The organism is Pasteurella skyensis (genome assembly GCF_013377295.1).
Lineage (GTDB): Bacteria > Pseudomonadota > Gammaproteobacteria > Enterobacterales > Pasteurellaceae > Phocoenobacter > Phocoenobacter skyensis.
The window spans coordinates 1,499,461-1,730,146 of sequence record NZ_CP016180.1 but is presented as its reverse complement, the minus strand read 5'-3'; the positions used below and the strand labels follow the sequence as shown (position 1 = coordinate 1,730,146).

Annotated in this window: 206 protein-coding genes, 4 tRNA genes and 8 pseudogenes (2 of these 218 running past the window's edge); 141 read left to right on the top strand and 77 right to left on the bottom strand. The window is 34.2% G+C overall.

Features of this window, described 5'->3' with window-relative positions; translation table 11 throughout:
* The 5 genes from A6B44_RS08220 to A6B44_RS08200 all read left to right on the top strand — a co-directional run.
* Positions 1-347 carry the end of an NADP-dependent malic enzyme gene (locus A6B44_RS08220; RefSeq protein WP_090920276.1) on the top strand. It extends 1,915 nt beyond the left edge of the window, so only the last 347 of its 2,262 coding nucleotides appear in the window; its start codon lies beyond the left edge, outside the window; its stop codon occupies positions 345-347.
* An 81-nt stretch (positions 348-428) separates the two neighbouring features.
* Positions 429-794, top strand: coding sequence for a fluoride efflux transporter FluC (locus A6B44_RS08215; protein WP_090920273.1), 366 nt, complete (start codon positions 429-431; stop codon positions 792-794).
* Positions 795-919: 125 nt separating this feature from the next.
* Positions 920-2,083, top strand: a complete 1,164-nt coding sequence (gene pgk, locus A6B44_RS08210; RefSeq protein ID WP_090920269.1) for a phosphoglycerate kinase — start codon at positions 920-922, stop codon at positions 2,081-2,083.
* Between the two features lie 81 nt (positions 2,084-2,164).
* On the top strand, positions 2,165-3,244 hold the full coding sequence (gene fbaA, locus A6B44_RS08205) for a class II fructose-bisphosphate aldolase (protein WP_090920266.1): 1,080 nt from the start codon (positions 2,165-2,167) through the stop codon (positions 3,242-3,244).
* A 77-nt stretch (positions 3,245-3,321) separates the two neighbouring features.
* Positions 3,322-4,119: a peptide ABC transporter ATP-binding protein gene (locus A6B44_RS08200; RefSeq protein WP_090920262.1), complete on the top strand. Its 798-nt coding sequence runs from the start codon at positions 3,322-3,324 to the stop codon at positions 4,117-4,119.
* A 65-nt stretch (positions 4,120-4,184) separates the two neighbouring features.
* Here A6B44_RS08200 and A6B44_RS08195 read toward each other — a convergent pair whose 3' ends face one another.
* Genes A6B44_RS08195 through lsrA form a run of 7 tightly spaced genes read right to left on the bottom strand, consistent with a single transcriptional unit; the run spans position 4,185 to position 10,706 of the window.
* Positions 4,185-4,871, bottom strand: coding sequence for a beta/alpha barrel domain-containing protein (locus A6B44_RS08195; RefSeq protein WP_090920259.1), 687 nt, complete (start codon positions 4,869-4,871; stop codon positions 4,185-4,187).
* Entirely contained in the window at positions 4,864-5,172 is a 309-nt protein-coding gene (gene lsrG, locus A6B44_RS08190; RefSeq protein ID WP_090920254.1) for a (4S)-4-hydroxy-5-phosphonooxypentane-2,3-dione isomerase, read from the bottom strand. The genes A6B44_RS08195 and lsrG overlap by 8 nt, the downstream gene beginning before the upstream one ends.
* A gap of 57 nt (positions 5,173-5,229) precedes the next feature.
* Positions 5,230-6,108, bottom strand: a complete 879-nt coding sequence (gene lsrF / locus A6B44_RS08185) for a 3-hydroxy-5-phosphonooxypentane-2,4-dione thiolase (RefSeq protein WP_090920251.1) — start codon at positions 6,106-6,108, stop codon at positions 5,230-5,232.
* Positions 6,109-6,125: 17 nt separating this feature from the next.
* Positions 6,126-7,142 (bottom strand): autoinducer 2 ABC transporter substrate-binding protein LsrB, encoded by a 1,017-nt coding sequence (gene lsrB, locus A6B44_RS08180; RefSeq protein ID WP_090920248.1) that lies wholly within the window; start codon positions 7,140-7,142, stop codon positions 6,126-6,128.
* A gap of 10 nt (positions 7,143-7,152) precedes the next feature.
* Positions 7,153-8,172: an autoinducer 2 ABC transporter permease LsrD gene (gene lsrD, locus A6B44_RS08175; protein WP_090920245.1), complete on the bottom strand. Its 1,020-nt coding sequence runs from the start codon at positions 8,170-8,172 to the stop codon at positions 7,153-7,155.
* Between the two features lie 22 nt (positions 8,173-8,194).
* Positions 8,195-9,175, bottom strand: a complete 981-nt coding sequence (gene lsrC, locus A6B44_RS08170) for an autoinducer 2 ABC transporter permease LsrC (RefSeq protein ID WP_090920242.1) — start codon at positions 9,173-9,175, stop codon at positions 8,195-8,197.
* Between the two features lie 13 nt (positions 9,176-9,188).
* On the bottom strand, positions 9,189-10,706 hold the full coding sequence (lsrA, locus tag A6B44_RS08165; RefSeq protein WP_090920239.1) for an autoinducer 2 ABC transporter ATP-binding protein LsrA: 1,518 nt from the start codon (positions 10,704-10,706) through the stop codon (positions 9,189-9,191).
* Between the two features lie 230 nt (positions 10,707-10,936).
* Here lsrA and lsrR point away from each other — a divergent pair, with 230 nt between their 5' ends.
* Both lsrR and lsrK read left to right on the top strand, forming a co-directional pair.
* Positions 10,937-11,902, top strand: a complete 966-nt coding sequence (lsrR, locus tag A6B44_RS08160; protein WP_090920236.1) for a transcriptional regulator LsrR — start codon at positions 10,937-10,939, stop codon at positions 11,900-11,902.
* Positions 11,903-11,959: 57 nt separating this feature from the next.
* The gene (gene lsrK, locus A6B44_RS08155) at positions 11,960-13,534 is read left to right on the top strand and encodes an autoinducer-2 kinase (protein ID WP_090920233.1); all 1,575 of its coding nucleotides are present in this window, start codon (positions 11,960-11,962) and stop codon (positions 13,532-13,534) included.
* A 56-nt stretch (positions 13,535-13,590) separates the two neighbouring features.
* Here the strand turns inward: lsrK and A6B44_RS08150 are convergent, their stop codons facing one another.
* Positions 13,591-14,343, bottom strand: coding sequence for a class I SAM-dependent methyltransferase (locus A6B44_RS08150; RefSeq protein ID WP_090920230.1), 753 nt, complete (start codon positions 14,341-14,343; stop codon positions 13,591-13,593).
* A gap of 54 nt (positions 14,344-14,397) precedes the next feature.
* Positions 14,398-16,971, bottom strand: coding sequence for a penicillin-binding protein 1A (locus A6B44_RS08145; protein ID WP_090920227.1), 2,574 nt, complete (start codon positions 16,969-16,971; stop codon positions 14,398-14,400).
* A gap of 107 nt (positions 16,972-17,078) precedes the next feature.
* Between A6B44_RS08145 and A6B44_RS08140 the strand changes: the two genes are divergently transcribed.
* From A6B44_RS08140 to A6B44_RS08110, 7 genes are all read left to right on the top strand, one after another.
* Entirely contained in the window at positions 17,079-17,828 is a 750-nt protein-coding gene (locus A6B44_RS08140; protein WP_090920224.1) for a hypothetical protein, read from the top strand.
* Positions 17,804-18,319 (top strand): hypothetical protein, encoded by a 516-nt coding sequence (locus A6B44_RS08135; protein ID WP_090920221.1) that lies wholly within the window; start codon positions 17,804-17,806, stop codon positions 18,317-18,319. Before A6B44_RS08140 ends, A6B44_RS08135 begins: the two co-directional genes overlap by 25 nt.
* Positions 18,319-18,828 carry a hypothetical protein gene (locus A6B44_RS08130; protein WP_090920218.1) on the top strand — a complete coding sequence of 170 codons (510 nt, stop codon included), beginning with the start codon at positions 18,319-18,321 and terminating at the stop codon, positions 18,826-18,828. The genes A6B44_RS08135 and A6B44_RS08130 overlap by 1 nt, the downstream gene beginning before the upstream one ends.
* A gap of 1 nt (position 18,829) precedes the next feature.
* Entirely contained in the window at positions 18,830-19,894 is a 1,065-nt protein-coding gene (gene pilQ, locus A6B44_RS08125) for a type IV pilus secretin PilQ (RefSeq protein ID WP_090920215.1), read from the top strand.
* Positions 19,895-20,001: 107 nt separating this feature from the next.
* Positions 20,002-20,415: a transcription antitermination factor NusB gene (gene nusB / locus A6B44_RS08120; protein WP_090920212.1), complete on the top strand. Its 414-nt coding sequence runs from the start codon at positions 20,002-20,004 to the stop codon at positions 20,413-20,415.
* 12 nt (positions 20,416-20,427) lie between these two features.
* Positions 20,428-21,381 (top strand): thiamine-phosphate kinase, encoded by a 954-nt coding sequence (thiL, locus tag A6B44_RS08115; RefSeq protein WP_090920208.1) that lies wholly within the window; start codon positions 20,428-20,430, stop codon positions 21,379-21,381.
* Positions 21,382-21,400: 19 nt separating this feature from the next.
* Positions 21,401-21,883 carry a phosphatidylglycerophosphatase A family protein gene (locus A6B44_RS08110; RefSeq protein WP_090920205.1) on the top strand — a complete coding sequence of 161 codons (483 nt, stop codon included), beginning with the start codon at positions 21,401-21,403 and terminating at the stop codon, positions 21,881-21,883.
* A 62-nt stretch (positions 21,884-21,945) separates the two neighbouring features.
* On the opposite strand, the gene A6B44_RS08105 is transcribed toward A6B44_RS08110, so the two are convergent.
* Together A6B44_RS08105 and A6B44_RS08100 are read right to left on the bottom strand one after the other, a co-directional pair.
* Complete coding sequence (locus A6B44_RS08105; protein WP_090920202.1) at positions 21,946-22,860, bottom strand: YiiG family protein; 915 nt, start codon at positions 22,858-22,860, stop codon at positions 21,946-21,948.
* A 23-nt stretch (positions 22,861-22,883) separates the two neighbouring features.
* A complete protein-coding gene (locus tag A6B44_RS08100; RefSeq protein WP_176673498.1) occupies positions 22,884-23,027 on the bottom strand; it encodes a hypothetical protein in 144 nt (47 codons plus the stop codon).
* A 185-nt stretch (positions 23,028-23,212) separates the two neighbouring features.
* On the opposite strand from A6B44_RS08100, the gene A6B44_RS08095 reads away from it, so the two are divergent.
* Positions 23,213-23,833 (top strand): LysE family transporter, encoded by a 621-nt coding sequence (locus A6B44_RS08095; RefSeq protein WP_090920199.1) that lies wholly within the window; start codon positions 23,213-23,215, stop codon positions 23,831-23,833.
* 9 nt (positions 23,834-23,842) lie between these two features.
* On the opposite strand, the gene A6B44_RS08090 is transcribed toward A6B44_RS08095, so the two are convergent.
* The 5 genes from A6B44_RS08090 to rsmI all read right to left on the bottom strand — a co-directional run bounded on the left by A6B44_RS08090 (position 23,843) and on the right by rsmI (position 29,686).
* Positions 23,843-24,961: an ABC transporter permease gene (locus A6B44_RS08090; RefSeq protein WP_090920195.1), complete on the bottom strand. Its 1,119-nt coding sequence runs from the start codon at positions 24,959-24,961 to the stop codon at positions 23,843-23,845.
* Positions 24,961-26,169: an ABC transporter permease gene (locus A6B44_RS08085; protein WP_090920192.1), complete on the bottom strand. Its 1,209-nt coding sequence runs from the start codon at positions 26,167-26,169 to the stop codon at positions 24,961-24,963. The genes A6B44_RS08090 and A6B44_RS08085 overlap by 1 nt, the downstream gene beginning before the upstream one ends.
* Before the next feature lie 3 nt (positions 26,170-26,172).
* On the bottom strand, positions 26,173-27,177 hold the full coding sequence (locus A6B44_RS08080; protein WP_090920189.1) for an HlyD family secretion protein: 1,005 nt from the start codon (positions 27,175-27,177) through the stop codon (positions 26,173-26,175).
* A gap of 17 nt (positions 27,178-27,194) precedes the next feature.
* On the bottom strand, positions 27,195-28,724 hold the full coding sequence (locus A6B44_RS08075) for a TolC family protein (protein WP_090920185.1): 1,530 nt from the start codon (positions 28,722-28,724) through the stop codon (positions 27,195-27,197).
* Between the two features lie 101 nt (positions 28,725-28,825).
* On the bottom strand, positions 28,826-29,686 hold the full coding sequence (gene rsmI, locus A6B44_RS08070; protein WP_090920182.1) for a 16S rRNA (cytidine(1402)-2'-O)-methyltransferase: 861 nt from the start codon (positions 29,684-29,686) through the stop codon (positions 28,826-28,828).
* Positions 29,687-29,746: 60 nt separating this feature from the next.
* Between rsmI and A6B44_RS08065 the strand changes: the two genes are divergently transcribed.
* From A6B44_RS08065 to A6B44_RS10890, 8 genes and pseudogenes are all read left to right on the top strand, one after another.
* Entirely contained in the window at positions 29,747-31,507 is a 1,761-nt protein-coding gene (locus A6B44_RS08065) for a penicillin-binding protein activator (RefSeq protein WP_090920179.1), read from the top strand.
* Between the two features lies 1 nt (position 31,508).
* Positions 31,509-31,853: a YraN family protein gene (locus tag A6B44_RS08060; RefSeq protein WP_090920176.1), complete on the top strand. Its 345-nt coding sequence runs from the start codon at positions 31,509-31,511 to the stop codon at positions 31,851-31,853.
* Between the two features lie 49 nt (positions 31,854-31,902).
* Positions 31,903-32,481: a D-sedoheptulose-7-phosphate isomerase gene (locus A6B44_RS08055; protein WP_090920173.1), complete on the top strand. Its 579-nt coding sequence runs from the start codon at positions 31,903-31,905 to the stop codon at positions 32,479-32,481.
* A gap of 25 nt (positions 32,482-32,506) precedes the next feature.
* Positions 32,507-33,100 carry a division/outer membrane stress-associated lipid-binding lipoprotein gene (dolP, locus tag A6B44_RS08050; RefSeq protein WP_090920170.1) on the top strand — a complete coding sequence of 198 codons (594 nt, stop codon included), beginning with the start codon at positions 32,507-32,509 and terminating at the stop codon, positions 33,098-33,100.
* A gap of 5 nt (positions 33,101-33,105) precedes the next feature.
* Positions 33,106-34,107, top strand: a complete 1,002-nt coding sequence (ruvB, locus tag A6B44_RS08045; RefSeq protein ID WP_090920167.1) for a Holliday junction branch migration DNA helicase RuvB — start codon at positions 33,106-33,108, stop codon at positions 34,105-34,107.
* A gap of 13 nt (positions 34,108-34,120) precedes the next feature.
* Positions 34,121-34,537, top strand: a complete 417-nt coding sequence (locus tag A6B44_RS08040) for an Imm6 family immunity protein (RefSeq protein WP_090920164.1) — start codon at positions 34,121-34,123, stop codon at positions 34,535-34,537.
* A 103-nt stretch (positions 34,538-34,640) separates the two neighbouring features.
* On the top strand, positions 34,641-35,132 hold the full coding sequence (locus tag A6B44_RS08035; protein ID WP_090920161.1) for a hypothetical protein: 492 nt from the start codon (positions 34,641-34,643) through the stop codon (positions 35,130-35,132).
* A 31-nt stretch (positions 35,133-35,163) separates the two neighbouring features.
* Positions 35,164-35,841, top strand: a pseudogene (locus A6B44_RS10890) (SDR family NAD(P)-dependent oxidoreductase).
* 126 nt (positions 35,842-35,967) lie between these two features.
* Here the strand turns inward: A6B44_RS10890 and A6B44_RS08025 are convergent.
* The 4 genes from A6B44_RS08025 to argR form a co-directional block, all read right to left on the bottom strand.
* Positions 35,968-36,597, bottom strand: coding sequence for a TIGR01621 family pseudouridine synthase (locus A6B44_RS08025; RefSeq protein WP_090920158.1), 630 nt, complete (start codon positions 36,595-36,597; stop codon positions 35,968-35,970).
* A 13-nt stretch (positions 36,598-36,610) separates the two neighbouring features.
* The gene (gene parE, locus A6B44_RS08020) at positions 36,611-38,530 is read right to left on the bottom strand and encodes a DNA topoisomerase IV subunit B (protein ID WP_090920155.1); all 1,920 of its coding nucleotides are present in this window, start codon (positions 38,528-38,530) and stop codon (positions 36,611-36,613) included.
* 379 nt (positions 38,531-38,909) lie between these two features.
* Positions 38,910-39,788 (bottom strand): TIGR01777 family oxidoreductase, encoded by an 879-nt coding sequence (locus tag A6B44_RS08015; protein WP_090920152.1) that lies wholly within the window; start codon positions 39,786-39,788, stop codon positions 38,910-38,912.
* Positions 39,788-40,252 carry a transcriptional regulator ArgR gene (gene argR / locus A6B44_RS08010; protein WP_090920149.1) on the bottom strand — a complete coding sequence of 155 codons (465 nt, stop codon included), beginning with the start codon at positions 40,250-40,252 and terminating at the stop codon, positions 39,788-39,790. Before argR ends, A6B44_RS08015 begins: the two co-directional genes overlap by 1 nt.
* Positions 40,253-40,452: 200 nt before the next feature.
* Here argR and mdh point away from each other — a divergent pair, with 200 nt between their 5' ends.
* Together mdh and A6B44_RS08000 are read left to right on the top strand one after the other, a co-directional pair.
* On the top strand, positions 40,453-41,397 hold the full coding sequence (mdh, locus tag A6B44_RS08005) for a malate dehydrogenase (protein ID WP_090920146.1): 945 nt from the start codon (positions 40,453-40,455) through the stop codon (positions 41,395-41,397).
* 177 nt (positions 41,398-41,574) lie between these two features.
* A complete protein-coding gene (locus A6B44_RS08000; protein WP_090920143.1) occupies positions 41,575-42,423 on the top strand; it encodes a co-chaperone YbbN in 849 nt (282 codons plus the stop codon).
* A gap of 84 nt (positions 42,424-42,507) precedes the next feature.
* On the opposite strand, the gene A6B44_RS07995 is transcribed toward A6B44_RS08000, so the two are convergent.
* Both A6B44_RS07995 and A6B44_RS07990 read right to left on the bottom strand, forming a co-directional pair.
* Positions 42,508-43,749 (bottom strand): heme biosynthesis HemY N-terminal domain-containing protein, encoded by a 1,242-nt coding sequence (locus A6B44_RS07995; RefSeq protein WP_090920140.1) that lies wholly within the window; start codon positions 43,747-43,749, stop codon positions 42,508-42,510.
* Positions 43,750-43,758: 9 nt separating this feature from the next.
* Positions 43,759-45,369 (bottom strand): uroporphyrinogen-III C-methyltransferase, encoded by a 1,611-nt coding sequence (locus tag A6B44_RS07990; RefSeq protein WP_090920139.1) that lies wholly within the window; start codon positions 45,367-45,369, stop codon positions 43,759-43,761.
* Positions 45,370-45,858: 489 nt separating this feature from the next.
* Between A6B44_RS07990 and argE the strand changes: the two genes are divergently transcribed.
* The 10 genes from argE (at position 45,859) to A6B44_RS07940 (ending at position 56,288) form a co-directional block, all read left to right on the top strand.
* Complete coding sequence (gene argE, locus A6B44_RS07985) at positions 45,859-47,004, top strand: acetylornithine deacetylase (RefSeq protein ID WP_090920136.1); 1,146 nt, start codon at positions 45,859-45,861, stop codon at positions 47,002-47,004.
* An 88-nt stretch (positions 47,005-47,092) separates the two neighbouring features.
* Complete coding sequence (locus A6B44_RS07980) at positions 47,093-48,205, top strand: RodZ domain-containing protein (RefSeq protein ID WP_090920133.1); 1,113 nt, start codon at positions 47,093-47,095, stop codon at positions 48,203-48,205.
* A gap of 22 nt (positions 48,206-48,227) precedes the next feature.
* Positions 48,228-49,343, top strand: a complete 1,116-nt coding sequence (ispG, locus tag A6B44_RS07975; protein WP_090920130.1) for a flavodoxin-dependent (E)-4-hydroxy-3-methylbut-2-enyl-diphosphate synthase — start codon at positions 48,228-48,230, stop codon at positions 49,341-49,343.
* Between the two features lie 13 nt (positions 49,344-49,356).
* Entirely contained in the window at positions 49,357-50,352 is a 996-nt protein-coding gene (locus tag A6B44_RS07970) for a 2-hydroxyacid dehydrogenase (protein WP_090920128.1), read from the top strand.
* A 93-nt stretch (positions 50,353-50,445) separates the two neighbouring features.
* Positions 50,446-51,720 carry a histidine--tRNA ligase gene (gene hisS / locus A6B44_RS07965; protein WP_090920125.1) on the top strand — a complete coding sequence of 425 codons (1,275 nt, stop codon included), beginning with the start codon at positions 50,446-50,448 and terminating at the stop codon, positions 51,718-51,720.
* A gap of 9 nt (positions 51,721-51,729) precedes the next feature.
* Positions 51,730-52,353, top strand: coding sequence for a YfgM family protein (locus A6B44_RS07960; protein ID WP_090920122.1), 624 nt, complete (start codon positions 51,730-51,732; stop codon positions 52,351-52,353).
* 43 nt (positions 52,354-52,396) lie between these two features.
* A complete protein-coding gene (gene pnuC / locus A6B44_RS07955; RefSeq protein WP_090920119.1) occupies positions 52,397-53,083 on the top strand; it encodes a nicotinamide riboside transporter PnuC in 687 nt (228 codons plus the stop codon).
* A 236-nt stretch (positions 53,084-53,319) separates the two neighbouring features.
* Positions 53,320-54,996 carry a carbon starvation CstA family protein gene (locus A6B44_RS07950; RefSeq protein WP_090920116.1) on the top strand — a complete coding sequence of 559 codons (1,677 nt, stop codon included), beginning with the start codon at positions 53,320-53,322 and terminating at the stop codon, positions 54,994-54,996.
* A 4-nt stretch (positions 54,997-55,000) separates the two neighbouring features.
* Entirely contained in the window at positions 55,001-55,270 is a 270-nt protein-coding gene (locus A6B44_RS07945; RefSeq protein WP_090920113.1) for a cory-CC-star protein, read from the top strand.
* A gap of 37 nt (positions 55,271-55,307) precedes the next feature.
* Complete coding sequence (locus tag A6B44_RS07940; protein ID WP_090920110.1) at positions 55,308-56,288, top strand: ArsA family ATPase; 981 nt, start codon at positions 55,308-55,310, stop codon at positions 56,286-56,288.
* 178 nt (positions 56,289-56,466) lie between these two features.
* Here A6B44_RS07940 and A6B44_RS07935 read toward each other — a convergent pair.
* The 4 genes and pseudogenes from A6B44_RS07935 to A6B44_RS07920 all read right to left on the bottom strand — a co-directional run.
* Positions 56,467-57,372, bottom strand: a pseudogene (locus A6B44_RS07935) (IS256 family transposase, variant Zn-binding type); the annotation flags it as partial.
* Positions 57,373-57,482: 110 nt separating this feature from the next.
* Positions 57,483-58,784: an ATP-grasp domain-containing protein gene (locus A6B44_RS07930; RefSeq protein WP_090923165.1), complete on the bottom strand. Its 1,302-nt coding sequence runs from the start codon at positions 58,782-58,784 to the stop codon at positions 57,483-57,485.
* 173 nt (positions 58,785-58,957) lie between these two features.
* Positions 58,958-60,283 carry an NCS2 family permease gene (locus tag A6B44_RS07925; protein ID WP_090923167.1) on the bottom strand — a complete coding sequence of 442 codons (1,326 nt, stop codon included), beginning with the start codon at positions 60,281-60,283 and terminating at the stop codon, positions 58,958-58,960.
* Positions 60,284-60,558: 275 nt separating this feature from the next.
* On the bottom strand, positions 60,559-63,594 hold the full coding sequence (locus A6B44_RS07920) for a YadA-like family protein (protein ID WP_090923169.1): 3,036 nt from the start codon (positions 63,592-63,594) through the stop codon (positions 60,559-60,561).
* Between the two features lie 167 nt (positions 63,595-63,761).
* Between A6B44_RS07920 and der the strand changes: the two genes are divergently transcribed.
* On the top strand, positions 63,762-65,264 hold the full coding sequence (gene der, locus A6B44_RS07915; protein ID WP_090923171.1) for a ribosome biogenesis GTPase Der: 1,503 nt from the start codon (positions 63,762-63,764) through the stop codon (positions 65,262-65,264).
* 93 nt (positions 65,265-65,357) lie between these two features.
* Positions 65,358-65,606, top strand: a complete 249-nt coding sequence (gene ubiK / locus A6B44_RS07910) for a ubiquinone biosynthesis accessory factor UbiK (protein WP_090923173.1) — start codon at positions 65,358-65,360, stop codon at positions 65,604-65,606.
* Positions 65,607-65,663: 57 nt separating this feature from the next.
* On the opposite strand, the gene A6B44_RS07905 is transcribed toward ubiK, so the two are convergent.
* Positions 65,664-66,545 (bottom strand): ORF6N domain-containing protein, encoded by an 882-nt coding sequence (locus A6B44_RS07905; protein ID WP_090923175.1) that lies wholly within the window; start codon positions 66,543-66,545, stop codon positions 65,664-65,666.
* Between the two features lie 233 nt (positions 66,546-66,778).
* Here A6B44_RS07905 and pgi point away from each other — a divergent pair, with 233 nt between their 5' ends.
* Positions 66,779-68,419 (top strand): glucose-6-phosphate isomerase, encoded by a 1,641-nt coding sequence (gene pgi, locus A6B44_RS07900; RefSeq protein ID WP_090923177.1) that lies wholly within the window; start codon positions 66,779-66,781, stop codon positions 68,417-68,419.
* Positions 68,420-68,475: 56 nt separating this feature from the next.
* Here the strand turns inward: pgi and epmB are convergent, their stop codons facing one another.
* Positions 68,476-69,483 carry an EF-P beta-lysylation protein EpmB gene (gene epmB / locus A6B44_RS07895; protein WP_090923179.1) on the bottom strand — a complete coding sequence of 336 codons (1,008 nt, stop codon included), beginning with the start codon at positions 69,481-69,483 and terminating at the stop codon, positions 68,476-68,478.
* 118 nt (positions 69,484-69,601) lie between these two features.
* On the opposite strand from epmB, the gene efp reads away from it, so the two are divergent.
* The 5 genes from efp to ushA all read left to right on the top strand — a co-directional run bounded on the left by efp (position 69,602) and on the right by ushA (position 75,518).
* Complete coding sequence (gene efp / locus A6B44_RS07890; protein WP_090923181.1) at positions 69,602-70,168, top strand: elongation factor P; 567 nt, start codon at positions 69,602-69,604, stop codon at positions 70,166-70,168.
* A 64-nt stretch (positions 70,169-70,232) separates the two neighbouring features.
* Positions 70,233-70,574, top strand: a complete 342-nt coding sequence (locus tag A6B44_RS07885; RefSeq protein ID WP_090923183.1) for a YegP family protein — start codon at positions 70,233-70,235, stop codon at positions 70,572-70,574.
* Positions 70,575-70,652: 78 nt separating this feature from the next.
* A complete protein-coding gene (locus A6B44_RS07880) occupies positions 70,653-71,474 on the top strand; it encodes a Cof-type HAD-IIB family hydrolase (RefSeq protein ID WP_090923185.1) in 822 nt (273 codons plus the stop codon).
* 42 nt (positions 71,475-71,516) lie between these two features.
* Positions 71,517-73,847, top strand: coding sequence for a Tex family protein (locus A6B44_RS07875; protein ID WP_090923186.1), 2,331 nt, complete (start codon positions 71,517-71,519; stop codon positions 73,845-73,847).
* Positions 73,848-73,877: 30 nt separating this feature from the next.
* Positions 73,878-75,518: a bifunctional UDP-sugar hydrolase/5'-nucleotidase UshA gene (gene ushA, locus A6B44_RS07870; protein ID WP_090923187.1), complete on the top strand. Its 1,641-nt coding sequence runs from the start codon at positions 73,878-73,880 to the stop codon at positions 75,516-75,518.
* A gap of 136 nt (positions 75,519-75,654) precedes the next feature.
* Here ushA and A6B44_RS07865 read toward each other — a convergent pair whose 3' ends face one another.
* Complete coding sequence (locus A6B44_RS07865; protein WP_090923189.1) at positions 75,655-76,254, bottom strand: tetratricopeptide repeat protein; 600 nt, start codon at positions 76,252-76,254, stop codon at positions 75,655-75,657.
* A 114-nt stretch (positions 76,255-76,368) separates the two neighbouring features.
* On the opposite strand from A6B44_RS07865, the gene A6B44_RS07860 reads away from it, so the two are divergent.
* Positions 76,369-76,941: a VOC family protein gene (locus A6B44_RS07860; RefSeq protein WP_090923191.1), complete on the top strand. Its 573-nt coding sequence runs from the start codon at positions 76,369-76,371 to the stop codon at positions 76,939-76,941.
* 117 nt (positions 76,942-77,058) lie between these two features.
* On the opposite strand, the pseudogene A6B44_RS07855 reads toward A6B44_RS07860, so the two are convergent.
* The 5 genes and pseudogenes from A6B44_RS07855 to A6B44_RS07835 all read right to left on the bottom strand — a co-directional run.
* Positions 77,059-77,964: pseudogene (locus A6B44_RS07855) on the bottom strand (IS256 family transposase, variant Zn-binding type); the annotation flags it as partial.
* A 160-nt stretch (positions 77,965-78,124) separates the two neighbouring features.
* On the bottom strand, positions 78,125-78,538 hold the full coding sequence (locus A6B44_RS07850; RefSeq protein WP_090921183.1) for a hypothetical protein: 414 nt from the start codon (positions 78,536-78,538) through the stop codon (positions 78,125-78,127).
* Between the two features lie 45 nt (positions 78,539-78,583).
* A complete protein-coding gene (locus A6B44_RS07845; RefSeq protein WP_090921185.1) occupies positions 78,584-79,006 on the bottom strand; it encodes a hypothetical protein in 423 nt (140 codons plus the stop codon).
* 7 nt (positions 79,007-79,013) lie between these two features.
* Positions 79,014-79,493 carry a deoxycytidylate deaminase gene (locus A6B44_RS07840; RefSeq protein ID WP_090921278.1) on the bottom strand — a complete coding sequence of 160 codons (480 nt, stop codon included), beginning with the start codon at positions 79,491-79,493 and terminating at the stop codon, positions 79,014-79,016.
* A gap of 142 nt (positions 79,494-79,635) precedes the next feature.
* Positions 79,636-81,615 (bottom strand): tetratricopeptide repeat protein, encoded by a 1,980-nt coding sequence (locus A6B44_RS07835; protein ID WP_090921187.1) that lies wholly within the window; start codon positions 81,613-81,615, stop codon positions 79,636-79,638.
* A gap of 206 nt (positions 81,616-81,821) precedes the next feature.
* Here A6B44_RS07835 and srmB point away from each other — a divergent pair, with 206 nt between their 5' ends.
* The 3 genes from srmB to asd all read left to right on the top strand — a co-directional run bounded on the left by srmB (position 81,822) and on the right by asd (position 85,845).
* On the top strand, positions 81,822-83,144 hold the full coding sequence (srmB, locus tag A6B44_RS07830; protein WP_090921189.1) for an ATP-dependent RNA helicase SrmB: 1,323 nt from the start codon (positions 81,822-81,824) through the stop codon (positions 83,142-83,144).
* Positions 83,145-83,456: 312 nt separating this feature from the next.
* Positions 83,457-84,650, top strand: coding sequence for an aminotransferase class V-fold PLP-dependent enzyme (locus tag A6B44_RS07825; protein ID WP_090921191.1), 1,194 nt, complete (start codon positions 83,457-83,459; stop codon positions 84,648-84,650).
* 82 nt (positions 84,651-84,732) lie between these two features.
* Complete coding sequence (gene asd / locus A6B44_RS07820) at positions 84,733-85,845, top strand: aspartate-semialdehyde dehydrogenase (RefSeq protein WP_090921193.1); 1,113 nt, start codon at positions 84,733-84,735, stop codon at positions 85,843-85,845.
* 75 nt (positions 85,846-85,920) lie between these two features.
* Here the strand turns inward: asd and rlmKL are convergent, their stop codons facing one another.
* Positions 85,921-88,071 (bottom strand): bifunctional 23S rRNA (guanine(2069)-N(7))-methyltransferase RlmK/23S rRNA (guanine(2445)-N(2))-methyltransferase RlmL, encoded by a 2,151-nt coding sequence (gene rlmKL, locus A6B44_RS07815; protein WP_090921196.1) that lies wholly within the window; start codon positions 88,069-88,071, stop codon positions 85,921-85,923.
* Between the two features lie 163 nt (positions 88,072-88,234).
* On the opposite strand from rlmKL, the gene lepB reads away from it, so the two are divergent.
* The 8 genes from lepB (at position 88,235) to cas3f (ending at position 99,556) form a co-directional block, all read left to right on the top strand.
* Entirely contained in the window at positions 88,235-89,191 is a 957-nt protein-coding gene (gene lepB / locus A6B44_RS07810) for a signal peptidase I (RefSeq protein ID WP_090921198.1), read from the top strand.
* 2 nt (positions 89,192-89,193) lie between these two features.
* Positions 89,194-89,874 (top strand): ribonuclease III, encoded by a 681-nt coding sequence (gene rnc, locus A6B44_RS07805; RefSeq protein WP_090921200.1) that lies wholly within the window; start codon positions 89,194-89,196, stop codon positions 89,872-89,874.
* A 20-nt stretch (positions 89,875-89,894) separates the two neighbouring features.
* Complete coding sequence (gene era, locus A6B44_RS07800) at positions 89,895-90,806, top strand: GTPase Era (protein ID WP_090921202.1); 912 nt, start codon at positions 89,895-89,897, stop codon at positions 90,804-90,806.
* A gap of 221 nt (positions 90,807-91,027) precedes the next feature.
* Positions 91,028-91,103, top strand: a tRNA-Gly gene (locus tag A6B44_RS07795).
* A 7-nt stretch (positions 91,104-91,110) separates the two neighbouring features.
* Positions 91,111-91,184 (top strand) — tRNA-Cys (locus A6B44_RS07790).
* Positions 91,185-91,285: 101 nt separating this feature from the next.
* Positions 91,286-92,233: a type I-F CRISPR-associated endonuclease Cas1f gene (gene cas1f, locus A6B44_RS07785; RefSeq protein ID WP_090921204.1), complete on the top strand. Its 948-nt coding sequence runs from the start codon at positions 91,286-91,288 to the stop codon at positions 92,231-92,233.
* A gap of 63 nt (positions 92,234-92,296) precedes the next feature.
* Entirely contained in the window at positions 92,297-96,034 is a 3,738-nt protein-coding gene (locus A6B44_RS07780) for a hypothetical protein (protein ID WP_090921206.1), read from the top strand.
* A gap of 72 nt (positions 96,035-96,106) precedes the next feature.
* Complete coding sequence (gene cas3f / locus A6B44_RS07775) at positions 96,107-99,556, top strand: type I-F CRISPR-associated helicase Cas3f (protein WP_090921208.1); 3,450 nt, start codon at positions 96,107-96,109, stop codon at positions 99,554-99,556.
* A 109-nt stretch (positions 99,557-99,665) separates the two neighbouring features.
* On the opposite strand, the gene A6B44_RS07770 is transcribed toward cas3f, so the two are convergent.
* Positions 99,666-103,304, bottom strand: a complete 3,639-nt coding sequence (locus A6B44_RS07770) for a YobI family P-loop NTPase (protein WP_090921210.1) — start codon at positions 103,302-103,304, stop codon at positions 99,666-99,668.
* A gap of 229 nt (positions 103,305-103,533) precedes the next feature.
* On the opposite strand from A6B44_RS07770, the gene csy1 reads away from it, so the two are divergent.
* Genes csy1 through cas6f form a run of 4 tightly spaced genes read left to right on the top strand, consistent with a single transcriptional unit; the run spans position 103,534 to position 107,592 of the window.
* Complete coding sequence (gene csy1 / locus A6B44_RS07765; RefSeq protein ID WP_176673497.1) at positions 103,534-104,922, top strand: type I-F CRISPR-associated protein Csy1; 1,389 nt, start codon at positions 103,534-103,536, stop codon at positions 104,920-104,922.
* Entirely contained in the window at positions 104,919-105,899 is a 981-nt protein-coding gene (gene csy2, locus A6B44_RS07760) for a type I-F CRISPR-associated protein Csy2 (RefSeq protein ID WP_090921213.1), read from the top strand. The genes csy1 and csy2 overlap by 4 nt, the downstream gene beginning before the upstream one ends.
* Positions 105,900-105,927: 28 nt before the next feature.
* Positions 105,928-106,929: a type I-F CRISPR-associated protein Csy3 gene (gene csy3 / locus A6B44_RS07755; protein ID WP_090921214.1), complete on the top strand. Its 1,002-nt coding sequence runs from the start codon at positions 105,928-105,930 to the stop codon at positions 106,927-106,929.
* Between the two features lie 3 nt (positions 106,930-106,932).
* Positions 106,933-107,592 (top strand): type I-F CRISPR-associated endoribonuclease Cas6/Csy4, encoded by a 660-nt coding sequence (gene cas6f, locus A6B44_RS07750; RefSeq protein ID WP_090921215.1) that lies wholly within the window; start codon positions 106,933-106,935, stop codon positions 107,590-107,592.
* Positions 107,593-107,756: 164 nt separating this feature from the next.
* Here the strand turns inward: cas6f and lpxM are convergent, their stop codons facing one another.
* Positions 107,757-108,701: a lauroyl-Kdo(2)-lipid IV(A) myristoyltransferase gene (lpxM, locus tag A6B44_RS07745; protein ID WP_090921216.1), complete on the bottom strand. Its 945-nt coding sequence runs from the start codon at positions 108,699-108,701 to the stop codon at positions 107,757-107,759.
* A 79-nt stretch (positions 108,702-108,780) separates the two neighbouring features.
* Between lpxM and A6B44_RS07740 the strand changes: the two genes are divergently transcribed.
* Positions 108,781-109,092, top strand: coding sequence for a BolA family protein (locus A6B44_RS07740; protein WP_090921217.1), 312 nt, complete (start codon positions 108,781-108,783; stop codon positions 109,090-109,092).
* A 66-nt stretch (positions 109,093-109,158) separates the two neighbouring features.
* A tRNA-Ser gene (locus A6B44_RS07735) sits at positions 109,159-109,248 on the top strand.
* A 16-nt stretch (positions 109,249-109,264) separates the two neighbouring features.
* On the opposite strand, the gene A6B44_RS07730 is transcribed toward A6B44_RS07735, so the two are convergent.
* Positions 109,265-109,645, bottom strand: a complete 381-nt coding sequence (locus A6B44_RS07730) for a copper resistance protein NlpE (protein WP_090921218.1) — start codon at positions 109,643-109,645, stop codon at positions 109,265-109,267.
* Positions 109,646-109,687: 42 nt separating this feature from the next.
* Positions 109,688-109,987, bottom strand: coding sequence for a DciA family protein (locus A6B44_RS07725; protein WP_090921219.1), 300 nt, complete (start codon positions 109,985-109,987; stop codon positions 109,688-109,690).
* A 116-nt stretch (positions 109,988-110,103) separates the two neighbouring features.
* On the opposite strand from A6B44_RS07725, the gene secM reads away from it, so the two are divergent.
* The 12 genes from secM to A6B44_RS07665 all read left to right on the top strand — a co-directional run bounded on the left by secM (position 110,104) and on the right by A6B44_RS07665 (position 120,870).
* Complete coding sequence (gene secM, locus A6B44_RS07720) at positions 110,104-110,427, top strand: secA translation cis-regulator SecM (protein WP_090921220.1); 324 nt, start codon at positions 110,104-110,106, stop codon at positions 110,425-110,427.
* A gap of 66 nt (positions 110,428-110,493) precedes the next feature.
* A complete protein-coding gene (gene secA / locus A6B44_RS07715) occupies positions 110,494-113,184 on the top strand; it encodes a preprotein translocase subunit SecA (RefSeq protein WP_090921221.1) in 2,691 nt (896 codons plus the stop codon).
* A 99-nt stretch (positions 113,185-113,283) separates the two neighbouring features.
* On the top strand, positions 113,284-113,715 hold the full coding sequence (gene mutT, locus A6B44_RS07710; RefSeq protein WP_090921222.1) for an 8-oxo-dGTP diphosphatase MutT: 432 nt from the start codon (positions 113,284-113,286) through the stop codon (positions 113,713-113,715).
* Positions 113,716-113,718: 3 nt separating this feature from the next.
* Positions 113,719-114,264 (top strand): oligoribonuclease, encoded by a 546-nt coding sequence (gene orn / locus A6B44_RS07705; protein WP_090921223.1) that lies wholly within the window; start codon positions 113,719-113,721, stop codon positions 114,262-114,264.
* A gap of 10 nt (positions 114,265-114,274) precedes the next feature.
* Positions 114,275-114,769, top strand: coding sequence for a tRNA (adenosine(37)-N6)-threonylcarbamoyltransferase complex ATPase subunit type 1 TsaE (tsaE, locus tag A6B44_RS07700; RefSeq protein WP_090921224.1), 495 nt, complete (start codon positions 114,275-114,277; stop codon positions 114,767-114,769).
* Between the two features lie 58 nt (positions 114,770-114,827).
* Positions 114,828-115,865, top strand: a complete 1,038-nt coding sequence (locus tag A6B44_RS07695) for an N-acetylmuramoyl-L-alanine amidase (protein WP_246253151.1) — start codon at positions 114,828-114,830, stop codon at positions 115,863-115,865.
* Between the two features lie 94 nt (positions 115,866-115,959).
* Positions 115,960-116,547 carry an LPS export ABC transporter periplasmic protein LptC gene (lptC, locus tag A6B44_RS07690; RefSeq protein WP_090921226.1) on the top strand — a complete coding sequence of 196 codons (588 nt, stop codon included), beginning with the start codon at positions 115,960-115,962 and terminating at the stop codon, positions 116,545-116,547.
* A 9-nt stretch (positions 116,548-116,556) separates the two neighbouring features.
* Positions 116,557-117,054, top strand: a complete 498-nt coding sequence (lptA, locus tag A6B44_RS07685) for a lipopolysaccharide transport periplasmic protein LptA (protein WP_090921227.1) — start codon at positions 116,557-116,559, stop codon at positions 117,052-117,054.
* 11 nt (positions 117,055-117,065) lie between these two features.
* On the top strand, positions 117,066-117,791 hold the full coding sequence (lptB, locus tag A6B44_RS07680) for an LPS export ABC transporter ATP-binding protein (RefSeq protein WP_090921228.1): 726 nt from the start codon (positions 117,066-117,068) through the stop codon (positions 117,789-117,791).
* A 38-nt stretch (positions 117,792-117,829) separates the two neighbouring features.
* The gene (locus A6B44_RS07675) at positions 117,830-118,396 is read left to right on the top strand and encodes a PTS sugar transporter subunit IIA (protein ID WP_090921229.1); all 567 of its coding nucleotides are present in this window, start codon (positions 117,830-117,832) and stop codon (positions 118,394-118,396) included.
* A gap of 21 nt (positions 118,397-118,417) precedes the next feature.
* Complete coding sequence (rapZ, locus tag A6B44_RS07670) at positions 118,418-119,266, top strand: RNase adapter RapZ (RefSeq protein ID WP_090921230.1); 849 nt, start codon at positions 118,418-118,420, stop codon at positions 119,264-119,266.
* A 122-nt stretch (positions 119,267-119,388) separates the two neighbouring features.
* The gene (locus A6B44_RS07665; protein WP_090921231.1) at positions 119,389-120,870 is read left to right on the top strand and encodes a Wzz/FepE/Etk N-terminal domain-containing protein; all 1,482 of its coding nucleotides are present in this window, start codon (positions 119,389-119,391) and stop codon (positions 120,868-120,870) included.
* A gap of 77 nt (positions 120,871-120,947) precedes the next feature.
* Here A6B44_RS07665 and ampD read toward each other — a convergent pair whose 3' ends face one another.
* A complete protein-coding gene (ampD, locus tag A6B44_RS07660; protein WP_090921232.1) occupies positions 120,948-121,505 on the bottom strand; it encodes a 1,6-anhydro-N-acetylmuramyl-L-alanine amidase AmpD in 558 nt (185 codons plus the stop codon).
* Positions 121,506-121,566: 61 nt separating this feature from the next.
* On the opposite strand from ampD, the gene A6B44_RS07655 reads away from it, so the two are divergent.
* Positions 121,567-122,406, top strand: a complete 840-nt coding sequence (locus A6B44_RS07655; protein WP_090921233.1) for a 23S rRNA (adenine(2030)-N(6))-methyltransferase RlmJ — start codon at positions 121,567-121,569, stop codon at positions 122,404-122,406.
* A 130-nt stretch (positions 122,407-122,536) separates the two neighbouring features.
* Here the strand turns inward: A6B44_RS07655 and A6B44_RS07650 are convergent, their stop codons facing one another.
* The gene (locus A6B44_RS07650; RefSeq protein WP_090921234.1) at positions 122,537-125,401 is read right to left on the bottom strand and encodes a valine--tRNA ligase; all 2,865 of its coding nucleotides are present in this window, start codon (positions 125,399-125,401) and stop codon (positions 122,537-122,539) included.
* Positions 125,402-125,508: 107 nt separating this feature from the next.
* On the bottom strand, positions 125,509-125,949 hold the full coding sequence (locus A6B44_RS07645) for a DNA polymerase III subunit chi (protein ID WP_090921235.1): 441 nt from the start codon (positions 125,947-125,949) through the stop codon (positions 125,509-125,511).
* Between the two features lie 152 nt (positions 125,950-126,101).
* On the opposite strand from A6B44_RS07645, the gene rsmH reads away from it, so the two are divergent.
* From rsmH to ribF, 11 genes are all read left to right on the top strand, one after another.
* Complete coding sequence (gene rsmH, locus A6B44_RS07640) at positions 126,102-127,055, top strand: 16S rRNA (cytosine(1402)-N(4))-methyltransferase RsmH (RefSeq protein WP_090921236.1); 954 nt, start codon at positions 126,102-126,104, stop codon at positions 127,053-127,055.
* 8 nt (positions 127,056-127,063) lie between these two features.
* Complete coding sequence (gene ftsL, locus A6B44_RS07635; protein ID WP_090921237.1) at positions 127,064-127,375, top strand: cell division protein FtsL; 312 nt, start codon at positions 127,064-127,066, stop codon at positions 127,373-127,375.
* Entirely contained in the window at positions 127,376-129,370 is a 1,995-nt protein-coding gene (locus tag A6B44_RS07630) for a penicillin-binding transpeptidase domain-containing protein (protein WP_090921238.1), read from the top strand.
* Complete coding sequence (gene murE, locus A6B44_RS07625) at positions 129,370-130,863, top strand: UDP-N-acetylmuramoyl-L-alanyl-D-glutamate--2,6-diaminopimelate ligase (protein WP_090921239.1); 1,494 nt, start codon at positions 129,370-129,372, stop codon at positions 130,861-130,863. Before A6B44_RS07630 ends, murE begins: the two co-directional genes overlap by 1 nt.
* Entirely contained in the window at positions 130,856-132,253 is a 1,398-nt protein-coding gene (gene murF, locus A6B44_RS07620; protein WP_090921240.1) for a UDP-N-acetylmuramoyl-tripeptide--D-alanyl-D-alanine ligase, read from the top strand. The genes murE and murF overlap by 8 nt, the downstream gene beginning before the upstream one ends.
* Complete coding sequence (mraY, locus tag A6B44_RS07615) at positions 132,247-133,329, top strand: phospho-N-acetylmuramoyl-pentapeptide-transferase (RefSeq protein WP_090921241.1); 1,083 nt, start codon at positions 132,247-132,249, stop codon at positions 133,327-133,329. Before murF ends, mraY begins: the two co-directional genes overlap by 7 nt.
* Positions 133,330-133,416: 87 nt before the next feature.
* The gene (locus A6B44_RS07610; protein WP_090921242.1) at positions 133,417-135,291 is read left to right on the top strand and encodes a nuclease-related domain-containing DEAD/DEAH box helicase; all 1,875 of its coding nucleotides are present in this window, start codon (positions 133,417-133,419) and stop codon (positions 135,289-135,291) included.
* Between the two features lie 159 nt (positions 135,292-135,450).
* Positions 135,451-136,188 carry a 16S rRNA (uracil(1498)-N(3))-methyltransferase gene (gene rsmE, locus A6B44_RS07605; RefSeq protein WP_090921243.1) on the top strand — a complete coding sequence of 246 codons (738 nt, stop codon included), beginning with the start codon at positions 135,451-135,453 and terminating at the stop codon, positions 136,186-136,188.
* Complete coding sequence (locus tag A6B44_RS07600; protein ID WP_090921244.1) at positions 136,185-136,742, top strand: YqgE/AlgH family protein; 558 nt, start codon at positions 136,185-136,187, stop codon at positions 136,740-136,742. Before rsmE ends, A6B44_RS07600 begins: the two co-directional genes overlap by 4 nt.
* Complete coding sequence (gene ruvX / locus A6B44_RS07595) at positions 136,742-137,158, top strand: Holliday junction resolvase RuvX (protein ID WP_090921245.1); 417 nt, start codon at positions 136,742-136,744, stop codon at positions 137,156-137,158. Before A6B44_RS07600 ends, ruvX begins: the two co-directional genes overlap by 1 nt.
* A 5-nt stretch (positions 137,159-137,163) precedes the next feature.
* Complete coding sequence (gene ribF / locus A6B44_RS07590; RefSeq protein ID WP_090921246.1) at positions 137,164-138,120, top strand: bifunctional riboflavin kinase/FAD synthetase; 957 nt, start codon at positions 137,164-137,166, stop codon at positions 138,118-138,120.
* On the opposite strand, the gene rnhB is transcribed toward ribF, so the two are convergent.
* Positions 138,115-138,720, bottom strand: coding sequence for a ribonuclease HII (gene rnhB / locus A6B44_RS07585; protein ID WP_090921247.1), 606 nt, complete (start codon positions 138,718-138,720; stop codon positions 138,115-138,117). The genes ribF and rnhB overlap by 6 nt on opposite strands.
* A gap of 155 nt (positions 138,721-138,875) precedes the next feature.
* On the opposite strand from rnhB, the gene A6B44_RS07580 reads away from it, so the two are divergent.
* From A6B44_RS07580 to A6B44_RS07555, 6 genes are all read left to right on the top strand, one after another.
* Complete coding sequence (locus A6B44_RS07580; protein ID WP_090921248.1) at positions 138,876-139,853, top strand: ribonucleotide-diphosphate reductase subunit beta; 978 nt, start codon at positions 138,876-138,878, stop codon at positions 139,851-139,853.
* Positions 139,840-141,507, top strand: coding sequence for a ribonucleoside-diphosphate reductase subunit alpha (locus A6B44_RS07575; RefSeq protein ID WP_090921249.1), 1,668 nt, complete (start codon positions 139,840-139,842; stop codon positions 141,505-141,507). Before A6B44_RS07580 ends, A6B44_RS07575 begins: the two co-directional genes overlap by 14 nt.
* A gap of 199 nt (positions 141,508-141,706) precedes the next feature.
* A complete protein-coding gene (locus A6B44_RS07570; RefSeq protein ID WP_246253105.1) occupies positions 141,707-142,606 on the top strand; it encodes a choline kinase family protein in 900 nt (299 codons plus the stop codon).
* Positions 142,600-143,514 (top strand): DMT family transporter, encoded by a 915-nt coding sequence (locus tag A6B44_RS07565; protein ID WP_090921251.1) that lies wholly within the window; start codon positions 142,600-142,602, stop codon positions 143,512-143,514. Before A6B44_RS07570 ends, A6B44_RS07565 begins: the two co-directional genes overlap by 7 nt.
* Positions 143,511-144,218 (top strand): NTP transferase domain-containing protein, encoded by a 708-nt coding sequence (locus A6B44_RS07560; RefSeq protein WP_090921252.1) that lies wholly within the window; start codon positions 143,511-143,513, stop codon positions 144,216-144,218. The genes A6B44_RS07565 and A6B44_RS07560 overlap by 4 nt, the downstream gene beginning before the upstream one ends.
* On the top strand, positions 144,205-145,008 hold the full coding sequence (locus A6B44_RS07555) for a LicD family protein (RefSeq protein WP_090921253.1): 804 nt from the start codon (positions 144,205-144,207) through the stop codon (positions 145,006-145,008). The genes A6B44_RS07560 and A6B44_RS07555 overlap by 14 nt, the downstream gene beginning before the upstream one ends.
* Positions 145,009-145,069: 61 nt before the next feature.
* Here the strand turns inward: A6B44_RS07555 and A6B44_RS07550 are convergent, their stop codons facing one another.
* The 9 genes and pseudogenes from A6B44_RS07550 to A6B44_RS07510 form a co-directional block, all read right to left on the bottom strand.
* Positions 145,070-146,083: an ABC transporter ATP-binding protein gene (locus A6B44_RS07550; RefSeq protein ID WP_090921254.1), complete on the bottom strand. Its 1,014-nt coding sequence runs from the start codon at positions 146,081-146,083 to the stop codon at positions 145,070-145,072.
* Positions 146,070-147,737 carry an ABC transporter permease gene (locus tag A6B44_RS07545; RefSeq protein ID WP_090921255.1) on the bottom strand — a complete coding sequence of 556 codons (1,668 nt, stop codon included), beginning with the start codon at positions 147,735-147,737 and terminating at the stop codon, positions 146,070-146,072. The genes A6B44_RS07550 and A6B44_RS07545 overlap by 14 nt, the downstream gene beginning before the upstream one ends.
* A gap of 59 nt (positions 147,738-147,796) precedes the next feature.
* Positions 147,797-147,898 (bottom strand): annotated as a pseudogene (locus tag A6B44_RS10985) (IS3 family transposase); the annotation flags it as partial.
* 62 nt (positions 147,899-147,960) lie between these two features.
* Positions 147,961-148,572 (bottom strand): N-acetylmuramoyl-L-alanine amidase family protein, encoded by a 612-nt coding sequence (locus tag A6B44_RS07535; RefSeq protein ID WP_090921258.1) that lies wholly within the window; start codon positions 148,570-148,572, stop codon positions 147,961-147,963.
* A gap of 85 nt (positions 148,573-148,657) precedes the next feature.
* A complete protein-coding gene (locus A6B44_RS07530; protein ID WP_090921259.1) occupies positions 148,658-148,969 on the bottom strand; it encodes a type II toxin-antitoxin system RelE/ParE family toxin in 312 nt (103 codons plus the stop codon).
* Complete coding sequence (locus A6B44_RS07525; RefSeq protein ID WP_176673496.1) at positions 148,969-149,208, bottom strand: CopG family ribbon-helix-helix protein; 240 nt, start codon at positions 149,206-149,208, stop codon at positions 148,969-148,971. Before A6B44_RS07525 ends, A6B44_RS07530 begins: the two co-directional genes overlap by 1 nt.
* A gap of 252 nt (positions 149,209-149,460) precedes the next feature.
* Positions 149,461-149,793: a hypothetical protein gene (locus A6B44_RS07520; protein WP_090921261.1), complete on the bottom strand. Its 333-nt coding sequence runs from the start codon at positions 149,791-149,793 to the stop codon at positions 149,461-149,463.
* Between the two features lie 266 nt (positions 149,794-150,059).
* The gene (locus tag A6B44_RS07515) at positions 150,060-150,467 is read right to left on the bottom strand and encodes a hypothetical protein (RefSeq protein ID WP_090921262.1); all 408 of its coding nucleotides are present in this window, start codon (positions 150,465-150,467) and stop codon (positions 150,060-150,062) included.
* Positions 150,468-150,530: 63 nt separating this feature from the next.
* Positions 150,531-150,683 carry a hypothetical protein gene (locus tag A6B44_RS07510; RefSeq protein ID WP_176673495.1) on the bottom strand — a complete coding sequence of 51 codons (153 nt, stop codon included), beginning with the start codon at positions 150,681-150,683 and terminating at the stop codon, positions 150,531-150,533.
* 211 nt (positions 150,684-150,894) lie between these two features.
* Between A6B44_RS07510 and A6B44_RS07505 the strand changes: the two genes are divergently transcribed.
* Both A6B44_RS07505 and A6B44_RS07500 read left to right on the top strand, forming a co-directional pair.
* Positions 150,895-151,284 (top strand): helix-turn-helix domain-containing protein, encoded by a 390-nt coding sequence (locus A6B44_RS07505; RefSeq protein ID WP_090921263.1) that lies wholly within the window; start codon positions 150,895-150,897, stop codon positions 151,282-151,284.
* A 16-nt stretch (positions 151,285-151,300) separates the two neighbouring features.
* Positions 151,301-151,690 carry a helix-turn-helix domain-containing protein gene (locus tag A6B44_RS07500; RefSeq protein ID WP_090921264.1) on the top strand — a complete coding sequence of 130 codons (390 nt, stop codon included), beginning with the start codon at positions 151,301-151,303 and terminating at the stop codon, positions 151,688-151,690.
* 125 nt (positions 151,691-151,815) lie between these two features.
* Here A6B44_RS07500 and A6B44_RS07495 read toward each other — a convergent pair whose 3' ends face one another.
* The gene (locus tag A6B44_RS07495) at positions 151,816-152,835 is read right to left on the bottom strand and encodes a Fe(3+) ABC transporter substrate-binding protein (protein ID WP_090921265.1); all 1,020 of its coding nucleotides are present in this window, start codon (positions 152,833-152,835) and stop codon (positions 151,816-151,818) included.
* Positions 152,836-153,065: 230 nt separating this feature from the next.
* Between A6B44_RS07495 and menC the strand changes: the two genes are divergently transcribed.
* A complete protein-coding gene (gene menC / locus A6B44_RS07490) occupies positions 153,066-154,037 on the top strand; it encodes an o-succinylbenzoate synthase (RefSeq protein WP_090921266.1) in 972 nt (323 codons plus the stop codon).
* A gap of 80 nt (positions 154,038-154,117) precedes the next feature.
* Here menC and A6B44_RS07485 read toward each other — a convergent pair.
* Positions 154,118-154,194 (bottom strand) — tRNA-Ile (locus tag A6B44_RS07485).
* Positions 154,195-154,286: 92 nt separating this feature from the next.
* The gene (locus A6B44_RS07480) at positions 154,287-154,859 is read right to left on the bottom strand and encodes an elongation factor P hydroxylase (RefSeq protein ID WP_090921267.1); all 573 of its coding nucleotides are present in this window, start codon (positions 154,857-154,859) and stop codon (positions 154,287-154,289) included.
* Positions 154,860-155,013: 154 nt separating this feature from the next.
* On the opposite strand from A6B44_RS07480, the gene A6B44_RS07475 reads away from it, so the two are divergent.
* On the top strand, positions 155,014-155,250 hold the full coding sequence (locus A6B44_RS07475) for a hypothetical protein (protein ID WP_090921268.1): 237 nt from the start codon (positions 155,014-155,016) through the stop codon (positions 155,248-155,250).
* Positions 155,251-155,354: 104 nt separating this feature from the next.
* Here the strand turns inward: A6B44_RS07475 and A6B44_RS07470 are convergent, their stop codons facing one another.
* Entirely contained in the window at positions 155,355-156,341 is a 987-nt protein-coding gene (locus A6B44_RS07470) for a DNA polymerase III subunit delta' (RefSeq protein WP_090921269.1), read from the bottom strand.
* Between the two features lie 142 nt (positions 156,342-156,483).
* On the opposite strand from A6B44_RS07470, the gene murD reads away from it, so the two are divergent.
* The 10 genes and pseudogenes from murD to A6B44_RS07420 all read left to right on the top strand — a co-directional run.
* Entirely contained in the window at positions 156,484-157,791 is a 1,308-nt protein-coding gene (murD, locus tag A6B44_RS07465; RefSeq protein ID WP_090921270.1) for a UDP-N-acetylmuramoyl-L-alanine--D-glutamate ligase, read from the top strand.
* Positions 157,784-158,959 (top strand): putative lipid II flippase FtsW, encoded by a 1,176-nt coding sequence (gene ftsW, locus A6B44_RS07460; protein WP_090921271.1) that lies wholly within the window; start codon positions 157,784-157,786, stop codon positions 158,957-158,959. Before murD ends, ftsW begins: the two co-directional genes overlap by 8 nt.
* Before the next feature lie 134 nt (positions 158,960-159,093).
* Positions 159,094-160,155 (top strand): undecaprenyldiphospho-muramoylpentapeptide beta-N-acetylglucosaminyltransferase, encoded by a 1,062-nt coding sequence (gene murG / locus A6B44_RS07455; RefSeq protein ID WP_090921272.1) that lies wholly within the window; start codon positions 159,094-159,096, stop codon positions 160,153-160,155.
* A gap of 23 nt (positions 160,156-160,178) precedes the next feature.
* Positions 160,179-161,606 carry a UDP-N-acetylmuramate--L-alanine ligase gene (gene murC / locus A6B44_RS07450; RefSeq protein ID WP_090921273.1) on the top strand — a complete coding sequence of 476 codons (1,428 nt, stop codon included), beginning with the start codon at positions 160,179-160,181 and terminating at the stop codon, positions 161,604-161,606.
* Positions 161,606-162,517 carry a D-alanine--D-alanine ligase gene (locus tag A6B44_RS07445; RefSeq protein WP_090921274.1) on the top strand — a complete coding sequence of 304 codons (912 nt, stop codon included), beginning with the start codon at positions 161,606-161,608 and terminating at the stop codon, positions 162,515-162,517. The genes murC and A6B44_RS07445 overlap by 1 nt, the downstream gene beginning before the upstream one ends.
* Positions 162,517-163,332, top strand: a complete 816-nt coding sequence (locus A6B44_RS07440) for a cell division protein FtsQ/DivIB (protein WP_420801010.1) — start codon at positions 162,517-162,519, stop codon at positions 163,330-163,332. Before A6B44_RS07445 ends, A6B44_RS07440 begins: the two co-directional genes overlap by 1 nt.
* Positions 163,333-163,338: 6 nt before the next feature.
* Positions 163,339-164,607, top strand: a complete 1,269-nt coding sequence (ftsA, locus tag A6B44_RS07435; protein ID WP_090921275.1) for a cell division protein FtsA — start codon at positions 163,339-163,341, stop codon at positions 164,605-164,607.
* Positions 164,608-164,878: 271 nt separating this feature from the next.
* Positions 164,879-166,090 carry a cell division protein FtsZ gene (ftsZ, locus tag A6B44_RS07430; protein ID WP_090921276.1) on the top strand — a complete coding sequence of 404 codons (1,212 nt, stop codon included), beginning with the start codon at positions 164,879-164,881 and terminating at the stop codon, positions 166,088-166,090.
* Positions 166,091-166,114: 24 nt separating this feature from the next.
* Positions 166,115-167,032, top strand: a complete 918-nt coding sequence (lpxC, locus tag A6B44_RS07425) for a UDP-3-O-acyl-N-acetylglucosamine deacetylase (protein WP_090921277.1) — start codon at positions 166,115-166,117, stop codon at positions 167,030-167,032.
* A gap of 115 nt (positions 167,033-167,147) precedes the next feature.
* Positions 167,148-168,053 (top strand): annotated as a pseudogene (locus A6B44_RS07420) (IS256 family transposase, variant Zn-binding type); the annotation flags it as partial.
* A gap of 149 nt (positions 168,054-168,202) precedes the next feature.
* Here A6B44_RS07420 and ligA read toward each other — a convergent pair.
* Complete coding sequence (gene ligA / locus A6B44_RS07415; protein ID WP_090922969.1) at positions 168,203-170,233, bottom strand: NAD-dependent DNA ligase LigA; 2,031 nt, start codon at positions 170,231-170,233, stop codon at positions 168,203-168,205.
* Positions 170,234-170,296: 63 nt separating this feature from the next.
* Positions 170,297-171,091 carry a cell division protein ZipA gene (gene zipA, locus A6B44_RS07410; protein WP_090922967.1) on the bottom strand — a complete coding sequence of 265 codons (795 nt, stop codon included), beginning with the start codon at positions 171,089-171,091 and terminating at the stop codon, positions 170,297-170,299.
* Positions 171,092-171,187: 96 nt separating this feature from the next.
* Here zipA and cysZ point away from each other — a divergent pair, with 96 nt between their 5' ends.
* The gene (cysZ, locus tag A6B44_RS07405) at positions 171,188-172,012 is read left to right on the top strand and encodes a sulfate transporter CysZ (protein WP_090922965.1); all 825 of its coding nucleotides are present in this window, start codon (positions 171,188-171,190) and stop codon (positions 172,010-172,012) included.
* A 126-nt stretch (positions 172,013-172,138) separates the two neighbouring features.
* On the top strand, positions 172,139-172,468 hold the full coding sequence (grxD, locus tag A6B44_RS07400; RefSeq protein ID WP_090922963.1) for a Grx4 family monothiol glutaredoxin: 330 nt from the start codon (positions 172,139-172,141) through the stop codon (positions 172,466-172,468).
* Positions 172,469-172,542: 74 nt separating this feature from the next.
* On the opposite strand, the gene artM is transcribed toward grxD, so the two are convergent.
* The 4 genes from artM to artP are packed head-to-tail and all read right to left on the bottom strand — an operon-like array spanning position 172,543 to position 175,383.
* Entirely contained in the window at positions 172,543-173,229 is a 687-nt protein-coding gene (artM, locus tag A6B44_RS07395; RefSeq protein ID WP_090922961.1) for an arginine ABC transporter permease ArtM, read from the bottom strand.
* A complete protein-coding gene (gene artQ, locus A6B44_RS07390; RefSeq protein ID WP_090922959.1) occupies positions 173,229-173,900 on the bottom strand; it encodes an arginine ABC transporter permease ArtQ in 672 nt (223 codons plus the stop codon). Before artQ ends, artM begins: the two co-directional genes overlap by 1 nt.
* A complete protein-coding gene (locus A6B44_RS07385) occupies positions 173,900-174,622 on the bottom strand; it encodes a transporter substrate-binding domain-containing protein (protein WP_090922957.1) in 723 nt (240 codons plus the stop codon). Before A6B44_RS07385 ends, artQ begins: the two co-directional genes overlap by 1 nt.
* 32 nt (positions 174,623-174,654) lie before the next feature.
* On the bottom strand, positions 174,655-175,383 hold the full coding sequence (gene artP / locus A6B44_RS07380) for an arginine ABC transporter ATP-binding protein ArtP (protein WP_090922955.1): 729 nt from the start codon (positions 175,381-175,383) through the stop codon (positions 174,655-174,657).
* A gap of 745 nt (positions 175,384-176,128) precedes the next feature.
* Between artP and A6B44_RS07375 the strand changes: the two genes are divergently transcribed.
* From A6B44_RS07375 to A6B44_RS07355, 5 genes are all read left to right on the top strand, one after another.
* The gene (locus A6B44_RS07375; RefSeq protein WP_090922952.1) at positions 176,129-178,303 is read left to right on the top strand and encodes an ornithine decarboxylase; all 2,175 of its coding nucleotides are present in this window, start codon (positions 176,129-176,131) and stop codon (positions 178,301-178,303) included.
* Between the two features lie 78 nt (positions 178,304-178,381).
* Positions 178,382-179,719, top strand: a complete 1,338-nt coding sequence (potE, locus tag A6B44_RS07370) for a putrescine-ornithine antiporter (protein ID WP_090922950.1) — start codon at positions 178,382-178,384, stop codon at positions 179,717-179,719.
* Between the two features lie 73 nt (positions 179,720-179,792).
* Positions 179,793-182,030: an Orn/Lys/Arg family decarboxylase gene (locus tag A6B44_RS07365; protein WP_090922948.1), complete on the top strand. Its 2,238-nt coding sequence runs from the start codon at positions 179,793-179,795 to the stop codon at positions 182,028-182,030.
* A 311-nt stretch (positions 182,031-182,341) separates the two neighbouring features.
* Positions 182,342-183,856: a lysine--tRNA ligase gene (gene lysS / locus A6B44_RS07360; RefSeq protein WP_090922946.1), complete on the top strand. Its 1,515-nt coding sequence runs from the start codon at positions 182,342-182,344 to the stop codon at positions 183,854-183,856.
* Positions 183,857-184,080: 224 nt separating this feature from the next.
* The gene (locus A6B44_RS07355; protein WP_090922942.1) at positions 184,081-185,379 is read left to right on the top strand and encodes a hemolysin family protein; all 1,299 of its coding nucleotides are present in this window, start codon (positions 184,081-184,083) and stop codon (positions 185,377-185,379) included.
* 71 nt (positions 185,380-185,450) lie between these two features.
* Here the strand turns inward: A6B44_RS07355 and A6B44_RS07350 are convergent, their stop codons facing one another.
* On the bottom strand, positions 185,451-185,735 hold the full coding sequence (locus A6B44_RS07350; RefSeq protein ID WP_090922940.1) for a YfcZ/YiiS family protein: 285 nt from the start codon (positions 185,733-185,735) through the stop codon (positions 185,451-185,453).
* Positions 185,736-185,988: 253 nt separating this feature from the next.
* Between A6B44_RS07350 and A6B44_RS07345 the strand changes: the two genes are divergently transcribed.
* The 6 genes from A6B44_RS07345 to uvrC all read left to right on the top strand — a co-directional run bounded on the left by A6B44_RS07345 (position 185,989) and on the right by uvrC (position 193,722).
* Complete coding sequence (locus A6B44_RS07345; protein WP_090922937.1) at positions 185,989-187,290, top strand: porin; 1,302 nt, start codon at positions 185,989-185,991, stop codon at positions 187,288-187,290.
* Between the two features lie 210 nt (positions 187,291-187,500).
* Positions 187,501-189,156: a putative transporter gene (locus A6B44_RS07340; RefSeq protein WP_090922935.1), complete on the top strand. Its 1,656-nt coding sequence runs from the start codon at positions 187,501-187,503 to the stop codon at positions 189,154-189,156.
* Between the two features lie 163 nt (positions 189,157-189,319).
* Complete coding sequence (tig, locus tag A6B44_RS07335) at positions 189,320-190,618, top strand: trigger factor (RefSeq protein WP_090922932.1); 1,299 nt, start codon at positions 189,320-189,322, stop codon at positions 190,616-190,618.
* Between the two features lie 124 nt (positions 190,619-190,742).
* Complete coding sequence (locus A6B44_RS07330; RefSeq protein ID WP_090922930.1) at positions 190,743-191,192, top strand: rhodanese-like domain-containing protein; 450 nt, start codon at positions 190,743-190,745, stop codon at positions 191,190-191,192.
* A gap of 30 nt (positions 191,193-191,222) precedes the next feature.
* Positions 191,223-191,726: a protein-export chaperone SecB gene (secB, locus tag A6B44_RS07325; RefSeq protein ID WP_090922928.1), complete on the top strand. Its 504-nt coding sequence runs from the start codon at positions 191,223-191,225 to the stop codon at positions 191,724-191,726.
* Between the two features lie 157 nt (positions 191,727-191,883).
* Complete coding sequence (gene uvrC / locus A6B44_RS07320) at positions 191,884-193,722, top strand: excinuclease ABC subunit UvrC (protein ID WP_090922926.1); 1,839 nt, start codon at positions 191,884-191,886, stop codon at positions 193,720-193,722.
* 76 nt (positions 193,723-193,798) lie between these two features.
* Here the strand turns inward: uvrC and A6B44_RS07315 are convergent, their stop codons facing one another.
* Positions 193,799-193,975: a hypothetical protein gene (locus tag A6B44_RS07315; protein WP_176673494.1), complete on the bottom strand. Its 177-nt coding sequence runs from the start codon at positions 193,973-193,975 to the stop codon at positions 193,799-193,801.
* Positions 193,976-194,233: 258 nt separating this feature from the next.
* Between A6B44_RS07315 and A6B44_RS07310 the strand changes: the two genes are divergently transcribed.
* From A6B44_RS07310 to A6B44_RS07230, 17 genes and pseudogenes are all read left to right on the top strand, one after another.
* Positions 194,234-195,679, top strand: coding sequence for a L,D-transpeptidase family protein (locus tag A6B44_RS07310; protein WP_090922924.1), 1,446 nt, complete (start codon positions 194,234-194,236; stop codon positions 195,677-195,679).
* A gap of 111 nt (positions 195,680-195,790) precedes the next feature.
* A complete protein-coding gene (gene mepK / locus A6B44_RS07305; RefSeq protein ID WP_090922922.1) occupies positions 195,791-196,351 on the top strand; it encodes a peptidoglycan L,D-endopeptidase MepK in 561 nt (186 codons plus the stop codon).
* A 13-nt stretch (positions 196,352-196,364) separates the two neighbouring features.
* Positions 196,365-196,997, top strand: a complete 633-nt coding sequence (locus A6B44_RS07300; protein WP_090922920.1) for an MBL fold metallo-hydrolase — start codon at positions 196,365-196,367, stop codon at positions 196,995-196,997.
* Between the two features lie 51 nt (positions 196,998-197,048).
* On the top strand, positions 197,049-197,855 hold the full coding sequence (gene mlaF, locus A6B44_RS07295) for a phospholipid ABC transporter ATP-binding protein MlaF (RefSeq protein WP_090922919.1): 807 nt from the start codon (positions 197,049-197,051) through the stop codon (positions 197,853-197,855).
* Complete coding sequence (gene mlaE / locus A6B44_RS07290; protein ID WP_090922917.1) at positions 197,848-198,624, top strand: lipid asymmetry maintenance ABC transporter permease subunit MlaE; 777 nt, start codon at positions 197,848-197,850, stop codon at positions 198,622-198,624. Before mlaF ends, mlaE begins: the two co-directional genes overlap by 8 nt.
* A gap of 19 nt (positions 198,625-198,643) precedes the next feature.
* The gene (mlaD, locus tag A6B44_RS07285; RefSeq protein WP_090922915.1) at positions 198,644-199,147 is read left to right on the top strand and encodes an outer membrane lipid asymmetry maintenance protein MlaD; all 504 of its coding nucleotides are present in this window, start codon (positions 198,644-198,646) and stop codon (positions 199,145-199,147) included.
* A 40-nt stretch (positions 199,148-199,187) separates the two neighbouring features.
* Positions 199,188-199,826, top strand: coding sequence for a phospholipid-binding protein MlaC (mlaC, locus tag A6B44_RS07280; protein WP_090922913.1), 639 nt, complete (start codon positions 199,188-199,190; stop codon positions 199,824-199,826).
* Positions 199,827-199,834: 8 nt separating this feature from the next.
* The gene (locus A6B44_RS07275) at positions 199,835-200,161 is read left to right on the top strand and encodes an STAS domain-containing protein (RefSeq protein WP_090922911.1); all 327 of its coding nucleotides are present in this window, start codon (positions 199,835-199,837) and stop codon (positions 200,159-200,161) included.
* A 25-nt stretch (positions 200,162-200,186) separates the two neighbouring features.
* A complete protein-coding gene (locus A6B44_RS07270; RefSeq protein ID WP_090922909.1) occupies positions 200,187-200,444 on the top strand; it encodes a BolA family protein in 258 nt (85 codons plus the stop codon).
* A 66-nt stretch (positions 200,445-200,510) separates the two neighbouring features.
* A complete protein-coding gene (gene murA, locus A6B44_RS07265) occupies positions 200,511-201,773 on the top strand; it encodes a UDP-N-acetylglucosamine 1-carboxyvinyltransferase (protein WP_090922907.1) in 1,263 nt (420 codons plus the stop codon).
* A 234-nt stretch (positions 201,774-202,007) separates the two neighbouring features.
* The gene (locus tag A6B44_RS07260) at positions 202,008-203,600 is read left to right on the top strand and encodes an ABC transporter substrate-binding protein (protein WP_090922905.1); all 1,593 of its coding nucleotides are present in this window, start codon (positions 202,008-202,010) and stop codon (positions 203,598-203,600) included.
* 106 nt (positions 203,601-203,706) lie between these two features.
* Positions 203,707-204,711: an ABC transporter permease subunit gene (locus A6B44_RS07255; RefSeq protein ID WP_090922904.1), complete on the top strand. Its 1,005-nt coding sequence runs from the start codon at positions 203,707-203,709 to the stop codon at positions 204,709-204,711.
* A 15-nt stretch (positions 204,712-204,726) separates the two neighbouring features.
* Positions 204,727-205,620, top strand: coding sequence for an ABC transporter permease subunit (locus A6B44_RS07250; protein WP_090922902.1), 894 nt, complete (start codon positions 204,727-204,729; stop codon positions 205,618-205,620).
* Positions 205,621-205,836: 216 nt separating this feature from the next.
* Positions 205,837-206,493, top strand: a complete 657-nt coding sequence (ftsE, locus tag A6B44_RS07245) for a cell division ATP-binding protein FtsE (protein WP_090922971.1) — start codon at positions 205,837-205,839, stop codon at positions 206,491-206,493.
* Positions 206,494-206,507: 14 nt separating this feature from the next.
* Positions 206,508-207,452: a permease-like cell division protein FtsX gene (gene ftsX / locus A6B44_RS07240; protein WP_090922900.1), complete on the top strand. Its 945-nt coding sequence runs from the start codon at positions 206,508-206,510 to the stop codon at positions 207,450-207,452.
* Between the two features lie 194 nt (positions 207,453-207,646).
* Complete coding sequence (locus A6B44_RS07235) at positions 207,647-209,095, top strand: alanine/glycine:cation symporter family protein (protein WP_090922898.1); 1,449 nt, start codon at positions 207,647-207,649, stop codon at positions 209,093-209,095.
* A 206-nt stretch (positions 209,096-209,301) separates the two neighbouring features.
* Positions 209,302-210,207 (top strand): annotated as a pseudogene (locus A6B44_RS07230) (IS256 family transposase, variant Zn-binding type); the annotation flags it as partial.
* Positions 210,208-210,285: 78 nt separating this feature from the next.
* Here the strand turns inward: A6B44_RS07230 and A6B44_RS07225 are convergent.
* Positions 210,286-211,134, bottom strand: coding sequence for a D-hexose-6-phosphate mutarotase (locus A6B44_RS07225; RefSeq protein WP_090923501.1), 849 nt, complete (start codon positions 211,132-211,134; stop codon positions 210,286-210,288).
* A 260-nt stretch (positions 211,135-211,394) separates the two neighbouring features.
* Between A6B44_RS07225 and ybfE the strand changes: the two genes are divergently transcribed.
* The 6 genes from ybfE (at position 211,395) to A6B44_RS07195 (ending at position 217,703) form a co-directional block, all read left to right on the top strand.
* Positions 211,395-211,685 carry a LexA regulated protein gene (gene ybfE / locus A6B44_RS07220; protein WP_090923503.1) on the top strand — a complete coding sequence of 97 codons (291 nt, stop codon included), beginning with the start codon at positions 211,395-211,397 and terminating at the stop codon, positions 211,683-211,685.
* 8 nt (positions 211,686-211,693) lie between these two features.
* Positions 211,694-212,218 carry a flavodoxin FldA gene (gene fldA / locus A6B44_RS07215; RefSeq protein ID WP_090923507.1) on the top strand — a complete coding sequence of 175 codons (525 nt, stop codon included), beginning with the start codon at positions 211,694-211,696 and terminating at the stop codon, positions 212,216-212,218.
* Between the two features lie 49 nt (positions 212,219-212,267).
* Positions 212,268-212,720, top strand: coding sequence for a ferric iron uptake transcriptional regulator (gene fur / locus A6B44_RS07210; RefSeq protein ID WP_090923509.1), 453 nt, complete (start codon positions 212,268-212,270; stop codon positions 212,718-212,720).
* A gap of 105 nt (positions 212,721-212,825) precedes the next feature.
* Positions 212,826-215,462, top strand: a complete 2,637-nt coding sequence (locus A6B44_RS07205) for an MlaD family protein (RefSeq protein ID WP_090923511.1) — start codon at positions 212,826-212,828, stop codon at positions 215,460-215,462.
* 98 nt (positions 215,463-215,560) lie between these two features.
* On the top strand, positions 215,561-217,393 hold the full coding sequence (locus A6B44_RS07200) for an ABC transporter ATP-binding protein (protein ID WP_090923513.1): 1,833 nt from the start codon (positions 215,561-215,563) through the stop codon (positions 217,391-217,393).
* A gap of 61 nt (positions 217,394-217,454) precedes the next feature.
* The gene (locus A6B44_RS07195) at positions 217,455-217,703 is read left to right on the top strand and encodes a Flp family type IVb pilin (RefSeq protein ID WP_090923515.1); all 249 of its coding nucleotides are present in this window, start codon (positions 217,455-217,457) and stop codon (positions 217,701-217,703) included.
* A gap of 175 nt (positions 217,704-217,878) precedes the next feature.
* Here A6B44_RS07195 and A6B44_RS07190 read toward each other — a convergent pair.
* From A6B44_RS07190 to A6B44_RS07135, 12 genes and pseudogenes are all read right to left on the bottom strand, one after another.
* Positions 217,879-218,784, bottom strand: a pseudogene (locus A6B44_RS07190) (IS256 family transposase, variant Zn-binding type); the annotation flags it as partial.
* Positions 218,785-218,912: 128 nt separating this feature from the next.
* Positions 218,913-220,199: a cytochrome-c peroxidase gene (locus A6B44_RS07185; RefSeq protein ID WP_246253102.1), complete on the bottom strand. Its 1,287-nt coding sequence runs from the start codon at positions 220,197-220,199 to the stop codon at positions 218,913-218,915.
* The gene (locus A6B44_RS07180) at positions 220,177-221,121 is read right to left on the bottom strand and encodes a sterol desaturase family protein (protein ID WP_090923437.1); all 945 of its coding nucleotides are present in this window, start codon (positions 221,119-221,121) and stop codon (positions 220,177-220,179) included. The genes A6B44_RS07185 and A6B44_RS07180 overlap by 23 nt, the downstream gene beginning before the upstream one ends.
* Before the next feature lie 34 nt (positions 221,122-221,155).
* A complete protein-coding gene (locus tag A6B44_RS07175) occupies positions 221,156-222,163 on the bottom strand; it encodes an imelysin family protein (protein WP_090923438.1) in 1,008 nt (335 codons plus the stop codon).
* A complete protein-coding gene (locus A6B44_RS07170; RefSeq protein ID WP_090923439.1) occupies positions 222,163-223,581 on the bottom strand; it encodes a di-heme oxidoredictase family protein in 1,419 nt (472 codons plus the stop codon). Before A6B44_RS07170 ends, A6B44_RS07175 begins: the two co-directional genes overlap by 1 nt.
* 177 nt (positions 223,582-223,758) lie before the next feature.
* Positions 223,759-225,123, bottom strand: coding sequence for an imelysin family protein (locus A6B44_RS07165; protein ID WP_090923449.1), 1,365 nt, complete (start codon positions 225,121-225,123; stop codon positions 223,759-223,761).
* A gap of 102 nt (positions 225,124-225,225) precedes the next feature.
* A complete protein-coding gene (locus A6B44_RS07160; protein WP_090923451.1) occupies positions 225,226-225,753 on the bottom strand; it encodes a DUF1523 family protein in 528 nt (175 codons plus the stop codon).
* A 64-nt stretch (positions 225,754-225,817) separates the two neighbouring features.
* On the bottom strand, positions 225,818-226,600 hold the full coding sequence (locus A6B44_RS07155) for a TatD family hydrolase (protein ID WP_090923453.1): 783 nt from the start codon (positions 226,598-226,600) through the stop codon (positions 225,818-225,820).
* Between the two features lie 71 nt (positions 226,601-226,671).
* Positions 226,672-228,381, bottom strand: a complete 1,710-nt coding sequence (locus tag A6B44_RS07150; RefSeq protein ID WP_090923460.1) for a protein-disulfide reductase DsbD — start codon at positions 228,379-228,381, stop codon at positions 226,672-226,674.
* A gap of 528 nt (positions 228,382-228,909) precedes the next feature.
* Positions 228,910-229,893 carry an IS110 family RNA-guided transposase gene (locus A6B44_RS07145; RefSeq protein WP_176673493.1) on the bottom strand — a complete coding sequence of 328 codons (984 nt, stop codon included), beginning with the start codon at positions 229,891-229,893 and terminating at the stop codon, positions 228,910-228,912.
* A gap of 283 nt (positions 229,894-230,176) precedes the next feature.
* On the bottom strand, positions 230,177-230,329 hold the full coding sequence (locus A6B44_RS07140; RefSeq protein ID WP_176673492.1) for a hypothetical protein: 153 nt from the start codon (positions 230,327-230,329) through the stop codon (positions 230,177-230,179).
* 104 nt (positions 230,330-230,433) lie between these two features.
* Positions 230,434-230,686 (bottom strand): annotated as a pseudogene (locus A6B44_RS07135) (IS256 family transposase, variant Zn-binding type) (its annotated part continues 653 nt past the right edge of the window); the annotation flags it as partial.

Genomic DNA, 230,686 nt, shown 5'->3' with positions numbered 1-230,686 from the left:
CTTCTGATCAGCTAGGTGCACCAAAAATGCGTCAAGCCTTAGAGTTAGTCAATCGTGCTGACCCTTCATTAATGATTGATGGTGAAATGCACGGTGATATTGCTTTATCAGAAGATCTGCGTAAAAATCTTATGCCAGATAGTCCACTTACAGGGTCAGCAAATTTACTTGTGATGCCAAATTTGGAAGCGGCTCGTATTAGTTATAACCTTTTAAGAGGAACAACAACAGCGGTAACTGTTGGTCCAATCTTAATGGGAATTAACAAATCTGCTCATATTTTAAATCCTTTATCTTCTGTACGCCGAATTATTAATATGGTGGCGTACGCAGCGGTAAAAGCGTAGATAGTAAAGGATAATCGCAATTTAAACTAAAATATGCTAAATTAAATGCCATTCTTTCATTAAATAGAATGGCATTTTTTTATGATTGCTCAAGCTATATTAGTTTCTGTGGGTGCAATGTTTGGCGCTTTATCTCGCTGGCAAATTGGAGTTTGGCTACAACCGATTTTTAGTCATTTTCATTTTGGTACATTTATCGCTAATATTTTAGGGTGTTTTTTAATCGGAATTGCGCTCGGATTGAATTTACACGATTCCCATAAATTACTTTTTATTACTGGATTTTTAGGTAGTTTTACGACATTTTCAACTTTTTCAGCAGAAATCAGTATTAAAATTTTGGAAGATAAATGGTTACACGCTATTAATACTTTAGGGCTACATTTAGTCTGTGGTATTGTCGCAACAGTGTTTGGATTGTGGTTGAGTAAGACAATAAGCGGTTAGATTTGCATAAAATTTTGCAAAATTAGCTAAAATCGTTTAACAATTTGATCTATATTCGATAAATCTTCTAAGAAAATGCTATAATTCCGACGTTTTTATTTTTAAATTATTAAGAGGAAATTACAATGTCAGTAACTAAAATGACAGATCTAGACCTTGCTGGTAAACGTTTGTTTATCCGTGCAGATTTGAATGTGCCAGTTAAAGATGGCAAAGTAACATCAGATGCACGTATTCGTGCCACACTTCCAACATTAAAATTAGCCTTAGAAAAAGGGGCTAAAGTAATGGTAACTTCTCACTTAGGTCGTCCAACAGAAGGCGAAGTAGAAGAGAAGTTCTCTCTACAACCTGTGGTTGATTACTTAAATGATGTATTAGATGTACCTGTTCGTTTAGAAAAAGATTATTTAAACGGAGTTGATGTTAAAGAAAATGAAATCGTTGTTTTAGAAAATGTACGCTTTAACAAAGGTGAGAAGAAAAATGATCCTGAATTAGGTAAAAAATATGCCGCACTTTGTGATGTATTTGTAATGGACGCATTCGGTACAGCACACCGTGCACAAGGTTCTACTTATGGTGTTGCTGAATATGCACCAGCAGCTTGTGCAGGTCCATTATTAGCAGCTGAATTAGATGCATTAGGTAAAGCATTAAAAGAACCAGCTCGTCCAATGGTTGCAATCGTTGGTGGTTCAAAAGTGTCGACTAAATTAGAAGTGTTAAATTCACTTTCTCAAATTGCGGATCAAATTATTGTTGGTGGTGGTATTGCGAATACCTTTATTGCTGCAGCAGGTCATAATGTGGGTAAATCTCTTTACGAAGAAGATTTAATTCCAGTTGCTAAAAAACTAGCAGAAACAACGGATATCCCTGTTCCAGTTGATGTTCGCGTAGGAACAGAGTTCTCTGAAACAGCACCAGCAACTGAAAAATCAGTTATTGAAGTGACAGATGAAGAATCTATTTTTGATATTGGTGATAAATCAGCGGAGCAATTAGCCGAAATTATCAAAAATGCAAAAACAATTCTATGGAATGGTCCTGTTGGTGTATTTGAATTCCCTAATTTTCGTAAAGGAACAGAGATTGTCTCTCAGGCAATTGCAGATAGTGAAGGCTTCTCTATCGCAGGTGGTGGTGATACCTTAGCTGCTATTGATTTATTTGGGATTAAAGATAAAATTTCATATATCTCAACAGGTGGTGGTGCATTCTTAGAATTTGTTGAAGGTAAAGTGTTACCAGCAGTCGAAATCTTAGAGAAACGAGCAAACGGTTAATCAAACACAACACCTCTCCGAGTAAATATTGGAGAGATAAATAAATTTAAAAAATTTTTAAACACAGAGGAAATATAAAAAATGGCTAAATTATTAGACATCGTAAAACCAGGCGTAGTAACAGGTGATGACGTACAAAAAGTTTTCGCTTATGCAAAAGAACATAATTTTGCAATCCCAGCGGTAAACTGCGTGGGTTCAGATTCTGTTAATACAGTTTTAGAAACAGCTGCTCGTGTAAAATCACCAGTAATTGTTCAATTCTCAAACGGTGGTTCATCTTTCTACGCAGGTAAAGGAATCAAACCAACAAGTGGTCAACGTCCTGATGTTCTAGGTGCAATTGCTGGAGCAAAACATGTTCATACTTTAGCTGAAGAATACGGTGTACCAGTCATTTTACATACAGACCACTGTGCAAAAAAATTACTTCCTTGGATTGATGGTTTGTTGGATGCAGGTGAAAAACATTTTGCTGAAACAGGTAAACCATTATTTTCATCACATATGATTGATCTTTCAGAAGAACCAATGACAGAAAATATGGCGATTTGTCGTGAATACCTTGCTCGTATGGACAAAATGGGAATGACTCTTGAAATTGAAATTGGTATCACTGGTGGAGAAGAAGATGGTGTAGATAATTCAGATGTTGATGAATCAGAGTTATATACAAAACCATCAGAAGTACTTTATGTTTATGATCAACTAAGTGAAATTAGTCCACGTTTCACCATTGCTGCGGCATTTGGTAACGTACACGGTGTTTACAAACCAGGTAACGTAAAATTAAAACCAAGTATCTTAGGTGAATCACAAAAATTCGTTTCAGCTGAGCGTAATCTTCCTGAAAAATCATTAGATTTCGTTTTCCACGGTGGTTCAGGTTCTTCTCGTGAAGAAATCCGTGAAGCAATCGGCTACGGTGCAATTAAAATGAATATCGATACAGATACACAATGGGCAGCTTGGGATGGTATCTTAGGTTTCTATAAAGCAAACGAAGCTTACCTTCAAGCTCAATTAGGTAACCCAGAAGGCCCTGATTCACCAAACAAAAAATACTATGACCCACGTGTTTGGTTACGTAAAATGGAAGAATCTATGTCTAAACGTTTAGAGCAATCTTTTGAAGACTTAAATTGTGTAAACGTATTATAATTTGCAAATTTTAAGTAAAATCAGACCGCTTGTTTAAGCGGTCTTTGTTTAGTTTTCGTTGCTCTTAAGAGGTAAAAATGACATCTTTACTTGAAGTAAGAAGCCTTAATAAATGTTTCATTGAACGTGTAGGTCTGTTTCGTAACCAAAAAATATATGCAGTAAATGATATTTCATTTAGCCTTGAGCGTGGTGAAACGTTAACTATTATTGGTGAAAATGGTTCAGGAAAATCTACACTTGCTAAAATGATTGCAGGAGTTGTTGAACCAACATCTGGAGAAATACGTTTTTTAGGTAAAACACTTTCTTTTGGAGATTATAAATTTCGAGCTAAGCATATTCGAATGATGTTTCAAGATCCGAGTAATGCATTTGATCCGAATTATAACATTGGACAAGTGTTAGATTCACCTTTAAAGATAGCAACAGATCTTGATGAGAGTATTCGTAATCAAAAAATATTTGAAACATTAGAACTAGTTGGAATGTATCCTGAAAATGCCTTAATTCCAATAGGAGAAGCATCAAATAATCAAAAACAACGTGTTGCTTTTGCCAGAGCATTAATTTTAGAACCTGATATTATGGTAATTGATGATACCTTAAGCACCTTAGATTTCTCATTAAGGATTCAATTAATCAATTTAATGTTAAGCCTCCAGCAAAAAACAGGGATGTCTTATGTTTATATTGGGCAACATTTGGGTATTGCTAAGCATATTTCTGATAAATTATTAGTAATGCAACAAGGAAAAATGATTGAGTATGGTAATACGAAAGATATTTTACTGAATCCTCAAACATCTTTTACTTCACGCTTAATAGAAAGCCAGTTTGGTAAAAAGCTGACAGAAGAGTCTTGGTTAGATTAGAGAATAAAATTAAACCAAATAATTTAGAATATTTTATTCTCTAAGAAAATTAATTTAAATTTGGTTTATGTTAAGTGCTTTTTCCATTGAATAAGAGTACTGTTTATATCCTGCTGGGAAAATATTGCACTACCAGAAACAACCCAATCTATATCTAATTTGAATAATTCTTCTGCTAATGCTAAATTCATTGAGCCATCAACAGAAATAAGTTTATTTGTCCTTTTTTTCCCTAGTTTGTCTAATAATAATTGGATTCTATCTATTACAAAACCTGTTTCTGCCTTAGCTTTTGTTCTAGGATCTAAAGTTAAAACTTGGATTACATCAACTTGACTCAAATAGGGCGTAATTAACTCTAAATCTGTATTTGGACAGATACTAATACCACACAAAATATTGGGATGTTCTTTATTCAACCATTGATAAATGTTTGTTAGATTTTCATCCGTTTCTACTTGTAGGGTAATAATATTTGCACCTAATTTTGCACATTCCTTAGTTACAGTAAATTGATCTTTTACCATTAAGTGTACATCTTTTAAAAAACGAGAATTGAAAGGTTTTATTACTGTTGCACCAAAAGTAAACATTGGTGAAAATTGCCCATCTGCAATATCAAAATGCAATAATTTTAAATTATGTTGTAACAATATATTTAGAGTATCACGAAAATTCAGCCAATCAGATGCCATAATTCCTACACTAATTGACTGATTTTTTAGCTCATTAATTAATGTTGATTTATTCATTAGAAAGATTCTCAGGCATTACCCATTCAAAAATTTTTTTACTTCTTGACCCCGTCATTATGCTTTCTAGTTCTTGAACACAGCGGTGATAATGCGGTGTTTTTCTATGTTCTTCTAGTGCATTTTGATCTTTATATACTTCATAAGCATAGAAACGGGTTCTGATTTCAGTATCTCTTAATACATCAAAACGTAGATTACCCTCTTCTTGTCTTGTACCTACTTGGTTACGTTCAAAGACTTCCAAAAACTCTTCTTCTTTGTCTTCTTTTATATTGATTTCAACTAGCATAGCAAACATATAAAGGCTCCTTATTTAAAATAGTACGGTAAAAATTTCTTTTTACCGTACAAATTGTTATGCATTTTTTGCATCTAAGTAAAGTTGATAGGCTTTTTCAGCTGTTTCACCACAATGAACAACTGCATTAACTGCTTTTAACATTGCAATTGGTGCATCTGATTGGAATATATTACGTCCCATATCAACACCTAAAGCCCCCTGATCAATTGCTTTGTAACACATTTCTAATGCTTCTAGCTCAGGTAATTTCTTACCTCCAGCAATGACAATTGGTACAGGACAGCCAGCAACAACACGTTCAAAACCTTTATCTACATAGTAAGTTTTGATTATATTTGCGCCCATCTCTGCGGCAATACGTGTAGCAAGTGAGAAATAGCGTTGATCACGAACCATATCTTTTCCTACACCAGTTACTGCCATTGTTGGCATTCCATAGCGGTTACCTTGATCAATCAATTGAATAATGTTTTTAATTGATTGATGTTCATATTCAGAGCCAATATAAACTTGTGCTGCCATTACTGATGCATTTAAGCGAAGAGCATCTTCAATTGAAACCGCAACAGCTTCATTAGATAATTCAGTTAAAATTGAATTAGCACCTGATGCTCGTAATGCGATAGGTTTTCTAACATCAGATGGCACAACACTACGAAGAATACCTCGAGTACACATTAAAACATCAGTATATTCAAATAATGGTGCTATATTTAAATCTATACGCTCTAAACCTGTTGTTGGACCTTGGAAGTAACCATGATCGAAAGCAAGCATAATAGTTTTACCTGTCTTAGGATTAAATATATTTGCTAAACGAGATTGCATTCCCCAATCTAAAGCTCCTGATCCTTTAAGATAAAAAGCTTTGTTTTGTTGTGGTCTATCTAACCCAAAATCTTTACCGTCTCTGATATCATCTAAATCAGCCATTTAATTACTCCTATATATTAGAAATCGTAGTTATCAATATTATCTTTAGTAAAGACTACACGCTCAGGTAATAAAACAATACCGTTACCTTTTGCTTCATATTTATAGCCTTGAACTTTATTTGGTGAAACTTCAACAGTACCAATTTCTGGAATATCAACTTTTTCACCTACATTAAGTGTTTTTCCTTTTAACAATGCATTGGCAACAGCCACAGAAATTTTTCCTTGTTTTACCACATCCCATAAACCAAATTGTTTTACTGTGCCTCGTTTAATATAAGGACGCATAACATTTGGGGTACTGAAACCAACGATGGTTACATCTTTAACTTTTAGGTTTTCAGCTGCTTGAGCTGCAGCAGGAAGAGCGTTTGCATCAGGTGCAATAATTGCATCTAAATCAGGATAGGCTTTTAAAATACCTTCTGCTGTTTGTAATGACTTAATTGCATCATTGTATCCAAATTGTGTTGTTACAATTTCCCACTCTGGGTGTTCTTTAGCAATTTTGGCTTTTGCTGCTTTAACCCATTGATTTTGGTCTGTTACTGTTGGGCTAGAGTAGAAGAATGCAACTTTTGCTTTAGGTTTACTAATTTGGCTAGAAGCCATATCAACAAGCATTGATCCAAGTTGATCAGGTGTTCCTTGATTTATATAATGGCTACGACATTCTGGTTTTACATCCGAATCCCAAGTTAGAATTTTTACTCCTCTTTTCATTGCACGTTTAAGCGTAGAGCAAAGTCCTTCAGGAGATACTGCTGAAACAACAATGGCATTATAACCTTGGTTTACAAAGTTATTTATTAACTGAACTTGATTAGATACGCTTGGTTCAGTTGGACCATCATAAGTAACATCTACACCTAAGGTTTTTCCCATATCAGTAGCTCCTTGCCCGCCACTCGTAAAGAAACCTACGCCAACAAGTTTTGGAATAAATGCTATTTTATCCGTTGCTTGTGCAGTTGTGATAGCAGATAAACCTAACGCAATTGCGAGTGCTGTTGCTTTAAATTGATTTTTCATAATAATACTCCTATTGAGATAATGAGTTATTTACAGGTGTTGTAAATTCTATTTTTCGTTTAATCCACTGTGAAATAGCATCATAATGTAAGCTAATGGATTTTCCGATTAATACGACAATAAGTAGAGCGCCAGATAGGGCACTTGATATTTCATTTGGTATTCCAACCATTTGTAATCCTTGTTGCAAATATCCAATTAAAAGAGCTGCAATCGCTGTACCTATAATTGAACCAGAACCACCATAAATATTTGCACCTCCTAAAACAACGGCTGTTAATACTGGCATTAATAAGGAGCTACCAATATCAGAACGAGCAGAACCGAAATAAGAAACAAGTAAAATGGCAACAAATGCAGCAATTAAACCAATTAACGAATAAATGATTAAGAGTGTTCTATTAACGGGAACAGCACTATAACGTGCAGCTCTTTCACTTTGACCAATTAAGAAAATACTACGGCCAATAGTTGTTTTATGCATTAACAACCAAAAAATAATGGTCATAATTAAGAAATAGATGATAGAACTTGGAATTCCCATAATATCTTTATTAGCAAAATCGAGTAAACTATCAGGAAAACCACCAATTCCTTCATAGCCTGTTGCTCCAGCAAATCCAGAAAGTAATAAGGCGCCACCACCAAATAAATACATCGTACCCAGTGTAATAACAAGTGGATTGACTTTGGTATAAATAATCAAGCCTGCATTCACCAAACCACAGCATATTCCGATAATAAAAGTAAGGGGAATAGCAAACATAAGTGGAAGACCTGCTTTAAATAAAACACCAAGAGAAATAGCACAAAGACCCACTGTTGAACCAAAAGATATATCCATTCCTCCACTTACAATAACCATTGTTAATGGTAAAGCTATCATTCCGATATAGATAAAATCACTTGTACTATAAAGCAATATATTAATATCTAACATTCTAGGATTAATTAAGCCAAATCCTAATATTTCAATAATAACCAAGCAAAATAATGCTATTTCCCAACTATAATTTTTTATTTTTAACATCGTTGTTCTCCTTTGCTGGTTGTTAGTCATCTTTTAAAAATCTAGCATAGCGTTGTAGTTTTAAATTTTTAGTAATCATTACTCTTATTCGTCCATCAAAGACTAATACAGCAAGTAAAACTAAGCCTGCAACAAAATTATTCCAATAAGCAGGAACTTTAAGTAACACTAAAATACTATCTATTTGAATCAGAAAGTAAGCACCAAGTACTGCTCCAACAATATTACCAGCACCACCTAACAAGCTAATTCCACCTAAAACACAAGCTGCTATCGCTTTCATTTCTAAACCATTACCTGTTGAATTTGGCACAAAACCAATTTGTGATGTAAAAATAATACCGGCAATAGCTGCCATAAATCCATTGATAGCAAAGGCAGTGATTCTCACTTTATTAACTTTTACTCCCAGTTGTAAAGCACCTTGTAAGTTATCTCCTACCGCATAGAAATTTCGACCAAATTGTGTTTTTGTGAGTAAAAAATAGATTAATATAATTAAACCAATTAAAATCCAGCCAATAGGAGAAATATTTAAAAACAAAGGATCAGATAATAATTTGAGATTTTGAGGTAAACCTTCAATCCACTTGCCTCCAGTAATCAATAGCATAATACCTTTGTACAAACCCAGTGTTCCTAAGGTCGCAACAATTGCAGGAATTCTTAAAATAGCTACCAATATTCCATTTAATAATCCAGCAAAAAGACCACAAATTAATGTAATAATAAAAGCACTTGGTAAGTTGTATCCTGAATTAAGCAAACTACCTACGACAACAGCACATAACCCCATTGTAGAACCAACAGATACATCAATATTACGAGTTAATATTACAAAGGTCGCACCAATAGCGAGTAAAATAACAATCTGAGCTGAATTAAAGATCATTGCTAATGTTTGAATTTGAAATCCATTTCCCCAAGCACTTAGTATTAAAAATAATAACCCAATAGCTGCTAAAATGGTTAATTCTCGATTATCTTGAATAAATTTCCACATTATTACTTTTCTCCTATGCTTGAGTATCACCAAAAGCTATTTGCATTATGTTATTAGTATTTATTTCTGCACCAACTAAAGAATGGCTAATATTTCCATCATGCATTACCAAAACTCGATCTGACATTTGTTCAACTTCTTCTAAATCTGATGATATAAACAGAATAGCGACATTCTGTTTTGCTATACTTTTAATTAATTGATAAATATCCGCTCTTGCACTTACATCTACACCTCTTGTTGGTTCATCTACAATCAGTAATGCAGGATTAGCTTCTAAGCATTTAGCAATCAGTATTTTTTGTTGATTACCCCCAGAGAGTGTCCTTACAGGTTGTTGACTACTAGAAAATTTAATTCCTATTGCTCTATGATAACGTTCTAAAATAGCTCTTTCTTTTTTTGAATCTACCCAAAATCCCATATTGCTATAGGTTAATCCACAGGTATTCCAAGTAAGAGGAGCATCTAAATATAAACCTGATGCTTGTCGATCTTCTGGTAAATATACAATTCCTTTTTGTAATCTTTCTTTAATATTTAAAGTACCAATTTCTTGATTATCAAATAAAATTTCTCCTGATTTTTTATTACGTAATCCATATAAGGTTTCCGCAAGCTCTGTTCTTCCTGCACCAACAACACCTGCTAAACCAAGAATTTCACCAGGATAAATTTTAAAAGAAACATTCTTAAACCCTTCTCCAGTAAGATTATTTACTTGTAAAATAGGCTCCTCTCTAGATTTAATACGATTGTGCCCTGGTAATTCCAGCCAAAGTTTTTGATTATCGGTTAGTTGTGTATTTTTAGATTTTGGGGTAATTGCTTTTATAATATCGTCTTTATCAAGTTCATTCGTTTGTCCTGTTAAAGCAATATAACCATCTCTCATTACACTTACTCTATGCGATATTTGCCATACCTCAGGTAATTTATGAGAAATAAAAACAATTCCAACACCTTTTGTTAATAATGATCTTATTTGTTTAAATAAATTGTCTGTTTCTGCGGGTGTTAAGGAGGCGGTTGGCTCATCTAAAATTAATATTGAGGCATCTCGCATTAACCCTCTCATAATTTCAACAAGTTGCTGATCTGCGACATCTAAAGAACCCGCTTGCATTTCAAGATTTAAATGGCAATTTAATTCATTTAGTAATGTTGTTAATTTTTTATCTATTTCATCATTTTTATGTAAAGCAAATAGAATATTTTCTTTTACTGTTAGATTTGGGAAGAGCAAAGGTTCTTGAGGGACTAAATAAATACCAAGAGAATGTGCTTTATTTGGTGATAAATTCGTTTGTATTCTTCCATTTATTTTTAATGTTCCTGTATCTTGAGGCTGAATACCTGCAATAATTTTCATTAAAGTTGATTTACCTGCTCCATTACCACCTAATAGAGCATGTACCTCTCCTGCGTATAATGAAAAGTTAATTTCTTTAAGTACTTCTACCCCAGAAAAAGATTTGCTGATATTATATGCGTCTAGTAAACACTTTTTTTCTAAAACTTGAGATTGCATTTTATGCCTACCTTACAGACTGAACAAAAGTATTTTTAATGTATCATTTTTTCAGGATAATAAAAGGAATAAATTTAATTTTCTGAGATGTAGATCACACTTTTAGCTAAAATCATTTATTTTTATTAGATTTTGTGATCTATGTCACGATTTTTAAACTTTTTAAAATGAACAATTGATAAGTTTTTAAAACAAATGAATAATGTATTTAATCAACTAAAGAATAAAATATGATAGACAAAAAACAAGAATATAATGAAATAATGCAAGTAATGACAGAAGAAGAATTAGTCGCACGTATTGCTTGGTTTTATTATCACGACAATCTTACACAAGGTGATATAGGTAATCGATTAGGATTATCTAGACTTAAAGTTTCTCGATTATTAGAAAAAGGACGTCAGCAAGGCATAATAAAAGTACAGATTAATTCTCGATTTACGGGTTGCTTAGAATTAGAAAAATCATTACAACAATATTTTAATTTAAAGTATATAAGGGTTTTACCTGCATTAGAAATACATGAAACAAACGAGCGTTTAGGTGTTGGAGCTGCTCAAATGCTAATGTCATTGCTGAAACCAAATCAACTTTTATCAATTGGTTTTGGTGAGACAATAATGCAAACAATTAAATATTGTAATGAATTTATTACTGATAATGGTATTAAATTAGTAACATTATCTGGTGGTGTGGGTCCTTATATGAATGGAATTGGACAATTAGATGGTTCTTGCTCTGTAAGTATAATACCCGCTCCTCTTAGAGCATCATCAATTGAAGCAGCAAAACTCTTTAAGAAAGAGTCCTGTGTTAGAGATATTATGTTAGCTGCTTGTGGTGCTAATGTTGCAATCGTTGGAATTGGAGCAACGCAACAAAGAGGGCAAGCAACACTATTACGTACGGGTTACATTACTGAAGAAAAGCAACAAATAATTCGCCAACAAGGCGCTGTTGGAGATATTTTGGGTTATTTTATGCAAGCAGATGGAAGGATACAACCAGATATGCCATTGCATGAAGAGCTTATAAGTGTTTCTTTAGATAACCTAAAAAAAATACCTAACGTAATAGGTATCGCAGGTGGGGAAAATAAAGTTGAAGCTATTTTAAGTGCATTATATGGTGGACATATCAATTCGTTGGTAACGGAAGAAAAAACTGCAAGAATGATACTTGCTCAGCTAGTTTAGCTGTATAAGTTGATTGTTATTTCGCACTATTTCTTCCGATAAACAAAGGAGAAAATAATGAATAAACAATCAACTTATCTTATGGCATTAGATGCTGGAACAGGTAGTGTGAGAGCTGTTGTTTTTGATACAGAAGGAAATCAAATTTCAGTTGCACAAAAAGAATGGACACACTTATCAGATCCGAATATTCCTGGTTCAATGGAATTTGATCTTGAGAAAAATTGGAAATTAACTTGTGATTGTATAAAGCAAGTTTTACAAGAACCCCAAATTAAGCCTGAGCAAATAGTTGCAATATCAACTTGTTCAATGAGAGAAGGTATTGTACTTTATGATAAGCACAATAAACCAATCTGGGCTTGTGGTTGTGTTGATGCAAGAGCAACACAAGAGGTTGTTGATCTTAAAAAATTATGTGACTCCTCTTTCGAAGAAAAGATGTATAGCATCTCAGGACAAACATTAGCATTAAGTGCTATTCCTCGTTTATTGTGGTTATCTCGCCATCGTGATGATATTTATCAAGAAATTAGCTCAGTGACAATGATCAGTGACTGGTTAGGTTTTATGCTAAGTGGTGAATTAGCTGTTGAACCCTCTAATGCAGGTACAACAGGAATACTAGATTTACAAACTCGCCAATGGTCTACTGAATTATTAGATTTAGCTGGATTAAATAGTAATATTCTTCCCCAAGTTAAAGAAACAGGGGAGATTCTAGGTAAAGTAACATCAGAAATCGCAGAGATTACAGGTTTAAAACAAGGAACCCCTGTCGTTGTTGGTGGTGGAGATGTACAACTTGGTTGTGTTGGTCTTGGTATTGTAGAACCATCACAAGCTGCTGTTATTGGAGGTACATTCTGGCAACAAGTTGTAAATCTACCAAATCCTGTTACAGATCCTCAAATGAACGTAAGAGTTAATCCACACGTTATTTCTAATTTAGTCCAAGCTGAATCTATTAGTTTCTTTACTGGATTAACAATGCGGTGGTTTAGAGATGCTTTTTGTGAAGAAGAAAAATTATTGGCTCAAAAATTAGGTACAGATGCTTATTCATTACTAGAGAAAATGGCTGAAAGAGTGCCTGTTGGTGCAAATGATGTTATCCCTATTTTTTCCGATGCAATGCACTTTAAATCTTGGTATCACGCAGCTCCCTCATTTATCAATCTTTCTATTGATCCAGAGAAATGTAACAAACAAGTATTATTTAGAGCTTTAGAAGAAAATGCGGCGATTGTATCTTCTTGTAATCTTGATCAAGTAGAAAAATTTTCAGGAGTAAAATTAACATCAATCGTATTTGCTGGAGGGGGCTCAAAAGGACAACTATGGAGTCAAATTTTAGCTGATGTGACTGGTTTAACAGTTAATATTCCAGTAGTTAAAGAATCAACAGCATTAGGTTGTGCAGTCGCTGCTGGTGTTGGAATCGGTATTTACTCTTCTTTTGCTGAGGCGGGACGAAAATTAGTAAAATTTGAGAGAGTACATCATCCTAATCCAGATAACCATAAATTGTATCAATCACATAAAAGAAAATGGATTGATGTTTATCATAAACAATTACAACTAGTTGATGATGGTTTAACAACATCTTTATGGAAAGCTCCTGGAGTATAAATATTTTATTTGGCGATGCTATATTTGCACCCTAAAAAGAGTTAGGGTGCAATCACTTATTTTAAGCGTGCTTTAATAAAAAGTAATGGTGGTCGATGTAGTAGATCTTTGAATTCATTATGCCATTGAGGTTGCTCTGTTAACATTGGTTCTTCGATTTTTTCAATTTCAAATCCTGTTATAATAAGTTGATTTAAAATTGTTGCCATAGTGCGATGATAAGTTTTAAATGGCTGTTTAAACCAATTGCGTTCTCTTTCTCCTTCATCTCTATAGTGATTTAATCGATAAGCAATTTGTTGTTTTTTATTATTTTTTTCCCAACGTTCACCATTTTTATGTGCTGTTACAATCGGGTGCTCTTGTGAAAAAATGAGAATGCCTTTTGGTGTTAATTTTTCCTTTATATTAAGTAAGAGAGCAGAGAAATCTTCAATATAATGAAAGGCAAAAGAGCTTGTGATAATATCAAAATTACTTTCTTGAATTTTATCTAACTCTTCCATTGGTAAACAATGTAGGGAATAAGCGGTAGGATTTATCCTATTTTTTGCAAAATTTTGTGCAGCTTGATTAAGCATTGATTGTGATAAATCTAAACCAGACACATACTCGGCACCTTGTTGAAGATAATAGTATAAATGTTCTCCCGTACCACAACCTAAATCTAATATTCGTTTATTTTTAAGATTGAGTAAAAGTGAAAACATAGTGGGCTTTTCAATGATTTCATTCAAACTAATAGGGTTAGTTCTTAATTGTTGATAGCGTTCAAAGAAAGCTGGTGTATCGTAAATACTTGTTTTCATTATTAATAAATTATTTAAATGAAAAAGCGAGTTTTTATACTCGCTTTATCGTGATTAAAATAGTTCTTTTGTTGGAGTACCCGTTCCTGAACCTGATTGTCGATTCGGATCCGTTACTGGGATTTGATAACCTTGTTCAATAATATATTTATTTTTAGGTTCTGTGCCTTTAATAAAATATTCGGTTAAGTCTTCACCGAGTAAACCATATTGTGCATCAATCCCTACCTTAATAATATTAGGTGGTATAATCTCTGTTTGTTGTGGTTTATCAGAAAGTGCTACTTTCATATATTGGATCCAAGCAGGAAGAGCAGTTTTTGCACCTGATTCACCTCTTCCTAGTTCTTTACTATCATCAGAAGATACATAGACTGTTGTCACAATGTTTGATCCAAATCCAGCATACCAAGCCACTTTAGAGTTATTGGTTGTTCCTGTTTTTCCACCAATATCTTGACGTGGTAGTTGTTGTGCGATTCGCCAACTGGTTCCTCTCCAATCTTGACCTTTTTCTCCAAATGCAGCAGAGTGTAAGGCACTGCGCATTAGAAAAGCGAGTTCTCCACTAATCACTCGAGGAGCGTAACGAGTGGTTTGATCTGTTTCAGAAGAGGTTGCCATTAAGCTTGGATCTTCTTTTTTGACACTTGCTTGAATGTGTAAATCAGGCGTATCACTACTGATATTATCAGATGTCACATTTTCGTCCTCTTCTTCTTCCTCTACGAAATCAAAATAGGTGGGTTCCGCATAAAGAACAGGAATATCATTACAAGAAATACAGGCTATACGAGGGTTTGCTTTATAAAGTTCATTACCGTCAGCATCTTCAATACGACTAATAATAAAAGGATCGATAAGATAGCCACCATTATCAAATACAGCATAACCACGAGCCATTTCTAGTGGTGTAAAAGAAGCTGCGCCAAGGGCTAAGGCTTCCGTTGCTTTGTATTGCTCACGATTAAACCCAAAGCGTTGTAAATAGTCAGCAATGTAATCGATGCCAGCCATTTTAACGGTTCTGACCATCATCACATTTTTTGATTTGCCTAAGCCAACTCGCAAACGTAATTTACCTTCGTAGATATTAGGTGAGTTTTTAGGCTGCCAAGGTTCTTGTCCAGCTTTACGAATTGTAATCGGTGCATCATTTAATGTGGTAGCAAGGCTTAATCCTTTATTCATTGCTGCGGTATAAATAAATGGTTTAATAGATGAACCAACTTGTACCATTGATTGAGTGACACGGTTAAAGTTACTTTGTGCAAAACTAAATCCTCCCACAGCAGCTTCAATTGCACCATTGTGACTATCTAAAGAAACTAACGCAGAATTCATTTGTGGAATTTGACCCAATTCCCATTCTATTTCACCTTGTCTATTTTTTATATTACGAACCCAAATTTGCTGTCCAACTTTTAATACATCTTGTACAGATTTTGGGTGTTTACCTTTGGCGTTCTTATTAATAAATTTTCTTGCCCATTTCATCCCTGATAGGAATAAATCCACTTCTTCACCATCAGCTAATAATAGATGAGCTTTATTTTTAGCGACATTTAATACAGCAGCTGAAGTAAAAGGTTCTGATAGTGGTAATTTACTTAAATGATCAATAATATCTTCTTCATTCCAAGCCTTATCTTCTGCTTCCCATAGAGTTGTTGCTCCTCGCCAACCATGACGTCTATCGTATCGAATTAAGTTTTCTCGAAGCGCTTTTTGGGCTTCAAATTGATCTTTAGATAATACAGTAGAAAAGACTTTAAATCCTTTGGTGTAAGCGACTTCTTCTCCGTAACGTTTTACCATTTCTTTACGAACCATTTCGGTAACGTATTCGGCACGAAAATCTAACGTGGTTTTATGAAATTTAGAAACGATAGGTTCTAGTTTGGCTTTTTCATATTGTTCTTGAGTAATTTTTTTTACTTGTAACATTCTCCATAACACGGTATTACGGCGGTTTGTAGCGCGTTTGATGGAATAAATAGGATTCATTGTTGAAGGTGCTTTTGGCAATCCTGCAATCATTGCCATTTCTGATAAACTGAGTTGATCTAAGTCTTTGCCAAAATAAGTTTGTGCCGCTGTTGCAATTCCGTAAGAACGATAACCTAAATAAATTTTGTTTAGATAGAGTTCTAAAATTTCATCTTTCGTCATTACCTTTTCAATTTCTGTTGCAAGAATTAACTCTCTTAATTTTCGAATTAATCTACGTTCAGGTGTTAAAAAGATATTTCTTGCTAGCTGTTGTGTGATAGTACTTGCGCCTTGTTTAGAACCGCCTTTTATGTAGCTGTAAGCGGCACGTGCAATACCTTTTAAGTCATATCCATTATGTTCATAGAAACGAGTATCTTCTGTGGCAATAAAGGCATCAATAAGTGGTTGTGGCACATCAGAAAGTTTAACTGGAATACGGCGCTCTTCTCCTACCTCGCCAATCAATTTACCATCAGCCGTATAAATTTGCATAGGTTGTTGAAGCTCTATACTTTTTAAAGAGGCAACATCAGGAAGGTCAGATTTTAAGTGAACATATAAAATACCCGCTCCAATAGCAGAAAAAATAATGAGAGAGAGTAAAGTACTTAATATTATTTTTGTGATCTTCATCGAGAAAAAACCTTTTAGTAAATGACTAATGGATAACTTAGACACAATAATAGTGCATATTTTAATTTTGCAATCATAACCTAAAATGCTAAAAAAGGGAAAAAGAGATGTTGTTTAGAGGGAATTTATACAATGAGCAAGTTGGAATAAGTCAAGATTCGCATAATTTTTGTGTTGTGGTAGTGAAAAATCAGCATATTCAAACGCAATGGTTTCAAAAAGAAAAAACATCATTGTTAGATATTTCAGTGGCATTACAAGATAAAAAGTCAAATATTTGCAAAATTCAAGCTATAAGTGACCGCTTTATTTGGCGAAAATATCTTTTTTTTCCTGATCATTATAGTAATGAGATGATTTATCGCCAAATTATAGCGCTCTTAAAAAAGGAATTACCTATACCATTAGAGGATATTTATTTTGATTATCAAATAATGTTGCAACAATCTGAAAATGTTTTTCGAGTACTAGTTTACGCTTTAAAAAAGAGTGATTCTATTCTTATGAATGATAAGAAATTTGTTGTATTAGACAGTGAATATTATTGTTATCAAAGGGGTATTCACTATTTAGCAGAATTGCCTTTAGAAGAGAGTTGTAGAGAACAGGGTTATTTTTTTAAAGATCGTATATTGCAGTTTAAACAAGCGGAGTTTTGCCAAACACCTATCACTAAAGCTTCCCAAATAACACATTGTAAGCGGGTACTTACATTAGAAAAAATGCAAAATTTAGAAGAAATAGAAGGGAGTGAGATTGTTGAAGTAACACTGTCTGAGAATCAACAAATTGTGGATCCTTATTTATATGTGATTGCATTAGGAGCGAGTTTATGGAATGGCAAGGGATTAACTTAACGAATTATCACCAAGAGCAATGGTTGAAAGCGATTAAATTACGCTTTATTCAATATCTTATTGTCACACTTTTTTTTATCTTGGATGCAACAATATTGTATTGGTCTAGTAATAGTGTTTATTCTCAATATGTAGGGTACCAAACAAAGAATAGTCAAATTAACAAAGAGATCAGTAATCAAAAAATGAGATTAGCAAGAATTAAATTAAGGCAACAAAGGAAAATAGAGGCTATTAATTCTCAGAATATAGAAAAATTTCTTAATGAAATTAAACAGATACCTATTAATGGCATTATAAATGAAATTAATATTAAGCATAATATAACGGATTATTTTTTATTATCTGGGCAGTTAGATAATCAGCAGAGTTTTGAAATGGTGACGCAATATTTAAGCCATTTAAAAAACATTACTTTTAGTGTGGATATGTTACAAACAAACAGTGATTATCAGTTGGATTTTGTCATTAAAATAAGTCGAGTGAAGTAATGAAGTGGTTAAGATCTTATTATTTACAACCTAAAAGTTATATTTATCTGTTTATTAATTATTTGCTGAAACATCCGTATGTGGTTGGGCTATTCATTGGATGTGTTATTTTAAGTTATCCAGCATATGATTTTTTCAATAAGTATACGATTAGAAATACAGAAAGAACGTTAAATAACAGATTGATACTTAATAAAGCCCAATTGGATAAGCAATTAAAGACACTAAATGTTTTAGTTGAAAGTAATGATATTGATCCATTGGCAGTGAATAAAAAAATTAAAGAAATATTGATTACCAGTAATATGAATATTGAAAGTGTGTTATGGGATAAAGAGAGTAATGTGATTGATGTGGTGTTTCACCAAACATTTGAGAACGTTTATGATGTTATTAAGCATATAAATCAAATAAACCACATTTCTTTTAATGAAATAAGTCTCATTAAATTAAAGAGAAATAATTTTATTCAATGTATTTTAAGTTTATCTATTTTGGAAAAGGAATAAAATGAAAAAAATAGTGCTGTTGTTATTTGGGTTTTATAGTACTTGTCTTGTGGCAGATCCTTTTTACAAGGATGTGACATCAAATGAAACAGTGCGAATAGATGAAGAAAATGATCAACATATAATACCTATAAACGAAGATCTACCGATTAAAAATATTCATTTAAACTATGCACGAGCTGTGGATATAGTAGAAACCTTAACAAAAGGGCATGGTTCGTTATTAGATGGAGGTTATATCCATTTTGATAAACAAACAAATACGCTTATTTTAAAAGGTGATAAAAGTTTACTTGCTAAATTGACAACTCTCATTCATCAATTAGATAAACCAATCAAACAAGTAGCGATAGAAGCAAGGATTGTGACAATTAGCAGTGAAAATTTACAAGAATTAGGTGTTCGATGGGGAATGTTTAGTCCTACAGAAAGTGCGAGTAAATTTGCAGGGCGTTTAGAGGGGAATGGATTTTCAACAAATAATTTGAATGTTAATTTCCCCGTTCTTGGAAATGCAGCATCTGCAGTTGTGCAAATTGCCAGCTTTAGTAATCGTCTTTTAGATTTAGAACTCACTGCATTAGAGCAAGAAAATAGCATTGAAATTATTGCTAGTCCTAGTTTAATTACAACGAATGAACATAAAGCGAGTATCAAACAGGGAACAGAAATTGCCTATCCTCAACATAATGAAAAAGGGGATATAACAGATGTTGAATTTCGAGATGCGGTCTTAGGTTTGGAAGTGATTCCTCATTTCTCTAAAAATAATCAAATTTTGTTAGATTTACTAGTGACTCAAAATTCGCCGAATACCACTGGTGCAAGTAGTCAGCAATGGGTAACTATTGATAAACAAGAGATTAAAACACAAGTGTTGGCTCGTCATGGTGAAACTATTGTTTTAGGTGGAATTTTTCAAAATAGTATTTCTAAAGAAAAAGAAGGCGTGCCTATTTTAGGTAGTTTACCGTTTTTAAAGTATTTATTTAGTCATACCAAAGATAAGGTAGTTAAACGAGAGTTAGTGATTTTTGTGACACCACATATAATTAACCCTCAGTAATAAAATTATGATAAAATTTGCTATCTTTTGATCTTGTTGCTAAAAAGCATACAGCAAGCGGTAAGATCTTTAACAAATTTTGCAAAATTATATTTTATAGAGGTTATATGAAAGTTTCTCCACGTCGTCGAGCTCGTGAATGTGCGGTTCAAGCACTGTATTCTTGGTTTATATCTAAAAACTCAATTGAAGAAGTTGAAGTTTCGTTTATGACTGATCAAGATATGAAGGGCGTTGATGTTCCATATTTCCGTAAATTATTACTGGGAACTGTTGAACATATCACAGAGGTTGATGAAGCTTTTCAACCTTATTTAGATCGTAGTCAAGATGATCTTGATCCTATTGAGTATTCAATTTTACGAGTAGCAAGCTATGAATTAAAATTCCAACTGGATGTACCTTATAAAGTGGTCATCAATGAAGCGATTGAAGTTGCCAAAGTATTTGGCTCTGATGATAGCCATAAATATGTAAACGGCATTTTAGATAAATTAGCGCCTGCTCTAGGACGTAAATAAGAGTATAAAAAAATGAATGAATTTGATGTAATTAAGCAATATTTTACTCGCCAGAAAGCAGAGCAATCTGCCGTATTGTCCATTGGTGATGATTGTGCGGTCATTGAATTAGAACCACAACAACAGTTAGCGATTACCACGGATACTTTGGTTGCTGGAACACATTTTCTTCCTGATATCTCGCCTTATGATTTAGCCTATAAATCTGTTGCTGTCAATTTAAGCGATTTGGCGGCAATGGGGGCAATGCCTAAATGGATTTCGTTGGCTTTAACCTTACCGAAAGTTGATGATTACTGGCTGACTGAATTTAGCAGAGGGTTATTTGCTATTTTAGATCATTATAATGTGGAATTAATTGGCGGTGATACCACTAAGGGAGCATTATCTATTACTATTACGGCTCAAGGGGTATTAGAAAAAGGGGCTGGATTATATCGTCATAAAGCCCAGATTGATGATTTGGTTTTTGTATCAGGTACACTTGGTGATAGTAAAGCAGGTTTAGCACTGTTATTTAATCAAACTAAAAATGAAACAGAGCAACAACAATACTTATTACAACGTCATTTAAACCCTACACCTAGGATAGAACTAGGTTTGTTACTTAATCAATATTCGCAATGTGCCATTGATATTTCAGATGGACTGTTGGCAGATTTAGGGCATATTTTAGAGCGCAGTCAATGTGGGGCAGAACTGAATTTGCAAGATTTACCTCTCTCATTACAGCTTGTAAATGAATATCCACGACTAGCAGAAACTTTTGCTTTAACTGGAGGGGAAGACTATGAACTTTGCTTTACCATTGCTCCTGATAAGGTAGAGGCTTTTAAGCAAGCCATTGCTCACTTAGATATAAAATGTAGTTGTATTGGTAAAATCACCCAATCTGGCTTAACCTTATTAAGAGAGGGCAAAGAGGAACAGCTTCCTGTACAAGCAGGGTTTGACCATTTTTTATAAATTAAAATGTAATACAATAATGAAACCTATTAATCTTAAAAATCCTATTCATTTACTTGCCTTTGGTTTTGGCTCTGGTCTAATCAAACCAGCCCCTGGTACTTGGGGAACATTAGGTGGTATGGTTTTTGCAATTTTTTTATGGGATCTTACCGCTTCATCACTCTTTTTTATGATACTTACTGTGATTTCTTTTATTTCAGGTTGCTATATCTGTGAAAAAACCAGTCAAGATTTAGGTGTTCACGATGATGGGCGTATTGTATGGGATGAAATTGTTGCTATATTTTTAATTTTTGCTTTTTTACCTCAGTATGATTATACCTTTTATGGACTTACGTTTATTGTATTCCGCTTTTTTGATATTGTTAAACCCTATCCTATAAAACAGTTTGATCAAACACTAAAAGGCGGTTTAGGAATTATGGTTGATGATATTTTGGCGGCTGTTTATTCTCTAGTGACACTTTATATTCTCCATTTTGTATTACTTTCCCTATAAAAAAACACCACAAAAATTGTTGTTAATTTTTGTGGTGTTATTTAACATATCTTTAATTCAAATTAGCGATTAACTGCTTCGATTAATTTATTATAAGTATCCATTACTTTATAAGGACTTCCGTTTACCATCCAACCAGAACTTGGGTTTAATTGCATTTTTTCGCCAGTAGAATAAGGTTTTTTATCTCTTACTCGACGCATACGTTCTTTAAGTGCTTTACGATAGTTATCAATCGTCATAGGTAAAGTCGCATAGCGAGCCATTTCTACAGATGTATCCGCTTTGATTTGCTCAATTAATTTATCAGCACTGTCTTCATAAGCACTTATCAATGATTTTGCTTTTTCTACATCAAATTGCTCTTTAGATAAAAGGTTAACCGCTGGTTTTGCTTCTATCATCGTTGAAAGCATCCAATAATTAAATTTTTTGCCATAGTTTTTTTCTATTTCTACCAACTGGGCTTTCATTGCATTATTATTAACTTCTTCTAGCTGTTTAGAAAGTTCATCGTGAGCTTTAAGAAAATTTTCCATAGCGGTAGCTAATGGCTTATGCATTTTTTTACCTTTGGCAAAATTGTCATCTTTATAGTTTTCACGATCATAATAACGATTTGCTTCATTAATTTTTTCATTTAAAGCCAATGTTGCTTTTAAATAATTATCTGCCGCTTGATCTAACTCTTCTTGTTTAGGCTCCACTGCAACGGCTACTGGTATATTTTCTTTACAGTCTTTGATAACGTGATCATGTAAAGTATAAAGTCCATAAACAATTCTTTCTTTACCCGTTGGACCTTTTTTCATATCTTTAACCCAGCTTTCATAACGATTTATGCTGTCGATAGCTCGACCTGAAATTCCGTTATAACATTTAATATAGGCATTGGTCTTTACTGATAGGTCTTGAGAGAATGCTTGAGACGACATTGCTACTGTAACAATTACGATGGTTTTGAATAATGTTTTCATTTTTTATCCTTTTCAGATTTAAACTATTTAACAATAGCTACAATAGCTACAATAGCTACAATAGCTACAATAGCTACAATAGCTACAATAGCTACAATAGCTACAATAGCTACAATAGCTACAATAGCTACAATCTTGTAGCTAATTTCCATTAGTTTTTGTAACAAAAATTATACTACTGTCTAACATTCTAGTATAAATTTTCATATAAAACAAATATGCAGTGGAGACTGTCAGAGGTCTTTCTTTACGATAATACTATTTTTAGTATTATGATAAAAATAGTATTTGAGAATACTTAGATTGTAATATATGCTTTAACAAACTTAGATTTTTTGATAGGAAAATTGATATGCTATTAACCCTTTTCTTTGTACAGCTAGCAGGATTAGTAAGCCCAGGTCCTGATTTTTTCTATATTAGTCGTCGAGCGGCGAGTAGTAATAGTCGTAATGCCATATTTGCGGCAATTGGTATCTCCTTAGGGGTGGCTTTTTGGGCAATTGTGGTTATTTTTGGCTTAGGACTTTTGGTCAAGGATGTGCCTTTTTTGAACTACCTTATTATGATTTTAGGGGGAAGTTTCTTAGGTTATACGGGTTTTAAAATGGTAAGGGTCAAAGAAAATGCTCAATTTGATGAAAGAGCTTTTACTGAAAAAACATCTGCAAAAAAAGAAATTTTAGATGGATTTATGATTAATCTTGCTAATGCAAAAGCGGTGGTTTTTTTTAGTAGTATATTATCTGGTTATACTGCACAACTTGTTAATATTGAAGATTATTTTTCAGTATTAGCCATTTTGTTTTTTAGTACTTTAATCTATTTTTCCCTCGTTGCACTATTATTCTCTCGTCAAGTTATTTGTAAATTTTATGCAAAATATAACCGCTATATTGATAATGGATCAGGGTTAGTTTTCCTATTTTTTGGGTTGAATTTGATTTATAACGGATTGCTGTTTTTTGTTTAGGTGTAATACTTAATGCTCTTTTTCTCTCCCAAACCAAAACAGCATTGCTAAACCAAGCCAAGTAATGATGCCTAAGGCAATAAAATAGTGTAGATTTTCAAGTACGGTGCCACCGAGTTGATTCAAACTCACCCCTGCTTGAATGACAGAGGTACTTGGGAAGATCCAACGTAGATATTGTAATACTGTTGGCAATAAGTCTGCTGGCCACGAGAAACCACTCATAAAATACATTGGTAATGCAGAAAAGACGAGAATTTGCATTGTACGTTCACGGTCTTTGATAAGTAGTCCTAATAAACAGCCCAAAGTTGCAACACAAGGAGAAAATAGAGCAATGAGAAGTAAATTTCCGATTGGATTTGCGCCTGATGGGTATCCCCAGAAGCTAAACATACTGCCTGTGTAGCCTAAGCAAATAATGTAATGAATTAAGCTAATCGTGGTTAAACGCCCTAGCCATTGAGTTGCGGTTGCATAAGCGTTGTGTTTTTCATACCAAGTACTTACTAACATTGCACAAGCAATCAATAACGTTTGTTGTAAAATCAACCATGCAACGGCTGGTACGACATAACTTCCATAACCTTCTGTTTGGTTATAAAGAGGCTGAATTTGTAATGGTACAGGTTCTCTGATAGCGGTCACTTTTTGATAACTTTTTGCAAAAGGTAATAATTTTTTAATTTCCACTCCTGCGGATAAAGTGAGTACTGCACTTGCCATTGATTGTTGTGCGTATTTACTGGCAAGAACATAGCTTCCATTACCTATCATATTGACGGTTGCTGGTTTCCCTAAAATTACATTGCGTTGTAAATTTTCAGGAATAACCATTAATGCCAGTATTTTATCTTCAAGTAATAGCTGTTTGGCTTGTCTTTCATTGCTAACAACTTCTGCGGTTACTGTTGGCGTTGCTGTAATCATTCGGATCATTTTACGAGATAAACTATCGTGAGCATTATCGACAATAGCAACAGGAACATTACGAACGATCTCTGTGCTATAAGGTAGTGGATAATATAATCCATAAATAACAGGGGCGATAATTAACAGTAATAATACGCCTGCATCAGTAAAAATACTTTTAAAGGTCTCTTTTATTGCTGTAAAAAAGGTATTCATTATCTCATTCCCCAACGGTGCTTACGTTTCAATGCGATAGTTGTAAATAGTGTTCCTAATATCATTAGTATGATAAGTGCAATGATAAAATTATAGCTGGTTGATAATCCTAAATGCCAACTTTGTTGAGTTTGGATTTGAGCAATTTGTGATTGTAAATAGTGAGTAAGCGGTAACATTGTTGCAATAATTTGCGCAGCTTTAGGCATTGCCACTAATGGATAGGTTACACCTGAAAATGCAAATGCAGGAGCAGTGATAATCCCCGCATTAGATAAACCCATTCGGTTAGACATTGCCATTGCCGTTAAGACGATGCCAAGCCATAAAGAAATAATCATTAATAACCAGCCATTCAATATAGTGATACATAAATTGGCAAGGGGAGGAGAATTATGCCAAGTCACCAGTACAATTGAAATGGTCATCCAACCACAAAATATTAATGAATGCCAAAATAGCTTTCCCATTAAAGCAACAAAGAGGGCTAACACACGAGGAACTTGCTCACTGTCGTATTTGGATACACCAGCAAACCACCAACCAAGTGTGCTATGACGTAATTCTCTCCCTATCACGCCTACTCCGACTACTGTGGCTAAAATATGTAACAAAGCAGGAATAATGGTACTTGCCAAAAACTGTTGATAATTAAGAGATTGATTAAATGCCATTTTGACATTGGGTTTAATCGGAATCAGAGCATCAAGAGCCTGCTGTTTCGTCATTCCCATTTTGGTGCGTAGACGTAGTTCAATTCCTGCTGAGAAAGTCCTTATGGCACTACCAACACCAGATTGAATGATTCCTGAATGAGTTCCGTATTGAGCATTAACTACAAGGGTAACTGGACTTGGTTGGAGTTGATGGATACGATGAGAAAAATTCTCAGGAATAATTATAGAGGCATAAACCTGTGTCTCTCGTAAAGCGTGTTGCATTTCTTGAGCATCTCGAAAATGTTTAACTACAGCAACATTAGGAGATGCGTTGACCATTGAAATTAATTTTCTGGATAATGTGGTATTTTCTTTATCAATGACACCAATGGGTAAATTACGTACTTGTGAGGCTGAGAAGGTATACCAAATTAAGCCAATAGTTAGTGCTGGTAGTAAAACCAGCAATACTCGCTCTACACGGTGACGTTGAATAATCCGCCATTCCCACACCGCACTACGTACGAAGATACGCCATAAACTCAACATTGATTATTCGCCTCTTGGTAACTCAACTAACACACTCATACCTGGACGCATTTTTTCGATCGGCTTTTCAGGGTGTGATTTTACTAAGAAGGTCCGCATATCAAAACCTTGATCGGTACGAGTTGGTCTCCATGTTGCAAAATCGGGTAAAACAGAACTTGCATAGACTTTAAAGGTTACCTTTAAATTATCCAGTGCAGGAATAACCCCTTCAAAAGTTTGGTTAATCGCAAAATGTTTAAGGTAATCTTCACGGACATTTAACTCTAAACGTTGATCTTGTAAATTCACAACTGTGACAACAGGTACACCTTTGGCAATAATCTCACCTACATTTGGCACAATTTCTGCAACTTCACCATCAACAGGGCTTTTCAATTGAGTTTCATCTTTTGCCACTAAGGCTTCATCAAATACAGCTTGACCTTGACGAGCTTTAGCTTTTGCAGCTGAAATATCTTCTTTTCTTGCACCTTCTTGTGCCATTTCATATTGTGCTTTTGCGATCTCGTATAATTTTTGTGAACTGAGGTATTTTGCTTTTACTTCATCCGCTTTTTGTTGGCTCAATAGTCCTTCTTTTGCTAATGTTTTCACCCTTTTCCACGTTTTTTTCATTACATCCAAACCCGCTTTTGCACGTTGCATTTGCTTAAAAGCCATTTCTTTTTCTTGGGTTCTTGCTCCTGATTCTGCTTTATTTGCTACCGAAGAGGCTGCATCTCGAACTGCTTCAGCTTGAGCAACTTTGGCGGCAATCTCAGGGCTATCAAAATGTAAAATTGGTGAGCCTTTTGTGATTTTATCGCCTTCTTGAATATAAATTTTATCAATACGTCCAGATATTTTACTGGCAATATTTACCTCGTGGGCTTCCATTTGCCCCTGTAATACTACAGGTTCAGGCTCAGAGACCTTTAAATATCCACAAATAATGAAGACAATAACAAGACCTAATATAACTAATCCTAGAATAGGTTTCAGTGCTTTTTTAGTGTTTTCTTTCATTGTATTCTCACTTTATTTTAATGCTTTAAACTTGTTGGAATATAATCTACAAAAGTATGTAGATTTCCCGTTGATTCTAATAATTCTGCTAATGCTATCACATACTGATAAGCCACATTAGCACGTTCAGTTTGAATTTTAACTAATTTTGCTTGTGCATCATTTAATTCAATAACTGTATTGATACCCTCTTTAAAACCAGCTCGATGTAGTTGAAGTACTTGTTGTGCTAATTTTTCTTCTTTTGCAAGAGAGTAGTAGCGTTGTCGAGTGTCATCAACCGCAAGCCAGTTTTTTTCTACTAATAAATTAATGTCTTTTTCGACTTGACGATAAATAGCGTCAATTTGGGTCAATGTCATTTTGGCGGCTTGTTGCATTTTGCTTCTATCTACAGAATTGTGTAAGGTCCAACTTGCATTGATACCAACGACCCAGTTATGATCCTTATTAAGTTGATAAGTACCAAAAGCGGCAATATTTGGTTTCCAAGCAGCATTACTTAATTGCTCCATTGCTTTTGCTTGTTTTCTTTTAGCTTTAATTTGGGCAAATATTGGGTAATGTGCCTGTGCTTTTGTTTGGAATGCAGATAGCGGTGCTAATTTGTGTTTTTTTACAAATAATGTTGTTGCTGTACTAATATTTTTACCTTGTAACAATGAATCTAATGCTCGCTGTGCAAGGCGTAAATTATCTTTGGCTTTATCTAATTGAAATTCAGCATCAGAGAGTGCTGCGGTTGCTTGCAAACGCTGTACTTTTGAAATCATCCCTAGTTGTTGCATACGTATTGCAGAATGATTATGTCCTTTAACTGATTTTAAGGCAACTTCTCGTACTTTAACCACTCGTTCTGCTAATTGCACTTGAAAATAACGTTTAATTAAGGTTTTTAGTAGTTCTTCTTTAGTTGTGACAATTTCAGTTGCATTTGAATCGGCTCGCCCCTGTGCAAATTCTTGAATAGCATCGATACGCCCCCCTGTATAAAGTGGTAATAATGCGATTATACTGGCTTTGGAAAAAGTATCTTGCTTTTGTAAGTGAAGATTGGAAGGAATTTGAGATAATCCTGCTCCACCTTTTTTCAATATTGGCGCTAGTTCAGGTATTTTTTTGATTAAATTACCTATATCACTACTGTGTGACAATAACGAACCATAATTCTGCAAACGATCTTTTAGTGTAGCTGTATTAATATCTGTTTCTATATTATAACGTCCAGTCATACCACTTACTCTGATTAAGGGTTTGTGTAAATCTAGAGCATCTGCTTGTAGTTGACTGGCTTGCCAACCTGCTTGAGCCGCTAACAGTTTATCTGAATGATTTAATACATAATCAACAGCTTGCTGAAAATTAACAGGTTTTGATACGTCTAATGGTGTTGGTGTGGAATCTACTTTCTCATTAATTAACACTGAAGAGTGAGCTGTAGGTGTATCTAATGCTTGTGTTTTTGGTTGCATTTGAGAATGATGGCACCCAACTAATATAAAAATTCCCATTAACGGTAAATATTTTTTTGTATAGATTGTTAGCATTTATACCTCATATAAAATATTTTTTTATAATTATAACAAAATTAATGCGTTAAAGTGGTATTTCTTCAAATAAAATATAATGTTTAAATGGCTTATTATGTCTATTTTAAATGTTCTAAAGCATATTGATAAAGGGTATTTTTTTTGTAGCCAAAAATATCTGCCACGATAGATGCCGATTTTTTAAGAGGTAGCTCTTTGGTTAACAATGTGAGTGCTTTAACGGCTTGAGGAGAGATATCGTCCTGTGGTTTTGTTGATTTTCCTTCTATAATAAGAACAATCTCGCCTTTAGTTCGATTATTTTCAGCTTTTAACCATTCAATAAGTTGTGGCAAGGTGTCGCCATAAATAGTTTCCCACGTTTTAGTCAGTTCTCGAGCGATAACCACATAACGATCATCATTCCAAATTTTGAGCATATCATCAAGCGTATCTAAAATACGATGAGTAGATTCATAAAAAATTAATGTTCGAGTTTCATCTTTAAGGGCTTCAAGTTGATCACAACGAGCTTTTGTTTTGGCAGGTAAAAAACCTTCAAAACTAAATCTATTTGAAGCAATACCAGCAACACTTAAAGCAGTAATAGCGGCACAAGCACCCGGTATAGGAATAACTTGAATACCATTTTGTTTACATTCACGGACAAGATGAAAACCAGGGTCGCTAATAAGAGGAGTACCAGCATCTGAGATAAGTGCAATATTTAAACCTTTTTGTAATTTTTCAACTAACAGTGTCGCTTTTTGTTGCTCATTATGATCATGTAATGCGAAAAAAGGTTTTTTTATTCCATAGTGACTAAGCAGTAATCCGCTATGGCGAGTATCTTCAGCAGCAACAAGATCAACTTGCTCTAAGGTTGTAATGGCTCGATGAGTAATATCATTGAGATTTCCAATTGGAGTCGCAACAATATATAATTTACCCAATTGTTGATGATTATGATCGTTTTTCATTTGCTTTTCACTCATTAGCTAAGTAATATCTTCCGTAAGGTTATTATAAAGGAATTTTATATGTTAAATACTATTCTAGTACAAAAACGTACATTAAAACAGAAAATGAGAACAATACTTTTACCAATAGTAATGTCTCTATTTTTATCTGCGTGTACGACAGGGCTCAGTCTGTTTACAAATGAAGTGACAGAATCGTTAAGAAATGAAGCTTATTCAAGTTCCGAATTTTATGTCAATAAACTTACTTTAAGTTTAGATCCAGAAAGCAGAAAGAGTTATCGCTTACTTGCTATTCGTCAATTGCTTGCTGAAAATAAAATAGTCGAAGCGAAAAATATGCTTGCAGAGCTTTCTCCAACATTAAATGAGATACAACAAATTGAATATCAATTAGTCACTGCAAAATTAATGATAATGGAAAATAAAAAAGTTCAAGCTGATCAAGCATTGAAGTTATTACCTTTATCTCAGCTTAGTCGTGTTCAAATGAAGCGTTATTACAAAATTCTCGTTAAAATAGCTGAAAAAAATAAAAATATTGTAGAGGCTGTAAGAACAAGTATTTTACTTGATGGATATTTGGTTGATACTAAAGAACATCAATTAAATAATAATAATATTTGGGCGCTATTAAGACGTGCTAATAAGGGTATGTTATCAGCAACCAGAGCAAAAGCGGGTGAAACAACACTTGCAGGCTGGTTATCACTTATTCAACTCTACAATGATAATCTTTCCACGCCAGAAACATTAGTGCAAGCTATTAATAGTTGGAAAGCTTTGTATCCGAGTCATAGTGCTGCAATATTATTACCAACAGAATTAAAAGCAATTACCTCTTTTCAACAAACACAATTTAATCATATTGCACTTTTATTACCTTTAAGTGGTGATTTGAAGTTTTTAGGAGAAATTATCCAGCAAGGATTTGATGATGCTAGAGGAATGAATGAACTTGTTAGTGTTAATATCTTAGATACGAACAGTGAATCACTAAACTTAATTATTCAAAACGCAAAAGTATCTGGTGCTCAAGCAGTTATTGGCCCATTGTTGAAATCTAAGGTAGATGAAATGCTACATAATACGAATATAGATGGATTAAGTATTCTAGCATTAAATGCAACCAATAATTCAAGAGCAAGAGCTAAAGTTTGTTATTATGGTTTATCTCCTGAAGCAGAAGCATATTCAGCTGCAGATAAAATGCGTCAAGATGGTGTGACTCAAGCGCTTGTTATTGCTCCAAATGGTGATTTTGGAATGCGTTCAGCGAATGCATTTGCCGCTCGATGGAGAAAGGTTACTAATACTGATGCGGATGTAAGATATTATGATCAAGCGATTGATATTGTCACTAATTTACAAAATATTGAGTATGTAGAAGGACAATCAATCTATTTCTTAGGAAATGCAGATCAACTATTAGAAGCTAAAGAGGCTTTAGATAGTTCAGAGTTTGCCAATAAATTCACGATTTATACCTCTTCACGTAGTCATTCACCTAATAGTAATGCCGATTTTTATACCACAATGGAAGGTGTAAAATTTAGTGAAATTCCATTACTTTCAGATAGATCTTCTGAACAGTATAAAATGGCGAGTAAAGTGGCTAAGAGTGATTTTTCAATGATGCGCTTATATGCAATGGGGGCAGATGCTTGGACATTAATCAATAATTTTAATGAGCTTCGCCAAATTCCAGGTTTTACGATTTCTGGACTGACGGGAGAACTAAAAGCAGGGGTGAATTGTCATATTGAGCGTAATATGAAATGGCTCAAATATAGTGGCAGTAGTGTAATTTCAGACGATTAAAATGCGTAAACAAGGAACTGTGTTTGAAGACAAAGCCCGTATTTTTCTAGAGGAAAACGGGCTAGAACTTGTTGCTACCAATCAAACATTCAAATGTGGAGAGCTTGATTTAGTAATGAAACAAGGCTCAACGACTGTTTTTGTAGAAGTAAGACAACGTAAAAATGCAAATTTTGGTAGTGCTGTTGAAAGTATAGGTTATACTAAACAGAAAAAATGGTTAGCTGCAGCGAATTTGTGGTTAGCACAACAGGGGCTAAGTCTTGATAATGCAGATTGTCGTTTTGATGTTGTTGCTTTTGAAGGACAAAATGATCCCATTTGGATTCAAAATTTTTTAGATTAAAATAAAAAATTGCAAATTTCTTACATAAACTAACCGCTTAAATTTAATTATGTTACAAAAAATTCAAGACCGATTTTCAGAAAGTATCCAAATTCAAATTGCATCCTCTGAATTGCTGCCAACAGTGATTCATCAAGCGGCAAGTCGAATTGTGGAGTGCTTATTAAGAGGTAATAAAGTCATTGTATGTGGTTCTGGTCGTTCCTATGGAAATGCTCAACTCTTAGTAAGTCATTTATCTCATCGCTATGAACTAGCTCGCCCTAGCTTTTCTGCGGTTTTATTAAGTTTTGAAGGTATTTTAGCGACAGTATCAGCACAAGATAATGAAATTGCTCTTCTGTATAAGAAAAAGCTACAAGCAGTTGCGACAGAAGGAGATATATTAGTAGCCTTTTCACCTTTTGGAAACGAAGAGCTGGTATTAAATGCAATTTATAGTGCAGTAAATGAAAATTTAGGTATCATTGCATTTACGAGTAGTCATAATAATCATACATCAGGATTATTGGCCAAAACGGATACTGAAATAGTGATTCCATCTAATAATGAAATGCGTATTATAGAAGGGCATTTGTTTGGTTTAAATTTGATGTGTGAAGCGATTGATGCTTTACTCTTTTCTTAACTATAATTTTATAAGGAATATTATAATGTTTAATTCTATTTTTAAAAAACTTGGCATAATTACACTATTTTCATTTAGTTTATTATCATTGCAAGGTTGTATAACGGCAGCGGTTGTAGGTACTGTAGCTGTTGCAACTAAAGTAGCGACAGATCCTCGTACTGCTGGGACACAGCTTGATGATGAAACACTAGAAGAAAAAATTAGCCTTCGTCTTGGTAAAGATGCTCAACTTAAAGAAGAAGCTCGAATCGTTGTTGTTTCTTATGAAGGAAAAGTATTATTAGCAGGGCAAACAATGAATGCTGTTGCAGCTCAAACTGCTCAAAATATTACTGCAGGTGTAGAAGGTGTGAATGCTGTTTATAACGAAATGCGTATCGCAAAAAAAATTGGTGCAGGACAAATGGCAACAGATGCTTGGATTACCACTCAAGTGAAAACACAATTGCTTGCAAATAAATTTATAAAAAGCTCTAACGTTAAGGTTTTCACTGAAAATGGTGAAGTTTTCTTAATGGGTAATGTGAGTACTCAACAAGCTAAATTAGTCATTCAAATTGCTCGTCATACTAAAGGTGTAAGAAAAGTAATCACTGCTTTTCATTATATTAAATAATCAAAATGATAGAAGCAGATAGAATTATTAGTGCCTCTTCTAAACCAGAAGAAGAGGCCATTGATCGTGCGATTCGACCAAAGTTATTAGCTGACTATGTTGGGCAACCTACGGTTCGAGAGCAGATGGAAATTTTTATCCAAGCCGCTAAAATGCGTCAAGATGCCCTCGATCATCTATTGATATTTGGACCTCCGGGGTTGGGAAAAACTACCCTTGCTAATATTATTGCTAATGAAATGGGCGTGAATATTCGTACCACTTCAGGACCAGTACTTGAAAAAGCAGGGGATTTGGCGGCAATGCTCACTAACCTTGAGCCTTATGATGTCCTTTTTATTGATGAAATTCACCGTCTCTCCCCAATGATTGAAGAGATATTGTATCCTGCAATGGAAGATTATCAGTTGGATATAATGATTGGTGAAGGACCTGCTGCTCGCTCAATTAAGTTAGATCTCCCTCCTTTTACATTAGTTGGAGCAACTACTAGAGCTGGTTCTCTTACTTCGCCATTACGAGATCGTTTTGGTATTGTGCAACGTTTAGAATTTTATTCTGTAGAAGATCTAACTTCCATTGTTACACGAAGTGCCAATTGCTTAAATTTAGCCTTGTCTAATGAGGCTGCAATTGAAATTGCTCGCCGTTCACGAGGTACACCTCGAATTGCAAACCGCTTATTACGTCGAGTACGAGATTTTGCAGATGTTAAAAATAGCGGTGTGATTTCTAAAGAAATTTCCCAACAAGCTCTTAAAATGCTGGATGTCGATCCAAAAGGGTTTGATTTTATGGATAGAAAATTATTACTTGCTGTGATTGAACGCTTTGATGGAGGACCTGTTGGGCTAGACAATTTAGCCGCAGCCATTGGCGAAGAGCGAGATACCATTGAAGATGTATTAGAACCTTATCTTATTCAACAAGGCTTTTTACAACGCACCCCAAGAGGACGTATCGCAACATCAAGAACCTACTCTCATTTTGGTTTTAGTGAAAATTAATGAGTAAAAAGTTATGCAAAAATCTGATTTTTTAACATTAACAGATATAGAAAAATGTAAAGCGGTGTTGAAAGTTTGTGAGCAAGTTATTCCCTTATTAAAAGATAATCAAAATATTTATACAGCAGTAAACCCTGCCACAACTAAAGCAAAACAGTTTGTACTACAACAAGATATTCAAGCAAGTGCTATCAGTGTATTTTTGGATAATATTGATGAAGATAATGATTTAGGAATGTTAGTTTATCAAGTAAAAAATGATAAAGAAGAGCAGGCATTAGATATCATAATCTATATTATTGGTTTTATTGCAAATATTGCCCATAAAATGGAAAATACGATTTCTTTGATGCCAGCACCTGTTATTGAAGCAACTGATGAGGTTGTATTTGAAATTTTTGCTTTATATGAAAAATTACAAGTACAATAGTCAAATATAAGGTTACTTTATTTTTAGATAGAGTGACGGTATATTTTAACATAACATATTGATATAAGGCAGGGCATTCCCTGTCTCCACGTAAGGAGCTATTATGAAATCAATAATGACTAAACAAGAAACAATAAGAAGTGAAAACTTATTTCATTTATTAGAAGATTATAGTGAAGATCTCCCTCAAGAGAAAAAAGAATCTATTTTAGAGCAAGTAAATAAAATCGCAGTAGTGCATACAGATATTGATACCTTAGATAACTATTGGTGTTCGATGAGTTTAGACGAGTTTTGTGATAGTTTAGCTATTCAGCCAATTGAGGTTGGCACAATAAGTGAAACAGAAATAAATGAGGGTTTACGGTTAATTTGGGAAACAGAACCACCAGAGCAAATGTATTATTTAGAAAAATATACTAAAGTTATCGAAGACTATTATAAAAGATCAGAGGGAACGATATCAGATATGTTATTTTGGTCTAATTATAGTGAAAAGGATATAAATACTGTTATTAACGCATTGAAAAGTAATGAAGAATTAATTTTTGAATTTGATGGCAGCGTTTGTGGTAAGTCAATAAAGTTACAATAAATCTATATCTATCTACAAGGAGAAGGAAAAAATGGAATTATCCAATAAAATTATTGTTATAACTGGGGCAAGTACAGGCATTGGTAAACAATTAGCATTAAGACTGGCAAAAGAAAAATGCCAATTGGCATTAATTGCTCGCAATGAAAAACAGTTAGCAGAAGTGGTAAAACAAGCAAAGGAGCTCGGTGCTGTTAATGCCAACTATTATATCTGTGATATTTGTGATACTGAAAAATTAGAATTAACGTTGCAATCTATTGTTTCCGATTTCGGTACTGTTGATGTTCTTATTAATAATGCTGGAATTTGGCAAAAATTAATGCCTGTGGATGAGATGGATACCAAAATGGTTGATGATATTATTCAGACTAATTTGCTGGCTGTTATTCATACAACACGTTTGTTACTTCCTGTTTTAAGATAACGTGAAGAAGCTCGTATCATTAACATTGTTTCAAAATCAGGGGTTGTTGCACAACAGAATCAATCAGTCTACACTGCAAGTAAATATGGTATTCGAGGCTTTACTGAAGTATTGAAACAAGACTTAGCAGAGACTAATATAAAAATTGCAGGTGTTTATCAAAGTGGTACTAATACTGAGATGTTTGCAAAAAGTGGCGATAATTTTGATACACAAAACTTTACTAATCCTGAAGATTTGGCTGACGTTATTGCTTATATGCTTTCTCAACCAGATAAATAGATTGTGATTTTTGAGCATCAAGAGCTCTAAAATAAAGAGGCAAAAAAAGGGTGTCTGAAATAATATCTTTCATAAATTACTCCAAAAATAGAAATAAAAACCATTCGTATTATATTCCTGTTATTTTTAGATGTCTAGCTTCTGCCATAACACTCCATTTCTGGGGGCGCAGTTTATTTTAATTGTTTGATTTTGATAAATAAACTCTAATTGATAAGCGTGTAAATAAACACGATCAGCAGTGTCACCACTATAAAGTCGATCACCTAAAATTGGGCTACCTAAACTTTTCATTGCTACGCGTAATTGATGGGTTTTACCTGTTTTAGGCTGAAGAATAAAGTGGCGTAGATTAGGTGCAATTGAGCGAGAGTGAAATTGTGTAATGGCAGGATTTTGTTTTGTATGACACAGTTTCCACGCACCATTGCGAGTACGTTCCATATCTCCAACAATTTTTCCCTGTTTCTTTTTGGGTTTATTCGTTGCTAATGCCCAATACGTTTTTTGAATTTGATGATTTGCAAAAAGTTGTGAGAATGTGACCGCTACCTCACGCTTTAAGGCCAAAATTAACAAGCCAGAAGTGACTTTATCTAAACGATGTACCAACCAAACTTGCTCAACATTTAATTGTTGAGCAAGTTGTGTGGTTAATCCTGTTTCCTTATTGTCTTTATGTACACTCACACCAGCGGGCTTGTTGATAATAACAAAGTCATTATGCTGGTAACAGATCTCAAATTCTTTAGACATATTAAATCGGTTATTAAACTGCTAATTCAGCTTCATCACCACGACGTTGTAGCCACTGTTTACGATCTTCAGAGCGTTTTTTAGCAAGTAACATATCCATTATTTCGAATGTGTTGGGCTCGCCTTCATTTTCAAGTACTGATGCGGTTTCATCAAAGGTAAGCTGAACTAAACGGCGAGTGCTTGGATCCATCGTGGTTTCACGTAGTTGACTAGGGTTCATTTCCCCTAACCCTTTAAAACGTTGTACATTGGGTTTTCCTCGTTTACTAGCTAGGCGTGCTAAAATTGCCTCTTTTTCAGCTTCATCAAGTGCATAGTGAACTTCATTTTTACCAATATCAATACGATAAAGTGGAGGCATTGCCACATAGACGTGTCCTTGCTTAACCAATTTTGGGAAATGGCGTAAAAACAATGCACAAAGTAAAGTTGCAATATGTAAACCATCTGAATCTGCATCGGCGAGAATGCAGACTTTACCATAACGTAGTTGAGTTAAATCATTGCTATCAGGATCAATCCCTAATGCCACCGCAATATCGTGGACTTCGTTGGAGGCTAATACTTGATCTGGTGATACTTCCCATGTATTTAAAATTTTACCTCGTAGCGGTAAAATAGCCTGAAACTCTTTATCACGTGCTTGTTTTGCAGAACCACCTGCAGAGTCTCCCTCTACAAGAAATAATTCTGTGCGAGTTAAATCTTGAGCCGTACAATCAGCGAGTTTACCTGGTAGCGCAGGACCACTGACTAATTTTTTACGTACCACCTTTTTAGATGCACGTAAGCGACGTTGAGCTGAACTAATGGCTAATTCTGCAATTTGTTGTCCTGCTTGCACATTTTGGTTTAACCATAAACTAAAGGCATCTTTTACAATATTAGAGACATAACTTGCTGCTTGACGAGAAGATAAACGCTCTTTAGTTTGTCCTGCAAATTGAGGATCTTGCATTTTTAAAGAAAGCACATAACTACAACGATTCCACACATCATCTGCAGTTAATTTGATACCACGAGGCAGTAAATTACGGAATTCACAGAATTCTGCCATTGCATTTAATAGCCCTTGTCGTAAGCCGTTTACGTGTGTACCACCTTGTAGAGTTGGAATAAGGTTGACATAACTTTCTGTGATCAACTCACCATTTTCAGGTAGCCAATTTAATGCCCAACTGAGAGCCTCTGTATTTTCTACAATGTCCCCTGTAAAAGGAATTTCTGGTAGCGTCTCATATTCATTTAATGCATCACGTAAGTAATCAGACAAACCATCCTCATAATACCAAGTTTCCTGAGTATCATTAATGTGATCTGTAAAATTAACGGTTAATTTAGGGCAAAGTACTGCTTTAGCACGTAATAAATGGCGTAATCGACTGACAGAAAATTTATCTGAGTCAAAATATTTAGGGTTGGGATAAAAACGTACTGCTGTACCAGTATCTCGTTTTAAACACTTTTTAATAACTTGTAACTCTTCAATTTTGGCACCATTAGAAAAAGCAATAGTATGTACTTTTCCATCACGTTTAATGGTGACATCAACGCGTTCAGAAAGCGCATTCACCACCGAAATTCCTACACCGTGTAACCCACCTGAGAAGGTATAGTTTTTATTGGAGAATTTACCCCCTGCGTGCAGTTTTGTGAGAATTAACTCAACACCTGAAATTTTTTCGGAAGAGTGAATATCAACAGGCATTCCTCGCCCATCATCGATAACCTCTAAAGAATTGTCTTTATGCAAAATGACATCAATTTTGGTTGCAAAGCCAGCTAATGCTTCATCAACACTATTATCAATGACTTCTTGCCCTAAATGGTTTGGGCGAGTGGTGTCGGTGTACATTCCTGGGCGAAGTTGTACAGGTTCAAGATCTTTAAGAACGGTTATCTCATCTGCATCGTAACGTTTTTCTGCCATCGGTCAATTTTCTCTAATTTTTATATTAACTAAAACAAGGTGCGATTTTAACGAATTGTAAGAAAAGGCACAATGATTAGTTTGTTATGATGTGATTAATTTTTTCTTCACGTAATTGAGTTGTGAGGTATGATTTATGGATGAATATCCAGTAAATTTTTCTATCCACAAAAGCTGTGGATAACTTTGTGGAATACTTTCTCAGAAATTAGTGAACCCTAGATATAATAAGGGTTTATCGTTGTTCACCTTTAATTGATTGCAAAATAACTTGTTCTTAAAAATCAATAAGTTAAAAAATTTCCAGTCTTTTTTTATAAAAAAAGTCAAATTTTTTATTTAAAACAACTTGACTTTTAAATGCTGTGTAAAACTATCTTTAAAGAAGTTTATTTAGGTAATTTTTTAAGCAATTATGTTTAAATTTAAATCCCTGATTTAACAACATTTTTGGAGTGATAAGTTGGTTATCTAATAGCAACTGAGAACGCTCTTTTAAGAAAAATTTTAGTACAAATGTTGGTATATGAAAAAATGCAGGGCGATGTAATGTTGTTGCCAATTGGTGATTAAATGTTTCTTGAGTGATAATTTCAGGTGCAACGAAATTGAAAGCATCCATACACTTTTCATTTTCAATCAGAAATAACATTGCTTGAATATGATCTTCAAGGCTAATCCAACTCCAATGCTGTTTACCTGTTCCTATTTTCCCCCCTAATCCTAAACGATAAATAGGAAGAATGCGTTTTAATATTCCTCCTTGTGGAGAAAGAACCAGCCCTGTTCGAATGAAGCAAATCCGTGTTTGAGTATTTTTTACTTCTGATGCGACCATTTCCCATTGTTTACAAAGTTGTCCTGTAAAGGAAGTATCACAAGGTGTGTTTTCGGTTGCTATATTTGTTGTGTTGCCATAAATCCCAATAGCAGAACCAGATAAAAAAACCTTAGGAGGATTTTCACTTTTATTAATTAAATGAACGAGTTGTTGAGTTATTTTGATACGACTATCTACTAAAATTTGCTTTTGCTTAGGTGTCCAAGCTTTATCAAAAATAGGCTCTCCAGCAAGATTGATAATGACATCTGTATCGTTAAAATTTTGGATATCCGTCAAATTATTGCAAAAAGTGAGAGGGAACTTACCGCTTAAATTTTGTCGTGTAAGAACGGTTACTGAATGCCCTTGTGAAAGGAGGTGATCAGTGAGGGCTTTTCCAATAAATCCTGTTCCCCCTGTTATAAAAATATGCATTAGTCTGATTTATGCTCAAATAAAGTAACAATATTATTAGCGAGTTTTTTTATGGATGTTTTGCGAGAAGGAGTTACAAAGATAGTATCATCACCAGCAATAGTACCCAAGATACCTTCTGCTTTGCCAATAGAATCTAAGAGTAAAGCAATCAATTGTGCTGCCCCAGGTGTAGTTTTAATGACCACTAAGACATCGTTATAATCAATATCGATAATTAAGTGTTTAAGTTGGCTAGAGGTGGTTGGCATACCTAATTCAGGAGGAAGGTGGTAAACCATTTCCATTTTACTGTTGCGCCGTCTCACTGCTCCAAACTTAGAGAGCATTCGTGATACTTTCGATTGGCTAATATGTTCAAATCCTAACTCTTGTAGTGCAGAGACGATTTCGCTTTGTGAGCTAAATTTTTCTTCACGAAGTAATGATTTGAATGTTTCAGAGAGTGAGTGTGGTTTTTCCATCGGGAATGGATCCTTTATAAAAATTCATATTTGTTGAATAATTATGATGTTTTTATGCCTTTAAATCAATAATATCTTTTTTTTTATTAAAAAATTTGCGAAAAATCACAAAATTGCACTTTGGTATTTGAATTTGTATCAACTTTTTCTTAGACTGGGCGTAGTTATTATTTAAATTTACTAAAGAGAGGAATCTTATTATGAAAATAACTGTATTAGGTGCTGCTGGTGGCATTGGTCAAGCGTTAGCATTATTGTTAAAATTACAATTACCAGAAGGTTCAGAGTTAGCATTATATGACATTGCTCCTGTTACACCAGGGGTAGCGGTGGATATTAGTCATATTCCAACGGCAGTAAAAGTAAAAGGTTTTTGTGGAGAAGATCCAACAGAAGCATTACAAGGCGCCAACGTAGTATTAATTTCAGCAGGGGTTGCTCGTAAACCAGGTATGGATCGTGCAGACTTATTTAATATCAATGCTGGCATTATTCGCAACTTAGCAGAACATGTGGCAAAAACTTGTCCAACAGCTTGTGTGGGAATTATTACTAACCCTGTTAATACAACAGTTGCGATTGCGGCTGAAGTGTTGAAAAAAGCAGGGGTTTACGATAAGAGAAAATTATTTGGGGTAACTGAATTAGATGTGATTCGTTCAGAAACTTTTATTGCAGAGTTGAAAAACAGAGATGTGGATACCGTTAAAGTTCCTGTTATTGGAGGACATTCAGGGGTAACAATTTTACCATTGTTGTCACAAGCAACTACATTAGAAGAAAAAATTAGTTTTACTTCAGAAGAAGTAGAACAGTTAACTAAGCGTATTCAAAATGCGGGAACAGAAGTGGTTGAAGCAAAAGCTGGCGGTGGATCTGCTACCCTTTCAATGGCTCAAGCGGCAACACGTTTTGCGTTGTCTTTAGTGAAAGGTTTATCTGGTCAAAGCACGTTAGATTATGCTTATGTTGAGGGTGATGGTGAATATGCTCGCTTCTTCGCTCAGCCTGTTTGTTTAGGACGTGATGGTGTTGAAGAGTTGTTACCTATCGGTAATTTAAGTGAGTTTGAAAAAGCAGCGTTAGACTCAATGTTAGATACTCTTAATGGTGACATTAAAAAAGGCGAAGACTTTATGGCATAAGCTGTAAATATATATTCTTATAGCGGTAACATCTTCATTAAAATTTGCAAATTTATGGGGAGATGTTACCGCTTTATTTTTATCCCCTTTCTAGACATTTATTAGAATCAATACACATATTATTGCTATTTTCTGTTAGAATCTATGCGATTTTAACTTAACAGGTGGCGATTTATTATGGATTACATTATTGAAATTAACGAAAATAATTTAAGAGAAGTATTGGATATGACGGTGGATACACCCACTGTTTTTCTCTTTATGTCGCCTCGTGAGCCACATTCAATAGAAATGGAAACGATGTTAAGGCGATTAGGAGAAGAGTTTGCAGAGCAATTTTTATTAGCGATAGTAAATTGTGATAATCAGCCAATGGTGGCAGCACAATTTCAACTTCAAACAATTCCAACTACTTATTTTTTTTATGAAGGGCAACCCGTTGATGCGATTTTAGAGCCAATTACTGAACAAGAATTGCGTATCCGCTTAGCGAATATTTTACCTAAAGAAGATGAGTTAAAGTTTAATGAAGCACTTATTTTTTTACAGAATAATGAATTTGATAAAGCATTACCTTTATTGAAATCAGCATGGGAGATGACTGATAAAAAGAATAGTGATTTTGGTTTACTATATGCTGAAACTTATATTGCGATGCAACAAGCAGAGTCTGCTAAAGAGATATTGGCACATATTCCTTTGCAAGATAGAGATAGCCGTTGGCAGGGGCTACAAGATCAAATTTTATTATTAGAGCAATCACTAGATTCACCAGAGATACGTCAGTTACAAGAGGATTATAATAAAACGAAGACACCTGAAATAGCAATGAAACTCGCTAATCAGTTACACCTTGTGGGTAAGAATGAGGAGGCGTTAGGATTATTATTTGACTGGTTAAAACAAGATTTAGCAGTATCGAATGGTGAAGTAAAAAAACAATTTTTAACCCTTTTATCTGCAATGGGAAATACTCATCCTTTAGTGCCACAATTTAGAAGAAAACTGTATTCATTGTTGTATTAAGTAATAAGGTGAGAATGGTGTAAGTAAATAAAAAAGGCGACGAGTTATAATAACCGTCGCCTTTTGAATACAATAAATTTTATTTTATCCGACCTTTTTAGGTAATGCTAAAACTGGCTCGACTTCTTTTACATTCACTTCTTTTAAATTGAGAGAATGAATTTGAGCGGATAGCTCTTCATCGAGGGTATGCTCAGCAACATAAGATGCCATAATACGATCGTTTGCATTACACTCTTTGTGTTCAAGAAGTTGTATAAAATGCGGTTTAGCCTGAGTAAATTGTCCTTCTCGTACTAACGCATAACCTACAATTCGAGCATAGTCATCACTATATTGTTCAACGGCTTTTTTACCACGTTTTACTAATAGTTTTAATAAACGACTTTTTTCTGCCATCTCTAAACGAGTGAGTTCATCAAATAATAATTCCAATTCTGGATCTTTGAATTTTTTCACTGTCTCAAATGCAAGACGTTGAGCAGACTCATGATCATCACTGTCGATAAGGCGTTTAATTAAACCAACACGAGCGTAAACCGATTTATTTCGACGACTTGGCTGTTCTCCCCACCATTTGAGCAAGCCTTCTTGACCTTCTTCGTGAAGTTTTTCATCTAGTAGACCATCATCAACCCAACGCTCTAAGTTTATATAGTCATCATTGGTTAGAATATTTTGATGTTTAATATCTTCCAAAATATGATCAACAGCAAGATAGGCTCCTGATTTTTGATAGATAGGAATGGCTAAACTTAATACTTCTGAATTACGAGGTGCAAGTTCAAGTAAGCTGTCTATAGCGGTACGAGCTGCAGGTAGTTTTTTCTGTAGCATTAGAATTTTTGCTCGTGCAATTTCAAGTGCTATGTTGTTATTACCTGCAATTTTAGAGGCTTCTATTAAATATTTATTTGCTGCTTTTTCATCGCCTTTTTTCTGAGCCGCTTCAGCTGCTTTAATAAAGTTGAGTACTGGTTTATCAGAGTGTTTTGCATTTTTTCCAATCAGTTTTTCTGCTTTGGAGTAATTTCCTTCACTCATTTTCACCAAGCCTTCAAGAGTTTGTCTTTGGGCTTTTTTACGTTTACGGTTAAAGAACCATAGGTAAGACCCTTTGCTTAGTTTGAAGAATGATTTGAGTACACCTTCGATAGAATAAACCACAGCCATCATTGTGACAAAGAATACCACGAGCATTACAATACTCATTTGAATGACTTTTGTATCAGTCTCAATGCGTACATAGCCTTGATGACCAGCAATATAAGGACCTGCGACTAATCCCGCAAGTAATAAGAACATTAAAAAAAGAATTCTAAACATATCTTACTCCTATTGTGCTTCTACTTGAGGTTGTGGTGCTTTAGGTACCTCTTGAGTTCTTAATGAGTTAAGTAAATTTAAGCTACTCAACTGTTGTGGTGCATCAATATAGATAGATTGTCCAGCAAGATTATCTATTTCAGTTAAGAATGTTTTAACATTGTCATTATCAACATCAAAATAACTTCTTACCCAAGAAGCAACAGCGTCTAATGATTCTTTATATAAAGTATTTTGCTGACGAGGTACTGCTAATGTGGCAATTTGTAAGCGTAAGCGAATGTTTTCTCTAAGGTAAGCTTCTTGACTTGGAGAAACAAATACTTTTTGAGCCGCACTATTTTTGTCATCAATACGAATGAATTTAGACAAGAAAGTGTCTGCACTTTTTTCAAGATTTTTTTGCCAATCTTTAATTGAATCACTTACATCTGTTGTTGTACTTTCTGCTGTGTGAGACGCTAACATTGGCATATCATCAACACTAGTAGCAAGGTGCGTTAAGCGTAACATTATGGCATCTTGGTCAATTTCATTAATTGAAGCAAGTTGTTTTAAATCTGCCTGAATGGCATTTCTTACTTTAAGTACTTGAGGATTGTTCATTTCACTTAATACTTGATCTGCATCTTTTAATAGTAGCTTCACGGTGTCGATGTCATTATCTAATAACATTTTACGTTGTGCACTATTTAATAAGAAATCAGCATCAGATATGACTGTTACTGCAGAGCGAGCCTGTGGAGCATTACCCATTTTTTGAATTTGGGCTTGTAATTGATTAATTTGCTGAGTATAAACATCTTGTGTTTGTTCTAACTGAGCAAGTTTTGTTTGAGAGTGTTGGTAATTCTCAGCCAGTTTTGCAATTTCTGCTTTTTTTTGCTCAAAATTAGGTATTGCTAGATTACTTACTGCTTCAGTAGTGCCTGACTCAGCAGTAGCACCAGCTTCTGTGGTACTAGATTCAGAACTATTGCTTGCAGTTGTTTGGATTTTCTCCATTTCTTGCACAATAGGTTGAACTTGGTTTTGTACTTCTGATTTTATTTTTTGTTCGATATCTGCCTGAATTTGACTGAGTTTCTCCACATCAATTGATGTTGCTGCCTCTGAGCTCACATTTGTTTGAGTGAATTTTTGAGCAACATTTGCGATACGATCTTCTAAGTCAGTAAATTTTTGCATTCCGAAGTAGTATCCTGCACCACCTACACCTAAAGAGATGAGTAGTGCGAGAACGGCAATGCCTTTCCCACTTGATTTTTGTTTTGGTTCTTGTGTCACCGTTTTATTCGGTTGTTTTTGCTCTTTTTGTTCTACTTTTTTAGACTTCGTTTCCTCTACTTTTGATTTTGCATTAGCAGATTTGGTTTGGGATTGAGCCACTTTCTTATTCTGATTGATATTAGTCGGTGGTGTAGTGCTCGCTTTTTGAACTTTCTCGTTAGCACTGTGATTATTGGACGCATCTTTTTTCTCTGGAGACTTAACCGTATTCGGTGTTTCTTTACTTGCAATTTTTTGCTCAGAAGTCACCGCTTGTTTGTTTTTATCTTCAGAAATGACTGAATTAGTTTGATTTGCCGTTTGTTTAACGTCTTTATTTGGTTTTGACATAAACCCACCCTTTCTCTAGTTAATATTCATAATGTTCTGCCATAGTATATCATTTATTGTGCAACAGTTATAACTGTATCATAAATAAACTATGATTATTTACTTGTTGGAGATAGTCACTTTATCTCTTTTTCAGCCTAGTTTTATTGCAAGTCTGGTGATATATTTATTTACAATAAAATGAGTATTGCGCAAATTATTTTGAATTCACCATACTATTTGTTCAACAAGTAGGGTTATCAAAGTATCGCAATGACCAGAGTAAGTGTACCAATTCTTACTGGTTTAAAAAAGCACATTTTTTCATTAATATCATTTTTTATTTATCTAGGATAGTATTCTATCGTTTGATGAGATGAATCTTGTTATATTTATAAAAATTGCAAATATTATTGAATAAGATACCGCTTGTGATGGTGATGAGGTTTATATAACACAAGTTATTTTATCACTTTTTTGTCAAAACACCCGAAGAGGGAAGGAGCTTAAATGTCAGGAAAAAATGATTTTTTATATCGTTATCAACAGCTTATTAAAATTCCGACTGTTAGTAGTTTAGAAGAGAGTAACGATATTTCTAACAAGCCCTTAATCGATCTTTTAGCTAATTGGTTGAGTGATTTAGGATTTAAAATTGAAATTACTCCTTTGGCGGAGAGCCGTAATAAATATAATTTATTAGCGACTTATGGTGAGGGTGAAGGAGGATTATTGCTATCAGGGCATACTGATACAGTACCTTTTGACGATAATAAATGGCATTTTGATCCTTTTGAATTAACTGAAAGTAATGGACGTTTGTATAGTTTAGGTGCGGTAGATATGAAAGGTTTTTTTGCTTTTGTGATTGAGGCATTGAGCCAAATTGAATTAAAACAATTGACCAAACCAATTCGTATACTGGCGACCGCAGATGAGGAAACAACAATGTTGGGAGCAAGGCATTTTGCACAACATAGTCATATTCGTCCTGATTGTGCCATTATTGGTGAACCTACCTCACTTCGCCCTATTTATGCGCATAAAGGACATTTAGCTCAAGCAATTAGAATCACAGGTAAAACAGGGCATTCTAGTGATCCAGATAAAGGTGTTAATGCAATTGAAATAATGGCAGTGGCAACCTCTCATTTAGTAGAAATGCGTAATAAGTTACGCCTAAAATATCATAATCCACTATTTAAAATTCCTTATCCAACAATGAACTTTGGCAGTATTTATGGGGGTGATGCGGTTAATCGTATTTGTGCTTGCTGTGAGTTGCAGTTAGATATTCGTCCATTGCCTCATTTGCCTTTAGCAGATTTAGATGAGTTGTTACGAGAGTCCTTATCACCTTTAATTGAACGTTGGGGAGATTGTGTTGAGATTCGCCATCTTCATCCACCCATTCCTGGTTATGAATGTGAACACTCTAGCCAAGTAGTGACAGTACTTGAGACATTATTAGATCAAAAATGTGAAGCAGTAAATTATTGTACAGAGGCGCCTTTCATTCAAACATTATGTCCAACTATTGTTTTGGGAGCAGGTTCTATTGAACAGGCTCATCAGCCTAATGAGTATTTAGATATGAAATTTATTAAACCAACACATAAATTGTTAACAGATCTGATTCATTATTTTTGTGGTTGATTTTAGTGGAAATTAAATAGAGATTTATCTGTTTTTCAGGTAGAATCGGCAAACGACTTTTAATTAAAAATAAAAGAGGCTGTTGAAGATGGATGGATTTGTGGTTTTAAGAGATAAAACGATAAATGAAAGTGATATTGATGATAAAGATGAAAAATCAGAAGTAACTTTGGGTGCTAAATTAAGAAGTGCTAGAGAAACGAGAGGGCTTTCAATTGGAGAAGTTGCAGATAAGTTACGTTTAAAATATTTGATTATTGAATCTTTTGAAAATGATATTTTTACTTTTCCTGATTTGCCTGTTGCTTTTACTAAAGGTTATTTGAGAAGTTATGTGCGTTTTTTAAAACTGCCAGAAGAGTTATTATTACATACCAATTGTGGTAGTACAAAAACACCAAAATTAAATTCGATGCATATCAGAGAGAATCCTAAATCAAAATGTGGTTGGATTAAAGGTATCACAGTCCTTATTTTATTGGTTGCTTTTGGAATGACGCTGCTTTCTTGGTGGCAAAATTATCAGCAAGAACAACAAAAAAGAGATTTATTAGTCAGTTCTGTAACAGAGTTATCTGCTACTCAAGAAAGTAATTCGGTCGCAGAACAGTCTGTACCTATTCAAAATCAGTCAATAGAGCAACCAACACAAGAAATATCAGATAAAGATCCTGTCACTACGGATATTAACAGTGAAAATGAAGTAAGTTCAAATAAAGATGATGCGATGAATGAGTCAATGCAAAAATCTAATACTGAAAAAGTACAAGATGAAGAGTCTGTTGATGTTAAAAATGTTTCAGAACCTGAATCTAAACAAATAAAAGAAGATAATACGTCTAAACGTGATGTTGTAGTATCTGAATCCGAAGAACCAAAAAATGTGTTATTGCAAAAGAAAGCCTCTGAAGCATTATCTCAAGCAAATAATGTTAAGAAAGAAGATAGTACAGAAGTTATAGAGTCAAAAAATGAATTGCGTGTCGAAGTTATATCAGCGTCAAGTTGGATAACAATTTATGGTGATAATGAGAAAACGCTCACTTCAAAATTGTACAAAGCAGGAAAGGTATTAACTTTTGATGATAATAAAAATTATAAATTAGTCATTGGAGCGCCTGTGAATGTAAAAGTGCATTACAAAGGAAAAACTATTCCTCTGAAATTAGATGGTCGAGTTTCTCGTATTACGTTACCTTAGAATAGAATCTTAAAATAAAAATATGTTAAAACAACCTTCAATTAAACGTCGTGAATCATTAAAAATTTATGTGGGAGATGTCCCTGTCGGAGGCGATGCACCAATTTCAGTGCAATCAATGACAAATACACGAACAACGGATGTGGAAGCAACCGTTGCTCAGATTAAAGATCTTGAGCGAGTAGGTGCAGACATTGTTCGCGTATCCGTACCAACAATGAATGCTGCAGAGGCATTTAAAGTTATTAAACAGCAAGTAAAAGTGCCATTGGTCGCAGATATCCATTTTGATTATCGTATTGCATTAAAAGTCGCAGAATACGGTGTGGATTGTTTACGTATTAATCCAGGTAACATTGGAAGTGAAGAGCGTATTCGTGCTGTGGTAGATTGTGCAAGAGATAAGAATATTCCTATCCGTATTGGGGTTAACGCAGGATCACTTGAGCGAGATTTACAAGAAAAATATGGTGAACCCACCCCACAAGCTTTATTAGAAAGTGCGTTAAGACACGTTGATATTTTAGACAGGCTTAATTTTGAGCAGTTTAAAGTGAGCGTTAAAGCTTCTGATGTATTTTTAGCTGTAGAATCTTATCGTTTATTAGCACAACAAATTAAACAACCATTACATTTGGGTATAACTGAAGCTGGTGGAGCAAGAGCGGGATCAGTAAAATCAGCGATTGGACTAGGATTACTTCTTGCAGAAGGTATTGGTGATACATTACGTATTTCATTAGCAGCAGATCCTGTCGAAGAAATCAAAGTCGGTTTTGATATCTTAAAATCCTTAAGAATTCGTTCTCGTGGTATTAATTTTATTGCTTGTCCTACTTGCTCTCGTCAAGAAATTGATGTGATTGCCACAGTAAATGAATTAGAACAACGTTTGGAAGATATTATTACTCCGATGGATGTTTCCATAATAGGTTGCGTGGTTAATGGACCAGGGGAAGCACTGATTTCAGATTTAGGTGTGACAGGATCAAGTAAAATGAGTGGTTATTATCTTGATGGTGTTCGTCAAAAAGAGCGTTTTGATAATGCTTTACTTATTGATCAATTAGAAGCGAAAATCCGTGCCAAAATTAGTATGCAAGATGCAAGTAAACGAATTGCCATAGAGCAATTATAATTAAGGAAAATAAATGAAAATTGCGATATTTGGGACCAAAAATTATGATCGTAAATACTTAGAGCTAATTAATAGTAAATTTGGCTTTGAGTTAAAATTCTTCGATTTTATGTTGAATGTACAAACTGTCAAAATGGTAGAAGGCTGTGATGCTGTTTGTATTTTTGTTAATGATGATGGTAGTCGTAAAGTATTAGAAAAATTAGCAGAATACAAGGTCAAAATAGTAGCTTTGCGTTGTGCAGGCTTTAATAATGTTGATCTTCAAGCAGCGAAAGAATTAGGCATTAAAGTCGTTCGAGTACCTGCTTATTCACCAGAAGCGGTCGCAGAGCATACTGTCGGATTAATGATGACGTTAAACCGTAAAATTCATCGAGCTTATCAACGTACTCGAGATGCTAACTTTTCATTAGAGGGGTTAACGGGGTTTAATATGTACGGACGTACTGCGGGTGTAATCGGGACAGGAAAAATTGGCTTAGCCGTCATTCGCATTTTAAAAGGCTTTGGAATGAACATCTTAGCTTATGATCCTTTTAAAAACCCACAGGCAGAAGAGCTAGGTGCAAAATATGTGGAGCTTGATGAGTTGTATCAAAAATCTCACGTAATTACATTACACTGTCCAGCTACCCCTGAAAGTTATCATATGCTAAACGCCGAAAGTTTTGCAAAGATGCGTAGAGGGGTGATGATTATTAATACTAGCAGAGGCACGTTGATTGATACACAAGAAGCATTAACAGCATTAAAACAACAAAAAATTGGTGCATTAGGCTTGGATGTGTATGAAAATGAACAAGCTCTCTTTTTTGAAGATAAATCAAATGATATTATTCAAGATGATTTATTCCGTAGAATATCATCTTGTCATAATGTGTTATTAACAGGACATCAAGCCTTTTTGACAGAGGAAGCCTTGGTTAATATATCTGATGTGACTTTAACCAATATTGCAACTTTATTACAAGGTAAAGAATGTCCTAATATCGTATTACCCAATTAAATAATAAGAAATAAGCGGTATGATTATTATAAAAATTTGCAAATTTTCATTAAGATCCTACCGCTTAAAAAAGAAAAACAAGGATAATTAAGCGTGGCAAAAAGTATTCAAGCAATTCGTGGAATGAACGATTGTGCTCCAACAGAAACTCCATTATGGCAATGGGTAGAAAAACAAATTCGAGAAACACTCGCAAGCTATGGCTATAGTGAAATGCGTAGCCCTGTGTTAGAGCCAACAGCACTTTTTAAACGTGGTGTTGGGGAAGCAACAGATATTGTTGAAAAAGAGATGTTTACCTTTTTGGATCGTGATAATGAAAGCTTAACATTACGTCCTGAAGGCACCGCGGGTTGTGTACGAGCGGCGATACAAAATGGGTGGATTTATAATAACGAACAACGCCTTTGGTATATGGGTCCAATGTTCCGTTATGAGCGTCCTCAAAAAGGACGTTACCGCCAATTCCACCAATGTGGAGTAGAAGTTTTTGGTGTTAATAATCCTGAAGCTGATGCTGAGTTGATTTTATTAACTGCTCGTTTATGGGAAAAATTAGGTATTCGCCAACACGTCACTTTAGAATTAAATTCTATTGGTGGCTTAGAAACTCGCACTAAATACCGTGAGGCATTAGTTGAATTTTTAAATAATCATTTAGATATTTTAGATGAAGATTGTAAACGTCGTTTAAGCACGAACCCTATTCGTATTTTAGATACTAAAAATCCTGATATTCAAGCAGTATTAAATGATGCACCTAAATTGCATAGTTTTTTAAACGAAGAAGAGCAGCAACATTTCGCTGGAGTGCGTCAAATTTTGGATCAGATGGGAATTGATTATGTAATCAATCAAAAACTGGTACGTGGTTTAGATTATTACAACAAAACGGTGTTTGAATGGGTCACTACCGCATTAGGTTCACAAGGAACAGTATGTGCTGGTGGTCGTTATGATGGTTTAGTTGCTCAACTCGGCGGTCACGCCACCGCAGGTGTTGGTTTTGCAATGGGATTAGAGCGTTTAGTACTTCTCGTTCAAGAAGTAAACAGTAATGTTATATTACCTCGCAATGTTGATATTTATGTGGTTTATAATGGTGAAAATGTGACTGCCTCAGCATTTAAACTCGCTGAAACATTACGCACAGAATTACCCGAATTACGCACAATGCTACATTGCAGTGGTGGTGCATTTAAAAAGCAATTTAAACGTGCCGATAAACTAGGGGCAAAAATTGCCTTGGTATTGGGTGAAAGTGAAGTGGCAGACAATACTGTGGTGATAAAAGATCTATTTGGTGAAGTAGAACAAGTTACACTTTCTCAAGATGAACTAATTAACGAATTAAAAAAACGTTTTTAATAAGGAAAAATTATGAGTGAATATTTAAATCAAACCGAAGAACAAGAATTTAACAATGTTAAAAAGTGGTTTAAAGAAAATGGTACGCCGATTCTGGTGGTTATTTGTGTTATATCATTGAGTATCTTTGGTTGGAAATTTTGGCAAAACCATAAATTACAAGCAACACAACAAGCTTCTGCTACCTATCAAGCTATCGTAGAAAGCTATGTAAAAGATCCTGAAACAAACCAACCCCTTGTAGAAAAATTTATTTCTGAAAATAAAGATACAAGCTACGCCGTATTTTCAGCATTAGAGCTAGCTAAAAAACAAGTAGAAGCCAACGAGTTTACAAAAGCACAAACCACGTTGCAGAATACCTTGCCAAGTACTGAAGATGCAACTTTACAAAATATTATTCGTTTACGTTTAGCAATGGTTGATTATCAATTAAACCAACTTGATGATGCATTGAGCCTATTATCACAAGTAGAAGGTAAAGCGTGGAATTTACGTAAGCAAATTTTAACTGGCGATATTTTAGTTGCAAAAGGGGATATTACAGCGGCGAAAAGTGCTTATCAACAAGCTAAAGAAAATGCGCCAATAAATATGCAATCTTTGATTGATATGCGTATAAATAACTTGTAAAATGTAGCAAATATTTTACATTTAATCACTCTTAGAGGAACTTATGAACTACAAAACACTTGTTGAACAAGTTAAACACGAGCTTTTTTCAGGCTGGAAGCCGTTTGAAGTTATTTGGTTAGGTTTATTTTTATTAGCACAAATCGTTGCTTTTATTCTTCAACCAGATACTTTATTGGGAATGATTGCGGGTATTTCAGGAATCATTTGTGTTGTTTTTGTAGGTAAAGGAAAAATCAGTAACTACTTTTTTGGTTTAATTTTTGCTTATAGTTATTTTTATGTTTCTCTAGGTAATAATTACTTAGGTGAGATGAATACAACGCTTTATGTATATATTCCTGCTCAGTTTATCGGTTATTTTCTTTGGAAAGAGAATATGCAAAATAACCAAAGTGGTGATGAAAGTGTTATTGCTAAAGCATTAGATTTAAAAGGTTGGGTAATTCTCGCTACCAGTGTTGCAGTTGGCTCCTTATGTTTTATTAGTGCATTAAGATATTTTGGTGGAAGTGCTGCAGGGCTTGATGGTGTAACAACAGTATTAGTTGTTGCCGCTCAATTACTTATGGTGTTACGTTACCGTGAACAATGGGCATTATGGATTATCATCAATATTCTCAGTATCATCTTATGGGTAGATACTGCTGCAATGTATTTAATGTATGGAGCCTATTTACTTAACTCATTATATGGTTACTACAACTGGACAAAATTACAAAAAGCCTAAACTTTATTGTATTTTAAGCGGTAAGATGTATTCAAAAATTTGCAAATTTTGATCAGAATCTTACCGCTTGTTTATTATCGACGTTCAATCTCAAATTTCAACCGCCAATTGCTTGTTTTTAAGGCATAAATTTAGTATATTTACCCCCTGAAATAAAGGTTTCATACCTTTGTTGTCTCTTCTACATACTCACATTTATTTTTTTAACACTCTAGTTTAATAGATAAGGAGTTTCTATGAATAGTGTCTTTCTACTGCTAACAGGTCTTGGTTGTATGGCTGTTGGTTTTTTTGTTTATTCAAAATTTATCGCTGAAAAAATTTTTAAACTCAGTGATGATTTCAAAACGCCTGCTCACGAATTTAAAGATGGTATCGATTACGTACCAACCAATAAATATGTGCTTTGGGGACATCATTTTACTTCCGTTGCAGGAGCTGCTCCAATCATTGGTCCAGCGATTGCGGTAATTTGGGGTTGGGTTCCTGCTTTTATTTGGGTTGTATTTGGTACGATCTTTATGGCAGGTGTACACGATATGTCTGCGATTTGGGCATCAGTGCGTAATCGTGGTCAATCAATGGGCTTTATCGTAGGTAAAGTCATTGGAGGTCGTGCAAGAGCATTGTTGATGGTAGTAATTTTCCTATTATTACTAATGGTAAATACGGCTTTTGGTACTGTAATTGCTCGAATGATGGTCAAAACCCCTTCTTCGGTATTACCAGTTTGGGGAGCTTTAGTTGTCGCATTTATTATCGGGCAAGCAATTTATCGCTTTAAATTATCACTACCAATTGTGTCAATTGTAGGTGTTATTGCATTATATACGTTAATTTGGTTAGGACCACAATGTCCGATTGCATTACCAACAGAAATGATGGGAATGAGCAGCACTGGTTGGTGGATTTTAATTCTTTTTGCTTATGCAGCAGTGGCATCATTACTTCCTGTATGGATGTTGTTACAACCTCGTGATTATATCAATGGTTTACAATTATTTATTGGGTTAGGTATTTTATACGTTTCAATTATGCTATTTGCCCCAGATGTGGTGGCACCAGCATTTAATGAAAATATGCCAAACGGTACACCACCGATTATGCCATTATTATTCGTAACCATTGCCTGTGGAGCGATTTCAGGTTTCCACGGTTTAGTTTCATCAGGTACAACGTCAAAACAAATTAACAACGAAAAAGATATTCGTTTTGTGGGGTACTTTGGTGCTATGGGCGAAGGAATGCTTTCTCTTGGTGCAATCATTGCTGCAACAGCAGGTTTTGCAACCTTAGCTGATTGGGAAGCTGTTTATACTGCATTTGGTAAAGGTTCGATCGGTGCATTTATCAATGGTGGTGGTGAAATCATCAATCAAGGTGTCGGAATCAGTAAAGAAATTTCAGTCACAATGTTAACGGTAATGGCGGCATTGTTCGCTGGAACAACAATGGATACAGGTGTGCGTTTACAACGTTATATCGTACAAGAATTTGGTGAAATCTATAACTTACCAATCTTGAAAAATGGTACAGTTGCAACTTTATCAGCGGTAGGTATCTGTATCGGATTAGTATTCGGAACAGGTGGCGATGATGGTGCAGGTGGTTTAACAATCTGGCCTTTATTCGGTACAACAAACCAGTTGATGGCAGGTTTAACCTTATTAATCGTATCTGTAATGTTATTACGTAGAGGGATTAAGAGCTGGTACACTTTATTACCAATGGCATTTCTTCTATGTATGACAGTAATGGCATTATTAATCCAATTACAAGCTTTCTATGTTAAAGAGCAGTGGTTATTATTAGTGTTAGATATTGTTATTTTAATCGCATCTATTATGGTATCTTTTGAGTGCGTATCTGTGCTTAGAAAAGAATGGCCATCAAAAGATAAACAAGCTGAATAATGTGATGACACATAACTGTAAAACAGCCTTGCAAGAGTTCTTGCAAGGCTTAAATGAGTTTTATCACGCCCCTTATCGTCAAACACTTGCGAGAGCAAATCGTGATGAGGCGGATTTGTTTATGTTAATGCTTTTTGCTGAAAGTCTTGGCGTGCCTAACCCTGTTGCATTTTATACCCTTGAATTGCAACCTATTTTTTTAGAAGCTTTTCACGAGTGGCATACTCGTATGGGAATTGAAAAATCGCCCTTAGAGCATTTTGGTTGCTGTTAATTAGCGGTTGTTAATAAGAGATAAATTGAGGTATAAAATGAAGTTAGTTAATAGCTTATTAGATAAAAAAGTCATTTTTGTTGGTGGTAAAGGTGGTGTAGGTAAAACCACTTCATCGGCAGCGTTGGCGGTGCATTTTGCAAGTATTGGTCGAAAAACTTTAATTATTTCAACCGACCCTGCCCACAGTTTAGGCGACGCTCTGGCAATTGAGCTTAGCCACAAAGCAACAAAAATTAACAATAATTTAGATGCGATTGAGCTTAATTCTCATACTATTATTCATAAGCATTTTGAACAGGTAGAAAATACCTTACGTGCTTATACCAACCCCGATATGATGCCAAAATTACGAGAGTTTTTAAAACTCTCTCATCATGCACCGGGTGCAGAAGAAGCGGCAATGTTGGAAGCAATTTGTCAGCATTTAGTTGATGCACAAGCGGATTATCAACATATTATTTTTGATACCGCACCAACAGGGCATACTTTGCGTTTGTTAAGCTTACCTGAAATGATGCAAGCGTGGACAGACGGATTACTCGCTCAACAAAAGCACCAAACTAAATTACGAGAAGCGTCACAAAATTTAGATAAGCAACGCAGCTTTAATCCTTTTGTAAAAGAAAATAATCGTTGGTCTGAGGCTGTGAGTGTATTAGAAAAACGCCGTCAGTTATTCTCACAAGCAAGGGATATTTTGCATAATCAAGATAAAACCGCCATTGTGTTAGTATTGATTGCAGAAACCTTGCCGATCGCAGAAACCAAACGAGCCTTAAAACAACTACACGCCAGTCATTTACCTTGCAAAGGTTTAATTGTAAATCAAATCTTAAGCGAACAACAACCCAATGAATTTTGGCAAAAACGTAGTCAAAGACAGCGTGAAATAATGACACAACTTGATGATTTAATGGAGCAGTACCAAGAGCTACAAGCATTATTTGTACCACTAAAACAAAATGATATTCAAGGAGTGACAGCGTTGTCTGAGTTTTGGGACGGGGCTTTTTAGTTAGAAATGAAGCGGTAAGATGTATTCAAAAATTTGCAAATTTTGATCAGAATCTTACCGCTTGTGTCATTTGTTTAGATAATCTCAATTCAAGGCATAGTAGACAAAATAGTTGGTAATTTTGAGGAGCTATGCCCATAGTAGACAAATGAGTTGGTTTTTATTATTTTATAAATAATTACCAACTCCTTTTATTTAGAAAATCTTTTATAAACATAATCTTATGGTATTTGGTTAAACCATTATGATTAGATAGTTTTCGTTTAAGTTCTCCAAATAAACTTTCAAGCCTATTTGTTGTTTTTTCTATATTTAATTCAGGATATTTTTCAAAAGTAAATAAATAATCCATATTATATTTTAAGCTCCTGTAAGCACTTCTTATATTACGATGTTTAAAAGGATATTTACCCTTTTCATTTATTTTATCGGAGCGTTCATTTAAATATTCTTTATGTTTTAAATACCAATAATGTAAATTAATATAGAACTCGTTTTTAGAGCTATTTTTTAATGTTTTAACTAATATTTTTAGCTCTTTTCCCGCTTCAGATTTAGGGTTCCTTGTTAATTTCCTTATTACATTTGCTATTTGATGAAATTGGCAAAGTTGTGCAGGCGTATTTAAAAAATCTCTTAATAATCCTCGTCTTCCATCACAAGTAATAGATTGAATAATATAGCCTTTTTCTCTTAATTTATTCATTGCTAATAGATAATAAAGATTTTTTTCTGTTGTCACAATTTGATGATAAATTACCTTCTTTGATAAAGTGTCCATAAAAACGAGAACACCAAAATTTCGACCAAAGAAAGTGGTATCCATCATTAAGTTCAATTTATTATTTTGTGGGATATTTAATGGCGTTTTAGGGGCTTTTAAAACATATCTTTGAATAGTTCTAACAGAGCAATTATATTTAATTGCTAGTTGCTTATAGGTTTGTTTACCTTCTGTGTAATCTAGCCAAATTTGGCTTGAATTTAAGGATTTTTTGAAGGTAAAAGTTTTATTACAAATAGAGCATTTATAACGTTGAACATTATTTTGGGTACCATATTTGTGAATATTCGTTTTATGACAAAAAGGACAAGTTTTTTATTCATTTTCAAAAAAGTGGGCTAAAGCACAGTAATATAAAGCTTTAACCCATTTTTTACCAACTATTTTGTCTACTATGCCCAATTCAACGATTATAAAGACCAATAAGGAGGGTAATCACAACCTGCTACTTTGGCTTTGTTTTTGAAGATTTTTGCACGGATTTCGTGTTCACGAGCAATCACATCTTGTTTAGTTTTTCCTGTAATCCACATTTGTTGTAACATTACGCCAGCAGCCGTCATATCTTCTGCGGTTAGTACATCATCTTTTTGGCGAGTGTGACGAATTAGCACACCTTCTTGTTCTAATTGAGCGACATAGTTGTAATCTAAAATATCACTCACTTTACCCATTTCATTAGAAGTAATTAACACAATTAAAGTATAAAGGAAGTCACCACCTTGACGCCATTTTGTCCAAGGGGTTTCATCTGATACCTTTTTACCTGTTGCGGCAAGTTTTAGGTTATCTTCATAGAGCGAATCGCCAAATGAATATAAGTAGTTGTAGTGGTAACTGTGTGCTGCACGAGGATTGATTTCGGTTAATGCAATCGTGCCATCTGGCATAATCCAGAATTCAAGATTAAAGAATTGTCCTTTATACCCAAGCTCTGCAAAGCGTCCCATATAATCATCAACCCACGCTTCAATTTTGTTTGCCATATCAGAATCAATACTGATCGGCGGGGTAACATAACCTAATGCTTGATGATTTGAGAAATACACTTCTTCGGTTAAGGCGTAGTGTACGATTTCACCTTCTGCGGTAATATAACCTTCGTAGCAATATTCAATTGCCACGTTCATATCAACCATATGCTCTGCTATAAATGGTGGGATGACAGGCGGTAACTCACTCTCAGGAATGCCTTTCATATATTCTTTATTTTGATAAGCAATCAGTTCTTGTAATTCTTTATCTTCACGGTAGCTTTTTAAAACAGCACGCAAATCATCTTCATTTTTGATTTTGAAAATACCACGACCTAATGAAAGAGAGGTGTTTTTCAACATAAATGGCCATTCTGTAATTTTAGCGATAATTTCTTCATCAGTTTCTGTTAATGGATCAACATAATCAAACCAGAATGGATTTGCTTCAAGGGTACGCATTAAATATTTGTTCATACAATATAAAAACGCAAGACGTGAAGGCACTGGATTGCCTAAACGTTCGTTGATTAAAATATGATGAAACGCATCTTTTTGTGCAAAACCAGCAACAGCAGTAATATTTTTATCTCGACATTTCTGAGCAATGGCTTCCATTTCTTCATCTTTCCAAGTGGTTGGATTTAGTTCGTGTACCACAAGGTGTTTATTCATTTCATCGATTGCCTGTTTCATATAAGGCTGTGGACCTAAAAATCCAATATGTGGTTTAGACATAAGATACTCCTTCGTATTGTTAAAAAAATTTTAAATTCGTTAAAGAAGTTTAGCAAATAGTCGTATAAATTGCACATTGTGAAGTGTATTTATGTGAACAAGATCAATTTTAAGCAATAAAAAAAGCTGTTTTTGTAACAGCTTTTTGGTTTTTTATCGGTGTTTGTTTACGCTTACATCACATTTAATGTAGCAAAAAGCATATCTAATAGACCTGTAATTTTAAGTAATAAAATAGCGGTTAATACCCACACGACAGCATTAATTTCTTTATATCTACCTGTCAAAACTTGTAGTGCCGTATAAGATATAAAGCCAATAGTAATACCATCTGCAATAGAATAAGTAAGCGGCATTGTAATTGTACAAACAACGGCAGGAGCAAATTCTCTAATATCTTTCCAATCTAGATCAGTTAATGATTCTAACATTAACACTGAAACATATAAAATTGCACCAGCGGTTGCATAAGCAGGAATCATTCCAGCTAGAGGTGCAAAAAATAGACTTAATAAGAAAAGTATGCCAACAACAACAGCCACTAACCCTGTGCGACCACCCGCAGCAACACCAGCGTTACTTTCAATATAGCTTGTTGTTGATGATGTGCCGTATAATGCCCCTGTGATAGTTGCTGTTGCATCAGCGAGTAAGGCTTTATCTAAATTTTTGATTTCTCCTTCTTCATTCATCAGTTCAGATTGTTTGGCAACGGCGATGAGCGTTCCACTGGTATCAAATAAATCAACAAATAAGAAAGCAAAAACAACGCTGATCATTCCTACATTAAATGCACCTGCAATATCAAGTTGTAATAGTGTTGGCATAATAGACGGTGGCATAGCGATAACGCCAGAATAATGAGTGTAACCTGCCAATAAACTAATAATTGCAATAGAAATAACACCAATAGTGACGGCACCAGTAACACGAAAATGGCTTAACGCCGTAATGAGCAGAAAACCGAGTAATGCCATTGATGATGAAAAAGTAAATGGTCCAAGTCCAACAAGTACGGCAGGATTATCTACAATAATACCCGAGTTTTGCATTGCAATGAAAGCAAGGAATGCACCTATCCCAGCCACAATTCCTTGTTTTAAACCTCTTGGAATAGCATTGATAATCCATTTACGAACCTTAAATACCCCCAATAATAAGAATACACAGCCTGAAAGGAACACAGCACCTAATGCAGTTTGCCAAGTGTATCCCATTCCCAGTACGACGCTATAAGTAAAGAACGCATTTAAGCCCATACCTGGTGCTAATGCAACGGGCAATTTAGCCACAAATCCCATAATAAAACAGCCTGTTGCCGCAGCTAAACACGTGGCAACAAAAACCGCCCCTTTATCCATTCCAGTGGTAGATAAAATATTCGGATTAACAAAAATAATATATGCCATTGTTAAAAAAGTGGTTAAGCCAGCGATAACTTCTTTTCTAATGGTGGTATTTTTGCCATCAATACCAAAATAGGATTTAATAAAATTCATAGCATTTTTTCCTGTTTAAGTTAAAGATTAAGTGAAGAAAGTTGAATTTTACTATAAAAAAAATAAAAAGCAACCGTTTGCGTAAACGGTTGCTTAATTTTTTATACCTATTTGGAAAATAAAAAGAATGTTTAAAATTTGTAAATTTTTTCGTAAATGTACCCGCTTAAAAAGTACTACAAATCTGCTTTCCAGTCTATGTGAAAAATAAATAAAAAAACACCCCAGAAGTTGTGTCCAACTTTTGGGGTGCATACCACAAATTTTAATGGTGATTACCAGCTATACCCAGCACCTGCACCGACCATTGTTTCTTCTCTTAAGTCGGAACTGACGGAACCTTTTAAGATCCATTTACCATTATCCGAAATCGTTGATAGCCCTAGAGAAACGGCAGTTGTACCACGATAATGTGCCGTACCCACTGCTACCATTGAGCGACCCGGTAAGTATTCCTGTGGTAAGTTTGCCATTGCACCAGCAATAGCCGCACCTGAAATAGCTCTTTTCTTAGCTTCATTACTGTTCTGATTTAATTGTGATGCTATTTTATATAATTGGCTTCCATTTACTGCATCCGTTGATGTTGCAGAAACTTCACCTGCAGCAACATTGGTAATTTTATGTCCACCATTATTTAAGCCTGTTTGACCAATAGAAACGCCATTGTTAAATGAAATATTTTGCATACCAGTTAGAGTTGGGTTGACTTCAACATTTACATCATTTAATAACGTTTTCTTGCCTTTACCTGTTACTTTGATACTGTCTTTATTTGAGGTTAATTCACCCTTCATCTTATCAGCATCAAGTTTTTTATCAATTGCTGCTTTATTGCTCACTATATTTTTAGTATTAGCGGTCACATTTTTAGAATTATTTGCAATATTGGTTTTGTTCGTATTAACTTGTGTTAAAGTTGTTTGAACATCATCTGATAATTTATCTTTTGTCACATTTTTATCTTTGATTTTTGCAGTAGTAATTGCATTATCTTCAATTTCTAATGTTACAGCACCTAATAATTGATCTTTGCCCGCTCCACCAACTTTAATCCCTTTTCCTGTGATAGATTTATTCATATCATCAGAATTTACTTTTTTATCTAGCAACTCATTCGTTTTTGTTTTGGTGTAATGGTTATCATCTAAATATTTTTTAACCGTGCCACCATTAACTACTTTTTTATCACCATCAGCCACTTGTCCGTCTGTTTTGACTTCAATTTTGATATTATCTAATAATTGATTTGCTCCATTACCTGTCACAGAAATAGTCTTCGAGCTTAAAACACCTTTCATATCATCTTTACTTAATTTAGATGCGATGGCTTTTGTATTTTCTCCAATTTTAGTAGTATTTTGAGCAATCTTAGTGGTGTTTTGACCAATCTTAGTGGTATTTTGACCAATCTTAGTGGTGTTTTGACCAATTTTAGTGGTGTTTTGACCAATCTTAGTGGTGTTTTGACCAATCTTAGTAGTGTTTTGACCAATCTTCGTGGTATTTTGCCCAATCTTAGTGGTATTTTGATCAATCTTAGTAGTGTTTTGAGCAATTTTAGTGGTGTTTTGAGCAATTTTAGTGGTGTTTTGAGCAATCTTAGTGGTGTTTTGACCAATCTTAGTAGTATTGGTACCAACTTGAGTTAAAGTATTTTGGGTTGCAATACTAAGGGCAACAGTCCAAGCCTTATTTGTAGCAGTGTTACCTCCTGAAACTGTTATTCCATTTCCTTCAGTAACTGTTTCTACGGAGTTCGTATTTGCTTCTACACCTAATTTAGTTTTCCAATCAGTTATATCAGTTGCACTTAAATTATCCGCATTTTTATTTGCTTTACTGCTTATCGAATCGATTTTATCAGTTGCATCTTTTGTTAAACCAACTTTATAATATTTTCTATGTCCTGCAATATGCGGATCTGTGCCATTTTCTTGTGTACTATCTCTTTGAACAGAAATATATTTATTGTCAAAAGTTTTACCAATCTCTGCAAGTGTTGTCACTTGCGAACCATTAATCGCATCAAGTGAAGTATCAGAAATTTCTCCGTCTTTAACGTGCTTGATATTTCTTGGTTTTGCTGTTGTTCCCACTGAAACCGCATCGGTCACCGCAGTTGAACTGTCACCTAAAACAACCGCTCTTGTGGCATTACCTGCATCAATATTTGAGCCTAAGATATACACTTTTTCTTTATTTATAGTATTGTTATTCCCAAAAGTATAAGAAAGATTTCCTACAATTCTATTCTTGCCACCTATAACAAAAGAGTTATTTCCTGAAACAGTATTACCATATGTTTTATCTTCACTCTTTTTTCCTGCGTTCGGTTTGCTACCACCGATAACATAAGAACCATTCCCTGTGATGTTATTACCAACCCCACCAAGTGCACCACTTAACGAACCATTAACAATGCTTTCTACACCGCCTATAATAAAACCATCTTTAGTATTTTTGTCTATTTTATTATGATGTCCACCTAATATAATATTATTATCTTGCCAATTAGCATCACTAATAATTTTACTTGCATACCCACCTATAATTACATTATTATCTCCATTTATAATTTCATTTCCATCAGCATTTCTATCACCACCACCGAGAATAAAATTATCATAACCTGCACCACCGTGTATCTTTGATTTTGCTCCTCCAATAATAACATTTCCTTTATTAACATTCTCAATAGTATTACCTTCTCCCACAAAAATAGCATTAGACATTTCACTATTTTTAATGGTATTTTTCTGCCCTCCTAGAGTTATAGAATCCTCACTAGATACGCTATTTTTGTAACCACCAATAACACTAGAACGAAAACCTGTTGCACTTACACTATTTTCAACACCACCAATAACAGAAGAATTTAATCCTGCGGCTGTATTTCCTACAGCAGTTCCCCTTTCATAAAAGCCTCCTCCAATAACAACAGAAGCTTTTCCGCTTGCGATATTTTTAGTTCCACCCAATGAAACAGAATTTTCTCCACTTGCTGTGTTGCTAGTCGCACCACCAACAATAGCATTTTCTCCATTTGCTATTCCATTGTTTAAAACAATCGAATCTGTGCCTGTACCCGCTTTGGCTGGGTCATCAGTACTGTCAGGTGTCGTAGTTGCATAAGTTTGTATTTTCGGTTGTGCCGTTAGCTTTTGCAGTTGCTTTTGCAATCCTTCTACTTGTTTTCTAAGAGCATCTATCTGATTTTGTTCACTTTGTCCCGCAAAAGCAAAACTCGTTGTGAGTGATAAAAATAATAGTGTTGCAACTGTTGTTTTCTTGTTATTTTCTGTATTCATTTATATGAAATTCCTTCATTTTAGGTATTGACAATTTAATCAAACTATTATACCCCCCCCTGTCTAAAATTCAACTAAAAACAATTTGTTAAAAATGGTCGTATATAATTTAGTGATTTTTGTTATAATGTCGAACTATTAAAGAAACTCTAAAGGTAAAAATCTATATGACACCTGTTATTGCGCTCGTTGGGCGTCCAAATGTGGGAAAATCCACACTTTTTAATCGCTTAACCCGTACTCGTGATGCGTTAGTTGCAGACTTTCCCGGTTTAACCCGAGATCGTAAATATGGTCAAGCTCATATCAATGGACACGATTTTATCGTAATTGATACTGGCGGTATTGACGGTACGGAAGAGGGCGTGGAAGAAAAAATGGCGGAACAATCGTTACTTGCGATTGATGAAGCCGATGTTGTTTTCTTTATGGTGGATGCCCGAGCGGGTTTAGTGCCTGCTGATATTGGTATCGCACAATATTTACGTGCTCGTGAAAAAACGACTGTTGTGGTAGCCAATAAAGTTGATGGTATTGATGCAAATTCACATTGTGCCGAATTTTATCAACTGGGCTTAGGCGAAATTGAACAAATTGCCGCATCACAAGGGCGTGGCGTAAACCAACTTATCGAACAAGTACTTATTCCTTTGGCTGAAAAGGTTGAACAAGGCGTTGAAGCGGAAGAAGTAGAAAGCCAAGAAATTGATGAATGGGAACGTGATTTTGATTTTAATAATGAAGAAGATACGGCATTATTAGATGAAGCGTTAAACGAAGAGCAAGAATATGATCAAAATATTAAAATTGCAATTGTTGGTCGTCCAAATGTAGGGAAATCAACCTTAACTAACCGAATTTTGGGTGAAGATCGTGTGGTGGTTTATGATTTACCGGGTACAACACGTGATAGTATTTACATCCCAATGGAACGCGATGATCAGAAATACACTATTATTGATACTGCTGGTGTACGTAAGCGTGGAAAGGTCAATTTAGCGGTTGAAAAATTCTCTGTTATTAAAACCTTAAAAGCCATTCAAGATGCGAATGTGGTGTTATTAACCATTGATGCACGTGATGGTATTTCAGATCAAGATTTATCACTGTTAGGTTTTATTTTAAATGCAGGACGTTCACTTGTGATTGTGGTCAATAAATGGGATGGAATGAGCCACGATGATAAAGAATTTGTAAAATCAGAACTGGATCGCCGTTTAAATTTTATTGATTTTGCTCGTGTCCATTTTATCTCTGCATTACACGGCAGTGGTGTGGGTAGTTTATTTGGTTCAATTAAAGAGGCTTATGGTTGTGCAACCCAAAAAATGACGACATCTATGCTGACTCGTGTCTTAAAAATTGCCATTGATGATCATCAACCTCCATTGGTCAATGGTCGCCGTGTGAAATTAAAGTATGCTCACCCCGGTGGTTACAATCCGCCGATCATTGTGGTACACGGCAACCAAGTAGAAAAATTAGCAGATTCTTATAAACGTTATTTATCAAACTATTTCCGTAAAAGTCTGAAAGTAATTGGTACGCCGATACGTATTCAATTCCAAGAAGGGGAAAATCCTTTTGCAGGTAAACGTAATAAATTAACACCAAACCAATTAAGAAAACGTAAGCGTTTGATGAAGTTTATTAAGAAAAGCAAAAAATAAAAAGTAAAGAACGAAAAAGGTAAGCGGTACGTTAATTGTAAATTTTTACAAGAATGTAACCGCTTATCTCTCAAATTAAGTAAGGAGAAAAGAATGTTAGATCCTAAAAAATTAGAAAATATCGCTCAACAACTTCATAATTCATTACCGCAAGGCTTAAAAAATGTGGGTAGTGATTTAGAAGAAAAATTCAAACAAATTTTACAAGCGCAATTATCAAAATTAGACGTAGTAACCCGTGAAGAATTTGATGTGCAATCACAGGTTTTATTGCGTACCCGTGAAAAACTGAACGAATTAGAAAAACGTTTGGATGAAATGAGTTCAACAGAGCAGAAATAAGCGGTTGGATTTTTTGTAGAATTTACAAATTTTAAGATATAGATGGGGATGCCCTGTCTATATTTTTTTATAAAAATTCACGTCAATATCCTTTAATAATGAAAACCCAAACACTTTTTTACCCAAATCTTTTAAACTCGCACCAATAAGGTAAATATCTTTATCATCAATAATTAAAAATCTATCGTGAAAATTTTTATTTATTTGAATGTCTATTTTTTTGTATTGCTGATTATATTTTTCTAAATCAAGTTTTAAGGTTTTGTTCATTGAATGAGTATAAATAGTGACATTTATACGTTGGTTTTTCTGAAAAAGTGTCAAAGTTGAATCATCAATATAGTTATCAATGAGTACAATGTGTTTTTGTGCTTTTCTAATTAAATCAGATACAAATTTATGTGCATCAAAAATTTGACCATTAAAGAAAATACCTTGTTGTTGAATTTGCTCTTTATTTTCTAGTGCTTTGAAAATCTTATCGATATTCGTGTTGGTAATAAGTTGGCTTTGTTCTAGTGTTTCAATTCGTTTAAAAATATCACCATTTTGAGCAATAAATTTTCTCATTGTAACAAAGCTATCAATTATTTTTATACTGACTTCTATTGCGGTACTACTTCTTAAAACAGCACTTAGCATTGACACACCTTGTTCGGTAAAAACATAGGGTAAATATTTTGTGTGAGTTCCCCAAGTATTATTTTCTTCGCCAGATCTTAAGGTCGCAAATTGCGACCTTAAATTTTCATATTCTTGTTGAGTGAGTTGAAATCTAAAATGTTCAGGAAATCGAGCAATATTTCTTTTAACTTGTTCTGTTAATCTTTTGAGTTCTACACCATAAAGTGAAGCGAGATCTCTATCTAACATTACTTGTTTATTTCTTATGGTATAGATTTTGGATTTAATATCAAAGTGTTCAGCCATTTTATTCATCGGATTATCCTTAATTTTTTAATGACAGTATATCTAAAAGCTCAAAAAATATTTTTTAATTTTTGCGATCATCGTCGCATTTTTACTTTTTGATTCTATACGATAATCATTTCATCAAAAGAAGAATGATGATTGAATTAATACCTTACAATTATGCTTTAATTCGGATAAAATTACGCACTATCAAAATATAAGTACCAATTTCAATATTAAATCTCGTATAAGGAAAATAAATGAAAAATATCAATCCAGTTCAAACGGTTGCGTGGACTCAATTAGAGCAACATAAAGCAGAAAATTTAACGATTGCAGAGTTATTCGCACAGGATAGTCAGCGTTTTGATAGTTATTCACGTCAATTTGAAGATCAAATGTTAGTGGATTTTTCAAAAAATGCGATCAATCAAACAACCTTAGATTTATTATATAAATTAGCCGATGAATGTCAGCTTGAATCTGCAAAACAAGCGATGTATTCAGGTCAAAAAATTAACCGTACCGAAGATCGTGCCGTGTTGCATACCGCATTGCGTAACCGTGCGAATACGCCAATTATGGTGGACGGTAATGATGTAATGCCAGAAGTAAATGCGGTATTAGCAAAAATGAAAGGTTTTTGTGAGCGTGTGATTTCTGGCGAGTGGAAAGGTTATACGAATAAAGCGATTACTGATGTGATTAACATTGGTATCGGTGGTTCAGATTTAGGTCCTTATATGGTTACCGAAGCGTTACGTCCATATAAAAATCATTTAACAATGCACTTTGTGTCTAACGTGGACGGTACGCACATTGCAGAAACTTTGAAAAAATGTAACCCTGAAACGACGCTTGTGTTAGTGGCGTCAAAAACCTTTACGACACAGGAAACAATGACAAACGCACATTCAGCACGTGATTGGTTATTAGCCAGTGCGAAAGAGGAAAGTGCGGTAGCAAAACACTTTGTGGCACTTTCAACCAATGCAACCGAAGTGGCAAAATTTGGTATTGATACTGAAAATATGTTTGAATTCTGGAACTGGGTTGGCGGACGTTATTCATTATGGTCAGCAATCGGGCTTTCTATTGCGTTATCTATTGGTTTTGAAAACTTCGAGCAGTTGCTTGAAGGGGCACATAAAATGGATCAGCATTTCTTAACTGCACCTGTTGAGCAAAATATCCCAACACTTTTAGCCTTAATTGGTATTTGGAACAGCAATTTCTTAGGGGCTGAAACTGAAGCAATTTTACCTTACGACCAATATTTACACCGTTTTGCAGCCTACTTCCAACAAGGAAATATGGAATCAAACGGTAAATATGTTGGACGTGATGGCAAAGTGGTGACACACCAAACAGGCCCAATTATTTGGGGCGAACCGGGTACAAATGGTCAGCACGCGTTCTATCAGTTGATCCACCAAGGAACTAAAATTATTCCTTGTGATTTTATTGCACCAGCACAAACACACAACCAAGTATCGGATCATCACAGTAAATTACTTTCAAACTTCTTCGCACAAACAGAGGCGTTGGCTTTTGGTAAATCAAAAGAAGTAGTTGAAAAAGAATTTTTAGACGCAGGTAAAACCCTTGAAGAAGTGGCGGAAATCGTACCATTTAAAGTGTTTGAAGGTAACCGTCCAACCAACTCAATTTTAGTACAAAAAATCACACCTTATAGCTTAGGGGCATTGATTGCGATGTATGAACACAAAATTTTCGTACAAGGCGTTATTTTCAACATTTATAGCTTTGACCAATGGGGGGTTGAATTAGGTAAACAATTAGCGAACCGTATTCTTCCAGAACTTGAAAATGATGAAACGATCGCAAGCCACGATAGTTCAACCAATGGCTTGATCAATCAGTTTAAGGCTTGGCGTTAATTATTTAAATAATAAGCCTCAATTATATTAAAATAGTTGAGGCTTTTTTATGCTCATTATCCAAGTAGTGTTTTATTTGGTTTTCCCGCTTCTTCTCTTGCGAGCTTTGGCACAAGATAGCCAGATGAAATACGTTGTAGCTCCTTATAAATCTTAAAGGCTTGATTATCATCAATATAAAAATGACTTGCACCTTCAACTTTATCTAATACGTGTAAATAGTAAGGTAAAATAGATGTAGCAAATAGTTTATCATTTAATGCTTTAAGTATATTTGCATCATCGTTTACGCCCTTCAATAATACTGACTGATTGAGTAAAGTGACATTCGCATCCCGTAACATTTTCATTTTTTCAGCAAAGTATTCATCTATTTCATTCGCATGATTGATATGGGTAACTAATACAATATTTAAATGAGTTTGTTTAAATATATCGCATAATTTTTCAGTAATTCGATTTGGAATAACCACTGGTACACGAGAGTGAATACGCAGTGTTTTAATGTGAGTTATCTTTTCTAATTGAGTGATCAGCCAATCAAATTCTTCATCTTTTGCCATCATCGGATCACCACCAGATAGCACGACTTCTTCGATCTCACTCTGCTTTCGAATATAGTTTAAACTTTCTACCCATACCGTTTTTCCATTTTTTACTTCATCATAAGGAAAATGACGACGAAAGCAGTAACGACAATTAATAGCACAACTATTTTTTATCATAAATAACAGTCGGTTATGATATTTATGTAAAATATTAGGTGCGGGAGATTCCTGCTCTTCAAGTGGATCGGTAGTAAATCCTTCCATTTTTGTAAATTCTTCAAAAGATGTGACCGCCTGTAAAAATAGTGGATCATTTTTATCTTTTTTTTGCATCTTTTGGGCAAAAGGACGTGGTATTCGCATTGTAAATAGTTTGCGAGCTAATAAATCTTGTTCAAACTCTTTAGGATCGAACTCTAAATAGTTTAAGAGATCGATAGGATCATTAAATGCTTGTGCTAAATCCTGTAACCATAGCGGTTTTTTTTCGCCAATTTTTATATTTTGATGTATCATATATATGTTAATATTTTAGCTTTCATTCCAAAAGCATAAAGTTTATACTAGCTGTATAAACTAAGATAGTATTAATAATAAATTTTTATATATTTAGATAGTTAATTTTGAGGATAAAATGGCAACTTATAGTACAACTGATTTCAAACCAGGTCTTAAATTTATTCAAGACGGTGAACCTTGCACCATCGTTGAAAATGAATTTGTAAAACCAGGAAAAGGACAAGCTTTTACTCGTACAAGAATTCGTAAATTGATTTCAGGTAAGGTTTTAGAAATCAACTTTAAATCAGGTTCAACAGTGGAAGCGGCAGATGTAATGGATACTAACTATAATTATTCATATAAAGATGAAGATTTTTGGTATTTTATGCACCCAGAAACATTTGATATGATTGCTGCCGATGCAAAAGCTGTGGCGGATAATGACAAATGGCTTGTAGATCAAGCTGATTGTGTGATTACTTTATGGAATGATAGCCCAATTGTAGTTACACCTCCAAACTTTGTTGAATTAGAAGTAATTGAAACAGATCCAGGTTTGAAAGGTGATACCGCAGGAACAGGTGGCAAACCAGCAACCTTAAGTACTGGTGCAGTGGTTCGAGTTCCATTATTTATCCAAATTGGAGAAGTCATAAAAGTAGATACTCGTTCTGGTGAATATGTATCTCGTGTAAAATAGTTTTTTAGGTTGAGTATGAAAATACTCAACTTTATTTTTATGTAACAAAAATAAGGAGTTACTTATGGCATTAGGTTGGTATGAACTTAAATTAGCAAAAGATGGACAGTTTATGTTCAATTTAAAGGCAGCGAACAGTCAAGTTATCTTGACGAGTGAGTTGTATAAATCTCGCGCTTCTGCTGAAAACGGCATTGCTTCTGTTCAAAAAAATGGTAGTAATGAATCTCTTTTTGAAATTCGTGTAGCGAAAAATGATAAACCTTATTTCATTTTGAAGGCAAAAAATCACCAAGAAATTGGGCGTAGTCAATATTATTCTTCTCAGGCTGCGACTAAAAATGGGATTAAATCTGTAATGAATAATTCAGTGAGTACAGTAATTAAAGATTTAACTGCTGAGTAGTTGATAAAATAGAAATATAGCACGAGTATGTCTATTCGTGCTTCTTTTATATGTTGATTCCTTTTAAAAGGATTTTATATGTTAGATTCACTTCCATTCCGTGCGATTGTTTCAGATTTGGACGGAACCCTTCTTAATGCTCATCATAAAATAGGTGATTTTACTATTGAGACCCTTGAAAAATTAGCTCAAAAAGGGGTAGATATTTTTTTGGCAACAGGACGAAATTATCCTGATGTAAAACATATTATCAGTAAAATTAATCTTGATGATGCAATGTTAATTACCTCAAATGGTGCGAGAACAAATAAATTATCTGGTGAGGTTTTATCAAATAATTTTTTACCAGAAAATATTGCTCTTGAGTTAATGAATGTTAGCTTTGATGATACAAAAATTTGTGTAAATAGTTATCAGGGCGAGGATTGGTTTATTAATAAAGATATTCCAGAATTAAAAAGTTTTCATATCGAATCAGGCTATAGTTATCAAGTTGTTAATTTTACTAAACATCACGGTAGGCAAACTGAAAAAGTGTGCTATATTGCTAAAAATCCTGATGATTTAGCAGCACTCGAAAAAAGTATAATTGGAAAGTATGGAAGTACTCTACAAATTACACGTTCAATGCCTCACTGCCTAGAAGTGATGGCTCAAGGGGTTTGTAAAGCCAATGCCTTACAAGAGTTAGTAAAATTAAAAGGGTATACATTAGACGATTGTATTGCTTTTGGTGATGGTTTAAATGATTTTGAAATGTTAGCTGGCGTTGGAGAAGGCTGTATAATGGGCAATGCAGATCCTAAGCTCAAAGAAAAATTACCAAATAATAAAGTGATAGGATTTAATGAAGATGAAGCTGTTGCACATTATTTGAAATCGTTATTTAATATCAAATAGTTAGATTGTTATTGAAATAAAAAGAGAAAATTGAGATAAAAAATGTTAAATGAATTAAACACTCAAATTAGTCAAATTATTGCATCAGAATTAACGGTGCAACCTAAGCAGATTTTATCTGCAATTAATCTATTAGATGAAGGAAATACTATCCCTTTTATCGCTCGTTATCGTAAAGAAGTGACAGGGGGATTAGATGATACCCAATTACGTCATTTTGAAACGCGATTAATTTATTTACGAGAGCTTAATGATCGTCGTCAGACTATTTTAAAATCAATAGAAGAGCAGGGAAAATTAAGCGGTGACTTAAAAGAGAAAATTTGCAAAACTCAAAGTAAAACGGAATTAGAAGATCTCTATTTACCTTATAAACCAAAACGTCGTACTCGTGGACAAATTGCCATTGAAAATGGGCTTGAACCATTGGCAACGACACTTTGGGATGATCCAAACCAAGTACCTGAAGCCCTTGCTGAAACCTATTTGAATAAAGAAGTAAAAGAAGTGAAAGCAGCATTAGATGGTGCAAGGTATATTTTAATGGAACGTTTTGCCGAAGATGCGCAATTGTTAGCAAAATTACGTCACTATCTGACTCAAAATGCGACTCTTGAAGCGAAAGTGGTTGAAGGAAAAGAGGTTGAAGGGGCGAAGTTTAGAGATTATTTTGATTATTCTGAACAGTATAAAAAAATACCTTCTCATCGTGCATTAGCGATTTTAAGGGGACGAAATGAAGGCATTTTAAATATCTCTTTAAATGCGGATCCTGATCAAGATGAATCGATTCGTTCTAGTTATTGTGAAGAAATTATTCGTGATCATTTAGGAGTACAATTTAATGGTTTAGCCTCTGATACATGGCGCAAACAAGTCATTGCATGGACGTGGAAAATCAAAGCATCGTTACATTTAGAAACGGAATTAATGACTACCTTGCGAGAAAAATCCGAAGAAGAAGCGATTGATGTTTTTGCACGAAATCTGACAGCTTTATTGATGGCTGCACCTGCTGGGGCAAGAAACACGATGGGGCTTGATCCAGGTTTACGTACTGGGGTTAAAGTTGCCGTAGTGGATAACACTGGTAAATTATTGGCAACGGATACTATTTATCCACATACTGGTTATGCTGATAAAGCGGCTCACAGCATTTATACCTTAGGTAAAAAATATAATGTGGATTTGATTGCGATTGGTAATGGTACAGCCTCTCGTGAAACAGAGCGATTTGTAGCAGATACTCATAAAAAATACTCCGATTGGAAGGCTCAAACCGTTGTTGTTAGTGAAGCAGGGGCATCGGTTTATTCTGCCTCTGAATTTGCCGCCCAAGAATTTCCTGAGTTAGATGTTTCGTTGCGTGGTGCGGTATCTATTGCTCGTCGTTTGCAAGATCCATTAGCGGAATTAGTCAAAATTGAACCAAAAGCGATCGGCGTAGGGCAGTATCAACACGATGTAAATCAAAGCCAATTAGCTCGTAAATTAAATGCTGTCGTAGAAGATTGTGTTAATGCGGTGGGTGTGGATATCAATACGGCATCGGCACCACTTTTAACCTGTGTGGCAGGAATGAATAAAACCCTTGCACAAAATATTGTGGCATACCGTGATGAAAATGGACGCTTTACTGCTCGTAGCCAGTTAAAAAAAGTGGCACGTTTAGGGCCAAAAGCTTTTGAGCAATGTGCTGGGTTTATGCGAATTTTAGATGGAAAAAATCCATTGGATAGCTCAAGTGTCCATCCTGAAGCCTATCCTGTGGTAGAAAAGATCTTACAAGCGATAGAATTAAGTTTAAGTGATTTAATGGGTAATAGTACACGTATTCACCAGCTTGATGCCTCACGATTTGTTGATGAAAAGTTTGGTTTACCAACGGTAAATGATATTTTCAAAGAACTGGAAAAACCAGGACGTGATCCACGAGGGGAGTTTAAAACAGCCACCTTTATGGATGGAGTGGAAGATATTAAAGATCTTGTTGAAGGAATGATTTTAGAAGGTACAGTGACGAATGTCACTAACTTTGGGGCTTTTGTGGATATTGGGGTGCATCAAGACGGTTTAGTGCATATTTCAATGTTGGCAAATACCTTTGTGGATGACCCACACAAAGTAGTCAAAACAGGTGATATTGTAAAAGTGAAGGTGTTAGACATTGATATTTCTCGCAAACGTATTGCATTAACAATGCGATTGGAAGAGAAATCAGTGCCAAAACGTGATGATAAGAGTAAGGCGACTGCACCTAGCAATGCTTCTTTCAAAGAGCAGAGAGTCGCTAAACAAAAAGATTCACAGAGAGGTCACTCATTTCAAAATTCAGCAATGGCAGATGCTTTTGCTAAACTAAAAGGTAAGTAATTACCACTTATATTAATCAGGAGTACCAAAATGAAAAGGAAACTTGTAGTTTCATTATTGTTAACTGCGTTAACAGCTGGCTTAGCTGGTTGTATGAATACAACAGCAAAAGATGGTGTGGAGTTAACTGTTTTACATACCAATGATAACCATGGCCGTTTTTGGAAAAATAAATATGGCGAATATGGAATGTCAGCTAGAAAAACATTGATAGATACTATCAGAAAAGAGGTTTCTAGTGATGGTGGTTATAGTTTACTATTATCTGGTGGTGATATTAATACTGGTGTACCTGAGTCTGATATGCAACACGCAGAGCCTGATTTTAAGGGAATGAGTAAAATTGGCTATGATGCTATGGCATTAGGAAATCACGAGTTTGATAATCCATTAAGTGTTTTAGCACAACAAGCGACGTGGGCGAATTTCCCATTTTTATCTGCAAATATTTATGATAAAAAAACGGGTAAACGTTTGTTTAAACCATATCAAATATTTAATAAGGGCGGTGTAAAAATTGCAGTTATTGGTTTGACTACAGAAGATACAATGAAAATCGGTAACCCTGAATATATTTCAGATTTAGATTTTCGTAGTCCTATAGAAGAAGCAAAAGCACTTATTCCTGAAATTAAGCAAAATGAAAATCCTGATTTGATTTTTGCTGTTACTCATATGGGGCACTACCACAATGCAATTCATGGTATCAATGCACCGGGAGATGTAACTTTAGCTCGTTCATTACCAGCTGGATCTTTGGATATGATCATCGGTGGTCACTCACAGAACCCAGTTTGTATGGAACCAGATCTTAAAAATTATGATCCAAACTTCAAACCAGGTGCAGAATGTCGTCCAGACAGACAAAATGGCACTTGGATTGTACAAGCTTACGAATGGGGTAAATATGTTGGGCGAGCAGACTTTAATTATAAAGAGGGCAAGCTAACACTGAAAGAGTACCAACTGATTCCTGTTAATTTAACGCAAAAAGTGAAAATTGATGGTAAAAAAGTACGTCAATTAGTAGGTAAACAAATTAAAGAAGACAAAGCATTACTGAAGTTTTTAACGCCATATCAAGAAATTGGTCAAAAAGCACTAAATGTTAAAATTGGTAAAAGTGATGCTAAATTAGTGGGTGATCGTGATGTAGTACGTTTTCATCAAACGAATTTAGGGCGCTTAATTGCAACGGCTCAAAAAGAGAAAGTAAACGCAGACTTCGGAATTATGAACTCTGGTGGTGTGCGTGATTCTATTGAAGGTGGTGATATTACCTATAAAGATGTACTAAAAGTACAACCTTTTGCGAATACTGTTGTAAAAGCAAAAATGACAGGTAAAGAACTTAAAAAATACCTTGATGTAGTAGCAACTAAATCAGTGGATTCAGGGGCTTACCCTCAATTTGCTGGTATTTCAATGACAGTGAAAAAAGACGGTGTACACAATGTAAAAATTAATGGTAAACGTTTAAGTAGTAAGAAAACCTATACCTTTACTTTGCCTAGTTTTAATGCTGTAGGTGGTGATGGTTATCCAAAACTAGCGGATTACATTAATACTGGCTTTGTAGATGCAGAAGTGTTGAAAAGTTATATTCAATCTCATTCTCCATTAAAAGTGTCTCAGTATGCGCCTAAAAATGAAGTAATCTTCAAAAACTAATGATCATTTTTTGATTTAACTGAACTGTCCTAATAATCAACTTTGGGGCAGTTCAGTTTTTATATTCTTTGATGGTTATTATCTTTTTTTGCAAAAAGTTGGTTGTAAGTAACCGCTTAAAAAGATAATCCATTATTTATTCAGGGAATTGCCCCTGTTTAAGCATTTTTTCTGCTTTTTCATACTCTTCTTCTGTCATTCTAGCACTAGCAAACTGAATGGTATCTATACAACTTTGTAAAAGAAAGGGATCACGATCACCATTTTGAATTAAAGCATAATTTCCCCATACATAGGCTGCCAAATAATCCTGCTTCACTTCTTCTTCTTTACCAGTTAGATAGATTGCTGCAAGTGCTAATTGAGCCATACCATAGCCTTGTTTTGCTGATTTCTTATACCACTTAACAGCATCAGTAAAAGATTGTTTAACACTTTGTCCATCTTCATACATTCTGCCTATATAATATTGTGCCCATAAATGTTGTTCTGCTGCAGATTTTTGAAACCATCCAAAGGCTGTTTTATAATCTTGCTTAATACAATCTCCCCAGTAGTATTTTTCTCCTAAGAAAAATGTTTCATTGGCATTTTTTTCTGCTTTTTTCTCAATTTTATGTACATTTTTTTCAAGTTGGACGCAATCTATTTTTTCTTTAGCATAAGCATTATTACATAATACTAATCCACTGATTATTAATGTGAATAAAATGTTTTTTTGATTAAATGTAAACATAATTTTAGGTCTCTGATCATATTAAAACAGTAGTCTGCCATTTTAAGAGGATATCTGTCAAGGAGGGTTTTGTGGTATCATTTTCAGTAATTATTTAATCACTTAGAAGTAAAAATGCAAAAACACTCACTATTTCAAAAAAATACAGAATTACTTAATGAATTTCATACCTTTGAGAAAAAAATTATCGATCTTTCTCATATAATGCAAATTGCATTAAAGGATTATCAAATTGATCATATTGCAGTTCGAGTAAATCAGCTTGAAACAGCGGAATTATGGCTTAAACAACTGTTTAAATGTGGTGAAGTGATGAGTGATAATGTGGTAAATGGACGACCAATTTATATTATAAAATTAAATGAGCCATTAATAATAGCAAATCAAAAGGTTAATATAATTGAGCTTCCTTTTCCAAAAGGTAAAACTTATCTCGTAGAGAACTGGGAACATATTGAAATAGTAATGCCTTTTGCAGAAAATGAAACTACGCAACAATGGTGTGAACGTATTGAAACAACTTTTTTATGGCATCAAAATAATAAATTGAAAGTAAAAATAAGTGAACCTAAAGTCGAAGGAGAACAATTACCCAATCCCTCTATTGCGGTTAGTTTGGTAAATTCAATTGAAAACCACACTTGTATTAAGGTTCATCCCTATACCCTTGAAAAGATAATTGAATAAAATATAAGCGGTTATTTGTTATTAAAAATTTGGGCATAGTAGACAAAATAGTTGGTAATTTTGAGGAGCTATGCCCATAGTAGACAAATGAGTTGGTTTTTATTATTTTATAAATAATTACCAACTCCTTTTATTTAGAAAATCTTTTATAAACATAATCTTATGGTATTTGGTTAAACCATTATGATTAGATAGTTTTCGTTTAAGTTCTCCAAATAAACTTTCAAGCCTATTTGTTGTTTTTTCTATATTTAATTCAGGATATTTTTCAAAAGTAAATAAATAATCCATATTATATTTTAAGCTCCTGTAAGCACTTCTTATATTACGATGTTTAAAAGGATATTTACCCTTTTCATTTATTTTATCGGAGCGTTCATTTAAATATTCTTTATGTTTTAAATACCAATAATGTAAATTAATATAGAACTCGTTTTTAGAGCTATTTTTTAATGTTTTAACTAATATTTTTAGCTCTTTTCCCGCTTCAGATTTAGGGTTCCTTGTTAATTTCCTTATTACATTTGCTATTTGATGAAATTGGCAAAGTTGTGCAGGCGTATTTAAAAAATCTCTTAATAATCCTCGTCTTCCATCACAAGTAATAGATTGAATAATATAGCCTTTTTCTCTTAATTTATTCATTGCTAATAGATAATAAAGATTTTTTTCTGTTGTCACAATTTGATGATAAATTACCTTCTTTGATAAAGTGTCCATAAAAACGAGAACACCAAAATTTCGACCAAAGAAAGTGGTATCCATCATTAAGTTCAATTTATTATTTTGTGGGATATTTAATGGCGTTTTAGGGGCTTTTAAAACATATCTTTGAATAGTTCTAACAGAGCAATTATATTTAATTGCTAGTTGCTTATAGGTTTGTTTACCTTCTGTGTAATCTAGCCAAATTTGGCTTGAATTTAAGGATTTTTTGAAGGTAAAAGTTTTATTACAAATAGAGCATTTATAACGTTGAACATTATTTTGGGTACCATATTTGTGAATATTCGTTTTATGACAAAAAGGACAAGTTTTTTATTCATTTTCAAAAAAGTGGGCTAAAGCACAGTAATATAAAGCTTTAACCCATTTTTTACCAACTATTTTGTCTACTATGCCAAAATTTGCAAAAAATAATCCACAAGTAACCGCTTACCTAAATATCGACAATATTAAAAAATTAATCTGCTAATATAATTTTTATCGGTAATCTAAATGGGGTTGTCACAGGTTTATTATTGTGCATTGCAGGTTTAATCGGAGGTAACCGTTTTAAAATATCAACGATATCCTGTTTCATTATTTCAGGTTTGACAGACGTTACTTTTACATCCCCAGTTTTCTCAATATTAAAAAATACAGTTATTTTTATAGGCTCTTTCTCATCACGTGCATAACTTTTTAAGGTATCACTATATTTATAAATATGTTGAGATATTTTAGTCTGAAAGCACCGTTTTAGTTGTTCTTTTCCATACTGCTCACAACCTGAATATATAGGTGGAGAATGGTTGTCTTTTATTGGTGAATGGGGTGTTTCTTTTACTGCACAAGAGGTGAGTAATAGGCATAATAATAATTTTAACTGTTTCATTTTATCCCTCTAAAATCTAATCACTTTTACCTGTATCCATAGTAATTAGTTTTGGTTAAAAGAAGTATTGTTATAATATTGTTGTTTCATTTTATTATGGTTACTATTGTTATCATCATATATAAATAATTTTATTCTTTCTTCATTATTATTGATTGTTACACTGATATTATCGCCATCTGCGATGTAGCGATTGTTATATATAACGCCATTGCTACCTTCTAAATCTACAGTAACCATTTCTCCTATCAAGTTTTGAGTTTTAACCACAAAGTAAATATATTCGTTTTTTATTCTATCGGAACTCATCTTTTCGACAGGTTTTCCTTTTGAGTCCGTAAAATATACATCTATTATTTTTCTTTCTAAAGATGAGTTTGTACAAGAAGATAAAACTAAAGCCACAACAAATAAACTTAATATTTTCAATATATTATTTTTAATTTTGTAAATTTTATTTAAAATCATATCGCTATCATTTATCAAAATACAGTTCTATCTTCTCTTTTTCCACTTGTAGTTGGCGATATTTTACCCCTGCACTATCAAGCATTTTCTGGGATGCTTTTTGAAGATCCGTATGGGCATATTTATTCGATAAATAGACCACTTCTTTAATACCACTTTGAATAATCGCTTTACTACATTCATTACAAGGAAAAAGCCCAACATAAATCGTACAATCTTTTAAGGATTTAATGCTGTTCAGTATGGCATTCAATTCTGCGTGGCAGACATAAGGGTATTTAGTGTCAAGTAAATCCCCCTCTCTTTCCCAAGGAAAATCTTCATCTTTACAGCCAGCAGGGAAACCATTATACCCCACACCTATTATGCGATGGTCTTGATTTACAATACAAGCACCCACTTGCGTATTCGGGTCTTTACTTCTCATTGCAGATAAAAGTGCAATGCCCATAAAGTAACTGTCCCAATCAATATAATTTTTTCTCATAATAATTTCCTGTGATATCTTTTTAGTCATTTCCTAAATTTATCATAAATAATGCAAAAACACCCACTATTTAAACGAAATATAAGCGGTCACTTGTTATTAAAAATTTGCAAAAATGATATACAAGTGACCGCTTAAATTTTTAATCCAATAGATCAAAGATATTTATCTTTTTAGCTTCAATAAGCTGTTCTTTTGTCATCTCTTTTTCCAATTTTTCTAAAAATGAATGTCCCTTCTCTGCGACAAATGTATTACGGCTATACTCAGCATATTTAAAATAGGTATAAGCAAAAAGTAGATTATTTTCAACGCCTTGCCCTTGATAATACATTACCCCTAATAGTAGTTGAGAAGTATCGTTACCTCCATTTCGCACTGCTTTTTTAAGCCATTGCATTGCATTTTTGTAAGATTGTTCCACGCCATTTCCATAATAATACATTACACCGAGTAAGCTCTGTGCTTGGGCATATCCTTTGTTTGCTGATTGCTGAGTAAGTTTAAAGGCTTTGCTGTAATCTATTGTAGTGGCGATTCCCCTGTAATACATTGAGGCTAATTCAAATAATATTTCAGGATCAGAAAAGCCTTTTTGTACCGCTTTGTTATACCACTTAAAGGCATTAGCATTAGATTTTTTAACACCCAACCCAAGTTGATACATATTACCTAAGATACTTTGTGCACCAATATCACCACGCTCGGCGGCGATTTCGGTATATTTAAAGGCTTTTGAGTAAGATTGCTCAACCCCATTTCCTAAATAATACATTTTTGCTAAACCAAGCTGAGCTTGTAAATTACCGAGTTCCGCTGCTTTTTCTAAGAGTTTCATCGCCTCTGAATAAGATTGTGGCACACCCGTTCCATTGTAATACATTTGAGCAAGCATAAATGAGGCATTTGGTTCATTAAATTTTGCTGCTTTTTTAAACCATTTTGCGGCTTCTGTATAAGATTTTTTCACACCATCACCATTATAATAGATGGCTGCTAGATAGAGCTGTGTGTTTGCATTCTCTTCACTTTCTTCTTCTGCTGATGATTTTAACCATTCAATAATTTGTGGTTCAGAAGCAAAATAACTTGGATTACTATTTAGAAGCGTGGTTAAATATTTTATTGCCGGTTGAAATCCCTTATCAGTCGCTTTTATTAACCATTTGATTGCATCAGGATAAGATTTTGTTACTATTTTTCCAGAGGCATATATTCTTCCTAATGTATATTGTGATCTTGCATCATCTTGCTCTGCCGCTTTTTTTAACCATTTTACTGCGTCAACATCAGACTGAGGTACTCCGAGCCCTTTACTGTATAAACTAGATAAATTGTATTGAGATTGAGCATCTCCTGCATTAGCTAAAGCGGTTAACCACTTTGCAGCTTGTGTATAAGATTGTGCAATACCATCTCCTGTTAAATAGGTTGATACAAGTATTTGTTGTGACTTTCTGTCCCCTGATTCTGCAAGTTTTGTCAGATATTTTACCGCCTCTGTATCAGATTTAGGGACACCTATACCATTATGATAAATATTGACTAATTTTTCTTGGGCGGGTTTGAATTCTTGTTCGGCAGATTTTTTGAACCATTTAATGCTTTCTGTTAGGGATTTTTTAACACCTTTTCCTACATAATACATTTGAGCAATAAGATATTGTTTTTGCGCATTCCCTTTTTCGGCTAATTTTTTATACCACTTAAATGCTTCTGTGTAAGACTGTGGTACGCCTTGCCCTGTTTCATACATATAACCTATATTTGATTGTGCATTATCAAGCCCTTGCTCGGCTGATTTATAAAGCCATTTTGCTGCTTCTAGATAGGATTTAGAAATGCCTTGACCGAAATAATACATTTGCCCAACAGTATATTGAGCGTGTTTATCACCTTGTTCTGCAGCTCTCTTAAACCATTTAAAGGCTAAAATATTAGATTGAGCAACGCCACCTACACCTTTGTAGTACATAAGAGCTAAATTATATTGAGCATCAACATCACCCAATAATGCATTTTCTTGAGTTTCTTTTAAAGGTGGCGGTGCCACTGCATAAGTACAGTGGTTAAAAATAATAAAATTAAATAAAATAATATAAAGTAGTCTTTTTAAAAACATTCTTAACTTTTCCTATCATAAATAAAAATTTGCAAAAAATGATATACAAGTGACCGCTTAAATTTTTAGATCTTTTTTGAAGTCTCTTTAGAGAGTTTGTGTTATTTGAAAAATAGTATCTCTTTTGATAATAATATTTGTCAAGTTTAAAATGGGTTTTATGGTATCATTACTGTGAAGCTATTTTTATTTAACAATGAGACATTATGACAAGCCAAGCACTACTTACTTTTGAAGAACTCGATTTAGCGCCAGAATTATTAAAGGCGATAAAAGGAAAGGGGTATAAAACCCCCACAGCCATTCAACAAAATACTATTCCAGTGGCAATGGATGGGCGTGATTTATTAGGATCCGCTCCAACAGGAACAGGAAAAACAGCGGCATTTTTATTGCCAGCTATTCAGCATTTATTAGATTATCCTCGTAGACATTCAGGGCCTCCTCGTATTTTAATTTTAACGCCAACTCGTGAATTAGCTATGCAAGTAGCAGGGCAGGCGAAAGAGTTAGCAGAATTTACTCACTTAGATATTGCCACTATTACTGGTGGTGTGGCGTATCAAAATCACGGTGAAGTGTTTAACCATAATCAAGATATTGTGGTAGCAACACCTGGTCGATTATTACAATATATTAAAGAAGAAAATTTTGATTGTCGTGCAGTTGAAATTTTAATTTTTGACGAAGCCGATAGAATGTTACAAATGGGCTATGGGCAAGATGCAGAAACTATTGCAGCTGAAACTCGCTGGCGTAAACATACGTGGTTGTTTTCAGCCACTCTTGAAGGTGATTTGCTAACGGATTTTGCCGATCGTATTTTGACTGAACCAGAACAGATTGATGCTGATCCGAGCCGTCGTGAACGTAAAAAAATTACCCAATGGTATTATCATAGTGATAATTTAGAACATAAAATAAAACAGTTGGCTCGTTTTATTAGTGAAAATAAAGTAGAAAAAGCGATTGTATTTGTACGTCGTCGTGAAATGACCCGTGAATTAAGTGATATTTTACGTAAACGAGGTTTACGCTCAACTTACCTTGAAGGTGAAATGGCACAAACCTTACGAACTCAAGCAATTGAGCGTTTGAAAACTGGCATAGTTAATGTGTTAGTTGCAACGGATGTGGCAGCTCGAGGTATTGATATTGATGATGTTGATTTTGTAATTAACTTTGATTTACCTTATAACGCCGATGCTTATTTACACCGTATTGGGCGTACTGCCCGAGCAGGTAAAAAAGGGACTGCAATTTCATTGGTTGAAGCTCACGATTATAAGTTATTAGGTAAAATTAAACGTTATACTGATGAAGTCTTGAAAGCACGTATTATTGAAGGGTTAGAGCCTCGTACCAAAGCTCCAAAAGACGGTGAAACAGCCTCAAAATCTAAAAAAGAAAAAGCAAGAATAAAGAAAAAGAAAGAGACTAAAAAAGAAGCGAAAAAAGTGAAAGTAAAAATTCGAGCTAAAGATACCAAAAATATTGGTAAGCGTAGAAAACCTAAAGCAGACAGTTAGTTATCTTGTAATATGATTGTATATCCCTTCCTTTACTTAAAAGGGAAGGGCTTTTTTATAGCGGGTACATTTACTCAAAAATTTACAATTTTATACTTGATTTGTGTAGCTATACTCAATTAAATCTAGAATAAGGCTGTTAAGTATTATCTTTTGCTCCCTGAGCCTGTCGAAGGGAAAATAAGATGTAGGAAGCACTTATACTTCGACAAGCTCAGTAACCGTGCTTTAATAAGCTCAACAACTGTACAATACTAGTTTTGATTTAAGTGAGTATAATAACAATGTAATTAAAATTATTTGGTACATTTAATGATTAATATTTTATTCCGTTCTCAGTTTCCTTTCTTTGAACAGCAGAAAGCGTGGATCTATTTAGATTCTGCCGCAACAACCTTAAAACCGGATGTCTTAGTGAATGCAACGCAAGATTTTTATTGTTCAGCAGGTTCTGTACATCGTAGTCAATATGATTTAGCTCAAAGTAATGCTTATGAGTTGGCTCGAGATTTGGTTGTAAAGCGGTTTAATGTAGAGGATCGCAATGCAGTGGTTTGGACAAGTGGTACAACCCATTCAATAAATTTAGTGGCTAATGGTTTAGCTGATAGCATTGAACAGGGGGATGAAATTATTGTTTCTGTGGCAGAACATCATTCTAATTTTGCATCTTGGCAACAACTCGCTTTGCGTAAAGGGGCAAAGTTGATTGTATTATCGGTAGATAAACATTATCAAATTAAAGAAAAAGAGTTAAAACAAGTTTTATCCTCTCGCACTAAAATAGTCGCATTTAATTTAGTTTCTAATGTGACAGGTGTACGCCAAAACGCTGAAAAGTTAATTCCCATTATTCGTGAGTTTTCCAATGCAAAAATTTTGTTAGATATTGCTCAGGCAGTTTCTAGTGAAAAGGTCGATGTGCAAGCGTTGGATGCAGATTTTTACGCTTTTTCAGCCCATAAAATGTATGGTTCAACAGGGGTGGGTGTTTTAACTGGAAAATTGCAAAGTCTAATGGAACTTCGACCATTGATGTTTGGTGGGAAAATGTTGCAACATATTGATAAGGAACAATTAACTCTATCAGAAATGCCTTATTGTTTGGAAGCAGGCACGCCGAATATTGCAGGTATTATTGGTTTTGGTGAAGTTTTACAATGGTTAGAGCAGTGGGATTTTGATGAATTAAATGATCACCTTTATTCTCTTGCAAAGCAGTTTCGTAAGCGGTTAGATTCTTATAAAAATTTGCAAATTTTAGGGGGTAAAAAGGTGACGTCAATTATCAGTTTTAATGTAAAAGGTGAGCATCACGCAGATATTGGTAGTATTTTTACTGAAAGTAAAATTGCCGTTCGTTGTGGTGAACACTGTGCAAAACCGTACTTAAGTTACTTAAAGCAAAGTGGAACGGTACGCATATCCCTTGCACACTACAATTCACAACAAGATATGGAGCAGTTTTTTAAAGCGTTAGATGTGGCATTAGAGTTATTGAATTAGTGGAGAAAATATACTCTTGTTTTTTAACAAAAATCTTATACAATCAAAGGTTGCAAACACAAAATAATAAGGAGTGAAGTAAATGCAAAATGTGGGTTTCGTCGGTTGGCGAGGAATGGTTGGTTCAGTATTGATGGATCGAATGGAGCAAGAGGGGGATTTTGCGCATCTCAATCCCGTCTTTTTTACGACTTCACAAGCAGGACAGCAAGCACCTGTATTCGGTAGTAAAGATGCAGGATTATTAAAAAATGCCTTTGATATTGAAGAATTAAAAAAATTAGACATTATCTTAACTTGTCAAGGCGGAGACTATACTTCAGAAGTTTATCCTAAATTACGTGCAACGGGTTGGAATGGTTCTTGGATCGATGCAGCTTCAACATTGCGAATGAAAGATGACTCGATTATTGTACTTGATCCTGTGAACCAAAAGGTGATTGATGAGGGACTTAAAAAGGGTGTGAAAACCTTTGTAGGTGGAAATTGTACTGTCAGTTTAATGTTAATGGCATTAGGTGGCTTATTTGAAAAAGATTTAGTGGAATGGGTCTCTGTTGCAACGTACCAAGCGGCGAGTGGTGCAGGGGCTAAAAATATGCGTGAATTATTAACTCAGATGGGTGAGTTAAAAAATGTGGTTTCAGATGAATTAGATAATCCAGCCAGTGCTATTTTAGATATTGAACGTAAAGTAACCGCTAGAATGCAACAAGATAGCTTTCCAACAGAGAACTTTGGCGCTCCTTTAGGTGGTAGTTTAATTCCGTGGATTGATGCATTATTAGATAATGGTCAAACTAAAGAAGAGTGGAAAGGTTATGTTGAAACCAATAAAATTCTAGGATTAAGTGATGATCCAATCGCTATTGATGGGTTATGTGTACGAATTGGTGCATTGCGTTGTCATAGTCAAGCTTTCACAATAAAAATGAAAAAAGATTTACCTTTAGCAGAAATTGAACAAATTTTAGCAAGTCATAATGAATGGGTAAAAGTGATTCCAAATGAGAAAGAAGCAACGCTGAAAGAACTTACTCCTGCGAAAGTGACAGGTACATTGAGTGTTCCTGTTGGTCGTTTACGTAAACTTAATATGGGTGGTGAATATCTTTCTGCTTTCACTGTCGGTGACCAATTATTATGGGGAGCCGCAGAACCTGTGCGTAGGGTATTAGTGCAGTTGGTTTCATAGTATTAAACGCTGAGTAAAAAGGCAGATAATAAAATCTGCCTTTTTATTTGCAAAAATAGTGAAGTAAGTGACCGCTTAGCTTTCAGTATTCTTCACAATCCAACAATTATGAATATGTTTATTACGTTCAAAATCTAATGGAATGGTTTTTTCGGTAATATTTTCAGCCACTAAACCGAGTTCAGTTAAACCATCGATATCCATTTTAAAATTACGTTTATTATTTGAGAATATAATTGTTCCATCTTTCATTAAAATACGTTGCAGTTGTTTAAACAAGTCTAAATGATCACGCTGAACATCCCAACTGTCTTCCATTCGTTTAGAATTTGAGAAGGTTGGCGGATCAACAAAGATCACTTCAAAACGTTCACGACATTCACTTAACCATTGCAAACAATCCGCTTGAATTAAACGATGATTACGTAGATCACAATCATTTAAATCTAAATTCTGTTCAGCCCAGTTTAGATAGGTATTTGACATATCAACAGTGGTTGTTGCTTTGGCTCCCTGTAGGGCAGCGTGAATGGTGGCAGAACCTGTGTAAGCAAATAAATTTAAAAAGGTTTTCCCTTTTGCCATTTCACCGACCATTTTTCGTGTTAAACGGTGGTCTAAGAATAAACCTGTATCAAGGTAATCCGTTAAATTTACCCATAATTTTGCACCATATTCCGTAACATAAAAATATTCGCCTTTATTAGCTAATTTTTCATATTGATTGGTGCCTTTTTGTTTTTGGCGGACTTTTAAAACCAATTTATTGGTTTCAATTCCTGTGACTGAAAGAGTCGCAGCGACGGCATCTAATAAACGCTGACGGGCTTTTTGTTCATCAATGGTTTTGGGTGCGGCATATTCTTGTACTACGATATGATCACCATAACGATCTACTGCAAGGTTATATTCAGGTAAATCAGCATCATACAAACGATAACAATCTAAACCTTGTTGTTTTGCCCATTTGTCTATTTTTTTAATATTTTTCTTTAAGCGGTTCGCAAAATCAGGGGCAAGTTGGGCATCGGCATCAAATTTTAGTTGCTCAATTTCACTTTCTTCACGTTTACGATCACTTAATAAATAATTTTTTTGGATACAGTCTAATGGACCATTTTTTGCTTTAAATTGACGGTGTGAGCGTAAACGTAAACAGTTTAATAAATCTGCTTCACTACTAAAAACAGAGACATTCCAACCTGCAAATTGTTGTTTTAAACGCTGACCAAAAACCGTATAAAGGGCGATTAATTCAGGGGTTGTGCCTAAACGTTCCCCATAAGGCGGGTTACAAATAACGGTGCCTTTTTGATCTGCAACAGGGTTTTTAAGTGCTGCAACATCACCAAATCTAAATTGAATAAGATGTCCTACTCCTGCATTTTCGGCATTTTGTTTTGCTTTTTCAATGACTCGACGATCAAGATCAAATCCATAAAACTGAATATCTTCTGAGGATAAAATTGCAGATTTTGCTTCAGAAGTGACCGCTTGCCACACCGCAGGTTGATGTCCTTTCCAACTATCAAATCCCCAATGTAAGCGATTAATTTGAGCAGGAATATTACACATCATTTGAGCGGCTTCAATTAGCAAGGTTCCTGCACCACACATAGGATCCACCAATGGGGTCTCTTTTTGCCAACCAGAACGCATAACGATCGCCGCAGCTAAGGTTTCACGCAATGGGGCTTTACCTGTATCACTACGATAATTTCTTAAATGCAACGCATCGCCACTTAAATCTAAGGAAAGAATAATATCTTCACGATTTAAATAGGCGTGAATACGAATATCAGGCTGTTCTTTATCGACACTTGGGCGGTTTAATCCCTTGCGTTCAAAGTGATCCACAATACCATCTTTAACCCGCATTGCACCAAATTGAGAGTGACGGATTTCATCATTAGTGCCATTAAAGTCAATAAAAATACTGTCTCTCTCATCAAAAATATTTTCCCAAGCATAAGCCACCACAGTGGTATAAAGGTCAATTTCATCAAAAATTTTGGCTTGTGTTAAAGGTAATAAAATACGAGATGCCAAACGGGTATAAAGTAATACTTTATAGATCCCTTTTTGACTTGTCGTAAAATGTACCCCACCCTGTGCAATTTTACATTGAATGGGACAATCATCTGTGCCAAGTTGGGTAAGTTCAGTTTTCAGCATCTCTTCAAAGCCACGTGCTGTTGTGGCGAAATAAGTGGTTTGTTTAGTCATTTTTGTATCATCAATAAAAAGAATTGCGGATAGTATAATATAAAATGAACGCTAATGTTTCTCTAATGTCAAAAATAACGTACAATAGTTCGGTTATATAGCGGTATGATGAAGTAAAATTTTTACAAAATTACCGTCATTTAAAATTTAAGGAGTTTTTTTAATGGAAAATATTTTTCTCATTGCTTTTCTTGCTGTGTTGTATGGTGTTTGGTTGGGATTAGAAGCATTACAATTACCTAATACAATGGCAATTATTTTAGTGGGATTAGTGGTTATTTGTGGTAGTTTTTGGTGTTATTATAAATTCGTATTATCTCCTCGCCGTACTGCAAAAATTGCACAGGAAGAAAGTCGATTAGGAAAAATGCTAACTGAAGAAGAAAAACAAGCTATTTTACCTAAATCAATGATCGGTGAGTTTTTTGCGTCGCTTTTTAGTATTTTAGTTTTAGTTACAGTTTTTCGATCTTTTATTTTCGAACCTTTTCAAATTCCGTCTGGTTCAATGGAACCGACGTTGCGAGTAGGGGATTTCTTATTGGTGAAAAAATTTGCTTATGGCATTAAAGATCCAATTTGGCAAAATACTTTAATTGAAACAGGACATCCTGAAAGAGGAGATGTTATTGTATTTAAAGCACCTAAACATCCTAATGTGGATTATATTAAACGTGTTGTAGGTGTAGGTGGTGATACCATAAAATTTGATGCGTTTACTCGTCAATTAACGGTTACCTATAATGGAAAGAGTAATGTATTTAAATATGAAGGTGGTACGCCAAATCCTGAATTTTTCTATCACGGAGAAATGCAGCTAGAGCGCACAGAACACGGTGATGTGACTCATCAGATTTTAAATAATCCACAGGCATTTAATTATGCTCCGATTTATTTTCAACAAGAAGGTATGCCTAGTGGAGAATGGAAAGTGCCACAAGGTCATTATTTTGTGATGGGTGATAATCGAGATAACAGTGAAGACAGCCGATTCTGGGGCTTTGTACCAGAGAAAAACGTTGTAGGAAAAGCAGTATTTATTTGGCTAAGTTTGGATAAAAAAGCCAATGAATTTCCTACAGGATTGCGGTTTAATAGAATGTTTACTAAAATTCAATAAAAATGAAATTGGAATTATTACAAAAACGGTTAGGTTATCAGTTTGAACAAATTGATTTACTACACCAAGCCTTGACACATAGAAGTGCAGCGGCTAAAAATAACGAACGCCTAGAGTTTTTAGGCGATTCTATCTTAAATTTTGCTATTGGCTATGCCTTATACAATAAATTCCCTCAATCTCAAGAGGGAGAATTAAGTCGTATGCGAGCAACCTTAGTGAGAGAGCAAACTCTTGCGCTGATCGCTCGTGAGTTTAATTTAGGAGATTATTTAAAATTAGGATCTGGAGAGCTAAAAAGTGGTGGTTCTCGCCGAGATTCGATTTTATCAGATTGCGTTGAAGCGATTATTGCGGCAATTTTTCTTGATGCAAATAAAAGTATGGATAAAGTTGTTGAACGAGTATGGGATTGGTATAGTCCTTTACTGGCGGATATATCCCCTGGTGATGCTCAAAAAGATCCTAAAACCCGTTTACAAGAATATCTACAAGGCAGAAAGCTACCTTTGCCGACTTATGAAGTTGTCGATATTAAAGGACAAGCACATAACCAGATTTTTAAAGTAATGTGTAAAGTGCAAGATTTTGAACAAGAGATTATTGGTGTAGGTACCAGTCGCCGTAAAGCAGAGCAAAATGCAGCAGAGCAAGTGATTGTGAAGCTTAATTTAAAAAAATAATTATTTATAGAAGAAATTCAATGACAGAAACTCAAAAAGATGAAAATTATTGTGGATTTATCGCTATTGTCGGTCGTCCAAATGTAGGAAAATCGACCCTTTTAAATAAAATCTTAGGGCAAAAGATTTCCATTACTTCTCGTAAAGCACAAACTACTCGTCACCGTATTTTAGGTATTCATACTGAAGAGCAGTATCAAGCAGTATATGTGGATACTCCTGGGCTTCATATTGAAGAAAAACGAGCAATTAATCGCTTAATGAATAAAGCAGCAAGTAGTGCGATTGGTGATGTAGATTTAGTCATTTTTGTCGTTGAAGGTACAAAATGGAATGACGATGATGAAATGGTGTTAAATAAACTTAGAGCAATAAAAGCCCCTGTCGTATTAGCTATCAATAAAGTGGATAATATCCAAGATAAGGAAATTTTACTTCCTCATATTACAGAGCTTTCTCAAAAGTTTGATTTTAAAGATATTTTACCTATTTCTGCAGAGCGTGGAAAGAATGTAGATATTTTAAAAAATATTGTCAGAAAGTCTTTGCGTAAAGGTACCCATCATTTCCCTGAAGAATATGTGACTGACCGCTCACAACGTTTTATGGCATCAGAAATTATTCGTGAAAAATTAATGCGTTTTTTAGGCGAAGAATTACCTTATTCTGTTACAGTTGAAATTGAAAAATTTCACGTTAACGAACGAGGTATTTATGAAATTAATGGCTTAATTTTAGTTGAACGTGATGGTCAGAAAAAAATGGTGATCGGAAATGGTGGTAGCCGAATTAAAACGATCGGTACAGAGGCTCGTCATGATATGGAGCGCTTATTTGATGCTAAGGTTTATTTAGAACTTTGGGTTAAAGTAAAGGCTGGCTGGGCAGATGATGAGAGAGCCTTAAGAAGTTTAGGTTATATGGATCAATAGCAATAATTTATTGAACATAGCGGGTAGATCGTTTCATAATTTTGCAAAAAATAGAGACTATCTACCCGCTTGTGTATATTAGGATATTAATCTCAATAAAAAAGCGATGATTTTAAAATGATTTTTTTTTAAACACTTGATTAAGCGAGAACAAATTTAGTTTGACAGTCATTTAAAAATCAGTAGAATACCGCCTGTTCATATAATATATTTTTACCTATGCGGGAATAGCTCAGTTGGTAGAGCACGACCTTGCCAAGGTCGGGGTCGCGAGTTCGAGTCTCGTTTCCCGCTCCATTTCTTAGGTACGCTAGCAAAGCGGTTATGCACTGGATTGCAAATCCATGTAGCTCGGTTCGACTCCGGGGCGTACCTCCATTTTATCCCCTATTTTTTATTAATAAAGTTTGTTCTAGATCATATTCTTTTTTAGCCATTGTTATATCATTAAGAGAAGTTTCTTCTGTTAGAGGTATACTATGCAACCTATTCAGTCCTCTGCCCTTAAGGCTATTCTTCATTCAAAACGTGCCAATATTTATTACTTGGAATACTGCCGAGTAATGCAAAAAGATGGACGCGTCCTTTATCTCACAGAAAGCGATAAAGAAAACCTGTATTACAATATTCCTATCGCCAATACAACTTGCTTACTATTAGGAACTGGGACTTCGATTACACAAGCTGCAATGCGAATGTTAGCTCAAGCAGGTGTTTTAGTTGGTTTCTCAGGTGGCGGCGGAACGCCGTTATTGATGGCAAGTGAAATTGAATGGCTAACGCCTCAAAGTGAATATCGCCCAACGGAGTATGTTCAAGGCTGGTTATCTTGGTGGTTTGATGATAACAAGCGGTTAGATGTTGCCAAAAATTTGCAAATTGCTCGCCTTGATTTTCTTAATGCTACTTGGTCAAAAGATAAAGATTTACGTCTATATGGATTTGACAGTAATAACGATCATATTAAAAACCTTATATCCACTTATAAAGAAAAAATTCTCCAACAAACCAGCATAATGAACCTTTTACAGCTTGAAGCTCGTTTAACAAAAGAGCTGTATAAATTAGCCAGTAAAAATACTCATTATAATGGGTTTAGTCGTGATCACGATGGCTTAGATAAAGCCAATATATTTTTAAATCACGGTAATTATCTTGCCTATGGATTAGGGGCAACCACAGCTTGGGTACTTGGTATTCCTCACGGTTTTGCGGTAATGCACGGCAAAACAAGACGAGGGGCTTTGGTATTTGATATAGCAGATATCGTAAAAGACGCCTTAATTCTTCCTAAAGCCTTTATCTGTGCCAGTGAAAATGCCACAGAGCAAGATTTTCGTCAGGAGTGTTTAAATACTTTTACACAACATAAAGCCCTTGATGTGATGTTTGAAGTGGTGAAGACATTGGCATTAAGTAAGGAATAATGAAATAATCGTATAGAAAAATAATAGAATAGTTTAAGAATTAGGTTTAAAAAGGCAATTAAGATGTACGCATTACAATCAAATCTAGAAAAGTTTGGTAAAACATTACAACTTTACCAAGATAAACATACCAATTATGAAACACAAGATGCGACTATTAAAAAGTTATCTTTAAAATGTAATCTAGTTGATATTTTTACTAAAATATTTGAAAAAATGACTTTTTCTGACCGTTCTATTGAATTGTTAGACAATCATCTAGAGCAATTTAATACTGATAATGGCGGTGAGAAATTAACTAAAAAAGACTTATTAAATCTAGGTTGGGTAAGAATAATATTCAATCAAATATATATTCCAACACAAATAGCTTATTCTCTGAATTCATATCGACAACAAAATAGCACATTATCTGAAAATTTAACGGCTAAACAAAGGACAGCCATAAAATTTTTGCTTACATATCAATCAAAAATTGCTCATAATGGGGTAATTTCAATTACAGATGTTGAGACTATTATTGCTAATACAGAATGTTCAATTAAAGATATTGAGGAATTGGATATTTTTACAATTAAAGATGATAATTTTATATATGATACAACCGATTGTAGTAAGTCAATAAAATTCATTGCAAAAGATATTTTATTAAATTTTTATTACCAAACTTGTGATGAAACCAATCCAACTTTAGAGCAAGTTAGAGACTTTATACAGATAACAAATAAGTTAAAATTCTACTTTTATCTACCTGATTTCGTTATTTTATTTAACAATGACGAGTTTTTTCGGAAATTAAAGCAGCTCATTGATAATGAATTAGATTTAAATAGTAGTAATATTGAAAGGTTAAAATATATTCTTGATAATCCTAGACAAAACTATGATACAAGTTTTGATACTAAGAATTATCAAAACTTTACTATTGATGCCTCAAATACAATTAACATCATTTACGATATTGATTACTTTAATAAGTACTATCATTCCAGTTGTGGCTTTATGAAAAATAGTAGAAGAATTTATGGGTATATCATCCAATCTTTTTTGAAGTTAGGTGAGTGTATGCGTTTAGAAGATTTTGAGCTTAAAAAATATCTAACTAATCCTAGCAAACCCTACCTAACCTATAAAATTTATCAAAATTTAAAAGACAGTCACATTGATAAATTTCCACAAATTATTTTAGAAGATAATAATTTTATTCCTCTAATCTTTTCTGAATTAACTAAATTTGAAGTTTCTGAAGAGGCTTTATACAATTATGAAGCAATAGACCCCTATAGAATACACGAGAAAGACAGTCATTTAGAAGAACTAAAAACTGAACTATGTGTGACATTTTTTAAGATTTGTTTTAACCAAGATACCTTTCAAGTGACTTGTAATGATATTTCACCACTTGCTAATACACTGATTTATTTTGCAAAAGAATCCTTAAAAGATTCAGCATCATGTGCCAAAGCTCATAAACACCTACGTTTTGAGCAAATATTTTCAGAATTTGAGCGTTTTACACAGTCAATCTATGAAGAGCAAGAAACTACATCAATTCATGAAATTATTAAAAATATTGCTGATAATTTTACTAATCATGATAAAGCTAATAATTTAATCAGTATTGACTATGCAACCATCTTATTACTGAGTAAATTGATTGAATTAGATAAATCGTATGATAATAATGAAAAAATTATTTCAACATTGGTTTGTGAGCATCTCAAGTGGTTGTTTTCATATACTGAAGTTACCGTATTTGATTATGAAACAGGAAGAGAATGTGTAGTAAAAGCTGATATTTACACTACAGCTTGTGGTTTAGAGTTAGTTAATTGGAATACCATTTTTGCAATTATTTATAAAAATAATAAATTGGACGAAATTTACAGTGCCCTTATTCAAAATTTAAAATTTGACCAATCTAAAACCCATTCATTTGATGAACTTCATAAGGTAGAACTACTGTATAAGATGTGTTGTCTAGCATATTCAAAAAAACATAATGAAACCATAAGAATCAGTGATGTAAATTATCATGAATTCTATATAAAACTTGAGCAACTTATTATGGAAGTTACTCAAGAATATCACAATGAAGATATAGCCCGTTTTAAAAACCTGTTTAAAGTGCCACATAAATTTTTACAAAATAGATATTATAAAACCACTCGTGAGTGTTTATTTGATTTTATTAATTGTTTAGATTTTGAAAAATCGCAACAAGTCTTAACAAATTTATTTGATGATTCAAACGACTTAGGATTAATGTTAGAAGCAATACATGCCCTAGAAAATACTACAATTAAGGAATCAATTTCTGAGAGAATAAATACAATTGACCCAACAGAATACATTGATAACCACGTGTTTTTAATTGATGAGTTAAAACAAAGTATGATATATGCAGTTAATTCTTCTTCAAATTATCTACTCGCTAAAAAGTTCTTAGAGAGGATTGTACAACATCATAGAAAAAGAAAATATGATGAAAAAGGGGTGAAATATCTTGCAAAACGTATTGAACTATTGATTGCTTTAAAGAGTAAGGATGTTGAAGAGATAAGAAAGTTTAGGAATGATATAGCACAAATATCTTCATTGTCTTTTGTATATGAAGCAGTATTTCATATTGATGAGACAAGGGATTATACATTAGCCGAAAAATTACTTAAAAAAATAGATAAAAGTGATGTATTTGATATTTTAGCTAGATTTGACCTGTTTAGATGTATTGCGTTAAATCCTGACAAATCATTACCTGATAAACAACAGGCTGTAGATGATTGGAAAAACTATATAGAGACACTCAATGATAACTCCAATGAACATATATTTATAAATAAATATGCAAGTTATATTAATAGCTATATTACGACAGTTTATGGGCAAATTGATAATGAAAAAGATAATTTTTATGATTATTTTAGAAAGGTAGAAAGTCCTCATAGATTTAATGAGTATTTACTAGAAGTGGTTATTAATCGACTAACTTCTGACAAACGATTTATAGAATACAATACATACATTACCGATGCTGAAAAATATTATGATGAACGCTCAGAAAATATGCCAAAGACACTAGTGAAGGCATTAAACAAAAGTTTATCTAAAGCTAATAAGGATGAGTTAAGAAATACTGTTTCATTAATACATAAGTTAAAACCAAAAGATGTTATACATGTCGTACCAAACAATGATTTTAATGATTTGGGAAGCTTTGTCTTATATTCAATCTTATCATCAATAAAACTAATGATGGAAAAAACTCATGCTATAAGAGAAAAGCAGAGTGATGGTTCATACAAAGTAGAAAATCAATATAATGATTTAGTTAAAGTTATTTTAAGTGCGAGACTTGAATATCTTAATTGGCAAGTTACTGATCAAGAAAGAACAGGTATTTCTGCTAATGATAGAGATGCGGGTGAAGCAGATATAATTATTAAACATAAAAATAACACATTTGCTCTGATTGAAGCGTTTAGACTGAAAGGTGGAGACAAATCCACCACCCAACCTCATAGTAATAAAGTAAATAGTTACGCTCCTAATATTTCAAATTACTATAATCTTATTTATTACATAGGTGATGGTGATGTAGATGATTGTTGGAGAACTTACCAAGACGATTTCTTAGAAACTGATTTTGTAGAGCCCTTGGAAAATCCTAATGACTTTCAAGAGTTATCGGACGAGTTTCCCGATTTCTTAAAAATGCGAATAGCCAAAACCATTCATGGAAATCACAATTACTTTCATATTATGGTCGATTTATCTGATTATGAACATAGCAATAATTGAAATAACAGAACTATGAGAATTCTCAACCCTCATTTTACAAGAAGAGTTACAAAAAAAGGATAATTACACATAATGCTAGTCACCTTTATTTCTCAATGTGAAAAGAAAGCCCTTTCTCGCACTCGCCGTATTTTAGACGCTTTCGCTAATCGTATTGGCGATAATGTTTGGCAAACGGCGATTACAGAAGAGGGACTACTTGCCGTCAAACAATTACTACGCCAAACGGCCAGTAAATCAACAGCGGTGAGTTGTCACCGAGTGCGAACTCGACAACGTGCTGAATTAATTTGGATTGTGGGAAATAAGAGAAAGTTTAATCATTTGGGGATTGTGGCAGTCAACAGAACCAAAAGAAATATTTTACACAATGAGTGGGAAAACGATTGGAAATATGCAAGTAGTATTCAAATTATTGCGACTATTGCTGCGTTATTGCACGATATTGGAAAAACGACACTTGGCTTTCAAGATAAATTAGAAAAGGGAAGCCTACAAAGTGATCCTTATCGGCACGAGTGGATTTCACTAAAATTATTTGAAGTAATGGTAGAAGGTTGTGAAACAGATGAACAATGGTTATCCCGTTTTACTGAGATAGATAAATGGTTATCTAAAAATAAAAGTACTCTTAATAAAAGGTTACAACAATGTCATAGAGATACCACTCAATTAGGACAAATCCCCCCTCTTGCACAATGGGTGGCTTGGTTGATTATTTCTCATCATAGATTTCCACCTTATAATAAGAAAATTCACTTATCATCGAAAGATAGAGAAGAATTCAGAAGTGAAGACAAGAAAATCAACCTCTCCGTGAGTTTGGAAAGATATTATCAAAAATATTTATGTGCTTTTGAAGGCTGGGTGAAAGCTGAAGAAGAAAAACCGAGAAAAGACAAAACTAAAAAAGAAGAACCTAAAAAGATATCCATCAAACAGCAAAATTCTTTTTGGAAATTTAAAGAACAGGTAATGTGTAGTCCTGTTTGGCAAAAAGCCATTAAACGTTGGTCTAATAAGGCGTTAAAAGATCCTGCTTTAATGCAATTGAGCCAACAAGCTATTGATAATAAAAAAGCGATTGATGATACTTTTTTATTATATTTATCACGCTTATGTTTAATGGTGGCGGATCATAATTATTCTAGTTTGGGTGAAAAAGATAAAGATCGTCGTTTTAGTGGCGATGAAAACTTTCAGATGTTAATCGCTAATACACAAAGAACATTTGTAGAAGATGAACCAATTTCAAAGCCTAATCAAACTCTTGATGAACATCTCATTGGGGTAGCAGCATTAACGGCAGGATTTGCAAGAAAATTCCCCATTATTGCAACCGCTTTACCAACATTAAAAGAGCAACAATCTTTATCAAAATTCACTGATATCTCAAGATTTAAGTGGCAAAATAAGGCTTATCAGCTCGCTCAACGTGTTCAAAAAGAGAGTGAAGAACACGGCTTCTTTGGTGTGAATATGGCATCAACAGGCTGTGGCAAAACTATTGCTAATGCTCGCATTATGTATGGCTTAGCGGATCCCAAAAAAGGTGCTCGTTTTACTATTGCTTTAGGATTGCGTGTTTTAACCTTACAAACAGGGCAAAGTTTTCGTGATAATTTAGATTTATCCGCAGACAAATTAGCTATTTTAGTAGGGGGACAAGCGAGTAAAGATCTATTTGAATTAAATCAACAAAATAGTTCTCAAGACAAAAAAGAAGAGGAAAAAGAGGGATTGTTAGGGAGTGAATCAAGTGAGGATATACTTAGCGAATGGGTAGATAGTCAAATTGATTATCAAGACTATGCTGAGCTTAATTTAGGTACAGTAATCGAAAATAAAAAAGTGCGAGACTTGTTGTTTTCACCTATTGTCACTTGTACGGTAGATCATATTATTCAAGCGAGTGAGTGTAAGCGTGGCGGTCGCTATATAGCACCAATGTTAAGGCTACTCAGTAGTGATTTGATTTTAGATGAACCTGATGATTTTGACCAAAATGATTTGCCTGCTCTGTCTCGTTTAGTTCATTTGGCTGGGCTATTTGGCTCACGTGTTTTATTATCTTCTGCAACATTAACACCTGATCTGTTAATGGGACTATTTCAAGCCTATCAAGCAGGGCGAGAGTTATTTAATCACAGTCAAAATAAGGGTAAACCCAATATTGTTTGTGCTTGGTTTGATGAACAAAAAACCGCAATGAAAACAGTACAGTGTGCTGATATCAATACTTTTACCAAAGAAAACCAACAATTTATTGAAAAACGTAAAGATTTTCTCTCAGAACAAAAGGTTAGACGTAAGGCGGATATTTTGCCGTTAGATTTAAGTTATAATCAAGAAAGACCTGCTCGTTTCTATGCCAACTTAGGACAGCAAATACTCAATGGTGCGATCAATTTGCATAATAATTATCATCAAGTTGATCCTCAAACAGGCAAAAAAGTAAGTGTTGGTTTGGTTAGAATTGCCAATATTAATAATATTATTCCCATTGCCATGCAATTATTTGCAAAAGCAGAAGTACCTGAGGATGTGCATATCCATTTGAGTTGTTACCACTCAAAACAACTATTGGTATTACGCAACGCATTAGAAACGAAATTAGATCGTATTTTACATCGTGATAAAGAAAATCCAGCAGCACTATTTGAGCATTCAGAAATAAAAAAAGCACTAAAACAGAGTCAGACAAAGCACCATATTTTTATCATTTTAGCGACCCCTGTTGCCGAAGTAGGACGTGATCACGATTATGATTGGGCAATTGTTGAACCCTCTTCTATGCGTTCTATTATCCAACTTGCAGGACGTCTTTGGCGACATCGTCCTGATAAAGTGGCTGAAAAAACAAATATGTTGATTTTACAGCATAATATTCGTTATTTTAAAAATCCTAATTCGACTATTTTCACTTATCCTGGATTTGAAACAAAACAGTTTAAACCTACAAGCTATAATTTACAGGAATTATTAACAGCAGAACAATTAGCACAAATTGATGCAAAACCTCGTATTATTAAATCGACTAATGATGGTATTAAAACATTAAGTGATTTAGAGCATCAAGTTATGCAAAACTTACTTAATAATAACTCACTAAATTATGTTAATGCCTATTGGAACAAACAGACAACAGCCAACCGAGCACATATACATTTACAACTAATTAGCCCATTTAGAGCAGGTAAATCTGAAGAGGATTTTTTAATTATCCCAAATGATGAAAGTGAAGAGGGATATGATGTTTATTTTGCAGAATCTGTGTATAAAAATGGTTTATCTGACGCAACATTGCAAGATAACATAATATCACCATTAGAGGCAGATTTCTCTCACCCTCAAATCAGCCCTTGGCTAGCAACAGGACTAGTTGAAGCACTAGAAGAGATACAAAACTCTTATCCTGATAAGAGTTTACGTTATTTGGCGACTCGTTTTTCTAGTGTTTCATTAGATGATAGAAAAGAGTGGCGGTTTAGTGAGTTTTTGGGGGTTGTTGAGGAGTATTGATGCTTAAGAAACATTTGTTGTACTAGAGTGTTGAATTTTGTAAGATACAACACAATAGCTGACGGAGTTAAGACTTAGCTTAAAGACCGTCAGATATATAGAGGATACATTATTGTAATATTTTTTTATTTAAGCGAGTTTCATAATGCTTACCCATCATTTTCAATATTTTTTGGGGTTTTAAAATTACTTTTTTATCATATAGTGCATCTAAGATTTTTTTCGTTTCTGTGTCATCAGTAAATTCTGTTTTGTTATCCTCGTTTAGCTCATCGAATGGATCACCCATTTTCTTCAACAATGTAAGAACTTCATCAGTACTAATATGTTTATATTGATTTAAAAATAATTGTTGTATAACTACGCTATTATTTTTATTCTTGATACTCTGATACAGATCATTAGGCATTTTTTCTTTCCCATAAACTTCGAAGCAACTGTAAGGATATTTCGCGGCAAAAGGAATAAGTTGTTCTGAAAAATTTCTGATAAACGCCTGTTTACATTCGTTAATTATAGATTCAGATTTGAGTATTATTACGAGTACATCTTCATCAACCAAATCTATATTATCACCGTCCAAAATCCTTTCGATATGTCTTTCAATGTAAGATTTATGTACATCATCTGACTGATAATTTTTGATTATATTCCACATTTCAGAATTGAAAGACAGCTTACCTTGTTCGATTAGTAAAAGCACTTTATCATTATTCAACATTGAAATATCAAGATTTTTCCATCTATAACTCAATGTCTCCAAGAGATAACCATATGATGAGGCACTTATTTCATTACATTTTACTAAAGAAATTTCAAATGCTTTTTGTAATTCTTCGGCTTCTTCAAATACCGCTTTATATTCTTTTGTTTCTTTTCCTAAATGAGCGGCATGTTTTTCGATAAAATTAATGAGTATCTCATTCAGCTCATTGGCATGATTTGCATAGTACATCACTACATTATCCCATGTCGGTTCAATGCCATTGTTTTCTAAAAGCATATTATGCACTTCTTGGTTGATTGTTTTAAGGTGCTTTAATTTAGTTTTACACTTTAAAATTAAGTTGATTTTTATGTCAATATCCAGTTTCTCATTATTAATAATTTTCTGTACGGTTTCAGCTTTTTCTTCTAGGTATTCATCTTCTTCTAAATCATCTATGAAAATTTGGATAAGACTTTCTGGCTCAGTTTCGTAATCCCTGATTAAGTAGTTAATTTCAGAATCTAAAATAGTCGTAAAAGGCATTCTCTTGAGTTTCGCCATTACTTGCTCTTCTGTTAAATTTAAGTTTGCCATCAACGCATCAGAAATAATGCTTTTCTCAATATAGAAATAGTTCTGTTCACCTAGCCAGTTGAATAGCGCAAGATTTGTCGGCTTCAGATTCTCAAACATCGGATGAATTGTTTTACTGAATGATTTAAACTTTTCCTTGTCATTCGAAAAACATTCCATAACAAAATCTATGTAATCTGCTCTATTAGAGAGAAATTTTTTCAATTTATTAATTAGGTAAGATGAGTTTGCTAATTGAACACCCGAATATGAGATGATTTTTTTATAATTGCTAACCGTTTGCTCATCTTCGACTTCATCTAAAACTACATCAAATACGTTTTCACTGATTTTAATCAATTCTGGAATTAAAAAATGATAGAAATCGATTTTTTTATTAAATAATAACGTTAAAAACTCATTAGAAACATCAGATTGATCAGACAATTTTGTTATCATGTTATTACACGCAGAAAAATGCTTATAACGGTTATTTAGTAAATATCCGAGCATACTAATATTTAATACACTAGATGTTAGCATATCCTCTTTTGAAAGGTAATTTGCTAATAACTCTTCATGTTTTTGAATCTCTAATTCAAACTGTGGTTCTTTGCGACTAGCAACTAACATTGCATATGTTTTATCTGATGTAGTAATTGATGACTCAAAAAAGTAAGATATATAGTCAGTGTAGGTTTCATTGATATAGCCATTGACAAGGAAGAAATTGAGCTGTCTAGATTCTGAAACTTCTTCATTTTTTAAAAGATTTCTAAGTGATTGATTTTTTATTTCTTCTTTTTGTTTTGTTAGGTTATTAATTTCATTTTGTATTTCTGTTAACCGTTTTTGCCCTTTCTTTTTGATTAGCTCTAGCCTTTGCGGATAAGTCTCAGTGAAATGTGTTAATTTTTCTACCTCGCTAAAATTAATATTGCGATACCAACTGTTATATCCGTTTAGCATTTGACAAGAATTAAATTCACCTTTTATTAAAGTTAAAAATAGATCTTCATCATACTGACCAAATTCCCACTCCTTATCATCAATTTCAATGCCAGAGTAATATCTACCATCCAACTCTTTGAGTTTACAATCTAAGTAGTGAGAATAAATTACATTTAATTCACTGATAGAATCTAATTTCTCACTAGCGATGACATCTTTTTCTTCTTCTAACAGAGCAATCTCACATTCAATCCCTTTAATTCTATTGCTAATAATGTCTTGCTTTTTTTTGTTGAAAATATCATAAATTTCACCATTATTAGAATTTAGCTTGGCAAATTCTTCTGGATGATAATTTTTGTACACAACCATTGAAAATAATTGATTTTTATCTAATGGTAATCCTTTTAATAACACCGAAAAATCCTCAAACTCATTCATGATATTTTTCAATAGCCGCATATCATGAAAATAGAGGCAGGCTCTACGTAAGAAAAAATTATCTAAACTTTCAATTTGCTCTTTATATTCTTTTTTGAGAATATCATACGCATTAGTCGGATTGATTATTGGTATAACAGGAATAATATATTCGAAGAACTTACTTCTTTCTGTGTCTTTGAACATGTCGTCTCTAATAGCATAAATAAAAACCACTCGGTGTGTACATGAAGCATTGATTAAGGAGTTCAACTCTCTTAATCGTATAAAAATAGAGGTATTTTCAAATCTATCCAAGTCTTCAATAATGACGACATTTTTTTTGGTTTCTTGAAAAAAGTAAATAATTTCATCAAGGTGGTCATTGAGTATTGATTTGTTTTCTTCGTCTTTTACGTTAAATTCTGCATTATGTAATTTAAATTTAATTTCTTTGAGATTGAGAGCATAATTTAGTAATTGATAAATAAGAAATAATGAGGATAAAATAAAAAGCCCCATGCCAGTTGTGGGTAACCATTCATATTTTTCTAGTGCTAATTTTAATGTTTCTGGCAATAATCCCAACAAAGTATTGTTTTTTTCAAAAAGAGAAAAATAACTTAGAAAAATAATAGCAATGGCAACAAAAATAGAAATCCGAGACCGCTTAGTTGGCTTTACGATTCTTTTAAATCGTGAAAGAGGAATATCACTATGCTCAACTGAATAAAACAACTGCTGCAAAATACTCCGTTCCAACAATTGCAAGTCTTTTTCTTCCAGCATATTATTTTCTTGTGAATCAAGACTTTTAATATCAAAAGTGGATAATGAAATATCTACAAATTTCCACTTATCACTGCATTTTTTCTTAAATGTGTTGAGGATGGTACTTTTCCCAGAACCATATATACCTGTTAAAGCAATATTTTTAACTCTTTTATTTTTTAAAGCACCTAATAATCTACTTTCATAGTATTTTTGATTTTCTGTTGCAATATCATCTATTGGGGCTAAAGGTATAATATTACTTGGCTTAATTGTATTATTGATTTTTTTCTTTTTTGAAAATGGTGGTATTACACAGCTCATTTTATTTTTCCTTTCATAAATCATAGATCTTTTTAATACACTGCCTATGCGGCAGATTAAAGCTAATTTTATTCATATGATTTTCTAAGCCATCTTTACGATGTACACATAGTATACAAGTATTTATTAAATTTCTCTACTAATTTTATTAAATTAATTCAAATGATGGTTGTAAAAATTTTTCAGGTATGATTTAATGTGCTTAAAGTTTAAACAAAGGAGAACCCAAATGCCTCAAATTCCTTCAGAACTTACCCAAAACGCTGTACAAAACTTCTTAAACAGCCAATTCAATAAAAAAACCGAAAAAGAGCAAAGGCAATTAGAGAAAGCGAAAGAAAGTAGTAGCAGTGATCAAATTGCAACGTTACAAGAAAAGCTTTCCAAAGAGCGAGAGAAATACAGTTCTGCTATATGGCTAGAAAACGCAGCCAATAAAATGGCAAAACAATTGTATTTTGGTACGCATATTTCTAAAGGTATTCATCCTGATGCCAAAGGCGATAATATTAGTTTTCAGTCCGATCACCATTTGCCTATTGAAATAGTCGGTTCTCACAGTATAAAAAGTGATTATATTGATGCAAATGGGAATGCAGCAGCTTTGCCATTAGCGGCTTTTTTTGATTTTGTTGTTGGTGAGTTTGCAAATAAACAGGTGAAAATTCGAGATCTTATTTTAGAAGATAATGCGGACTTTATTGCTTCTTTATCTAGTGATCAAACAATAGCAAAAAGTTATCATCAAGCATTTAAAGAGGCTTTACAAAATACCGTGACTTCACCTGTCACCCACGAACGAAACAAACAGATACTGTGGGCAACTAATTCTAATGTAGCAGAGAGCATTGAAGATCTTAGTTATCATAATATCATTCCTCTTTATCCATCAGTTTTAACTCACGAGTTATATCAACGTATCAATGCTTTAAAGTATTCTGAGGAAAATAAGGAAGCACAAGATAATCGCTTCAAAAAAACAGCAGAGCAAAAACCTTATGTTACTTTATCAGATTTAACTAGTGTTCAATTAGGTGGTACCAAGCCTCAAAATGTGAGTTTGTTAATGAGTAAGCAGGGAGGTAGAAATTATCTACTCCCCTCCATACCTCCAACATTTTCACAAAGGTATCTTTTTAATGTATCCAAATCTACTAGAACCATTTTTAATAAAAATTTAGCTTATCAATGTTACAAACCAATAGCGCAGTTTTTTCAGGTTATTAAAAGTGATAAAAATACTGTTGATATACGTGATGCAAGAAAATTCGCTATTGATGAGATTTTGCATATTTTATTCTCTATTTCTACCTATATAAAAAATACCTATCCTGCGGGCTGGTCAAAAGATTATCAACTCGATTATAACCAAAAATTATGGCTAGACCCTTTGCGTGCTAATTTAGAGGGTGAAGAAGAGTTTGCCGAGGATAGAGAAGAGTTGGAATGGCACTTAGAGATTTATCGACAATTTGCAAGTTGGTTAAATAAGCTTATTCAAGATAAATTTCCTCATCTCAAACACGATACGGGTAAGCCTGAATATAATGAGTGGCGACGTGAAATAATGGCTATGAAAAAACAATATGAACGAGCGGGTAAAGGAGTGTTTCTATGAATATCAATAAACAGGTTGCTGGCTACCTAGTTTTTCATAAAGTCCAAATTAGCAATGCAAATAGTATATCTAGCCCCATTACTTATGGTTTCCCTGCTATCACTGGTTTTTTAGGTGCATTCCATTCAATGTCTCGTAAGATGATGGCAATGGAGGAGTGGCAGGCGTACAGTTTGGGTGGTGTGTTACTTGCTTGTTATGACTGTCAGCCTCAAATCTACAGAGCTAATAAATATAGCAACTACACTTTTAATCAAAGCCGTAATCCAATTAAAAAAGATGGCAAAACGGCGTCTATTATTGAAGAGGGAAAATGCCATCTCACAATGAGCTTTGTTATCGAAGTATTAGGCACAGAAGATCTTTCTATAGAAGAACAAAAACACCTTATTGAGCAAAGCTCACAGTGGATTTTACAGCAACGTATTGCAGGAGGCAGCACTCAAAGATTGGCAAAGGTTGATTTTTTAGATAATGGTTTACACGATGTAGTTTCAATGCTAATGCCTGCTTTTGTTTTAATGGACGCACAAAAGGATTTTGAGGAAATTATTACAGAATTGCAAAAAGTAGATCCGAATGTGACCGCTTTAGATGCCCTTATTGATGTTTGTACTTTACATCATATTCCAGAAGAGGTGCCAAATAAAAAAGGGCAAACGGAAAAAGAACAAACAGAAATTGTGTGGAAAACTACCTCTCAAAAAACAGGGCGAGGTTGGCTTGTTCCTATGCCGATTGGTTATCAAGGTATTTCTCCCAAATATGATGCAGGTGTTATGCAACATATTAGAAATCCTGAATATCCAAGCCAGTATGTTGAGGCAGTATATGGTTTAGGCAAATGGGTCTATCCTCAGCGATTAATCAAGACTGATTCTGAAGCAGGAATTGAAACTAAAATGATTAAAAATGCTTTTTGGCATTATAGCTATGACGAAGAAAACTCACTTTATCTTGTTACACAAAATATTTAACTAAATTTTTACCCAATAGGAGTACATAATGAGCAAATTAACTACCGCAAGCGTATTAGCTTTTGAACGTAATCTTGATATTTCTGATGCATTTTTTGCACAAATTGATAGTACAACAAATAGTAACCCTATCGCTGTTAGTATTAAGGAAAAATCTGTTAGAGGAACAATTAGTAATCGATTAAAGAAAAAAGATAAACAGGATGCTGAAAAAGATCATGCAAAGCTAGATGCAGAAATACAAAATGCGAATTTACAACGAGTAGATGCCGCAGCTTTAGATGAAAGCTGTGATACTTTATTAGTTAGCTGGAGCTGTAAAGTATTACCTTTTACAGGAAAGCCAAATGTGTGTAATGATCAAGATTATCAAAAAGCACTAGAGGAAACTGTTGCAAATTATTTAAGTACGCAAGGAGTTGCTGAACTTGCACGACGTTATGCTATTAATATTGCCAATGCTCGTTGGTTATGGCGTAATCGTGTCGGAGCAGAAGAAATTACGGTAAAAGTGACTTGTAATCAAGAAGAGTTTGTATTTGATGCAAAACAAATTACACTACAAAACTTTGATATACAAAACGAAGATATCACCAAACTGGCAAAACTTATTGAACAGGGACTGACTGGAGAAAACTTTATTATTTTATATGTAACAGCAACAGCAAAAATGGGATATGGACAGGAAGTATACCCATCACAAGAGTTGGTGCTAGATACGGGTAAAACTAAGAGTAAAGTATTATACGAAATCAACGGTAAAGCAGGTATGCACTCACAAAAAGTAAGTAATGCTATTCGTACGATTGATGATTGGTATCCTGAAGCAGAGTTTCCAATTGCCATTGAACCTTATGGTGCCGTAACAACAATGGGAAAGGCTTTCCGCCAACCAAAACAAAAAATGGATTTTTATACTCTCTTTGATGATTGGGTGTTAAAAGGAAAAGAACCTGCTGTTGAACAACAACACTATGTTATCGGTGTGCTTATTCGTGGTGGTGTATTTGGAGCAAGTGGTAAGGAGTAACAAATGAATTACTACCAAGAAGTTACCCTGATCAAAAATGCAGATATTTCTCTTTATTTTATTTGGTCAAAAGCTTTCACTCAACTCCATTTAGCATTAGTTGAACAAGCTAAAAAGACAAATGGTGAGAGTGCGGAGACATCAAATATCGGCGTCAGTTTTCCTGAGTATCGATGTTTTGAAAAAGAAGGGAAGACAGTCGCTATTTTAGGATCTAAATTGCGTATTTTTGCTCACACGGAACAAGAACTGGAACAGTTAGATTTTAAAAAATGGCTAGAACGTCTTGCTGATTATGTTCATTGTTCTAGTATTAAAGCCGTACCTGAACAGGTTAGTTATATTTGTGTAAAACGTTTTCGACAAGAAAAAAATCGAGATCGTCAAATTCGTCGTTATGCAAAACGTCATAACAAAACTTTTGATGAGGTCAAAGCAGAACGAATTGCACAAATTATGCAACAAGAAAATTTAAGTCGAGAAAAGGCATTGATTCTTTATTACAATCCTCCTCTTGAGTTACGTCCTTATATCAAATTAAAGAGTGAAAGTAATCAAAATGAATTTTCTTTACAAATTGAGCAAATAGACGTAGATACTTATCAATCGGGAAAATTTAATACTTATGGATTAAGTAGCACAACAACTGTCCCAAATTGGTAAAATACCCTTTATTTTTAGGCTAAATAAAAACACTCTAATTATCAAATAGTTAGAGTGTTTTGTTTTTTGGAAGGTATTTTTAGTTATTTTGGCTCTGATCTATTGATAAATAAGGGTTTTATATTTAAAATCTCTAGTTACCAGCCGTGTAGGCTGCTTAGACTTTAGTATGGTGTGTAAATATCTTCTCCATTTCGTCGTGTTTTTAATAATTTAAGAATCCACACATATTGTTCAGGGTTTTTAGTGACAAAATATTCAATTACTTTATTCATTTCACGGGCGGCTTGTTCTGGTTCGCCTGAAAAGGTCATTGCAGGGAGAATTTCTAGGTGGTAAACACCTTTTTGAGGATCGTAAATAGGAAACAGAGGGACTATGCCAGCATTGGTGAGTTTTGCCATTTTAGTTAATCCAGGTAGGGTTGCTTTTTCTGTGGCAAAAAAATCGACATAAACACTAGCTTTTTCACCAAAGTCTTCATCAGGTAAAAAGTAACCTAGTTTTCCTTGTTTAACATCATTTAAAAATGGTTTAATACCATTTTGTCTAGCGTGTAATTTTCCTCCAAAACGTTCTCTTACTAAGTTCCACAGCCAGTCAACTAGTGGGTTACGATGAGGGTTGTACATTGATGTCATCGGCATTCCCATCGTGGTTAGAATAGCACCAGATGCATCAATAGACCAAGTATGAGGGACGAGTAAAATTGCATTTTTTCCTTGAGATGTGACCGCTTGTAGGTGTTCAAGTCCTGTTATTTCAATACGAGATTGTAAATATTTAGGAGAGCGAACGGCTAGTTCACCTATTGCTAACATTGTTTGAGCAACACGGATAAACATTTCTTTTATGACAGCTTCTCTTTGTGCTTCAGTCCATTGAGGAAAGCAGTAACGTAAATTGACTTCTGCTTTGTGTGCTTGTTTTGATGCTTTTTTATAAGCAATTTTACCAATAAACATTGCTAGTTTATCCCTTAATTTAAAAGGGATGAAACCTAAAATGATTAGACCAAATACACCAAGCCAGATTGCCCAGTATTTTGGATAGAGAAATGTCCAAGAAAATGAGGGGTTATAACCTTTGCGAGCTGTTAAACGTGTCATAAATTTCCGTATATTTAAAAATTATATTTCGTTAAGTAGATGTAGTATTATACTTCTTTTTATTAAGGAGAAGTTTTTTATGTCCCTAGAACAATTAATGATTCAAAAACTCACTAATAGCTTTAATCCACAGGTATTATCCTTAGAAAACGAAAGCTATAAACATCGCTCTAGTTTAACTGGAAGTTCTCATTTTAAACTGATTTTAGTTTCAGAACAATTTAATAATCAAAAAATGATTGCTAGACACCGTGCAGTGTATAGTTGTTTAGCTGATGAGTTAGATACTACAGTACATGCATTGGCGCTACATCTTTATACACCACAAGAGTGGCAAGAAAAAGAGGCAGTTATACCTAACTCCCCCAATTGTATTGGAAAACCATCATAAACCACTTGCTAAAGTGGCAAAAACTCTATAGAATCTTGCCACTTCAATAAGCTTGAAATTTTATCTGGTGAGATGTCCGAGTGGCTTAAGGAGCACGCCTGGAAAGCGTGTATATGCGAAAGCGTATCGAGGGTTCAAATCCCTCTCTCACCGCCATTTCCTTTTTATTCAATTATTTTTCTTTTGTCATAACTCGTTGTAATTTATAATTTAAATTGCTTTTTGTGACGTTACCTTTTGCATCACACATTTCAACAGAATTACCTGTCACTTTAAATTTGATGTTTCCAGCATTGTCATCTAGTGTGATGATATCATTTTTTTCTTTATCCCAATCAAATTTTCCTTGTTCAATATAGTCATAGGTTTTTACGCCTTTGAAATAGACAGTTTCATAGATATAGGACTGATCACGTTTTAAGATTAATTTTGCATTAATTTTATCACAATCAGCACAAGGTAGAGTGCCTTGATAAGATCCTGCAATATTTTTATTCATTAGTGAACACGCACTAAGTAAGGAGATACAACAAATAACAGCTAGTTTTTTCATAATTATTGATCCTCTATCGAGTAATTGAGTAGTTAGAAATATTTAAAAATTTGGATTTATACGGAATGATAAATCCGTTACATTAGGGAAGTCAATTCTTATTAATGTTAATAAGGTGCTTTTTTGTAATTGTAAGCCATTTTTGATAGTGGCATTTTGTACTTCAATCATCAGCGTATTATCTACTAAATTTGAAATTCGATAAAGTCCTTTATAGGCTTGAGGGAGCCTTTGTTGAACTTTAGTATTTAAGTTATTGAGTAAGTTTGCTCGTTCGACAATGTGACTTAATTTTGTTTGTTGTAAGAGATCGACAATATTTTGAGTTGTAGAATTTTTCATCTGATATAATTTTCCTACTTGAATTTTACTACTTTGCCCTAATATTTTTCCAAATTAAGGTAAATTACCGTATAATGAAGCTTTATCATTTTAACACATTTATCATTTGAGTAGTAATGGGACTTTTTAGACAAATTTATAAATCCACACGTTTATCACACTTACTGTTAGGTATTGTTGCGATTTGTGCTTTGCCGTCGATCGATGCAAATGCCAGTGAAAGTGGTTCGAGACCCATTAGTGTTCAGCAAGTAATTCCATTCTATCAATTGGCAAATAAGCGGTTAGTTGTTACTAAGAATTTGCAATATTTTTGTCAATCACAAGAGCAGTCAACTGTTCGCTTACAAGCGGTCACATCAATTGAATTTTTTGCAAAAAATTATCAATTAAACGAAGTGACGGCAAATCCTATCCGAGCAGGACCTTACAACCTTTAAAAATTATTATTATATTTTTAGCGGTGAGTGGATCTCACTTTTTACTATTTTTAAAGGAAATTAACTATGATTACAAAATTAGCCACTGCCATTTTTGGTAGCAGTAACGATCGTGTTTTACGTCGTTTAAGAAAGCGTGTTTATCAAATCAATAAATTAGAACCAGAATTTGAACAATTAACTGATGAACAATTACAAGCTAAAACAGCAGAATTTAAACAGCGTTTAGCAGAGGGTGAGAGCTTAGACAGTTTATTACACGAGGCATTTGCCACAGTGCGAGAAGCCAGTAAGCGTGTGTTAGGATTACGCCATTTTGACGTTCAGTTAATTGGTGGTATGGTATTGATTGAGCGTAATATCGCAGAGATGCGTACTGGTGAAGGGAAAACCTTAACGGCAACTTTGCCTTGTTATTTGAATGCCTTAACAGGTAAAGGGGTTCACGTTGTAACCGTCAATGATTATTTGGCACGTCGTGATGCAGATACGAATCGTCCTTTGTTTGAATTTTTAGGAATGACCGTTTCTGTGAATGTACCAGGGCTTTCTTCTGATGAAAAGCAAGCAGCTTATGCGGCAGATGTCACTTATGCTACTAATAGTGAATTAGGTTTTGATTACTTACGTGATAACTTAGCACATTCAAAAGAAGAGCGTTTTCAAAAGCAGTTACATTATGCGTTAGTGGATGAAGTGGATTCTATATTAATTGATGAAGCTCGTACTCCTTTGATTATTTCAGGTCCTGCTGAGGATGCTACACAAGTTTATCAAGCCGTTGATAAAATTATTCCTCACCTAATTTTCCAAGAAAAAGAAGATACTGAAGAATATATTGGCGAAGGGGATTTTACCTTAGATCTTAAAAATAAACAGGCTCATTTAACAGAGCGTGGGCAGGTTAAAGTTGAAGAATTATTGACTCAAATAGGGTTAATGAATGAAGATGAAAGTCTTTATTCTCCTGCGCGTATTAGTTTGTTACATCATACTTATGCGGCACTTAGAGCCCATAAACTGTTTGAAAAAGACGTTGATTATATTATTAAAGATGGCGAAGTGGTGATTATTGATGAACATACAGGGCGTACAATGGCAGGGCGTCGTTGGTCTGATGGTTTACATCAAGCGATTGAAGCAAAAGAAAAGGTCAGTATTCAAGCAGAAAACCAAACCGTCGCATCAATAACTTATCAAAATTATTTCCGTTTGTATGAAAAATTGGCTGGGATGACGGGTACGGCAGATACGGAAGCCTTTGAATTTCAACAAATTTATGGTTTGAATACCATTGTTGTTCCTACTAACCGCCCAATGATTCGTGATGATCGCACTGATTTAATGTTTAAAACAGAAACGGAAAAATTTAGTGCGGTGATTGAAGATATTCAAGATTGTATTGCTCGTAATCAGCCTGTTTTAGTTGGTACAGTGTCAATTGAAAAATCAGAAGAGCTCTCTAATGCACTCTCTAAAGTAGGTATTGAACATAAAGTATTGAATGCGAAATTTCATGCTCAAGAGGCTCAAATTATTGAAAATGCAGGTTATCCAGGAGCAGTAACGATTGCAACCAATATGGCAGGACGTGGTACGGATATTGTCTTAGGGGGTAACTGGCTTGCAGAAATTGATAAATTGGAAAATCCAACACCAGAGCAGATTGATGAAATTAAAGCGGCTTGGCAAGAGCGTCATAATATTGTTGTAGAAGCAGGTGGTTTACATATTATTGGAACGGAACGTCACGAATCTCGTCGTATTGATAACCAATTACGTGGTCGTTCAGGTCGTCAAGGTGATCCAGGTTCTTCTCGTTTTTATCTTTCATTAGATGATGCATTAATGCGAATTTACTTAAATGAAGGTAAATTAAATATGATGCGTAAAGCCTTTAGTGAGGAAGGGGAAGCAATGGAATCTAAGTTGCTTACTAAAGTGATTGCATCGGCACAAGCGAAGGTAGAAGCACATAATTTTGATGGTCGTAAATATTTATTACAATATGATGATGTGGCGAATGATCAACGTAAGATCATTTATGAGCAACGTAATGAATTATTAGAGAAAACGGATATTTCATCAATGATTAAAAATATTCGTGAAGATGTATTTAATAATGTGATTAGTCAATATATTCCACCTCAATCGATTGAAGAAATGTGGGATATTCCAGCCCTTGAAACAAGATTGTTACAAGATTTCTCTATCGATCTTCCAATTGGAAAATGGTTAGAAGAAGATAATCATTTACATGAAGAAACGTTAAGAGAGCGTATTGTAAACACGGCTGCAGATATTTATCAGGAGAAAGAGCAACTGGTAGGAGCAGAGATAATGCGTAACTTTGAACAGGGCGTGATGCTACAAAATCTTGACGAACTGTGGAAAGAGCATTTATCATCAATGGATTATTTGCGTAAAAGTATTCACTTACGTGGCTATGCTCAGAAAGATCCGAAACAAGAGTATAAAAAAGAGTCATTTGAAATGTTTACTGCTATGCTAGAAACATTGAAATTTAATACGATTAGTATATTAAGTCGTATTCAAGTGCGTAGCCAAGAAGAGGTAGAAGAAGCTGAGCGTCAGCGTCAAGCCATTGCTGAAAAAGAGATGGCGGGTTATCATACTAGTGATGAAGATTCTCAAGTTGATTTTTCAAAACAGAAAGTTTCACGTAATGCACCTTGTCCTTGTGGCTCCGGTAAGAAATATAAACATTGTCATGGCAATAAAGCCAGTTATACTTAATGAGAATAAGCGGTAAGATAAGGTTAAAAATTTGCAAATTTCTATACATATCGTACCGCTTATTTTATTTAGAGGATTGTTGTTCAGAGGAAAATGAATATGAGTGATAAACCTAACCCCAAAAATACAATTAAGCCTGTTATACAGGTGTCTGCTGCTATTATTCGAAATGAGTTTGGGCAAATTTATTTGACTCAACGTCTTGAAGGGCAGGATTTTGCGCAGTCTTTGGAGTTTCCTGGTGGAAAGGTAGATAACGGTGAGACGCCAGAACAAGCCTTGATACGAGAGATTGAAGAGGAAATTGGCATTCATATTTTGGGCGCTTTTCCTTATGAACATTTTACTTTTGATTATCCAACTAAAACCATTGAATTTTTCTTTTATTTAGTGGAAGAGTGGGTAGGAGAGCCGTTTGGTAGAGAGGGGCAGGAAGGATTCTGGATTCACCAATCGGAATTAGATTCAGGACAATTTCCTCCTGCGAATAAGCAGCTTATTCAACGATTGAAGTTAGAGGTAAAGGAATAGCAGATGGTACAAGATAAACAAAATTTAATTTGGATCGATCTTGAAATGACAGGGCTTGACCCTGAAAAAGAACGTATTATTGAGATAGCGACCATTGTTACCGATAAAGAGTTAAACATATTAGCTGAAGGCCCTGTATTGGCAATTCATCAAAGTGATGAGTTATTAAGTAAAATGAGTGAGTGGTGTGTAAAAACACATACTGCAAATGGTTTGGTTGAGCGTGTTAAACAGAGTAAATTAACAGAACGGGCAGCAGAATTACAAACCATAGACTTTTTAAAAAAATGGGTACCTAAAGATTGCTCCCCAATTTGTGGTAACAGTATTGCTCAAGATAAACGTTTTTTATATCGTTATATGCCTGATCTAGCAGATTATTTTCATTATCGTCATTTAGATGTGAGCACATTAAAGGAACTCGCTATGCGTTGGAAACCTGATATTCTGACGCAATTTGAGAAAAAAAATACGCATTTAGCGTTAGATGATATACGTGAATCGATTGAAGAGTTAAAATTCTATCGTACTCATTTTATACAACTATAAGTGTTAGAAAATGCAAAATTTAACTTTTTCATTTAAAAATGAAACTGAAATGCTTCAATTTGGTCAGAAACTAGCGGTCACATTTAAACAATTTTTTGCAAAAAATAGTGATCGTTCACTGGTTGTTTATTTGAATGGGGAACTTGGTGCGGGTAAAACGACACTAACAAGAAGCATTGTGCAAGCTTTTGGGCATAATGGAAATGTGAAAAGCCCAACTTATACGTTAGTTGAGGAATATCATTTGCCTCCTTATTCGATTTATCATTTTGATTTATATCGTTTAAGTGATCCTGAAGAATTGGAATTTATGGGAATTAGAGATTATTTTCAAGCGCAATCATTATGCTTATTAGAGTGGGCAGAAAAAGGTCAAGGTGTGATTGCAGAGGCAGATTTAGATATTCAGATTGATTATGATGGTAACGGAAGAATTATTAGGTTACAGCCTAACACATTAGAGATGAAAAATAAGATGTCTACATTAGCGAGGATTTATGAGTAGAAGAATAAAAAAGTGGACACACTATCTTTTTATTGCCTTATTCAGTGTATTATTAGGTATGCCAACTGTTGTTGTGGCAAAACACAAAATGGTGATTGCGATTGATCCAGGACACGGAGGAAAAGATCCAGGAGCAATAGGTAAGTCATCACGAGTTAAAGAAAAACATATTACGTTAGCTATTTCAAAACAGTTAAAGCGTTTGTTAGATTCAGATGCTAATTTTAAAGCAGTACTTACACGCCGTTCAGATTATTATATCGGTGTAAATAAGCGTTCAGAAGTTGCTCGTAAGCATAAAGCCAACTTATTAGTTTCTATCCATGCAGATGTGTCTCCTGTCTCTAAAAGTGTGAGGGGAGCTTCTGTTTGGGTGCTTTCTAATCGTCGAGCAAACAATGAAATGGGGAAATGGTTAGAGGATCACGAGAAACAGTCTGAATTATTGGGTGGCATAGGTAGCGTTTTATCTGGTAATAAAGAGCGTTACCTTGACACTACAGTCTTAGATTTACAATTTTCCCATGCTCAACGAGCTGGCTATGATTTAGGTAAGAATGTTTTAAAGGAATTAAAAAAAGTGGTTCCTTTAGTGAGACGTACACCACAACATGCAAGCTTGGCGGTATTACGTTCACCTGACATTCCGTCTATTCTGGTGGAAACGGGGTTTTTATCTAATCCTAAAGAAGAGAGAAACTTATCACACGGTGCTTATCAAAAGAAAATAGCAAGAGCGATTTATACTGGATTGGTGAATTACCGTCGTACTAATTATGTGAATATACCTGTTGCAAAGAAAACGAAGAAGAAAAAAACAAGTCAAACAAAAAGAAAGGTAACACATAAAACGACACCGAGCTCAAAAAATAAAGCTGTAAGTAAAACAAAAGCAAAACCAACAACTAAAAGAGTTAAAATTCATCGTAAAACGCAGAAAAAAGTAGTACGATCAATCAAAAGCTATGTTGTGAAGAAAGATGATACGTTATATTCTCTTGCGAGAAAGTATGGCACGACACCTGCAAAATTAAGTAAATTAAATAATATTAAAAATAATAGAATTTTTGTGGGTCAAAAGTTAAGATTGAAATAAGTTCACTGCTTATTTATTGGGGGATTATCATATTTTAAGATGAATTTATGATATGATGGCTTTCATTTTTTACGATATAGATAATTGAATCTTTATGAATTTACGTTTAAATATCATACTTATTATGATTGTTGCTGTATTGGCAGGCTGGTATTTTGGTCTGCAAAATAGTAATCAAGACTTGAATGGTTTGATAAAGAAGGCTGGACAGCCTGAATATATAGGTAATAAGACAACCACTTCTGCTTATGATACAAATGGTAAGCCCCAATATTTTGTACAAGCAGATGAGATAAAGCATTATGAGGAGACGGGGCAAGTTGAATTAATGAATCCATTATTTAATTTGTTTGATTCGGTAGAGGCATTAAAAAAATGGAAATTAACGTCTGATAATGCTGAAATTACTAAAGAGAAGATATTGCGATTAGAAGGGAACGTTAAAATAAAAAGTCTTGACCGACTGTCGCAACTACAACAAATTGAAACAGAACAGCTTTTTGTGGATTTGAATACTCAAGATGTATTTACTGATAAGAAATTAATAGCGAAAGGCATCGGTTTTAGTACAATGGGAAAGGGTTTAGAAGGTAATTTGAAAAAACAGTTTGTGGTATTAAAAGAAAATGTAAAAACTCATATAGAGCCAACTAAGTTAAAACAATCAGAAGCAGAATATTAAGGATAAAAAATGAATTTTATATTACGGTTTTTCATTTTGACTATATTATTAGTTATTAATGTACCTGTTTATGCTTTAAATAGTGATACAGAACAACCCATTGATATTGAATCCGCAAGTCAATCTTTTGATATGGAAACAAATACTATCACTTTAAATGGAAATGTAGTTATTACTCAAGGAACAATTAAAATCACAGCAGAAAAGGTGATTGTAGTCCGTCAAGAAAATAAAAGTGAAGTAATGACTGCCTATGGTTCGCCAGTAAAGTTTTATCAAATGCTTGAAAGTGGTAAACCTGTTAATGGTCAAGCTTCCAAAATGCATTATGATTTAGGTTCAGAATTTATAACATTGACGGGTGCGGCTCAATTACAACAACTGGATAGTTCGGTCAAAGCAAATAAAATCACTTATGATGTTAAAAAACAGCAGTTGAAAGCACTTCGAGATGGAAAAATGTCTCGAGTTAAAACAACGTTGATTCCAACACAGTTAAATAAATAGAAAGGTCAATAATGTCAACTCTTTACGTTGAAAATTTAGCAAAAAGTTATAAAGCTCGACAAGTGGTAAAAGACGTTAGTTTGAATGTTGAGTCTGGGGAAATTGTAGGATTATTGGGGCCTAATGGCGCAGGAAAAACAACTACTTTTTATATGGTTGTCGGATTAGTTCGTCATGATGCTGGAAAAATCAAGATAGATAATGAAGATATTAGTTTGCTACCTATGCATAATAGAGCCATTAAAGGTATTGGTTATCTTCCTCAAGAGGCATCTATTTTTCGCCGTTTAAGTGTTTATGATAATTTGATGGCAGTATTACAAGTTCGTAAAGATTTAGATCATTGTCAACGAAAAGCAAGGGCAGATGAATTAATTTCAGAATTTAATATTCAGCATATACGTCATAGTTTGGGACAGTCTTTATCAGGTGGAGAGCGCCGTCGAGTAGAAATTGCAAGGGCATTGGCTGCCAATCCCAAGTTTATTCTTTTAGATGAACCTTTTGCGGGTGTTGATCCTATTTCAGTGATTGATATTAAGCAAATTATTGTAAATTTAAAAGAAAGAGGGCTAGGAGTATTAATCACGGATCATAATGTGAGAGAGACATTAGATGTGTGTGAGCGAGCTTATATTGTGGGCGATGGTAAAATGATAGCAACGGGAACCCCTGCACAAATACTCGAAAATAGTGATGTTAAACAAGTATATCTAGGTGATCAATTTAAACTGTAAATTGGTTTGATAAAACGAATATAAGACTAAAATAAAGAATGAAATTAACAAAATATCTTAAACCAGAGTTAGTTCGTTTAGGTGTCTACCTTTCAAGTAAAAAACGGGCATTGGAAGTAATTGGTACTATGGCCGCCGATTATTTAGTGCAACAATCTTTAGCTTTAGAAGATAATCTATCTGCTGAAGAGTGCTTTTCTTGTTTGTGTAAACGTGAAAAATTAGGCTCAACTTGTATTAATTATGGCATCGCAGCACCACATACGAAGTTTCCAAATTGGCAAGGAGAGGAACCCATTGCTATTTTTTTACAGCTTGAAAATTCAATTGATTATGAAACAGCTGAAAATAAAGAAATAGATTTAATTTTTGCGGTAATTTTTCCTGATCAAGAAAATGAAGAGTATAAAAGCGATTTTCAAAAAATTGTAACCATATTGAATAATAAACAGTTGTCTAAGTTGTTAAGAACAACTAAATTTGTAGAAGATATCTGGTCTGTATTTGATAATGCAGATGTTTTATTAGAACAAAAAAATAAAGAAATTGAAGATAACATACAAGTGACAACAGAAAATAACGAGCAGGAACAAAGTGAAAATTAGTGTGAAATAGAGGAATATAAGATGGAGTTGATTATCATTAGTGGGAGTTCAGGTTCAGGTAAATCTGTTGCACTTAGGGCATTGGAAGATATGGGATATTATTGTGTAGATAATATCCCTCTTTCGTTAATTCCTAATTTGGTGAATATTTTATCCAAAACCAAGCGTTCTATTGTCGTCAGTTTGGATGTACGAAACCTTCCTAATTATATTGAAAAATTAGATGAGGCATTAGCAGAGCTTCCATCATATCTTGATATAAGATTTATTTTTCTGGATTGTGATCCTAATGTTTTGGTTCAACGCTACAGTGATTCTCGTCGTTTACACCCTCTTTCAACTCAAGATCTGTCTCTTGATAGTGCGATTAGATTAGAAACAAAAATATTGGAGCCCTTATATCAATATGCTAATGATATTATTGATACTACCTTTCTTTCCACACATGATTTGGCAGATAAATTACGTAATTTATTACGAGGAGAAGAAAACAGAGAGCTTTATATTATTGTAGAATCATTTGGTTTTAAATATGGTATTCCTTCTGATGCGGATTATGTCTTTGATGTACGCTTTCTGCCTAATCCACACTGGGATATAGATCTACGTCCAATGACAGGTTTGGAACAACCCGTTATAGATTTTTTATCACAACACACTATTGTGAATCAATTTGTTGAACAAACCAACCAATATTTAGTCTCTTGGTTACCTTTTTTAGAAAAAAATAACCGTAGTTATTTAACTATTGCTATTGGTTGCACTGGTGGTAAACACCGTTCTGTTTTTGTCGCAGAACAACTGTATCATTATCTCAAAAATAAAGATTATACAGTGAAGATTAGGCATCGCCAGTTAGAGAATATTTAGTTACAGAAGCATAAAATTTGCTTTGGAATAGTAAACAATTTGTTATAATAGCGATGAATATAGAGTAAAAATAAGTTGTTTTTACGCATTTAATGAAAATAAATAAACATATGGAAAAAAATATGAACGACACAAATAGCCCAATAATTGATGATGAAATTGATTTATTGGCGATTATAAAAAACCTCTTTAGACAAAGAGGTTTAATTATTGCTTTCACACTGGCTTTTTTATTGCTGGGAGGAGCATTCCAATTTTCTAAATTAGCCTTTTATGCACCAAAAGCAGTGAGTTATCCTATTGCGGTAGAATTTATTGCTTCAGGGGATAAAAACTATCCTAATGGAACAAGTTTTTCTCCAGAAGATATTATTAGCCCTGAAAATATTAAATCCTCTTTAGAGAGTACGCATATTGATACGGATATAAAATTGTTTTTTGATGCCATTTCTGTTGATGCCACAAATGCATTAATTAAAGATACGGAAGCATCATTATTACAGAGTTTAGCTCAGAAAAAAATTCCTCAAGAGCAAGTGAAAGAAGTTAAAGAGGCATTAAAATTATTGAAAAATAATACGCAGACTTATATTACTTTGACTTTAGATTTATCTAAAATAAGGCTTGCTGATGAACGGGCTAAAGAATTATTGAAAGTGATAGTAAACACTTGGGCAGAAAATTCAATTAAGAAAGGGTTGATTAATCCAAATATTTCTTATCCTAAGGAAAGTTTTGTTTATGATAAAGAGGCCGCAATTATTGATAATTATGATAAGTTATTGAGTTATAGTAAAGATTTAAGTGCTGCATTTAAAGGTTTATCAGGACTGCAAGGAAGTCACTCAATCTCTATTGGTGATCAAAATCTCAATGATCTAAGTCGTAAGGTGAATGATATTATTAATAATGATATCAATGTTATGCGCTCTTACGCCTACTCAGTTTCTCCAGAGTTAATTAAACACAATAAATTTTTAGAAATACAGATTTTTTCTCAATTAAGAGTAAAAGAGCTAGATAGAGCGGAAATCCAGAAAAAGATAGAGGCTTACGATTTTGTCTTAACAAAATTGAACAGTAACACTGGTGTAAGTACTCACTCACAACAACCTTTGAAACAGCGAGCTATTGAAGCAAATTTAGATCAAAATGTATTAAATGATTTATTAGATTTGGGTTCTAAAGTATCTTCATCAGATCTTAAAAAAGAGATTATTAATAAAAGAATTGCGGCTTCAGAGAAATTATTTTCACTGGAAAAAGAAATTGATATGATCAGTGGTAATATCAATAATGTAGATGTGGAGAACCAACAGAAAGTAGTTAATCTATTACCTTCTATTTTTGCACAAACAGCTGAAAAAATTAATAAATCACAGCAAGTCTTTATGTTGTTATTAGAAAAGTATAATACGCTGTTTCTTAATAAAGGGAGTTCACTATATAGCTCGGTGGCATCGCCTTATGTCGTAAATTCGTTAAGCTTTCCATTGAAAAGAAGCTTGCTTGTACTTTTAGCTGCAACATTTATGGGTTTGTTTATTGGAATTGCAATTGCTTTGATGCGGGCGAGTTTTTTAAATAACCGAAAAAATAGTTGATGTAATGAAAATGCTCCTTAATAGGAGCATTTTTTATAAGCTTAACAATTTTGCATTTTTTTCATCACATCATACCGCTATAGTGTGAGTAATTTTCTATAATATACCCAATCAAAGTACTTACCAGGATCAATTTTACGTAGTGGCGCGATATCGCAATGTCCAACGATACGCTCTAAGGTAATTTGAGGGTAGTGTTGAATGATAATTTTTGTTAATTTAACAAGACTTTGATATTGATATTCCGTAAAAGGTTGTTCATTGCTCCCTTCTAATTCTATCCCAATAGAAAATTCATTACATTTTTCTCTTTTCTGAAAGCAAGAAGTACCAGCGTGCCAAGCCATATCGTTAAAGCTTACATATTGAGTGATCTCACCTAAGCGGTTGATTAAACAATGTGAAGACACTTTTAACTCTTTAATCTCTTCAAAATAAGGATGTAGTTTAGGATCTAAGGTTCCTTCAAAAAATCGATCAATAAAATCTCCTCCAAATTGTTCGGGAGGAAGACTAATGTAGTGAATAACTAATAATGAAATATCATCAACATTAGGACGTTGCGAAAAATGGGGAGAAAGTACCCGCTTACTTTGGGTTAGCCAGCCATTTTTAATATTTAGATCTGATTTCATTCTATAAATTATACTCATATTAAGTTAGAATAGCTTCTATTTTATAAAAAAGAGAACCAAAATGTTAAGTTATCGTCATAGTTTTCATGCAGGCAACCATGCGGATGTATTAAAGCATATCGTTTTACTTTTAATTTTAGAATCATTAAAGCAAAAAGAAAAAGGATTTTTTTATCTTGATACTCATGCGGGTACAGGGCGCTATAGTTTATTGAGTAGAGAAGCAGAAAAAACAGGGGAGTATATTGAAGGTATTGTGCGACTTTGGGATCGCAATGATTTACCTCCAGAGGTCGCTAACTATGTAGCTGAAATTAAAAGGATTAATAAAGAAAAATTACGTTTTTATGCAGGTTCTCCCTTGCTTGCTATACAACAACTTCGAGGGCAAGATAGAGCATTGTTAACAGAGCTTCATCCTAAAGATTACCCGTTATTACGTAATGAATTTGCTAAAAGAGCAAATGTTGTTACCAAACGTGAAAATGGTTTTCAACAATTAAAAGCAGCTTTACCTCCGAAAGAGAAGCGTGGTTTGGTGTTAATAGATCCACCTTATGAATTAAAAGAAGATTATGAATTAGTAGTAACCGCAATTCGTGAAGGCTATAAACGCTTTGCAACAGGTTGTTATGCAATTTGGTATCCAGTTGTATTACGTCAACATATTAAGCGTATGGTACGAGGCTTAGAAGAAACGGGTATTCGTAAAATTTTACAAATTGAACTTGCTGTACGCCCTGATTCTGACCAACGTGGAATGACAGCAAGCGGAATGATAGTTATCAATCCTCCATGGCAGCTAGAAAAACAGATGAAATCCATTCTGCCTTATTTAACTAAAACTCTTGTTCCTGAAGGTACTGGAAGTTGGAAGGTGAGTTGGATTACACCAGAGTAAATCATAAATAAGCGGTGAGTTACAATCAGAAATTTGCAAATTTTTTATTGTAACTCACCGCTTAATATTGTGTTAGTTTTGAGATAACCATAGAGGCATAATAGTTTTATGTCTACTCACTTTAACTTAATTACAGTGCTTCAATTTCTTTATATTGAACTTGTAATTTTTCTAATCCCGCTTGGTAATCTGCCATTTTGGCTTTTTCTTTTTCAATAACCTGAGCAGGTGCTTTGGCAACAAAGGCTTTATTACCGAGTTTTTTCTCAATACGACTAATTTCGTTATGATATTTCTCAATCTCTTTGTTTAAGCGAGCAAGTTCAGCATCTTTATTGATGAAATCAGCCATTGGCACTAACACTTCGGTATTACCCACTAATTTTGCCACGCTAAGGGGTGCTTTTTCATCGGTATTTAGCAAATTCACTTCGTCAAGTTTAGCGATGGCTTTTAATAATTCCTCATTTTGAGCTAACATTACACGGTCATTTTCAGTTGCATTTCTGAATAATAAAGTTAATGCTTTGCTTGGTGCAATGTTGCTTTCTGCACGGATATTACGCACTGCCGTTACCACGTCTTTTAACCAGTTCATTGATTTTTCAGCGTCAAGATCTGTTAATTCGCTTTCCACTTGTGGGAAAGCTTGTAGCATAATGGTGTCAGCTTCAATGTCTGCAAAACCTTTCACTTTTTGCCAAATTTCTTCGGTGATAAATGGCATCATTGGGTGTGATAAACGTAATAATTTTTCTAAAACGTTAATCAAGGTGTAACTTGCACCACGAATTTGAGCTTGTGTGCCGTTTGCAAAAACAGGCTTAGTTAATTCTAAGTACCAGTCGCAGAATTGATTCCAAGTAAACTCGTAAATTGCTGTTGCACACAGGTCAAAACGGAACTGTTTTAAGCTGTTTCTAAATGTTTCAACGGTGCGGTTAAATTCAGATTCGATCCAACGATCTGCCACAGAATATTCGATCTCGCCTTCGCTTAAATCTAATTTTTCATTGGTTAATACAAAACGGCTCGCATTCCATAATTTATTACAGAAATTACGATAGCCTTCAAGACGTTTCATATCCCAGTTGATATCACGTCCGTTGGTTGCTAATGCTGAAAGGGTAAATCGTAAAGCGTCCGTTCCGTGAGCGGCAATGCCATCTTCAAACTGCTTGCGAGTTGATTTTTCAATTTTTGCTGCAAGTTGTGGTTGCATCATATTGCCAGTACGTTTTTTAACAAGCGATTCTAAATCAATACCATCAATCATATCTAATGGATCAAGTACGTTCCCCTTAGATTTTGACATTTTTTGACCATTTTCATCACGAATTAAACCAGTAATATACACCGTTTTGAATGGTACTTGTGGTTTACCATTTTCATCTTTAACAAAGTGCAACGTCATCATAATCATACGTGCAATCCAGAAGAAAATAATATCAAAACCAGAGATCAATACGTCCGTTGAGTGGAACATTTTTAACTCAGGTGTTTGTTTTGGCCAACCTAAGGTTGAGAATGTCCAAAGTGCTGATGAGAACCAAGTATCAAGCACATCATCATCTTGGCGTAATGCGATATTTTCAGCGATATTATGTTTTTGACGCACTTCTGCTTCATCACGACCAACGTAAACATTACCTTGCTCGTCATACCACGCAGGAATACGGTGTCCCCACCATAATTGGCGAGAAATACACCAGTCTTGTAAATCACGCATCCACGAGAAATATAAGTTTTCATACTGTTTTGGTACGAATTGAATATCGCCATTTTCCACCGCTTCAATTGCAGGTTTTGCTAATTCTTGTACCGCAACATACCATTGATCCGTTAGCATTGGTTCAATCGGCACACCACCACGATCGCCATAAGGCACTTTTAATTCGTGTGGTTCAATTTTTTCTAATAAGCCTAATGCCTCTAAATCAGCAACGACTTTTTTACGCGCCACAAAACGCTCTAGCCCACGGAAATCCGCAGGAATTTTAGCGTCAAAATTCGCTAATTCTTTACCGTTTGATCCCACTACTTCTGGCACATCACGGATATCTGCATTGATCGTCATAATGTTGATCATCGGTAAATTATGGCGTTTACCTACTTCATAGTCGTTAAAATCGTGAGCTGGGGTAATTTTAACCACACCCGTTCCAAACTCTTTTTCTACATAATCATCGGCAATAATTGGGATTTCACGGTTTACTAATGGTAATAATACTGTTTTACCGATTAACGCTTGATAACGCTCATCTTCTGGGTGTACCGCAATCGCCGTATCGCCAAGCATTGTTTCAGGACGAGTAGTAGCAATAATTACATAATCTTTGCCGTCTGCAGTTTTCTCACCGTTCGATAATGGATAGCGGAAATGCCACATAGAGCCTTTTGATTCTTTGTTTTCAACTTCTAAATCTGAAATCGCAGTGTGAAGTTTTGGATCCCAGTTTACAAGGCGTTTACCACGATAAATCAAGCCTTCTTCGTGTAAGCGAACGAACACTTCTTTTACTGCTTCCGATAAACCATCATCCATTGTAAAACGCTCACGTTCCCAGTCCACTGAGTTACCTAAACGTTTCATTTGTTCAGAAATTGTGCCACCTGATTGTGATTTCCATTCCCAAATTTTATCAATAAATGCATCACGTCCATAATCGTGACGAGTTTTGTTTTCTTCGGCTGCAATCTTACGCTCAACCACCATTTGCGTTGCGATACCCGCGTGGTCAGTCCCTGCTTGCCAAAGGGTATTGTTGCCTTCCATACGATTAAAACGGATCAAAGTATCCATTAAAGTTTGTTGGAATGCGTGTCCCATATGTAAACTACCTGTTACATTTGGCGGTGGGATAGCGATTGAAAAGCTTGGATTATTTTCCGTCATTGTCGGTTTAAAATAACCACTTTCTTCCCAGTGTTTATAAAGTGCTTGTTCTACTGCGCTGGCATTAAAACGATCTGCCATTTCAAATGTTTGTGTCATTGTGGATTCTCTGTTTTTTGTTTTAATTTTTTAGACAGGGCCGATCCTGTCTTTACGTAGTTTGGTGATAATTTTACAAATTTTTATAAAAATGTAACCGCTTGTTGTTAATCTATTTTCTCAGTATCTAACTGCCAACCTAATTGGCGTAATTGTTTGTAACGTTCACGTGCTTGTACTTTTTGTGTTTCTTCAACAGGGACAAAATCAATAATTTGGTTAAAGCTACTGATAAAATCAGGTAGTTGATTTTGTAAGTTGATCAATAAGTCTCTGCGTTGTGTGTTACGTTTTTCTTTCCAACTTATTTCCACTGGAGTGGCATAAGTTGTGCTTTCACCTGATAGATTATGTGGCACAAACTGATCAGGATCTCTTGCCCATAATACTTCATCAATATTTAAAGCTTGCTCTTCATTTTCGCAACTAATCAATACTCGCTTACCTGATCGCCAAGCTGTTGCTGCCAAATCACATGCTATAGAAATAATAGCATCATATTCGCCTATTTTTTGTTGTTGAAGAAGGTAAAAAGTGGCTTTTTTCACAGATTTTTTTACCAGTTTGAAATAAAAAAGTAATTTTAACTCACTAAAATAAAAATGTACACAGAGGAAGATGGATAAAACAGCTTGCCGTATCAAGTGTAAATCGTTAAAATTTCAAGTTTGTAACTTACTTTTAACTTATTGGTGCAATAATGACGAGCAATGCCCCCCAACATATCACTGTTTTATTAAATGAGGCAGTAGATGGATTAGCGATTAAGCCTGATGGTATCTATATTGATGGTACTTTTGGACGTGGTGGACATTCTCGGTTAATTTTAAGTCAATTAGGAGAAAAAGGGCATTTGATTGCTATCGATCGTGATCCTCGTGCGATTGCCGAAGCTCAAACGATTTCTGATCCTCGTTTTCATATTGAACATAATGCGTTTTCTTTTATTCCTGAAATTTGTGAAAAATTACAATTAACAGGCAAAATTGACGGTATCTTACTCGATCTTGGCGTATCTTCGCCACAACTTGATGAAGCGGAACGGGGCTTTAGCTTTATGAAAGATGGTCCTTTGGATATGCGAATGGATACCACAAAAGGGTTATCCGCAATGGAGTGGTTAGCACGGGTGTCTATTGACGATTTGACTTGGGTGCTAAAAACCTTTGGCGAGGAACGTTTTGCGAAGCGTATTGCGACAGCCATTGTTTCTTATAATCAGTCTCACGTTGAGAAAATCTCTCGTACTTTGCAGCTCGCATCAATTATCGCAGAAGCTGTACCTTTTAAAGATAAGCATAAACACCCTGCTACTCGTTCTTTTCAAGCTATTCGTATTTATATTAATAGTGAACTGGATGAGCTAGAAAAAGCGTTAAATTCGGTTATTGATGTACTTAATGAAGCAGGACGATTGTCTATTATTAGTTTTCATTCGTTGGAAGATAGAATGGTTAAACAGTTTATGCGTAAAAATAGCAAGGGGAAGGTTGTTCCAAAAGGGTTGCCTATTTTAGAAAGTGAGTTAAATAAAGATATTCCTTTAAAAACAGTGGGTAAAGCGGTTAAACCTAGTGTAAATGAAATTAAAATCAACCCACGCTCACGTAGTGCGGTACTACGTGTTGCAGAGAAACGAGTTATAACAAGGTAAAAGAACGAATGGCAAATGAACGTTATCCATTACGACAGGTTATTTTTGATGATTTAGTCAATCATAATAAATTAGCAATTTTTTTGTTGATTTTATTGACAGGCACAGCAATTTCAACGGTTTGGCTCACTCATAAGACCCGCTTGTTGATCGCAGAGCAAGAGCTGTTGGTGAAACAGAAGCATAAATTAAATGATCAATATGTTCATTTACAGCTAGAAGAAAATTCAAAAACACAGAAATTACGTGTTGAGGCAGCAGCAAAGAAATTTGGGTTGCAATCTATTCAGAAAGAGCAAGAAGTGATAATAGTTGAGTAAATGATGGAACCAGCAAAATTAAAATCTCAAAAAAAACAGGCTAAAAAAGCTGTCACAGAAGATAAAGTAAAGAGTTATTTACCTTTTCGATTTTATTGGGTCTATTTTACCATTGCGGTAATGGTATTTGGGCTAATTGGCAAAGTTGCTTATATTCAACTTGTTGATTCAAAAAGATTAATTGAAGAAGCTAATGATCGTTCAATTCGTACTCAGCAGATTCATTTTACACGTGGCCGTATTTTAGATCGTAACCATCGTTTGATTTCAGTGAGTGATCCTCGTTATTCAATTACTTTAGATCCAAAATTATATTTTGAAACTCAAATAAAGCGTAGTCGTAGCCGTTGGAAAATTTTGGCAATGGAAACAGGACGTTCTGCCAGTGAAATTCAAGCCAATTTAAGCCGTTTTTTAAAATCTAAGAAAAAACCTAAATATAATCCTCGAATGATTTTAAATCCTAAAAGTGATAAATATTGGACACTACTTTCACAGGTAACAGGGCTTGATTACAATTTATTGTTGACCAAAGTACACAATAATCCTTATTCAGAGTTTGTACGTTTAGATAAAGACGCTGCAAAAATTGAAAAAATAAAGTGGCAGGCGTTAGCTAAAAATTTAGGACAAACGTATCGTCATTTAATGGCAAAAATATACAAATATTCCCAACGCCGTTTTGCGTATATCGCTCGCCATCGCTCAGAGGAAATCGGGAATTATGCAAAAGAGCTTAAAATTAATGCATTAGTGTTAAAAACAGAATATTTACGTGTTTATCCGTTGGCAGAGGCTGTATCACAGTTAGTTGGTTTTACAGATATGAATGATGAACATGGCATAGAAGGATTGGAAAGAAGTTTTGATTCGTTATTGATTGGTAAGGATGGAAAGAAAGTCATCCGTAAAGATTTTCGAGGTAATGTGATCGAACATATTCGTGATGAAAAACAGTATGATCCTCAAGATGTTGTGTTAAGTATTGATGAAGAATTACAAACGATGACTTATCGTGAGATAAAAAAAGCGGTAATAGAGCAAAAAGCAAAATCAGGTACTGCTGTGTTGGTCGATATTCATACTGGAGAGGTGTTAGCGATGGCAAATGCACCTTCTTTTAATCCAAATAATCGAAAAGAATATAAATCATCTTTAGCACGAAACCTTGCTATTACTGATACCTTTGAACCTGCTTCCACAGTAAAACCTTTTGTGATCTTAACGGCATTACAAAATGGAGTTACTTATAAAGATGAAGTGATTAATACTCGTCCATTTTATATAGGACAAAAGCGTATTCATGATGTTGCTCCACGAGAAAAACTTTCTATTGAAGGAATTTTACAAAAATCAAGTAATGTCGGAGTTAGTCGTCTTGCATTACGTATGTCCCCCAATGTACTGGTAAATACATATTCAAAAGTAGGATTTGGGAAAGATACAGGATTAGGTTTAAATGAACAAATTGGGAGAGATGGAAGTCGTGATCGTTGGTCAGATATTGATCGCGCTGCAATCTCTTATGGTTATAGTCTAATGGCAACACCATTACAAATAGCCAGAGCTTATGCAACACTGGGTAGCTTTGGTATTTACCGTCCTCTTTCTATCACCAAAGTCACTCCTCCTATTATTGGTGAACGTGTGTTACCTGAAAAAATTACGAAAGATGTGGTGCATATGATGGAAAGTGTTGCCAAAAAAGGAGGCGGAGGAGTCAAAGCTGCTGTTGATGGTTATCGTGTGGCGGTTAAAACAGGAACTGCTCAGAAGCTTGAAAAAGGGGTATATGTAGAAAAATATCTTGCTTATACCGCAGGCGTTGCCCCTGCAAGTAATCCACGCTTTGCTTTAGTGGTGCTAATAAATGAACCGAGAGGTAAAAAATATTATGGTGGTGCTATTTCAGCCCCTGTATTCTCAAAAATAATGGGTTATACGTTAAAAGAGCGTAACGTTAAACCAGATAATTTAGGAAATGAAGAAGAATAATGAAACGTTTAATTCATATCATTCCAGAGCTTGCTGAATTACCAGTTATGGAGTTAAATCATATTTGTTTAGATAGTCGTCAAGTTGCACAGGGTGATTTATTTATTGCTCTAAAAGGACATCAAGTTGATGGACGAGATTTTATTCCAACAGCGATAGAACAAGGCGCTTGCTTAATTTTAAGTGAAGCAGAAAACGATCAACAAGCGGTAACATTTGAGCAAAAATTTGCAAAAAATGAAAAAAATCTTACCGCTTGTACTATCCTTTGCATTCCTAATTTAGCACAAAAAGTCTCACAAATCGCAGGTGAATTTTATGCTAATCCTTCAAAAAAATTAACCTTAGTTGGGGTAACAGGAACAAATGGTAAGACGACTGTTGCACAGCTTTTAGCACAATGGCATCACCTAATGGGTGGTAAATCAGCAGTAATGGGAACGATTGGAAATGGTTTGTATCCTAATATGCAAGAGGCGATTAATACAACAGGTTCAGCAGTTGAAATTCAGCAATACTTATCACAATTTGTAGAGCAAAGAGCTGATTTTTGTGCAATGGAAGTATCATCTCACGGTTTAGTGCAACATCGTGTGGAAGCATTGGAATTTGATGTGGCGGTGTTTACCAATTTAAGCCGTGATCATTTGGATTACCATAAAACAATGGATGAATATGAAAAGGCAAAATTTCGTCTATTCAGTGAATTAAATACTCAACATAAAATCATCAATTTTGATGATGAGGTGGGTAAAAAATGGCTCGAACAATTACCGAATGCGGTTGCAGTCAGTTGTGATCCAAAAGCGACAATAACTCAAAAACAGTGGTTACAAGCAACACACATTACTTTTAATCAACAAGGTGCAAGCATTGAATTTTCATCAAGTTGGGGCGATGGCAAAATTGAAAGTAAATTGATTGGAGCATTTAATGTTAGCAATTTACTTACCGCATTAGCGACTTTATTAGCATTAGGACATAATTTGCAAAATTTGATTAAAATCGTACCGCTTCTAACAGGTGTATGTGGACGTATGGAATCATTTAATGCAGAAGGAAATCCAACTGCTATTGTAGATTATGCTCATACGCCAGATGCCCTTGAAAAAGCTTTGCAGGCAGCACGTTTACATTGCGAAGGCGATTTATGGTGCGTATTTGGTTGCGGTGGCGATCGTGATACGGGTAAACGCCCACAAATGGCAGAAATTGCTGAGCGTTATGCAGACAAAGTGATCGTAACGGACGATAACCCACGCACTGAAGATCCTGAAACCATTACCGATGACATTTTAAAAGGTTTTATCAAACCGAAAAAAGTCACGGTAATGCACATTCGACAATATGCAATACAAGAAGCAATGGCAAAAGCTGATTCAAAAGATGTAGTGTTAATTGCGGGTAAAGGACACGAAGATTATCAAATTATTGGTATGAAAAAATATCATTTTTCAGACCAAGAAGAAGTGAAGAAATATATCAATGATTAAATTAAATTTGAAAACGATTGCTGATATTCTCAATGCTCATTTAGTAGGCGATGAAAACATCAGTATTGAAAACATTAGCACCGACACTCGTCAAGCAGTGGAAAATAGACTATTTTTTGCATTAAAAGGCGAAAATTTTGATGCTCATAATTATTTAACCCAAGCCGTTGAGCAAGGTTGTGTAGCGGTTGTGGTTGAGCGAGAAATGGATATCAATGTGCCACAACTGATTGTGAAAGATACTCGTTTGGCCTTAGGTCAGTTGGGAAAATGGCTAAAAGCAAAAATCAATCCAAAAACGGTTGCGATTACTGGATCATCAGGTAAAACAACGGTGAAAGAAATGGTTGCAAAAATTTTGCAAAATGTGACCGCTTGTTCTGATGAGGTGTTGTTTACCTTTGGTAATTTAAACAACGATTTAGGTGTGCCTTTAACCTTGCTACGATTAAATGAAAACCATAAATTTGCGGTGGTTGAGCTAGGGGCAAATCACTTAGGTGAGATTGCTTATACTGTTGATTTGGTGAAACCTGATGCGTGCTTAATCAATAATGTAACCTCTGCACATTTAGAAGGCTTTGGCTCGCTGGAAGGTGTTGCAAAGGCAAAAGGTGAGATTTATCAAGGTTTGGCAGATGATGGCACAGCGATTGTTAATTTAGATTACTCAGAGTGGAAAAATTTATGGCAACAAAGGATCGCAAATAGAAAAACACAAACTTTCTCAGCCAGTGATCAGTCAGTAGATTTTTATGCGAAAAATATTCAATTAACCTTAAATGGTGCAAATTTTATTTTAGGCACGCCACAAGGTGAGATTGAAATTCATTCCTCTTATTTGGGCGAACATAATATCAGTAATGCGTTGGCGGCGACTTCACTTGCGATGGCGGTGGGGGCAGATTTGAAAGCCGTAAAATTAGGTCTTGAACAACAATCAAAAGTAAAAGGGCGTTTGTATCCGATTGAAATCAATGAGAAGTTATTACTGATTGATGATACTTATAATGCCAATGTGGGCTCATTAAAATCTGCGGTTTCAGTATTAAAAAATTACCCTGCATTTAGAATTTTAGCTGTCGCTGATATGGGTGAGTTAGGTAGTGAAAGTAAACAATGTCATCAACAGATAGCGGATTTTGTCAAGGACGCTAAGCTTGATTTGGTGGTTTCTTTTGGTAAAGAAAGTGCGGTGATCAGTAATAATTCCGCACATCATTTTACCAATAAACAAGCAATGAGTGATTTTTTAATGCCAGTAATTTTGCAAAAAGTACAACAAAAGCAACCGCTTGTATTATTGGCAAAAGGCTCACGTAGTCAAAAAATGGAAGAGTTAATCGCTCTTTTAGTTGAACAATTAAGTAATAAGGATGAACAATGTTAGTTTGGCTTGCAGAATATTTAGTGCAATATAACACTGCGTTTAACGTAGTTTCATATATTACATTTCGTGCCATTATGGCGTTATTAACCGCTATGGGGATTGGTTTATGGATTGGACCAAAAGTTATTCGTCGTTTACAAATCTTAAAATTTGGACAAGAAGTACGTCACGATGGACCAGAAAGCCATTATAAAAAGCGTGGCACACCAACAATGGGCGGAATTATTATTCTGTTTGCAATTGGTGTAAGTGTTCTATTATGGGCAAATTTAGCCAACCCTTATGTGTGGTTTGTGATGTTCGTTCTCTTTGGCTATGGCGTAGTTGGTTTTGTGGACGATTACTGGAAAATCACACGTCAAAGCACTGATGGTTTAATCGCTCGCTGGAAATATTTTTGGCTTTCAGTCATCGCATTAGTGGCAATTTTTGGTATGTACGCTATCGGTAAAGACACCGCCGCAACACAATTAGTCGTACCATTCTTTAAAGAATTTATGCCACAGTTAGGGATTTTTTACATTGTTTTAGGTTATTTTGTGATCGTGGGTACGAGTAATGCCGTAAACTTAACAGACGGCTTAGACGGTCTAGCCATCGTCCCAACTATTATGGTTGCAGCTGCATTCGGTTTGATTGCGTGGGCAACAGGGAATATCAACTTCGCTCAATATTTACATATTCCATTTATCAAATTTAGTGGTGAATTAGCTGTTGTGTGTACCGCCATTGTTGGTGCAGGGCTTGGCTTCCTATGGTACAACACCTACCCCGCATTAGTCTTTATGGGCGATGTCGGCTCACTTTCATTAGGCGGAGCATTGGGCGTTATCGCAATTTTAGTTCGTCAAGAATTGTTACTTGTTATTATGGGCGGTGTGTTTGTCGTAGAAACCCTTTCTGTTCTTTTACAAGTTGGGTCATTTAAACTACGAGGAAAACGTATTTTCAGAATGGCACCTATTCATCATCACTTTGAACTCAAAGGCTGGCCAGAACCACGTGTAATTATGCGATTTTGGATTATTACTTTGATGTTGGTGTTGGTGGGGTTAGTGACGTTGAAGTTGAGATAATACAAATATTACGTTAAAAAATAGAAATGATATTTTGATAGTTGATTGTAGCTTAAATCATACGATGTAAATTTAGGAGCAAGGAAAATGAAATCTTTATTAAATGTTTTTCAAAGAATATCAAAAGGAAATAATGGAGAAGTTGAAGTAATAGAAGCAATAACAAAATTACTAAAAGGGAAAGGAAAATATAGTAATTTTTTTATTCTTCCTAAAATTCAAATTGAAGATTTTAATTCAAGTAGAGAAGTTGATGTTATTCTTCTACATCCTGTATATGGAATATTTGTTATTGAAGTTAAGAATTGGACTAAATTAGATATAAGTAAAAATAATCCCTTTGAACAAGCAAAACAATATCGTAATTTGTTATTAGGAAAAATTAAAGATAGGCTAGGTGAAGTGCCTATTAATGTAGAGTTTAGAATTATATTCCCTTCTTTAACTTATGAAGATGCTAGAGAGTTTTTTAAAGAACACGCGAGTTTAAATGCATATAAAATTAATTCTTTCTTTAAAGAAGATTTACAGGCAAAAGAAAATTTCAAAAGATTTTTTAAGACTCAAGTGACATGTTTACCAAATAAAAAACAGTTTTTAGAGGTTGCATCCTTATTGATAGATAAGAAAAAAATTGCAAAAACAAAAGATAAAATATTACCAATCATCAGTAATGATGAAATACTTTTTTTTGACCATAAACAGTTAAGTGTTTTAAATGGCTATACTGATGGATTTAGAATTATTAGAGGTGTTGCTGGTACTGGTAAAACTGTAATTTTAAGTCATTTTATTAATAATAGATTACATAAAGATTGTAGTGAGAAATTTTTAGTTTTATGTTTTAATAAAAAATTAGTCAACAATTTAGAAAATATTTTTGAAGAAAATAAATATAAGAAAAATATAAATATAAAATCTATTTTAGGTTTTTTAAAAGAAATAAAATTTGATTATAAAAGGATAGGGTTGGATGAAAATAGCTATATAGAAGATAAATTTGAAGTCTTTGAAGGGGATGTTGCTATTTCAGAATTTAGAAAAAAACTAAAAGAATATTTAAAATTCAACCCAATAGATTATGTTATTTGTGATGAAACACAAGATATGCCAAAAGCATTTATTCGCCTAATTTATGAAGAAATTCAAGATTGTATTTTTTTTATAGATGAAGCTCAAAAATTTTATCCATATTCTATGGATAGTATTGCTCAGGTTTTCCATCATCCTAAATTTGAAAAAATTTCAATGCAAGGTAGGGTTAAAAATCTTAAGAATGTTTATAGAACACCTTCGAATATATCAAAATGTGCTTTTGAAATTCTATCTAAAGATACAAAGATAAATCAATATTATAAAAGAGCAAAATATTTAAATAATGATTTTTTAAATGATATAAATTGTGTATTAGAGGATGGAAATATTTATATTGATGATTGGGATAAATTTATAGACTTAGAAAATTTACTTAAAAAGCAAAAAGAAGAAACAATAGTTTTAACACATTCAAAAAATCAAAAAGCAATAATTGAAGATATTGTAAGAAAAATTAATAAAGATGATGTTATTAGAGTGATGACTATGCAATCAGTCAAAGGTCTTGAAGCAAAAAATATTATTATTCATAGTTTTAATAGTTTTTTACATACATCTTATAATTCCGATAAAAATATATTTTTTAGAAAAATCTATGTACTTATAACAAGATCTCAAAAAAATCTTTATTTATCTATTAGTGAGCAGAATATTAGTAGTAAGATAGAAGAAGTAGTAAATATATTGAAGAAATACAGTACTAAAAATATGGATGAAAATTGTGATAATGAAGAAAACACTTTAAAAGGATTATCAAAATTAACAAATTTACCAAAGCCTTCTAGAGAAAAGTTAAAAGAGACTGGTGAGTTTATAGTTTTAGGTGCTGAGCTATTTTCTATAATTGCAGGTTTGTTTGCTCTTTAATTATTATATTTAGTACAACAAGACATAATAATGGAAAAAATGGTAATAGTATACTATTTAGAATATATACCAAAATATTAATGAGTTGCTAGCTTGAGCAAGTAAAATTCTAGATGAGATTTATAGAAGATAAATAATTTTAGAGAAAATATAATAACAATGAGAAAACCAAGAATTTACCACCCAGCACCATTAGCAGGGAAAAAAGAATGTAGTTTGAGTGAGGACGCAGCGAATCACGTTGGGCGTGTATTGCGTATGAATGTGGGGCAGGAGTTGATCCTGTTTGATGGTTCGAGCCACACTTTTGACGCTGTGATTACGGAAACCACTAAAAAACGTGTTGAAGTTGAGATTTTATCGCAAACTTTTGATGATCGTGAATCTCATTTTCCGATTCATTTGGGGCAAGTGATTTCTCGTGGCGATCGTATGGAATTTACCATTCAAAAATCCGTTGAATTAGGTGTGAATGTAATTACTCCTCTTTGGTCGGAGCGTTGTGGTGTTAAGTTAGATAGCGATCGTCAAGGTAAAAAATTACAGCAGTGGCAAAAAATTGCGATTGCAGCCTGTGAGCAGTGCGGGCGTAACACTATTCCTGAAATTCGTCCGATAATGAAACTGACAGATTGGTGTCAGGAACAAGATGAAATGCTGAAATTAAATTTACATCCACGAGCCAAACAAGGTATTAAGCAATTAACGACTGTGCCACAAGCAGGTGTTCGTCTGTTGATTGGTGCAGAAGGTGGGTTGTCGGCTGATGAAATTGCGATGACAGAACAACAAGGATTTACAGAAGTGCTATTAGGAAAACGAGTATTAAGAACGGAAACTGCATCACTGGCTGCGATTACTGCTTTGCAACTTTGTTTTGGGGATTTAAGCGAATGATGAATTTGAAAAATCACTTTTTAATTGCAACACCTGATATGGACGATGATTATTTTGAGCGTTCTGTCATTTATATCTGTGAGCATAATAGTGAGGGTTCTATGGGACTAATGATCACAGTACCAACGGATCTTTCAGTAATGGAATTATTGGCTAAAATGGATTTTTTAATGGCAAATCAGCGTGATTATACCAAAGATCAAATTGTTTTGAGTGGAGGGCCTGTGAAGCAAGATAGAGGTTTTATTTTGCATACCCAAACTTCACAACATTTTGCGCAAAGTCAGCAAATTTCACCTAATGTGATGATGACTGTTTCGAGTGATATTTTAGATGTGTTAGGAAAACCTAATGCCCCTGAAAAATTTTTAGCGTGTTTAGGTTGTGCTACGTGGGCTCCTGAACAATTAGAGCAAGAAATTGCACGTAACTATTGGATTGTTGCACCGAGTAATGAAAAGACTTTATTTGAAACAGGTTATATGGATCGTTGGAATGAGGCGAATCAGTTGCTTGGCATTGATATGTTGTTAGCGAAAGCAGGACGGGCTTAATGAGCAAAACGTTAATTGCATTTGATTTTGGTACGAAAAGTATTGGTTGTGCAGTAGGGCAGAGTATCACTGGAACAGCACAGGGACTACCTGCTTTTAAAGCACAAGATGGCATTCCTAATTGGCAACAAATCGAGCAAGTGTTAAAAGAATGGAAGCCTGATTTATTAGTGGTAGGATTACCGTTAAATATGGATGGCACAGAACAACCTCTTACTCAACGTGCTAAAAAATTTGCTAATCGTTTAAATGGACGCTTTAGTTTACCTGTTGAGTTACAAGATGAACGCTTAACCACTGTTGCAGCGAAAGAAGAAATCTTTGCTCGAGGGGGCTATAAAGCACTAACTAAAGGGAAAGTGGATTCTATATCTGCGTGTTTAATTTTAGAAAGTTGGTTTGAAGCCAATAAGTAGGAAAAATGCAACTTATTCGAGGTCTCTATAATCTAAAAAATGCTCCAACTTTATCCAAAGGTTGTGCTTTAACTATTGGCAATTTTGATGGAGTACATTGTGGTCATCAACAGATTTTGTTGCGTTTAAAACAGACAGCGAAACAGCTTAATGTTCCAACGGTAGTGATGCTATTTGAGCTTCATCCAAGAGAGTTTTTTGTTAAAAAACTTGCAAAAAATGGGAAAAATGTTACCGCTCCAGCTCGTTTAATGCGACTACGAGATAAACTACATTACCTTAAACAGGAAGAAATCGACTTTGTGTTGTGTATTCGTTTTGCTCAACAGTTTGCAAGCCTGCAAGCGGAAGAATTTATTGATCAGTGTTTGGTAGAAAAACTTAATGTTACTTATCTAAGTGTGGGAGATGATTTTCGTTTTGGTGCTGAGCGGATGGGGGATTTTGATACGTTAAAACAGGCAGGTAAAAAATACGGTTTTATTGTGGAAGACCATCAAACCTATCATTTTAACCATCAACGAGTGAGTAGTACTTTTATTCGAAAGGCACTACAAAATGATGATTTGGCACTGGCAGAACGGTTATTAGGAAAACCTTACTCTATTGCAGGGCGCATTATTCATGGTAAAAAATTAGGGAGAACCATTGGCTTTCCAACGGCAAATGTAATGCTTGATCGTTTTGTTGTTCCAATTCACGGCGTTTATGCCGTGCAGGTGAAACTGAATGATGAATGTTTAAATGGTATTGCAAATGTAGGTAATCGACCAACAGTTAATGGTGTAAATGCACTATTAGAAGTACATATTTTTAACTTTAATCGTACGATTTATGGGCAAAGTATTGAAGTGGTGTTTCTAAAAAAAATACGCTCTGAGATAAAGTTTCCTAGTTTTAACGATCTAAAACAACAAATTCAACAAGATGTGGAACAAGTCAGAGCATTTTTTAAGTTATAAAATTTGTTTTTGTTCAATAATTTTAGCCACAGGAGCAAAACTTTTACGATGAAAAGGCGTTGCTCCAAATTCCGCTAATTTTTCAAAATGTAACTTGGTTGGATAGCCTTTGTGTCTAGCAAAACCGTATTCGGGAAAGAGTTTGTCTAGTTCTTTCATTTCATTATCACGTACTAATTTTGCGAGAATAGAAGCCGCACTGATTTCAGCAACCAAATTATCTCCTTTTATTATTGCTTGTGAGGGTATTGAAAAATCAGGTGTTCGGTTGCCATCAACTAATACAAAATTAGGTTGTATAGTTAGTGCTTTTACTGCTCGTTGCATAGCTAGCATTGTAGCATTTAAAATATTCAACTTATCAATTTCCTCTGGTTCAGCTCTGCCTAAAGACCAACAAAGGGCTTTTTGTTTTATTTCTTCTGCTAAGGCTTCACGGCGTTTTTCAGACAGTTTTTTAGAATCCATTAAACCTGCGATCGGATTGTGAGGGTCGAGGATCACCGCTGCTGTAACAACGGCTCCAACAAGAGGACCACGTCCTACTTCGTCAACGCCTGCAATAAGGGTACTATTAGGGTAAATAAATGTCGTTTTCATTATGTAAATTTTATCAAAAATAGATGTTGTGGGTATTGTGGCTCAAAACAATTTTTTTGTAAATATTCTTTTATGGATAATAATAATTATTATTAGCTTAAAGTTGATTTTTATTGTATATTAGCGGTTATTTTCAACCAAAATATAGAGCTATTATGTCGAGAAATCTTTTTGAAAAACGAATCCAAATTAAACCCTATGAATACCCTGAATTATTGGAGTTTAAAGATGCAATTCGTCATTCTTATTGGTTACATACTGAATTTAATTTTACGGGTGATATTCAAGATTATAAAACAGTCATAAATGAAAAAGAGCGTAGTGTTTTAACTCGTGCAATGTTAGCTATTTCTCAAGTTGAGGTTAGTGTTAAACGTTTTTGGGGTGATTTGTATCGCTATTTTCCAAAACCTGAAATTGATGATGTAGGTGGCACTTTTGCAGAAAGTGAAGTTCGCCATAAAGATGCTTATTCTTTTTTACTCGAAAAGTTGGGTTTGAATGATATGTTTGCAAATATTACAGAAATTCAACCGCTTATGGATCGTATAAATTATATGGAAGAATTTATGCGAGAAAAAGAAGAAGGGAAAGAACAGTTTATTTTATCCTTAGTATTATTTTCTCTTTTTGTGGAACATATCTCCTTGTTTGGACAGTTTTTAATTATGATGTCTTTTAATAAACATAAGAATTTATTTAAAGGGATTTCCAATGCTGTTGAAGCAACCTCAAAAGAAGAGGAAATTCACGGACGTTTTGGCATTGCACTTTATGAAATTTTAAGAAATGAACATAGTGAACTGTTTGGTGATGATTTTTATGAAGAATTAAAATCACTAGCGAATCAAGCACTTGAAGCAGAACGTAATATTCTTATGTGGATTTTTGAAGAAGGAGATCTTGATTTTATTGATTTAAAAACCGTAGAAAATTATATCACTAACCGTTATAACAATTCATTATCAACCTTAGGTATTGAACTACCTTATCAAGTGGATAACGAATTGTTAAAAGAAACAGAGTGGTTTGATATTGAAATTTTATCTGGTAAAGAGACAGATTTCTTTAACAAACGTAGTACTGATTACAGCAAAAAAATGAAGCAGATAACCGCCGATGACTTATTTTAATACCGAAAGACCTGATTTTGAATGGCTAAATGATGATAGCCGTTTATTTTTACAACGAGGTTACCTATTAGAGGGAACTACCGCCTTAGAGCGTATTCGCTATATTGCCGATCACGCAGAACAAAAGCTAAAGATTAAAGGCTTTGGAGATAAATTTTACCATTATATGGCACGAGGTTATTTCTCTCTTTCTTCGCCAATTTGGTCTAATTTTGGCTTAGATCGTGGTTTGCCTATTTCTTGCTTTGGGAGTTATATTGGTGATTCAATCGCAGATATTATGTCTACCGTTGCAGAAGTGGGAATGATGAGTAAAACAGGAGGTGGTACTTCAGCTTATTTTGGTGATATTCGCCCTCGTGGTAGTAATATTAGCAATAATGGAAAATCTGATGGTTCCTTTAATTTTAGTAAATTATTTGACACCACTATTGATGTAATTTCACAAGGCACCTCTCGAAAAGGGCAGTTTGCAGGTTATATTGATATTGAACACGCAGATATTGAAGAGTGGCTTGATATTCATACTGAGGGTAATCCTATTCAGTTGATGTACTATGGCGTATGTGTTGGTCACGAATGGCTTGAATCAATGAAAGCTGGCGATCCTTATAAGCGTCAAATGTGGGCAAGGATTTTACAACGTAAAACAGAAACAGGTATCCCTTATTTATTTTTTAAGGATAATGCCAATGCAGGTCGCCCTGATGTGTATAAAGATAAAAATATGAATATTCACGCTTCTAATTTGTGTACTGAAATTATGTTACCTTCAAATTCAGAAGAGAGTTTTGTGTGTTGTTTATCTTCAATGAACCTACTGTATTTTGATGAGTGGAAGGATACTGATGCACCAGAAGTGCTTACGTATTTCTTAGATGCAGTAATGAGTGAATTTATTGAAAAAAGTGCAACAGTGCCATTTTTGGATAAAGCAAATCGCTTTGCAAAACGTCACCGAGCGTTAGGTTTAGGTGTATTGGGTTGGCATAGTTATTTACAAGCTAATCATATTGCCTTTGATAGTTTTGAGGCAATGCAAAAAAACAATGAAATTTTTCAAGTGCTACAGCAAAAAACATTCAAGGCTTCTCAAGAATTGGCTGAATATTTTGGAGAACCTGAAATTTTACAAGGGTATGGACGTCGTAATACGACTTTAATGAGTATTGCCCCAACCAAATCAAGTAGTTTTATTTTAGGTAGTGTATCGCCATCCGTTGAACCCTTTAAATCAAATTACTATGTAAAAGATCTAGCGAAAATAAAAATGGTCTATAAAAATCCTTTCTTAGAAAAATTATTGCAAGAGAAAGGGTTAGATAATGAAAAAGTGTGGGAGAGCATTTTGGTAAATGATGGCTCAGTACAACATTTAACGGAATTATCAGAACACGAAAAAGAGGTCTTTAAAACTTTCTCTGAAATCAGTCAATTAAGTGTTATTCAACAAGCAGCACAGCGTCAGACGTATATTGATCAAGGGCAGAGTATTAACCTAATGGTACATCCTAATACACCAGCAAGAGATTTGAACCAACTCTATTTAACCGCTGAAGAATTAGGGGTTAAATCTATTTACTATCAATATAGTATGAGTGCAGCACAGGTATTTAATCGTAATTTACTAAGTTGTAGTAGTTGTGAGGGATAATGTAATCCTATAATTGCAAATTTTTAATACAATCTTACCGCTTATAGATATTATAAGCGGTTTTTTGTTTTGTGCGAAGACAGTTAACACTGTAAATTTATTTGGGGATAATTACAGAATCAAGGAGTATTTATGATATAATTTCAACTCTTATTACAAGGGTATTAATCTCTTTTTATTTCAAAAATATTATAATCAGATGAAAGAAATCATAAAAATAGTTCGAGAAAATTTAGCTCTGCCATTTTCTGCAATAAAAGATATTTCGTTTTTAGGTGGAATGACAAATAAAAATTATTTGGTTTGTATAGAAAACAAACACATAGACTATGTTGTTGTTCGTATACCAGGCGCAATGACAGAAAGACTCATTGAACGAGATTATGAATCTGTTAATAGTTTATTAATGTCAGAGCAACATTTTAATGTTGAAACCTGCTTTATTGATGCTAATTCAGGTATCAAGATTACTAAATATCTATCAGATAGCACAGCATTAGATCATACCACAATCAAAGCACATTCTAATTTAGAGCTTATTGCCAAAACTTTAAAAAAATTACATTGTAGTACTGTTAAATTTGCTAATGAGTTCAATGTTTTCAATGAATTAGATAAATATATTGGATTGTTAAAAAATAAGTATTCATTTTATGAATATAGTAAAGATATTCCTGATTTACTCCTATTTTTGAAATCTATCAGTTCTTACTTAACTAATAACAAAGTACTAGTACCTTGTCATAATGATCTTGTACCTGAAAATATTTTACTTAAACAACAATCAGTTTATTTTATTGATTGGGAATATTCAGGAATGAATGATCCTATGTTTGATATTGCTGCTTTTTTACTTGAATCAAAATTAAATGAAGAAGAGCAAGCCTTTTTCTTACACCACTATTTTGATGGAGAAGAAGATGGCGAGTTATTGAAAAAAATTCATTTATATCAATTCACACAAGATATTTTATGGTTTATTTGGACATTAGTAAAAGAAGAAAATAACGAATTTTTTGATGATTACGGACAAATAAGAATTGAGAGAGCCATTCAATTTATGAAAAACTGGAAAGAACAAGAGAATTGTGAATGGTAAAATATCACGGTTATATATTCGGTCTATTATCAGGCTTGCTCTGGGGTGTCACCGGGATTCTATATGAAGTATTAAATGAAGATTATCCCTTTGTTACTTCCTTAGTGATTATATTATCACTACTTTTTTTGATTGAAAGTGGTTCTTTATTATTTGCTGGGTTACTTTGCTATAAAAAAGTACCGCAACATCATAAATTAATAAAGCATAAACGAGTAGGTATACTAGCAGTAATTGCAGGTTTAATCGGTGGTCCAGTTGGAATGTTTTGCTACTTACAAGCAATCAGTTATATTGGTGTGGGCTATGCAGCCCCTATTTCATCTCTTTATCCTGTATTTGGGGCATTATTATCTTTTCTATTTTTAAAAGAGCGTATGACAAAGTGGGGAATTATCGGTTTTAGTATAGCGATATTTTGCACACTTTTATTAAGCCTTGATTTGAGTTCTTCACAAATTTTATTATTCGGCGTAGGGCTTGCCTTTATTAGTGCATTAAGTTGGGGAGCAGAGATTGTGCTTTCATCTTATGTAATGCAGTTTTTACCCTCTACTGTTGTGTATTTTTTTAGACAGCTAGGGGCGAGTTTAGGTTATTTGTTTTTGTTGTTCTTTTTTGAATTAGATACCGCCACACTGTTTAAATCCTTTACAGAGTCTCATTTTGTTTTTCTGTTAGGTCTTATATTTTCTTCTTCAATGCTCTCTTATTTGCTTTATTATCAAGCCATTTATTTGATTAAACCAATTAGAGCAATGATGTTAAATATCACTTATGGATTTTGGATTGTGTTACTAAGTGTGATATTGGGAAGAACAGAAATGAATATATCAATAGTACTGCTCACAATAGGAGTTGTTGTAGGTACAACTATTACCCTCAAAGATAAGCGAGAAAAATTATGAATGCGATTATATTAGCAGCAGGATTAGGCAGTCGCTTTAAAGATATTACACAAAAAACACATAAAGCACTGTTACCTATCAATGGTATTCCTAATATTGAAAGAACGATTATATATCTACACGAAGCAGGAATTACGGATATTTATATTGTTACAGGACATCTTGCAGAGCAATTTAGTTATTTATCCGATAAATATGGTTGCCACTTGTTAAAAAATGATAAATACCGTGAATATAATAATATTTACTCTTTTTATCAGGCAATGAATTATTTTAATAATAGCTATGTGATCGATTCCGATGTTGTGTTATTTAAAAATATCTTTAAAAAACAACGAGAGCAAAGTTGTTATTTTGTAATAGAACGCCCTAATAGTAGTGATAAAGAATGGGTGCCAGTATTATCATCAAACAAGGTGAGACAAATTAAAGTAACCAACGAGTGCGAACCAAGTTTACTCGGTATTTCTTATTGGGCAAAACCTGATTGTGACAAAATAAAGGACGAGTTTATGAATTATCTTGAAAAAGATACCTTATTAAACCCTAAACTTTATTGGGATAATATTCCAATGGAAATAATTCAAGAACTCAATGTCACTACTGAGCAAATACCGTTATCAGAGGGATATGAAATGGATAATTTAATTCAATATAATTTTATTTTGAATAATTTAGTAGGAAAAAAGAATGAAAAAAATTAATTTAAGAGAGCATCAACTAATTGCATTAGATATATTGAAATATTTTGATATGATTTGTAGAGAGAATAATATCGTCTACTCTTTAGGTGGTGGCACTTTAATAGGTGCAATTCGTCATAGCGGTTTTATTCCTTGGGATGATGATATTGATGTTTATATGTGTCGTGATGAATACCAAAAGTTTGTAAATATTTGGCAAAGTCAAAATGACCATAAACAGTATAGTATTTCTCTTGCGGAAGATATTGAGGGGCAATTTTGTGGAGAAATGACTAAAATTTTTGATGAAAACACCCTCTTAGTTGATCCTAAAGGTAGAAAATCAGGTATTTTTATTGATATTTTCATTTATGATGCTGTACCAAATAATCCAGATATTCTTTATAAAATGATGAAAAAGCACAGACGCCTTAAATTACGGTTTTCTTCTTGTAAAAAAAGATGGAAAAGAGCAAAAGAGGGATCTATAAGCGGTAAGATCTTTTCAACTTTATCCCATTATTTGTTTAATAAAATGACAGAAAATTTAACTCTGTTTCAAAAAAACTATCCTATTGAAAAAGCTGACCATATAGGTTTAGTGTTATCTGATTATGGTGGTTGGAAAAAATCTTATATGCCGAAAAACTATTTTGATGATGTAGTTTATGTTGACTTTGAGGGTGAGAAATACCCTGTAATGAAAGGATATCACGAACATTTAACAATGTATTATGGCGATTATATGACGCTTCCTCCAGAGGAAGAACAGAAGCCTCATCATACAACGGAAGTTTATATTTTAGAATAATATTTTACTATTCAAAGGAAAAGGGGGAAATAAAACTCCCCTTTTGTTTGAGACTGTTTCTTTAAAAGTTCAACAACACTACCTCATCACAAATAACCCCAACATCAACCATCGTTCCAATAGGAATATCTTGGCGATGGTAAGCGGTAAGATATAATTCATTTATTGCAATATTATAGCGATATTGTTGTCCTAAAAATAATTTTTTAATCACTTTCCCCTTGCTTTGAGAATTAAGATTTATTGCGATTTGTTCAGGACGAACAAGCCATTGATATTTTCCTTTTGAATAATTAATTTTATCAAAATAGTGTTTATCTAAAATGGTATTTAAGTGATGTTCATCTATCACTTCACAATCTAAATAATTCGTTTCACCTAAAAAATCCGCCACAAATTTATTATGGGGTTTACTATAAAGGGTTGTTGGCGTTTCATATTGTACAATTTTACCTTGATCCATAATTGCAATACGATCTGCAAAAGCAAAAGCCTCTTCTTTACTGTGAGTCACAAAAATAGCGGGGACATTTTGACTTTTTAAAATCGCTTTAATTTCATCAATCATCTCATAACGAGTTTGGGTATCAATGTTGGAAAAAGGTTCATCAAGTAACAGTAATTTAGGGTTACAAACCAATGAGCGAGCAATCGCCACTCGCTGTTGTTGTCCGCCTGATAACTCGTAAGGATAACGTTTTTCAAAACCTTGTAATTTAACAGTTTCTAACACTCGCTCAGTAGCAAATTGTTGCTCTTTTTTGGAAAGTTTGCTTAATCCAAATTGAATATTTTCAGCTACCGTTAAATGTGGAAAAAGCGCATAATCTTGAAAAATAAAGCCAATTTGTCGATTTTCCACTGCAACAGTATTCAAATTTTGATTGGCAAGAGTAATAGTGCCTTGCTTGATTTCCAGTAAACCTGCAATAGCTTTTAAAAGCGTTGTTTTTCCACAGCCACTCGCACCAAGTAAACAAATAATTTCATTTTCTTTTACTTGTAAATCTAAGTTTTTTAATACTTCTGTTGTACCAAATTGATAGCTAAGTTGTTGAATATCAAGTAATTTCATTGTGATGCTCTTTTTGTGATTGTGAAATAAGGGAACGAGTTAGCCAAATAACGGGAATGATACCAATAATGACCAAAATTACTGCAGACAGTGCTGCTTCTTCCAGTTGCTCTGTTGAAGTTAAATTAAACAAATAAGTGGCAAGGGTTTCAAAGTTAAAAGGACGTAATAATAGTGAAGCATTAAGCTCTTTCATACACTCAATAAACACCATTAAACCTGCAGTAATAATGCCTTTTGATATAAGGGGGAAATGCACTTTTGTGAGCATTTTTATGCCATTTTTACCCATTGTTTGGCTTGCCATATCTAAAGAGGGTGAAATCTTACTCAGGGAGTTATCGATACTCCCAATTGCCATTGCTAAAAATCGAATAACGTAAGCAATAATTAACGCAAAAATTGAACCTGAAAAAATTAATCCAACAGGCGGAAGATCGAATAATTTGAGTAACCAATGTAATTTATGATCCGCCAAATTTAAAACCGATAATAACCCTATCGCCAAGACGGTACCAGAAATCGCATAGCCCATTGAGGACACTTGTAATGATAATCGAGATAAATTCTGTTCAACAGGGGTTCTTTGTGAAAACCGTGCAGTAAAATGTAAAATTAATGCCAATATAATCGCAATTATCGAAGCGATAGCGGATACTTGTAAACTATTTTTTGCAAATTCTAAAAAGCCTGAGTTCCAAGACTGCTCAAAATAATGAAATGACCAATAAAGTAAACGTCCAAAAGGAATAAAAAAAGCAAGGCTTAGCAATGAACCACACCATAAATAAGCAAAAAATAACCCTTTACCACGCAACTGTTTTTGATGCACTTTTTGTTCATAACCACGTTGATAAATTTTTTGTTTACGGCGACTGTAATTTTCTACTGAAATCAGTAAAAAAATAATAAATAACATAAAAACAGCAATACGACTTGCCGTACCAAAATCACCAAAACCTAACCAAGAATCATAAATGGCGGTGGTTAAAGTGGAAACAGCAAAATAAGAAACAGTGCCAAAATCCCCTAAGGTTTCCATTGCAACTAAACTTATTCCTACCACAATTGCTGAACGAATAAGAGGAAAAGTCACTTTTGTAAATAAACGTAATTTTTTTGCCCCTAAAATTTTAGCGCTTTGTAATAAGTTTTCAGACTTCTCAAGCAGTGCTACTCGTACCACTAAAAAAATATAAGGATACAACACAAGGGCTAAAATAAAACACGCCCCATACATTGTTCTCGCTTGTGGAAACCAATAATCCTGAGCATTTTGCCAACCAAAAATATCTCGCAATAGGGTTTGAATTTCACCTGAATAATCTAATAAATCCGTATAAATATACGCACTTAAATACGCTGGAATAGCAAGAGGCAAACACAGAAGCCATTGTAAACTTTGTTTACCTTTAAATTGATAACTAGAAACAATCCAAGCAGAGGGAAGAGCAAAAAAGAGTGCAAAGCCTACCGTTCCAAGGACTAATAAGCCAGAATTAACCACATAAATACCTAGTGTGGTATTCCATAAATGGATAAGATTATCGATTTCGCCATCAAAAGAATTATAAACAATGGCAAGCAAAGGCAGCAGAACCATTGTGGTAATAAGAAGGGCGCTAAATTTCCAAATAAAATGGTGGTTTTTCATAGTGTTTTAAAACAATTATGTGAGATCTAGATATAACCTAGCTCTCACATATAGATAAATTATTGATAAAATTGAGTATGGAGCAAATTCAATCTTCCGAACTTCAATTTTATTCTATCATTATTGTAGTAAAAAATATATTCCACTATTTTTTTAGCTGAAGCAAATAATAATTAAGTCTTTTTAAGATAATATTATCTTAGATAGTAAGTATCTACAGAAATTACATTTCTTTTAAACAACCATAAATTAATTTAGCCAATTCATCTTGACCTTGTTTAGATATTAAGTAATCTCGGTCTGGTGGATTTGTGAAAAAACCTACATTTATTAGAATTGCTGGTGATTTAGTTTTTCTTAAAACAGCTCCATCGAAAGAGTCGTTACTATCTTTTTTTAATTTACCTTTTCCTAAACAGTTCAACATCTTTTGTGAAAGTTGTTGTGACTTTTTGGCAACAATACTTTTTTTAGAATAATAAGTTCCTATGCCATTTCTTCTCCTATCAGGATACGAACCAACATGTAAGGAAATCGCAAAATCAGGTTTAATCTTATTGATTTTATCTACTCGTTCTTGAAGTTCTATAAAACGATCAAAGATTCTTGTTGAAATAATTTCAAGGTTTTGATTTTTATTTAATTCTATAATTTTATCTGCAAGTTTCAGAGCGAATGAACTTTCTGTTTCATTTGATGTTTTACTTTGTGCTCCAACATCTGCTCCTCCGTGACCGGGATCAATAACAATCGTTTTTTTAGGTTGTTGAACACAACCTGTTAAAAAACTAAGAGCTAAACAAGTTATAAATGTTGCATATATTTTATGTTTCATAAATTTTTCCTTCTTCACTTAACATTGTCTTTTAGGCATCAGTAATTTAAACAAGCGGTTATATCAATGGTAAAATTTTCTTATATCAGCATATTTGATACTTTTCTTCTCTACCATCTTTTATTGCAATAATTACCACTAAATTTTCAAGTGGGTAATATCTATATAAAGCAATACAAGTTCGCTTCTTACCAACGGTGATAACAAGTTCTCTGTAGAAATTATCATATTCATATTCTCTGCCTATTTGTGGATTTTCTCTTAATAAACTCCACGCCTCTTCAACTGCATTAGCCAAAGTATTAACTGTAGTTTGATAACCACCATTAGCAAGAATATAACGTTTTAATCGCAACAAATCATCCAATGCTTGTTGGGATAATTCAACTTTTAGCATTATTCTGCTCTCAACATTTCTAGGGCTTTTTCAATTGGCACAAGATTTCTGTTTGCTTTATCTTCTTCCATTGCTCTAACACGGCTCTTAAACCATTCTCGCTCTGCGTCTTCTTGTTGAATAAAACGCTCTATTGCTCTTTTCATCAAAGAGTGGGGCGTGCGATCCTGAATTTTTGCAATCTCATCAAGACGCTTTTTGATATCGTCTTCTAATCTTACACTAACACTACAACTCATAGAATCCTCCGATGCATTAAAATGTAACAATTTGTAATACATTGTAGTGCTATAGAAATAAAAATCAATTTTTATTTACAAACAATATTTAATTTTCCATACATATTAGCTTTATCTATTTTAAATGGTGTTATGGTTATGAAGTAAATGTACCATTTGTAAATTTCTGACAAAATGTAGCCGCTTTGCATTTTATTATTACCCTGAATACTCCATAAATTTACGCTTAAATTCTTTGGTATTAATATAATGTTAGCTTAATAAATAAGCTGCTAATATTATACACCATATAAAAAACATACCAGAAACATAATGCTTAGGAGGCACAGAATCGCTATTGTCATTTTCATCATGAAGTACAAATATAAGTAATGAACAAACTAATCCAACAAAAAAAGCATTTATTAGTATAAAGGACACACCATTACTTCTATCAAGATTAAATAAAATAGCAATACTTGAATATACTTCCAATATTGGTTTCTGATACTTTAAGGGAAGTAAAGCCATTAATATTACAGAGAATGCAGTACCAGGGAGAAATAATCCATACATAATACAATTATTTTTTAATTTATTATTCATAGCTGAAGCTCCTTAGCTAAACGTAATTTAAAAAAACATCTTCAAGTCTTATCCCCAAAATAAACTTTATATTATATTTAGTATATTTTGATATGGAATTGAGGTTGAAAACAGATAAACTATTCCTAACAAAACTGAGAGAATATAATTAGCAAAAACAGCATTATTTTTTACTATTTATAGATAAAGAAATACCAAGTATTACTAATAGTATTTTTACAGTATTGTCCTCATAATTGTTAGAATAAGGGGATATTAAAAATATATTACTGACTTGATGCAGCCCCTAAAACTATAGCACCACCTACTACACCTATAAATTTACCCCAAGATTCTAAATCTTTCACATTTTGATTTTTATAACTTGAAGAGAAGTGACCATTTGTACCATCAGAATCAAATATTAAATCTCCATCAATATTGTAACTATCTCCACTAAATCCACCAGTCCAATAAATTTCTACTTTAGTTTTAAATCTTTCCGAATAGCTGTTATAGCTACAAGAAGGTAGTGTTGTTCTAATATCTTTTGCTAATGGATATTTATTGGCTAATTTTTTACCATATGAACTTGCAAAATATTCAGCTTTATCATATTCACTTGAATCACAAGATCTGGCAAAACTATTTATAGATAAAGAAATACCAAGTATTACTAATAATATTTTTTTCATAATAACCTCTCTAAATTTTTAGCATAAGGTGGATATTAAAAAATATATCCACCAATAAATTTATTATTTACAATTAACAAATTCTGGTTCAATTCCCATACTTCTAAATTTAGCCCAGGTAAGTTGTTCAGCTTCTGATTTACTAGACGCAACTACGTGTACCATTTTATAAGGGCTACCATTTTTATAAGCCCAACATTCATAAGACATACTCATAACTAACCTCCATAAAAAATTAATAATATTGCTATTGAATTAAGCCCTAGCTGAGATCATACCTTTTTATTATTTTTTAAACACAAACAACTATTCCCTCTAACCCTCCCAAAAACTAAACATTACCCACACAAAATCTAAATCAGTTTACTTTTACAGATGAATTAAATACAATGCAAAATGCTGATTGATATACATAAAGGGCAATACAATGAAAGTAAATGAGAAAATTCGAATGGTGCGTGAAACACATAATTGGTCACAGGAGGATATGGCAGATAAATTGGCAATGTCTACCAATGGTTATGCCAAAATTGAGCGTGGCGAAACAGGATTACATTTAGATAAATTAGAAAAAATTGCCAAAGTGTTTGATATGGATTTAGTCGAATTATTATCAGTGAGCGATAAAAGTGTTATTTGTTTAGTTAATGAAAATAGTACTAATAGCAGTAATTATTATGGCTCATCACAAGAGTTAAGTACAGAAATTGAGAAACTAAAACTTACCCTTATTCATAAAGAAGAATTATTAGCTCAACAAGGGCGAGAAATCAAAACACTTCAAACTTTAGTTGAAACATTACAATCAAAAAAATAATAAAAAGGGCAATAAAATGAAAGTAAATGAAAAAATCCGAATGGTGCGTGAAACACATAATTGGTCACAGGAGGATATGGCAGATAAATTAGCAATGTCTACCAATGGCTATGCCAAAATTGAGCGTGGTGAAACAGGATTACATTTAGATAAATTAGAAAAAATTGCCAAAGTGTTTGATATGGATTTAGTCGAATTATTATCAGTGAGCGATAAAAGTGTTATTTGTTTAGTCAGTGAAAATAGTACTCACAGCAGCAATTATTATGGTTCATCACAAGAACTTACCGCAGAAATTGAGAAACTAAAACTCACCCTTATCCATAAAGACGAATTACTGAGCGAAAAAGAGCGTGAAATTAAGACCTTACAAACTTTAGTCGAAGCATTACAAGTTAAAAAATAAGGCATAACGGACAAAAAAATGGTTATAGCCTATCAATATTATTATGTAAGTGTTTGACTTATAATGATATTTGTAGAGACGTAGCATGCTACGTCTCTACGCTCTACGAAAGATGATTTCAAAAATTACTTTTCAATATCAAATTGTACTTCATCAACTAATTGAAGTGCTTGTTTATAATGCTCTGCAATTTTTTCTAATTGCAGTTTATCTGCTGTAAATTCACCCCAACTTGCCACTAATTTAGAACGTTCAACACCTTCTTTAACAGGGAACTCGTGGTTTAATTCAGCATACAATTTTTGTGCAGTATTTTCAGATAAATATTCCATCAATTTAATTGCATTCGCTTTATTTGGTGCATATTTACTTAATGCCATACCACTAATATTTAAGTGAGTTGCATATTTTCCAGTAGGGAAGTTGATAATGGCTTTTTCAGCTTGTGCTTTCTGTTTTTCATCTGTGAGCATTTTACCGAAATAGTAGCTGTTTGCGATGGCATAATCGCAGACACCTGCTGCAATACCTTTAATTTGAGCTCGGTCATTACCTTGTGGTTTACGTGCTAAATTAGCTTTTAAGCCTTTTAAGAAATCACGTGTTTTATCAACGCCATAATGCTCAATTAAAGATGCGAAGAGGGATACGTTGTATGCATTTTTACCAGAGCGAATACAAATTTTGCCTTTGTATTCAGGTTTTGCTAAATCGATATAATCAAAGCCAGCGGGTAATTTACCTACACGATCTTTTGAGGTGTAAATTGCTCTTGCACGAGTGGTTAATGCAAACCAGTCACCATCTGAATCACGGAATTGATATGGGATATTTTTTTCTAAAACCGTAGATTTTACTTTTTGAGCAAATCCTTCATTTACTAATTCCATTACACGAGAAATATCAACGGTTAACAATAGATCTGCTGGGCTAAGTTCACCTTCCGCTTGGATACGTTTAATCAAACCTTTACCAGAAAAAAGCACATTGACTTTAATACCTGTATCTTTTTCAAACTGCTCTAACATTGGGTTAATGAGATGAGGCTGACGATAGGAGTAGACGTTCACTTCATTTTTGGCAAGGGCAGAGGTAGATAAAACGAGTGGAAGTGCTAAAGCACAAGTTGATAACATTTTTTTCATCATAGTTTCCTTAGATTTTTGATTAGAAAAGAAAAAAGACCTATTTGGTTAATAGGAATAGAGAGGATGATAATTATTAACAGTATATATGTCAATGAGAATAATTCTTAATAATTTTTATGATGTTGTTTTACCTTATGCCTTAGCTTCAAGTAATAGGTGAATTTATTACTTTTAAAACCCTAAAAGTCAGTTATACTTTTAAGGTGTTTTTTTATAGATAGCTGACAATGCAATTAGAACTTTATCGTTATACTTTACCTATCCAAACTGGATTGATTTTACGAGGGAATGCGTTTAAAACTCGACAGGGTTTAATTATTAAACTTATTAAAGGTGAAAAAATAGGTTTGGGTGAAATTTCTCCCTTGCCCTTTTTTAGTACTGAAACATTAGTACAGGCAGAGCAACAAATAAAAGCTGTTTTTAAGCGGTTACATAATGGTGAAAATTTGCAATTAAATCAACTATATCCAAGTGTGGCATTTGGGTTAAGTTGTGCATTGGCAGAGTTAAATAATGAATTGAAAATAGAACCTTCTTCTTTTCAGTCTGTGCCTCTTTTTAAAGGTGATATGGGGCAATTTATCACTCAATTAAACCAAATGGAAAATAAAATAGGTAAACTAAAAGTTGCTTTGCAAGCACCAGAGAAAGAAGCAGAAATGATCAATCAGCTTTTTGCTCAAGTGCCTGATCTAACATTGCGTTTAGATGGGAATCGTAAATGGGATTGGCAACAAGCGGTCACATTTGGTAAAAAATTTGCAAAATGTTACCGCTCAAGATTAGAATTTATCGAAGAACCTTGCCAGACGCCAAAGTTTTCACAACACTTTGCTAATGAGTTTCAGCTTCCTATTGCGTGGGATGAAACCAGTCGAGAGTCACATTTTTTTGTAAAAAAACAACAAAATGTGACCGCTATTATTATTAAACCAACGCTTATAGGTTCATTGGAAAAGTGTCAAAATATCATCGACCAAGCGCATCAACAGGGGTTACAGGCCGTGATTAGTTCCAGTATTGAATCCAGTCTTGCTCTTTCTCAGCTTGCTCAATTTTCGCAAAAATATACCCCTCACACCCTTGCAGGGTTAGATACCCTCAATTTAATGGAGCACCAGTTAATAAGATCTTTTTCAGATGTTAGCCTTCCATTAGTAGGTATTGAGAGCGAGTTTGTGGAGAGAATAATATAGTTATTTAGTCGGTATATAGATGTAATAAAAAGTAGTTTTTAAGTATTCACAAAAGAGAGAATGAAGAGAACATTTAGAAATGGTCCCCCCGACCGGACTTGAACCAGTGACCAATCGATTATGAGTCGACTGCTCTAACCAACTGAGCTACGGGGGGAGGTTAGGACTAAAGCGAGGGGCATTATAGATAAAAAAAGAATGAAAAGCTATCCTTTATGATTTGTTAGAATAAAAAATAACCTTATTTATTTAAATTTTTGATATATCAAAACGTGTGAGATCAATATAATCAGGAGTAGAGTAGAATTGGCTGAGTGCATGGCGCAGTTGTTCGGCTCTTTGTGGTAGACCTTGTTTTGCATATAGTTTAACTTGATTATATACCGCTTGTTTGAAAGGAGTGGTATCTCCAGTATTACCAGTCAGATTATCAGTACTTGCAAAATAGCGGAAATTAGCGGCAGTAGCGAGTATCCATTCGAGGGCTTGTGGCTTCACTTCAAATTTTTCAAATTCACGTTGTTGTTGCTCATTGCGTCCATCAGGTTCATACCAATAACCAAAATCTTCTAATTTATGACGCTCTTTCCCTGCTACTAGCCAGTGTGAAATTTCGTGTAAGGCACTGCTGTAGTAACCATTAGAAAATAAAATAACATTGTAATTTCGCTTACAGGGTATTCCTCCTTCATCTAAAAATTGAGGAAGATAAATAGGATAATCAGTACCAAAGTCAAAGTCGAGTTTAACGTTGTATGTGTTAAAAAAAGTATCGTTGAAAATTTGGATAAGATCTTCAACCTTGTGGTTATCTTGATGCATTTTTAATCTGAATGTAAAAATAAAGAGAATTATAACGTAATTTTTGTAAAGAGATAATAGCTATTTTTGCGTTTGAGATCGTAAAAATAACGTTAGCTCATTTTTATTTTAAATCAATTATTTGATAATTTGCATTGTTATTATAGGAGATATTATGAAAATTAATTTATTTTCTCGTCCCATTTCAGAAGATACTATTGAAGCTTGGGCTAAAATTCTTGAAGACTTGGCTAAAATAGCATTTATTGCTATGCCTGCGGTGTTATATGGAGAATATACTTTTATTTTTAAAGGTGCTAATATGACTATGTTAGCTCTGGTAGGCTACATTTTTTTATTAGAAGCAAAAATTTTAAGAAATAATAAATCAAAATATCAAGAAAGGAGTTGATAATGTGGTTAACAGTGGGTTTAAGTATTGTGCTGGTAATAGCTTTGGGTATCCTTTGGGCAATAGAGCATTCTTTAAAAGATACACCAGATCGTAAATAACACTTATTCAAAAACATCCAACACAAGTTTTGTTAAGCAATCGATGAGCATTAGCTCTTGATTGACTGTGTTAATATGAATGAGATCTTGTTGAGTTTGTTGGATAATGTTATGTCCTTTCAATAATTTTTGAGCGGTGAGTTGTTGACTAAATATCACAATACCTTTTTGTAAATCTGGATTTATCCAATGAGTATTAATATTCATTTGAGCTTTTAGAGCATCACTAAAAAATGAAGCTAGCCAGTCAAGTTGTTCTAATATATCTTCTTTTTCTTTATCAAAAGCACGTAGCAGTAATAGAATATTGTTACTTTTATAAAATCGCCAAAAGGTTTGTAAAAAACTTTTCCGCTGTGATAAGCGGTCAGATTCAATGAACTTTTTGCAAAAAAGTGGGCGATAATGACAGAGTTTAAGTGCTGTTTCTATTTCTTCTGAGGTTATTTTGGGATATTGCTGCTGAAGCCATTCTACGCTAGTTTGTTGTTGTGGCGAGTGAATAATCCATTGTTGGCAACGGCTTTGAATTGTAGCAATAATAGTAGATTGTAATGGTGATTTTAGAAGAAAATAGATATCGTTATTTGGTTCTTCTAAGGATTTAAGCAGTGCATTGGCGCTGGATTCATTAAGTTTATCTATATCTGAAATATACACCACAATATTGCCATCTTGTTGTGCAAATTGTTGTAACTGGCTATTCAAGCCACGAATTTGATCGATACCTATTTCTTTATTGTCTATAGATTGCAATAGATGAAAATCTGGGTGATTTTCACTTTCTACTAATAAACAGCTTTTGCATTGGTAACAAGGTTGATCATTATGAGGCTGATGGCATAACAACCAATGAGCAAAATGGCGAATTAATTTATCAGTACCTAAACCGAGTTCTGTTTTAAACAGTAAAGCGTGATGGCGATGGTTTTGTAAAAATGCATCGGTAAGCTGTTGGTATAAGTTATATTGCCAAGGATAAAGTTTCATAAAGATTGTATGCTAAAAAAATGGTGTGTGTATTTCATTATTTTAGCGTTTTTTTGCAAATTTTTCTATAAATCTTACCGCTTATAGGGTTATTTATGCGATAATTAACAGAATTTTTTCGTTATTTTAGGATTTCAGATTTATGCGCAATCAATACCAAGGAAAAAAAGTGACTATTGTTGGCTTAGGTCAAACAGGTCTTTCTTGTGTCGATTATTTTTTAGATAAAAAAGTTGAGTTACGAGTGATTGATACTCGACCTCATCCGACTGGTGTGGATAAATTGCCAAAAGAGATTGCATTACACACGGGTAGCTTAAATTTGGATTGGTTATTAAACTCTGATTTAGTGGTGATTAGCCCTGGTCTTGCATTAGCAACACCTGAAATTCAACAGGTTTTAAAAGCAGGTATTGAAGTCGTTGGAGATATTGAATTATTTTGCCGTGAAGCGACTGCACCAATTATTGCGATTACTGGTTCTAACGGTAAAAGTACTGTGACTGCATTAACCGCAGATATGGCAAGACAAGCAGGGTTAAAAGTGGGTATGGGTGGAAATATTGGTGTGCCTGCGTTAACGTTATTAAAAAAAGAGTATGAATTATATGTGTTAGAGCTATCTAGTTTTCAATTAGAAACCACGTTTTCCCTTAAAGCAAAAGCAGCGACAGTGTTGAATATTTGTGAAGATCATATGGATCGTTATGAATCATTAGAAGGGTATCGTCAGGCAAAATTGCGAATTTACCATAATGCTGAAAATGTGATTGTTAATAGCGAAGATAAACAAACTTATCCTGATGAAGCGGTTAGTTCTGAGATAGATTTTGCAGAAAATGGTGCAAGGTATTCTGTTAAAAACGGACAGTTATATTCTTATCAAAGACCAATGATAGAGATTGAAAAATTAAAAATAACAGGGCGTCATAATATGTTAAATGCTCTGGCAGCGGTCGCTTTGGCAGAGGCAGCTAACATTCCCTCTCACGGAATAATTAACGCATTATACACTTACGGTGGTTTAGATCATCGCTTTCAGCTAGTGCCGACTAATGATGGTATTATTTGGATTAACGATTCGAAAGCGACCAATGTTGGCAGTACTGTTGCTGCCTTAACAGGTTTGAACGTTGAAGGGACATTATATTTATTATTAGGTGGTGATGGTAAAGGGGCTGATTTTTCAGAATTAACTCCGTTAATTAATCAACCGTATATTCAGTGTTATTGTTTTGGAAAAGACGGCGCTAAACTGGCTCAGTTAACAGAGCAAAGTGTGATAGTAGAGTCAATGATAGAGGCGGTGGCGCAGATTCGTCCACGTTTAAGACAAGGGGATATGGTATTGCTGTCACCTGCTTGTGCAAGTTTAGATCAATTTCCTAACTTTGAAGTACGAGGACAAAAATTTATGGAATTAGCATTAGGAGATGGGCGTTATGTTTGAATGGTTAATGCCTGACAAATGGTTTCGATTAACACCTAAAACATCTCTTTATGATCGTACATTAGTTTGGTTGTTTTTAGCTTTGTTGGTGTTTGGTTTTGTGATGGTGACGTCGGCATCGATCCCTGTGAGTACAAGGTTATTTAATAACCCTTTCTATTTTGCAATTAGAGACGGTGCTTATGTGATTACATCATTATGCATTTTTGTCTTTTTTATTCAGATTCCTGTAAGGCAATGGGAAAAATACAATATTCTGTTATTTTTTATTGCTTTTGTATTATTGTTTACCGTTTTGTTTGTGGGGCGTAATATTAATGGTGCAACACGTTGGATCTCACTGGGACCTGTTAATTTCCAACCTGCGGAATTAGCTAAATTGGCGATTATTTGCTACTTTGCGAGTTTTTATGTGAGAAAATTTGATGAAATGCGAAATAGAATGATGAGTTTTGTTCGCCCAATGGTCATTTTGAGTCTTTTTAGTGTATTGCTTATTTTGCAACCAGACTTAGGAAGTACTGTTGTTATCTTTGTTCTCACTTTTGCGATGTTATTTATTATGGGAGCAAGAATACTCCAATTTTTATTTTTAGGTATTACAGGTGGTGGTCTTTTCTTCTTTTTTATTTTGACTTCTGAGTATCGATTAAAGCGAGTAAAAACATTTTTAGACCCTTGGGCAGATGCGTACGGGGATGGTTTTCAATTAACAAATTCTCAAATGGCATTTGGGCAAGGTGAGTTATTTGGAAAGGGATTAGGTAATTCGGTTCAAAAATTAGGTTATTTACCTGAAGCTCATACCGATTTTGTGATGGCTGTAGTGGGTGAAGAACTTGGCTTTATTGGTATTTTAGGTATTACTCTACTGTTTGTATTACTCTCTTTGAGAGCCTTAAAAATTAGTCGTCAAGCGTTGCTGTTAGAAGAACGTTTTAAAGGCTTTTTTAGTTTTGGTATTGCAATATGGATTTTTTTACAAAGTTTTGTCAATTTAGGAGTGGCATCAGGTTTGCTTCCAACAAAAGGATTAACCTTTCCTTTGGTGAGTTATGGCGGATCCAGTTTAATGATAATGTCTATTGCTGTTGCTATTTTACTAAGAATTGATTATGAAAACCGTTTAGCCGATGTTAAATATGCAATTCCTAAGATTGATGAGTAACTTATATTGATAGAGGAGAGTGATTTGCAAAAAGTTTGTCAAATCATACCGCTATCTTTTTGAAATGAAACCGTTTAGGTTAAAATATTGACTGAATTTAGATATAAATAAAAGAAAATAGAGAAAGAGAACAAATGACAAAAAAATTACTTGTGATGGCAGGGGGAACAGGAGGACACGTTTTTCCTGCTATAGCAGTGGCAACACAATTGCAACAGCAAGGCTGGGAGATTTGTTGGCTGGGTACAAAAGACCGAATGGAAGCAGAGTTAGTACCAAAATATAATATTCCAATTAAGTTTATTCAAATTTCAGGATTGCGAGGTAAAGGAATGGGTGCATTGTTAAAGGCACCTTTTATGACTATAAGAGCAGTATGGCAAGCCCGTAAAATTATTAAACAGTATCAACCCAATGCCGTTTTAGGTATGGGTGGTTATGTGTCAGGACCAGGTGGTATTGCGGCAAAATTATGTGGTGTTCCTGTGGTATTACACGAGCAAAATGCTGTTGCAGGCTTAACCAATGTATTGTTATCAAAAGTCGCAACTCGTGTATTACAAGCTTTTCCTAATGCATTTAAAAATGCAGAAGTTGTAGGAAATCCTGTTCGTCAAGATTTATTTCAACTTCCAACACCAGAACAACGTTTTGCACAACGTGAAGGAGCCATAAAAATTCTAGTAATGGGAGGCTCACAAGGAGCAAGAATTTTAAACCAAACATTGCCACAAATAGCGGGTACATTTGGATCAAAAATTGCAATTTTACATCAAGTCGGTAAGGGTAATTTAGAATGTGTACAACAGCTTTATGCTGAACAATCGGCGGAAAATGTCGTGGTGACTGAATTTATTGATGATGTTGCACAAGCTTATGGTGATGCAGATCTTGTGATTTGTCGCTCAGGTGCATTAACCGTGTGTGAAATAGCTGCAGCGGGAGTACCTGCTGTTTTTGTACCATTTCAGCACAAGGATCGTCAACAATACTTAAATGCAAAATATTTAGAAGAAATAAAAGCGGCCATTATTATTGAACAAAAAGACTTTACTGCTGACAATTTAATAAAGCAGTTACAACCTTTAGTAGCAGATCGTCCGCAGTTATTAGCAATGGCATTAAAGGCTCGTGAAGCTGCTACCCCTCTCTCTGCAAAACGAGTTGCAGAAGTAATTATTGAAGTAACGAAATAGACAAAGGATAAATAATAATAATAATGAAAAATTATCAAGATAAAGTGAGAAAGATTATTCCTGAGATGCGTCGTGTGAAGCAGATCCATTTTATTGGAATTGGTGGTGCAGGAATGAGTGGTATTGCAGAAATTTTGTTGAATGAAGGTTATCAAATTTCAGGTTCAGATATTGCTGAAAGCCCTATAACACAAAATTTTGTTAAAAATGGTGCAAAGGTTTTTATAGGTCATCGTGCTGAAAATATTGATGGTGCAAATGTAGTAGTGGTGTCTAGTGCGATTGATGAACAAAATCCTGAAGTGGTTGCTGCAAAACAACAACGTATTCCTGTTATTCAACGCGCTCAAATGTTAGCGGAGATTATGCGTTTTCGTCACGGTATTGCTGTGGCGGGGACACACGGTAAAACCTCAACAACAGCAATGCTTTCAATGGTGTATGCTCAAGCAAAATTAGATCCTACTTTTGTTAATGGTGGATTAGTTAAATCTGCTGGGAAAAATGCTCATCTTGGTGCAAGTCGTTATTTGATTGCTGAAGCAGATGAAAGTGACGCGTCATTTTTACATCTACAACCGATGGTGTCTGTGGTGACGAATATTGAACCCGATCATATGGATACTTATGGTGGGTCTTTTGATAAAATGAAAGAAACCTATGTTAAATTTTTACATAATTTACCTTTTTATGGATTGGCAGTAATGTGTGCAGATGATGCTGATTTAATGGAAATGGTTCCTAAGGTTGGGCGTCAGGTGATTACTTATGGGTTTAGTGAAACGGCGGATTATCGCATTGATAATTATGAGCAAACAGGATTTCAAGGTCACTATACTGTGATTTGCCCAACGGGTGAAAAAATAAATGTATTGTTAAATGTACCGGGTAAGCATAATGCACTGAATGCAACGGCGACCTTAGCCGTTGCGAAAGAAGAGAATATTGATAATGAAGCGATTTTAACCGCTTTAGCAGATTTTCAGGGCGCTGGAAGACGTTTTGATCAGTTGGGTGAATTTATTCGTCCAAAAGGCAAAGTTCGCCTTGTTGATGATTACGGACATCACCCTACTGAGGTTGATGTCACTATCAAGGCAGCAAGGGATGGTTGGAAAGGAAAAAGAATAGTGATGATTTTTCAGCCTCATCGTTATTCTCGAACTCGTGATTTATTTGATGATTTTGTAAAAGTCTTGTCGAATGTGGATGTATTGGTTATGCTTGAAGTGTATGCTGCAGGGGAAACACTGATTACAGGAGCAGATAGTCGATCTTTGTGTCGCTCTATTCGTAATTTAGGTAAAATTGATCCCATTTTAGTCTCTGATGTAGAGCAACTTGGGGAGGTGTTAGATCAAGTCATTCAAGATGGCGATTTAGTGTTAGCTCAAGGTGCTGGAAGTGTGAGTAAGATTTCACGTAATTTGGCAGAAAGCTGGAGAGAATAATGAATTTAAAAAAAGAAAAAATAGCAGTTCTATTTGGTGGTGTTTCTTCGGAAAGAGAGGTGTCATTAACATCGGGTCAAGCTGTTTTTGATGCATTGAAAAGTTTAGGTTATAACGTTGAAGCGGTAGATACTAAATTTACTCCAGTAGAACAATTAAAAGAGATGGGTTTTCAGCGAGTATTTAATATTTTACATGGTGGTATTGGTGAAAATGGGATATTACAGGGTGTTTTAGATCAGTTAAATATTCCTTATACTGGTAGTGGTGTAATGGCTTCTGCGGTAACAATGGATAAGTTTAGAACAAAACTGTTATGGAAGGCAGTAGGGCTTCCAACTGCGGAAATGGAAATTGTACGCAAAGGGGAAGCGGTACGATCCGATGAAATTTTTGCAAAATTAGGGCTCCCTCTTTTTGTGAAACCTGCTTGTGAAGGTTCAAGTGTTGGTGTGGTAAAAGTAAAAGAAAAAGAACAATTAATTCCAGCCATTGAAGAAGCCTTAAAGTATGATGACACCGTATTAATTGAAGAATTTTTAGCAGGAGCGGAGTATTCTGTACCAGTATTAGGCGATGAAGTGCTACCTACGGTACAGGTGATTCCAGATGGTGAGTTTTATGATTATCACGCTAAATATATTTCTGATAAAACACAATATATTTGTCCTGCATTAGATGATAAACGTCAAGCTGAAATTGCTGAATTAGTGATGAAAGCTCATAAAGTATTGGGATGCAGAGCTTGGAGTAGAATTGATGTGATGGAAAATGCTAAAGGGGAGTTTTTCCTTATGGAAGCGAATACTTGTCCAGGTATGACAACACACAGTTATTTTCCTTTTGCTGCTCAAAAAATAGGTTATACTTTTGAGCAACTTGTTGAGCGTATTCTGGAGTTAAGTGTGTAATGTTTAACAAAAGTGATCAGGTATTTGCTAAACGGAAGAAACAAAGTAAAAAGGTAAGAAAGGGATTACGTAAGGGGCGTGAGCATAAATCATACTCTCTTTTTATTTTTATTTTTATTCGTCCTTTGGTAATATTATTTTGTATAGTATCGATTTATGCTATTTATAGTAGTGAAACGCGTTGGTTTGAAAAACTTGATCGTACACCAATAGAGGTTTATGGACTGACTCACAAGCTTCAATTTACAACGGATACTGATATTCGAGATGCGCTGGTTACAGGTTCTCCGATGAAAGGTTACTTTGGACAAGATGTAAAGCAGATTGAGAAAAAGTTGTTAGCCATTCCTTGGGTTAGAAGTGTAGTAGTGAGAAAAGTGTGGCCGAATAAGCTGAGTTTAACGCTTTTTGAGCATAATCCAATTGCATTATGGAATGATACTAAATTATTATCAGATCGAGGTGTGGTGTTTAATTTACCTTTTGATAGAGTGAATCGATCGGGGTTTCCAATACTCTATGGACCTGAAACAGAAGGAAAAAAAGTATTAAATGCGTGGGGGAAGATTAAGCAAGATTTAATTGTACGGAACTTAATATTACAATCTGTTGCCATAGATAGTAGAGGTTCGTGGAAGATTACATTATCAAATGGAATACAGTTATTATTGGGAAGGGGGGATTGGCTTCCTAAAATAGATCGTTTTGTGAAAATTTTCCCTAAAATTGATGTGCCAAAAGGAAAAATGATATCCTATGTCGATTTGCGTTATAAATATGGCGCTGCGGTAGGATTTGTTTTAAAAAATAAGTAGAAAAATATGTCAAAAATTGCAGAATCTAAGATTATTGTTGGTTTGGAAGTAGGATCGTCGAAGATCGTTGCTGTTGTTGGTGAAGTGTTGCCAGATGCAGTTGTAAATGTGCTAGGAACAGGAGTTTGTCCTTCTAAAGGTATTAAACGTGGTAGTGTGATAGATTTAGAAGCTGTAACGAATGCGATAAGACGAGCAATCGAACAAGCAGAATCTATTGCTAATTGTGATATTAAAGGTGTAACGTTAGCGATTACTGGAGAGCATATTCGTACCGTTAATGAACTTGGAAGTGTTGCAATTAAAAATGGGGAAGTAACTCATAGTGATATCGATTTTGCAATTCATACGGCTCGTTCTGTAAAGTTAACAGAAGGCGCAGAGATGCTGCACGTTATTCCACAGGAATATAAAGTCGATCATTTAGAAAGAACTAAAAAACCATTAGGTTTAGAAGGTGTTCGCTTACAAGCTCAAGTTCATCTTATTACTTGTCACCAAGATTGGTTACGTAATTTGCGTAAAGCAGTTGAAAATAACAAATTAAATATTGACCAAGTTGTTTTTTCTGGGATTGCATCAAGTTATTCTGTTTTAACTGAAGATGAAATGGAATTAGGGGTGTGCCTTGTTGATATTGGTGGTGGAACAATGGATATTTTGGTGTATGCGGATGGTGCATTACGCTATAGTAAAGTTATTCCATTTGCGGGTATTGATGTGACTCAATACGTGTCTAAAACCTTTACAACATCACCGAATGATGCTGAAAATATTAAAGTAAAATATGCGAGCGCTATTTTTCCACCAAGTACATTTGTAGATAAAAAAATAGAAGTTTCAGGTTTAGGTGGTCGCCAACCACAAAATATTACTAAGCAGGATTTTTCTGCCATTACTTCAGAATGTTATACTGATTTGTTAAAATTAATTCAGCGTGAATTAGAAATTTTACAAGTTGAACTAAAACAAAAAGAGATTAAATTTGATTTAACAGCAGGTGTTGTATTGACGGGGGGTGGGGCACAGGCAGAGGATATTGTAGAATGTGCAAAATCTGTTTTTGGTATTACTGCTCGAGTTGGTTATCCTTTGAATATTACAGGTTTAACAGATTATGTAAATAAACCACAATATGCCACTGTACTAGGCTTATTACAATATAGCTACTTAAATAGTGATGATATGAATAATCAACCATTACCATTAAATAATGATAGTGGAATTTTTAGTGTTTTTAAAAGATTATATAATTGGGTAAAATCCAACTTTTAGTTTGCTCGTGTTGAAGCTGAGAAGAAAATTAACATAAATCACTTATTTTGATTAATAATTTGTTATAAAATAGTCATTTTTATGGATTATAAATACACTAAGTATGCAATGCTGTTTTGATTGTGGTAGTATATCGGTTTAGAATAGACTCAAAATGAATAATGAACAGTGAATAATAATAAAGTTTTTTGGAAGTTTATATAATTGAAACAAATAACGTTTTTAGATAGAAAGTGTGAGTTTAGAATTTGCACATTAGGGAGAATAAATAATGTTTGAACCAGTATATGAAGTAACACCTGATGCAGTAATTAAGGTTGTTGGCGTTGGCGGCGGTGGCGGTAACGCACTAAATCATATGGTTGAAGGTCAATCTGAGGATAGTGAAGTCGGAAGTGGTGTTGAGTTTTTTTCAGTAAATACTGATGCTCAAGCATTGCGTAAAACAGCTGTACGTCAAACAATCCAAATCGGTGATAAAATTACTAAAGGGCTTGGTGCTGGCGCTAATCCAAACGTAGGTCGTCAAGCGGCTGAAGATGATAGAGATGCTTTGACGAATATGTTATCTGGTGCTGATATGGTGTTTATTTCTGCAGGTATGGGGGGAGGTACTGGTACTGGTGCAGCGCCTGTTATTGCAGAGATAGCAAAAAATGCTGAACCGCCTGCGTTAACAGTTGCCATTGTGACAAAGCCTTTCAGATTTGAAGGTGCTAAGCGTATGAGTTACGCTGAGCAAGGCATTGCAGAATTATCTAAGCACGTTGATTCATTAATTATTATTCCTAATGATAAACTATTAAAAGTTTTACCTAAAAACATTAAGATGTTAGATGCTTTTAAAGCAGCAAACGATGTATTACGTAATGCAGTATTAGGTATTACAGATATGATTACGTCTCCTGGTCTAATCAATGTGGATTTTGCTGATGTTAAGACAGTAATGTCAGAGATGGGACGAGCAATGATGGGTACAGGTATTGCAGAGGGAGAAGGTAGAGCAGAAAAAGCTGCACAAGATGCCGTTGCAAGCCCATTATTGGAAGATGTAGATTGGTCTGAAGCTAAGGGGATTTTGGTTAGTATTACATCAGGTATGGATATTGAATTAAGTGAAGTTTATGAAGTGATGGATTATATTCACGAATATGCTTCTTCTGATGCGACTGTAGTATTTGGTACTTCAATTTATCCAGAAATGGAAGGGCAGATTCGAGTAACACTTGTTGCTACAGGTATAGGGCCTTCTGAGCAAGAACTAAAAGCATTGAATGGCAGAAATATGCGTAATATCAATGTTAATTATCAGCAAAGAGTACAGCAATCTCAGCAACCTCAAGTTGAACCAACACCAACGGGAAGTGCTGGTTATGAACCAGCTCAATCTCAGCAGTTTGAGAAAAGCAGTAATCAACCTCATAGAGTTGATGAGAATAAATTATTTTCTCCATCATCAATTCCTGATTTTTTAAAGAAATAGAATGAATGGGTTAAATTAATATATATGGTTAAGCAAAGAACACTTAAGAAAGCGATAAAAGTAACAGGAATAGGGTTACATAGTGGTAAAAAAGTAACTCTCAGGTTACGTCCTGCTCCTAGTAATACTGGGGTGCTTTATGTTCGTACTGATTTAGATCCTGCTGTTTATTTTCCTGCTAGAGCGGATAGTATTCGTGATACTACTCTTTGTACTTGTATGGTTAATGATGATGGTGTGAAAATTTCAACTGTGGAGCATTTGAATGCGGCAATGTCAGCTGTTGGTTTAGATAACATCATTGTTGAGGTTGATGCGCCTGAAATTCCAATTATGGATGGCAGTTCAAGCCCTTTCATTTATTTATTATTAAGTGCAGGGATTGAAGAGCAAAATGCATTGAAAAAATTTATTCGCATAAAAGAGACGGTACGAGTAGTAGAAGAAGACAAATGGGCAGAATTGAAACCTTATAATGGATTTAAATTAGATTTTACTATTGATTTTTCTCACCCTGCAATCAGTAAGGATGTAGGTCACTATCAAATGGAGTTTTCTGCACAGAACTTTATTCAACAGCTTAGTCGTGCAAGAACCTTTGGGTTTATGAAAGATATTGAAAAACTTCAATCAATGGGACTTGTTTTAGGTGGAAGTTTAGATAATGCTATTGTATTTGATAAATATCGTATTTTAAACGAAGAGGGGTTACGCTTTCCTGATGAGTTAGTGCGTCATAAAATGTTAGATGCAGTAGGCGATCTATTTATGTGTGGTTATAATATCATTGGTGAATTTACTGCATATAAATCAGGACACGGTGTTAATAATAAATTATTAAGAGCAGTACTTGAAAATGAAAATGCGTGGGAGTTTGTGACTTTTGAAGATAAAGTAACGGTACCACGAGGATATCAAGTGAAACAGCATATGCTTGTTTAGAAAGTTCGTTTTATTTGGCATAGTAGACAAAATAGTTGGTAAAAAATGGGTTAAAGCTTTATATTACTGTGCTTTAGCCCACTTTTTTGAAAATGAATAAAAAACTTGTCCTTTTTGTCATAAAACGAATATTCACAAATATGGTACCCAAAATAATGTTCAACGTTATAAATGCTCTATTTGTAATAAAACTTTTACCTTCAAAAAATCCTTAAATTCAAGCCAAATTTGGCTAGATTACACAGAAGGTAAACAAACCTATAAGCAACTAGCAATTAAATATAATTGCTCTGTTAGAACTATTCAAAGATATGTTTTAAAAGCCCCTAAAACGCCATTAAATATCCCACAAAATAATAAATTGAACTTAATGATGGATACCACTTTCTTTGGTCGAAATTTTGGTGTTCTCGTTTTTATGGACACTTTATCAAAGAAGGTAATTTATCATCAAATTGTGACAACAGAAAAAAATCTTTATTATCTATTAGCAATGAATAAATTAAGAGAAAAAGGCTATATTATTCAATCTATTACTTGTGATGGAAGACGAGGATTATTAAGAGATTTTTTAAATACGCCTGCACAACTTTGCCAATTTCATCAAATAACAAATGTAATAAGGAAATTAACAAGGAACCCTAAATCTGAAGCGGGAAAAGAGCTAAAAATATTAGTTAAAACATTAAAAAATAGCTCTAAAAACGAGTTCTATATTAATTTACATTATTGGTATTTAAAACATAAAGAATATTTAAATGAACGCTCCGATAAAATAAATGAAAAGGGTAAATATCCTTTTAAACATCGTAATATAAGAAGTGCTTACAGGAGCTTAAAATATAATATGGATTATTTATTTACTTTTGAAAAATATCCTGAATTAAATATAGAAAAAACAACAAATAGGCTTGAAAGTTTATTTGGAGAACTTAAACGAAAACTATCTAATCATAATGGTTTAACCAAATACCATAAGATTATGTTTATAAAAGATTTTCTAAATAAAAGGAGTTGGTAATTATTTATAAAATAATAAAAACCAACTCATTTGTCTACTATGGGCATAGCTCCTCAAAATTACCAACTATTTTGTCTACTATGCCTTTTATTTTAAACCTCAAGAAACCTCGTGTGAAATCAAAGCACGAGGTTTTTGTTATTTATCACTTATTCTGTTTTAACTGAGACTGTGAGATTAATTAGATCTTGTTCACTTAAAATTTCAATATCCAACTCTTGAGCTTTAGTTAATTTTGACCCCGCTTTTTCACCTGCAATTAAGAAGTCTGTTTTGCTGGATACACTTCCAGAGACTTTACATCCCATACTTTGCAACAAGGCTTTTGCTTGATCTCGTGTGAGTTGTGATAGAGAGCCTGTGAGTACCACATTTTTATTTTTGAGAGGGTTATCTTTAATATCTTGCTGTACGATATTTTCCCAATGTACTCCGAGTGCAATTAATTCTTCCACTACCGAAATATTATGTGGTTCTAGCCAAAAGCGATAGATATGATTAGCTACAACATCTCCTACATCTTGAACTTCTTTTAATTGCTCAAGATTTGCTTCACGAATTGCTTCAAGAGAGCCAAAATGATTCGCTAAATTGAGCGCTGTTGCCTCTCCCACCTCACGTATACCTAATGAAAAGAGAAAACGAGCAAGGGTAGTAGATTTGGCTTTTTCTATACTTTGTAATGCGTTTTGTGCAGATTTTTCTCCCATTCTTTCAAGGCGAACTAGCATTTCTTTTTCAAGCTTAAAAAGATCAGCAGGTGTATGAACAATTTCTTTCTTCATTAATTGTTCAATAAGCTTTTCTCCCACTCCATCAATATCCATAGCTTTACGAGAGACAAAATGTTTTAAAATCTCTCTGCGTTGTGCGTTACAGAATAATCCTCCAGTACAACGTATAATAGCCTCTCCTTCAATTCGGACGATAGAAGAGTTACAAACAGGGCAAGCGGTAGGATAAGTGATACTTTTTGCAAATTCAGGACGACGTTCTAAAACAACACCAACAATTTTGGGAATAACATCGCCTGCTCGACGTACAATCACAGTATCATTAATACAAATCCCTAAACGTTCAATTTCATCACTGTTATGTAGGGTTGCATTACTTACGGTAACACCACCTACAAATACAGGCTCTAATTTTGCAACTGGAGTAATCGCTCCCGTTCGTCCTACTTGAAATTCAACGTCATTTAAAATTGTCATTTCTTCTTGAGCGGGAAATTTATAAGCAATTGCCCAACGAGGTGCTTTAGAGATAAAACCTAATTGTTCTTGAAGTTTAATGTCGTTAATTTTAAGTACAGTGCCATCAATATCATAGCCAAGAGAATCACGTTTGTACTCAATAGAATGATAAAACTCGATTAACCCTTCTCTTCCAGTAGCAAGTTTTATTTCATTATTAATAGGAATGCCAATAGACTTTAGCCATTGTAAACGTGAAAAATGTGTATTAGGGAGTGGTTGCTCACTTTCATAAATACCAATGCCATAGGCATTTAGTGTTAAAGGACGTTGACGAGTAATATTAGGATCGAGTTGGCGTAAAGAGCCCGCTGCTGCATTACGTGGATTTGCGAATGTTTTTTCTCCTTTGGAGAGTGCTTTTTCATTAAGTAAATTAAAACCTTTGTGCGGCATAAACACTTCTCCACGTACTTCTAAATGAGCAGGTGGATGTGTCATATTAAGTTTTAATGGAATATTACGAATAGTGCGAATATTGGCTGTAATATCTTCTCCTGTCGCTCCATCTCCTCGTGTTGCGGCTTGAGTGAGAATACCATTTTTATAAAGAATACTGACGGCAAGTCCATCTAATTTGGGTTCACAACAAAACTCAAGAGAAGAAACATTAATTGCAACACGATCTTGAATGCGACGTAAAAAATGATCCAACTCATCATCGGAAAATGCATTATCTAAAGAAAGCATTGGCACTCTATGTGTTACCTGACTAAAACCATCTAAAGGTTTAGCTCCAACTCGTTGAGTGGGTGAATCGGCAGTAATAAGATCGGGATATGTTAGTTCTAACTCTTTGAGTTTATTCATTAAACGATCATATTCTGCATCTGGTACGATCGGGTTATCTAATACGTGGTAATGGTATTCATACTTACGTAGTTGATCTTTTAGTTCATTATGTTTAGTTTCGATAGAGTTTGACATTGCGCTTATTCTCGATAAAAAAGACCGCTCACAAGCGGTCTGTTTAAGATAAAAATTTACAAATTATTGTACACGTTGTATATATTCTAAGTGAGATTGTTCATCAAATAAAGTATGTTTATCATTTAAGACGAAGCCACCAAGTGACTGAGATAAACTTTCTACAGTACTGATCATCAAGCGTAAATTGGCAACATCTTTTCCTGATAATGAGGGTATATGCATAAAAAAGACCAATCCAATGGTTGAAAAACTATCTATTTTACTGAGATCAAAAACGCCAGGTTGTATCATATTGGCAACACTGAAAATAATAGGACTTGCAGCATTATCTATATGGCGATGGAAAATTTGATGCTCACCATATTGGAATCCCATCTCCTCTAGTTTATGTATAATCTCTTCACCTTTAAATTCTGTATTTTCAGGAGCAACGAGGTACAGTGTAATAATTTGCTCTTTTACATCACTTTTTTCTTGTTCAGCTATTTTTGGAGCATCCAATTCAGGTTCTTGTTCTTCTGTATCTTGATTGGAAAATAAAGACGGCTGAATCTCTTCAATTTGTTGTTTATTTGGAACACTTTCCTCATCATTTAAACTGATTTTGATACTTTTCAGTGATTGTTCCATATCACGATTGCTTCCAGCATTTATTGCTCTCTCAGGTTGAGATGCTGTCTGAGATGTTTTCTTGAAAGATGGCTCATTTAAAGGTGTAATAGGCTGTTGAGGTCTGTTTGAAAAATTATTTTCAAACATCTGTGATTTTTCTTTGTGGGAAGACAGTATAGAATAGCCAATTAACAGAGCAATCAGTATTCCTGCAGAAATAAAGAAAATTATTGAGAGTTCCATTGTGTCCTCGTTATTTAAAGTTTATGCTTTGTAAAAATAGTTGGAATAGCTTACCATATTTCTACGCATTTTTTAAAAAATATAAGGAAAAATATTATGACTTTATTGCTATCTCCTCCTCAAAATCAGTTTGAAAAGGGGATTTATTACTTTACCTTTGGTTGGCGTTTAATTTTTCAACATAAATTATTTGTTTTTATCCTTTTTCCATTACTGATTAATATCGGATTGATTGTGGGATTGTTGTGGCTTTTTATCATTAATATTGATGACTGGCTTAATTCTTTAGTGAGCTTTATGCCAAGCTGGTTAGATTGGATTACAGTTGTGCTGGTTCCTCTTGCGATTTTAAGTTTAATTATTGTGTTTTATTTTACTTTTACGACATTAGCTAATTTTATTGCGGCACCCTTTAATGTCTTATTAGCAGAGAAAGTCGAGCTACAATTAACAGGAGAGTTGGTTCTTAATACTTCTTTGACAGATATGCTAAAGGATATACCTAGAATGTTAAAAAGGGAATGGCAAAAGATGATGTATGCGTTGCCTAGAGTATTATTTTTATTTATTCTTGGTTTTACACCACTACTTGGTCAAACTGTCATTCCATTGCTGTTTTTTGTATTCAGTTGTTGGATGTTGGCCATTCAGTATTGTGATTATCCTTTTGATAATCATAAAATTAGTTTTATTCGAATGCAAAAAGCGCTTTCTCAGTATAAAACAATGAATTTTACTTTTGGAACATTAGTAAGTATTGCGACGTTGATTCCAGTGATTAACTTAGTCATTATGCCTGTAGCTGTTTGTGGTGCAACAGCAATGTGGGTAAAAGAATATCGTTCATTCTTTTTAAATAGTCATTTAGGTGAGTTTGATGATAGAAAAACAATGAAGAAAAATGTGAAATATAATGGATAGAAAGAGATATAAATGCATAAATTGAGTGTAATCCTCTTTTTAAAGTTTGTCTAAATTGAGGATAAGCGGTGCGATTTTGATAAAAATTTGCTAAAATGGTGATCTGTTTATAATTTGAGGTTTATGATGGAAACAATTGAAAAAATTAAGAAGCAAATTGGTGAAAATCCTATTCTTATTTATATGAAAGGATCTCCAAAATTCCCTTCTTGTGGTTTTTCAGCGCGAGCAGTAGAAGCATTAATGGGGTGTCAGGTTCCTTTTGGTTATGTAGATATTTTAACTAATCCTGATATTAGAGCTGAGTTACCTAAATATGCTCAATGGCCAACTTTTCCACAATTGTGGGTAGATGGAGAGCTAGTAGGGGGCTGTGATATTATTTTGGAAATGTATCAAAAGGGTGAACTACAAACTTTGTTAAAAGAAGTAGCAGAAAAAACGAGTTCAATCTAACATAACTAAAAAGGGAGTATAACGCTCCCTTTTTTATATTTTAAAATTTGTAAATTTTGATACTGATCGTACCGCTATGCTTTTTTTTCAACTTCAAAGCGTTCAAATCCCAATACAGTGTTTTCTACTTTACGTAGTAATAGTGTCATTATACCTGTAATGATTAAGTAGATAACACCTGCTGTACCATAGATAGCGATCGCATCATATTCCATACCGTATAGTTGACGAGAATACCCCATAATATCCATAATGGTGATAGTAGAGGCAAGGGATGTCCCTTTGAATACTAGAATAATTTCATTGCTGTAAGAAGGTAATGCTCTTTTTAAGGCATAAGGAATTAAAATTTTAAGTGTTTGTAAACGGCTTAAACCTAAAGAAAAAGACGCTTCCCATTGTCCTTTTGGAATAGCTTTTACTGCACCGTGAAATAACAGTGTTGAGTAAGCTGCACTATTGAGTGCAAGAGCTAAAATAGCACAAAACCATGCATCTGATAAGAAATACCACAATGGGCTATCGATAATCCATTGGAATTGCCCTGGTCCGCTATAAATAAGGAAAAATTGGATGAGCAGAGGAGTACCAGTAAAGGCGGTAATAAACATATTGACGAATAGTTTAATGACTGTATTTTCCATCGATAGTAAAAAAGTGAAGCCAACAGCAATAATAAATGCAATGAGTAAGGATATTACAGTAAGCTGTAAACTGGCGCTAATCCCTTGCGAAATAGTGATAAAATAATCCCACAACATTATTGATTTCCTCTTTCAAAACGAGTAAAACGCAGCTCTAATTTTCTAATAAAAAATTGACTAATGAGCGTAATCAAAAGATAGACCAACGCTGCAATACTATACCAAGTGAATGGTTTGTGGGTGGATGCATTGATTAATTCTGATTGTCGCATCAGATCACTGACTCCAATTAATGATACCAGAGCAGTGTCTTTTAATAGTACTAACCATTGATTACTTAATCCAGGTAAAGCGTGTCGCCATACTTGAGGCATAATAATGGTGATGAAAGTTTGAGCTCGGCTAAAACCTAACGCAGCACCTGACTCCCACTGTCCAAGAGGGATGGCTTTAATTGCACCACGTAGTGATTGTGAAGCATAGGCAGCAAAAATAATACCTAAAGCTATTGCACCACACCAAAAGGCATCGAATTCAATAAATTCATCAGTAAGAAGGAATAAAAGTTGTGTCAAACCAAAATAGATAAGAAATACGATAAGAATTTCAGGTAATCCACGTAGTAGTGTAATGAATACACTGGTGCTTTGGCGAATCAACGTGATTTTATTCATTTCAAGTACAACAAATAAAATAGCAAGTATTAATCCGATCATTAAACTTGCCACAGCAAGCATTAGTGTAACTAATGTTGCTGAGACAAAGGAGTTAAAAATATCAATAGACATTATTTTTTAGTAATCCATTTTTTGTAAATTTTATCTAATGTACCGTTTTCTTTTACTGTTTTTAATGCAGTATTTAATTTTTCAAGTAATGTGGTATTCGATTTATTCACTGCAATGCCATATCCGATACCAAAGAAATCTTTGTCTTTCACTTTCTTATCAGTGAGAGTTATAGAATCTTCAGTTTCCAGCCATTTCGAGAGTACTGGAGTATCACCAAATATCATATCAATACGTCCATTTTTGAGATCCAAGACAGCATTTTGTAATGTACTGTAAGGTTTTAATTTATATTGAGATCCTTTTTTGATTAAGTATTCTTGATAAGTAGAACCATTTTGTACTCCTACTACTTTAACTTCTTTTAGATCTTTTCCTTTTAATGTCATAAAGCTAGCTGAATTTTCAAGGTATGGTGCTGTGAATGCAACCTGCTTTTGACGTTTTTCAGTAATATCCATCGCAGAAATAATGGCATCAAATTTTTTAAATTTCAAACTTTGAATTAAACTATCGAAAGAGGTATTTTTAAATTCACAAGTTGCGTCTAACTCTGTACATAGAGCTTTTGCAAGATCAACATCAAAGCCAACAATTTCTCCTTTTTCATTTGTTGTTTCAAAAGGTGCATAAGTTGCTTCCATCGCAAAAGTGATAGTATCTTTTGCTGTAACAGAAAGAGCTGTTGTAGCGAATAGTGCTGTTAGTAGTAATTTTTTCATAATGTTGTGTCCTTATGTTTAATAAAAATGTATTAGTGAGAAAGATAAGCTGCGAACTCACTTGTTTTTGGATTATTGAAACAATTAGAATCTCCAAACTCAATAACTTTACCTTGCTCCATATAAACTACTTTAGTTGCAATTTTTTTCGCAAAGGATACTTCGTGAGTAACGACTACTTGAGTAATACCTGTGTTTGTTAATTCTTTTATTATTCCAATAATTTGAGCTGTAATTTCAGGATCTAAAGCTGCTGTTGGTTCATCAAACAATAATACTTCAGGTTGCATCATTAAAGCTCTGGCAATAGCAACACGTTGTTGCTGTCCACCAGAAAGTTGCAATGGAAAACGATCTGAAAAGTTTTCAAGACGTAATCGAGATAATAATCCTTTTGCTCTTTCAGTTGCTTCGGTTTTGGAAAGACCAAGTACTTTCATTGGTGCTTCAGTTAAATTTTGCATTACATTTAAGTGAGGCCATAAATGATACTGTTGAAATACCATTCCCACTTCTCTGCGTAATAATGCAATTTGTTTATTATCTAGTTTATTTGCAAGATCAAATTGACGATCTCCAATTTTAAGTATTCCTGACTTTGGCGCTTCAATTAAGTTAAGCGTACGAATTAGTGTACTTTTTCCTGCACCACTGGGGCCAAGTAATACAACTGTATCACCTTGTTCAATGTTTAAATTAATGTCAAATAGGGCTTGTGTTGAACCATAAAAAAAATTGACATTGTTAATTTGAATCGCCATTTCTGAATAAAATCCTATATGTAAATATGTTTTGTTGAATAGATAGTAAGGTTTTTTGCATAATTATGCAAGTATTAATTTGAGATAAATTTAATATAATTTGAAAGAGCTTATTATGAACACTTTAACGTATGCTCAATATGTCCGACACATATGTAGTTTGTTTGTAGTTTTTGATGGTGGTTCTAGAATATTAAATGCGGTAGTTTAGTTGGAATATATATGAACAATGATATAACAAAATAAATGAATTAAATAATGAATAAATATATTTAATAACGGCATTTTTTAGTTTTCATATCTAAATGTATAAAATAAACAATATGTTTTTTTATTTTATCTTAGTTTATTTTTAATCAATAAAATTTAAACATAAGGATATAGTGTTACTTTTGTGGTTGAATATTATTTTAAGCTAGATGCTTTAGGTGTTGTATTGCATTGTTATATAACGATTTGCTTATTTTTTAGAGTTGTTATATTTTGGGTTTTATATAACATTTTTTTAACAAAAAAATTTGTAGTTATATAAAATAATGATGTTATTCTAAAAGAAAAAATGTAACAAATTTTATAAAAATGTAATTTTTTGTTTGAAATTTATTAATAAAAAATAAGTAATTAAAAATATAATTAATATTTATTAAAATAGATCTGGAAAAATAAAAAAATAGAGAATATAATCAAGCCATGGTATATGATTTTTTCACAAAAATGTTAATCAACCAATGTGGAGTAAACTAAAATGAGTAAACATTACTTAAAAGTAGCTTGTAGTCAGGATCTGGAAGGTCTATTTGAAACTGAATACGAAAAAGTAGAGCTTAGAACAGCTGATTTTGCTGAAGTTGCAGCAATTGTTTTGACTCACGATGATCTTGACTTTACCTTAAACAAACTTGAATCCTTAGGTGGATATGAGATTCCTCTCTTTTTTGCTGTAGAGGGAGATGGCTTAGTTCCTGAAGAATATTTATCTAAGTTTACAGGTGTTTTCCAAAGAGAAACCAGAAACCATGGCATGTATGGGCGTCAAGTTACCTCTGCTGCACAACAATATGAAGAAGGAGTATTACCTCCATTCTTTAGAACAATGAAGCAGTATTATGATAGAGGTTATAGTGCGTTTGATTGTCCAGGACACCAAGGTGGACGTTTCTTCAGCAAACACCCTGCAGGTCGTCAATTCTATGAGTTCTACGGTGAAAACCTTTTCAGAACTGACTTATGTAATGCTGATGTTCGTTTAGGTGATTTACTTATCCACGAAGGTCCTGCCTTAGCAGCACAAAAGCATGCGGCAAAAGTATTTAATGCGGATAAAACTTATTTCGTATTAAATGGTACTTCAGCATCTAATAAAGTAGTGACAAGTGCTTTACTTTCAAATGATGATTTGATCCTTTTCGATCGTAATAATCATAAATCAGTACAGCAAGGAGCTTTATTGATGGGTGGTGCAACACCAGTATTCTTAGAAACTGCACGTAACCCATATGGTTTTATCGGTGGTATTGATAATCATTGCTTTGAAGAAGAATATATCCGTGAGCAAATTAAAAAAGTTGCACCAGAAAAAGCACAGAATAAACGTCCATTCCGTTTAGCAGTTATTCAGTTAGGTACTTATGATGGTACTATTTACAATGCTCGTCAAGTAGTAGATAGAATTGGTCATCTATGTGATTATATTTTATTTGACTCTGCATGGGTTGGTTATGAGCAGTTTATTCCAATGATGCGTGATTGCTCTCCTATGTTACTTGAACTAAATGAAAATGATCCAGGTATCATTGTTACTCAATCAGTTCATAAACAACAAGCAGGTTTCTCACAAAGCTCACAAATCCATAAAAAAGATTCTCACATCAAAGGACAAAAACGTTATTGTGATCATAAGCGTTTTAATAATGCTTATATGCTTCAAGCTTCAACAAGTCCATTCTATGCGATTTTTGCGTCTTTAGATATTAATGCGAGTATTCATAAAGGAAGAGCAGGTCAAAAACTTTGGGAACACTGTGTGAAAGTAGGTATTGAAGCAAGAAAACAATTGCTCAAGAGCTGTGAATTAATTAAACCATTTATTCCTACAATGGTTGATGGTAAGTTATGGCAAGACTATCCTACAGATATGATTGCTAATGATAGACGTTTCTTCCAGTTTGAACCAAATGAAAAATGGCATTCTTTTGCTAACTATGGAAAAGATCAATACTTCGTTGATCCATGTAAATTCTTATTAACAACACCAGGTATTAATGTTGAAACAGGTGAATACGAAGAGTTTGGTATTCCTGCAACAGTGTTAGCAAACTATTTACGTGATAATGGTATTGTTCCAGAAAAATGTGACTTGAACTCTATCTTATTCCTAATGACTCCAGCAGAGAGCTTAGCTAAGATGCAGTCTCTTGTTGCACAAATTGCTAAATTTGAAAGACACATTAAAGAGAATTCATTAATGAAAGATGTCTTGCCAACAGTTTATGCGAAGAATGAATCTGTTTATGAAGGCTATACTATTAGACAGCTTTGTCAAGAAATGCATAACTTCTATGCTAGCAACAATATGAAAGAATTACAGAAAGAGATGTTCCGTGCACATGGCTGGCCAAAACAGGCAATGCTCCCTAATGAAGCACAACAATATCTAATCCGTAATGAAGTGAAATTAGTTAAATTATCTGAAATTGAAGGACAAATTGCAGCAGAAGGTGCTTTACCTTATCCTCCAGGTGTTCTATGTGTAATGCCAGGTGAAGTATGGGGTGGTGCTGCTCAGAAATATTTCTTAGCTTTAGAGCAAGGAATTAATGACTTACCAGGATTTGAACCAGAAATTCAAGGTGTTTATTTAACTAAAGAAGCTGATGGATCAACTCGAGCATATGGATATGTAGTAGATAAGAACAGTTAATTTTCTTACAAACCTCTTTTGCCTGAGGCGGCATTGGAGGTTTTTTTAATCAATTAAATTACTTTAAGGAGACTGACAATGGCAGAATCAGGTAAATCAAATAAGATGGGAGTGGTAGAACTTACCATCATCACAGTTGTTAATATGTTAGGGGCTGGTATTATTATGTTACCAACCAAATTAGCAAAAGTAGGTACTATGTCAATCCTATCATGGGTTGTGACTGCTGGAGGTTCTTTAGCACTAGCTTATGCGTTTGCTGTGTGTGGCCGCTTTAGTAAAAAAGGTGGCGGTATGGGAGGCTATGCTGAATATGCTTTCGGTAGATCTGGAAACTTCCTAGCAAACTTTACTTATGCAGTGTCTTTAGTTATCGCAAACGTGGCAATTGCTCTTTCAGCAGTTGGTTACTTTGCTGTATTATTAGGTATAGATTTAACAGCAACTTTAAGTGCTGCATTAACTATCGGATTAATTTGGATCACTACAGTTGCTAACTTCGGTGGTGCGAAAATTACTGGTCGTATCGGTAGTTTCACAGTATGGGGTGTAATTATTCCTGTATTAACAGTATCTGTAATCGGTTGGTTCTTCTTTAGTCCAACTATGTATACTGAAGCATGGAATCCACATAATATGCCATTTGGTGAAGCAATTAGTGCTTCAATTCCTATGACATTGTGGGCATTCTTAGGTCTTGAATCTGCTTGTGCTAACTCTGATGCAGTAGAAAATCCAGAGAAAAACGTTCCAATTGCTGTACTTGGTGGTACAACATTAACAGCTATTATTTATATCGTTTCTACCAACGTAATGGCAGGTATCGTTCCTAACTTAGAATTAGCAGAATCTACAGCTCCATTCGGTCTTGTATTTGCGAAAATGTTTAGTCCAGCTATTGGTCAAGCAGTAATGGCGGCAATGGTTGTAGCTTGTGTTGGTTGTTTATTAGGTTGGCAGTTTACTGTTGCACAAGTATTCAAATCTGGTGCTGATGAAGGATATTTCTCTAAAGTGTTTGCAAAAGTAACAGCTAAAGATGCACCTATTACTGGTATGTTGATTTTAGCAGTAGTGCAAACAGTTCTTGCATTTATGACAATGGGTGATGAGTTAGCTGAGCAGTTTAGTGCGATTGTTGATTTAGCTGCTGTAACCAATTTAGTACCATTCGTATTATCAATGGCTGCTGTTGCTGCTATGCAACGTGCTGAGAATGCACCTAAGTCACAAATGGCAATGAATACGTTTGTTGCATTAATTGGTAATATTTATAGTTTCTACGCATTATATAGCTGTGGTATGGTTGCTATGTACTGGGGTGGAATGGCAACATTCTTAGGCTGGGTAATTTATGGAAAAATTAAGGCTGATGAAATGGATGCTGGTATTGCTAAGGCTTCAGACGAAGCATAATAGTTTTTTGGGTCAAGTTTAACTTGACCCTTTTCATTTGATAAGTAAAGTCATAATTTAAGGAGTACATTAAATGAAAAGTACAATAGATAGTATTGGTAAGAAGATTCTGTTTGTTCATCGTCATTTAGAACATGATGGTGCAGCAGGTAGACTTGTTGGTAATATCGTTTCTGAATTAGAGAGACAAAATGTTGAAGTTATTACGGCAATAACATACCCTGAAGCAATAGGTTTCGCACTTTCTGATATCAGTATCAATATGTTCTTAATTGATTTAGATACTGCAGATAAAGAAGGTGAAGTAGAGGAATTAGTTAATGTTATTCGTAAAAAGAATGCTAAAGTGCCTATTTTCCTTTGTGCAAATCACGAATCTGCGTCTAAATTAAGTGCTGGTATTCTTGCGAAAAGTGATGATTTCATTTGGTTAATGGAAGATACGCCTAGCTTTATTGCTGGTCGTATTATTGTTGCAATTGATCAATATACATCTCAACTTCTTCCACCAATGTTTAAAGCATTAGTTGATTTTGGAAATGAGCATGCTTATTCATGGCATACACCAGGACATACTGGTGGGACTGGTTTCTTAAAACACCCAACAGGAAGATTCTTCTTCGATTTCTTCGGTGAAAATATGTTCCGTACAGACTTATCAATTTCTGTTGGTAAATTAGGTTCACTTCTTGACCATAATGGACCTATTGGAGATGGTGAGAAGTATGCAGCAACAGTATTTGGTTCAGATCGTACTTATTATGTAACTAATGGTTCTTCAACATCAAACCGTATCATTACAATGGCAAGTGTGACAAAAGATGAAGTATTAGTTTGTGATCGTAACTGCCATAAATCTATTGAACACTCATTGATTATGAGTCACTCTGTACCAAGTTACATTGTTCCTGTTCGTAACGGTTTAGGAATTATTGGTCCTGTATTACCTGAAAGCTTTAGCCAAGAAAGTATGGAAAAAGCGTTAGATAACAATGTGATTGTTAAACAAACAGGTAATAGAGATATCAAACACTTAGTATTAACTAACTCAACATATGATGGTCTTTGCTATGATATTGCTAAGATTGAAGAAATTTTGGGTGACAGAATCAATACATTACACTTCGATGAAGCATGGTATGGTTATGCGAAATTCCATCCAATGTATAAAGGTCGTTTTGCGATGCATGATCGTGATCCTAATGCGCCTAAAGGACCAAATGTTATTTCTACACACTCAACTCACAAATTGTTGAATGCGTTATCTCAAGCATCTTATATCCATATTCGTGATGGTAAGAACCCAATTGAACACGATCGCTTTAACGAATCATTTATGCTTCATTCGTCAACATCTCCAAACTATGCAGTAATTGCATCTTGTGATGTTGCAGCTAAGATGATGGAAGGTGAGTCTGGTAAAGAAATTGTTCAAGAAAGTATTGAAGAAGCGGTATCATTTAGACAAAAATTAGCAGAACTTAATGAAGAGTTTGCTAATAAATCTGATTGGTTCTTCAAAGGCTGGCAACCAGATGCTATGCACAAGATTGAAAAATCAGAATTGTTAGAAAGTAATAAACATTGGGTACTACATCCTAATCAAGAGTGGCATGGCTTCGGTGATGTGCCTGAAGGTTGGGTAATGCTTGATCCAATTAAAGTAACAGTGATGACTCCAGGAATGGATGCTGATGGTACTATGCATGAAACAGGTATTCCAGCTTGTATCGTTACTCGTTATTTAGGTCGTCATGGAATTCAAGTTGAGAAAACAACTGACTTTGGTATTCTTTTCTTATTCTCTATGGGTATTACTAAAGGTAAATGGGGAACACTTATCAGTCAATTGGCTAACTTTAAGCGTGATTATGATAACAATGCTCCATTAACTGAAGTACTTCCAGAATTAGCGGAAGAAGCAGCTTATGCTGGTATGGGATTGAAAGACTTATGTAACTATATGTTTGCAACAGTGAAAGAGTTACAAACAACTAAATATATGTCAGAAGGTTTCTCAAGCTTACCAAAACAAGCAATGACACCAGCGAAAGCATTTGAAGAAATGGTTCGTAACAATGTTGAAAAATGTACTTTAGAACAAGCAGCAGGTCGCATTGCGGCAACTGGTGTGATTCCTTATCCTCCAGGTATTCCAATTTTAATGCCAGGTGAGGTTGCTGATGGAGCGGTTCTTGAGTACCTGAAAGCATTAGAAAAATTCGATCTTGCTTGCCCTAGTTTTGAGCATGATACTCATGGTATTGAGGTCGAAGATGGTGTTTGCTATATGCTTTGTGTTAAAGAGTAATTAATAGCAATAATCTAGCAAAATAGATATTGACAGTTTCGTTGATATCTGAAAGAATGAAACCCTTACTTTTTGTAATGTATTTATTGTATACATCTCACAAGGAGTAAGGGTTAGTGCATATAATTTAGAGAGACTAGAGGGACAATATTGTCATCGCTTGAAGTATGGCACAGAATCCTCTTACAGAGTTATCTGTTATCTCCTACAATTTTTAAAAAAAGTAGTTTGAATACTTCAGCGAAGTATCAGGTTTCTTGGAATTATATATGTGAAAGTCTTATATTTAATATTTATTTGAGGAAAGAAAAATGAACGAGAACGTATCTACAAATGCATCTTTTAGTGATGAAAACAGTCTAATTACTGAGCGTCGTCAAAAATTACAAAAGATCCGTGATACAAAGAAGGTTGCTTTCCCAAATGATGCTCGACCAACACATTTTGTAGCAGATTTAAACCGTGATTATGCGGAAGAAGATAACTCAAGTATATTAGATTCAGCGGGTCAGGTTTCTGTTGCAGGAAGACTGATGGCGAAGAGAATCATGGGTAAAGCTAGTTTTATACAAATTCAAGATGGAACTGGTGAAAGAATTCAAGTATATGTTGCAGAGGAACATTTTGCTGCTGAATTATATGCTGATTTTAAAACATGGGATATCGGTGATATTGTTTTTGCTAGTGGCTCTCTGTTTTTTACTAAAACAGGTCAATTAACAATTAAGGCAAGTAATATTCGTTTATTGACGAAATCATTACGTCCATTGCCAGAAAAATTCCATGGCTTAACAGATCAGGAAACACGTTATCGTCAACGTTATGTTGATTTAATTGTGAATCCTGATAGCAGAGCGGTGTTTGCTATGCGTTCTAAAGTTATTAGCCATATTCGCCATTTCTTTGAGCAGAATCTTTTCTTAGAGGTTGAAACACCGATGATGCACCCAATTCCAGGTGGTGCAGCGGCAAAACCATTTGAAACGCATCATAATGCTTTAGATATGCCATTATTTTTACGAATTGCACCAGAGTTATACCTCAAACGTTTAGTTGTAGGTGGATTTGATCGTGTATTCGAGATTAACCGTAATTTCCGTAATGAAGGGGTTTCTGCTCGTCATAATCCTGAATTTACGATGCTTGAGTTTTATCAAGCATATGCGGATTATCATGATTTAATGGACTTAACGGAGAAATTATTCCGTGAATTGGCAGAACTAGCACGTGGTGCAACAGTATTTGACTATCAAGGAACACAAATTGATTTTTCAAAACCATTTGCTCGGTTACCGATGATTGAATCAATTAAGCATTATTTACCACAATATGCAGATATTCTTACAGATGGCAAAGCATTGTCAGAAGTCTTGAAAAAAGAATATAATATTGATATGGATCCAAATAGTGATCTTGATATGCTTACTACAGCCTTATTTGAAGAGGGAGTAGAGCATTTGTTGATTCAACCAACATTTATTACGGAATATCCAGCAGTTATTTCACCTCTTGCACGTCGAAATGATGTTAATGAAAATATTACAGATCGTTTTGAGTTGTTTATTGGTGGACGTGAAATTGCTAATGGTTATTCGGAGCTAAATGATGCAGAAGATCAAGCTGCTCGATTCCGTGAACAGGCCAAAGAAAATGAAGCGGGTAACGAAGAAGCGATGTTATATGACGGAGACTATGTTCGTGCCTTGGAGTATGCAATGCCTCCAACAGCAGGTGAAGGGATCGGAATTGATCGATTGGTAATGCTTTTAACAAACAGTCCATCTATCCGTGATGTAATTTTATTCCCTCATATGAGACCTGAATAGGGGATACTATTTAAATCAGAGCCCTGACTTTTAGTCAGGGCTTTCCTGTTTCAGGATCAACCTTTTTATTTCTTCTCAAATTATTAATATTATCGAGCTAAAATAAGGACTGGAATTACTGGAGTCACTTGATTTGATATAATATGTTATATTTGAAAAGGTTATTTGATCACATAATGCAATACATATATAAATACTCGATTTATGATAACGAGGTAAGGTAAATGGATAATATAGAAATATTAAAATTGGTAGCGATTATTTTCTTGTTTTTTTTCTTGGTCTTGTGTAGTTCGTTTTTATCTTGTTCAGAGCTTTCTCTTGCTGCATCAAGAAAGTTTAAAATACAGGGGCAATTAGATAATGATGATAAAATACAAAAAATATTAGCATTAAAAGATAGCCCAGGGGATTATTTCGCAGCAGTACAGATTGGTCTTAATTTAGTTGCAATTATTGCGGGTGCAATAGGACAAGATGTTATCTCACCTCACGTTACCCCTTTTATAACATCAATTATAGAAAATGAAGAGATAGCCAGTATATGTAGTAGTATTATTTCAGTACTCATTATTACGAGTATTTTTATTGTATTTGCAGATTTAATTCCTAAAAAGGTTGCAATTAGTAATCCTGAGAAAGTTGCTCAATATATAATTAATCCAATGTTGATTGTGGTTAAATTTCTTAAACCATTTATTGTCTTGTTTGATGGTTTAGCTACTGTTATTTTAAAAATTTTTAATGCTAATAATGAGATTAATGAAGAGCTTACAACGGATGATATTTATGCAGTTGTGAATGCTGGTGCTGAAGCAGGGCTATTGGTTACTGAAGAGCAATATTTATTTGGACATATTTTTAATCTCAAAGAAGATTCTGTTACGAGTATGATGACTCATCGTGATCATATTGATTTTTACAGTGAAGATACTCCTATTGAAGATGTCATTAATTCTTTTGATGAAAACCTACATCAAAGAGCGCCAATTTATAAGGATGAAATTGATAATATCATTGGATTTGTTGATATTAAGAAACTTTTGCATCTGTATATTAAAGAAGGTAATACATTTAATTTAACAGATAAGCGTATTTTTCAGCCAGTATTACTTATACCAGACACTTTGTTACTTTATGAAGTATTAGATTGTTTTAAAAAGAATGGCGATGATTTTGCAATTATTTTAAATGAGTATGGGCTTGTCGTTGGAGTAATAACATTAAAAGATGTCATGAGTATTGTTATGGGAGACTTAGTTACATACGATGATGACTATATTGTTAAACGAGATGAATCTTCTTGGATTATATCAGGGGCAACACCTTATAAGGATGTTTTACGTCTTTTAGAAATTGAAGATGATGGTTGTGAATATTATGAAACGTTAAGTGGATTGATTATGTTTTTAGCGAGAAGAGTACCTAAAATTGCAGATCAAATAATATTTCATGGTTTCTTATTTGAAATTGTGAGTATGGAACAACATCGTATTAAACAAGTACTAGTCACAAAAAAATAACCATATAACCAGTCGTTTTTTATTGGAAAATAATCTCCAACTTATCTAAAGTTGGAGATTTATACTATTAATTAGCGAGTTGAAAGCTGAAAAATCATTGCCTCTGCTTGACAGCTAAATTCAAAATTAACCTCTAATTTATAGCCTTCAGTTGTTTGTTGAATATTGCTGGTAATTTGGCAAGGATCTGATTCTGCTTTTCTTGCTTTTTCAGTTAGGTAAGCTAATGCTTCTTCAGCATTTTCCTTTGTTTGATAAGTTTGATAAAAGTCAACAGTGCGATCCTCTCCATCAATGACCGTACCAACATCGACACAACAACAAACTTTAGATTCATTTGCTTGATATTCAGACATATTTTTCCTTATTTTGTATATTTAACAGTTGATAACGAGATAAAGTTTACTCATTTCTGTTTTTTGTTGCAATTAAATTTTTAGCTACAGATATTTAAGTGGTCGGAACAGTTGTTAAGTTATATTAATTACATTGCCTCTTTACTTTTTTATTCTTAGAATCTTACTGTTCAAAATTGAATAGATTTAGAGAATTTTGTAAAAAGTGGTAAATATCTTACCGCTTATATTATTAATTAAGGAACAAAACGTTATGAAAAAAATGGTTAAATTATCACTTGCTTCAATGCTGACTTTGTCTGCAACAGGCAGTTTAGCCGCTGGGTTTCAATTGGTTGAAATTTCAACATCAGGTTTAGGGGTAGCATATGCAGGTAATGCAGCAGTAGCAGATAACGCTTCTGTTGTGGCAACTAACCCTGCTTTAATGACACAGTTTAAAGGTTCAGAAATTTCTGTTGGTGGTGTGTATGTTGATGTTGATGTGGATGTGAGTGGAACACAAACGATAACAACGCCAATGGGGGCAATGTCAGAAGATGCTTCTCACAACAATATTGTACCTGTTGCAACATTACCAAATCTCTATTTTGTTATGCCAATTAATGACCGTTTTAGTATTGGTGGTGGAATGAATTTAAACTATGGTTTAAAAACCAGTTTTGGTGAAAACTATAGTGCTGGCGTTTTGGGTGGAACAACAGATCTAAGAGCAGTGAACTATAATTTTAGTGGTGCAATGAAATTAGATTATGGTTTTAGTGTGGGTCTTGGATTAAATGCAGTTCACTCAACAGCAGAACTTACTCGTTATGCTGGAAGTTTTAGTCAGTTAATTAACCAGCAAGCAGGAGCGAATATTGCTAATAATTCTACAAAAGTAAAACACCTTAAAGGTGAAGAGTGGACTTTTGCTTGGAATGCAGGTGTGAGCTATGATATTAATGAAAATCATCGTATTGGTTTGGCTTATCATTCTGCAGTTGATATTGGTTTTAAAGGGGACTTCTCAAGTGAACTACCAATACTAGCTGGAGGAACTGGAGGGCAAGATATTGCAGGAAGTTTAGATTTGACATTACCAGCGTTTTGGGAATTATCAGGCTATCATAAATTAACAGATAAACTAGCACTTCAGTATAGCTGGAAACGTACTGATTGGAGTAGTTTTAAAGAGTTGCGTGCTGTAAGTAATACAGGTGCAGAATTATTACAAAAAACAGAAAAATTCTCAGATTCAGATCGTTATGCGATAGGTATTTCTTATCAAGCTATGGATAAGTTAACCTTACGAGCAGGTCTTGCTTATGATGAAGGAGCAAGTCAAGAGCATCCATCTATTTCAATTCCAGATACTGATAGAACTTGGTATAGCTTAGGTGCAACTTATCAATTCACTCCAAATCTATCGACAGATTTTGGTTATTCTTATATTCACGGACATAAAAACCGTTTTGTAGAAAATGAGAATATTAGTGGTGTACCAGTTTCTTGGAAAGGTGAAGGGCATTCTCATGTAAACTTATGGGGATTAAACGTAAATTATAAGTTTTAAGTTTATAAATAAGTAAAAAATTTAAAACCAATATTGTTGAAGCGGTAGGATGTTGTTGTTTTTTTGTAAAATTCCAATAACATCTTACCGCTTTTTTATTAAAAAACCATAAAAGTGTTATAAATACTCCATTATTTTGCGATAGATCTAATTTTTTATTTTAATTTTTGTTAGAATCCCTTTAGTTATTTTTATTTTATAGGGGAAACAATGAGTGAAATTGCAATCACAGTGAGTATTCTTTCCTTAGTTGCGGTTTTGGGACTATGGATTGGGAACTTTAAATTTCGAGGCGTTGGACTCGGTATTGGTGGTGTTTTGTTTGGTGGCTTGTTTGTTGCACACTTTATGCAACAATATGGACTTCATTTAGATAAACATACCTTACATTTCATACAAGAATTTGGATTAATTCTATTTGTTTATACTATTGGTATTCAAGTTGGTCCAGGATTCTTCTCTTCTCTTCGTCATTCAGGTTTAAAACTAAATGGCTTTGCATTTCTAATTGTTGCTATGAGTGGTATTTTAGTTGTGTTACTACATAAATTATTTGATGTACCACTGCCTGTTATTTTAGGGGTATTCTCTGGTGCGGTAACTAATACGCCATCACTCGGTGCTGGGCAACAAATCTTAGCTGAATTAGGTACTGATACTGAAGTAATGGGTATGGCGTATGCAATCGCTTATCCATTCGGTATTGTAGGTATTTTACTTGCTATGTGGTTAGTACGTATGATTTTCAGAGTCAATGTGGATCAAGAAGCAGAAGATTTTGATAAGAAACAAAGTAAAACTAAAAGTGGATTAAGCTCCTTAAATGTGCGTTTAACAAATCCAAATTTGCAAGGTTTGATGCTCAGAGAAATCCCAGATTTTGAATTGCATGATGTGGTTTATTCTCGATTAAAAAGGGGAAATGATGAACTGTTTGTACCAAAAGCTGATACTAAATTATTGATTGGTGATGTACTTCATCTTGTTGGAAAACCAGAAACTTTACATAAAATGAAACTTATTTTAGGTGAAGAAGCGGAAATGTCTCTGTCAACCAAAGGTACACACTATCGTTCAGAACGAGCGGTGGTAACCAATGAAAAAATTTTTGGTAAAAAGCTTCGTCATTTAGGTTTTAAAGGTAAATATGATGTACTGATTTCACGTTTAAACCGTGCTGGTGTAGAGTTAGTGCCAAATAGTGAGATGACATTGCAATTTGGTGATGTGCTGAATCTAGTTGGACGAGAAGATGATATTAAAGCTGTAATGGCAATTATCGGTAATGCTCAACAAAAATTACAACAAGTACAAATGTTACCTATTTTTATTGGGATTGGTTTAGGAGTGCTATTAGGTTCCGTTCCTCTTTATGTACCTGGTTTCCCTGTCGCATTAAAATTAGGTTTAGCGGGTGGTCCATTAGTGGTTGCGTTGATCTTAGCCAGAATAGGGAGTATTGGTAAACTTTATTGGTTTATGCCTCCTAGTGCTAACCTTGCATTACGAGAAATTGGTATTGTACTGTTCCTTGCGGTTGTGGGATTAAAATCGGGTGGCCATTTCCTTGAAACTTTATTAAGTAGTGAAGGGATGTCTTGGATTGGTTACGGAGTTGTGATTACTTTTATTCCATTAATTGTGACAGGTTGCATTGCACGTATTTATGGTAAAGTCAATTATTTAACCATTTGTGGGTTATTGGCGGGTTCTATGACTGATCCTCCTGCTTTAGCTTTTGCTAATGCAATTAAAGAAGACAGCGGTGCGTCAGCACTGTCCTATGCAACGGTTTATCCACTTGTGATGTTTTTACGTATAATGTTGCCACAATTATTGGCAATTGCACTGTGGACAGTTGGATAGTATTTAATGATGTAAATGATAGGGTGAAAAATCACCCTATTTTTTATTTTTTGTTCAAATTGTAAACGGTCGTTATTTTATTCCTCGACATCAAAGCGAGTGATCGTTACAATTCACTTCTATTTATCCATTTACTTTATACACCGACTAGAGGTTTAAATTAATGTCAATTTCAATTGAAACAACTCAAGGCTTAGAACGCCGTGTAACTATTACTGTACCTGCTGATAAAATTGAAGCAGCATATCGTCAAGAATTAAAGGGTGTTGCAAAAAATGCTCGTATTGATGGTTTCCGCAAAGGGAAGGTACCACATTCAATTTTGGAACAACGCTATGGTGCTTCAGTTCGCCAAGATGTATTGTCAGACAATATGCAACGTGCATTTTTTGATGTAATTATTGGTGAAAAGGTCAATATAGCAGGTCGTCCAACATTTACTCCAGAAAATTATGAAATCGGTAAAGATTTTACATTCTCAGCCACTTTTGAGGTGTATCCTGAAGTAGAATTGAAAGGTTTAGAAAATATCAAAGTTGAAAAGCCTGTGGTTGAAATTACTGATGCGGATTTAGATAAAATGGTTGACGTATTGCGTAAGCAACAAGCAACATTTACTGAAACAGCAGAAGTAGCAAAAGCAGATGATCGTGTTACTATTGATTTTGTAGGTACTGTTGATGGTGAAGAGTTTGAAGGCGGTAAAACTTCAGATTTCATTTTAGCAATGGGACAAGGTCAAATGATCCCTGGTTTTGAAGAGGGTATTGTTGGTCATAAAGCGGGTGAGCAATTTGATATTGATGTAACTTTCCCAGAAGACTATCAAGCTGAAAATTTAAAAGGTAAAGCGGCGAAATTTGCAATTACTTTGAAAAAAGTAGAAGTAATGGAATTGCCAGAAATTAATGATGAGTTTGTAAAACGTTTTGGTACAGCAAAAACAGTGGCAGATTTACGTGAAGAAATTAAACGAAATATGCAACGTGAACTTAAGAATGCTATCACTGCAAAAGTAAAAACTCAGGTAATTGATGGTTTACTTGCAGAGAATGAAATTGAAGTACCACAATCAGCGATTGATGAAGAAATCGAGGTATTACGTCAGCAAGCAGCACAACAATTTGGTGGTAACCCTGAAGTTGCAGCACAACTTCCAGCTGAGTTATTTACAGAACAAGCTAAACGTCGTGTGCAAGTTGGCTTACTATTCTCATCAGTGATGTCTTCTTATGAAATCAAGGTTGACGAAGCATTAGTAAAAGAAAAAATTGCAGAATTAGCATCTGCTTATGAAGATCCTTCTGAAGTAGTAGAATATTATGCTAAGAATAAGCAGTTAACTGATAATGTTCGTAATGTTGTTTTAGAAGAGCAAGTGGTTGATACTGTTCTTGAAAAAGCACAAGTGACAGAAAAAGAACAGTCATTTGATGATATTATGAATAAGCAACAAGGCTAATTCTCTAAACTATATTAGTGACAATTATTTGTTCAATATTCAACTAAGCGGTTACTTTTAGAGAAGATTTTACTAAAAGTACCGCTTTTTATTTTATGAAGTATAATTTTAGAGAGCAACAGTTATGGAATTAACATTTATTCAAGAAATTCAACAATTTACAACAAATCACACCATTATGGTTGTAGCGTGGTTTGGGTTATTTATTGCTTTGATGGTTAATATTTATCAAGGGTTAACGAGTAAATTTAAAATTATTGCCAATGCAGAGGCCACTCGTTTAATTAATAAAGAAGATGGCGTTGTATTGGATTTACGTTCAGATGATGACTTTAAAGCTGGACATATTATCGATAGTTTACATCTTTTACCGTCGGATATTAAAAATAAAAATATTCATCGTATTGAGAAGTACAAAACTAAACCTATTATTTTGGTTGATGGTAATGGTATGACCTCAAATAGCAGTGCCAAGTTGTTGATAGAACAAGGTTTTGAACAGGTTTATGTTTTGAAAGAAGGAATGAATGCTTGGCGAGCAGAGAAATTGCCTTTAATTAAGAAACATAAGTAACCCTATTATTTAACTATAAGGAATGAGACTATGTCTGAAGAGAATCAAGTAGCAACAGAAGAAGAACAAGAAGGTCAATTTGAGCTTCAAATTCAACGTATTTATATAAAAGATGTTTCATTTGAGGCACCAAATCTTCCTGTTATTTTTCAACAGGAATGGGAGCCTGACTTAAGTTTTGAATTAGATACTGAAACGAAAGAACTAGGCGAAAGTCTTTATGAAGTCACTTTACACCTTAATATTCAAACAACGATGAAAGAATCAAAAGATGTAGCTTTTATTTGTGAGGTAAAACAATCGGGTGTATTTAGTATTGCAGGAATAGATGGAATACAGCTTGCACATTGTTTAGCAGTAACTTGTCCGAATATTTTATACCCATATGCAAGAGAGCTAGTGTCAAGTTTAGTGAATAGAGGTTCTTTCCCTGCGCTTAATCTTTCTCCATTAAATTTTGATGCACTATTTATGAATTATTTAGAAAGTCAGCAAGAAGAAGATGAAGAAGGTGAGCAAACACCACTTAATTAATTCGTTTTGATTACTAAATAAGGTCTAGTATTATTGTGCTAGACCTTTTTTATTATGGGATGAGTTACGCTATGTTTATTTTAACAATTGTGTTAGAGTGAGTCGAGTTTTTCTCCTTTTTATCTTAGTCATTCACTTAAGTTAGCTTTAGTATATTATGCAGTTTGATCTTGATAGTTTTTTAAAAAACCTACCACACTTATCTGGTATTTATTGTATGTATGACAATAAACACTCGGTTATTTATGTGGGTAAAGCAAAAGACTTAAAAAAGCGAGTATCAAGTTACTTTAGAACTAATCTCACCAATCGTAAGACAGAAGCATTGGTTGCACATATTGCTTATATTGAAGTCACCATCACTCATTCTGAAACCGAAGCATTATTACTTGAGCATAATTATATTAAACAATATAAACCTCGTTACAATGTTTTGCTACGAGATGATAAGTCTTATCCCTACATTTTACTGACAGATCATCAGCACCCTCGTATCACAAGTTTTCGAGGTAGTAAAAAAGTAAAAGGAGATTATTTTGGCCCTTATCCTAATGCAATGGCTGTACGAGAAAGTTTAAATTTATTACAGAAGCTTTTTCCTATTCGTCAGTGCCAAGATAGTTATTATAAAAACCGCTCTCGTCCTTGTTTACAATACCAAATTAAACGTTGTTTAGCTCCCTGTGTTAAAGGATATTGTTCTGATGCTGAATATGATCAGCAGGTGCAATTTGTACGACTGTTTTTACAGGGGAAAGATAAGCAAGTGATTACTCATTTAGTCAAAAAAATGGAACAAGCTGCAGCAGACTTAAATTTTGAAGAGGCAGCGCGTTATCGAGATCAAATTCAATTAGTGCGCTCTGTCATTGAAAAACAATTTGTATCTAATGAACGTTTAGATGATTTAGATATTATTGCTATTGCTTATCAGCAAGGCGTTGCCTGTGTGCATATCTTATTTGTTCGACACGGTAAAGTTTTAGGTAATCGTAGTTACTTTCCTAAAGTACCAAGTCATACTGATTTAACGGAGCTTAGCGATACCTTTATTGGACAATTTTATTTGCAAATGCATCAGCATAGAACGATTCCTCATCAAATTATTATTGATCATCAATTGACTGAAAAAGAATCTATAAATCATATCTTAAATCAGCAAGCAGGACATAAAGTTACCATTGTTGATGGCACAGTTAAAGGGGATCGAGAACGCTATTTACGCTTAGCTCAAACGAATGCGATGAAGTCCTTAGAGCTACGACTTAAGCAAAATACTCAAATTGAAGCACGTTATCAAGCATTACAAGATATTTTGAATATCCCTGAAATTAAGCGAATGGAGTGTTTTGATATTAGTCATACAATGGGAAATCAAACGGTTGCTTCTTGTGTGGTGTTTGATCGAAATGGAGTGCTTAAATCAGATTATCGTCGTTTTAATATTGACGGAATTAAAGGAGGGGATGATTATGCTGCAATGGAGCAAGCTTTGCTAAAACGTTATAACAAACCTTTAATGCCAGATAAAATTCCTGATATTATTTTTATTGATGGTGGCAAGGGGCAGCTTAACCGTGCGGTGGCAACATTTGCACAATTGGTGGTGGATTGGGATAAAACCCATCCTTTGCTAATAGGTGTTTCTAAAGGTGTTGAGCGTAAAGCAGGCTTAGAAACATTGATTATTAGTAATCAAAAAAATAAAGAAATTCATCTATCCCCTGATAGTTTAGCGCTACATTTAATTCAACATATTCGTGATGAATCTCATACTTATGCGATTACAGGGCACCGTAAAAAACGTCAAAAAGCGTTTACAGAGAGTGGGTTAGAGTCAATAGCGGGAATAGGAAGTAAACGTCGTCAAGCCTTATTAAAATATTTAGGAGGAATGCAAGGGGTCAAATCGGCAACGGTAGAAGAAATTTCAACTGTTCCTGGTATTTCACTTTCCCTTGCTAATACTATTTTTGATACATTACAAAATAGCTAAGCGGTACGATAAAGTAAAAAATTTGCAAAAATGTGTTTATCACTCTTTCTATCTCCCTTTATCATACCGAGTAAACTTATTCTGTAGTATTCTCAGGTAGTACCGTACCGACAACTGTTCCCGCTGTTTTTATTGCAATTTCTCCCACAGTCATCACAGCCGATGTTGCAAGGCTAAGAGCAGAGGTTACTAAGCATCCTGATAATAAAAAAACAACAGATAATATCCAGAATTTTTTGATAAAAAATAGCATATAATTTTTCCTTAATAAAATGTTTGGCGAGTGTACTTGGTAATGGCAGAAAGGGATACTTATTTTTCTTAATTAGAGTGATAAATAAAAAATAATGGTAAATCGTATGGAATTTTTATTGTTTTTAGATAAAAAATTTAATTTTAGTAAACAAAAGTTTGTTTATGTTATATAATCGCAAATTAGTTTAAAAATCAACCATAATGTTTTTTAAGTTTATTTTTACAAGATTAAGTATCTCCGCCATAGGGTAAGTATATGAAAAGAAGAAGTCGCATATTAACGTCATTAGTTTTGTTAACCATTGTATGGGTATTTCCTACCTATGCCGTTACACATATAGTGAATGTGTTTCCAAAGTTAAGTTTAAAGACGCAGCAAATACATACACAAAAAAGAATAGAGAAATCATTATGGTCAATGAAAAATCCTCAGCTTCTCACTGCGGTTGACGGACAAATTCGTAAGACGGTTTCGGCACAAGAATTAAAATTATTGAATGCGGTAAAAAAAGTGTATGTGCTTTCAAATTTTAGTCCTCTTTGGCTAGATAAAAAAATGGAGCAAACTTTTCTTGAAGATTATGCGGTATTTGCCGTTAGTGGCATTTCTCGTAATGCAACGAGAATACTAAACAAAATTACACATAGTGCTATTGGCAGTATGGAAAGAGATATTTTTTTAACGGATGCCTTTTTAGATTACTTTTATTATAATAAAAATTTGAAAAATAATATTAATACTTGGTTATATCAATCAAATACTTATAATACAAAAGCAGTCAGTGATCAAGAGTTATTAATGTGGGTAGAGGCTGTAAAAAGTGATTACGGAGATAAATTCATTGCTAAATATATTCCAAGTGAAAATAACGTATATACAGAAACAGTAAAAAAAGTGTTAACAGGCTCTGCTGATAATATTTCTCTTGCTAAATTAGCGTTAAATGCACAGCGTTTGCGTGTTATTCCTAATTTCAATAATGGGCTTTATGTGAATATTCCAAGTTATCAGCTTTATTATTATAAAAATGGGCAGTTGGCGTTACATTCTGTGGTTGTAGTGGGACGTAAAAAACGCCAAACACCAATATTATTTAGTAAACTGAGTGATGTAGTAGTAAATCCACCATGGACAATTCCACCCACTATTTTGGAAGAAGATGTTATTCCTAAGTATTCTAAAGATCCAAACTATGGTGCAAAGAAAGGTTTTCAAGTATTAGATTATAGAGGAAATACCATTGCTCCAGAAAGTATTGATTGGGCAGAATATAAAGGTGAAGCAGCTAAAAACTTTCCATATATGATTCGTCAAAAACCAGGAAAGCGAGCAGCATTGGGTCGCTATAAATTTAATATGCCAAGTGCTGAGGCCATTTTTTTACACGATACACCATATAAAGGCGTGTTTTCAAGAAAGAAACGAGCACTAAGTTCAGGTTGTATACGAGTAAAAAAAGCAGCTGCATTGAGTCAAATATTATTATCTGAAGCAGGCTGGTCAGTCGCTAAACAAAAAGCAACTTACAATAGTGAGCAAACCACTTTTGTTAAAATTAGATCGGATAACCCTGTTTATCTTTACTATGTAACAGCGTGGGTTGAAAATGGACAAGTGCACACACTACCTGATGTTTATCGATTAGATCCAGCATTTTCATCAAACAATGTTGATTGGAGTGTTTTTAATAAATCGTTTTAATCAATTGATTATAATTTAATGACTATAAATAAAGTTTCAATAAATTTTGGAACTTTATTTATTTTTGATACACTAAAGCACATGACTATAATTATATAAAAAGGAGAACTTGTGGAACAAATTGATAAGAACCGTCGCCGTTGGCTTTCCCTTGGGGGAATTGTATTAGGTACAAGCCTACTTCCTACAACAGTAAGGGCTCATTTATCAACCAAAAAACCACTTTCTCTTCGTTTCCATAATATCAATACGAATGAACGTCTTGTTTCCAAATTTCATAATGGAAAGCATTTTATTGATGCAGAGTTACATAAACTTAATTATATTCTGCGAGATCGTAGAACAAATAGAATGACGAATATGGATCCCAGATTATTTTTGAAAATTGATCAAATTCAAAAAAAATTAGCTTTGCAAAATGCAGAGGTTAAAATTATTTGTGGATATCGTACTGCTAAAACAAATGCGAAAATGCGTCGTCGTAGTCGTGGTGTTGCTAAAAAAAGTTATCATATTAAAGGGCAAGCCATTGATTTAAGGGTAACGGGAGTACCATTGTCTAGTTTGTATAAGGCTGCATTAAGTTTGCATAATGGCGGAGTAGGTTATTATCCTCGTAGTAATTTTGTCCATATAGATACAGGTCCTGTACGCACTTGGCGTGGTAGATAAGCGGTCACATTTTATGTTTAATTTGCAAATTATTCCTGTTGGAGCCTTTCAACAAAATTGTTCTGTAATTTGGGATAACCAGAAGAATGCAGCTATTGTTGATCCTGGTGATGATGGAGAGTATTTAATTCAGTATATTGAGCAAAACCAGTTAAATTTAACTCAAATCTTAATTACTCATGCACACCTTGATCATATTATGGCAGCAGATCAACTTCGTCAGCATTTTGGTGTGGAAATTTATGGTTCACAACAAGCAGATCAGCCTCTTTTTGAGCAATTAGGACAAATTACTGAAGATTATGGCTTTCCTAGAGTTGAAGGTTTTTTGCCCGATCATTGGTTGAATGAAGGTGATGTAGTTGAGTTTGGTGAGCTCAAATTTGATATTCGCCATTTACCGGGACACGCACCGGGACATATCGGTTTCTTTGATTTTGAAAATAAAATTGTTTTCAGTGGTGATGTGCTGTTTCAAAATAGCATTGGTCGAACTGATTTATATATGGGTAACCTTGAACAATTACTCAATACAATTAGAACAAAAATGTTTGATTTAGAAGATGATTTTATTGTTATTCCTGGTCACGGTGCTTATACGACAATAGGTAAAGAAAAACAAAGTAACCCTTTTCTAAAAAAATGATGTACAATTCTTTTATATTATCCTTATATAACAGTTTAACTAAAGAATATAATGCAAGAGACTAAAAATTTAATTGAGGTTAGAAATCTTACCTTTAAGCGAGGTAATCGTATTATTTATGATAACCTCAACCTTCAAGTGCAAGCAGGAAAAATAACCGCAATTATGGGTCCTTCTGGTATTGGTAAAACAACTTTACTTCGGCTTATTGGGGGTCAGTTGCAACCTGAAATGGGTGAAATTCTTTTTGATGGTGAAGATGTGTGTAAGGCAAATAATAAAACCTTGTATAAAATTCGTCAGAGAATGGGAATGTTATTCCAGTCAGGGGCTTTGTTTACTGATTTATCGACCTTTGACAATGTTGCTTACCCTATCAGAGAGCATACACAGCTACCAGAAGAATTGATTCGAAAAATGGTATTAATGAAACTTGAAGCTGTGGGTTTACGAGGAGCGGCTTACTTAATGCCATCGGAGTTATCTGGTGGTATGGCTCGTCGAGCAGCACTTGCTCGTGCTATTGCCTTAGATCCTGAGCTTATTATGTATGATGAGCCTTTTGCAGGACAGGATCCTATCAGTATGGGTGTTATTGTTGAGTTAATAAAAAAATTAAATCAAGTGTTAAAATTAACCTCGATTGTGGTATCGCACGATGTTAATGAAGTATTAAGTATTGCGGATTATGCCTATATCGTAGCAGATAAAAAGGTGATTGCGGAAGGTTCTCCGAAAGCGCTGGTGGAAAGTAAAGATCCTCGAGTTGTACAATTTTTATCTGGAGAGGCTGATGGTCCCGTTCATTTTCATTACCCAACAAATTTAGATTATGCGGAGGAGTTGTTCAATGATTAAATTGATTTCATTGTTTGGTGCTTCCCTTATTAAGTTTATTCGTGAATTTGGACGTTCCAATTTAATGCTCTGGGGCGCTTTGGTAGGTAAACCACAATTTAAAAAGAATGCCCCTTTAGTGATTAAACATCTGTATGTCTTGGGTGTACAATCATTATTGATTATTATGCTATCAGGCTTATTTATCGGTATGGTACTTGGGCTACAGGGATATGTTGTTTTAGTTGATTTTTCTGCTGAAACAAGTTTGGGGCAATTAGTCTCTCTTTCCCTATTAAGAGAATTGGGACCTGTTGTCACAGCGCTATTATTTGCTGGACGGGCAGGTTCTGCTTTAACCGCTGAAATAGGTTTAATGAAAGCGACAGAACAACTTTCTAGTCTTGAAATGATGGCTATTGATCCTTTAAGACGAGTTATTGCCCCTCGTTTTTGGGCAGGTGTTATTTCAATGCCAATTTTAGCCGTTATTTTTACTGCAATTGGTATTTGGGGTGGTTCACTCGTTGGTGTGGATTGGAAAGGAGTTGATTCAGGAAGTTTTTGGTCAGTGATGCAAAACAGTGTTACTTTAACTGATCTTTTTGATGGTTCAATTAAAAGTGTGTTTTTTGCTTTTGCGGTGGTATGGATTGCACTGTTTAATGGTTATAATGCATTGCCTACCTCAGAAGGAATTAGTCAGGCAACAACAAAAACTGTTGTTAATGCTTCTTTAGTAGTATTAGGATTAGATTTTATCTTAACTGCTATTATGTTTGGTGGTTAAATTTTAAAAGGAAAATAAAATGAGACAATCGTTAAAATATGAGTTTTGGGTAGGATTATTTGTACTCATAGGACTTGCAGCTTTAATGTTTTTAAGTTTACGTGTTGCGAACGTACAAGGATTCTCGTCGGAAAAAACTTATACCCTTTATGCAACTTTTGATAATATTGGCGGACTAAAAGTACGAGCACCTGTTAAAGTCGGTGGCGTCGTGATTGGACGTGTTTCGGATATTAGTTTAGATGCAGATAATTACACACCAAAAGTAACATTAGCAGTAAATGAAAAATTTAATACTATTCCTGATACAAGTTCACTGTCCATTAAAACAGCAGGGTTACTGGGTGAACAATATATTGCACTAAATATCGGTTTTGTACTTGAAGGCGAAACAAGTATGTTAAAAGAAGGCGATACTTTCTTTGATACTAACTCGGCAATGGTATTAGAAGATTTGATTGGTCAGTTCTTATACGGCGATAAAAAAGAACAGAGTTCAAAAACGGACACTATCACAGAATAACTATATAAATAGCTATTTATTTTAACTCGGAGGTCATAATATGATAAAAGCATTTAAGAAAATAGTTTTTACAGGCATTATTGCATTATCAACACTATTTTCTACACAGGTATCTGCAAATACAAGTCCTTATGTATTAATGCAGGAAACAGCGGATAAACTTTTTAGTGATATAAAAGCGAATCAGGATAAAATCAACGCGGATCCTAATTATTTACGCACCATAGTGCGTAATGATTTAATACCTTATGTTCATGTGAAATATGCAGGTTTATTGGTGTTAGGAAAATATTTAAAAAAAGCAAATGCGCAGCAACGCAATGATTTTTTTGACGTCTTCGGACAGTTTATTGAGCAATCTTATGCTCAAGTATTGACACAATATACGAATCAAAAAATAGAAATCGAAAAGCCTAAATCAGTTGAGAATAAAGTGGTGGTGAGCATTCGAGTTAATATTTTAGCTTCTAATAATAATGAACCTATTAAATTAGATTTTAAATGGCGTAAAAATAGTAAAACAGGCGAGTGGCAAGCTTATGATATGTCTGCAGAAGGGGTAAGTATGGTTGCAACTAAGCAGAATGAATGGAGTGGGATTTTACGTAAAAATGGTATTGATGCATTAATTCAACGAATTTCTAAATCTACTCAAAAGCCTATTACACTAAGTAAATAGTGGGAGTTATGAAATTACCAAAACCATTACGTTGGAATATCCAGCAAGATAGTGATAGTTTAACTGTTGTATTGTCAGGTAATTTAATCAGAGACACGTTGTCCCCTATTTGGGAGCAACGTGCTTCTTTTTTAACCTTGACATCTGAACAATCTATCTATTGGGATCTTGGGAAAATTAGTGCTATAGATTCTGCAGGATTGACATTATTGATTGAGTTACTTCATTTTTACAGTAAAACAAATGTAAATCGAGTAATAAATGTGCCTGATAGTATTTTCGATCTCGCACAACTTTTTGATTTACAAGAGTGGCTTGATCAATTTACAGAATAACTGAATAATTAAGTGGGAAATAATTATGGAATTAAAGAAAATTGAAGAGATGTTGAATAGTGCTTTAGAGCTTGATGAAGTTTATGTTCAGGGAGATGGTTCTCATTTTGGCGTGATTGCAGTGAGTGATTCTTTTGCATCATTATCAAAAGTGAAGCAACAGCAAATGATTTATGCACCGCTTGCGGATCTTTTTGCAACAAATACAATTCATGCATTAACCATTAAAACATTTACAACAGAGCAGTGGAAAAAAGAAAAATTGCTTAATATGCCGAGTTAATTGTACCTGTAAGCGGTAAGATTGATCTAAAAATTTACATATTTTATAAAATTTAAAGGAATTAAAATGGAAAAGTTTCGTGTTCAAGGATCCGTTACCCTACAAGGTGACGTTTATATTTCTGGTGCTAAAAATGCAGCACTGCCTATTCTTTTTGCAACCATCCTTGCACAAGAGCCCGTCACATTAACCAATGTCCCTGATTTAAAAGATGTAGAAACCACCTTTAAAATTTTAAGAGAGTTGGGTGTTGTTGTTGAACGAGATGATCAGAATGTAGTGACTGTTGATGCAACGCATATCAATCACTATATTGCACCTTATGAATTAGTTAAAACAATGCGAGCATCGATTTGGGCGTTAGCGCCTCTGTTAACTCGTTTTCACGAGGGACAAGTCTCTTTACCAGGTGGGTGTACGATCGGAGCGAGACCTGTTGATATGCATATTTCTGCATTAGAAAAAATGGGTGCTACTATTGTACTTGATCAAGGTTATGTAAAAGCACAGGTTAATCAACGTTTGGTTGGCTGTCGTATTTATATGGATAAAGTAAGTGTAGGAGCAACATTATCAGTAATGATGGCTGCAACATTAGCACAGGGTACGACTCTTATTGAAAATGCAGCTCGTGAGCCAGAAGTGGTAGATACTGGAGAGTTTTTGCAGAAAATGGGAGCGAAGATTACTGGTCTGGGTTCTGATATGATTACTATTGAAGGTGTAGATTCTTTAGGTGGCTGTGAGCATAGTATCGTGCCTGATCGTATCGAAACAGGAACATTTTTGGTGGCCGCAGCAGTATCGAAAGGTAAAATTACGTGTCACAATACAAAAGCAAACACCCTTGATGCCGTGATTGAAAAATTACGTGAAGCAGGTATGCAAGTTGATGTAACAGAAGATACTATTACTCTTGATTCAAAAGGGCAACGTCCACAAGCAGTGAACGTGAGAACAATGCCACACCCTGCTTTTCCAACCGATATGCAGGCTCAATTTACATTATTAAATACCATAGCAGAAGGTACTAGCACTATTACTGAAACCATTTTTGAAAATCGTTTTATGCATATTCCTGAGTTAATTAGAATGGGTGCTAAAGTAGAAATTGAAGGGAATACAGCCATTTGTCACGGTATTCAGCAATTATCTGGTGCTCAAGTAATGGCAACAGATTTACGAGCTTCCATTAGCCTTGTTTTAGCTGGATTGATCGCAACAGGCGAAACAGTTGTTGATCGTGTTTATCATATCGATCGTGGTTATGAAAATATTGAAGAAAAATTACGCCTTATAGGGGCAAATATAGAACGTTTTAGTGAGTAATTATAAAATTTCAAACGTGAATAAATATAATAAAGGTAATTCTATTTGAGTTACCTTTATTTTTTTAGATTGTTATATTTTTGTCATTTTTTTTGTTTTTTTGTCAAAAAAATATTGAAGTTCCTATAAAAACTTGTATAGTCTTAGACTGATAATTATAAAAAACGACATAATGAGCGTTTAAATTAGGAACAACCCAAACACAAAAAACACACACAATAGGAGTAACACTCTATGAGAAAGATCACTAAATTCTCTTTAATCACACTGGCATTAGCATCTACTACTGCTTTTGCTGCCCCTAAAACTTTCGTTTATTGCTTAGAAGCATCGCCTTCTTTTTTAAGTCCTCAGTTGGCGACTGATGGCGCATCGTTAGATGCAGCAAGTCGAACAATTTATAACCGCTTAACAACCTTTGAAGCAGGCACTACCAAAGTTATTCCGTCTTTAGCGGAAAAATGGGATGTATCTGATGATGGTAAAACTTATGTTTTTCACCTGCGTAAAGGGGTAAAATTCCACAGTAATAAGAATTTTAAACCTTCTCGTGATTTAAACGCAGATGATGTTTTATTCTCTTTTAATCGTCAATTAGATCCAAATCACCCTTATAATAAAGTATCTGGTGGTAGCTATGAGTATTTTGTGGGAATGGATATGGCAAATATCATTGATAAAGTTGAAAAAGTTGATGATTACACTGTTAAATTTAGTCTAAAAGTACCGAATGCGCCTTTCTTGGCTAATTTAGGTATGGATTTTGCCTCTATTTTTTCAAAAGAATATGCGGATAAAATGCTAAAAGCAGGGATGCCAGAAGAGGTGGATACACAACCAATTGGAACAGGGCCATTTAAATTTGTTTCTTACCAAAAAGATTCAAATTTACGCTATGTTGCTTTTAAAGATTACTGGAAAGGTAAGGCTAAAATTGATCGCTTAGTCTTTTCAATTACCCCTGATGCTTCTGTTCGTGATGCTAAACTAACTAAGGGTGAGTGTCACGCAGCTCCTTATCCAAATCCAGCAGATATTGAAAAATTGAAAGCAGATCCAAAAATAACCTTACTTTCAAAACCAGGATTAAATATTGGTTATCTTGCCTTTAATACTGAGAAAAAACCTTTTGATAATTTAAAAGTACGTAAAGCATTAAGCTATGCTGTTAATAAAGCGGCCATTATTGAGTCTGTGTATCAAGGTGCAGGGCAAGCAGCGAAAAATGCTATTCCGCCAACAATGTGGAGTTATAACGATGATGTTAAAGATTATGAATATAATCCACAGAAAGCAAAAGAGTTGTTAAAAGAAGCTGGCTTTAAAGATGGTTTTGATGTTGAACTATGGGCAATGCCAGTGTCTCGTCCATATAACCCGAATGCTCGTCGTATGGCGGAGATTATTCAAGAAGATTGGAAAAACGTGGGTGTGAATGCCAAAATTGTCAGCTATGAGTGGGGTGAATACTTAAAACGTATGCGTCAAGGTGATCACCAAACGGGCTTAATGGGTTGGACAGGTGATAATGGAGATCCAGATAACTTCTTAAATACACTATTAAGTTGTTCTGCAAAAGAAAAAGGGTCTAATTATGCAAAATTCTGTAATAAAGAATTTGATGATTTAGTACTTTCTGCTGTTCAAAAAACAGATCCAGCAGAGCGTACTGCACTTTATAAAAAAGCACAGCAAGTATTTAAAGATCAAGCACCTTGGTTAACTATTGCACATTCAACAACGTATTTCCCTGTGCGTAAAGAAGTAACAGGTTATGTTGTGAGTCCATTTGGATTACACGATTTTTATAATGTTGATTTAAAATAGTTATTGAATCTTGTTATTCAAGCGGTAAGATTTTATATAAAATTTGCAAAAATCGATTATAATCTTACCGCTTCATTTTTATTTAATTTAAGTTGAGAAAATATAAATGTTAAAGTTTATTTTAAAACGCTTACTTTCTGTTATTCCTACTTTTTTTGCAATAACATTGATTACTTTTGCTTTAGTGCATTTAATTCCAGGTGACCCGATTGAAATTAGAATGGGAGAGCGAGGGCTGAGTCCTGAAGTTCATGCTCAAATGATGCATCAACTTGGGTTAGACCTTTCATTGCCTCAACAATATTTTAATTATTTAAAAGGTATTTTTCAGGGAGACTTAGGTAATTCATTTAGAAATAATGAACCTGTTTTAAAAGAATTTTTTACCCTCTTTCCTGCAACTGTTGAATTAGCATTTTTTGCGTTATTGTGGTCATTAATTGGTGGAATTATTTTAGGTGTTATTGCTGCAGTTAAAAAAGATTCGTGGTGGTCTCATTTAATTAGTTCACTTTCATTAACAGGTTATTCGATGCCAATTTTTTGGTGGGGATTGATTTTAATTTTATATATTTCTATTCCTCTTGATTTGCCGGCATCAGGGCGATTACCTGCAGAGTATTGGATTGATACAGATACAGGATTTATGTTAATTGACACGTGGAATTCTGATGAAGAAGGGGCATTTTTTGCTGCGATTAAATCTTTGATTTTACCTTCAATTGTACTTGGAACTATCCCACTAGCGGTAGTTACTCGGATGACTCGCTCATCAATGTTGGAAGTATTAAGTCAAGATTATATTCGTACTGCAAAAGCGAAAGGGCTGACGCAATCTCGTATTATCATCAACCACGCATTACGTAATGCGTTAATTCCTATTATCACAGTAGTTGGATTAATTGTTGGACAGCTATTATCTGGAGCTGTGTTAACTGAAAATATTTTTTCGTGGCCAGGTATTGGAAAATGGGTAATTGATGCCATTAACTCTCGCGATTACCCTGTGTTACAAGGTTCAGTATTAATTATTGCAATGGTAATTGTTTTTGTGAATTTGATGGTTGATTTATTATATGGCGTGGTTAATCCTCGTATCCGTCATAGTTAATTTTAGGGAGAAAAAATGTCTAGTACAGTTATTGATAACACGCTTCCTCCAGCAAAATCCCTCTTAAGTGAGTTTTGGATTAATTTTCGAAAAAATAGAGGAGCAGTAATAGGATTTTACTTTATTGCTTTCGTTTTTCTTATTTGTGTATTTGCTCATTTTGTTGCTCCTTTTGATCCTATTGAGCAAAATCGTAGTGCATTATTGTTACCGCCCGCCTTTTTTGAAGGAGGAGATTGGACTTATATCTTAGGTACTGATGATATTGGGCGAGATATGTTATCTCGTATCATTTATGGTGCAAGATTGTCCGTATTTATTGGTTTATTTATTGTCGTTTTATCCTGTTTATTAGGCGTGCTTTTTGGATTATTGGCAGGGTTTTATGGTGGTTTGCTTGATGCAGTAATTATGCGATTAGTGGATATAATGCTGGCAATTCCTAGCTTATTGCTAACCATTGGGGTGGTAACAATTTTAGGACCATCACTCTTTAATGCCGCAATTGCCATTGCAATTGTCTCAATACCGAGTTATGTACGCTTAGCCAGAGCATCTGTAATGAGTGAAAAAACACGAGATTATGTAACCGCTTCTCAAGTAACTGGTGTGAGTATATTCCGTTTAATGTTTATTATTATTCTACCAAACTGTCTTGCTCCACTTATTGTTCAAATGACAATGGGTATTTCTAATGCGATTTTGGAGCTTGCCGCACTGGGCTTTTTAGGTATTGGGGCTCAGCCACCAACTCCAGAATTAGGTACAATGTTGGCAGAGTCTCGAGGCTTTATGCAATCAGCGAACTGGTTGGTAACTATTCCGGGTGTGGCAATTTTATTACTGGTATTGGCTTTTAACCTTATGGGAGATGGCTTGCGAGATGCCTTGGATCCTCGATTAAAATAACCATTTCTCTTCATATTTTGCCTTCTTCTCGATGGTATACAGAGAAGAGGGCTTTTTCTTTTCATAAAAAACAAAAAGAGTATTACAACATTTACGTTTTGGTGCGATTATTATTGAAATAAAGGTTGTAAAAAGAGTTTCTTTTGTTAAGTTTTGAGCAATATTATTATATAATCTTGGGTAATTTTTTAATTTTCATAGAGAGTCGTGGCTGGAATGATACAGTTTACTAATGTGAATAAAGTCTATATTGGTGCAAGAAGACCCGCACTACAAGGAATTAGCTTCCATCTTCCTGTTGGAGGAATGGCATATTTAACAGGGCATTCAGGTGCAGGTAAAAGTACTTTACTTAAATTAGTGATGGGTATTGAGCAAGCCAATGGTGGAAAAGTTCGATTTAATGGTCACGATATTACTCGTTTATCAGAGCGAGAATTACCTTTTCTAAGACGTCAAATTGGAATGGTTCATCAAAATTATTGTTTATTAACGGATCGAACAATACTTGATAATGTGGCATTACCTTTGATTATTATGGGAGTTAATCAATCCATTATAAAACGAGAAGCACGAATTGCATTAGAGCGAGTTGGCTTAGAGCACAAAGCGAATTATCTACCTATGCAACTTTCTGGTGGAGAACAACAGCGTGTAGATATTGCAAGGGCGATAGTTCATCGTCCGCAATTGTTATTGGCGGATGAACCAACAGGAAATTTAGATGAAAAACTGTCATTTGAAATTTTTCGTTTATTTGAAGCCTTTAATCAAACAGGTACCACAGTTCTTATTGCAACACACGATACTAATATTATTACTCAACGTCCTAAACCTTGTTTAGTACTTGAAGAAGGTCATTTGAAAAATTAATTTAAGGAAATATGATGTCTTATTCATTGAATATCTTTAGTGTACAAACACGTTATATTTTACGTACAGTTTGGCAGGATTTATTTAGACGTAAGTTGAGTACACTATTAACGGTATTAGTTATTTCTGTTTCTCTTACGATTCCAATGATGGGATATCTGTTATGGAAGAATACGCATTATGCTGCGACAGAGTTTTATCCAGAGCAAGAAATTACTGTTTATCTACATAAAAATTTATCAACAAAGGATGTAGAGGTATTAGTCGATAAAATTCGTCCCTTTGAAAAAGATAAAATGGAAGATTTTCAGTTTATCTCTCGCCAACAAAGTTTAGAAGATTTTCGATTATGGTCAGGGTTTGATGAGGCATTAGATATTTTAGATGATAACCCATTACCTGCAATCGTGATTTTTAAGCCGAAAAAGGAATTTACCACTACTGAGCATATGCTTGCATTTCGAAATGCCTTACAGGATATTAAAGGTGTACAAGAAGTGCGCTTGGATAATGGTTGGCTGGAAAAACTAACCGCTTTAACGTGGCTAATTGCTAAGGTGGGGGTTATTTGTGCTGTTTTGATGTCAATTTCTGTGTTTTTAGTGATCGGAAATAGTGTTCGTTCAGATGTGTCCAATAATAAAGCTGCCATTGAAGTTATGCAGCTTGTTGGGGCAACGGAACATTTTATTGCTCGCCGCTTTATCTATACAGGGGTGATTTATGGTTTATTGGGTAGTCTTTTAGCCATTTTATTTTCTTTGATTATCGTGGGCTATTTTGCAGGTGTCGTAAAATATGTTACCGATCTCTTTGTCGTGAAATTTGAGTTAAATAGTTTTAATTTAAGTGAAGTCTGTTTTGCGGTTGCATTTTGTGTCTTTATTGGCTGGTTCTCTGCCAAAATTGCAACGAATAAGTATATCCAAAAATTAGGCTCTAAAAGCCTCTTGCCGTAAAATGATTTATGACAACAAGAGTCCCTATAAAATGAATAGGGACGGCTTAATTGCGTTATTTTTTAATAAAATATCATTATTGTAAGTATAAAAAGTAATGACTGTTATAAGAAAAAGTTATTAAAATACCTTGATCGTTTAACTATTTATTGTTAGAGTTCTGCCGTTTGATAAAAATTTAGGAGATTTTATTTATGGAATATATTCATCAATTTTTTGATGTGATTAACGATTTAACTTGGGGTTGGGCATTAATTCCAATGTTAATTGTATTTGGTTTACTCTTCACTACTGTAGGCGGTTTCGCTCAATTTAGATATTTTGGGCGTATGTTTAATGTATTTAGATCTGAAAAAGATAGTCACGATCCAGATGCAGTAAGCTCACGTCAGGCATTGTTAGTTTCTATCGGTGGTCGTGTTGGTGGTGGTAATATTGCAGGTGTTGCAGTTGCTATCAGTTTAGGTGGACCGGGTGCCGTATTTTGGATGTGGGTTGTTGCTCTGATTGGAATGATGACCAGTATTGTTGAATGTTCTTTAGCACAACTTTATAAACGCAAAGAAGCTGATGGTACATACCGTGGAGGCCCTGCTCATTATATTTTACACGGTTTGGGTAAAGATTATCGTTGGTTAGCGGTGATTTATGCTATTGCGTTAACACTTTCTTTCTCTATTGGTTTTAATGCTTTCCAAGGTAATACCGTTGCAGGTGCTGCATTAGACAGTTTAGGTATTGATCGTCTTTATACGGGTATCTTCTTAGTTGTATTTGGTGGATTGGTTATTTTTGGTGGAATTAAACGTATTGCGAAAGCCGCAGATATTATTGTGCCATTAATGTCAGTGATTTATCTTCTACTTGCTATTGTTGTGATTGTAATGAATATCACAGAAGTACCAGCACTAATTGTCAGCGTAGTAAAAAATGCCTTTGGTATTGATTCTGTTGTTGGCGGTGGAATGGGTGTAGCGATTGCACAAGGTATGCGTCGTGGTTTATTCTCCAATGAAGCAGGTTTAGGTTCAGCGCCAAATGTGGCAGCAACCGCTCAAGCGAATCACCCTGTGAGTCAAGGTATTTCACAAGCTCTGTCAGTATTTATTGATACCATTCTTATTTGTAGTGCGACAGCCTTTATTGTGTTATTAGGCGATGTATATCAACCGGGTGTTGAAATTGATGGTGTGGTATTAACACAACAATCATTAGTGGGTCACTTTGGTAACTGGGTAAGCTATTTATTAACATTCTCAATTTTATTATTTTCATTTAGTTCAATTATCTATAACTACTATATGGGTGAAAATGGTGTGAGTTTCCTTGCGGGAGATAAAGCTAAAGTACCTGTATTTATTTTACGTTTAGCCGTAATTGGGGTGTTATTTTTAGGTGCAGTTTCTCCAGATGCAGTATCAGTGTTCTTCTTCTCTGATCCATTAATGGGCGTTCTTGCTTTAACGAACTTATTGGCGCTGATTATGCTTTTCCCTCGAGCGGTAAAATTATTGAAAGATTACAGATGTCAATTAGATGCAGGTATTGAAGAACCTGTCTTTGATGCTCAGCAATATGAACGTTTAGATATTGATTTAACGGCGTGGAAAGACTTAGATGATAAAAAAATTGTGATTAAATAATCATTCTTTTACGTAATAAAACCAACCCAATTGTTCAAGAATAGAATGATTGGGTTTTTTTATTGTTAAATTGAAGCGGTCACATTTAACCTAAAATTTGCAAAATTGGCATAGTAGACAAAATAGTTGGTAAAAAATGGGTTAAAGCTTTATATTACTGTGCTTTAGCCCACTTTTTTGAAAATGAATAAAAAACTTGTCCTTTTTGTCATAAAACGAATATTCACAAATATGGTACCCAAAATAATGTTCAACGTTATAAATGCTCTATTTGTAATAAAACTTTTACCTTCAAAAAATCCTTAAATTCAAGCCAAATTTGGCTAGATTACACAGAAGGTAAACAAACCTATAAGCAACTAGCAATTAAATATAATTGCTCTGTTAGAACTATTCAAAGATATGTTTTAAAAGCCCCTAAAACGCCATTAAATATCCCACAAAATAATAAATTGAACTTAATGATGGATACCACTTTCTTTGGTCGAAATTTTGGTGTTCTCGTTTTTATGGACACTTTATCAAAGAAGGTAATTTATCATCAAATTGTGACAACAGAAAAAAATCTTTATTATCTATTAGCAATGAATAAATTAAGAGAAAAAGGCTATATTATTCAATCTATTACTTGTGATGGAAGACGAGGATTATTAAGAGATTTTTTAAATACGCCTGCACAACTTTGCCAATTTCATCAAATAGCAAATGTAATAAGGAAATTAACAAGGAACCCTAAATCTGAAGCGGGAAAAGAGCTAAAAATATTAGTTAAAACATTAAAAAATAGCTCTAAAAACGAGTTCTATATTAATTTACATTATTGGTATTTAAAACATAAAGAATATTTAAATGAACGCTCCGATAAAATAAATGAAAAGGGTAAATATCCTTTTAAACATCGTAATATAAGAAATGCTTACAGGAGCTTAAAATATAATATGGATTATTTATTTACTTTTGAAAAATATCCTGAATTAAATATAGAAAAAACAACAAATAGGCTTGAAAGTTTATTTGGAGAACTTAAACGAAAACTATCTAATCATAATGGTTTAACCAAATACCATAAGATTATGTTTATAAAAGATTTTCTAAATAAAAGGAGTTGGTAATTATTTATAAAATAATAAAAACCAACTCATTTGTCTACTATGGGCATAGCTCCTCAAAATTACCAACTATTTTGTCTACTATGCCCAAAATTTATCATCCGATAGATTTTTTATACCAATAACAACAGACACTTTTTCCCCTTGTGATAAGGGTTTATTAATTTGAGCGGTTTCAATGCAAAGCATTTTTTGATAGCCCAGAGAGGTCATTCCATTGGTTGCTTTATGCCACGGATTCCAAAACACAATATTATTGGCTTGGATATGGTGAATGTCAATTCGACGTTGATAAACAGGATCTGTAATGGTATTAACTACCGGCGCTGTAATCTCATAAATACAGTCAATATTTTCTGAAACCTGACGAGGAGAGGCGACCTCTTCTTGCTGTTGAGTCAGTGAGTTAAAGCAAGTGGTTGGTAATCCTGTTACGCTTACCGAGTTAATATCTCCAATATTAAAATAGCTATGTAATGCAACTTGTGCTGTTTCTTGTCCATAATGGATAAAATCGAGCTGACACTGCTCAGTAAAGTGCATTACCATTTTTGCTTCAATAATTTCATTATCAGAAAAGAGAGAAAATTCTAAACTGATTTTTTTATCACTAATTTTATAATCACTTAATTGCCATAAAGAAATCCGTGCATAGCCGTGAGAAGGTGTATGTTTTCCTCCAAACCAAGGATAGCATATTGGAACGCCTCCTCGAATAGCGCTACCTAACTTAAAGGATTCTATTTCACTGAGCCAAAAGATATCATTATCGGCATTCAGAGGTTGCCAACTTAATAAATGTGCGCCTTGTAATGAAATGAGCGCTTTGCCTACTTTATGTTTTAAAACAATAATAGGAATTTCATTACATTGTTGTAAACTCAGTTCAGGTGTAATTTGTTTAATAAAATGCAGTTTGCCATTTAACATATTGAGGTTCCTTTTTAGTATTTGAGCAGACAATCCATTCTACTATGAAATGGTTAGAGAGAGAATAGATCTTAAAATGTGTAAATTTTTGTTGAAATGTGACCGCTTGATTTGTTTTTGTCTTATAAAATAACAGCGAGTACTAAAATTTTAGAATGCCTTATTTTCAAGGGGGTTAGAATATGATATATTTCACCATTGTTTATGGTATTCTCATTTTCATTTGCAAATGAGAATGGTAGATAGTATTATAATTCATAATGGCAAAACAAGATGTAGATTGTATCACGTTAGACCTTTTTGCTTCGGCACCAAAAGTGGGGCGTCCCCGTAGTAATCCATTAACTCGAGAGCAGCAAATTAGGATAAATAAACGTAATCAATTAAAAAGAGATCGTTCCAGTGGTTTAAAACGAGTAGAACTAAAGTTACATTCTGACCTTATTTCTGCTTTGGAAGATGTTGCTAACCAACGGAATATTACTCGTGGTCAGTTAATTCAACAAATTTTAGATGATCATATTAATAAACAACTTATAGATAAAAAGTAGGGAATACAATGGCAGTTGTTGGTTTATTTTATGGAAGTGATACAGGTAATACGGAAGCTGTATCAAAAATGATTCAAAATCAATTAGGAGCAAACCTTATTGATGTTCGTGATATTGCGAAAAGTACCAAAGAAGATATAGAAGCGTATGATTTCTTATTAATAGGAATCCCAACTTGGTATTACGGTGAGTCTCAAGCGGATTGGGATGACTTTATGCCAACGTTAAGAGAAATTGATTTTTCGGGCAAAATCATTGCTATTTTTGGTTGTGGAGATCAAGAAGATTATGCCGAATATTTCTGTGATGCGATGGGTACGGTTCGTGATGTTATAGAAGAAAACGGTGGAATTATTGTAGGGCATTGGTCTACTGAAGGTTATCATTTTGAAGTTTCTCAAGCACTCGTTGATGATAATACTTTTGTGGGGCTGTGTATTGATGAAGATCGTCAACCTGAATTAACCGAACAACGTGTGCAACAATGGTGTCAACAATTAAATGATGAAATGTGTCTTTCGTCATTAGGTTAATAGCTAGGGATTGGCTATTATAAGTTAGCTATAAAGTAAGGAGAATAAAATGTCGGAACAATCTGAACAAAATAAAGAGCTACTGAAAAAAGTAGGATTGAAAGTTACAGAGCCTCGATTAACTATTCTTGCATTAATGCAAAATACTCGTGAGCAAATGCAACATGTTTCTGCTGAAGATATTTATAAGCTTTTGTTAGAACATAAGTCAGAAGTTGGTTTAGCTACCGTATATCGTGTTTTAAATCAATTCGAAGAAGTGGGTATTTTGACTCGCCATACTTTCGATGCTAATAAGGCCGTATTTGAATTAAATTATAATCATCAACACGATCACATTATTTGTAAAGATTGTGGAAAAGTGTTTGAATTTAAAGATGATGAAATTGAGCGTCGTCAAAGAGAAATTAGTCAAAAACACGGAATTGAGCTTGAAAAGCACAGTCTTTATCTTTATGGAACGTGTAACGATTTGTCACATTGTGATAATAAAGAAAAGTAATAGTTTTAGTCTTTTAGTACTAAATTATTTAAATGTAAGCGGTGAGATTTTGCAAAAATTTTGTAGAATCGTACCGCTTCTATCGTTTTAATTCGGTATATATTTATGTCAGAAAAACTGGATACCTCTTCACAGATTGAGGAGGCAAAAATACGCTCTCCTCGTAAAATATCTCCTTTTTGGTTACTGCCTCTTGTTGCTTTTATGATAGGCGTATTACTCTTTTTTCAAATTCTAAAAGAAAGAGGCGAAATCATCACTATCCATTTTGCTGATGGAGCAGGTATTACCGCAGGGAAAACCCCGATTCGTTATCAAGGATTACAAATTGGTAAAGTCAACCGAGTCAATTTTTCAGAAGATTTTAAAAGTGTCGTTGTTACTGCAGAAATTAATGCTGAGGCAACGTCGGTATTGCGTGAAGACACTAAATTTTGGTTAATTCAGCCTTCTGTGTCTTTAGCTGGTGTATCTGGATTAGATTCTCTTGTATCAGGAAATTATATTACGTTATTACCCGGTGAGGGGGAAAGTGCTGACGAGTTTATAGCAGAAACAGACCCGCCAGTAGCTCCTGTGACAGACGGTGATTTATTAGTTAAGTTAATTGCAAATGATCTAGGGGCTATCTCCATTGGCGCAAGTGTTTATTTTAAAAAAGTACCCGTGGGAAATGTATTAAGTTACCGTTTTACTAAAGATCAGCAACAAGTCGAAATTGATGTAGTTATCAATCAAAAATATGCTCATTTAGTGAAAAAAAATAGTCACTTTTGGAACGTAAGTGGCATAAATGCTGAATTGAATTTATCGGGATTGTCTGTTTCTGTTGATAGTTTACAATCCCTTGTACAAGGCGCTATTGCTTTTGATTCTCCAGCAAATGCAGAAAGCGCATTACAGAATCAAAGTTACACACTTTATAAAAATTTAAAAGCCACCAATAGAGGGATTGCTATAGAGGTAGTCTTACCCAAGAATTCTGCGATTCAAAAAGAGAGTACATCAGTATTTTATAAAAATACTAAAATTGGGATCTTATCTGACATTCAGGCTAATGATGAAGCTACGGAGACGGTAACAGGAACATTGTTATTTAACCCTAATTATGCCCACTTATTGCGCACTGGTACGGTGATTGTATTAAAAGAGCCTCAGCTGAGTTTAAACAAAGTGCAATTAAGTAAACTGAATGAATTAGTGAGAGGTCAGTTTTTCGATGTTGTTAAAGTGGGCGAGGGAGAGCCAACCGAAGAACTTGTTGTACAAAAAGAAGCAGATTATTTACTGAATCAACCTAATGTTTTAGGTTTAACCTTTACTTCTCCAGAATCTTACGGTGTGGATAGAGGGCAGGGAATTTATTACAACGATGTGCAAATTGGTGAAATTGTTGAGCGTAAGGTAAATTTAGATAATGTGACTTTTAGCGCAATGATTTATGCAGATTATCACCACTTAATTGCAGAAAATAGTCAATTTTTTTCGATTTCTCGCTTTGCTGTATCAGCAGGTCTTGATGGCATCAATATTAAATCAGCATCACCCACAGAGTGGTTGAAGGGCGGAGTAAGACTGCTGGCAACTGAACCTCAGGGTAAAGCAAAAAAAGTTTATCCGTTATATCAAAATAAAGAAAATGCACAGCAAGGCATTTTGAGTAATGAAAAAGATGTTTCAACAGTGTTATCTGCAACACGGTTATCTGGTATAGATAAAGGATCTGTTGTGCTTTATCGTGATTTTCAAGTGGGGGAAGTATTAAAAGTCACACCTAAAAAAGATCATTTTGAAGTATCATTATTTATTGAACCTCAATATCGTGATTTATTAACCCCTAAAAATCGCTTTTGGATAGAGCCTGCGACGGCGGTTAAGGTCTCTACACAAGGGATCAATATTAACGCAGCACCATTAATGCGAAGTTTAAAAGGTGCGATCAGTTTTGATAATAATGGTTATAAGCAGAGTGGTAAGCTGTATCCTGATTATGATAAAGCCTCGACACACTATTCTTCAATTACCTTAATTGCAAAAGATGCTTCTAAGCTAAGTGAAGGAATGCCGATTAAATATATGGGGCTGGCTATTGGTTATGTGGATAAACTTATATTAGAAAATGCAAAAAAACGTATTAAAGTGACCGCTTCAATTAAGCAGCAATATTATAAAATAGTGGCTCGTAGCGGTAGTGTGTTTAATGCGATTTCTCCTGAAGTGAATAGCTCTGGGTTTAAGCATTTAGAGGCTGTACTGCAAAATTATATTAATGTGGAAGCTGGAACAGGTAAACGTAAGAGATGGTTTACTTTACAAGAAACGGATACAAGTTTTAGTACTTATGCTCAGGGCTTTCCAATAGTGTTAGAAACAAGTGATGCAAGTGGATTGGGTGTAGATACACCGATATTTTTCCGTGGTTTGCAAGTGGGGATAGTTCAACATTTAACATTAAGTGAATTAAGTGATAGAGTATTCTTACACTTACGCATTAATCACAAATATCGTCATTTAATTCGTAAAAATACTCAATTTTGGAAATCATCAGGTTATACAATGAGTATGGGATTAAATGGTGCAACAATCAGTTCAGGTACAATGCAACAACTGATGAATGGTGGTATTTCATTTGCAACGCCATCAGGTAAAATAGTGAGAGCGAAAGCGAAGTCTAATCAGCATTTTATCCTCCAGAGTAATGTTCCCAAAGGAGCGACGGAGTGGAATCAAGGTGCTTATTAACCCTAGATGAATCTTTATTGGTATAATAATAAGCGGTAAGATGAACCCAAAAATTTACAAATTTTTATCATCATCATACCGCTATAAAAGGAAGTAAAATGATTAATCGTTTATTTGAATGGTTTGAATCTCGAATTGAGCCTTATCCTCAAAATGAGCCTAAAACACCCAAATCAGGTTTAATTCCTTTTATTTTTGATGCGACCAAAGGAATGTGGCTTTACATTATTTTGATGATGATGATGACCGCAGGTATTGGTGTGACAGAAGGGTTACTTTTTCAATTTATTGGTGATCTTGTTGATTGGGTCAGCACTCTCTCTCCTTCCCAATTATGGCAAACTAAAAAAGCCACCATTTTCTTTATGTTATCAATTGTATTTTTAGGCTTTTTATTTACTTTCTTTAATGCCAGTTTACGTTTCCAAACCCTACAGGGCGTGTTTCCAATGCGATTGCGTTGGAATTTTCACCGTTTAATGCTTGGGCAAAGTATGGGTTTTTATCAAGATGAATTTGCAGGACGAGTTTCTGCCAAAGTAATGCAAACGGCATTGGCGGTACGTGATGTGGTTGTCACATTATCTGGAGTGATTGTACAAATTACCGTTTATTTGATTACTTCAAGTGTTATTTTAATTCAGTTTGATGGTTGGTTATTACTTCCTTTTGGTATTTGGCTGATTGGATTATTTTTTATTATGCGAAATTTTATTCCCAAATTAGGGAAAGCCTCTCAAGATCAATCTGATGCCCGTAGTTTAATGACAGGACGTATTACTGATGCATATGCCAATATTGCGACAGTAAAACTGTTTTCACACGCCAAAAGAGAATCCAAATATGTGAAAGCATCAATGGAAGAGTTTATGGTGACTGTACACAACCAAATGCGTTTAGTCACTTCTATTGAAGGGTTGCATTATATTAATAGTATGTCGTTAGTGGTTTTTACCGCTACAATGGGTTTAACCCTTTGGTATAATGGGCTAGTGAGTGCAGGTGCTATTGCAACGGCTACGGCATTGGCATTGCGTATTAAAGGCTTATCACAGTGGATTATGTGGGAAGCCGCTCGGCTATTTGAAAATTTGGGTACAGTACAAGATGGAATGAATACGTTATCCAAGCCACATCTGATTAAAGATAAAATGAATGCAACAACACTTAATATGGTTAAGGGAGATATTGCCTTTGAACATATTGACTTTGCTTATGATAATAATCACTACTTGCTCAAAGATTTTAATTTACATATTAAAGCAGGAGAAAAAGTCGGTTTAATTGGGCGTAGTGGTGCAGGTAAGTCAACACTCACTAGCTTATTATTACGTTTTTATGATGTACAAAATGGGTGTATTAAAATTGATGGGCAGAATATTTATGATGTCACTCAAGAGAGTTTACGCTCACAGATAGGATTAGTCACTCAGGATACCTCATTGCTACACCGCTCAGTAAAAGATAATTTACTTTATGGACGACCAAATGCAACAGAACAAGAGATACAAAAAGCAGTAGAAAAAGCGGCGGCCACTGAATTTATTCAATCCCTTAGAGATATAAAAGGAAGAACAGGTTATAATGCTCACGTGGGAGAGCGAGGTGTTAAATTGTCGGGTGGACAACGTCAACGTATTGCCATTGCAAGAGTGATGTTAAAAGATGCACCTATTTTATTACTTGATGAAGCTACCAGTGCTTTAGATTCTGAAGTGGAAGCGGCAATTCAAGAAAACTTGGCAGAATTAATGGAAGGTAAAACCGTGTTAGCTATAGCACATCGATTATCAACGATTATGATGATGGATCGCTTAATTGTTATTGATCAAGGTGAAATTATCGAACAGGGTACGCACGACGAGCTTTTAGCCAAAAATGGCATATATACAAAACTTTGGACACATCAAAGTGGTGGATTTTTAGTTTGATAACTAAATTGGAATATACTCAAAAAGAGTAGTGTTAAATTTTGAAATGAGAGCAAGAAAAATGTTTAATCAATTCAATGAACGAGCAACCAACGTTTATGTTAAAACAATAGATAAATTTTATCAAAAAACTCAACATCTTAAGCAAGAACAGTCTGGTGTTACTGCGATAGAATATGGGCTAGTGGCAGTATTCTTGACTATTTTTATTATTGTGGTATTTACCAGTGATGATAGATTTACGCATCAATTACAATTAAGATTTGCAACACTCGCATCATACTTTGCCAATTTTCAATTTCCTAATTAATCGCTCTGTTATTGAGGACAAAAAGACCGCTAGTATTGCTACAAGCGGTCACATTTAGGTGATTTTTTGCAGAAAGCAACTATTTTTACAGGCATAGTAGACAAAATAGTTGGTAATTTTGAGGAGCTATGCCCATAGTAGACAAATGAGTTGGTTTTTATTATTTTATAAATAATTACCAACTCCTTTTATTTAGAAAATCTTTTATAAACATAATCTTATGGTATTTGGTTAAACCATTATGATTAGATAGTTTTCGTTTAAGTTCTCCAAATAAACTTTCAAGCCTATTTGTTGTTTTTTCTATATTTAATTCAGGATATTTTTCAAAAGTAAATAAATAATCCATATTATATTTTAAGCTCCTGTAAGCACTTCTTATATTACGATGTTTAAAAGGATATTTACCCTTTTCATTTATTTTATCGGAGCGTTCATTTAAATATTCTTTATGTTTTAAATACCAATAATGTAAATTAATATAGAACTCGTTTTTAGAGCTATTTTTTAATGTTTTAACTAATATTTTTAGCTCTTTTCCCGCTTCAGATTTAGGGTTCCTTGTTAATTTCCTTATTACATTTGCTATTTGATGAAATTGGCAAAGTTGTGCAGGCGTATTTAAAAAATCTCTTAATAATCCTCGTCTTCCATCACAAGTAATAGATTGAATAATATAGCCTTTTTCTCTTAATTTATTCATTGCTAATAGATAATAAAGATTTTTTTCTGTTGTCACAATTTGATGATAAATTACCTTCTTTGATAAAGTGTCCATAAAAACGAGAACACCAAAATTTCGACCAAAGAAAGTGGTATCCATCATTAAGTTCAATTTATTATTTTGTGGGATATTTAATGGCGTTTTAGGGGCTTTTAAAACATATCTTTGAATAGTTCTAACAGAGCAATTATATTTAATTGCTAGTTGCTTATAGGTTTGTTTACCTTCTGTGTAATCTAGCCAAATTTGGCTTGAATTTAAGGATTTTTTGAAGGTAAAAGTTTTATTACAAATAGAGCATTTATAACGTTGAACATTATTTTGGGTACCATATTTGTGAATATTCGTTTTATGACAAAAAGGACAAGTTTTTTATTCATTTTCAAAAAAGTGGGCTAAAGCACAGTAATATAAAGCTTTAACCCATTTTTTACCAACTATTTTGTCTACTATGCCTTTTTACACTTGTATTGGTGTGATAAAAATTAATTTGCTTTTGTTTCTTTCTTATCGTTGTGGTTGATATTTTTCCAAAACAGTGCTTCTTCTTTATCTAATTTTTCCAATAAAGGTTCGTAACGTTTATCGGTCAGCATTTTCATAAATGCGACTAAAGCATCTACTTTTCTGTCAGTTAATTTTTTAGCAGCAAGATCTTCCCTATCAATGGTTTCAGGAACTTCTGTTTCTCCCCAAGGTTTACCTGTTTCTGGGTTGATAATGCGCTTAGGATTATTGAAAGTATCATAAAACTCAACCACCGTTCTTAAGTGTTTAAAGACACCGTTATGCATATAAGGTGCGGTTACTGCCACGTTTCGTAACGTAGGTGTTTTAAATCGTCCTTTAAGAGCCTTTAAATTAGGTTGATCTTTTATCTTCTCATTTCCTGCGAGTCCTTTATCAATATAATCTTCTCCTAATTTATTTAATGCTATTAGCTCAAGGTTTTTAGGCACGCCAATATTACGATATTGGAAATTGGTAAAGGTCTCTTTTTTTGCGCCTTCAGGAAATAATTTATGGCAATTGGCACAGCTAACATTATCATTTGAGAAGAAAAGTGTCATACCTAAATCTTCTAAGACAGTTAATTCATATTCGTCTTTGAGATAACGGTCATATTTAGAATCAAAAGGACTAAATTCTTTACTTTTTTCAAAGGCTTCTATGGCATCGGTCATTGCTGTATAAGCCTGTTCATTATTTTCAAAAATATCGTCACCATAGGATTTTTTAAACATTTTTTGATAAAAAGCATTCTTTTTAAGGCGATCAATCACCGCTTTTTTATTTGGCATATTCATTTCAACAGGATTTAGAGGAGGTCCTCCTGCTTGTTCTGCAAGGGTATCAGCACGCCCATCCAAAAATTGTCCCCCAACCCACTCTTGTTGTTTTTCATCAAAATGAAAAGGTGGAGAGAAGGCAGCATAGCTTGCAGTAGGAACGTTACGATCCCCCCTTGAATGACCATCATCACCTAAAGCAACAACCCTACCATTATCAGGACGTTCATCCACAAAACCTTGAGTTGGAGAGTGACAAACAGCACAAGATAAGGTGCCATTTTGAGACAGAGCTTTATCAAAATAGAGCATTTTTCCTAGTATTATTTTTTCTAATGCTGCTTTGTCTTTTTTAATGGCAATTTGTTTTTCATCTGCTGTTGCATAGGTAGAATGCAATGCAATTGACATAAAAGCCAATGTAGTAAAAAACATATATTTTGTATTGCGTAATGATGGATTATTTTTTATTGATTTTTTCATCACGTTTTCTCCTTATCTTTAAAATATCTATAAAAGGTTGTAGTAACAAGCCTCCTAGCGTTTTATAAGGTTTTGCCATCTGAGTGGGAAAACCATATTTTTCAGGTTTTTTTACACTAGAGGCAGTTTGCCACGAACCAAAAATGAAATCCCAAATACCTAAGTATCCCCCATAGTTCTTGTTAGAAAATTCTGCGGTATGGTGTAGTTGATGTTGTGCTGGCGAGATAAAAAATTTTTCTATAAAAGAGGGATAGTAAAAATAAATATGTGAATGTCGAAGATTAGCCCCTAACAGTAGAAACAGGAAAATAAAAGCATTACTGCCAATGATAGTCCAGATACCGAGTTGTGAACCAAATAACCATAAACAAATTCCTGTGACCAGCCCTGTTGAAAGGGAATAACGTAATCCAAAAAGAAAATTTTCTACAGGGTGAACACGATAAAAAGAGAGTGGATTTAATACCTCACAGCTGTGATGTACTTTATGGAAAGCCCATAAAAATGGAACAGTATGTAGCCAACGGTGTAGCCAATAACGAGTAAAATCACTCACAATAAAGAGACTAAAAGAATAAATGGCAATCACAACAGGTTTAGGGAAATGAAAAGTCCACATCATATCTGGTTTGATATAAATTAAAACTTTTAACACCCACAATGCAATGACTTTTGCCGAAATGAGTAGAGGAGCGAGTATAAACATCTTAATCAATGTATTTAAAATAAAATAAATATAATCAAGAATGGCACTTGGGTGTAACCAATAAGTTTTGAGGTTTTGCTTTTTGAAAATGAGTTGTCCACGAGCAAAATAAACAAAAATCCCATAGATACAGGCAAGGCAGAGTGAACTGACTAAGTAAAGCCAGTACACTCTTTGGCTAGGGTTTAAAAAATAATCTTGAATAATTGTCATTTTGCTATTCCAATATGATTACAAAAATTAAAGATTAATCTCCATCTGCTTCTAAGATTTTGCCTTCTACAGGTAGCTGGCTTAAGATTGTCGTGTAATACGTAAAATGTAAGTGTGCTAAATCTAGCATAATTGGTTTGATTTTTTCTGCATCAAAGTCTTTCAATTGATTTAATCCATTTAATATCTGTGTAAGTTGATTATTGGCTTCTTGCGCTGCTTTTTCTAGTTTTCTTGCTTTGAGTAAAGTGGCAAAGTTAGCATAAGGCTGTTGCCCAATTAAGGACAGTTGTGCCTGTATAATGGCTTTGCCTGCTTCTATACTTAAACCGCTTAATGGGTATTCTCCTCGCATTGGATCAGGATTATGTTTGTATTTACTGGTTAATCCAGCAGGATCTCCTAATCGCCAATCTTTAAGTTTAAAGGATTGAGCAGTTAAACGATTAATTATCATTCCAATACTATTATTTGCATCTGCCACAAAATCTTGTTTATGTGTTGTATAAAACGCATCGATTTCATTAAAGTAATCACACATTGAAGAAACAATTTCTTTGGTAAATTGATAACGTCGATCTGACCATTGTCCTTTAGTATATAAAACAGCCTCTAATGCAGAGAATGTTTTATAGGCGTTTTTAAACAGGGCAATATTGGCAGGTTGCTCTTGCTTTAAGGTGCGTAACACAGACTCAGGGATATTCTCATTACCCAAATGAAAAACATCTAAATAAACGGGAATATCCTGCATATCAGAATCCATATCAGGTGCAATATAATTGGTTTCCACCTTTTTCCAATTTAATACCAAATTTTTAAAATCTTGTTGATAAAGTGTTTGATCTTTATTATTTTCAAGATCACTTAAGAAACGCTGACAAGATTGCTTCGCTTGTTGTGAATCTTTTAAAATCACATTTTCATAAATAGAGCTTAAAATAGTTTTTTCTTGTTGATTCTCAACAGTATTATTTGCATAGCAAATCACTGAAAGACTACACAATAGAATACTAATACTTTGTTTCCAATAATTTTTCATTATAAATTCTCCAAAAATTTAATTAACTCTTCTCGTTGTGCTTTTGGTAACGCTTTAAAAGCCTCTTTTGCTTGTTGTGCTTCACCACTATGCCATAATACCGCTTGAGTCACACTGGTTGCTCGACCATCGTGGAGTAGACTTAACTTACCTCGTAATTTAATACCGAGACCCCATAACGGAGCCGTTCGCCATTCAGAACCTGCTACATTAAATTCATTTCTTTTATCTGCTAATCCTTCTCCCATATCGTGTACTAAAAAATCGCTAAAAGGAGAAAAATCTATGCCTGATGGTGTTGTCCAATTTTCCTTATGGCAAGCAATGCAGTTTAAGGATTTAAAAATATCATATCCTTTTTTATATTTTTCTTTTTGGCGTTTTTTAGGCGCTTTTAAGTGTCCAACATAAAACGCAATACCTTTAAGGCGTAAGTCTGGCAAATCTAATGAGCCTTCTGGGGAAGGTAATCCAACAGGTGCATTTAAACACTCAACTTGTGTTGGAGTGCAGGTTTCTTTAGGAAAAAATCGATTAATTAATCCCATATCGTGAATGGCGGCATCTGCGGTTTGCATTGCTAACGTAGCAGTTTGTGCTTTTAAGCTAAAGCGACCTACCATTTTTTTATGTGAATAAGGGTGATAAACCCAATTGACACGACCAGAAATACCATCATTATTGAGATCGTCAGGATCTGCATTTGCAAGAATTTGTTCATCTGTTAGAGCTTCAACTAATCCAAGCCCTGCTAACATTGGTGACATTCTTAAGCTAATATGTGTTTGCGGAGCCAAAGCACCATAATTTAACTCATCAAGTGAAGGAATCGGTTTTTTTAATATGACCTTTGTACCATCCGCTAAAATTTCTGTTGTATATTCAAAATCTACTTTAGGAGTGGCTTCAAATAGAGCGCCCGAATTACCATTAATGGAAATCTGACCACCATAGACAGGATCGGTATATTGAGCAGCGTAGGTTTCACCAAAATGATAAGGCTTAGATAGATCCACGAGTTTAAAAGTCAGAGCACGATTAATATGACCCTCTTTATCTTTAATACGTCCAAAACGACGAGAGTCGTGGCAACTGGCACAAGTATTCGCACTAAAAAGTGGGCCTAGACCGTCTCTGGCTGTTGTAGCACTCGGAGCTGCAACCCAAGGCACTTTAAAAAAAGATCGACCGATAGTAAATAGATCTTGTTCATCATAATCCATACCAGAGATACCTCTATTTAAAGGAAATCGGTTACGTTGCTCACTGGTTTCAAACCAACGATTAGGATTTTTTTCTTTTGTCTGTTTTGTAGATGGTTTTAACAATTCAGGATCAATATCAGTATTATCAGCAAAACTAACAGAAATTAAACCAAAACTTAAACTAATAATTAAAAATAAAGAATTCAAATACATATATAGCTCATTACATCATAAAATAAAGTCTAAAAATAAATTATCCTATATTCGTAAAAACAGAACAGGGTATAAAATGTACCTACGGAACATAAAAGCAGTACAACCAACTTAGATTGTACTGCTTTTTATAATCGTTATCAGTTACAATTTCACAATTGTTTGATTATTAGCAAATTATAGCTTAGTTTCCTCAGCATCTGTCACATCTTCAGAAGTAAGAGAAATTCCCATTGCTTTCGCAACTAAAATCATCTTATCACCGAGTTTACGTAAGTCATTTTTCAAGCGAACAATATTTTTCGCTTCTTCTTTATTATTTGGATGAACTTGATAATCAAAATGCATTTTTGTTTCAGCAATTTCATTCACTTTTGCAATGCGTTTTTCGATTTTAGCAATCAAGGTTTCAATATCAGCACGATCTTTCGCATCTAATTTAGTTAATAGATTAAGACCAACTTGCTGACCATTGATATTTCCTGTTAATAAATATTTGAAACTTAAGTAGTTATCTTCAATATCTTTGTGAGTATTATCAGAGAAACAAGAATGCTCATCTTCTTCAGAAGGTGTTAACACAGCAACGGCAATACGTTCATTCGCTAATTCAGACTTAACAAACATACCCATACCACCAAAGATCTGTTTTAACGCTTCTTTTTGGTCGATATTTTTCGCTGCATCTTTACCTGTTAATTTTCCTAATAAAGCTGCACGATATAAGCCATCTTGACCTTTTACTTTTTCAGCCCAAGCACTTTTCACTAATGCAATATCCGCCACTAATTTATCGGCTGCTGCAACAAGATAGTCTAAACGACGTTTTGCAAATTTATCTGTTGTAAAATCAGTTAATGGACGTTGACCTGCAACCATCGCACCATTTGTGACTTTATCAGCAATCATATTGCCATAATCTTGATCTTGACCCCATAATAGGAATTCAATAGCGTGCCAACCTGAAGCTACATTTGCTTCACCACCATTCTCATTGAGATCCGTGATAGTTGTGACAGTAATAGAATCTACATTAACAGGGCTAGGTTTTTCACCGCCATTTGCTGGGGTAAAGTTACCTTTAGAATCGATAATATTACCAGAAGTACGTTTGCCTTCTGCATCAATAGTATAATCGATCATATTTTCATCTAAAGGCCAAGCATTGATTTGTCCTTCTAAGTTACCGTAGGCATCAGCAATCCAGCCTTCTTCAGCATCGATCGGGCCATTTGATAAACGGAATGACTCTGTTACACCATAAGAATCACGAGCTTTAAGCCATACTTTTTTAACATTGTCTAATGTTTTTTCAGTAGGATTTTTAGCAAATGCTTTGATTGCTCCTTGTAAACGCTCAGCATCTTCATAGCTCTTTGTATATAATAAATCAGCCATTTTAGCATAGCCATTTAAGAAAGAAGTTGCACTTTCAGACACCATTACCTGTTTAGATACAGCGTTATCTTGAGCAATAGAAGGGATAGCAACAAATGAACTTGCTAAAGCGATAGCCACCGCAAGAGTTGTTTTTTTTAACATAGAGTTTCCTTTTTGTGTAAAAATGACAGAGCAGAGTATAACAAAAAATAAATAAGAATCAATCTTAATTAGATTTGCAATACGGTTCACTTAGCAAAAAATTTATTTTTCACTATCAAACCAACCTCTAATCAATTGTATTGAAACCAAAAAGGTAAGTAATAAAAGCACATATAAAATATAGCTAAAAATTGGACGAGAGACTTCTTCAGCTTCATCTAGTGACTTAATAGAAATAATATTTCTAAACTCACTGAGCATATTAATTCGCCAGCCATAATATTTTACTTGAACACGTTTTTTCTCATTTGCATAAGCTTGCGCCTTAGCTTGAACGTCTGCGGAATTAAATTTAAAGTAAAACGGTAATCCCCAACCTGTATCTTCATTACGGTAAACCATAATTTTTTTCGTTTCAGGGTTTTCGGTAAAAATAAAATAAGCATCTCTGATTTGTCCATCAGCAGGGTTTGATTTACTGATAGGACCATCTTTATCGACACGTTTTGCTTCCATTCCAGTTACAATAGTTTCCTCATAACTTGGAAAGGCATAATTAACACTCCCCACAAGTACAATGTGCAGAGATAGCACTACTAACATTAAAAAATACTTAACCATCGCTCTCATAATTTATCCTTACTTAAATTAAACATTAAAAAATTGCTTGTTATTTCCACTTAAAAATAAGCGGTTAGATGTTGAATAATTTTTGCACATTTTGAGTGGTAATGCTAGCCAATTCTGTGACTGATAGACCTTTTAATGTTGCAATATATTCACAAACTTCACGTACATACGCAGGTTGATTAGGCTTTCCTCTATATGGCACAGGGGCTAAATAAGGTGAATCGGTTTCAATTAATAGCCTCTCTAGTGGCAATTTTCTGACCACATCGCGAAGTTCCTTTGCATTTTTAAAGGTAATAATACCTGAAATCGAGATATAAAACCCAATATCTAACGCTCTTTTTGCCATCGCATAATCTTCCGTAAAACAGTGTAAAACACCACCGCATTTTTCAGCATTATGATTTTCCAACAAATTCATCGTATCTTCACGAGCGGAACGTGTATGAACAATTAATGGTTTTGATAACTGATTGGCAACATCAATATGTTGCTCAAAAATGGATAACTGTAATGCTTTAGTTTCAGGGGTATAGTGATAATCCAATCCTGTTTCACCAATGGCCACCACTTTTGGATCATCCGCAAGTTGTATCAATCGTTGTTTCTCAAAAGGCTCATCTTCGACATTAAGAGGATGCATCCCACAAGACAGAAAAACCTCATTACGATGAGCTGTCAATTGTTTCATTTCCACAAAATCGCTCAATGTAGTACAAACAGAAATAACCTGTTTTACACCACGTTGCAACGCATTGTCTAATACTTCATCTACATTCTTGTGACGAGTTTTATAGTCTAATGAATTCAAATGGCAGTGGGAATCAATAATAAATAAATCGTTCATATTTGTATTTTTTGAATGAATAATAGCGAAATTTTAACATAGTTTACATTATTAATGTATGTACTATTTTTTTATAAACTATCCAATCTTTTTAAAAAATCCTTTGCGTCTATAAATCCAGTGACACGTTTTTGGATTTGTTCTTGACCTTGTTCGTTAAAGAATAAAACAGAGGGTAGACCTAAAATCTTTAATTTTTTCATTAGTATTTTATTTTTAGCGGTGTTTTTAGTTAAATCTGCTTTTAAAACAATAAATTGATCCAATTTTTGTTTGACTTTTGGATCGGAAAAAGTGTCTTTTTCTAACATTTCACAAGAAACGCACCAATCAGCATAAAGATCTAGCATCATTTTCTTACCTTTGTAAGCGGTTACTTTTTGTTGTAAATCGGCAAAACTGGTGACTTTAATGATATTAGACGTAGATGTCACTTTACTTGGTGGAGCTGAATGACTATTCCAAATAAAATCAAAGAAAGGTTTGGCACTGACTATTATCAACATAAATAACCCAATATGCACTATTTTATACCACACTTGTTGGCGAGGGAGTTGAAAATGCAACCAAATCAAAAAAGCCATTGCCAGACTAGACCACAACAGAGGCTCAACATAATGAGGAATAATACGACTCAATAAAAAAATGGGCAAAGCAAGCATAATAAACCCAAAGGCTATTTTCACTTTCACTAACCAATCTCCAGATTTAGGTAATATTTGATGTCCAAACAGAGAAACCAAAATAAGCGGAATACCCATACCTAAACCAAGTAAATACAGCGCAAAACCACCAACCCAAAAATTACCTGTTTGAGAAACATAGAGTAACGCACCTGAAAGTGGAGCAGAGGTGCAAGGAGAGGCAATCAAACCTGCCACCATTCCCATCACAAACGCCCCTTGAAGGGATCCACCTTGTTGGTTTTGACTAATCTGATTCAACTTTTGTTGCCATTTATTTGGCAAAGTGATCTCAAATAACCCAAACATCGACAAAGCAAACAACCCAAACACAACACTTAAACTAATCAACACAACAGGGCTTTGCAACGCCACTTGAAAAGGTAAACCAATACTCACCACAACTAATCCGAGTAAACTATAAGTCAGCGCCATCCCCTGCACATAGCTGACACTCAGCAATAGCGCCCTTTTACCACTCGGACGTTGCTGTTGACCAAGCACAATAGAAGAAAGCAATGGCAACATAGGCATCACACAGGGTGTAAACGCCAATCCAATCCCCAAGATTAAAAACCAAAACAGCGAAATAGGATTGTCAGACAGCTTATTTTTATAATCATAAGCGGTACGATTTGAATCAAAATTTGCAAATTTTTGATCAAATGTTACCGCTAGTTTCTGACTAAAATGGACTGTTTGAGTTTGAGGAGGATAACAAAAACCCTCAGTACACCCTTGATATTCCACATTCAAATCAAAATCAACAGTAGAAGAAACGACTGGTACCCTAATGGTCAATAGATCCTTATAAACCCCCACTTCACCAAAAAAAGGATCAACATATTTTTGTGCTACAGGCAAATCGAGTATCCCAACCTTTCCCTTTACCGCCTCAACCTGAATTTTATCCTTATACAAATAATAATCAGGAGCAATCTGCCACCTAAGCTGAATTGCCTCTCCCTCTTGCACCGCAGAAAAAGCAAATGCCTCCTCACTTGGCAAATAGTGAGGCTGATTTTTCTTAAACAGATCCCCATAACTCGAAACAGAAATGGCAATACTAATAATAAACAGCAGAGATCGTAAAAACATATATCATCATAAATAAAAAAGGTAAGAATTGATTCTACTGATAGTTACTGTCTTTATCAATAAATAGTTAAAAATAACAAATGAGTAATGATATTTTCGTTCTCGGTTAGTTGTGTGGTTTTAATTTAGCTTACGAGAGGATACTCCACTCGCTTCGCTCATTAAATTCTTTGCTACAAACCATTTATAAATCAAAAAGTTAAAAAGATCGACCGTAGGGGAGGATTAGCAAACTTGTTTGCGTATATCCTCCCGTTGCTCGGTATAAAATCTCCACAAAACATCATAAGACATAATCATAGCGGTCACATTTCAATAAAAATTTACAAATTAGATCAATAATCATACTGCGCCTCCGTTCTTGATTGACCTCTGTGATCGATGTTCCTGTTCTCGGTTACTGAGCTTGTCGAAGATACCATTAGAAATAGCAAGAAAATTTTTTATTTTTTAACATTAATAATGGTGTCTTATATTTTTAGAGAATATTTTATCCTCTAAAATCTGTATAACATTTATTGTTAATAACTACATTGTCTTTTGGTGTAAACTTGCATCAAAAGGCATTTGATTTTTTAATACTGTTTGAGCAATGGCCACTAATTTACGCATTAAAGCCACGATAATCACTTTTTTATCCTTCCCTTTTGCCAGTAAATTATCAACAAAAGTCTTATAAATTCTATCTTTATAATTCCCAAAACTATAGGCAACCGCAGGCATAAATAAAATTTTACGAATATCCGTTTGTCCAATTTTTGATATTCTCGGTTTACCATTTATGCTACTGCCTGATTGATGGTGCATAGGAGTTAAGCCTGCATAAGCAGCTGCAGCTTTTCCATTTTTAAAACGAGAGCCATCGCCAAGATAAGCCAGTAACCAAGCAACACTTTTTTTACCTAATTCTGGAATGCTTGATAATAATTTTGCATTTTGTTTGAGCATTGTATCCGTTTTGATTGTTTCATCAATTTGTTTTTCAAAAGCTTTTATTTCTTCACGCAAGAAATTAGCCAAACGCTCTGCACTTGAAATACTTTCGCTATCTGACATCATTTTAATCCGAGTACGTTCTTTTTGCTCAGCTTGTTTAAGATGTTCTAGCTGTCGTAATCTTAATAATAATGCACGTTGAGCCTTTGGTGGTGGTTGCCACGCTTGTGGTTGCTCTTTTGCCGCAAAACGAGCAATAAGCATTGCGTCTATCTTATCGGTCTTATTTCTAAGATTTTGTCCAATGCCATAAGCCTTGATACATTTAGGGTTAATCACGCTTACTTTTGCCTTTTTATCATAGAGAAAATAGGCTAATTCTTCCCAATAAATACCAGTTGCTTCCATTACAACGTGTAGATTTTGAGTATCTTTGTTAATCCATTTTAATAATGATTCAAACCCTTTTTTATCATTATCAAAAGTATTATGTAGGGCTTTTTTATTTTCTTTATAAATCGCTACATCAAACTTCTTGCAAGCAATATCAATACCAATGTAGAATGTGTTATTCATATTTGTTCCTCAACCTTGTTTATACGAGCTAGCACTAATAGTGTTACTCAGGATACCATTCGGGATGAATATGGAGTTGAAGTAGGTTATATCTTCGACACAGGTTTTTAACCTAAGGATATTTACAAGCTCTACTTCATAAACCCAACCAATATAACTACACCTCATAGATCGAGATAAATGTGGGAAGAGTTAAAACAATATGGGAAGTGTTGGGATAGAAAATGAAAGAGTGTTACATATAGAGAAATAAAACCCAGTCAGAAATAACCGGGTTTATTTTTTAGTTGGCGGTCAATTTTGGAGTTTCTTTGCCATTCACGCCGTGGTTCAATTTTACTTTTCGACCTTGCTGATAACCAATATTCTGAGAAGTATTGTAGCCTTTTTCTCTAGTATTACCAACTTCACGAGTAGTTGCTTTTTTTAAAGTCATCTTTTTTCTTAAATTAATCGGCATAGTAGACAAAATAGTTGGTAATTTTGAGGAGCTATGCCCATAGTAGACAAATGAGTTGGTTTTTATTATTTTATAAATAATTACCAACTCCTTTTATTTAGAAAATCTTTTATAAACATAATCTTATGGTATTTGGTTAAACCATTATGATTAGATAGTTTTCGTTTAAGTTCTCCAAATAAACTTTCAAGCCTATTTGTTGTTTTTTCTATATTTAATTCAGGATATTTTTCAAAAGTAAATAAATAATCCATATTATATTTTAAGCTCCTGTAAGCACTTCTTATATTACGATGTTTAAAAGGATATTTACCCTTTTCATTTATTTTATCG

Coding starts and splice junctions, on each gene's coding strand:
- lsrA (WP_090920239.1), bottom strand. CDS start 10,706: ATGCAATCTCAAGTTTTAGAAAAAAAGTGTTTACTAGACGCATATAAT.
- A6B44_RS07275 (WP_090922911.1), top strand. CDS start 199,835: ATGAAATTACCAAAACCATTACGTTGGAATATCCAGCAAGATAGTGAT.
- murE (WP_090921239.1), top strand. CDS start 129,370: ATGAAACGTTTAATTCATATCATTCCAGAGCTTGCTGAATTACCAGTT.
- thiL (WP_090920208.1), top strand. CDS start 20,428: ATGAATGAATTTGATGTAATTAAGCAATATTTTACTCGCCAGAAAGCA.
- ftsL (WP_090921237.1), top strand. CDS start 127,064: ATGGCAAATGAACGTTATCCATTACGACAGGTTATTTTTGATGATTTA.
- A6B44_RS07885 (WP_090923183.1), top strand. CDS start 70,233: ATGGCATTAGGTTGGTATGAACTTAAATTAGCAAAAGATGGACAGTTT.
- A6B44_RS07840 (WP_090921278.1), bottom strand. CDS start 79,493: ATGAGAAAAAATTATATTGATTGGGACAGTTACTTTATGGGCATTGCA.
- A6B44_RS07520 (WP_090921261.1), bottom strand. CDS start 149,793: ATGAATAATAAATTAAAAAATAATTGTATTATGTATGGATTATTTCTC.
- A6B44_RS07560 (WP_090921252.1), top strand. CDS start 143,511: ATGAATGCGATTATATTAGCAGCAGGATTAGGCAGTCGCTTTAAAGAT.
- A6B44_RS07525 (WP_176673496.1), bottom strand. CDS start 149,208: ATGAGTTGTAGTGTTAGTGTAAGATTAGAAGACGATATCAAAAAGCGT.
- ruvX (WP_090921245.1), top strand. CDS start 136,742: ATGAGCAAAACGTTAATTGCATTTGATTTTGGTACGAAAAGTATTGGT.
- A6B44_RS07355 (WP_090922942.1), top strand. CDS start 184,081: ATGGATAATATAGAAATATTAAAATTGGTAGCGATTATTTTCTTGTTT.
- A6B44_RS07875 (WP_090923186.1), top strand. CDS start 71,517: ATGTTAAATGAATTAAACACTCAAATTAGTCAAATTATTGCATCAGAA.
- A6B44_RS08055 (WP_090920173.1), top strand. CDS start 31,903: ATGTTACAAAAAATTCAAGACCGATTTTCAGAAAGTATCCAAATTCAA.
- A6B44_RS07995 (WP_090920140.1), bottom strand. CDS start 43,749: ATGTTTAGAATTCTTTTTTTAATGTTCTTATTACTTGCGGGATTAGTC.
- A6B44_RS07180 (WP_090923437.1), bottom strand. CDS start 221,121: ATGACAATTATTCAAGATTATTTTTTAAACCCTAGCCAAAGAGTGTAC.
- A6B44_RS08130 (WP_090920218.1), top strand. CDS start 18,319: ATGAAGTGGTTAAGATCTTATTATTTACAACCTAAAAGTTATATTTAT.
- cas3f (WP_090921208.1), top strand. CDS start 96,107: ATGCTAGTCACCTTTATTTCTCAATGTGAAAAGAAAGCCCTTTCTCGC.
- secB (WP_090922928.1), top strand. CDS start 191,223: ATGTCTGAAGAGAATCAAGTAGCAACAGAAGAAGAACAAGAAGGTCAA.
- lptC (WP_090921226.1), top strand. CDS start 115,960: ATGAATTTACGTTTAAATATCATACTTATTATGATTGTTGCTGTATTG.
- A6B44_RS07905 (WP_090923175.1), bottom strand. CDS start 66,545: ATGAATAAAATGGCTGAACACTTTGATATTAAATCCAAAATCTATACC.
- A6B44_RS08200 (WP_090920262.1), top strand. CDS start 3,322: ATGACATCTTTACTTGAAGTAAGAAGCCTTAATAAATGTTTCATTGAA.
- orn (WP_090921223.1), top strand. CDS start 113,719: ATGGTACAAGATAAACAAAATTTAATTTGGATCGATCTTGAAATGACA.
- A6B44_RS07980 (WP_090920133.1), top strand. CDS start 47,093: ATGGATGGATTTGTGGTTTTAAGAGATAAAACGATAAATGAAAGTGAT.
- A6B44_RS07835 (WP_090921187.1), bottom strand. CDS start 81,615: ATGTTTTTAAAAAGACTACTTTATATTATTTTATTTAATTTTATTATT.
- A6B44_RS07510 (WP_176673495.1), bottom strand. CDS start 150,683: ATGAGTATGTCTTATGAATGTTGGGCTTATAAAAATGGTAGCCCTTAT.
- secM (WP_090921220.1), top strand. CDS start 110,104: ATGGGACTTTTTAGACAAATTTATAAATCCACACGTTTATCACACTTA.
- A6B44_RS07780 (WP_090921206.1), top strand. CDS start 92,297: ATGTACGCATTACAATCAAATCTAGAAAAGTTTGGTAAAACATTACAA.
- nusB (WP_090920212.1), top strand. CDS start 20,002: ATGAAAGTTTCTCCACGTCGTCGAGCTCGTGAATGTGCGGTTCAAGCA.
- A6B44_RS08015 (WP_090920152.1), bottom strand. CDS start 39,788: ATGCATATTTTTATAACAGGGGGAACAGGATTTATTGGAAAAGCCCTC.
- ftsW (WP_090921271.1), top strand. CDS start 157,784: ATGTTTGAATGGTTAATGCCTGACAAATGGTTTCGATTAACACCTAAA.
- A6B44_RS07550 (WP_090921254.1), bottom strand. CDS start 146,083: ATGAAATTACTTGATATTCAACAACTTAGCTATCAATTTGGTACAACA.
- A6B44_RS08075 (WP_090920185.1), bottom strand. CDS start 28,724: ATGCTAACAATCTATACAAAAAAATATTTACCGTTAATGGGAATTTTT.
- murD (WP_090921270.1), top strand. CDS start 156,484: ATGCGCAATCAATACCAAGGAAAAAAAGTGACTATTGTTGGCTTAGGT.
- rsmE (WP_090921243.1), top strand. CDS start 135,451: ATGAGAAAACCAAGAATTTACCACCCAGCACCATTAGCAGGGAAAAAA.
- csy1 (WP_176673497.1), top strand. CDS start 103,534: ATGCCTCAAATTCCTTCAGAACTTACCCAAAACGCTGTACAAAACTTC.
- A6B44_RS07600 (WP_090921244.1), top strand. CDS start 136,185: ATGATGAATTTGAAAAATCACTTTTTAATTGCAACACCTGATATGGAC.
- fbaA (WP_090920266.1), top strand. CDS start 2,165: ATGGCTAAATTATTAGACATCGTAAAACCAGGCGTAGTAACAGGTGAT.
- ispG (WP_090920130.1), top strand. CDS start 48,228: ATGTTAAAACAACCTTCAATTAAACGTCGTGAATCATTAAAAATTTAT.
- argR (WP_090920149.1), bottom strand. CDS start 40,252: ATGGAAAAACCACACTCACTCTCTGAAACATTCAAATCATTACTTCGT.
- mlaC (WP_090922913.1), top strand. CDS start 199,188: ATGATAAAAGCATTTAAGAAAATAGTTTTTACAGGCATTATTGCATTA.
- menC (WP_090921266.1), top strand. CDS start 153,066: ATGCAATTAGAACTTTATCGTTATACTTTACCTATCCAAACTGGATTG.
- A6B44_RS08000 (WP_090920143.1), top strand. CDS start 41,575: ATGGATTACATTATTGAAATTAACGAAAATAATTTAAGAGAAGTATTG.
- A6B44_RS08095 (WP_090920199.1), top strand. CDS start 23,213: ATGCTATTAACCCTTTTCTTTGTACAGCTAGCAGGATTAGTAAGCCCA.
- A6B44_RS07860 (WP_090923191.1), top strand. CDS start 76,369: ATGCAAAAACACTCACTATTTCAAAAAAATACAGAATTACTTAATGAA.
- A6B44_RS07925 (WP_090923167.1), bottom strand. CDS start 60,283: ATGAATTTTATTAAATCCTATTTTGGTATTGATGGCAAAAATACCACC.
- A6B44_RS07880 (WP_090923185.1), top strand. CDS start 70,653: ATGTTAGATTCACTTCCATTCCGTGCGATTGTTTCAGATTTGGACGGA.
- mdh (WP_090920146.1), top strand. CDS start 40,453: ATGAAAATAACTGTATTAGGTGCTGCTGGTGGCATTGGTCAAGCGTTA.
- A6B44_RS07225 (WP_090923501.1), bottom strand. CDS start 211,134: ATGTTAAATGGCAAACTGCATTTTATTAAACAAATTACACCTGAACTG.
- A6B44_RS07200 (WP_090923513.1), top strand. CDS start 215,561: ATGATTAATCGTTTATTTGAATGGTTTGAATCTCGAATTGAGCCTTAT.
- csy3 (WP_090921214.1), top strand. CDS start 105,928: ATGAGCAAATTAACTACCGCAAGCGTATTAGCTTTTGAACGTAATCTT.
- A6B44_RS07445 (WP_090921274.1), top strand. CDS start 161,606: ATGAATTTAAAAAAAGAAAAAATAGCAGTTCTATTTGGTGGTGTTTCT.
- A6B44_RS07170 (WP_090923439.1), bottom strand. CDS start 223,581: ATGTATTTGAATTCTTTATTTTTAATTATTAGTTTAAGTTTTGGTTTA.
- A6B44_RS08135 (WP_090920221.1), top strand. CDS start 17,804: ATGGAATGGCAAGGGATTAACTTAACGAATTATCACCAAGAGCAATGG.
- A6B44_RS07340 (WP_090922935.1), top strand. CDS start 187,501: ATGAGTGAAATTGCAATCACAGTGAGTATTCTTTCCTTAGTTGCGGTT.
- lsrC (WP_090920242.1), bottom strand. CDS start 9,175: ATGTGGAAATTTATTCAAGATAATCGAGAATTAACCATTTTAGCAGCT.
- pgi (WP_090923177.1), top strand. CDS start 66,779: ATGAAAAATATCAATCCAGTTCAAACGGTTGCGTGGACTCAATTAGAG.
- A6B44_RS08080 (WP_090920189.1), bottom strand. CDS start 27,177: ATGAAAGAAAACACTAAAAAAGCACTGAAACCTATTCTAGGATTAGTT.
- A6B44_RS07655 (WP_090921233.1), top strand. CDS start 121,567: ATGTTAAGTTATCGTCATAGTTTTCATGCAGGCAACCATGCGGATGTA.
- ftsE (WP_090922971.1), top strand. CDS start 205,837: ATGATACAGTTTACTAATGTGAATAAAGTCTATATTGGTGCAAGAAGA.
- cas1f (WP_090921204.1), top strand. CDS start 91,286: ATGCAACCTATTCAGTCCTCTGCCCTTAAGGCTATTCTTCATTCAAAA.
- A6B44_RS07610 (WP_090921242.1), top strand. CDS start 133,417: ATGAAATCTTTATTAAATGTTTTTCAAAGAATATCAAAAGGAAATAAT.
- A6B44_RS07185 (WP_246253102.1), bottom strand. CDS start 220,199: ATGAAAAAATCAATAAAAAATAATCCATCATTACGCAATACAAAATAT.
- parE (WP_090920155.1), bottom strand. CDS start 38,530: ATGGCAGAAAAACGTTACGATGCAGATGAGATAACCGTTCTTAAAGAT.
- ybfE (WP_090923503.1), top strand. CDS start 211,395: ATGGCAAAACAAGATGTAGATTGTATCACGTTAGACCTTTTTGCTTCG.
- mlaE (WP_090922917.1), top strand. CDS start 197,848: ATGATTAAATTGATTTCATTGTTTGGTGCTTCCCTTATTAAGTTTATT.
- der (WP_090923171.1), top strand. CDS start 63,762: ATGACACCTGTTATTGCGCTCGTTGGGCGTCCAAATGTGGGAAAATCC.
- lsrK (WP_090920233.1), top strand. CDS start 11,960: ATGAATAAACAATCAACTTATCTTATGGCATTAGATGCTGGAACAGGT.
- A6B44_RS07480 (WP_090921267.1), bottom strand. CDS start 154,859: ATGCATCAAGATAACCACAAGGTTGAAGATCTTATCCAAATTTTCAAC.
- A6B44_RS07945 (WP_090920113.1), top strand. CDS start 55,001: ATGACACATAACTGTAAAACAGCCTTGCAAGAGTTCTTGCAAGGCTTA.
- murA (WP_090922907.1), top strand. CDS start 200,511: ATGGAAAAGTTTCGTGTTCAAGGATCCGTTACCCTACAAGGTGACGTT.
- A6B44_RS07665 (WP_090921231.1), top strand. CDS start 119,389: ATGAACGACACAAATAGCCCAATAATTGATGATGAAATTGATTTATTG.
- A6B44_RS08090 (WP_090920195.1), bottom strand. CDS start 24,961: ATGAATACCTTTTTTACAGCAATAAAAGAGACCTTTAAAAGTATTTTT.
- ubiK (WP_090923173.1), top strand. CDS start 65,358: ATGTTAGATCCTAAAAAATTAGAAAATATCGCTCAACAACTTCATAAT.
- A6B44_RS07545 (WP_090921255.1), bottom strand. CDS start 147,737: ATGAAAAACCACCATTTTATTTGGAAATTTAGCGCCCTTCTTATTACC.
- A6B44_RS07730 (WP_090921218.1), bottom strand. CDS start 109,645: ATGAAAAAACTAGCTGTTATTTGTTGTATCTCCTTACTTAGTGCGTGT.
- A6B44_RS07250 (WP_090922902.1), top strand. CDS start 204,727: ATGTCTAGTACAGTTATTGATAACACGCTTCCTCCAGCAAAATCCCTC.
- mraY (WP_090921241.1), top strand. CDS start 132,247: ATGTTAGTTTGGCTTGCAGAATATTTAGTGCAATATAACACTGCGTTT.
- murF (WP_090921240.1), top strand. CDS start 130,856: ATGATTAAATTAAATTTGAAAACGATTGCTGATATTCTCAATGCTCAT.
- A6B44_RS07150 (WP_090923460.1), bottom strand. CDS start 228,381: ATGTTTTTACGATCTCTGCTGTTTATTATTAGTATTGCCATTTCTGTT.
- A6B44_RS07845 (WP_090921185.1), bottom strand. CDS start 79,006: ATGATTTTAAATAAAATTTACAAAATTAAAAATAATATATTGAAAATA.
- A6B44_RS08085 (WP_090920192.1), bottom strand. CDS start 26,169: ATGTTGAGTTTATGGCGTATCTTCGTACGTAGTGCGGTGTGGGAATGG.
- A6B44_RS08110 (WP_090920205.1), top strand. CDS start 21,401: ATGAAACCTATTAATCTTAAAAATCCTATTCATTTACTTGCCTTTGGT.
- A6B44_RS07140 (WP_176673492.1), bottom strand. CDS start 230,329: ATGACTTTAAAAAAAGCAACTACTCGTGAAGTTGGTAATACTAGAGAA.
- ftsZ (WP_090921276.1), top strand. CDS start 164,879: ATGTTTGAACCAGTATATGAAGTAACACCTGATGCAGTAATTAAGGTT.
- pnuC (WP_090920119.1), top strand. CDS start 52,397: ATGAACTACAAAACACTTGTTGAACAAGTTAAACACGAGCTTTTTTCA.
- efp (WP_090923181.1), top strand. CDS start 69,602: ATGGCAACTTATAGTACAACTGATTTCAAACCAGGTCTTAAATTTATT.
- A6B44_RS08145 (WP_090920227.1), bottom strand. CDS start 16,971: ATGAAGATCACAAAAATAATATTAAGTACTTTACTCTCTCTCATTATT.
- A6B44_RS08140 (WP_090920224.1), top strand. CDS start 17,079: ATGTTGTTTAGAGGGAATTTATACAATGAGCAAGTTGGAATAAGTCAA.
- lptB (WP_090921228.1), top strand. CDS start 117,066: ATGTCAACTCTTTACGTTGAAAATTTAGCAAAAAGTTATAAAGCTCGA.
- A6B44_RS08025 (WP_090920158.1), bottom strand. CDS start 36,597: ATGTCTAAAGAATTTGAGATCTGTTACCAGCATAATGACTTTGTTATT.
- epmB (WP_090923179.1), bottom strand. CDS start 69,483: ATGATACATCAAAATATAAAAATTGGCGAAAAAAAACCGCTATGGTTA.
- mutT (WP_090921222.1), top strand. CDS start 113,284: ATGAGTGATAAACCTAACCCCAAAAATACAATTAAGCCTGTTATACAG.
- A6B44_RS07930 (WP_090923165.1), bottom strand. CDS start 58,784: ATGTCTAAACCACATATTGGATTTTTAGGTCCACAGCCTTATATGAAA.
- artM (WP_090922961.1), bottom strand. CDS start 173,229: ATGTTGTGGGATTATTTTATCACTATTTCGCAAGGGATTAGCGCCAGT.
- A6B44_RS07695 (WP_246253151.1), top strand. CDS start 114,828: ATGCCAACTGTTGTTGTGGCAAAACACAAAATGGTGATTGCGATTGAT.
- A6B44_RS07175 (WP_090923438.1), bottom strand. CDS start 222,163: ATGAAAAATTATTGGAAACAAAGTATTAGTATTCTATTGTGTAGTCTT.
- A6B44_RS08065 (WP_090920179.1), top strand. CDS start 29,747: ATGTTAAATACTATTCTAGTACAAAAACGTACATTAAAACAGAAAATG.
- A6B44_RS07255 (WP_090922904.1), top strand. CDS start 203,707: ATGTTAAAGTTTATTTTAAAACGCTTACTTTCTGTTATTCCTACTTTT.
- artP (WP_090922955.1), bottom strand. CDS start 175,383: ATGGCGATTCAAATTAACAATGTCAATTTTTTTTATGGTTCAACACAA.
- rlmKL (WP_090921196.1), bottom strand. CDS start 88,071: ATGACTAAACAAACCACTTATTTCGCCACAACAGCACGTGGCTTTGAA.
- A6B44_RS08195 (WP_090920259.1), bottom strand. CDS start 4,871: ATGAATAAATCAACATTAATTAATGAGCTAAAAAATCAGTCAATTAGT.
- A6B44_RS07300 (WP_090922920.1), top strand. CDS start 196,365: ATGTTTAATTTGCAAATTATTCCTGTTGGAGCCTTTCAACAAAATTGT.
- uvrC (WP_090922926.1), top strand. CDS start 191,884: ATGCAGTTTGATCTTGATAGTTTTTTAAAAAACCTACCACACTTATCT.
- A6B44_RS08040 (WP_090920164.1), top strand. CDS start 34,121: ATGCAAAAATCTGATTTTTTAACATTAACAGATATAGAAAAATGTAAA.
- A6B44_RS07155 (WP_090923453.1), bottom strand. CDS start 226,600: ATGAACGATTTATTTATTATTGATTCCCACTGCCATTTGAATTCATTA.
- asd (WP_090921193.1), top strand. CDS start 84,733: ATGCAAAATGTGGGTTTCGTCGGTTGGCGAGGAATGGTTGGTTCAGTA.
- mlaF (WP_090922919.1), top strand. CDS start 197,049: ATGCAAGAGACTAAAAATTTAATTGAGGTTAGAAATCTTACCTTTAAG.
- lpxM (WP_090921216.1), bottom strand. CDS start 108,701: ATGACACGTTTAACAGCTCGCAAAGGTTATAACCCCTCATTTTCTTGG.
- A6B44_RS07970 (WP_090920128.1), top strand. CDS start 49,357: ATGAAAATTGCGATATTTGGGACCAAAAATTATGATCGTAAATACTTA.
- A6B44_RS07385 (WP_090922957.1), bottom strand. CDS start 174,622: ATGAAAAAATTACTACTAACAGCACTATTCGCTACAACAGCTCTTTCT.
- A6B44_RS07940 (WP_090920110.1), top strand. CDS start 55,308: ATGAAGTTAGTTAATAGCTTATTAGATAAAAAAGTCATTTTTGTTGGT.
- A6B44_RS07365 (WP_090922948.1), top strand. CDS start 179,793: ATGAAAAGTACAATAGATAGTATTGGTAAGAAGATTCTGTTTGTTCAT.
- srmB (WP_090921189.1), top strand. CDS start 81,822: ATGACAAGCCAAGCACTACTTACTTTTGAAGAACTCGATTTAGCGCCA.
- A6B44_RS07555 (WP_090921253.1), top strand. CDS start 144,205: ATGAAAAAAATTAATTTAAGAGAGCATCAACTAATTGCATTAGATATA.
- lysS (WP_090922946.1), top strand. CDS start 182,342: ATGAACGAGAACGTATCTACAAATGCATCTTTTAGTGATGAAAACAGT.
- ftsA (WP_090921275.1), top strand. CDS start 163,339: ATGTCAAAAATTGCAGAATCTAAGATTATTGTTGGTTTGGAAGTAGGA.
- pilQ (WP_090920215.1), top strand. CDS start 18,830: ATGAAAAAAATAGTGCTGTTGTTATTTGGGTTTTATAGTACTTGTCTT.
- rnc (WP_090921200.1), top strand. CDS start 89,194: ATGAAATTGGAATTATTACAAAAACGGTTAGGTTATCAGTTTGAACAA.
- A6B44_RS07530 (WP_090921259.1), bottom strand. CDS start 148,969: ATGCTAAAAGTTGAATTATCCCAACAAGCATTGGATGATTTGTTGCGA.
- A6B44_RS07235 (WP_090922898.1), top strand. CDS start 207,647: ATGGAATATATTCATCAATTTTTTGATGTGATTAACGATTTAACTTGG.
- A6B44_RS07565 (WP_090921251.1), top strand. CDS start 142,600: ATGGTAAAATATCACGGTTATATATTCGGTCTATTATCAGGCTTGCTC.
- A6B44_RS08060 (WP_090920176.1), top strand. CDS start 31,509: ATGCGTAAACAAGGAACTGTGTTTGAAGACAAAGCCCGTATTTTTCTA.
- A6B44_RS07500 (WP_090921264.1), top strand. CDS start 151,301: ATGAAAGTAAATGAAAAAATCCGAATGGTGCGTGAAACACATAATTGG.
- lptA (WP_090921227.1), top strand. CDS start 116,557: ATGAATTTTATATTACGGTTTTTCATTTTGACTATATTATTAGTTATT.
- ftsX (WP_090922900.1), top strand. CDS start 206,508: ATGTCTTATTCATTGAATATCTTTAGTGTACAAACACGTTATATTTTA.
- A6B44_RS07205 (WP_090923511.1), top strand. CDS start 212,826: ATGTCAGAAAAACTGGATACCTCTTCACAGATTGAGGAGGCAAAAATA.
- A6B44_RS07865 (WP_090923189.1), bottom strand. CDS start 76,254: ATGTTTACATTTAATCAAAAAAACATTTTATTCACATTAATAATCAGT.
- lsrR (WP_090920236.1), top strand. CDS start 10,937: ATGATAGACAAAAAACAAGAATATAATGAAATAATGCAAGTAATGACA.
- zipA (WP_090922967.1), bottom strand. CDS start 171,091: ATGGAACTCTCAATAATTTTCTTTATTTCTGCAGGAATACTGATTGCT.
- A6B44_RS07535 (WP_090921258.1), bottom strand. CDS start 148,572: ATGAAACATAAAATATATGCAACATTTATAACTTGTTTAGCTCTTAGT.
- cas6f (WP_090921215.1), top strand. CDS start 106,933: ATGAATTACTACCAAGAAGTTACCCTGATCAAAAATGCAGATATTTCT.
- pgk (WP_090920269.1), top strand. CDS start 920: ATGTCAGTAACTAAAATGACAGATCTAGACCTTGCTGGTAAACGTTTG.
- fur (WP_090923509.1), top strand. CDS start 212,268: ATGTCGGAACAATCTGAACAAAATAAAGAGCTACTGAAAAAAGTAGGA.
- A6B44_RS07470 (WP_090921269.1), bottom strand. CDS start 156,341: ATGAAACTTTATCCTTGGCAATATAACTTATACCAACAGCTTACCGAT.
- rnhB (WP_090921247.1), bottom strand. CDS start 138,720: ATGAAAACGACATTTATTTACCCTAATAGTACCCTTATTGCAGGCGTT.
- A6B44_RS07740 (WP_090921217.1), top strand. CDS start 108,781: ATGTCCCTAGAACAATTAATGATTCAAAAACTCACTAATAGCTTTAAT.
- A6B44_RS07495 (WP_090921265.1), bottom strand. CDS start 152,835: ATGAAAAAAATGTTATCAACTTGTGCTTTAGCACTTCCACTCGTTTTA.
- A6B44_RS07310 (WP_090922924.1), top strand. CDS start 194,234: ATGAAAAGAAGAAGTCGCATATTAACGTCATTAGTTTTGTTAACCATT.
- A6B44_RS07315 (WP_176673494.1), bottom strand. CDS start 193,975: ATGCTATTTTTTATCAAAAAATTCTGGATATTATCTGTTGTTTTTTTA.
- A6B44_RS07145 (WP_176673493.1), bottom strand. CDS start 229,893: ATGAATAACACATTCTACATTGGTATTGATATTGCTTGCAAGAAGTTT.
- ampD (WP_090921232.1), bottom strand. CDS start 121,505: ATGAAATCAGATCTAAATATTAAAAATGGCTGGCTAACCCAAAGTAAG.
- tsaE (WP_090921224.1), top strand. CDS start 114,275: ATGCAAAATTTAACTTTTTCATTTAAAAATGAAACTGAAATGCTTCAA.
- A6B44_RS07650 (WP_090921234.1), bottom strand. CDS start 125,401: ATGACACAAACATTTGAAATGGCAGATCGTTTTAATGCCAGCGCAGTA.
- A6B44_RS08150 (WP_090920230.1), bottom strand. CDS start 14,343: ATGAAAACAAGTATTTACGATACACCAGCTTTCTTTGAACGCTATCAA.
- A6B44_RS07350 (WP_090922940.1), bottom strand. CDS start 185,735: ATGTCTGAATATCAAGCAAATGAATCTAAAGTTTGTTGTTGTGTCGAT.
- era (WP_090921202.1), top strand. CDS start 89,895: ATGACAGAAACTCAAAAAGATGAAAATTATTGTGGATTTATCGCTATT.
- csy2 (WP_090921213.1), top strand. CDS start 104,919: ATGAATATCAATAAACAGGTTGCTGGCTACCTAGTTTTTCATAAAGTC.
- A6B44_RS07725 (WP_090921219.1), bottom strand. CDS start 109,987: ATGAAAAATTCTACAACTCAAAATATTGTCGATCTCTTACAACAAACA.
- potE (WP_090922950.1), top strand. CDS start 178,382: ATGGCAGAATCAGGTAAATCAAATAAGATGGGAGTGGTAGAACTTACC.
- secA (WP_090921221.1), top strand. CDS start 110,494: ATGATTACAAAATTAGCCACTGCCATTTTTGGTAGCAGTAACGATCGT.
- fldA (WP_090923507.1), top strand. CDS start 211,694: ATGGCAGTTGTTGGTTTATTTTATGGAAGTGATACAGGTAATACGGAA.
- A6B44_RS07270 (WP_090922909.1), top strand. CDS start 200,187: ATGGAATTAAAGAAAATTGAAGAGATGTTGAATAGTGCTTTAGAGCTT.
- grxD (WP_090922963.1), top strand. CDS start 172,139: ATGGAAACAATTGAAAAAATTAAGAAGCAAATTGGTGAAAATCCTATT.
- ribF (WP_090921246.1), top strand. CDS start 137,164: ATGCAACTTATTCGAGGTCTCTATAATCTAAAAAATGCTCCAACTTTA.
- ushA (WP_090923187.1), top strand. CDS start 73,878: ATGAAAAGGAAACTTGTAGTTTCATTATTGTTAACTGCGTTAACAGCT.
- rapZ (WP_090921230.1), top strand. CDS start 118,418: ATGGAGTTGATTATCATTAGTGGGAGTTCAGGTTCAGGTAAATCTGTT.
- A6B44_RS08035 (WP_090920161.1), top strand. CDS start 34,641: ATGAAATCAATAATGACTAAACAAGAAACAATAAGAAGTGAAAACTTA.
- A6B44_RS07165 (WP_090923449.1), bottom strand. CDS start 225,123: ATGTTAAAAAAAACAACTCTTGCGGTGGCTATCGCTTTAGCAAGTTCA.
- A6B44_RS07440 (WP_420801010.1), top strand. CDS start 162,517: ATGTTTAACAAAAGTGATCAGGTATTTGCTAAACGGAAGAAACAAAGT.
- A6B44_RS07850 (WP_090921183.1), bottom strand. CDS start 78,538: ATGAAACAGTTAAAATTATTATTATGCCTATTACTCACCTCTTGTGCA.
- ruvB (WP_090920167.1), top strand. CDS start 33,106: ATGATAGAAGCAGATAGAATTATTAGTGCCTCTTCTAAACCAGAAGAA.
- lsrD (WP_090920245.1), bottom strand. CDS start 8,172: ATGTTAAAAATAAAAAATTATAGTTGGGAAATAGCATTATTTTGCTTG.
- A6B44_RS07160 (WP_090923451.1), bottom strand. CDS start 225,753: ATGAGAGCGATGGTTAAGTATTTTTTAATGTTAGTAGTGCTATCTCTG.
- artQ (WP_090922959.1), bottom strand. CDS start 173,900: ATGTCTATTGATATTTTTAACTCCTTTGTCTCAGCAACATTAGTTACA.
- rsmI (WP_090920182.1), bottom strand. CDS start 29,686: ATGAAAAACGATCATAATCATCAACAATTGGGTAAATTATATATTGTT.
- A6B44_RS07475 (WP_090921268.1), top strand. CDS start 155,014: ATGAAAATTAATTTATTTTCTCGTCCCATTTCAGAAGATACTATTGAA.
- A6B44_RS07505 (WP_090921263.1), top strand. CDS start 150,895: ATGAAAGTAAATGAGAAAATTCGAATGGTGCGTGAAACACATAATTGG.
- A6B44_RS07825 (WP_090921191.1), top strand. CDS start 83,457: ATGATTAATATTTTATTCCGTTCTCAGTTTCCTTTCTTTGAACAGCAG.
- lsrB (WP_090920248.1), bottom strand. CDS start 7,142: ATGAAAAATCAATTTAAAGCAACAGCACTCGCAATTGCGTTAGGTTTA.
- murC (WP_090921273.1), top strand. CDS start 160,179: ATGAAAAATTATCAAGATAAAGTGAGAAAGATTATTCCTGAGATGCGT.
- lsrF (WP_090920251.1), bottom strand. CDS start 6,108: ATGGCTGATTTAGATGATATCAGAGACGGTAAAGATTTTGGGTTAGAT.
- A6B44_RS07375 (WP_090922952.1), top strand. CDS start 176,129: ATGAGTAAACATTACTTAAAAGTAGCTTGTAGTCAGGATCTGGAAGGT.
- mlaD (WP_090922915.1), top strand. CDS start 198,644: ATGAGACAATCGTTAAAATATGAGTTTTGGGTAGGATTATTTGTACTC.
- argE (WP_090920136.1), top strand. CDS start 45,859: ATGTCAGGAAAAAATGATTTTTTATATCGTTATCAACAGCTTATTAAA.
- A6B44_RS08215 (WP_090920273.1), top strand. CDS start 429: ATGATTGCTCAAGCTATATTAGTTTCTGTGGGTGCAATGTTTGGCGCT.
- lsrG (WP_090920254.1), bottom strand. CDS start 5,172: ATGTTTGCTATGCTAGTTGAAATCAATATAAAAGAAGACAAAGAAGAA.
- A6B44_RS07950 (WP_090920116.1), top strand. CDS start 53,320: ATGAATAGTGTCTTTCTACTGCTAACAGGTCTTGGTTGTATGGCTGTT.
- A6B44_RS07770 (WP_090921210.1), bottom strand. CDS start 103,304: ATGAGCTGTGTAATACCACCATTTTCAAAAAAGAAAAAAATCAATAAT.
- A6B44_RS08105 (WP_090920202.1), bottom strand. CDS start 22,860: ATGAAAACATTATTCAAAACCATCGTAATTGTTACAGTAGCAATGTCG.
- A6B44_RS07515 (WP_090921262.1), bottom strand. CDS start 150,467: ATGAAAAAAATATTATTAGTAATACTTGGTATTTCTTTATCTATAAAT.
- A6B44_RS07330 (WP_090922930.1), top strand. CDS start 190,743: ATGGAATTAACATTTATTCAAGAAATTCAACAATTTACAACAAATCAC.
- cysZ (WP_090922965.1), top strand. CDS start 171,188: ATGACTTTATTGCTATCTCCTCCTCAAAATCAGTTTGAAAAGGGGATT.
- A6B44_RS07630 (WP_090921238.1), top strand. CDS start 127,376: ATGATGGAACCAGCAAAATTAAAATCTCAAAAAAAACAGGCTAAAAAA.
- A6B44_RS07570 (WP_246253105.1), top strand. CDS start 141,707: ATGAAAGAAATCATAAAAATAGTTCGAGAAAATTTAGCTCTGCCATTT.
- tig (WP_090922932.1), top strand. CDS start 189,320: ATGTCAATTTCAATTGAAACAACTCAAGGCTTAGAACGCCGTGTAACT.
- lpxC (WP_090921277.1), top strand. CDS start 166,115: ATGGTTAAGCAAAGAACACTTAAGAAAGCGATAAAAGTAACAGGAATA.
- A6B44_RS07580 (WP_090921248.1), top strand. CDS start 138,876: ATGTCGAGAAATCTTTTTGAAAAACGAATCCAAATTAAACCCTATGAA.
- A6B44_RS07345 (WP_090922937.1), top strand. CDS start 185,989: ATGAAAAAAATGGTTAAATTATCACTTGCTTCAATGCTGACTTTGTCT.
- A6B44_RS07675 (WP_090921229.1), top strand. CDS start 117,830: ATGAAATTAACAAAATATCTTAAACCAGAGTTAGTTCGTTTAGGTGTC.
- A6B44_RS07990 (WP_090920139.1), bottom strand. CDS start 45,369: ATGTCAAAACCAAATAAAGACGTTAAACAAACGGCAAATCAAACTAAT.
- A6B44_RS07575 (WP_090921249.1), top strand. CDS start 139,840: ATGACTTATTTTAATACCGAAAGACCTGATTTTGAATGGCTAAATGAT.
- murG (WP_090921272.1), top strand. CDS start 159,094: ATGACAAAAAAATTACTTGTGATGGCAGGGGGAACAGGAGGACACGTT.
- A6B44_RS07260 (WP_090922905.1), top strand. CDS start 202,008: ATGAGAAAGATCACTAAATTCTCTTTAATCACACTGGCATTAGCATCT.
- ligA (WP_090922969.1), bottom strand. CDS start 170,233: ATGTCAAACTCTATCGAAACTAAACATAATGAACTAAAAGATCAACTA.
- A6B44_RS07195 (WP_090923515.1), top strand. CDS start 217,455: ATGTTTAATCAATTCAATGAACGAGCAACCAACGTTTATGTTAAAACA.
- A6B44_RS07920 (WP_090923169.1), bottom strand. CDS start 63,594: ATGAATACAGAAAATAACAAGAAAACAACAGTTGCAACACTATTATTT.
- rsmH (WP_090921236.1), top strand. CDS start 126,102: ATGACGAGCAATGCCCCCCAACATATCACTGTTTTATTAAATGAGGCA.
- dolP (WP_090920170.1), top strand. CDS start 32,507: ATGTTTAATTCTATTTTTAAAAAACTTGGCATAATTACACTATTTTCA.
- lepB (WP_090921198.1), top strand. CDS start 88,235: ATGGAAAATATTTTTCTCATTGCTTTTCTTGCTGTGTTGTATGGTGTT.